The 225,025-nt window shown below is 63.8% G+C and carries 200 protein-coding genes, 1 tRNA gene and 2 pseudogenes (1 of these 203 only partly in view); 137 read left to right on the top strand and 66 right to left on the bottom strand.

The annotated features are described in order from the left end of the window. Positions 1-613, top strand: the 3' portion of a protein-coding gene (gene msrP / locus ACQ4WQ_RS13550; protein WP_326455944.1) for a protein-methionine-sulfoxide reductase catalytic subunit MsrP. Its footprint begins 365 nt before the window's first position; only the last 613 of its 978 coding nucleotides appear in the window; the start codon falls outside the window, past its left edge; it ends in the stop codon at positions 611-613. Positions 614-622: 9 nt separating this feature from the next. After that, positions 623-1,276, top strand: coding sequence for a protein-methionine-sulfoxide reductase heme-binding subunit MsrQ (gene msrQ / locus ACQ4WQ_RS13545; protein WP_436497751.1), 654 nt, complete (start codon positions 623-625; stop codon positions 1,274-1,276). Here msrQ and lptM read toward each other — a convergent pair. Next, positions 1,273-1,455, bottom strand: coding sequence for an LPS translocon maturation chaperone LptM (gene lptM, locus ACQ4WQ_RS13540; RefSeq protein ID WP_070221692.1), 183 nt, complete (start codon positions 1,453-1,455; stop codon positions 1,273-1,275). The genes msrQ and lptM overlap by 4 nt on opposite strands. Positions 1,456-1,495: 40 nt before the next feature. On the opposite strand from lptM, the gene cyaY reads away from it, so the two are divergent. Next, positions 1,496-1,825, top strand: coding sequence for an iron donor protein CyaY (gene cyaY / locus ACQ4WQ_RS13535; RefSeq protein ID WP_035824041.1), 330 nt, complete (start codon positions 1,496-1,498; stop codon positions 1,823-1,825). Positions 1,826-2,000: 175 nt separating this feature from the next. On the opposite strand, the gene ACQ4WQ_RS13530 is transcribed toward cyaY, so the two are convergent. Then, a complete protein-coding gene (locus ACQ4WQ_RS13530) occupies positions 2,001-4,346 on the bottom strand; it encodes a penicillin-binding protein 1A (RefSeq protein WP_436497749.1) in 2,346 nt (781 codons plus the stop codon). A gap of 300 nt (positions 4,347-4,646) precedes the next feature. Here ACQ4WQ_RS13530 and pilM point away from each other — a divergent pair, with 300 nt between their 5' ends. The 10 genes and pseudogenes from pilM to ACQ4WQ_RS13480 all read left to right on the top strand — a co-directional run bounded on the left by pilM (position 4,647) and on the right by ACQ4WQ_RS13480 (position 18,828). Beyond that, on the top strand, positions 4,647-5,279 hold the full coding sequence (pilM, locus tag ACQ4WQ_RS13525; protein ID WP_436497747.1) for a pilus assembly protein PilM: 633 nt from the start codon (positions 4,647-4,649) through the stop codon (positions 5,277-5,279). 5 nt (positions 5,280-5,284) lie between these two features. Then, positions 5,285-5,836 carry a PilN domain-containing protein gene (locus ACQ4WQ_RS13520; RefSeq protein WP_436497745.1) on the top strand — a complete coding sequence of 184 codons (552 nt, stop codon included), beginning with the start codon at positions 5,285-5,287 and terminating at the stop codon, positions 5,834-5,836. A 15-nt stretch (positions 5,837-5,851) separates the two neighbouring features. Continuing rightward, the gene (locus ACQ4WQ_RS13515) at positions 5,852-6,883 is read left to right on the top strand and encodes a pilus assembly protein PilP (RefSeq protein WP_436497743.1); all 1,032 of its coding nucleotides are present in this window, start codon (positions 5,852-5,854) and stop codon (positions 6,881-6,883) included. 92 nt (positions 6,884-6,975) lie between these two features. Continuing rightward, positions 6,976-8,301, top strand: a pseudogene (locus tag ACQ4WQ_RS13510) (type IV pilus secretin PilQ); the annotation flags it as partial. 121 nt (positions 8,302-8,422) lie between these two features. Then, positions 8,423-10,594 carry an Ig-like domain-containing protein gene (locus tag ACQ4WQ_RS13505; protein WP_436497741.1) on the top strand — a complete coding sequence of 724 codons (2,172 nt, stop codon included), beginning with the start codon at positions 8,423-8,425 and terminating at the stop codon, positions 10,592-10,594. A gap of 39 nt (positions 10,595-10,633) precedes the next feature. Next, positions 10,634-12,253 (top strand): bifunctional shikimate kinase/3-dehydroquinate synthase AroKB, encoded by a 1,620-nt coding sequence (gene aroKB / locus ACQ4WQ_RS13500; RefSeq protein WP_436497739.1) that lies wholly within the window; start codon positions 10,634-10,636, stop codon positions 12,251-12,253. A 1-nt stretch (position 12,254) separates the two neighbouring features. After that, positions 12,255-13,391, top strand: coding sequence for a deoxyguanosinetriphosphate triphosphohydrolase (locus tag ACQ4WQ_RS13495; protein ID WP_326455952.1), 1,137 nt, complete (start codon positions 12,255-12,257; stop codon positions 13,389-13,391). A gap of 378 nt (positions 13,392-13,769) precedes the next feature. Beyond that, positions 13,770-14,480 (top strand): sulfate reduction electron transfer complex DsrMKJOP subunit DsrO, encoded by a 711-nt coding sequence (dsrO, locus tag ACQ4WQ_RS13490; RefSeq protein WP_326455953.1) that lies wholly within the window; start codon positions 13,770-13,772, stop codon positions 14,478-14,480. A 3-nt stretch (positions 14,481-14,483) separates the two neighbouring features. Then, on the top strand, positions 14,484-15,596 hold the full coding sequence (gene nrfD, locus ACQ4WQ_RS13485) for an NrfD/PsrC family molybdoenzyme membrane anchor subunit (RefSeq protein ID WP_436497737.1): 1,113 nt from the start codon (positions 14,484-14,486) through the stop codon (positions 15,594-15,596). A 10-nt stretch (positions 15,597-15,606) separates the two neighbouring features. Beyond that, positions 15,607-18,828, top strand: a complete 3,222-nt coding sequence (locus ACQ4WQ_RS13480; protein ID WP_436497735.1) for a molybdopterin dinucleotide binding domain-containing protein — start codon at positions 15,607-15,609, stop codon at positions 18,826-18,828. Here the strand turns inward: ACQ4WQ_RS13480 and ACQ4WQ_RS13475 are convergent. From ACQ4WQ_RS13475 to mutM, 5 genes are read right to left on the bottom strand one after another with little or no spacing between them, the layout of a single operon-like run. After that, complete coding sequence (locus tag ACQ4WQ_RS13475) at positions 18,825-19,448, bottom strand: response regulator transcription factor (RefSeq protein ID WP_326455956.1); 624 nt, start codon at positions 19,446-19,448, stop codon at positions 18,825-18,827. The two genes, ACQ4WQ_RS13480 and ACQ4WQ_RS13475, sit on opposite strands and share 4 nt — an antisense overlap. Then, complete coding sequence (locus tag ACQ4WQ_RS13470; protein ID WP_436497732.1) at positions 19,445-21,250, bottom strand: sensor histidine kinase; 1,806 nt, start codon at positions 21,248-21,250, stop codon at positions 19,445-19,447. Before ACQ4WQ_RS13470 ends, ACQ4WQ_RS13475 begins: the two co-directional genes overlap by 4 nt. Continuing rightward, positions 21,250-22,413, bottom strand: a complete 1,164-nt coding sequence (gene mutY / locus ACQ4WQ_RS13465) for an A/G-specific adenine glycosylase (protein ID WP_436497730.1) — start codon at positions 22,411-22,413, stop codon at positions 21,250-21,252. The genes ACQ4WQ_RS13470 and mutY overlap by 1 nt, the downstream gene beginning before the upstream one ends. 33 nt (positions 22,414-22,446) lie before the next feature. Next, entirely contained in the window at positions 22,447-24,348 is a 1,902-nt protein-coding gene (locus tag ACQ4WQ_RS13460) for a dynamin family protein (protein WP_436497728.1), read from the bottom strand. 22 nt (positions 24,349-24,370) lie between these two features. Then, positions 24,371-25,207, bottom strand: coding sequence for a bifunctional DNA-formamidopyrimidine glycosylase/DNA-(apurinic or apyrimidinic site) lyase (gene mutM, locus ACQ4WQ_RS13455; protein WP_436497726.1), 837 nt, complete (start codon positions 25,205-25,207; stop codon positions 24,371-24,373). A gap of 167 nt (positions 25,208-25,374) precedes the next feature. Between mutM and ACQ4WQ_RS13450 the strand changes: the two genes are divergently transcribed. The 7 genes from ACQ4WQ_RS13450 (at position 25,375) to pth (ending at position 31,487) form a co-directional block, all read left to right on the top strand. Beyond that, complete coding sequence (locus ACQ4WQ_RS13450; protein ID WP_326455961.1) at positions 25,375-27,159, top strand: tetratricopeptide repeat protein; 1,785 nt, start codon at positions 25,375-25,377, stop codon at positions 27,157-27,159. A 61-nt stretch (positions 27,160-27,220) separates the two neighbouring features. Beyond that, entirely contained in the window at positions 27,221-27,871 is a 651-nt protein-coding gene (locus tag ACQ4WQ_RS13445; RefSeq protein ID WP_436497724.1) for an outer membrane lipoprotein LolB, read from the top strand. After that, positions 27,868-28,752 carry a 4-(cytidine 5'-diphospho)-2-C-methyl-D-erythritol kinase gene (gene ispE / locus ACQ4WQ_RS13440; RefSeq protein WP_436497722.1) on the top strand — a complete coding sequence of 295 codons (885 nt, stop codon included), beginning with the start codon at positions 27,868-27,870 and terminating at the stop codon, positions 28,750-28,752. Before ACQ4WQ_RS13445 ends, ispE begins: the two co-directional genes overlap by 4 nt. A gap of 78 nt (positions 28,753-28,830) precedes the next feature. Next, positions 28,831-28,907 (top strand) — tRNA-Gln (locus ACQ4WQ_RS13435). A gap of 150 nt (positions 28,908-29,057) precedes the next feature. Beyond that, positions 29,058-30,008 (top strand): ribose-phosphate pyrophosphokinase, encoded by a 951-nt coding sequence (locus ACQ4WQ_RS13430; RefSeq protein WP_034753270.1) that lies wholly within the window; start codon positions 29,058-29,060, stop codon positions 30,006-30,008. A gap of 167 nt (positions 30,009-30,175) precedes the next feature. Then, a complete protein-coding gene (locus tag ACQ4WQ_RS13425) occupies positions 30,176-30,787 on the top strand; it encodes a 50S ribosomal protein L25/general stress protein Ctc (protein ID WP_131688254.1) in 612 nt (203 codons plus the stop codon). A 115-nt stretch (positions 30,788-30,902) separates the two neighbouring features. Further along, the gene (gene pth / locus ACQ4WQ_RS13420; protein ID WP_436497720.1) at positions 30,903-31,487 is read left to right on the top strand and encodes an aminoacyl-tRNA hydrolase; all 585 of its coding nucleotides are present in this window, start codon (positions 30,903-30,905) and stop codon (positions 31,485-31,487) included. Here pth and ACQ4WQ_RS13415 read toward each other — a convergent pair whose 3' ends face one another. Then, a complete protein-coding gene (locus tag ACQ4WQ_RS13415; RefSeq protein WP_436497718.1) occupies positions 31,488-32,585 on the bottom strand; it encodes a serine hydrolase domain-containing protein in 1,098 nt (365 codons plus the stop codon). A gap of 118 nt (positions 32,586-32,703) precedes the next feature. Between ACQ4WQ_RS13415 and ACQ4WQ_RS13410 the strand changes: the two genes are divergently transcribed. The 15 genes from ACQ4WQ_RS13410 (at position 32,704) to ACQ4WQ_RS13340 (ending at position 49,323) form a co-directional block, all read left to right on the top strand. Beyond that, a complete protein-coding gene (locus ACQ4WQ_RS13410) occupies positions 32,704-33,279 on the top strand; it encodes a hypothetical protein (protein ID WP_436497716.1) in 576 nt (191 codons plus the stop codon). After that, positions 33,279-33,512: a helix-turn-helix domain-containing protein gene (locus ACQ4WQ_RS13405; RefSeq protein WP_034778346.1), complete on the top strand. Its 234-nt coding sequence runs from the start codon at positions 33,279-33,281 to the stop codon at positions 33,510-33,512. Before ACQ4WQ_RS13410 ends, ACQ4WQ_RS13405 begins: the two co-directional genes overlap by 1 nt. Positions 33,513-33,663: 151 nt before the next feature. Beyond that, positions 33,664-34,755, top strand: a complete 1,092-nt coding sequence (ychF, locus tag ACQ4WQ_RS13400; protein WP_071325626.1) for a redox-regulated ATPase YchF — start codon at positions 33,664-33,666, stop codon at positions 34,753-34,755. A gap of 6 nt (positions 34,756-34,761) precedes the next feature. Beyond that, positions 34,762-35,790 (top strand): glycosyltransferase family 2 protein, encoded by a 1,029-nt coding sequence (locus ACQ4WQ_RS13395; RefSeq protein ID WP_436497713.1) that lies wholly within the window; start codon positions 34,762-34,764, stop codon positions 35,788-35,790. 58 nt (positions 35,791-35,848) lie between these two features. Then, positions 35,849-36,394: a dTDP-4-dehydrorhamnose 3,5-epimerase family protein gene (locus tag ACQ4WQ_RS13390; RefSeq protein ID WP_436497711.1), complete on the top strand. Its 546-nt coding sequence runs from the start codon at positions 35,849-35,851 to the stop codon at positions 36,392-36,394. A gap of 21 nt (positions 36,395-36,415) precedes the next feature. Continuing rightward, on the top strand, positions 36,416-37,828 hold the full coding sequence (locus tag ACQ4WQ_RS13385; protein WP_436497709.1) for a lipopolysaccharide biosynthesis protein: 1,413 nt from the start codon (positions 36,416-36,418) through the stop codon (positions 37,826-37,828). A gap of 121 nt (positions 37,829-37,949) precedes the next feature. Further along, positions 37,950-38,468 (top strand): sigma-70 family RNA polymerase sigma factor, encoded by a 519-nt coding sequence (locus ACQ4WQ_RS13380; protein WP_436497707.1) that lies wholly within the window; start codon positions 37,950-37,952, stop codon positions 38,466-38,468. Positions 38,469-38,471: 3 nt separating this feature from the next. After that, positions 38,472-39,452: a FecR domain-containing protein gene (locus tag ACQ4WQ_RS13375; protein WP_436497705.1), complete on the top strand. Its 981-nt coding sequence runs from the start codon at positions 38,472-38,474 to the stop codon at positions 39,450-39,452. A 103-nt stretch (positions 39,453-39,555) separates the two neighbouring features. Then, a complete protein-coding gene (locus ACQ4WQ_RS13370; RefSeq protein WP_436497703.1) occupies positions 39,556-41,328 on the top strand; it encodes an ABC transporter ATP-binding protein in 1,773 nt (590 codons plus the stop codon). Continuing rightward, on the top strand, positions 41,322-43,097 hold the full coding sequence (locus ACQ4WQ_RS13365; protein WP_436497701.1) for an ABC transporter ATP-binding protein: 1,776 nt from the start codon (positions 41,322-41,324) through the stop codon (positions 43,095-43,097). Before ACQ4WQ_RS13370 ends, ACQ4WQ_RS13365 begins: the two co-directional genes overlap by 7 nt. A gap of 13 nt (positions 43,098-43,110) precedes the next feature. After that, the gene (locus tag ACQ4WQ_RS13360; protein ID WP_436497699.1) at positions 43,111-44,067 is read left to right on the top strand and encodes an ABC transporter permease; all 957 of its coding nucleotides are present in this window, start codon (positions 43,111-43,113) and stop codon (positions 44,065-44,067) included. 8 nt (positions 44,068-44,075) lie between these two features. Continuing rightward, positions 44,076-45,014 carry an iron chelate uptake ABC transporter family permease subunit gene (locus ACQ4WQ_RS13355; RefSeq protein ID WP_436497697.1) on the top strand — a complete coding sequence of 313 codons (939 nt, stop codon included), beginning with the start codon at positions 44,076-44,078 and terminating at the stop codon, positions 45,012-45,014. Next, positions 45,011-45,781: an iron ABC transporter ATP-binding protein gene (locus ACQ4WQ_RS13350; protein ID WP_436497695.1), complete on the top strand. Its 771-nt coding sequence runs from the start codon at positions 45,011-45,013 to the stop codon at positions 45,779-45,781. The genes ACQ4WQ_RS13355 and ACQ4WQ_RS13350 overlap by 4 nt, the downstream gene beginning before the upstream one ends. Position 45,782: 1 nt before the next feature. Beyond that, positions 45,783-46,766: a siderophore ABC transporter substrate-binding protein gene (locus ACQ4WQ_RS13345; protein WP_436497693.1), complete on the top strand. Its 984-nt coding sequence runs from the start codon at positions 45,783-45,785 to the stop codon at positions 46,764-46,766. Positions 46,767-46,869: 103 nt separating this feature from the next. Then, positions 46,870-49,323, top strand: a complete 2,454-nt coding sequence (locus ACQ4WQ_RS13340; RefSeq protein ID WP_436497691.1) for a TonB-dependent siderophore receptor — start codon at positions 46,870-46,872, stop codon at positions 49,321-49,323. Between the two features lie 5 nt (positions 49,324-49,328). On the opposite strand, the gene ACQ4WQ_RS13335 is transcribed toward ACQ4WQ_RS13340, so the two are convergent. Both ACQ4WQ_RS13335 and ACQ4WQ_RS13330 read right to left on the bottom strand, forming a co-directional pair. After that, on the bottom strand, positions 49,329-50,165 hold the full coding sequence (locus tag ACQ4WQ_RS13335; RefSeq protein ID WP_436497689.1) for a MipA/OmpV family protein: 837 nt from the start codon (positions 50,163-50,165) through the stop codon (positions 49,329-49,331). Then, positions 50,162-50,554, bottom strand: coding sequence for a hypothetical protein (locus tag ACQ4WQ_RS13330; RefSeq protein WP_436497687.1), 393 nt, complete (start codon positions 50,552-50,554; stop codon positions 50,162-50,164). The genes ACQ4WQ_RS13335 and ACQ4WQ_RS13330 overlap by 4 nt, the downstream gene beginning before the upstream one ends. A 133-nt stretch (positions 50,555-50,687) precedes the next feature. Here ACQ4WQ_RS13330 and ACQ4WQ_RS13325 point away from each other — a divergent pair, with 133 nt between their 5' ends. From ACQ4WQ_RS13325 to ACQ4WQ_RS13315, 3 genes are all read left to right on the top strand, one after another. After that, positions 50,688-51,782, top strand: coding sequence for a type II asparaginase (locus ACQ4WQ_RS13325; protein WP_436497685.1), 1,095 nt, complete (start codon positions 50,688-50,690; stop codon positions 51,780-51,782). 128 nt (positions 51,783-51,910) lie between these two features. After that, complete coding sequence (locus ACQ4WQ_RS13320; RefSeq protein WP_326456764.1) at positions 51,911-52,762, top strand: MOSC domain-containing protein; 852 nt, start codon at positions 51,911-51,913, stop codon at positions 52,760-52,762. 34 nt (positions 52,763-52,796) lie between these two features. After that, positions 52,797-53,954, top strand: coding sequence for a GGDEF domain-containing protein (locus ACQ4WQ_RS13315; RefSeq protein WP_436497683.1), 1,158 nt, complete (start codon positions 52,797-52,799; stop codon positions 53,952-53,954). On the opposite strand, the gene ACQ4WQ_RS13310 is transcribed toward ACQ4WQ_RS13315, so the two are convergent. Next, a complete protein-coding gene (locus ACQ4WQ_RS13310; protein WP_436497681.1) occupies positions 53,955-55,934 on the bottom strand; it encodes a cation:proton antiporter domain-containing protein in 1,980 nt (659 codons plus the stop codon). An 84-nt stretch (positions 55,935-56,018) separates the two neighbouring features. Here ACQ4WQ_RS13310 and ACQ4WQ_RS13305 point away from each other — a divergent pair, with 84 nt between their 5' ends. The 8 genes from ACQ4WQ_RS13305 to ACQ4WQ_RS13270 all read left to right on the top strand — a co-directional run bounded on the left by ACQ4WQ_RS13305 (position 56,019) and on the right by ACQ4WQ_RS13270 (position 62,857). Then, on the top strand, positions 56,019-57,053 hold the full coding sequence (locus ACQ4WQ_RS13305; RefSeq protein WP_034753654.1) for a KpsF/GutQ family sugar-phosphate isomerase: 1,035 nt from the start codon (positions 56,019-56,021) through the stop codon (positions 57,051-57,053). Continuing rightward, positions 57,053-57,586 carry a KdsC family phosphatase gene (locus ACQ4WQ_RS13300; RefSeq protein ID WP_436497678.1) on the top strand — a complete coding sequence of 178 codons (534 nt, stop codon included), beginning with the start codon at positions 57,053-57,055 and terminating at the stop codon, positions 57,584-57,586. The genes ACQ4WQ_RS13305 and ACQ4WQ_RS13300 overlap by 1 nt, the downstream gene beginning before the upstream one ends. A 42-nt stretch (positions 57,587-57,628) precedes the next feature. Continuing rightward, positions 57,629-58,240: an LPS export ABC transporter periplasmic protein LptC gene (lptC, locus tag ACQ4WQ_RS13295; protein ID WP_436497676.1), complete on the top strand. Its 612-nt coding sequence runs from the start codon at positions 57,629-57,631 to the stop codon at positions 58,238-58,240. Positions 58,241-58,265: 25 nt separating this feature from the next. After that, positions 58,266-58,847: a lipopolysaccharide transport periplasmic protein LptA gene (gene lptA / locus ACQ4WQ_RS13290; protein ID WP_326456770.1), complete on the top strand. Its 582-nt coding sequence runs from the start codon at positions 58,266-58,268 to the stop codon at positions 58,845-58,847. Then, entirely contained in the window at positions 58,847-59,602 is a 756-nt protein-coding gene (gene lptB, locus ACQ4WQ_RS13285; protein ID WP_034753325.1) for an LPS export ABC transporter ATP-binding protein, read from the top strand. The genes lptA and lptB overlap by 1 nt, the downstream gene beginning before the upstream one ends. 4 nt (positions 59,603-59,606) lie before the next feature. Further along, the gene (locus tag ACQ4WQ_RS13280) at positions 59,607-61,085 is read left to right on the top strand and encodes an RNA polymerase factor sigma-54 (protein ID WP_436497674.1); all 1,479 of its coding nucleotides are present in this window, start codon (positions 59,607-59,609) and stop codon (positions 61,083-61,085) included. 69 nt (positions 61,086-61,154) lie between these two features. After that, a complete protein-coding gene (gene hpf, locus ACQ4WQ_RS13275) occupies positions 61,155-61,514 on the top strand; it encodes a ribosome hibernation-promoting factor, HPF/YfiA family (RefSeq protein ID WP_436497672.1) in 360 nt (119 codons plus the stop codon). Between the two features lie 257 nt (positions 61,515-61,771). Then, positions 61,772-62,857 (top strand): enoyl-CoA hydratase/isomerase family protein, encoded by a 1,086-nt coding sequence (locus tag ACQ4WQ_RS13270; RefSeq protein ID WP_436497670.1) that lies wholly within the window; start codon positions 61,772-61,774, stop codon positions 62,855-62,857. Here the strand turns inward: ACQ4WQ_RS13270 and rapZ are convergent, their stop codons facing one another. From rapZ to ilvA, 5 genes are all read right to left on the bottom strand, one after another. After that, positions 62,858-63,721, bottom strand: a complete 864-nt coding sequence (rapZ, locus tag ACQ4WQ_RS13265) for an RNase adapter RapZ (protein ID WP_139092210.1) — start codon at positions 63,719-63,721, stop codon at positions 62,858-62,860. Between the two features lie 149 nt (positions 63,722-63,870). Continuing rightward, the gene (gene hprK, locus ACQ4WQ_RS13260; protein WP_034753337.1) at positions 63,871-64,806 is read right to left on the bottom strand and encodes an HPr(Ser) kinase/phosphatase; all 936 of its coding nucleotides are present in this window, start codon (positions 64,804-64,806) and stop codon (positions 63,871-63,873) included. Between the two features lie 36 nt (positions 64,807-64,842). Continuing rightward, a complete protein-coding gene (locus ACQ4WQ_RS13255) occupies positions 64,843-65,325 on the bottom strand; it encodes a PTS sugar transporter subunit IIA (protein ID WP_034753339.1) in 483 nt (160 codons plus the stop codon). 333 nt (positions 65,326-65,658) lie between these two features. Then, positions 65,659-66,501 (bottom strand): NADPH-dependent 7-cyano-7-deazaguanine reductase QueF, encoded by an 843-nt coding sequence (gene queF, locus ACQ4WQ_RS13250; protein WP_436497667.1) that lies wholly within the window; start codon positions 66,499-66,501, stop codon positions 65,659-65,661. A 113-nt stretch (positions 66,502-66,614) separates the two neighbouring features. Continuing rightward, a complete protein-coding gene (gene ilvA, locus ACQ4WQ_RS13245; RefSeq protein ID WP_436497665.1) occupies positions 66,615-68,150 on the bottom strand; it encodes a threonine ammonia-lyase, biosynthetic in 1,536 nt (511 codons plus the stop codon). 201 nt (positions 68,151-68,351) lie between these two features. Here ilvA and ACQ4WQ_RS13240 point away from each other — a divergent pair, with 201 nt between their 5' ends. The 28 genes from ACQ4WQ_RS13240 to ACQ4WQ_RS13105 all read left to right on the top strand — a co-directional run bounded on the left by ACQ4WQ_RS13240 (position 68,352) and on the right by ACQ4WQ_RS13105 (position 97,303). Next, a complete protein-coding gene (locus tag ACQ4WQ_RS13240; protein WP_070221645.1) occupies positions 68,352-68,843 on the top strand; it encodes a YqaA family protein in 492 nt (163 codons plus the stop codon). Positions 68,844-69,101: 258 nt separating this feature from the next. Further along, entirely contained in the window at positions 69,102-73,142 is a 4,041-nt protein-coding gene (locus ACQ4WQ_RS13235; protein WP_436497663.1) for a DUF3683 domain-containing protein, read from the top strand. Then, the gene (locus ACQ4WQ_RS13230) at positions 73,142-73,591 is read left to right on the top strand and encodes an HIT family protein (protein ID WP_436497661.1); all 450 of its coding nucleotides are present in this window, start codon (positions 73,142-73,144) and stop codon (positions 73,589-73,591) included. The genes ACQ4WQ_RS13235 and ACQ4WQ_RS13230 overlap by 1 nt, the downstream gene beginning before the upstream one ends. A gap of 9 nt (positions 73,592-73,600) precedes the next feature. Beyond that, entirely contained in the window at positions 73,601-74,053 is a 453-nt protein-coding gene (locus ACQ4WQ_RS13225; protein ID WP_326456624.1) for a gamma-butyrobetaine hydroxylase family protein, read from the top strand. 97 nt (positions 74,054-74,150) lie between these two features. Next, complete coding sequence (locus tag ACQ4WQ_RS13220; RefSeq protein WP_436497659.1) at positions 74,151-74,495, top strand: YciI family protein; 345 nt, start codon at positions 74,151-74,153, stop codon at positions 74,493-74,495. 2 nt (positions 74,496-74,497) lie between these two features. Further along, positions 74,498-75,739 (top strand): RNA polymerase sigma factor, encoded by a 1,242-nt coding sequence (locus ACQ4WQ_RS13215; protein ID WP_436497657.1) that lies wholly within the window; start codon positions 74,498-74,500, stop codon positions 75,737-75,739. A gap of 29 nt (positions 75,740-75,768) precedes the next feature. Then, entirely contained in the window at positions 75,769-76,503 is a 735-nt protein-coding gene (ubiE, locus tag ACQ4WQ_RS13210; protein WP_034753359.1) for a bifunctional demethylmenaquinone methyltransferase/2-methoxy-6-polyprenyl-1,4-benzoquinol methylase UbiE, read from the top strand. Between the two features lie 31 nt (positions 76,504-76,534). Then, the gene (locus ACQ4WQ_RS13205; protein ID WP_436497655.1) at positions 76,535-77,473 is read left to right on the top strand and encodes a Tim44 domain-containing protein; all 939 of its coding nucleotides are present in this window, start codon (positions 76,535-76,537) and stop codon (positions 77,471-77,473) included. Positions 77,474-77,625: 152 nt separating this feature from the next. Continuing rightward, on the top strand, positions 77,626-78,264 hold the full coding sequence (locus ACQ4WQ_RS13200; RefSeq protein WP_257217999.1) for a ubiquinone biosynthesis accessory factor UbiJ: 639 nt from the start codon (positions 77,626-77,628) through the stop codon (positions 78,262-78,264). Continuing rightward, positions 78,261-79,832 (top strand): ubiquinone biosynthesis regulatory protein kinase UbiB, encoded by a 1,572-nt coding sequence (ubiB, locus tag ACQ4WQ_RS13195; protein ID WP_099409261.1) that lies wholly within the window; start codon positions 78,261-78,263, stop codon positions 79,830-79,832. The genes ACQ4WQ_RS13200 and ubiB overlap by 4 nt, the downstream gene beginning before the upstream one ends. Before the next feature lie 19 nt (positions 79,833-79,851). Next, positions 79,852-80,454, top strand: a complete 603-nt coding sequence (locus ACQ4WQ_RS13190) for a methyltransferase (RefSeq protein WP_436497652.1) — start codon at positions 79,852-79,854, stop codon at positions 80,452-80,454. A gap of 91 nt (positions 80,455-80,545) precedes the next feature. Next, positions 80,546-80,854, top strand: a complete 309-nt coding sequence (locus ACQ4WQ_RS13185) for an FmdB family zinc ribbon protein (protein WP_436497650.1) — start codon at positions 80,546-80,548, stop codon at positions 80,852-80,854. 40 nt (positions 80,855-80,894) lie between these two features. Next, positions 80,895-81,536, top strand: coding sequence for a DUF502 domain-containing protein (locus ACQ4WQ_RS13180; protein ID WP_436497648.1), 642 nt, complete (start codon positions 80,895-80,897; stop codon positions 81,534-81,536). A gap of 69 nt (positions 81,537-81,605) precedes the next feature. Next, positions 81,606-83,402 carry an aspartate--tRNA ligase gene (aspS, locus tag ACQ4WQ_RS13175; RefSeq protein WP_070221635.1) on the top strand — a complete coding sequence of 599 codons (1,797 nt, stop codon included), beginning with the start codon at positions 81,606-81,608 and terminating at the stop codon, positions 83,400-83,402. 85 nt (positions 83,403-83,487) lie between these two features. Continuing rightward, on the top strand, positions 83,488-83,952 hold the full coding sequence (gene nudB / locus ACQ4WQ_RS13170; RefSeq protein WP_326456631.1) for a dihydroneopterin triphosphate diphosphatase: 465 nt from the start codon (positions 83,488-83,490) through the stop codon (positions 83,950-83,952). 19 nt (positions 83,953-83,971) lie between these two features. Beyond that, entirely contained in the window at positions 83,972-84,265 is a 294-nt protein-coding gene (locus ACQ4WQ_RS13165) for a hypothetical protein (RefSeq protein ID WP_046682130.1), read from the top strand. A 73-nt stretch (positions 84,266-84,338) separates the two neighbouring features. Continuing rightward, positions 84,339-85,160 (top strand): endonuclease/exonuclease/phosphatase family protein, encoded by an 822-nt coding sequence (locus tag ACQ4WQ_RS13160; RefSeq protein WP_436497646.1) that lies wholly within the window; start codon positions 84,339-84,341, stop codon positions 85,158-85,160. 9 nt (positions 85,161-85,169) lie between these two features. Beyond that, complete coding sequence (gene clsB, locus ACQ4WQ_RS13155; protein ID WP_436497644.1) at positions 85,170-86,333, top strand: cardiolipin synthase ClsB; 1,164 nt, start codon at positions 85,170-85,172, stop codon at positions 86,331-86,333. After that, positions 86,330-86,719 (top strand): RNA-binding S4 domain-containing protein, encoded by a 390-nt coding sequence (locus ACQ4WQ_RS13150; protein ID WP_326456635.1) that lies wholly within the window; start codon positions 86,330-86,332, stop codon positions 86,717-86,719. Before clsB ends, ACQ4WQ_RS13150 begins: the two co-directional genes overlap by 4 nt. Positions 86,720-86,976: 257 nt before the next feature. Beyond that, entirely contained in the window at positions 86,977-87,579 is a 603-nt protein-coding gene (locus ACQ4WQ_RS13145; protein WP_436498329.1) for a TetR/AcrR family transcriptional regulator, read from the top strand. Between the two features lie 77 nt (positions 87,580-87,656). Continuing rightward, positions 87,657-89,447, top strand: a complete 1,791-nt coding sequence (locus ACQ4WQ_RS13140; protein WP_034753387.1) for an acyl-CoA dehydrogenase C-terminal domain-containing protein — start codon at positions 87,657-87,659, stop codon at positions 89,445-89,447. A gap of 14 nt (positions 89,448-89,461) precedes the next feature. Continuing rightward, on the top strand, positions 89,462-91,861 hold the full coding sequence (locus ACQ4WQ_RS13135) for a 3-hydroxyacyl-CoA dehydrogenase/enoyl-CoA hydratase family protein (protein WP_152252242.1): 2,400 nt from the start codon (positions 89,462-89,464) through the stop codon (positions 91,859-91,861). A 62-nt stretch (positions 91,862-91,923) separates the two neighbouring features. Then, complete coding sequence (locus tag ACQ4WQ_RS13130) at positions 91,924-92,370, top strand: PaaI family thioesterase (RefSeq protein WP_121670912.1); 447 nt, start codon at positions 91,924-91,926, stop codon at positions 92,368-92,370. 68 nt (positions 92,371-92,438) lie between these two features. Then, the gene (locus ACQ4WQ_RS13125) at positions 92,439-93,635 is read left to right on the top strand and encodes an acetyl-CoA C-acyltransferase (RefSeq protein ID WP_219117330.1); all 1,197 of its coding nucleotides are present in this window, start codon (positions 92,439-92,441) and stop codon (positions 93,633-93,635) included. A 202-nt stretch (positions 93,636-93,837) separates the two neighbouring features. After that, entirely contained in the window at positions 93,838-94,617 is a 780-nt protein-coding gene (locus tag ACQ4WQ_RS13120; RefSeq protein ID WP_326457434.1) for an enoyl-CoA hydratase, read from the top strand. Between the two features lie 137 nt (positions 94,618-94,754). Then, positions 94,755-95,357 (top strand): TetR/AcrR family transcriptional regulator, encoded by a 603-nt coding sequence (locus ACQ4WQ_RS13115; RefSeq protein ID WP_436497640.1) that lies wholly within the window; start codon positions 94,755-94,757, stop codon positions 95,355-95,357. Positions 95,358-95,439: 82 nt separating this feature from the next. After that, a complete protein-coding gene (locus ACQ4WQ_RS13110) occupies positions 95,440-96,603 on the top strand; it encodes an iron-containing alcohol dehydrogenase (protein WP_436497638.1) in 1,164 nt (387 codons plus the stop codon). Positions 96,604-96,625: 22 nt separating this feature from the next. Continuing rightward, entirely contained in the window at positions 96,626-97,303 is a 678-nt protein-coding gene (locus ACQ4WQ_RS13105; protein ID WP_436497636.1) for a type 1 glutamine amidotransferase domain-containing protein, read from the top strand. 30 nt (positions 97,304-97,333) lie between these two features. Here ACQ4WQ_RS13105 and ACQ4WQ_RS13100 read toward each other — a convergent pair whose 3' ends face one another. After that, the gene (locus tag ACQ4WQ_RS13100) at positions 97,334-97,930 is read right to left on the bottom strand and encodes a TetR/AcrR family transcriptional regulator (protein WP_436497634.1); all 597 of its coding nucleotides are present in this window, start codon (positions 97,928-97,930) and stop codon (positions 97,334-97,336) included. 41 nt (positions 97,931-97,971) lie between these two features. Between ACQ4WQ_RS13100 and ACQ4WQ_RS13095 the strand changes: the two genes are divergently transcribed. Continuing rightward, positions 97,972-98,499 (top strand): dihydrofolate reductase family protein, encoded by a 528-nt coding sequence (locus tag ACQ4WQ_RS13095; protein ID WP_326457439.1) that lies wholly within the window; start codon positions 97,972-97,974, stop codon positions 98,497-98,499. Here the strand turns inward: ACQ4WQ_RS13095 and ACQ4WQ_RS13090 are convergent. After that, positions 98,496-99,299 (bottom strand): metallophosphoesterase family protein, encoded by an 804-nt coding sequence (locus tag ACQ4WQ_RS13090; protein WP_436497632.1) that lies wholly within the window; start codon positions 99,297-99,299, stop codon positions 98,496-98,498. The two genes, ACQ4WQ_RS13095 and ACQ4WQ_RS13090, sit on opposite strands and share 4 nt — an antisense overlap. A 138-nt stretch (positions 99,300-99,437) precedes the next feature. On the opposite strand from ACQ4WQ_RS13090, the gene bla reads away from it, so the two are divergent. The 3 genes from bla (at position 99,438) to ACQ4WQ_RS13075 (ending at position 102,054) form a co-directional block, all read left to right on the top strand. Next, positions 99,438-100,382 (top strand): subclass B3 metallo-beta-lactamase, encoded by a 945-nt coding sequence (bla, locus tag ACQ4WQ_RS13085; RefSeq protein ID WP_326457441.1) that lies wholly within the window; start codon positions 99,438-99,440, stop codon positions 100,380-100,382. A gap of 278 nt (positions 100,383-100,660) precedes the next feature. After that, complete coding sequence (locus tag ACQ4WQ_RS13080; RefSeq protein ID WP_436497630.1) at positions 100,661-101,869, top strand: RtcB family protein; 1,209 nt, start codon at positions 100,661-100,663, stop codon at positions 101,867-101,869. 11 nt (positions 101,870-101,880) lie between these two features. Then, the gene (locus ACQ4WQ_RS13075) at positions 101,881-102,054 is read left to right on the top strand and encodes a hypothetical protein (RefSeq protein ID WP_326457443.1); all 174 of its coding nucleotides are present in this window, start codon (positions 101,881-101,883) and stop codon (positions 102,052-102,054) included. Positions 102,055-102,063: 9 nt separating this feature from the next. Here ACQ4WQ_RS13075 and ACQ4WQ_RS13070 read toward each other — a convergent pair whose 3' ends face one another. Further along, the gene (locus ACQ4WQ_RS13070; RefSeq protein WP_436497628.1) at positions 102,064-102,867 is read right to left on the bottom strand and encodes a metallophosphoesterase family protein; all 804 of its coding nucleotides are present in this window, start codon (positions 102,865-102,867) and stop codon (positions 102,064-102,066) included. A gap of 46 nt (positions 102,868-102,913) precedes the next feature. Then, entirely contained in the window at positions 102,914-103,819 is a 906-nt protein-coding gene (locus ACQ4WQ_RS13065) for a LysR family transcriptional regulator (protein WP_436497626.1), read from the bottom strand. A 119-nt stretch (positions 103,820-103,938) separates the two neighbouring features. On the opposite strand from ACQ4WQ_RS13065, the gene ACQ4WQ_RS13060 reads away from it, so the two are divergent. Both ACQ4WQ_RS13060 and ACQ4WQ_RS13055 read left to right on the top strand, forming a co-directional pair. Further along, positions 103,939-104,805 (top strand): pirin family protein, encoded by an 867-nt coding sequence (locus tag ACQ4WQ_RS13060; RefSeq protein WP_436497624.1) that lies wholly within the window; start codon positions 103,939-103,941, stop codon positions 104,803-104,805. A gap of 65 nt (positions 104,806-104,870) precedes the next feature. After that, a complete protein-coding gene (locus ACQ4WQ_RS13055) occupies positions 104,871-105,572 on the top strand; it encodes an isochorismatase family protein (protein WP_217494254.1) in 702 nt (233 codons plus the stop codon). A gap of 5 nt (positions 105,573-105,577) precedes the next feature. Here the strand turns inward: ACQ4WQ_RS13055 and ACQ4WQ_RS13050 are convergent, their stop codons facing one another. After that, entirely contained in the window at positions 105,578-106,339 is a 762-nt protein-coding gene (locus tag ACQ4WQ_RS13050; protein WP_326457448.1) for a substrate-binding periplasmic protein, read from the bottom strand. Positions 106,340-106,475: 136 nt separating this feature from the next. On the opposite strand from ACQ4WQ_RS13050, the gene pnuC reads away from it, so the two are divergent. Further along, positions 106,476-107,066, top strand: a complete 591-nt coding sequence (gene pnuC, locus ACQ4WQ_RS13045; RefSeq protein ID WP_436497621.1) for a nicotinamide riboside transporter PnuC — start codon at positions 106,476-106,478, stop codon at positions 107,064-107,066. Between the two features lie 330 nt (positions 107,067-107,396). Further along, positions 107,397-109,955, top strand: a complete 2,559-nt coding sequence (locus tag ACQ4WQ_RS13040) for a TonB-dependent receptor (protein WP_436497619.1) — start codon at positions 107,397-107,399, stop codon at positions 109,953-109,955. On the opposite strand, the gene ACQ4WQ_RS13035 is transcribed toward ACQ4WQ_RS13040, so the two are convergent. Then, positions 109,952-110,755 (bottom strand): response regulator transcription factor, encoded by an 804-nt coding sequence (locus tag ACQ4WQ_RS13035; protein WP_326457451.1) that lies wholly within the window; start codon positions 110,753-110,755, stop codon positions 109,952-109,954. The genes ACQ4WQ_RS13040 and ACQ4WQ_RS13035 overlap by 4 nt on opposite strands. Before the next feature lie 12 nt (positions 110,756-110,767). Next, complete coding sequence (locus ACQ4WQ_RS13030) at positions 110,768-110,896, bottom strand: hypothetical protein (protein ID WP_436497617.1); 129 nt, start codon at positions 110,894-110,896, stop codon at positions 110,768-110,770. Between the two features lie 259 nt (positions 110,897-111,155). Here ACQ4WQ_RS13030 and ACQ4WQ_RS13025 point away from each other — a divergent pair, with 259 nt between their 5' ends. From ACQ4WQ_RS13025 to ACQ4WQ_RS13010, 4 genes are all read left to right on the top strand, one after another. Next, positions 111,156-111,638, top strand: coding sequence for a Csu type fimbrial protein (locus ACQ4WQ_RS13025; RefSeq protein WP_422653725.1), 483 nt, complete (start codon positions 111,156-111,158; stop codon positions 111,636-111,638). A gap of 12 nt (positions 111,639-111,650) precedes the next feature. Beyond that, positions 111,651-112,379, top strand: coding sequence for a fimbrial biogenesis chaperone (locus tag ACQ4WQ_RS13020; protein ID WP_436497615.1), 729 nt, complete (start codon positions 111,651-111,653; stop codon positions 112,377-112,379). 64 nt (positions 112,380-112,443) lie between these two features. Then, positions 112,444-114,789 carry a fimbria/pilus outer membrane usher protein gene (locus tag ACQ4WQ_RS13015; RefSeq protein WP_436497613.1) on the top strand — a complete coding sequence of 782 codons (2,346 nt, stop codon included), beginning with the start codon at positions 112,444-112,446 and terminating at the stop codon, positions 114,787-114,789. Beyond that, on the top strand, positions 114,789-115,796 hold the full coding sequence (locus ACQ4WQ_RS13010; RefSeq protein ID WP_436497611.1) for a Csu type fimbrial protein: 1,008 nt from the start codon (positions 114,789-114,791) through the stop codon (positions 115,794-115,796). Before ACQ4WQ_RS13015 ends, ACQ4WQ_RS13010 begins: the two co-directional genes overlap by 1 nt. Here ACQ4WQ_RS13010 and ACQ4WQ_RS13005 read toward each other — a convergent pair. Further along, positions 115,793-116,020: a hypothetical protein gene (locus ACQ4WQ_RS13005; RefSeq protein WP_436497609.1), complete on the bottom strand. Its 228-nt coding sequence runs from the start codon at positions 116,018-116,020 to the stop codon at positions 115,793-115,795. The genes ACQ4WQ_RS13010 and ACQ4WQ_RS13005 overlap by 4 nt on opposite strands. A 249-nt stretch (positions 116,021-116,269) precedes the next feature. On the opposite strand from ACQ4WQ_RS13005, the gene ACQ4WQ_RS13000 reads away from it, so the two are divergent. From ACQ4WQ_RS13000 to ACQ4WQ_RS12990, 3 genes and pseudogenes are all read left to right on the top strand, one after another. Then, on the top strand, positions 116,270-116,827 hold the full coding sequence (locus ACQ4WQ_RS13000; protein WP_326457457.1) for a winged helix-turn-helix transcriptional regulator: 558 nt from the start codon (positions 116,270-116,272) through the stop codon (positions 116,825-116,827). Between the two features lie 172 nt (positions 116,828-116,999). Then, on the top strand, positions 117,000-117,437 hold the full coding sequence (locus ACQ4WQ_RS12995; protein WP_326457458.1) for a CHRD domain-containing protein: 438 nt from the start codon (positions 117,000-117,002) through the stop codon (positions 117,435-117,437). A 99-nt stretch (positions 117,438-117,536) separates the two neighbouring features. After that, positions 117,537-118,489, top strand: a pseudogene (locus tag ACQ4WQ_RS12990) (AEC family transporter). Here the strand turns inward: ACQ4WQ_RS12990 and ACQ4WQ_RS12985 are convergent. Both ACQ4WQ_RS12985 and ACQ4WQ_RS12980 read right to left on the bottom strand, forming a co-directional pair. Next, complete coding sequence (locus ACQ4WQ_RS12985; protein ID WP_436497606.1) at positions 118,473-119,126, bottom strand: FMN-binding negative transcriptional regulator; 654 nt, start codon at positions 119,124-119,126, stop codon at positions 118,473-118,475. The pseudogene ACQ4WQ_RS12990 and the gene ACQ4WQ_RS12985 overlap by 17 nt on opposite strands. Next, the gene (locus ACQ4WQ_RS12980) at positions 119,127-119,588 is read right to left on the bottom strand and encodes an OsmC family protein (protein ID WP_436497604.1); all 462 of its coding nucleotides are present in this window, start codon (positions 119,586-119,588) and stop codon (positions 119,127-119,129) included. A 111-nt stretch (positions 119,589-119,699) separates the two neighbouring features. On the opposite strand from ACQ4WQ_RS12980, the gene pdxR reads away from it, so the two are divergent. The 11 genes from pdxR (at position 119,700) to ACQ4WQ_RS12925 (ending at position 131,057) form a co-directional block, all read left to right on the top strand. Beyond that, the gene (gene pdxR / locus ACQ4WQ_RS12975) at positions 119,700-121,178 is read left to right on the top strand and encodes a MocR-like pyridoxine biosynthesis transcription factor PdxR (protein WP_436497602.1); all 1,479 of its coding nucleotides are present in this window, start codon (positions 119,700-119,702) and stop codon (positions 121,176-121,178) included. A gap of 38 nt (positions 121,179-121,216) precedes the next feature. Then, positions 121,217-121,780 carry a DNA-3-methyladenine glycosylase I gene (locus ACQ4WQ_RS12970; protein WP_326457472.1) on the top strand — a complete coding sequence of 188 codons (564 nt, stop codon included), beginning with the start codon at positions 121,217-121,219 and terminating at the stop codon, positions 121,778-121,780. Continuing rightward, positions 121,780-123,411, top strand: coding sequence for an FAD-dependent 5-carboxymethylaminomethyl-2-thiouridine(34) oxidoreductase MnmC1 (gene mnmC1 / locus ACQ4WQ_RS12965; RefSeq protein ID WP_436497600.1), 1,632 nt, complete (start codon positions 121,780-121,782; stop codon positions 123,409-123,411). The genes ACQ4WQ_RS12970 and mnmC1 overlap by 1 nt, the downstream gene beginning before the upstream one ends. A 197-nt stretch (positions 123,412-123,608) precedes the next feature. After that, positions 123,609-124,106 carry a rhodanese-like domain-containing protein gene (locus ACQ4WQ_RS12960; protein WP_436497598.1) on the top strand — a complete coding sequence of 166 codons (498 nt, stop codon included), beginning with the start codon at positions 123,609-123,611 and terminating at the stop codon, positions 124,104-124,106. Positions 124,107-124,125: 19 nt separating this feature from the next. Continuing rightward, the gene (epsC, locus tag ACQ4WQ_RS12955) at positions 124,126-125,112 is read left to right on the top strand and encodes a serine O-acetyltransferase EpsC (RefSeq protein WP_326457465.1); all 987 of its coding nucleotides are present in this window, start codon (positions 124,126-124,128) and stop codon (positions 125,110-125,112) included. A 7-nt stretch (positions 125,113-125,119) separates the two neighbouring features. After that, positions 125,120-125,344 carry a helix-turn-helix domain-containing protein gene (locus tag ACQ4WQ_RS12950; RefSeq protein WP_070312556.1) on the top strand — a complete coding sequence of 75 codons (225 nt, stop codon included), beginning with the start codon at positions 125,120-125,122 and terminating at the stop codon, positions 125,342-125,344. A gap of 117 nt (positions 125,345-125,461) precedes the next feature. Beyond that, the gene (locus tag ACQ4WQ_RS12945) at positions 125,462-126,391 is read left to right on the top strand and encodes a family 2A encapsulin nanocompartment shell protein (protein WP_070221598.1); all 930 of its coding nucleotides are present in this window, start codon (positions 125,462-125,464) and stop codon (positions 126,389-126,391) included. Further along, on the top strand, positions 126,366-128,144 hold the full coding sequence (locus tag ACQ4WQ_RS12940; protein WP_436497595.1) for a family 2A encapsulin nanocompartment cargo protein cysteine desulfurase: 1,779 nt from the start codon (positions 126,366-126,368) through the stop codon (positions 128,142-128,144). Before ACQ4WQ_RS12945 ends, ACQ4WQ_RS12940 begins: the two co-directional genes overlap by 26 nt. Positions 128,145-128,315: 171 nt before the next feature. Beyond that, positions 128,316-129,035, top strand: a complete 720-nt coding sequence (locus tag ACQ4WQ_RS12935; protein WP_436497593.1) for a sensor histidine kinase — start codon at positions 128,316-128,318, stop codon at positions 129,033-129,035. A gap of 11 nt (positions 129,036-129,046) precedes the next feature. Beyond that, positions 129,047-130,777 carry a response regulator gene (locus ACQ4WQ_RS12930; protein ID WP_436497591.1) on the top strand — a complete coding sequence of 577 codons (1,731 nt, stop codon included), beginning with the start codon at positions 129,047-129,049 and terminating at the stop codon, positions 130,775-130,777. 16 nt (positions 130,778-130,793) lie between these two features. Further along, positions 130,794-131,057 (top strand): hypothetical protein, encoded by a 264-nt coding sequence (locus tag ACQ4WQ_RS12925; protein WP_240453519.1) that lies wholly within the window; start codon positions 130,794-130,796, stop codon positions 131,055-131,057. Between the two features lie 21 nt (positions 131,058-131,078). Here ACQ4WQ_RS12925 and ACQ4WQ_RS12920 read toward each other — a convergent pair whose 3' ends face one another. Further along, positions 131,079-131,804, bottom strand: a complete 726-nt coding sequence (locus tag ACQ4WQ_RS12920) for a PhaM family polyhydroxyalkanoate granule multifunctional regulatory protein (RefSeq protein WP_436497589.1) — start codon at positions 131,802-131,804, stop codon at positions 131,079-131,081. Between the two features lie 149 nt (positions 131,805-131,953). Between ACQ4WQ_RS12920 and ACQ4WQ_RS12915 the strand changes: the two genes are divergently transcribed. The 8 genes from ACQ4WQ_RS12915 (at position 131,954) to ACQ4WQ_RS12880 (ending at position 141,459) form a co-directional block, all read left to right on the top strand. Further along, positions 131,954-133,072 carry a DUF3108 domain-containing protein gene (locus ACQ4WQ_RS12915; protein ID WP_436497587.1) on the top strand — a complete coding sequence of 373 codons (1,119 nt, stop codon included), beginning with the start codon at positions 131,954-131,956 and terminating at the stop codon, positions 133,070-133,072. Beyond that, positions 133,073-133,837 (top strand): DUF3108 domain-containing protein, encoded by a 765-nt coding sequence (locus tag ACQ4WQ_RS12910; RefSeq protein WP_436497585.1) that lies wholly within the window; start codon positions 133,073-133,075, stop codon positions 133,835-133,837. Positions 133,838-134,061: 224 nt separating this feature from the next. Beyond that, on the top strand, positions 134,062-135,432 hold the full coding sequence (locus tag ACQ4WQ_RS12905) for a hypothetical protein (protein ID WP_436497583.1): 1,371 nt from the start codon (positions 134,062-134,064) through the stop codon (positions 135,430-135,432). Beyond that, positions 135,425-136,159, top strand: a complete 735-nt coding sequence (locus ACQ4WQ_RS12900; protein WP_436497581.1) for a hypothetical protein — start codon at positions 135,425-135,427, stop codon at positions 136,157-136,159. The genes ACQ4WQ_RS12905 and ACQ4WQ_RS12900 overlap by 8 nt, the downstream gene beginning before the upstream one ends. An 8-nt stretch (positions 136,160-136,167) precedes the next feature. Next, positions 136,168-138,999, top strand: coding sequence for an ATP-binding protein (locus tag ACQ4WQ_RS12895; protein ID WP_436497579.1), 2,832 nt, complete (start codon positions 136,168-136,170; stop codon positions 138,997-138,999). A 5-nt stretch (positions 139,000-139,004) separates the two neighbouring features. Further along, complete coding sequence (locus ACQ4WQ_RS12890) at positions 139,005-140,009, top strand: DUF4424 family protein (protein ID WP_436497577.1); 1,005 nt, start codon at positions 139,005-139,007, stop codon at positions 140,007-140,009. Further along, entirely contained in the window at positions 140,006-140,584 is a 579-nt protein-coding gene (locus ACQ4WQ_RS12885) for a nucleotidyltransferase family protein (RefSeq protein WP_436497575.1), read from the top strand. The genes ACQ4WQ_RS12890 and ACQ4WQ_RS12885 overlap by 4 nt, the downstream gene beginning before the upstream one ends. A 65-nt stretch (positions 140,585-140,649) precedes the next feature. Continuing rightward, complete coding sequence (locus ACQ4WQ_RS12880) at positions 140,650-141,459, top strand: hypothetical protein (protein ID WP_436497573.1); 810 nt, start codon at positions 140,650-140,652, stop codon at positions 141,457-141,459. A 1-nt stretch (position 141,460) separates the two neighbouring features. Here the strand turns inward: ACQ4WQ_RS12880 and ACQ4WQ_RS12875 are convergent, their stop codons facing one another. Next, the gene (locus ACQ4WQ_RS12875; protein WP_326458828.1) at positions 141,461-141,979 is read right to left on the bottom strand and encodes a CcdC protein domain-containing protein; all 519 of its coding nucleotides are present in this window, start codon (positions 141,977-141,979) and stop codon (positions 141,461-141,463) included. A 189-nt stretch (positions 141,980-142,168) separates the two neighbouring features. Between ACQ4WQ_RS12875 and ACQ4WQ_RS12870 the strand changes: the two genes are divergently transcribed. Genes ACQ4WQ_RS12870 through ACQ4WQ_RS12860 form a run of 3 tightly spaced genes read left to right on the top strand, consistent with a single transcriptional unit; the run spans position 142,169 to position 145,137 of the window. After that, positions 142,169-144,664 carry an alpha/beta hydrolase family protein gene (locus tag ACQ4WQ_RS12870; protein WP_436497571.1) on the top strand — a complete coding sequence of 832 codons (2,496 nt, stop codon included), beginning with the start codon at positions 142,169-142,171 and terminating at the stop codon, positions 144,662-144,664. Between the two features lie 56 nt (positions 144,665-144,720). Further along, positions 144,721-144,873, top strand: coding sequence for a hypothetical protein (locus ACQ4WQ_RS12865; protein ID WP_436497569.1), 153 nt, complete (start codon positions 144,721-144,723; stop codon positions 144,871-144,873). 24 nt (positions 144,874-144,897) lie between these two features. Continuing rightward, positions 144,898-145,137 (top strand): hypothetical protein, encoded by a 240-nt coding sequence (locus tag ACQ4WQ_RS12860; RefSeq protein WP_034753464.1) that lies wholly within the window; start codon positions 144,898-144,900, stop codon positions 145,135-145,137. Between the two features lie 305 nt (positions 145,138-145,442). Here the strand turns inward: ACQ4WQ_RS12860 and ACQ4WQ_RS12855 are convergent, their stop codons facing one another. From ACQ4WQ_RS12855 to ACQ4WQ_RS12845, 3 genes are all read right to left on the bottom strand, one after another. Beyond that, positions 145,443-145,709, bottom strand: coding sequence for a DUF6289 family protein (locus tag ACQ4WQ_RS12855; RefSeq protein ID WP_326458412.1), 267 nt, complete (start codon positions 145,707-145,709; stop codon positions 145,443-145,445). A 274-nt stretch (positions 145,710-145,983) separates the two neighbouring features. Continuing rightward, positions 145,984-150,408, bottom strand: coding sequence for a translocation/assembly module TamB domain-containing protein (locus ACQ4WQ_RS12850; protein ID WP_436497567.1), 4,425 nt, complete (start codon positions 150,406-150,408; stop codon positions 145,984-145,986). Next, positions 150,408-152,306, bottom strand: coding sequence for an autotransporter assembly complex protein TamA (locus ACQ4WQ_RS12845; RefSeq protein ID WP_436497565.1), 1,899 nt, complete (start codon positions 152,304-152,306; stop codon positions 150,408-150,410). Before ACQ4WQ_RS12845 ends, ACQ4WQ_RS12850 begins: the two co-directional genes overlap by 1 nt. A gap of 223 nt (positions 152,307-152,529) precedes the next feature. Between ACQ4WQ_RS12845 and queC the strand changes: the two genes are divergently transcribed. Next, positions 152,530-153,252, top strand: coding sequence for a 7-cyano-7-deazaguanine synthase QueC (gene queC, locus ACQ4WQ_RS12840; RefSeq protein WP_436497563.1), 723 nt, complete (start codon positions 152,530-152,532; stop codon positions 153,250-153,252). 78 nt (positions 153,253-153,330) lie between these two features. Beyond that, on the top strand, positions 153,331-154,224 hold the full coding sequence (locus tag ACQ4WQ_RS12835) for a sterol desaturase family protein (protein WP_436497561.1): 894 nt from the start codon (positions 153,331-153,333) through the stop codon (positions 154,222-154,224). Between the two features lie 8 nt (positions 154,225-154,232). On the opposite strand, the gene ACQ4WQ_RS12830 is transcribed toward ACQ4WQ_RS12835, so the two are convergent. Beyond that, on the bottom strand, positions 154,233-154,913 hold the full coding sequence (locus ACQ4WQ_RS12830; protein ID WP_436497559.1) for a helix-turn-helix domain-containing protein: 681 nt from the start codon (positions 154,911-154,913) through the stop codon (positions 154,233-154,235). 259 nt (positions 154,914-155,172) lie between these two features. Between ACQ4WQ_RS12830 and ACQ4WQ_RS12825 the strand changes: the two genes are divergently transcribed. Beyond that, a complete protein-coding gene (locus ACQ4WQ_RS12825; RefSeq protein WP_436497557.1) occupies positions 155,173-158,211 on the top strand; it encodes a sensor domain-containing diguanylate cyclase in 3,039 nt (1,012 codons plus the stop codon). On the opposite strand, the gene ACQ4WQ_RS12820 is transcribed toward ACQ4WQ_RS12825, so the two are convergent. Next, on the bottom strand, positions 158,212-158,586 hold the full coding sequence (locus tag ACQ4WQ_RS12820) for a hypothetical protein (RefSeq protein ID WP_436497555.1): 375 nt from the start codon (positions 158,584-158,586) through the stop codon (positions 158,212-158,214). It abuts the gene before it with no gap. Between the two features lie 211 nt (positions 158,587-158,797). On the opposite strand from ACQ4WQ_RS12820, the gene ACQ4WQ_RS12815 reads away from it, so the two are divergent. Then, the gene (locus ACQ4WQ_RS12815; RefSeq protein ID WP_326458405.1) at positions 158,798-159,034 is read left to right on the top strand and encodes a hypothetical protein; all 237 of its coding nucleotides are present in this window, start codon (positions 158,798-158,800) and stop codon (positions 159,032-159,034) included. Positions 159,035-159,112: 78 nt separating this feature from the next. Here ACQ4WQ_RS12815 and ACQ4WQ_RS12810 read toward each other — a convergent pair whose 3' ends face one another. Beyond that, positions 159,113-159,751 (bottom strand): Npun_F0296 family exosortase-dependent surface protein, encoded by a 639-nt coding sequence (locus ACQ4WQ_RS12810; protein WP_436497553.1) that lies wholly within the window; start codon positions 159,749-159,751, stop codon positions 159,113-159,115. 364 nt (positions 159,752-160,115) lie between these two features. Here ACQ4WQ_RS12810 and ACQ4WQ_RS12805 point away from each other — a divergent pair, with 364 nt between their 5' ends. Further along, a complete protein-coding gene (locus ACQ4WQ_RS12805) occupies positions 160,116-160,625 on the top strand; it encodes a hypothetical protein (protein WP_326458404.1) in 510 nt (169 codons plus the stop codon). 183 nt (positions 160,626-160,808) lie between these two features. Here ACQ4WQ_RS12805 and ACQ4WQ_RS12800 read toward each other — a convergent pair whose 3' ends face one another. The 5 genes from ACQ4WQ_RS12800 to ACQ4WQ_RS12780 all read right to left on the bottom strand — a co-directional run bounded on the left by ACQ4WQ_RS12800 (position 160,809) and on the right by ACQ4WQ_RS12780 (position 168,483). Further along, positions 160,809-163,949: an efflux RND transporter permease subunit gene (locus ACQ4WQ_RS12800; RefSeq protein ID WP_436497551.1), complete on the bottom strand. Its 3,141-nt coding sequence runs from the start codon at positions 163,947-163,949 to the stop codon at positions 160,809-160,811. Between the two features lie 25 nt (positions 163,950-163,974). Then, entirely contained in the window at positions 163,975-165,180 is a 1,206-nt protein-coding gene (locus tag ACQ4WQ_RS12795) for an efflux RND transporter periplasmic adaptor subunit (RefSeq protein WP_436497549.1), read from the bottom strand. 12 nt (positions 165,181-165,192) lie between these two features. Further along, a complete protein-coding gene (locus ACQ4WQ_RS12790) occupies positions 165,193-166,425 on the bottom strand; it encodes a TolC family protein (RefSeq protein WP_436497547.1) in 1,233 nt (410 codons plus the stop codon). Positions 166,426-166,530: 105 nt separating this feature from the next. Further along, positions 166,531-166,893, bottom strand: a complete 363-nt coding sequence (gene czcI, locus ACQ4WQ_RS12785) for a cation efflux protein, CzcI family (protein ID WP_326458400.1) — start codon at positions 166,891-166,893, stop codon at positions 166,531-166,533. A 42-nt stretch (positions 166,894-166,935) separates the two neighbouring features. Next, entirely contained in the window at positions 166,936-168,483 is a 1,548-nt protein-coding gene (locus tag ACQ4WQ_RS12780; protein ID WP_436497545.1) for a C13 family peptidase, read from the bottom strand. A 185-nt stretch (positions 168,484-168,668) separates the two neighbouring features. Here ACQ4WQ_RS12780 and ACQ4WQ_RS12775 point away from each other — a divergent pair, with 185 nt between their 5' ends. Then, complete coding sequence (locus ACQ4WQ_RS12775; RefSeq protein ID WP_436497543.1) at positions 168,669-170,612, top strand: GAF domain-containing sensor histidine kinase; 1,944 nt, start codon at positions 168,669-168,671, stop codon at positions 170,610-170,612. A gap of 133 nt (positions 170,613-170,745) precedes the next feature. Here the strand turns inward: ACQ4WQ_RS12775 and ACQ4WQ_RS12770 are convergent, their stop codons facing one another. Then, positions 170,746-172,251 carry a DUF3369 domain-containing protein gene (locus tag ACQ4WQ_RS12770; protein ID WP_326458397.1) on the bottom strand — a complete coding sequence of 502 codons (1,506 nt, stop codon included), beginning with the start codon at positions 172,249-172,251 and terminating at the stop codon, positions 170,746-170,748. Positions 172,252-172,685: 434 nt separating this feature from the next. On the opposite strand from ACQ4WQ_RS12770, the gene ACQ4WQ_RS12765 reads away from it, so the two are divergent. Together ACQ4WQ_RS12765 and ACQ4WQ_RS12760 are read left to right on the top strand one after the other, a co-directional pair. Continuing rightward, on the top strand, positions 172,686-173,189 hold the full coding sequence (locus ACQ4WQ_RS12765; RefSeq protein WP_326458396.1) for a DUF3016 domain-containing protein: 504 nt from the start codon (positions 172,686-172,688) through the stop codon (positions 173,187-173,189). Between the two features lie 168 nt (positions 173,190-173,357). Further along, positions 173,358-173,900, top strand: a complete 543-nt coding sequence (locus tag ACQ4WQ_RS12760; RefSeq protein WP_326458395.1) for a DUF3016 domain-containing protein — start codon at positions 173,358-173,360, stop codon at positions 173,898-173,900. On the opposite strand, the gene ACQ4WQ_RS12755 is transcribed toward ACQ4WQ_RS12760, so the two are convergent. The 3 genes from ACQ4WQ_RS12755 to ACQ4WQ_RS12745 all read right to left on the bottom strand — a co-directional run bounded on the left by ACQ4WQ_RS12755 (position 173,901) and on the right by ACQ4WQ_RS12745 (position 176,772). Continuing rightward, complete coding sequence (locus tag ACQ4WQ_RS12755; RefSeq protein WP_436497540.1) at positions 173,901-174,686, bottom strand: substrate-binding periplasmic protein; 786 nt, start codon at positions 174,684-174,686, stop codon at positions 173,901-173,903. 74 nt (positions 174,687-174,760) lie between these two features. Further along, positions 174,761-175,204, bottom strand: coding sequence for a thioesterase family protein (locus ACQ4WQ_RS12750; protein ID WP_034753479.1), 444 nt, complete (start codon positions 175,202-175,204; stop codon positions 174,761-174,763). A 119-nt stretch (positions 175,205-175,323) separates the two neighbouring features. After that, positions 175,324-176,772 (bottom strand): PQQ-dependent sugar dehydrogenase, encoded by a 1,449-nt coding sequence (locus ACQ4WQ_RS12745; protein WP_436497538.1) that lies wholly within the window; start codon positions 176,770-176,772, stop codon positions 175,324-175,326. Positions 176,773-176,988: 216 nt separating this feature from the next. Between ACQ4WQ_RS12745 and ACQ4WQ_RS12740 the strand changes: the two genes are divergently transcribed. Together ACQ4WQ_RS12740 and ACQ4WQ_RS12735 are read left to right on the top strand one after the other, a co-directional pair. Next, positions 176,989-178,095, top strand: a complete 1,107-nt coding sequence (locus tag ACQ4WQ_RS12740; RefSeq protein ID WP_326458392.1) for an S-(hydroxymethyl)glutathione dehydrogenase/class III alcohol dehydrogenase — start codon at positions 176,989-176,991, stop codon at positions 178,093-178,095. A 115-nt stretch (positions 178,096-178,210) separates the two neighbouring features. Further along, positions 178,211-178,372: a hypothetical protein gene (locus ACQ4WQ_RS12735; RefSeq protein WP_436497536.1), complete on the top strand. Its 162-nt coding sequence runs from the start codon at positions 178,211-178,213 to the stop codon at positions 178,370-178,372. Positions 178,373-178,455: 83 nt separating this feature from the next. On the opposite strand, the gene ACQ4WQ_RS12730 is transcribed toward ACQ4WQ_RS12735, so the two are convergent. Further along, entirely contained in the window at positions 178,456-179,460 is a 1,005-nt protein-coding gene (locus ACQ4WQ_RS12730; protein ID WP_436497534.1) for a GlxA family transcriptional regulator, read from the bottom strand. 115 nt (positions 179,461-179,575) lie between these two features. On the opposite strand from ACQ4WQ_RS12730, the gene ACQ4WQ_RS12725 reads away from it, so the two are divergent. The 3 genes from ACQ4WQ_RS12725 to ACQ4WQ_RS12715 all read left to right on the top strand — a co-directional run bounded on the left by ACQ4WQ_RS12725 (position 179,576) and on the right by ACQ4WQ_RS12715 (position 183,827). Then, a complete protein-coding gene (locus ACQ4WQ_RS12725; protein WP_436497532.1) occupies positions 179,576-182,482 on the top strand; it encodes a DUF6701 domain-containing protein in 2,907 nt (968 codons plus the stop codon). A gap of 89 nt (positions 182,483-182,571) precedes the next feature. Continuing rightward, the gene (locus ACQ4WQ_RS12720) at positions 182,572-183,270 is read left to right on the top strand and encodes a dienelactone hydrolase family protein (RefSeq protein WP_436497530.1); all 699 of its coding nucleotides are present in this window, start codon (positions 182,572-182,574) and stop codon (positions 183,268-183,270) included. 140 nt (positions 183,271-183,410) lie between these two features. Next, positions 183,411-183,827, top strand: coding sequence for an SRPBCC family protein (locus ACQ4WQ_RS12715; RefSeq protein ID WP_326458387.1), 417 nt, complete (start codon positions 183,411-183,413; stop codon positions 183,825-183,827). Positions 183,828-183,948: 121 nt separating this feature from the next. On the opposite strand, the gene ACQ4WQ_RS12710 is transcribed toward ACQ4WQ_RS12715, so the two are convergent. Next, positions 183,949-185,565 carry a M28 family peptidase gene (locus ACQ4WQ_RS12710; RefSeq protein ID WP_436497528.1) on the bottom strand — a complete coding sequence of 539 codons (1,617 nt, stop codon included), beginning with the start codon at positions 185,563-185,565 and terminating at the stop codon, positions 183,949-183,951. 136 nt (positions 185,566-185,701) lie between these two features. On the opposite strand from ACQ4WQ_RS12710, the gene ACQ4WQ_RS12705 reads away from it, so the two are divergent. The 3 genes from ACQ4WQ_RS12705 (at position 185,702) to ACQ4WQ_RS12695 (ending at position 191,034) form a co-directional block, all read left to right on the top strand. Then, positions 185,702-186,583, top strand: coding sequence for an alpha/beta fold hydrolase (locus ACQ4WQ_RS12705; RefSeq protein ID WP_436497526.1), 882 nt, complete (start codon positions 185,702-185,704; stop codon positions 186,581-186,583). 200 nt (positions 186,584-186,783) lie between these two features. Then, a complete protein-coding gene (locus ACQ4WQ_RS12700; RefSeq protein ID WP_121670919.1) occupies positions 186,784-188,937 on the top strand; it encodes a DEAD/DEAH box helicase in 2,154 nt (717 codons plus the stop codon). 441 nt (positions 188,938-189,378) lie between these two features. After that, positions 189,379-191,034, top strand: coding sequence for a methyl-accepting chemotaxis protein (locus ACQ4WQ_RS12695; protein WP_436497524.1), 1,656 nt, complete (start codon positions 189,379-189,381; stop codon positions 191,032-191,034). Between the two features lie 44 nt (positions 191,035-191,078). On the opposite strand, the gene ACQ4WQ_RS12690 is transcribed toward ACQ4WQ_RS12695, so the two are convergent. Genes ACQ4WQ_RS12690 through ACQ4WQ_RS12670 form a run of 5 tightly spaced genes read right to left on the bottom strand, consistent with a single transcriptional unit; the run spans position 191,079 to position 194,518 of the window. After that, positions 191,079-191,387: a hypothetical protein gene (locus ACQ4WQ_RS12690; protein WP_436497522.1), complete on the bottom strand. Its 309-nt coding sequence runs from the start codon at positions 191,385-191,387 to the stop codon at positions 191,079-191,081. After that, entirely contained in the window at positions 191,384-192,172 is a 789-nt protein-coding gene (locus ACQ4WQ_RS12685; RefSeq protein WP_436497520.1) for a hypothetical protein, read from the bottom strand. The genes ACQ4WQ_RS12690 and ACQ4WQ_RS12685 overlap by 4 nt, the downstream gene beginning before the upstream one ends. 49 nt (positions 192,173-192,221) lie before the next feature. Further along, the gene (locus ACQ4WQ_RS12680; RefSeq protein WP_436497518.1) at positions 192,222-192,581 is read right to left on the bottom strand and encodes a nucleotide pyrophosphohydrolase; all 360 of its coding nucleotides are present in this window, start codon (positions 192,579-192,581) and stop codon (positions 192,222-192,224) included. Further along, positions 192,578-193,039 (bottom strand): GNAT family N-acetyltransferase, encoded by a 462-nt coding sequence (locus ACQ4WQ_RS12675; protein WP_436497516.1) that lies wholly within the window; start codon positions 193,037-193,039, stop codon positions 192,578-192,580. Before ACQ4WQ_RS12675 ends, ACQ4WQ_RS12680 begins: the two co-directional genes overlap by 4 nt. Positions 193,040-193,075: 36 nt before the next feature. Continuing rightward, a complete protein-coding gene (locus ACQ4WQ_RS12670) occupies positions 193,076-194,518 on the bottom strand; it encodes a cytochrome P450 (RefSeq protein ID WP_436497514.1) in 1,443 nt (480 codons plus the stop codon). Between the two features lie 113 nt (positions 194,519-194,631). Here ACQ4WQ_RS12670 and ACQ4WQ_RS12665 point away from each other — a divergent pair, with 113 nt between their 5' ends. After that, positions 194,632-195,489, top strand: coding sequence for a helix-turn-helix domain-containing protein (locus ACQ4WQ_RS12665; protein WP_436497512.1), 858 nt, complete (start codon positions 194,632-194,634; stop codon positions 195,487-195,489). 86 nt (positions 195,490-195,575) lie between these two features. On the opposite strand, the gene ilvB is transcribed toward ACQ4WQ_RS12665, so the two are convergent. Further along, positions 195,576-197,324 carry a biosynthetic-type acetolactate synthase large subunit gene (gene ilvB, locus ACQ4WQ_RS12660; protein ID WP_436497510.1) on the bottom strand — a complete coding sequence of 583 codons (1,749 nt, stop codon included), beginning with the start codon at positions 197,322-197,324 and terminating at the stop codon, positions 195,576-195,578. 99 nt (positions 197,325-197,423) lie between these two features. Between ilvB and ACQ4WQ_RS12655 the strand changes: the two genes are divergently transcribed. Further along, positions 197,424-197,885, top strand: a complete 462-nt coding sequence (locus ACQ4WQ_RS12655; protein WP_070217690.1) for an Lrp/AsnC family transcriptional regulator — start codon at positions 197,424-197,426, stop codon at positions 197,883-197,885. A 93-nt stretch (positions 197,886-197,978) separates the two neighbouring features. Further along, positions 197,979-200,468, top strand: coding sequence for a TonB-dependent receptor (locus tag ACQ4WQ_RS12650; RefSeq protein WP_436497508.1), 2,490 nt, complete (start codon positions 197,979-197,981; stop codon positions 200,466-200,468). Here ACQ4WQ_RS12650 and ACQ4WQ_RS12645 read toward each other — a convergent pair. Further along, on the bottom strand, positions 200,465-201,112 hold the full coding sequence (locus tag ACQ4WQ_RS12645; protein ID WP_436497506.1) for a response regulator: 648 nt from the start codon (positions 201,110-201,112) through the stop codon (positions 200,465-200,467). The two genes, ACQ4WQ_RS12650 and ACQ4WQ_RS12645, sit on opposite strands and share 4 nt — an antisense overlap. An 8-nt stretch (positions 201,113-201,120) precedes the next feature. Then, on the bottom strand, positions 201,121-202,032 hold the full coding sequence (locus ACQ4WQ_RS12640) for a histidine kinase (RefSeq protein ID WP_436497504.1): 912 nt from the start codon (positions 202,030-202,032) through the stop codon (positions 201,121-201,123). A gap of 432 nt (positions 202,033-202,464) precedes the next feature. Here ACQ4WQ_RS12640 and ACQ4WQ_RS12635 point away from each other — a divergent pair, with 432 nt between their 5' ends. From ACQ4WQ_RS12635 to ACQ4WQ_RS12615, 5 genes are all read left to right on the top strand, one after another. Continuing rightward, a complete protein-coding gene (locus ACQ4WQ_RS12635) occupies positions 202,465-203,280 on the top strand; it encodes an NF038120 family PEP-CTERM protein (protein ID WP_436497502.1) in 816 nt (271 codons plus the stop codon). A gap of 1 nt (position 203,281) precedes the next feature. After that, positions 203,282-206,446 (top strand): S8 family serine peptidase, encoded by a 3,165-nt coding sequence (locus ACQ4WQ_RS12630; protein ID WP_436497500.1) that lies wholly within the window; start codon positions 203,282-203,284, stop codon positions 206,444-206,446. A 121-nt stretch (positions 206,447-206,567) separates the two neighbouring features. Further along, entirely contained in the window at positions 206,568-207,221 is a 654-nt protein-coding gene (locus ACQ4WQ_RS12625; RefSeq protein WP_083287479.1) for an AIM24 family protein, read from the top strand. A gap of 17 nt (positions 207,222-207,238) precedes the next feature. Next, positions 207,239-207,880: an AIM24 family protein gene (locus ACQ4WQ_RS12620; RefSeq protein WP_436497498.1), complete on the top strand. Its 642-nt coding sequence runs from the start codon at positions 207,239-207,241 to the stop codon at positions 207,878-207,880. Positions 207,881-207,883: 3 nt separating this feature from the next. Further along, entirely contained in the window at positions 207,884-208,621 is a 738-nt protein-coding gene (locus ACQ4WQ_RS12615; RefSeq protein WP_436497496.1) for an AIM24 family protein, read from the top strand. A gap of 1 nt (position 208,622) precedes the next feature. Here ACQ4WQ_RS12615 and ACQ4WQ_RS12610 read toward each other — a convergent pair whose 3' ends face one another. Further along, positions 208,623-209,432, bottom strand: coding sequence for an enoyl-CoA hydratase (locus ACQ4WQ_RS12610; RefSeq protein WP_436497494.1), 810 nt, complete (start codon positions 209,430-209,432; stop codon positions 208,623-208,625). A gap of 41 nt (positions 209,433-209,473) precedes the next feature. Beyond that, positions 209,474-210,103, bottom strand: coding sequence for a head GIN domain-containing protein (locus ACQ4WQ_RS12605; protein WP_436497492.1), 630 nt, complete (start codon positions 210,101-210,103; stop codon positions 209,474-209,476). Positions 210,104-210,258: 155 nt separating this feature from the next. On the opposite strand from ACQ4WQ_RS12605, the gene ACQ4WQ_RS12600 reads away from it, so the two are divergent. After that, positions 210,259-210,816 (top strand): flavin reductase family protein, encoded by a 558-nt coding sequence (locus ACQ4WQ_RS12600; protein ID WP_326458813.1) that lies wholly within the window; start codon positions 210,259-210,261, stop codon positions 210,814-210,816. 50 nt (positions 210,817-210,866) lie between these two features. Here the strand turns inward: ACQ4WQ_RS12600 and gdhA are convergent, their stop codons facing one another. The 7 genes from gdhA to ACQ4WQ_RS12565 all read right to left on the bottom strand — a co-directional run bounded on the left by gdhA (position 210,867) and on the right by ACQ4WQ_RS12565 (position 219,780). Then, positions 210,867-212,210 (bottom strand): NADP-specific glutamate dehydrogenase, encoded by a 1,344-nt coding sequence (gene gdhA, locus ACQ4WQ_RS12595; RefSeq protein ID WP_436497490.1) that lies wholly within the window; start codon positions 212,208-212,210, stop codon positions 210,867-210,869. Positions 212,211-212,419: 209 nt separating this feature from the next. Beyond that, positions 212,420-213,460: a glycosyltransferase family 2 protein gene (locus tag ACQ4WQ_RS12590; protein WP_436497488.1), complete on the bottom strand. Its 1,041-nt coding sequence runs from the start codon at positions 213,458-213,460 to the stop codon at positions 212,420-212,422. Then, a complete protein-coding gene (locus tag ACQ4WQ_RS12585; protein WP_436497486.1) occupies positions 213,457-214,758 on the bottom strand; it encodes a Rieske 2Fe-2S domain-containing protein in 1,302 nt (433 codons plus the stop codon). The genes ACQ4WQ_RS12590 and ACQ4WQ_RS12585 overlap by 4 nt, the downstream gene beginning before the upstream one ends. Before the next feature lie 2 nt (positions 214,759-214,760). Continuing rightward, on the bottom strand, positions 214,761-215,801 hold the full coding sequence (locus ACQ4WQ_RS12580) for a polysaccharide pyruvyl transferase family protein (protein ID WP_436497484.1): 1,041 nt from the start codon (positions 215,799-215,801) through the stop codon (positions 214,761-214,763). 458 nt (positions 215,802-216,259) lie between these two features. Further along, positions 216,260-217,507, bottom strand: coding sequence for a DUF819 family protein (locus ACQ4WQ_RS12575; protein ID WP_436497482.1), 1,248 nt, complete (start codon positions 217,505-217,507; stop codon positions 216,260-216,262). A gap of 184 nt (positions 217,508-217,691) precedes the next feature. Further along, entirely contained in the window at positions 217,692-219,053 is a 1,362-nt protein-coding gene (gene trhP / locus ACQ4WQ_RS12570; RefSeq protein WP_436497480.1) for a prephenate-dependent tRNA uridine(34) hydroxylase TrhP, read from the bottom strand. 88 nt (positions 219,054-219,141) lie between these two features. After that, entirely contained in the window at positions 219,142-219,780 is a 639-nt protein-coding gene (locus ACQ4WQ_RS12565; RefSeq protein ID WP_436497478.1) for a TetR/AcrR family transcriptional regulator, read from the bottom strand. 105 nt (positions 219,781-219,885) lie between these two features. Between ACQ4WQ_RS12565 and ACQ4WQ_RS12560 the strand changes: the two genes are divergently transcribed. Next, complete coding sequence (locus tag ACQ4WQ_RS12560) at positions 219,886-221,094, top strand: TCR/Tet family MFS transporter (protein ID WP_436497476.1); 1,209 nt, start codon at positions 219,886-219,888, stop codon at positions 221,092-221,094. A 29-nt stretch (positions 221,095-221,123) separates the two neighbouring features. Here the strand turns inward: ACQ4WQ_RS12560 and ACQ4WQ_RS12555 are convergent, their stop codons facing one another. From ACQ4WQ_RS12555 to ACQ4WQ_RS12540, 4 genes are all read right to left on the bottom strand, one after another. Further along, complete coding sequence (locus ACQ4WQ_RS12555; RefSeq protein WP_436497474.1) at positions 221,124-221,372, bottom strand: DUF1059 domain-containing protein; 249 nt, start codon at positions 221,370-221,372, stop codon at positions 221,124-221,126. A gap of 71 nt (positions 221,373-221,443) precedes the next feature. Continuing rightward, entirely contained in the window at positions 221,444-223,822 is a 2,379-nt protein-coding gene (locus ACQ4WQ_RS12550; RefSeq protein WP_436497472.1) for an acyl-CoA dehydrogenase, read from the bottom strand. 144 nt (positions 223,823-223,966) lie between these two features. Next, a complete protein-coding gene (locus ACQ4WQ_RS12545; RefSeq protein WP_436497471.1) occupies positions 223,967-224,299 on the bottom strand; it encodes a collagen-like protein in 333 nt (110 codons plus the stop codon). Positions 224,300-224,626: 327 nt separating this feature from the next. Next, on the bottom strand, positions 224,627-225,025 hold a 399-nt coding region (locus ACQ4WQ_RS12540; protein ID WP_436497469.1), incomplete at its 5' end, for a DUF7034 domain-containing protein.

Here is a 225,025-nt window from a genome sequence, read left to right as displayed (position 1 = left end):
CCTGGATCTCGATGCCTTGCTCAAGCTGGCGCCGCTGGAAGAGCGCGTCTACCGGCTGCGCTGCGTGGAAGGCTGGTCGATGGTCATCCCGTGGGTCGGTTATTCCTTCTCGGAAATCATCAAGAAGGTCGAGCCGACGGGCAATGCCAAGTACGTGGAATTCATCACCCTGGCCGACAAGAAGCAGATGCCGGGCGTGGGCAGCCGCGTGCTGCAGTGGCCGTATACGGAAGGCTTGCGCATCGACGAGGCGAACCATCCGCTGGCGCTGCTGACCCTGGGCATGTATGGGGAAACCTTGCCGAACCAGAACGGCGCGCCCGTGCGCATGGTCTTGCCGTGGAAATATGGTTTCAAATCGGCCAAATCCATCGTCAAGATCCGTTTCGTCAAGGAACAGCCGCGCACGTCCTGGAACCTGTCGGCGCCGTCCGAATACGGTTTTTACTCGAACGTGAACCCGAACGTCGATCATCCGCGCTGGTCGCAGGCGTCCGAACGGCGCATCGGCGAAGACGGTTTTCTCGCGCGCAAGCGCAAGACCCTGATGTTCAACGGCTACAACGACGTGGCCTCGCTGTATGCGGGCATGGATCTGAAGAAGTTTTTTTAAGGAAAGACCATGGCCATCAATCCCTCGACCAGGCAGTTGTCGCTGCTGAAAAGCCTGATCTTTTTGCTGGCGCTGCTGCCATTCGCGCGCATGGTCTGGCTGACGTACACGGGGCAACTGGTGGAGCCGCTGGAATTCATCACGCGCGGCACGGGCGACTGGACCCTGTATTTCCTGTGCATCAGCCTGGCGGTGACGCCCTTGCGGCGCCTCACGCAATGGAACTGGCTGATCAAGCTGCGGCGCATGCTGGGCCTGTTCGCGTTTTTCTACGCGGCGCTGCACTTCACCACGTTTTTATGGTTCGATCACTTTTTCGATCTGCAGGAAATGTGGAAGGATGTACTCAAGCGCCCGTTCATCACGGTGGGTTTCATCGCCTTCGTCTTGCTGATTCCGCTGGCCGTGACGAGCACGAACGGCATGGTCAAGCGGCTGGGCGGCAAGCGCTGGCAGTGGCTGCACCGGTTGATCTATGTCATCGCGCCGCTCGGCATCCTGCACTTCTGGTGGATGAAGGCGGGCAAGCACAATTTCGCGCAACCGATCCTGTTCGGCTCTATCGTCGCGCTACTGCTGTTAACCCGTGTGGTTTTTGCCTGGAATAAGCGTGTCAAAACTGCCAGGGCGGCGAATGCCGCCACCCCGGTGCGCTCCGTTTAGGTCGCCGGCACGATGACGGGCGGCGGCGGTACGGGGGCCGGTTCGACGGGGCCTTTGGCTGGCGCGCCCTTGGCCGCTGGCGGCTTGGGCAGGTACAGGGGGCCGGGCTGGCCGCAGCCGGCCAGGACGCTAGAAACCACAATGGCGATGCCGATATAAAACGCTGAGGATGACTTCACGATTAGAATCACGGTTTGATTAAGATCTTTGGAGTGTAGCATGAGCGAATCGGAATTCCTGGCCCTGGCCGAAGCCACCCTGACCCAGATCGAGGCGGCGCTGGACCGGCTGAACGATGAAGACGTGCTCGACGTCGAATGCAGCCGCAGCGGCAATGTGCTGGAAATCGAATTCATCGACAACGGCACGAAAATCATCGTCAACAGCCAGGCCCCCATGCGCGAAATGTGGGTGGCCGCGCGTTCCGGCGGTTTTCATTACAAGCGCGTGGGCGACGAGTGGATCAATACGCGCGACGGCTCGGAACTGTTTGCGGCCTTGTCGGCCATGGCCAGCGAGCAGGCGGGCGCGCCAGTTGTATTGAAGTAAGTGTTTGAAGTGATGCATGAAAAATGGGCAGCCTTTGCGGGCTGCCCATTTTTTGTGGTCCAAGGTCGGGTAGATCGGGTTAGGCCGCAGGCCGTAACCCGACACCACCACCGGCGCCAACGATGTTGTCGGATTACGCGCTTGCGCGCTAATCCGACCTACCCGGCCTACGTGTTTAAAATAGCTCGTTCTTGACGGCTTCTTTCGCCTTTTCTTCCTCCGGCGTGCCGCGCGCCGCGCCTTCCAGGCTGCCGACGCCCGTGCCCGGCGGATTTTCCGCATAGTAGTACTCGTCGCCCACGCGGATCAGGCCTTCCGGCACGGCGCGCTCCTCGACGGGAATGCTTTTCAGGGCTTTCGCCATGTAGCTGATCCAGATCGGCAAGGCCAGGCCGCCGCCCGTTTCCCGGTTGCCCAGGTTGCGCGGCTGGTCGTAGCCGATCCAGGCGATGCCCACCAGCTTGGCCTGGTAGCCGGCGAACCACGCGTCGATGGAATCGTTGGTGGTGCCCGTCTTGCCGGCCAGGTCGGGGCGCTTCAGGGCCATGGCCTTGTTTGCCGTGCCGAAGCGCACGACGTCGTTGAGCATGCTGTTCATCATGAAGGCATTGCGCTCGTCGATGACGCGGTTGGCTTCCTCGCCCGCCAGGTCCGGCTTGGCTTGCGACAGGATATTGCCGTCGCTATCGGTCACCTTGGCGATCAGATACGGGTTGATCTTGTAGCCGCCGTTGGCGAACACGGCGTAGGCGCCCGCCATCTGCAAGGGCGTCACGTTGCCGGCGCCCAGGGCCAGGGTCAGGTAGGGCGGGTTCTTGTCCGCGTCAAAGCCGAAGCGCGTCGCGTATTCCTGGCCATACTTGGCGCCGATCTTGTGCAGGATGCGGATGGAAATCATGTTCTTCGATTTCATCAAACCCTTGCGCATGGTCATCGGGCCATCGTATTTGCTGTCGTAGTTCTTCGGTTCCCACGCCTGGCCGCCCGTCTGGCCCGCGTCGAACGAGATCGGCGCATCGTTGATGATGGTGGACGGCGACAGGCCCCGTTCCAGCGACGCGGAATAGATGAAGGGCTTGAAGGCCGAACCGGGCTGGCGCCACGCCTGCGTGACGTGGTTGAACTTGTTGCGGTTGTAATCGAAGCCGCCCACCATGGCGCGGATGGCGCCGTCCGTGGTGCTGGCCGAGACGAACGCCGATTGCACTTCCGGCATCTGCGTCAAGACCCAGGCGTTGTTTTCCTGCATGACGCGGATCACGGCGCCTCGCTTGATGCGGCGGTTCGGCGCCGCTTTTTCCGACAGCCAGGCCGCGCCGAAGGTCAGGCCGGGGCCGGTAATGGTGATTTCCTCGCCGGCCGAGGTGACAGCCTGCAACGATTTGGGCGACGCCTGCAGCACCATGGCGGCGATGATGTCGTCGCTGTCCGGGTGGTCGGCCAGTTCCGTCTCGATCGCGTCATCGGCTTCGGCCTTGGTCTTCGGAATCTCGATATACGCTTCCGGGCCGCGGTAGCCGTGGCGTTTCTCGTAATCCATCACGCCCTTGCGCAAGGCGATGTAGGCGGCGTCCTGGTCGGCCTTGGTGATGGTGGTGTAGACGTTCAGGCCGCGTGTATAGGTGTCTTCCTTGAATTGCTCGTAGACCAGCTGGCGCGCCATTTCCGACACGTATTCCGCATGCACGCCGAAGGCGCTGCTGTCGGTTTTCACTTTCAGCTCTTCATTTTTCGCTTCTTCGTACTGCGCCGGCGTGATGTAGCCCAGCTGCGCCATGCGTTGCAGAATGTATTGCTGGCGCATGCGCGCGCGTTTCGGATTGACGACGGGATTGTAGGCCGATGGCGCTTTCGGCAAGCCGGCCAGCATGGCCGCTTCGGCCACGGTGAGGTCCTGGATATTCTTGCCGAAATAGATTTGCGCGGCCGAGGCGAAACCATAGGCGCGCTGTCCCAGATAAATCTGGTTCATATAGACTTCGAGGATCTGGTCCTTGCTGAGGTTTTTCTCGATCTTCCATGCCAGCAAGACTTCATACGCCTTGCGTTTCAAGGTCTGTTCGCTGGACAGGAAGAAATTGCGCGCCACCTGCTGCGTGATAGTCGAGGCGCCTTGCTTGGCGCCGCCCGTCAGGTTGTGCAGGGCCGCGCGCGTGATGCCCAGGTAATCGACGCCGCCATGCTCGTAGAAGCGGTCATCTTCGATGGCCAGCACGGCTTTCTTCATGACATCGGGAATATCCTTGATATGCACCATGTTGCGCCGTTCCTCGCCGAACTCGCCGATCAGCACACTGTCGGACGTGAACACGCGCAGCGGCATCTTGGGCTTGTAATCGGTCAAGGTATCGAGCGCCGGCAGGTTCGGATAGGCCATGGCCAGGCCAAAGACCACCAGCAAGACGCCGACGATGCCCAGGCCCAGCAGCGATGCCAGGGCCATCAGCAGGAAACGTTTGGGTTTGCTGCCCTTGGTGGGCGGCTTCGAGCCAGCAGGGCCAGCGGATTTTGAAGATGTCATGCGTCGTCTGTCTTTCGGTTAATTATGCCGGCCAATTATAAGCGAGCTTGCCGGGGTGGCAGCGCGCCGTGGCGCTTGCCGGGGGAGTGTTGAAACTTGCCGATACTCTATATAAGCGTGTATTGGCCCGCTGGCAACCAGGATTTGGTAACAATTATCCTGCGCCAGATCACGGCCGGGCCAGATAGGTGCCGCATGCCGCAGACACCAGCGTGAAATCCGTTTACAAGCCAGCGCTGCCGGGACTAGGCTTTCGGATGGCAGGCTCCTCTTCCACGCTGACGTTTCTCTATGAAAAACATGTCCATCAGCAGTCTTCTTGGCACCGGTTTGCTGGGCGTCGACATCGCGGACGATGCCGTGCGCGTGATCGAGCTGAGGCGCCGGCGGGGAGCACTGTCGTGCCGGCATTGCGGCAGCGCCGCGCTGGCTGCTGGAGTGATGCTTGAAGGTAATGTCGAAGATATGCAGGGCCTGGCTGATGCCCTGCGCCTGGCCCACCGCGACAGTGGCAGCCCTTGCAACCGCGTGGCGCTGGCCATGCCGGCCACGGCCCTGATCACGCATGCGATCCGCCTGCCCGCCGGATTGCCGGAGGAACAGCTGGAAATCCTCGTGGAACTGGACGCGGCGCAATACATGCCGTTTGCGCTGGAAGACGCCAGCCTGGATTTCTTCATTCTCGGCCCCGCGCCGCCGCTCGCCGGCCAGACCGGCAGCGAGATCGACGTGCTGCTGGTGGCGGCGCGGCGCGCCAGCGTGCAGCGCCGTCTCGATGCGGCCAATGCGGCCGGGTTGACGCCCGTCATCATGGATAGCGAGGCACTGGCCTTGCAGGCGGCACTCGCGCAGGGTGGCTGGCAAGCGTTGCCCGACGGCGGCCTGAGCTATCAACTGGCCTGGGGCCTGGCCATGCACCGGTACGCACGATGAAGGCCGTGGCGGAAGTGCCATGCATCAACCTTTTGCCGCATCGCCAGGCGGCACGCCGCAAGCGTATTCGGCTGCTGCTGTGGCAATTGGCCGGCGGGGCGCTGCTGGGATTGCTGCTGGCCCTGGCGGCTGGCGCCTGGCTGCAGCACCAGCTCGACGCGCAGCTGCGCCGCCAGGAAGGCTGGCGCAATGCCATGCAGCAAGTCAATACCGTCCTCGCCGCTGGCAAGCGGTTGCAGGGCGAGACGGCGGCGCTGCTGCTGCGCCAGCAGGCCATTGTCAATTTGCAAGAGCAGCGCAATGCCTGGGTGCGCATGCTGGCAGCCCTGGCTCAGGCGATGCCGACCGGCGTGGCCTTGCACAGCGTGCGCCAGGAAACGGCGATGGTGCGCCTGCAAGGGCAGGCCGTTTCGCAGGAAAAGGTCGCGGCGTTGCTGCTGGCGCTGGCGCAGGCCGCGCCCTGGTCCCGGCCGGAAGTGATGGAAGTGCGCGGCGCGGCCGATGGCGCCGTGGACTGGACGATACGGCTGGCTTTGTCACCGGCTGGGCAATCTTAGTCGTGGAGGTTGATCATGCTGAGCTTGAAGACCGCGTCGCTGTGGCCGCTGCCGGCGCGCCTCGCTTGCGCTGCCCTGGCCTGTGCGCTGGCGGCCGTGTTGCTGCACGCCACATGGCTCGATGGACTGATGGCTGCCGTGCGATTGGCGCACAGTGAGGAAGCCCGCATGCGCGCCGATTATCTGGCGGCGCAGGCCAGGGCGAGCCAGTTGCCGCAGTGGCGCGCGCAGCAGCGTCAGGCGGGCGCCGAGCTGGCCCTGCTGGAACAGCAACTGCCCGACCAGCAAGCGATGGCGGTGCTGTTGAGCGACATTAACGCCGCCGGGCAGTCGCGCGGCTTGCAATTTTCGCTGTTCAAGCCAGGCGCGGCGCGGCCGCAAGCGCCGTATGTCGCCTTGCCGATCGCCATACAGTTGCGCGGCGGCTATCACGCCATGGGCGCGCTGCTGGCGGACCTGGCGCGCCTGCCGCGCATCGTCACGGTGCATGAACTGGCCTTGACCCTCGGCAAGGATCGCTTGCTGACCCTCGATGCCGTGCTGCAGGCATATCGCTTGCCCGAAGCGGGGGAGCGGGTGGCGCAAGCGGCATTATTGTCCAAGGCGGGCGCGCCCGCAGCTGCGCCGGCATGGCGTCCGCTTGCCGCTGTCGCGCCGCATCCCTACGAGGCCGCCGCCCTGGCCGATCCTTTTAATGCCTTGCCGCCCGCGCCCGCGCCGGGTCAGCGTGGCGCTGCGGCGGCGCCCGACCCCCGCCGCGTGCGCGAACCGCTGGAAAGCGTGGCCTTGCCGGCCATCAGCATGGTCGGCAGCGTGCAACAGGACGGGCGCCTGAGCGCGCTGCTGCTGGCGGGCCAGCGCGTGTACCGGGTGGCGGTGGGCCAGTATCTGGGGCAAGACCACGGCGTGGTGACAGGCATCAGTGAACAGGCCGTGCAGTACCGTGAATTGCTGCGCGAGGCGGATGGCCCCTGGCGCGAGCGGCGCGGCAGCCTGGCCTTGCAGGTGGCGGGGGCGAAGGCCAGCCTGCCCGAGGCGGCGCCATGAGGCCGCTCCGCATGCTCGTGGCCGCCATGCTGTGCCTGCAGGCCAGCGCCCTTGCCCAGGAGGCGGTGGTGCAGGTGTCGGCGCCGCGTCTGTATGCGGGCGACAAAATCTCCGTCGATTTCCAGAACGTGGGCGTGCGCGCCGCCCTGCACATCCTGGCCGATGCGTCCGGGCAAAACATCATCGCCAGCGACAGCGTGGCGGGCAATGTGACCCTGCGCCTGCGCGACTTGCCGTGGGACCAGGCGCTCGACGTGCTGCTGCAGGCCAAGGGCCTGGACATGCGGCGCAATGGCAGCGTGCTGTGGATTGCGCCGCGTGAGGAAATCCTCGCGCGCGAAAAACTGGAGCTTGAAACGCGCGCGCAGATCGCGGAACTGGAACCCCTGCAATCAGCCATCTTCCAGCTCAATTACCAGAAGGCCGAGGCGTTCCGCACCGTGTTCGGCCTGGACGCGGGGGAAGGGCGCAGCCGGCTGCTGTCGCGCCGTGGCAGCGTGCTGATCGAGCCGCGCACGAATCAGCTGTTTGTCACCGATGTGCCGGCGCGCCTGGAACAGATCCGGCAACTGATCGACAAGACGGATATTCCGACCCGACAAGTCATGATCGAGGCGCGCATCGTCGAGGCGAACGACAGCTTCAGCCGCAACCTGGGCGCGCGCCTCGGTTTTACGGACCAGCGCCTGGCGGCGGGGCAGGTGCCCGGGTTTTCGCTGGGCGGCAGCGGACGCCGCGCGGCCATCGGCGGCACGTATCAGGGCGTGGGCGAGGCGACGGGGCAAACGGTGGCGGGCACCGGCGCCTTCGTGCCGAACACGCAATTCGTCAACTTGCCGGCCGCCAGCATCAATGGCTTGCCGCCGGCCAGCTTCGCCCTGAGCCTGTTTTCGGCGGCCGCCAACCGTTTTCTGAACCTGGAGTTGTCCGCGCTGGAAGCCGATGGCAGGGGCAAGATCATTTCCAGCCCCCGCGTGGTGACGGCCGACAAGGTGCTGGCGCTGATCGAGCAGGGCATCGAACTGCCGTACCAGGTGGCCACCAGCAGCGGCGCCACGTCGATCACGTTTCGCAAGGCGAACCTGCGCCTGGAAGTGACGCCGCAAATCACGCCGGACGGCAACGTGGTGCTGGAAGTGGACGTCAACAAGGATAGCGTGGGCCAGGAAACCCGCTCCGGTTTCGCCATCGACACCAAGCACGTGCGCACGCAAGTGATGGTGGAAGACGGCGGAACCGTGGTGCTGGGCGGTATTTATCAGCAATCCGAACGGGGCACGGACAGCAAGGTGCCGCTGCTGGGCGACATCCCCGTACTCGGTGTTTTTTTCCGCAGCACAGGCCGCAGTCAAGAAAAAACGGAACTGATGGTGTTTATTACGCCGAAAATAGTGGCAGATCAGCCAGCAACACGTTAATGTCACATCTTTACGTTTAAGTAACAATGCAAACGAAAGCGGACTGATGGCGACTATGCGGAATTTTTCTTTTGGCAATACTTCTTGGACTGGAGTATCGAATTGGCTGGTTTTGCTGGTCATGAGCGCTGTACTGGCCGCCTGCGGCGGTGGCGGCGGCGATCCGACCCTGGGCGTCAAGGACGGCGCGAATGCCGGTGTCGGCAGTGTGGTACTGGTGGCTGGCGCAACGACGATTGTGGCATCGGGCGCGGATGGCACGGAAGTCGTGCTGACGGCTGTAGTGAAAAATCCCGCCAATAATGCCATGACAGGGCAGACGGTGACCTTCACGGCCAGTTCCGGCACCATCAGCAATACCAACCGCGTGACGGATGCCAATGGCACGGTGACGGAAAAACTCAGCGTGAAAGGCGACGCGAGCTTGCGCGACATCACGATCAAGGCCAGCAGCGGTGGCGTTGATTCGGCCCCGGTGGTCGTGAAAGTGGTGCCCGTCACTTCCGGTATCGCCAGCTTGCTGCTGACGTCTTCCGGCGGCAGCCTCGCTTCCTCGGGCGGTACCGCCGTCAACATGATCGCGTTTGTCAAAGACGCCAACAATGCCGTCGTGCCCAATGCCAGCGTGACCTTCAGCGCCGATTCGGGCGCTCTGGGCGCCACGAGTGTCACGACCAATGCTCAGGGACAGGCGCTGGTCAGCCTGAATACGGGGGGCGACGCCAGCTTGCGCACGATCAAGGTCACGGCCAGCGCCGGCGCGCAGACGGCCAGCACGGACGTCGGCGTCAGCGGTACCCGTCTGGTCATCAGTGCCTTTTCGACGGTGAACCTGAAGACGAGTACCGACATGGTGGTCAAGCTGGTCGATTCCAGCGGCAATCCCCTCGTGGGCAAGCCGGTGACATTCAGCGCCCGCAGCAATGCCATCACGGTCAAGGGCGGCGGCGCCAGTCCCGCATTGACTGACAACAACGGCCAGCTGGTGTTGAGCTACAACGCCCAGACGGGCAGCAGCGACAGCATCAGCGTCAAGGCGCAGGGTGACAGCGTTGTGTTGCCAGTTGCGATTAATGCATCGAATTTCACGATCAACGCCGTATCGGGCAGCAATGTTGCGTTAACGACCCTGAACACGAATACCTGTTATGCGGTGACGGTGCATAGCGATGTGGCTGGCGTGCCACAAACAGGCAATGTGCGTTTCAGCACGTCGCGCGGCGCCATTTACCAGGACGCTGCCTGCGGCACGCCATTGCAGGCACCGCTGGCGCTGACGGGCGGCAATGCCATCGCCTACGTAAAAGCCAGCGGCGCCGGCTTGACCGCACTGACGGCGAAGTACGAAGACAGCGGCGTCTCGGTGCAGTCGGAGGTGGAGTTCGTTGCGCCACTGACGGCCCAGGCCACGATCAGCCTGCAAGCCGACCCGGCGGTCATCGGCGCCAACACGGCCGGCAGCACGGCGCAGCGCAGCGCCTTGCGTGCCATCGTGCGCGATGGCACGGCGGAAAACAACCTGGTCAAGAATGCGCAGGTGAGCTTCTCGATCCAGGCCGATGCCAGCAACGGCTCCCTGAGTTCACCGTCGCTGGTCACCACCGACAGCGATGGCGTGGCCACGGTCAGCTATATCGCGGGGCAGGGCACCACTGGTGTCGACGGTGTCGTTGTCAAGGCGCAACTGCAAGGCGTGTCGAGCAATGCCGCCACGGTCAAGCTGACGGTGACGAAAAAATCGTTGTTCATCAGCGCCGGCAGCGGCAACGTGCTCGACGCCTCCGACAGCAGCACCTACCGCAAGATGTATAGTGTGTTTGTGACGGATGCCGCCGGTAATCCCGTGCCGGACGTGATCATCACGGCCGCTGCCTGGCCCCGTTATTATTACAAGGGTTATTTGCAATATTCCCTGGTTGCCCAGTCGTGGATAGTCGTCCGGACAGCGAACGCATGTGACAATGAAGACAGGGACCGCACTGGCACCTTCAATCCGAATAACGACCTTAACCTGAATGGTCGTCTCGACCCGGGCATTCCGCTCAATCTGTCGACCGGCGGCAAGACGGACAGCTCGGGAACGGCGGTCGTCACCTTGACTTATCCGCGCGACAGAGCGAACTGGCTGGACGTCGAATTGACGATTCGGGGCAATAGTTCCGGGACGGAGGCAACTTATGTCGGTTACACTTTGCTTCCGGGGCTCGCTACGGACTTTAACCGCGTGGATGTTTCCCCTCCAGGCGTCATTAGTCCGTATGGGCAAGCCACTGATTGTCGTAATCCAAATTAACTGTCGCAGCACATGCAAAATCTGTTTTTAGTAGGCCTCATGGGCGCAGGCAAAACCACGATCGGGCGCATCCTGGCCCGCAAGCTGGGCTTGCGCTTTGTCGATTCCGACCACGAAATCGAGGCACGCACGGGAGCGACCATCCCGTGGATCTTCGAGATCGAGGGCGAGGCCAGCTTTCGCCGGCGCGAGGCCGAGGTCATCCGCGACCTGAGCGCCCAGGAAGGCATCGTCATGGCCACCGGCGGCGGGGCGATCCTCAACGCCGACAGCCGCGCCTACCTGAAGGAACGGGGCACGGTCGTCTACCTGCGCGCCAGCGTCAGCAACATCCTCGCGCGCACCAGCCACGACAAGAACCGCCCCCTGCTGCAGACGGCCGACCCGCGCCGCAAGCTGGAAGAATTGACGGCGCAACGCGAGCCCCATTACATGGAAGTGGCCGACATTGTGATCGACACGGGCCGTCCTAACGTACAATCGATGGTTCAGACCATCCTGATGCAGCTGGCCAGCCTCGAGTGCGAGGCCTCTCCCAACTGCGTCATTCATGCAGAGCCTTCGATGAACGAGCAATCCAAAATGTTGTTGAGCGTAGACCTCGACGAACGCAGTTATCCGATCGCCATCGGTCCCGGCCTGCTGGCCGACGCCGATGCGCTGCTGCGCCATATCAGCGGCCACAAGGTGGCCATCGTCACCAATACCACCGTCGCGCCCCTGTATCTGGGCCGGCTGCAGGCGGCGCTGGCCAGCGATGGCCGCGAAGTGATCTGCATCGTCCTGCCGGACGGCGAAGAATATAAAAACTGGGCCAGCCTGATGCAGATCTTCGATGCGCTGCTGGCCAATAAATGCGACCGCAAGACCACCCTGGTGGCGCTGGGCGGCGGCGTGATCGGCGACCTGACCGGCTATGCGGCGGCCAGCTACATGCGCGGCATCGGCTTCGTGCAGGTGCCGACCACCCTGCTGGCGCAGGTCGATTCCTCCGTCGGCGGCAAGACGGGCATCAACCACCCGCTGGGCAAGAACATGATCGGCGCCTTCTACCAGCCGCGCGCCGTGATCGCCGACACCTCGACCCTGGAAACCCTGCCGGCGCGCGAGCTGTCGGCCGGCCTGGCCGAAGTGATCAAGCATGGCGCCATCATCGACGCGGCGTTTTTCGACTGGATCGAGGCGAACATGGCCAAGCTGATGGCGCGCGACAAGGGGGCGCTCGCCTATGCGATCGCCCGCTCGTGCGAAATCAAGGCCGACGTGGTGCGCCAGGACGAGCGCGAAGGCGGCTTGCGCGCCATCCTGAACTTCGGCCACACCTTCGGCCACGCCATCGAGGCGGGCCTCGGCTACGGCCACTGGCTGCACGGCGAAGCCGTCGGCTGCGGCATGGTGATGGCGGCCGACCTGTCGTGCCGCATGGGCTATATCGACCAGGCGGCCGTCGAGCGCGTGCGCAAACTCGTCGCCGCCGCTGGCCTGCCCGTCAAGGCGCCGGACCTCGGCGTCGAGCGCTGGCTGGAACTGATGGAGGTGGACAAGAAGAACGAGGGCGGCGCCATCAAGTTCATCCTCTTGAAACCGTTGGGCAGCCCGTGCATCACGTCCGCACCGCACGAACTGGTGCTCGCCACCCTGGCCGCCGGAGTGCAATAACATGCTGCCAGAAGACTTCCTCGCCCCGTATGCGGCCCACTCGGCACAGGGGCAGGGACGTCGCTTTGCCGAGGCGCCGCACGCCTCGCGCAGCCAGTTCCAGCGCGACCGCGACCGCATCATCCATTCCTCGGCCTTTCGCCGCCTCGAATACAAGACCCAGGTTTTCCTCAATCACGAGGGAGACCTGTTCCGCACGCGCCTGACGCACAGCCTGGAAGTGGCGCAGGTCGGCCGCTCCATTGCGCGCAACCTGCGCCTGAACGAAGACCTGGTCGAAGCCATCGCGCTCGCGCATGACCTGGGCCACACGCCGTTCGGCCACGTGGGCCAGGACGTGCTCAACGAGTGCATGCAGGCGCACGGCGGTTTCGAGCACAACCTGCAAAGCCTGCGCGTGGTCGACACGCTGGAAGAACACTACGGCGCCTTCGACGGCTTGAACCTGATGTTCGAGACGCGCGAAGGCATATTAAAACACTGCTCGCTCGCGCATGCGCGCGAACTCGGTCCCGTGGCGCAGCGCTTCATCGACCGCACGCAACCGACGCTGGAAGCGCAGCTGACCAACCTGGCCGATGAAATCGCCTACAACAGCCACGATATCGACGATGGCCTGCGTTCGGGCCTGATCACCATCGCGCAGCTGGAAGAGGTGGCATTCTTCGGCCGCCTGTGGCGCGACGTGCAGCAGGCGTTTCCCGGCCTGTCGGGCCGGCGCGCCATCTACGAAACCCTGCGCCGCCTGATCACGGCCCTGGCCGACGACCTGATCGTCACCTCGAACGCGCTGATCCTCGACGCCGCGCCGCGCGACGTCAGCGAAGTGCGCGCCAGTCCACCGCTGATCCGTTTCTCGGACGCCATGCGCAAGGATGCGACGGAGCTGAAGCGCTTCCTGCGCGCGAACCTGTACCGTCACTACCAGGTCAACCGCATGCGCGTCAAAGCGAGCCGCATCGTGCGCGAACTGTACGACAGCTTCATGGCCGAACCGGCCCTGCTGCCGCCCGATTATCAGGTCAACGGCGATGATGTGACCAAGCAGGCGCGCAAGATCGCCGACTACATCGCCGGCATGACGGACCGCTACGCGATCCGCGAGCACCGCAGGTTGTATTCTTTGGATGAGTTGTAGGTCGGGTTAGCCGGAACGGCGTAACCCGACACCACCACCATCCCTGCCGACAAGGTTGTCGGATTACGCGCTGGCGCGCCTCGGCGGCCCCGCTAATCCGACCTACTCCTGCATCGCCGGCATGACGGACCGCTACGCGGTCGCGAGCACCGCCGCTTGTATTCTCCGGATGCCTTGTAGGTCGGATTAGGCCGCAGGCCGTAATCCGACAGCATCGTTGGCGGTCCGCCGGTCCGGCCTACTCCGCATTGTCGATCCTGTCAATCGGCATGATCATCTAGGCCTCCGCACGATCACCCCAATACCCCCGCAGCGCCTTCTTTTCTATCATGGCAGCAAGTCAACAAGGGCTTGCCGCCCATCGTCAAGGAGAGTGTCATGATCGAATCGCGCCGCAGTTTCTTGCGCGCCTTGCCCGCCGTAACCATCGGTGCGGCCATCGCGCCGCTGCCCGGCAAGGCCGCCATCAGGGGCGAGGGCGGCCAGCGCTGGGCGATGGTCGTCGACGTGCAGAAATGCATCGGCTGCCAGGCGTGCACGGTCTCCTGCATCATGGAAAACGCCGTGCCGGAGAACAGCTTCCGCACCGTCGTCTCGACCTATGAAGTCAAGGAAGAGAACCGCTGCGGCACCTACATGCTGCCGCGCCTGTGCAACCACTGCGCCAATCCTCCCTGCATCCCCGTCTGTCCCGTGGGCGCCACCTTTCAGCGCAAGGATGGCGTCGTCGTCGTCGACGGCGACCGCTGCGTGGGCTGCGCCTACTGCGTGCAGGCTTGCCCTTACGACGCGCGCTTCATCAACCACGAGACGGGCAAGGCCGACAAGTGCACGTTCTGCGCGCACCGCGTCGACGAAGGCTTGCTGCCGGCCTGCGTGGAAACCTGCGTGGGCGGCGCGCGCATCTTCGGCGACCTCAATGATCCGGACAGCATGGTGCACCAGCTGCTGACCGAGAACAAGGTGAAGGTGCTGAAACCCGAGCAAGGCACCCAGCCCCACGTGTTCTATCTGGGACTGGACACGCGCTTCGCCGGCCACGTCGAGGGCGAAGCGACACTTTGGCAACCGAGCAAACACGGGAAATAAACCATGGACAGCCACATCACCGAAATTGTCAACGTCACGCGCGAAGCGGCATGGCTGCCGTGGGCGGTGCAGTATTTTTTCCTCATCGGCCTCAGTTATGGCAGCTTCATGCTGACCTTGCCGTACTTCGTCTTCGGCCGCAAGGCGTATGAACGCCTGGGGCGCATCGCGCTGCTGGCGTCCCTCGTCTGCGGCATGACGGCGCCCGTGGCGCTGCTGGCGGACCTGCACGGGCCGGGCCGCTTCTACCATTTCTATATTTACTTCCAGCCGCAGTCGTGGATGTCGTGGGGCGCGTTCTTCATTCCCCTGTATCTGGGCTGTCTGATGCTGTACGCGTGGCTGGCGCTGCGCGGGGACTTCGCCACGCGGGGGCAGGGTCAGGACCGTCTGGCCTTTGCCTATCGCCTGCTGGGACGTGGCGGCGCCGCATCGCGCAAGGCCATCGTCGCCGCCGCCGCCTTCACCCTGCTCGCCGCCTTTGTCGTCGGTCTGTACACGGGCATGGAAGTGATGGTGGTGCGCGCCCGTCCCCTGTGGTTCACGCCTTTCCTGCCGGCGCAATTTGCCGCCACGGCCTTTGTCGGGGCGGTGGGCATGGCGCTGCTGTTCAACCGTTTCCTGCCGGGCCGCGACATGGCGCTGGAAGTGTCCTTGAACCGCGCGCTGGCCCTGTCGCTGGCGCTGGTGCTGGCGCTGGGCGGCGGCTGGCTGTTCGTCAGCCTGTCCGGCGTGAGCGCCAGTCACAGCATGGCCTTTACCCAGGTGGCGGGCATGCCGCAATGGCAGTTCACGGCCGTATGGGCCGTGCTGTCGTCCATCGTGCCGATGGCCCTGGCCATCTGGCGCCCGGCCAGCAGTGGTCTCGTCAACGGCCTGATCGCGCTGCACAGCGCCTGGATGATGCGCTGGACGATCTTCATCGGCGGCCAGAACATCCCGAAGACGGGCGCGGGCCTGTACGACTACCACCTGCCGATGGGGAACGATGGCTTGATGGGGATTATCGGCACGGCCGGCCTGTGGATCGCACTGCTGTTGCTGATGCTGGAATTTTTGCCATGGGCTGGACGCGTCGTCGCTGCACGCAGCCGTCCCGCCATGGCCACGCACTGAGGAGTCAACAATGAACGATCAAATACACAACGATGACCGTAACGACGTCCCTGAAGACGAAAAAGAAAAACGCCGCAAGCTGCTGCGCTACGGCGCCATCGGCGGCGGGCTGGCCGCCTTTGCCGCCAGCTTTTCCACCACGGCCGGCCGCATGGTCGACCACGCGCTGGGCAAGGACAAGCCCGTGCAGAAACTGCACGGCAATTCCCTGCCGCCCGAGTTTTCCGTCGCCACGGCCACAGGAAAATTGACGGTCAATCCCGACCAGCAGGTCAGCTACACCATGTGCATGGGCTGCACCACGTTTTGCGGCGTGCGCGTGCGCCTCGATAAAAAAAGCGGCAAGGTACTGCGCGTGGCGGGCAATCCGTACAGCCCCCTGTCGGCTGATCCGGCGCTGCCGTACCAGACCCCGATACGCGACAGCTTTGTGTCGCTGTCGCGCTTCCAGGAAAAGGGCTTGAAGGGACGTTCCACCGCTTGCGGCCGCGGCAACGGCGTGCTGGAACAGATGGAGTCGCCGTTCCGCGTGCTGGCGCCCATGAAGCGCGTGGGACCGCGCGGCGGCGGTCAGTGGGAACCGATCGCCTTCGACCAATTGGTGAAGGAAGTGACGGAAGGCGGAGACCTGTTTGGCGAAGGCCACGTGCAGGGCTTGCGCGCCTTGCGCGAGCTGGAAAAACCGATCGACCCGGCGCAGCCGGAACTGGGTCCGCAAGTCAATCAGGTGGGCCTGATGTGCAGCACCGACGATGGCCGCCTGGCGTTCGGCACGCGCTTTTTCAAGCAGTCGTACGGCAGTTTGAACCTGGTCAATCACGGCTCGTATTGCGGCGGCGCCTACCGCAGCGGTTCGGGCGCCATGTTCGGCGACATGAAGAAAATGCCGCATGCGAAAGTGGACCTGGAAAACACGGAGTTCTGCATTTTCGTCGGCACGGCGCCGGGCAATGCGGGCAACCCGTTCAAGCGGCAGGGCACGCTGATCGCCAAGGCCCGCTCGGGCAAGCGCGAATTCAGCTACGTCGTCGTCGACCCCGTGCTGACGAACGCGGACAGCCTGGCCGCGGGAGACCGCAGCCGCTGGGTGCCGATCAAGCCGGGCACGGATGGCGCGCTGGCCATGGCCATGATCCGCTGGATCATCGAACATGAACGCTATGACCGCAACTTCCTCGTGCAGCCGAACCTGAAGGTGGCGGAAGCGGCGTGCGAAGCCGCCTGGTGCAACGCCACGCACCTGATCATCAGCGAGAAGGGCCATCCGCGCGATGGCCGCTACCTGCGCGCATCGGACATCGGCGCGGTGGAACTGCCGGAAGAAGAGCGCTACAAGGATGGCGACGCGTTCTGCGTGATCGACGCGGCCACGCAAGCGATCGTGCCGCACAATGCCGCCAAGGGCGAAGCGCGCCTGTTCTTCGACGGCCCGATGGACGTGGCTGGCGCGCCGCTGCACCTGAAGACGGCCATGACGATGCTGAACGAAGAAGCGCAGCGCCACAGCATGGACGAGTATTCGGCTGCCTGCGGCATCCCCCGCGACATCATCGAAGGCCTGGCGCAGGAACTCACCAGCCACGGCAAGCGCGCCGCTGTCAATGCGCACGGCGGCATGATGTCGGGCGCCGGCTTTTATAACGCGTACGCGCTGGTCATGCTCAACACCCTGATCGGCAACTTGAACCGCAAGGGCGGGACTCTTGTCAACGGCGGCAGCTTCAAGGATGCGGGTCCCGGCCCGCGCTATAACCTTGAGAGTTTTGACGGCGAGATCAAGGCGGCCGGCATGCCGATCGGGCGCAATGTGCCGTATGAAAAAACCTCGGAATTCAAGCTGAAGAAGGAAGCGGGCAAGGCGTATCCGGCGAAGGCGCCGTGGTACCCGAACGCGCCCGCGCTGGCGACCGAATGGCTCACCAGCGCCATGAACGGCTATCCGTACACCTTGAAGGCGCTGATCCTGTGGAGCTGCAATCCCGTCTACGGCATCACGGGCTTGCGCGCGCAGATCGGCAAGGAGCTGGCCGATCCGAAGAAGATTCCTCTGATCGTCGCCATCGACCCCTTCATCAATGAAAGCTCGGCGTTTGCCGACTACCTGCTGCCCGATACCCTGCTGTACGAAAGCTGGGGCTGGGCCGGCGCCTGGGGCGGCATGCCCGTCAAAATGAGCACGGCGCGCTGGCCCGTGGTCGAACCGCGCGTGCAGAAAACGCCGGACGGCCAGACCATCTGCATGGAATCGTTCTTCATCGCGCTGGCGAAAACGATGGCCTTGCCCGGCTTCGGCCCGGACGCCTTGCAGGACATGGATGGCCAGCGCTTCCCCTTGCAGCGCGCGGAAGACTGGTATCTGCGGGGCGGCGCCAACATCGCCTGGCAAGGCAAGACGGCCGTGCCGGAGGCGAGCGACGACGACATCGAACTGTCCGGCGTGGCGCGCATCCGCCCCGAACTGGAGCGCACCCTGAAGCCGGAAGAGTGGCGCAAGGTGGCCTTCATGCTGGCGCGGGGAGGGCGCTACCAGAGCTATGGCGAGATGTTCGGCCTGCGCCTGCCGCCGCCGGCGAATCCCAAGGCGCCGGCGGCGCCAGTCCCGGTGGCCGACGAGGCGCCGTATCCGCAGGACTGGTCCACGCACCGCTACCTGAAGCCGATGATGCTGTACAACGAGGGTCTGGGTGTGAGCAAGAATAGCCTGAGCGGCAAGCGTTTTCCCGGCACTCCCGCCTGGAGAGTGGCGGCGTTTGCCGACGGCACGCCTGTGCGCAAGGCTTATCCGGCCAGCGAATGGCCGTTCGAGTTGATCAGCTTTAAGTCGGCGCTGCAGAACTCGTACAGCATCGGTGCGCGGCGCTTGCGCGGCATCCATCCGGACAACCCCGTCGCCGTGCATCCCGACGATGCGGCGCGCCTGAAGCTGGAAAATGGCGACCAGATTTATCTGGAGACGCCGGGCGGCAAGGCCAGGGCCACGGTGATGCTGCGCCACGGCGTGCAGCGCGGCGTGATCGCCGTCGAACACGGTTTCGGCCACAAGGAGCACGGCGCGCGCGCCCACCGCATCGGCAAGCTGGGCCAGCCCGACGAACCGGCCATCGGCGCGGGCATCAACCTGAACGACCTGGGATTGACGGACCCGAGCCGCGGCGACAAGAACGTGTTCGTCGATCCAGTCTCGGGCACGTCGGTGCGGCAGGGGCTGCCGGCGCGCATCGTGCGGGCTTAAATCTGTCCACTCGCCATCAGCAGCCGGGCCACCTCGGCTGCTGAATGCAGGCCCAGTTTTTCCATCGTGTTATGGCGGTGCACCTGCACCGTCTTGTCGCTGATACCGAGCTCGCGGGCGATGACTTTCGACGCCTTGCCTTCGGCCATCAGCAGCGCCACTTCGCGCTCGCGCGCGGTGAGTCTGGCCAGCGCCGATTGCGCCGTATTCGCGCTGGCGGCGCTGCGGCTTTCTTCCACGCTGCGGGCCACGGCACGCGAGACGGCGTCCAGCAGCACCTGGTCCTTGCACGGCTTTTCCAGAAAATCGCAGGCGCCCGCCTTCATCGTCTGCACGGCCATGGCCAGGTCGCCGTGGCCGCTGAGGAAGATCACGGGCAGCGATATGGCGTGTCCGGTCCTGTTATTCAACTCCTGCTGCAGTTCCAGCCCGCTCATCAGGGGCATGCGCACGTCGAGCAGCAGGCAGCCCGGTACATGGCCCTCGTAGCGCTGCAGGAAATCGCGCGCCGACTCGAACGTCTGCACTTGCCAGCCGGCCGAATCGAACAGATAGGCCAGCGAGCGGCGCATGGCGGCGTCGTCGTCGACGACAAAGATGATCGCATCGCTTTCATTCATGGTGTTTCCTCTTGTGTTTCCTGATGTGCTTCCATGCCGCCATCTTCGGGCAGGCGGAACCAGACCGTCAAGCCTGGCGCATCGGCGTTGGCGTGCGCCGACAGGCTGCCGCCGAACGACTCGATGATGCTTTTGCTGAGCGACATGCCCAGGCCCAGGCCTTCGGCCTTGGTGGTAAAGAAGGGCTCGAACAGGCGCGCCATCTGCGCCGCATCGAGGCCGCAGCCGGCGTCGCGCACGGCCACCGTGCAGGCGCCGTTTTCGCGGTGCAGCAGCACGCCGATCGGGTGCTGCTGCTGGTCGTTTTCCACCTGCGCGTCGAGCGCATTTTTCAGTAAATTGAGCAGCACCTGCTGCACTTGCTGCGGGTCGGCCAGCACGCGTGGTACCGCGCTGGCCGCCTCGTGGCGCCAGCTGATATTGGCTTGCGGATGGGCCGCGCGGAACAGCGATATCGCTTGCTCCACGGCGTCGGCCAGCGCGAAGGCCGTGCTGTGCGCGGGACGCTTTTGCGCCATCGCGCGGATGTGCCGGATGATGGCGCCCGCGCGCTCGCTTTGCGTGGCGATTTCCTGCGCGCCGTCGAGCAGCGGCGCCGCATCGAGCCGTCCCGCCGCGATGCGGCGCGCCATGCCGCGCGCGAAATTGCCGATGGCCGCCAGCGGCTGGTTCAATTCGTGCGCGATGGCGCTGGCCATTTCGCCCAGGATGGCCAGGCGCGCCGTGTGGTCGAGCGTGGCCTGGCGCTGGCGCGCCTGTTCTTCCAGCGCGCGCTGCTGGTGCTGGGCGGCGCGCAATTGCTCCGTGCGCCGGCTGACCAGGTATTCCACGCGCACCGTATGCACGGCCCAGGCCACCAGCAAGGCCAGCACCAGCAGCATCCAGCCCCAGTAGCGGCGCAGGGCCGTCTCGAACGTCAGCTTGTTCAAATAAGCGTAGGGGCCGATGCGCAGTTCGCGGAACAGTTCGTCGACGATCTGGTAATCGCTGGGCACCGTCCAGCTGTGGCCTTCCTCGGTGCGCGGCATGGCCAGCAGCGCTTGCGCCACTTTTTTCGCCAGCGCGGACGGCGTCTGGCGCAGGGCCACGAAGGGCCAGTCCGGATACAGCCGCGACGAACTGGCGCAGCGAAAACCGGGAATCGGACGCGTGGTGATGACGCGCAGTTCCTCGGCCCGCACTTCGCCGCGCGCCACCATCTGTTCCAGCAAACAGGTGCGCACGATGCCGGCATCCATGCGGCCCGCCCGCACGGCCTCGACGATCTGCTGCGAGGGAAAGCCGCTGTAGCGCAGGCTGGCAAAATCGTGCGCGGGATCGATGCCCGCTTCCTGCAGTTCGCGCGCGGCGATCTGGTAGCCGCCAAACGCGTCGGGCGCCACCGCCATCACGTTCTTGCCCGCCAGGTCGGCCAGGTCGTGCAGCGGCGACGCGTTGCGCACGACGATGGCCGAGCCGATGGCCTGGCGCGGCGAGTCCGTCCACGGCGATTCGAGCGTGGCGATGCGGCTGGCGCCGTCGCTGTGTTCGAGCGCCACGTAATGGCCGCTGCTGGTGATGGCAAAGGCAATGGCCTGCGACTGCACGGCGCGCGTCAGGCCCGCCTGGTCGTAGTCGGCCAATGTAAAACGGATGCCGGGGATGCTGGCCTGCAGGTGGCGCGTCACGTACGACCAGTCCTGCTGCACGGCGTCGCCGCCCTTGTACGCGAGCACGCCAATTCTTACTTCTGGCAAGTCATCCGCCGCCTGGGCGCCGTGCAGACACAGCGCCGTCAGCGCGAACAGTAAAAAACGCCGCACTAGAACATGCTGCGCTGCGCCGAACGCGCATCGCCGAACAGGTCCAGCAGCAGTTTCTTGATCGGTGCGGGCAGCGGCGCGTCGGCGATGTTCGCGCCATCGTACCAGACGTGCGTGGCTTCCCCGGCCAGCGCCAAACGGCGCGCCAGGGTGATGCGGCAGGGGACGATGTGCAGCTTGTAGTGGGTAAACACGTGCACGATGGGCAGCAGTCGTTCCTGGGACTCGATTTCGCCGAACGGCGCCACGGCGCGCGCCAGCGCCTCCTGGCTTATCTCGCGCGGTGCGACTTCATCGGCCAGCACGTGGCCATCGAGTTCGGGCAAGGACAGCAAGCCGCCCCAGATGCCCGAGCCGGGGCGCTGTTCCAGCAGCACCTGGCCGTCGTCGATGATGGCCAGCATGACCGCGTGTTTTTCGGGGCTGGTTTTCTTCGGCTTGCGTACCGGCAGATCCTTGGTGCGCCCGGTGGCGTAGGCCACGCAGCGCGGTTGCAGCGGGCAGCGGCCGCAATCGGGGCTGCTGCGCGTGCACAGGGTGGCGCCGAAGTCCATCAGGCCCTGCGTGTAGGGTTCGATGCCCGTCTCTGGCAGCAGCGCTTCGGCGCGGCGCCACATGGCTTCCTCGACCCGTTTTTCGCCGGGATAGGCATCGATGCCGAAGGTGCGCGCGAAGACGCGCTTGACGTTGCCGTCCATGATGGCCGCGCGGGTGCCGCTGGAAAACGCGGAGATGGCGGCGGCCGTCGAGCGGCCGATGCCGGGCAGGTCGGCCAGTAGCAGCGGGTCGCTGGGGAACACGCCGTCATATTCGGCCACCACGCGCTGCGCGCACTTGTGCAGGTTGCGCGCCCGCGTGTAGTAACCGAGGCCGCTCCACTGCGCCATCACGTCTTCCACCGGGGCTGCGGCCAAATCGCGCAGGGTGGGGAAGCGTTCGAGGAAGCGCGCGTAGTAAGCGAGTACGGCGGTGACCTGCGTTTGCTGCAGCATGATTTCGGACAGCCAGATCAGATAGGCGTCGCGCGTGTTTTGCCACGGCAGCGCGTGGCGGCCATGCTGCTTTTGCCAGGCGATGACGGTGGCGGAAAAAGTCGGGTCGACGTAATCTTCCAAAGGTGCCGCGCCCGTGGCGGGCGAGAGCGGATGCAGCAGACGTTTCATGCAGGGTTCCAGTGTTCTGTGGTGTGATGTGGCTCAGCTTGCGCTGGCGGCGCGCAAGGCCGCCAGCAATTGCGCCAGCTGCGCCTTGTCGCGTTCGAGCGCCGCCAGGCTTGCTTCGAAGCCGGCGATTTTCTGTTCCAGGCTGCCCGTGGCGTCGTGGATGCGCTGGATCGAGGCAAAGCGCAGTTTCAGCTGTTCCTTGTACTCGACGATCTGCGCTTCGAGCGGCGCCATGATGACTTTCAGCCAGGCGCTGGCGTCGTCGTTGGCGTTGGTGAAACTGCGGCGCACGCGCGAGGCGATGGTGTCGAAGAATTTTTCCATCAGCACGACGCGGCTGGTGGTCAGCAGGGTCGCCGTGCCGAACTGCTTATGGTAGACGGCTTCGATGTCGGCGATCTCCTGGCGGTAGCGGGTCAGCGAAAACGGCATCGGCAAGGCCAGCGCCAGGCCATGTTCGGAAGCGAATTTGCGGTACATCACGTTCATCATTTCCGTGATCTCGGCCGTCTTGCGTTCCGAGCGGTCGAGGTTCTGGCCGATGCGCTCGAAATACTGGCGCACGGCTTCGCGCAGGCCCGTGAAAAAGCGGCTGCGCTGCATGGCGGCGCGCACGCCGTCGATATCGTCGCGCACGATGTCCATGCCCAGGCTTGTGTACAGTTCCGTCGACAGGCGGGTAAACACGGCGCGCGTCGCCTGCAGCTTGAACAGGCTGCTGTCGAATTCCTTCTTCTCGATGTCGATGCGCCGCATCATGTGGGCGATCACGCTCTGGTTCTTGCCGCGCAGGCTGTGCAGCTCGTGCAGCTGTTCGGCGATGCCGCGCGCGCGGGCCGCCGCCTGCACCTGCTGCGCCGCTTCGATGGCGTCCAGGTCGAATGCCAACTGGCGCCGGATGATGTCCTTGCGCGCGGGGATCAGCTCCTCGAACAGGGCCGTCTCCAGCGCCTGCAGGCGGCTTTTTTCCAGCAGCGCCGCATCGTGGTTGATCTTGCCTACCAGGGCCTTTTGCGCCGAGACGGGGAACACCTGGCCCGCGTCCAGCGTCAGCAGATGCGCCACGCTGGCCTGCTGGCGTTCGATGGCCTGCGCCACCTCGGCATCGCCGCGCAATTCGTCCCACATGCTGTCGATCTTGTTGAGCACCACCAGGCGCCCCGCACCGGCGCCGATATGGTTGCGCCACACTTCGATGTCGCTGCGCGTGACGCCCGTGTCGGCCGCCAAAATAAACAGCACCGCGTGCGCATTCGGAATCAGGTTCAATGTCAGTTCCGGTTCCGTGCCGATGGCGTTCAAGCCCGGCGTGTCGAGGATGACGAGGCCCTGTTTCAGCAGCGGATGGGGGAAGTTGATGATGGCGTGGCGCCACATGGAAATTTCCACCTGGCCGTCCTCGTCGAGCATGGCGGGGGCGTCCGCGTCGCCGGCGTCGTACAGGCCGTAGCGCGCCGCCTCTTCCACGCTGACTTTTTTCGTCAGGCTGACCTGGCGGATGGCTTCCTGCATGTCGTCGCCCGCTTCGATATTCAGGGGCAGGACGGTCCAGGCGGCAGGCAGCTCGCGGTAGTCGCTGGTCGACAGGTTCTGCGCGCGCGTCTCGATGGGCAGCAGCCGGATCGATGGCGGCCAGGCCGCATCGTACAGCAGCTCGGTCGGGCACATGGTGGTGCGGCCCGCGCCCGAGGGCAGGATGCGCTGGCCATAGCCGGCAAAGAAGATGGCGTTGATCAGCTCGGATTTGCCGCGCGAGAATTCCGCCACGAAGGCGACGGATAAACGGTCATCGAGCAGGCGGGAGCCACAGCGCGCCAGGCGCAGCGCGGAAGCGCCGTCGACCAGGCCCGCCGCGCTGGCGGCTTGCCGGTATGCCTGCAAGGCGGCCTGTACGTCCTGCCGCCATGCGCTGTATTGTTCCAGGTCTCTGACCATCTGGCTCCCTCTGTGAGTGTGCTTACTTTTGACAATTCACGCAGTAAAACGTGGAACGCTGTCCCTGCACGATTTGCCGGATCGGCGCGCCGCAGACGCGGCAGGGCTTGCCCGCGCGGTTGTACGTGAAATACGTCTGCTGGAAGTAGCCGGACTGGCCGTTCACGCCGATGAAGTCGCGCAAGGTGCTGCCGCCTTGCACGATGGCTTCGGCCAGCACGTCGCGGATCGCCTGCGCCAGTTTCTCGTAGCGGGCCAGGCCGATGCGCCGGGCCGGCGTCTTCGGGTTGATCCCCGCGCGGAACAGGCTTTCGGAACAATAGATATTGCCCACGCCGACGACGATGTCGCCCGCCATCAGCACTTGCTTGATATTCGTGCCCTTGTTGCGCGTTTTCTCGAACAGCAGCTGGCCCGTGAAGCCGCCTTCGAGCGGTTCCGTGCCCAGGCCGCGCAGCAGCGCGTGGCCGTCCAGCGGACCGTCGGCCTCGTCGTGCCACAGCACGGCGCCGAAGCGGCGCGGGTCCGTCATGCGCAGCACCTGGCTGCCGCCTTCCGCGTCCTCCACGATGAGGTCGAAATGGTCGTGCTTTTGCGCCTGCGTCCCCGTCGGCAGCACGCGCAGGTGGCCGGACATGCCCAAGTGGATGATCAGGGTGCCGTGGCGGAAGTGGATCAGCAGGTATTTGCCGCGCCGCCCCGTCAGGCCGATGGTTTGCCCCGACAATTGTTCGCCCAGGGCAGGGGGGAAGGGCCAGCGCAGGCCGTCGCGGCGCAGCACGACGGAGCGCACGGCGCGCCCTTCAAGGTGGGGCGCGACACCGCGCCGTGTGACTTCGACTTCTGGCAATTCTGGCATAGGGCTCGAATGGTTGAAAACCGGGTAAAAAACAGGCGGGTGGCCGGCCGATGGCTGGTCCGGGCCGGCTACGCCGCCACGACGCATATATTTCGTTACATACGTGAAGTACGCGATAGCCGCGTTGGGCGTAGAATCAAACTTTGCCGTTTAGCCAGGATCAGCCTTTGAAAAACGCTTTCGCCATTGTAACCTTGTCCGCCCTGATGGCCACGCATGCCATGGCACAGACGCCTGTCGCCCCTTCAGATGGGGCGGCCAGCCCTGCTGCTGCCACGGCGCAGCCAGTGCCTGGCACCGATTCCGGCGACGACGCCAAGGGCGAAAAACTGCCCAAGGTCGAGTTGAGCAGCGACTTGCTGTACAAGCTGACCAAGGCCGAGATGGAATTCAAGAGCGGCCAGTGGCAGGGGCCGTACGTGACGATGATGGTAGCTGCGCAGCAGACGCGCGACCCGCGCCTGGCGCGCCGCGCCTCGGAAATGGCGCTGGCTGCCAAGCAGGGCGGCGAAGCGTTGGCGGCCATCCGCCTGTGGCGCGAACTGGCGCCCGACTCGGACGAGGCGACGCAGTTCTTCCTCGGCTTTGTCGTGTTGACGGACAAGATCGAAGAAGCGGAACCGATCTTCGCCGAGCGCCTGGCCAATGCGCCGCAAGGCGCACGGGGCGTGGCCCTGTTCCAGATGCAGCAGATTTTGTCGCGTTCGAATGACAAGCTGTACGCCTATTCGATGGTGACGCGCCTGGTGCAGCCGTATCTGGACATGTTCGAAGCGCACCTGGTGCTGGCGCAGGGCGCCCTGTCGATCGGCGAGCGTGACCGCGCCATCGGCGAAGCGAACAAGGCGCTGGCCATCAAGCCGAACTCCGAGCTGGCCGTGCTGACCCTGGCCCAGGTGACGGGCGAACCCGAGGCGGCGGGCAAGGTGCTGGCCGCTTTCCTGCAAAAGAATCCGGACGCCGTCGAAGTGCGCGGCGCATATGCGCGCCTGCTGGTCGAACAGAAGCAGCTGGAACCGGCGCGCGAGCAGTTCCTGCTGCTGCTGAAAAGCCAGCCCGATAACGTGGGCGCCCTGTATGCGCTGGGCATCGTGGCGCTGCAGCTGGAAGACACCAAGGGCGCGGAGCAGTACTTCAAGCGCTTCCTGGCCGTGCTCGAAAAATCTCCCGGCGACACGCGCGATCCGTTCAAGGCCCTGATGATACTGTCGCAGATCGCCGAGACGCGCGGCGACACGGCGGGCGCCATCGCCTGGCTGGACAAGGTCGACAACAGCGCGTCGGCCGGCTATGTCGAGGCGCGCTTGCGCCGCGCCCAGCTGATCGCCCGCGGCGGCAATCTCGATGCGGCGCGCAAGGCGCTGACGGAAATCGAAACGGACGATCCGGCAAGCCAGGCGCAGGTGCTGCTGGTCGACGCGCAATTCCTGCGTGACGCCGGCTATGTGCAAAGCGCGTACACGGTGCTGGAAAACGCCTTGCTGCGCTTCCCCGACAATCCGGAACTGCTGTACGACTACGCCTTGCTGGCCGAGCGCCTGGACAAATTCGAGCGGATGGAGGCCAGCCTGCGCCGCGTGATGGCGCTGGCGCCCGACAACCAGCATGCGTACAACGCGCTCGGTTATTCGCTGGCCGAACGGGGCCTGCGCCTCGAGGAAGCCCATGCGCTGATCGAAAAAGCCTTGCAGATGGCGCCGGGCGACCCCTTCATCATGGACAGCATGGGCTGGGTACAATTCCGCATGGGCAACCTGGCCGCTGCGGAAAACGCGCTGCGCCGCGCCTATGCCGTGCGCAGCGATCCGGAAATCGCCGTCCACCTGGGCGAAGTACTGTGGCAGAAGGGCGACAAGGACGAAGCGCAAAAACTGTGGCGCGAGGCGCAAGGCAAGGACCCGAAAAACGAGGCGCTGAAAAGTACGCTGGCGCGCCTGAATGTCAGTCTGTGATTGAATCGATTAACTCAACTATAAAAAACCAGCGCCATGGCGCTGGTTTTTCCTTGTACCCATGTTAAAAAAACTGCTTCCCCTCGCACTCGTCTGCCTGTCCCTCTCGGCCTGCTCGACCCTGAGTTCCCCATTCTCGTCCGGCGCCGCGCCATCCGCCAACACCGTCGCGCCCTACCGCGAACAGGTGGAGCTGACGGGCCGCCTGAACGTCGTGTACCAGAAGGATGACAAGCCCGAATCGGCCACCGTCAATTTCAACTGGCAGCAGACGGCGCAGCGCACGGACGTGACCCTGTATTCTCCCGTCGGCAGCACGCTGGCGACGATCGCCGTCACGCCGCAGCAAGCCGTGTTGACGCAAAGCGGCAAGGCGCCGCGCAGCGCGCCCGATGTCGACACCCTGAGCGCGCAGATGCTGGGCTGGTCCTTGCCCGTGTCGGGCTTGCGCGACTGGCTGCAAGGGTATGCCGTGGGCGCCGACGGCAAGCGCTTCGTCGCTTCGCCGGCCAACGACAGCGTGACGACCAAAGACGGCTGGCGCTTGCGCTATGTGTCGTGGCAAGAAGTAGGGCAAAATGCAGCCGACAATATACCGGGCGCCTTGCCCCAACCGCGGCGTATCGATGCCGAACGCAATGCCAGCGCGCAGGCCGATGCCGTGTCGCTGCGCATCGTCCTCGATCCCGCCCCATCGGCTCAAGCACAATGACGTTGACGACCCTGAATAACTGCCCGGCACCGGCCAAGCTGAACCTCTTTCTGCACGTCAACGGCCGCCGCGCCGATGGCTACCATCTGCTGCAGACGGTGTTCCAGTTGCTCGACCATGGCGACACGCTGCACTTCGCGCTGCGCGACGACACGGCGATTGTCCGCGTGACGGAGCTGGCCGGCGTGCCGCAGGAGCAGGACCTGATCATCCGCGCCGCCAGGCTGCTGCAGGCCGAAGTGCTGCGCCGCACGGGCGCCTTGCCGCGCGGCGTTGATATCGCCATCGACAAGGTGCTGCCCATGGGCGGCGGCTTGGGTGGCGGCTCGTCCGACGCGGCCACGGCGCTGATGGCGCTCAATCGCCTGTGGCAGGCCGGTTTGACGCGCGAGGAATTGATGGCGCTGGGCTTGCCGCTGGGCGCCGATATCCCGTTTTTCATCTTTGGCGAAAACGCCTTTGCCGAAGGCGTGGGCGAAGCCTTGCAGCCCGTCGCCACGCCCGCATGCTGGTATGTGGTGATCGAGCCGGGCGTGCAAGTGCCGACCGCCGCAATTTTTTGCGCGGAAGGCTTGACGAGAAATACCGAACCCGTCACAATAGCGGACTTTTCCAGGTGCCTCGCAGAAGGAAACGATGCGGGCGGGTTTGGAAAGAATGATTTACAGCAAGTGGCATGCAGTCTTTTCAAGCCGGTAGCAGATGCGGTAGAATGGCTGGGTGCTTACGGTGAAGCCAGGATGACTGGTTCCGGTGCTTGTGTGTTTAGTGCGTTTGGCAGTCAGGAAGAAGCGGATGCGGTGCTCAGTAATGTGCCACCAGTCTGGATCGCCTGGAAGGCAAAAGCGCTGAATCGCCACCCGATGCTCACCATGTTGTAGAGAGCAAAAAAAGATTTTGCTTAGCGTCAAATAGTCGGTATAATACTGGCCAACATGACGGCAAGCAGTCAGTAACGTAGGGGAATCGCCAAGCTGGTTAAGGCACTGGATTTTGATTCCAGCATGCGAAGGTTCGAATCCTTCTTCCCCTGCCACAATTTCACCGTAGTCTGTCGATGCGAAGTTGGCGTCCAGTACGGGAAAAAGCAGATGTGTCGCCACGCGGCATATTCTAAACAATGACTGACCGGGCCTATGCCCGGTTAGTGCTTTTCAAGACTTCTATATCACCTCTTGGGACTCCCATGGCTTACGAAAACCTGATGGTTTTTACCGGCAACGCGAATCCAGCGTTGGCAGAGGGGGTCGCAAAAAACCTCGGCATCCCTCTCGGTAAAGCAAACGTTTCGAAATTCTCCGACGGCGAAGTAATGGTCGAGATTAACGAAAACGTACGCGGCAAGGATGTTTTTGTTTTGCAATCCACCTGTGCTCCAACCAACGACAGCCTGATGGAAATCATGCTGATGGTTGATGCCTTGAAACGTGCTTCCGCTGGCCGCATCACCGCCGCGATTCCTTACTTCGGCTACGCCCGCCAAGACCGCCGTCCACGCTCCGCGCGTGTGGCGATTTCGGCCAAGGTGGTGGCGAACATGCTGGAAGAAGCCGGTGTCGAGCGCGTCCTGATCATGGACTTGCACGCTGACCAGATTCAAGGTTTCTTCGATATCCCAGTCGACAATATTTACGCTTCGCCAATTTTGCTGGGCGACCTGCAAAAGAAAAACTACCAGGATTTGCTGGTAGTGTCGCCGGACGTCGGCGGTGTGGTACGTGCGCGCGCCCTGGCAAAACGCCTGGGCTGCGACCTGGCCATCATCGACAAGCGTCGTCCAAAAGCGAACGTGTCCGAAGTGATGAACATCATCGGTGAAGTCGAAGGCCGCAACTGCGTGATCATGGATGACATGGTTGACACGGCAGGCACGCTGACCAAGGCTGCCGAAGTGCTCAAAGAGCGCGGCGCGAAAAAAGTCGTGGCGTATTGCACGCACGCGGTGCTGTCGGGCCCGGCGATCGACCGTATTTCGGCCTCGCCGCTCGATGAGCTGGTCGTGACCGACACGATCCCCCTGTCCGAAGCGGCCCTGGCCTGCGGCAAGATCCGTCAATTGACGTGCGCGCCGCTGCTGGCCGAGACGTTCAAACGCATCATCAAGGGTGACTCCGTCATCTCGCTGTTCATCGATTAATTCGGCAAGAGCAGCAACAGACGTAATGCCTGCGGCGCGACCGGCTTTTTGCCTGTTGCGCCGCAGTGTTTTAGTTTTCGGGGTGTTTTGCACCCATTTTCGAGGATTCCTGGTCGCGGGAGTCCTCATAACACAAGGCGCAAGCCTTGTTCTTCTTGGAGTTTCACATGAAAGTTATCGCATTTAAACGCGAATTGCAAGGTTCCGGAGCGAGCCGCCGCCTGCGCATTTCCGGCCAAACCCCTGGTATCGTCTACGGTGGCGCTGAAGCCCCTGTGTTGATCTCGCTGGATCACAACGCCCTGTACCACGCGTTGAAAAAAGAAGTGTTCCACTCGTCGATCCTGGACCTGGAAATCGACGGCGTTTCCCAGCAAGTTCTGTTGCGCGACTTCCAAGTCCACGCATACAAACAACTGGTTCTGCACGCTGACTTTCAACGCGTTGACTCGAAGCAAGCTATCCACGTGAAAGTGGCTCTGCACTTCGTCAATGCTGACGTTTCCCCGGCAGTCAAACTGCACGGCGCGACCATCAGCCACGTAGCCAACGAAATCGAAGTTTCGTGCCTGCCAGGCCAACTGCCAGAATTCATCAACGTTGACCTGTCGAACATCGACGTCGGTCACTCGCTGCACGTCGGCGACCTGGTCCTGCCAGCTGGCGTGACCGCTGTCACCCACGGCGCCAACCTGACCATCGCTACCGCTTCGGTACCGGCTGGCCACGTTGCCGCTGAAGCCGAAGCAGCTGCCGCTGTTGAAGCCGACAAGAAGTAATTCTGCCGCCGCAGCAATGCGGTAGTCGCAAGGAAAAACCCGCCTGGTTCGCCGCGCGGGTTTTTTTCCGCCTGTTTTCACCGATAATGCTTTCTTTTACATTGCAGACACAGCCATGCCCATACGCCTGATCGTCGGCCTCGGCAACCCGGGACCCGAATACGAACAAACCCGCCACAATGCCGGCTTCTGGCTGGTGGACAATCTTGCCAACAGCTTGCCCGGCACGCGCCTGCAGCGCGATTCGCGCTATAACGCCATGCTGGCCAAGATTTCCATCGGCGGCAATGAAGTCTGGCTGCTCGAACCGCTGACCTTCATGAACCGCTCGGGCCAGTCCGTGGGCGCGCTGGCGCGCTTTTTCAAGATCGCCGCCGATGAAGTGCTGGTCGTGCACGACGAACTCGATCTGATGCCCGGCATTGCGCGCCTGAAAAAGGGCGGCTCGGCCGGCGGCCACAATGGCTTGAAAGACATCACGGCCGCGCTGGGCACGCAGGATTACTGGCGCTTGCGCCTGGGCATCGGTCACCCGCGCACCCTGAGCCTGCAGCAGCAGGTGGCCGACTTCGTGCTGCACCGCCCGCGCCGCGAAGAGCAGGAACTGATCGAGCAGGCGATCGACAAATCCTTGCAGGTCATGCCGCAGATCGTCGAGGGCAAGTTCGAGGCGGCCACCATGAAGCTGCACACCGCCTGATTATTTCCCCGCCTTGCCGAAGCCGGCCATGATGGTTTTTGCCATCTGCTGCTGGCTGGCCTGGGCGCTGCTGCCTTCGCCCGCGTTGGCGGCGATCAGCAAGCCGTCGCCGCTGCCGGGCGCCAGCGCGATCAGCGCGTGCCAGTAGCCATTCGAGCCCAGGTGGGTGAGCACGCGCTGCGGCGCCTGGGGCGGGAAGTGCATCACGCCCCAGCCCAATGCCGCATTCGTGTCGCCCTGCGCCGTATGCAGCAAGACATACGTTTCCTGTTTCAGCAGCTTGCCCTGGCCCTGCTCGCCGTGCAGCTGATCGAGCGCAAACCTGGCCCAGTCGGCCATGCTCAGCTGAATTTCCCCATCGGGCGCCATCATCAGCGGATTGCTGGCCATCAAGCCGGCGATGGGTTTGCCTTCCTTGTGACCCAGATTCTGCCCGCGCACGGTGGGGCCGAACGCGGCCCGCATGCCCAGCGGGCCGAACACTTCCGCCTGCATCAGTTCTTCGTATGTCTGGCCGGTGATCCTTTCGGCGATGGCGGCGGCGATCATGGCGCCGCTGTTCGAGTAATGCGATTCGCCGCGCGGCGCGGCCACGGGCGCATCGGCCAGCGCGCGCTGCGCGTATTCCTGGCGCAGCAGCGGCAAGGGGCGCGTATCCGTGTAGGTGGCATTGATCCATGCCTCATCGGGATTGGGCGGCAGGCCGGCGCGGTGCGACAGCAGATCCATCAGGTTGACGTCGCGGTACTCGGCGCGCATGCCGCCGGCCAGCGCGGGCAGCATGCTCGACAGCGGCGCATCCCACGACAGCACGCCCCGTTCCACCAGCCGCGCGATCAGGGTCACCGTCATGGCCTTGCCGTCGGAGCCGATATTCCACACGTCATCGGCGCGCACGGCGTCGTGGCCGTCATTGGCGCGCACGCCTGCCTGCGCCTGGGCATCGATCTTGCCGTCGCGGATCACGAGTATGGCCATGGCCGGCACGCTCTTGTCGGCCAGTGCCTGCTGCAGCATGGCGTTCAAGTCATGGGCGCGGGCGGCGCCGCTGAGCAAGAAGGCGGTGCTGCAAATGAGTGAGGCAAGCAGGGTTTTCATGGTGTCTCCAATCGATAGAAGAGGGTGAACATGTTAAAATGGTCGCAAAACATGATTTAATTATTGTTTTACGATAATTTATTCTAACGATACTTGACGCTTTCGTATACTTCTAAATATGAAAAAAAATCAGATGGGGCCGGCGGCGCTGAGCCGGCGCGTGCGCTACGGCGTTTCGGGTTTCTTTCTGCTGTACCTGCTGCTGACGGTGCTGGGCTGGCTGGCGCCCGCGCCGGCCGTGCAGGGAGCCGTCGGCGGCGCCGGCATGTATGAACTGTTGCTGCAATTGCAGAGCCAGCCATTCGAGCGCCTGGCTGCCATGCCGCTGTGGCAGCGTGGATTGGGCCTGGCGCTGGCCTTGCCGGCCCTGTTGGTGCTGGGCGACGCCGTGCGCCAGCTGGCCCGGGTCTTGCGCCAGTTCGAGCAGGGCGTATTTTTTACGCCGCAGGTGGCGCGGCACTTTCGCCGTTTCGCCGGCGGCTTGCTGCTGGGAACGTTGTTGACCTTGCTGGAACCCACCGTGCGCGGCATGCTGTTCGGCTTGCTGGAAGAGGGGACGAGCCAGTTGCGTCTGGTTATCGACATCACGGGCGGCGACCTGTGGACCCTGCTGCTGTGCTCAGTTTTCTTTGCGCTGGCGCAGATCCTCCATGAAGGCCAGCGCCTGGCCGATGAAAACAGCGGGTTCATCTGATGGGCATCGTCGTGCGCCTCGACCTGGTACTGGCCAGGAAAAAAGTGAAATCGAAGGAACTGGCCGCCTTTATCGGCATCACGGAACAGAACCTGTCCCTCTTAAAATCGGGCAAGGTGCGCGGCGTGCGTTTCGATACCCTGTCGAAAATTTGCGAAATGCTCGAATGCCAGCCCGGCGACATCCTGGAATTCGATGCGTCGCAGCCGGATGACGGCGATGGCGACAGTTAAGGTCACCGGGGCGGTTTTTTTGAAGAGTAGGGTGCATAGAGGTACAATTGACCCTTAGAGCATGAATACAGCAAGATTATCCAGAAAACGCCCGCAACGGCCGTTTTGCACCAGCCGCTTGCCGGCAATATTGATTATTTAAAGGTTTTCCATGAGTCTCCAATGCGGTATCGTCGGCTTGCCGAACGTCGGCAAGTCCACCCTGTTCAATGCACTGACGAAAGCCGGTATCCCGGCTGAAAACTATCCGTTCTGCACCATCGAGCCGAACGTCGGCGTCGTCGAAGTGCCGGACCCGCGCATGGATGCGCTGGCCGCCATCGTCAAGCCGGAACGCATGGTCAACGCCATCGTGGAATTCGTCGACATCGCCGGCCTGGTGGCCGGTGCATCGAAGGGCGAGGGCCTGGGCAACCAGTTCCTGTCGCACATCCGCGAAACGGACGCCATCGTCAACGTCGTGCGCTGCTTCGAAGATGACAACGTCATCCACGTGGCCGGCAAGATCAACCCACTCGACGATATCGAAGTCATCCAGACCGAACTGGCGCTGGCCGACATGGGCACCGTGGAAAAAGCCATCCACCGCGAAAACAAGAAAGCCCGTTCGGGCGACAAGGACGCGGCCAAGCTGCTGGCCATCATGGAACGCATGATGCCGTACCTGAACGACGCGAAACCCGTGCGCGCCATGGGCCTGGACGCCGACGAAATGGAGCTGATCAAGCCTTTGTGCCTGATCACGGCCAAGCCGGCCATGTTCGTGGCCAACGTGTCGGACACGGGTTTCACGAATAACCCGCTGCTGGACCAGCTGACGGCCTATGCGCAATCGCAGAACGCCCCCATCGTCGCCATCTGCGCGGCGCTGGAAGCGGAAATCGCCGACCTGGACGACGCCGACAAGGGCGCTTTCCTGGCCGACATGGGCATGGAAGAGCCAGGCCTGGACCGCCTGATCCGCGCCGGCTACAAGCTGCTGGGCCTGCAAACCTACTTCACGGCGGGCGTGAAGGAAGTGCGCGCCTGGACCATCCCCGTGGGCGCCACGGCGCCGCAGGCGGCCGGCGTGATCCACACCGACTTCGAACGCGGCTTCATCCGCGCGCAAACCATCGCCTATGACGACTTCATCGCCTACAAGGGCGAAGCGGGCGCCAAGGAAGCGGGCAAGATGCGCGCCGAGGGCAAGGAATACGTGGTCAAGGATGGCGACGTGCTGAACTTCCTGTTCAACGTCTAAGGCCAGATGCTTGCTGGCCAGCGCCGGCAATATATTGCATTTGTCCATTGCGAAATGCCGCTCCAGGTACCTGGGCGGCATTTTTTGTTTGTCTATTTGAAAAGGCCTGCCATGCAGCCGGAGAAACCACCGCTTGTTTCCATTGTCATGGCCACGTATAACCGGAGCAATATCCTCGGTTATGCGATTCAATCTGCACTCGCCAGCACCTTGCAGGATTGGGAGCTGATTGTCGTCGGCGATTGCTGCACCGACGATACCGCCGAGGTGGTCGCCGCGTTTGCCGATGCGCGTATCCGCTTTGTGAATCTGCCGGCCAATTACGGCGAGCAGACGGGACCCAATAATATGGGTGTCGGCCTGGCGCGTGGCACTTATCTGGCATTTCTGAACCACGATGATTTGTGGCTGCCCGATCATTTGCAAACCAGTATCGATCTTCTCGAGCGCACAGGAGCCGACCTGGTCTTTGATCAAGGGCTGGGGATCGGTATGTCGGGACATCACATCGAGGGGGCAGTCACTGCCGAACTGAGTTCTTATCGTCCGTGGATGAACGTGCCGGCTACCTTGTGGGTGATGCGGCGTGAACTGGCCTTGCAAATTGGTCCATGGCAACCATCGTGGGAGCTGCGGTGCTGGCCATCGCAAGCGTGGCTGCACCGCGTGTATCGTGCGGGACGGCCGATGCTGGCCCATCCTCGTATCGGCGCCATCCTGATCCAGTCTGGCAGACGCAGCAACGCGTATCTTGAGCGGCAGCATAGTGAACATGCGTTCTGGTGGGAGCACATGCAAAATCCTGTGAATATTCTGCAAGCTGTCGCAACTCTATGTGGCAAGCTGAGCCGTGAACGCTACATTTCTCCGATCCAGTGTGCAGTGCTTGCCGGGAAAGCTTTGCTACGGCGAATCTTTTATTTATTGGGCCTATGGCCACCACAACCGATCTATTGGCTCAGGTATTGGCGGAAAGGCACATTTTTGCGTGAATTGCGCCGCCGCCGGGGATTGAAGGACCTGCCGCGGCGGTAGATAATACGATTGCAATACATAAGAGCATTTTTATAAAATTTCGGGGGTAAATCTGGTGGTGGAAAAAGATAACTGGCTGTTGGCTGGCGCGAAACAGGATGGCGAAAGCATTACCAAGGAATGGAAGCCGGCGACGCCTTCGTTGATCGACGGCGTAATCTTCCAGGAAATCCGCCCTGTGTTGACGGCGTACGGCAGCCTGACTGAAATTTTCCGCACCGAATGGGTGCCAGGTGCCACGCAGATAGGCCAGATATTCGCCTCGACCCTGGAGCCGGGCGGACTGAGCGCCTGGCATGCGCATGCCATCACGACGGATCGTCTATTCGTGGCTGCGGGCCAGATGCGCGTGGTGCTGTACGACGCGCGCGAGGATTCGCCCACTTTTGGCATGCTCAACGAGTTCAAGATGGGCACCAGGCGTCCCGGCCTGCTCGTCGTGCCGCCGCGCGTCTGGCATGGCGTGCAGAATTACTGCGGCACGCCGGCTATCCTCGTCAATGCGGTGGACCATGCGTATCGCTATGATGCGCCGGACCACTGGCGCGTGCAGGCCGATTCGGACACGATTCCCTATCGTTTCTCCAACGACAGGCATGGCTGAGATGCCTGGCCTGGCTGAACGATGCGCCTGAACCGTCTCGCGGGTTTTTCAGCCGGCCCCATCTTGTCGCTGCTATGCAGCCTTGCTACCGTGCCTGCCGTGGCCTGGCTGTTTCCGCCTGCCGACATCGGCAAGCTGGATTTTTTCATGACCGCGTGTACGGTGGCCGGTTTGTTGCTCTCGCTGGGGCTGGATAAGGCGTTTCTGCACGAATATCATTACAGCGCGAGCCGTAGCGGCTTGCTGAAAGCGTGTTTGCTGCCGGCCGTGCTGCTCGCGCCTGTCGCGCTCGCGCTGGTACTGCTGTTTGCCGCACCATTATCGCGACTGTTATTCGATGTGACGCAACCGGCCCTGGCCTTCCTGTTCGCTGCCGGCATGCTGAGCGCCCTGGCCAATCGCCTGGTCGCGCAGCTCTTTCGCATGCAGGAGCGCGCCTGGGTTTTCAGCCTGGCGCAGGTATTGCCGAAAATGTCGCTGCTGGTGCTGCTGCCTGTTTTGTGGTGGGACCCGCAGCGCAATTTCGTGCACCTGGCAACCCTGGTCGTGGCCACCACCTGGATGGTCACCTTATGGCTGCTGTGGCATGCGCGCGCGTCGCTGGCGCAAGCCTGGGCTGCCACCATGGACCGGGTGCTGCTGCGGCGCCTGCTTGCCGAGGCGGGGCCATTGCTGGTGAGCGCCATTGGCTACCTGTCCATGCTGTCGGCCGGCATGGGCCTGCTGCGTTTTTTTGCCGGCTTTGACGAGCTCGGTATTTATGCGTTGGCCACGCGCGTGGCCGCCGGTGCCTGGCTGGTGCAATCGATTTTTACGATAGTCTGGGTGCCGCAAGTGCACAAATGGGCCGCGGCCGGTGGCGACCTGTCGAATATTGCGGCCATTTGCCGCCATGCGCAGGCCATCGTGGTCGTGGGTTTTTGCCTGGCGGGCGCCCTGGCCTGGCTGATCGGATGGGTCTTGCCTCCCAACTATCATGGCGTCGCGTACCTGGCGGTGGCCACCGTGGGCCAGCCGCTGCTGTATGCCCTGGCGGAAGTGACCGGTGTCGGCGTCAATCTGGCCCGTCGTCCTTCGCTCTCCATCGCCGCTTTCGCGGCCGGCTTGCTGGGGACGTTGCTGGCGGGCGCCGTGCTGGTGCCGCGCTGTGGCGCCACAGGGGCCGCCGTGGCGCAGTTGCTGGGCTTCCTTGTGTATTTTGTCGTCAAGACGGAACTGGGCATGCGCGTCTGGCGTCCGCTGCCGCGCCGCTCGCTGTACCTGAGCGCCTTGCTGCTGTCGCTGCTGGCGATGGGCCACGCGTTTTTTGCCCAGCGCCTGGGGCTGTTTGCTCCGCTGGCATGGGGCGTGTTGCTGGCGGTGGCATTGCATGTCTGCCGGCCTTCCCTATCGGCCGCCTTCAGGCTGCTCAAGCCCGTCCGGCAGCAGGGCTGATAGCGTTTGCCGCCCGCCGCCGTATTGCGCTTTCCTGCTCACCCAGCGTACAATGAGAATAATTCTCATTTATAATCCGATGCGCTTGTTCTTGCCGGCCGTTGGCGACAGGAAGGGTATCGTGAGCACCGCCGAGTTAGCGCTTCAGCAGCAAGTCAGCAGTCTGTACACCGACCACCATCACTGGCTGCGCGGCTTGCTGCGCCGTAAGCTCGGCAATGCCTTCGATGCGGCCGACCTGGCGCATGACGTGTACCTGCACCTGATGAAGACGGGGCGCATGCCGCCGGCCGGGGAGTCGCGCCGCCACCTGACGCAGATCGCCAACGGCATGGTCATCGACCTGTACCGCCGCCGCCAGATCGAATCGGCCTACCTGGAAGTGCTGGTCCTGGTGCCCGAGGCGCTGGCGCCGTCCGAGGAAGAGCGCGCGCTGGTGATCGAGGCGCTGATGGAAATCGACGCCGTGCTGCACCAGCTGCCCGCCAAGGCGCGCAAGGCCTTGCTGCTGTGCAAGCTCGACGGCCTGAGCTACCGCGACATCGCCGCCGAATTGCAGGTATCCGTGTCTTCCGTCGAAAAATACATCGCCGCCGGTTTGCTGGCCTGCTACCAGGCCATGCATGCGCCGGACGCCTGAGCCATGGAGGTGGTGATAGCGCCCGCCATCGTCGAACAGGCGGCCCAGTGGATGGCGCGCCTGTGGTCCGATGACGCCAGCGATGCAGACCGGGCTGCCTGTGCCCGCTGGTGCGCGGCCCATCCGCACCATGCCATCGCCTGGCAGCGCTTGCAAGCGTTCGAGGGCAAGCTCCACAGCGTGCCGCGCGATGCGGCCCGCCATGCGCTGCGCGAACCGGCGCCGGCCGCCTACCTGAACCGCCGCCGAGCCATGAAGCTGTTGGCCGTGCTGCTGCCCGTGGGCGGCATGGCCTACCTGCTGCGCGGCACGGATGCCTGGCAAATGGCCACGGCGGGGCATGCCACGGGCACGGGCGAGATCCGCGAGATTACCCTGCCTGACGGCACGCGCGTGATGCTCGCGTCCGCTTCCGCCATCGACGTGCGCTTCGACGCCAGCGAGCGCTTGCTGATCCTGCGCGCCGGCGAAATCCTCGTCACCACGGCGCACGATTCCGATCCCGCGCGGCGGCCTTTCCGCGTGCAGGGCCGCCATGGCACAGTGCAGGCGCTGGGTACGCGTTTTACTTTACGGCAAGACGAACACACGTCGCGCGTGGCCGTGTTCGAGGGCGCCGTCGAGGTACGCCTCGCGCATGCACCGGACCGGCCCGTGCGCATCGACACGGGGCAGGGCGCGGTCTACTCGGCCGACATCGTGCAGTTCGGCGCACCCGCGTCCGCCAGCGCCGCGGCCTGGAGCAAGGGCGTGTTGGTGGCCGACAACATGCGCCTCGACGAGCTGATCGGGGAGCTGGCCCGCTACCGGCCCGGCCTGCTGCGCTGCGACCCGGCCGTGGCCAGCTTGAGCGTCAACGGCGTGTTTTCCTTGCGCGATACGGACCGCGCCTTGCACAACCTGGCGCTGGCTTTGCCCGTGCAGATCGTCGCGCGCACGCGTTACTGGGTGACGGTGCAAGCCATCTCCCAGGCTGCTGCCTGACAATTTTTCGGCTCCGATTGAGGGTTTTGCATTCTCGTTCGGGATATAGGGTGAGAGCCACCCATATCCATCGATCCCATGCCCGTTTTTTCCCGCTTTTCCCATGCGTAGCCAAACCCGCCAGGCCGGCCCGATCAGCCGGATACTGCAGCCCATCCGCGGACGCTTGATCGCCGCCGCCGTGCTGGCCGGCACGGGTTCCATGCTTACCCTGGTGCCGCTGGCCGGCATCGCGCATATCGCCGGCATCGCCCTTGCCCCGGACGCGGTGCACGCGCCCGCTGGCATCTGGACGACCATTCTCGTCAGCGTCGCCTGCCTGTTTGCCGGCATGGCGCTGATCTCGCTGGGCGAACTGGCCGCGCACCTGGCCGATAACCGCCTCACCCATCAATTGCGCCTGCAAGCCGTGCAGCGCCTGGGGCAGGTGCCGCTGGGCTGGTTCACCAGCCGGGCCTCGGGCGAGGTCAAGCAGGCGATGCAGGACGACATCAATACCCTGCACAGCCTCACCGCCCACTTCTATACGACGACGGGGCGCGCCGTGGGCGCCATCGCCAGCTCGGTGATATATCTGTTCGCCATGGACTGGCGCCTGGCTCTCGTCGCCATCCTGCCATTTCCCGGCTTCTTCCTGTTCTTCGGCCGCGCCATGAAGGCCAGCGGCGGCAATATGGAACAATTCGTCGCCGGCATGGGGCGCATCAACCATGCCGTGGTGGAATTCGTCAACGGCATTCCCGTCGTCAAGGCTTTCGGCGCCACGGGCCGCGCGCATGGCAGCTACCGCGCAGCCGTCGATGCGTTTGCCGAGGCGTTTGCCGCGTTTACGCGCCCCCTGGTCGGCTCGATGGCGAACGCCAATGCGCTGATCGCGCCCGTCGCCGTGCTGGGCGTGGTGGCGATCGCCGGCACCGTTTTCGTGGCGCTGGGGGCGATGGCGCCCGTCGATATCCTGCCGTTCGCCCTGGTGGCGCCCGGCATTTCCGCACCCATGCTGCTGCTGCATTACCTGACGCATGACCTGAACAACGCCACGGGCGCCGCCCAGCGCGTGCAAGCCTTGCTCGATACGCCCGTGCTGGCGCAGCCGGCGCCGGAGCAGCAGCAATTGCCCGACGGTACCGAGATCCGCATGGAAGGCGTGGCGTACGCCTACGACGGGCAGCACAAGGTGTTGTCGGATATGAATCTGACCCTGGCGCCCGGCACGGTGACGGCCATCGTCGGCGCCTCCGGTTCCGGCAAGTCGACCCTGGCGCGGCTGCTGCTGCGCTTTTTCGATCCCACCGAAGGCCGCATCACCCTGGGCGGCGTCGACTTGCGGCACATCGCCACGCCCGAGCTGTACCGGCGCATCGGTTTCGTGCTGCAGGAAGTGCGGCTGATCCACGCCAGCGTGCGCGAGAACATCGCGCTGGGCCGGCCCTCGGCCAGCTTGCACGAGGTGGAAGAGGCGGCGCGCCTGGCGAATATCCATGAACGCATCCTGGCCTTGCCGCGCGGCTACGACGCCGTTATCGGCGAGGATGCGCAACTGTCCGGCGGCGAGCTGCAGCGCGTGAGCATCGCCCGCGCCGTGCTGGTCGACCCGCCCGTGCTGGTGCTCGATGAAGCGACGGCGGCGGCCGATGCGGAAAACGAAGTGGCGATCCAGGACGCGCTGTCGCGCTTTGCCCGGGGCCGCACCCTGCTGGTGGTCGCGCACCGGCTCGACACCATCATGCATGCCGACCACATCGTCGTGGTCGAGAACGGCGCCATTCTCGAGCAGGGCAGCCATGCTAGCTTGCTCGCCGACAAGGGCCGCTATGCGCAACTGTGGGCGCTGGGCGGCTATCAGGCATCCCCCGACGAAGCGGAGTTCCCATGCTGAAAACGTTTATTCAACTGCTGGGCGATGACGCACCCGTGTTCCGCCGCTACTGTGCCATGGCGCTCGCGTATGGCGTGCTCAGCGGGCTGACGATCACGGCGCTGGTGCTGGCTCTGGGCCGCCTGCTGACGGGCGATACGGATGGCGCGGCTTTGTGGCTGAGCGTGCTGCTGGCCGGGCTGGCGGCGTGCTGGGCCTGGCGGCGCCAGGTGGAAAAAGCGGGCGTGCGCGTGGGCGTGACGGTGCTGCAAGGGGCGCGCCAGCGTCTGGGCGACCACGTGGCGCGCCTGCCCGTCGGCTGGTTCACGCCCGCGAACACGGCCAGGCTCGGTCACGTCATCACGCAGGGCATGATGAACGTGGCGCAACTTCCGGCCCACGTATTGACGCCGGTTATCTGCGGCGCCGTCACGCCCCTGGTGCTCGTGGCCGCGCTGTGCGCGCTGCACTGGCAGCTGGGCGTGATGGCGCTGCTGGCGCTGCCCCTGCTGGCCGGCGCCTTGCGGCTCACGGCGCACCTGGGCCAGCGTGCTGACGATGCATATCATCATCATTTTGCCCAGACCAGCCAGCGCCTGGTGGAGTTTGCGCAAGCGCAATCCGTCTTGCGCGCATTCAATGGCAACGGCAGTGGTGCAGCTGACGGCGGCACGCGTTTCCTGCAGCAAGCGATCGACGCGCAGCGCCACGCGGGCACGCGGCTCATTTACCTGTCGGCGCTGTCGTCGGTGCTCAACGCCTGGACCGTGCAAGCCATCTTCGCCACCTTGCTGGCCGCCGCCGGGCTGTGGCTCAGCAGCCTGCCGGGGGCGGCATCCGGCGCGCCGGACGCCATCGCCGTCATCGTGGCCTTGCTGCTGGTGGTGCGCTTTGTCGACCCGCTGCAGGAAGTGGCCAGCTATGGCGAAGTGCTGCGCGGCGCGCGCGGCCCGCTGGACGCGGCGCGCGATATCTTCGCCGTGCAGCCCCTGCCGGAAGCGCACAAGCCGCAAGCGCTGCGCGATGGCGCCGTCGAGTTGCGCGGCGTAGGTTTTCGCTATGCACAGGAGCAGGCCGACGTATTGACGGATATCAACCTGCACATTGCGCCGGGCAGCATGACGGCGCTGATCGGCGCTTCCGGCTCCGGCAAGACGACCCTGGTGCGCCTGATCGCGCGCTTCTTCGACGCCAGCGCAGGCGCGGTGCTGGTGGGCGGCGTCGATGTGCGCGACATGTCCAGCGAGCAATTGGCAGGCCAGATCAGCCAGATATTCCAGGACAGTTATCTGTTCCAGGGCAGCATCGGCGACAACATCCGCATCGGCAAGCCGGGCGCCGCCGACGCCGAGGTGCTGGAAGCGGCGCGCCAAGCGGGCGTGGCCGAGATCATCGCCCGCTTGCCGCAGGGACTCGACACCCCGGTGGGCGAGGGCGGTGCGCGCCTGTCCGGCGGCGAACGCCAGCGCATCGCGATTGCCCGCGCGCTGATCAAGGATGCGCCGATTCTGCTGGTCGATGAAGCGACGGCCGCGCTCGACGCGGAAAACCAGGCCGCCATCGCCGAGGCGCTGGCGCGGCTGCGCGGCAAGCGCACGGTGATCGTCATCGCGCACCAGCTGTCGACGGTGGCCATGGCCGACCGGATCGTCGTGCTTGATGGCGGCCGGGTCCGCGAGCAGGGTACGCCGCAACAGTTGCGCGCGCAGCACGGCCTGTATGCGCACTTCCTGGCCCAGCGCCAGGCGGCCAAGGGCTGGCGCATCGCCGCGCCCGCGCGCCAGTCGTGAACGGGATCATGATTTGACACGCGCGCGCCTGTTTTTCCTGTTCTTCCTGCTGTGCGGCGCTTCGCTGCTGGTGGGCGCGCGGGACATTGCCTGGACGCAGCTGTTTTCGCTGTCCGGCGCGCTGTCCGGCGATACCTGGCTGACCCTGACGGCCAGCCGCCTGCCCCGCCTGGCGGCGCTGGTGCTGACGGGCGTGGGCCTGTCCGTGTGCGGCGTCATCCTGCAGCACATCGTGCGCAACAAATTCGTCGAGCCGGCCACCTCGGGCGGGCTCGACGCGGCCAAGCTGGGCATCCTCGTGGCGCTGACCGTGGCGCCCGCGGCGGGCACGGTCGGCAAGATGGCGTTCGCGCTGGCCTTCTGCCTTGCCGCCAGCGCACTGTACGTGGCGCTGATACGCCGCATCCGCTTCAAGAACACGATCCTCGTGCCCGTCATCGGCCTCGTGTATGGCGGCGTGCTCAGCGCCGTGGCCGAGTTTTACGCCTACCGCAACAACATCCTGCAAAGCATGCAGGGCTGGCTGCTTGGCGATTTCTCGAAGATTGTGCAGGGCAACTATGAAATCATCTATCTGGTCCTGCCCATCGTTGCCCTGACGTATCTGTACGCGCAGCGCTTTACCGTGCTGGGCATGGGGGAGGGGCTGGCCACCAGCCTGGGACTGAACTATGGCGCCACGGTGGCGCTGGGCCTGATGCTGGTGGCCGTCACGGTGGCGGCCACGGTGATCACGGTGGGGGCGATCCCGTTTGTCGGCCTGGCCATCCCGAATCTGGTGGCCTTGCGCCATGGCGACAACCTGGGCCGCACCCTGCCCATCGTCGCCTTGTGCGGCGCCTCGCTGCTGCTCGCTTGCGACATCGCGGGGCGCCTGCTGATCTACCCGTTCGAGGTGCCGATCGGCCTGACGGCGGGCGGCGTGGGCGGCCTGCTGTTCCTTGCGCTGATCATCCGGGGGCGGCGATGAGGCGAATAGTGCACCAGCGAGCGCTGTGGCTGGCCGTCGTTTGTCTTGCGCTGGCCTTCCTCTTCATCGGCGCCAATCTCGACTTTGATTTCGTCATTCCCAAACGCCTGTCGCGCCTGGCCGCCATCGCCATCGGCGGCGTCTGCGTGGCCGTCTCGTCCATCGTGTTCCAGACCATCGCCGGCAACCGCATCCTGACGCCGGCCGTCATGGGTTACGAAGCCGTGTATCTGCTGCTGCAATCGCTGCTGATCCTCGCGATGGGCATGCACAGCGTCGTGCTGCTGGGGCAGAACGGCAATTTTGTCGTGTCGATCGCGCTGATGCTCGCCTATTCCTGGGGCATCCACCACTGGCTGTTTCGTGATGGCAAGAACAACGTGTATTTCCTGTTGCTGCTGGGATTCGTCCTGACGATGGTGCTCGGCACGTTCACCCAGTTCATCCAGCTGCGCATCAGTCCCGGTGAATTTGCCATCTTGCAAGGATTCAGCCAGGCCTCGTTCAACAAGGCGCAGCCCGTGCAGTTGCTGTACTCGGCCGTGCTGGCAGGCGCCGCCTGCGTGGCCGTGCTGAAAACCTTGCCGGCGCTCGACGTGCTGGCGCTGGGCCGCGAACAGGCCATCTCGCTCGGTGTCGATTACCGGCGCATGGTGCAGCTGCAGCTGGCGCTGATCGCCGTGCTGGTGGCCGTGTCGACGAGCTTGCTGGGCCCCATGGCCTTCATGGGCATCTTTGTTGCGAACACGACTTACGCGCTGGCCCGCACGGCGCGCCACCGCGCCACCTTGCCGCTGGGCTGCGCCATCGCCATCGCCATCTTCCTGGCCGCCCAGCTGCTGGTCGAGCACGTTTTCAATTACCGGACCACGGTCGGCATCCTCGTCAACCTGGTATGTGGCGCGTATTTCCTCGCGCTCATGGTCCGCACCCGAGGGACAGCATGATCCACGTCAAGCATATCGAAAAGAATTACGGTACCAAGCGCGTGCTGGCCAAGGTCAGCACGCAGTTTCCCAAGGGAAAAGTGACATCGCTGATCGGCCCGAACGGCGCCGGCAAGACGACCTTGCTGATGCTCATCGCGCGCCTGCAGGAAGCGCATGGCGGCGAGATTACGATAGACGGGCACAGCATCGCGGCCATCCAGATCCGCGACTATGCGCGGCGCGTGGCCACCCTGCGCCAGTCGCCCGATTTCCATCTGCGCCTGACGGTGGAAGAGCTGGTCGCCTTTGGCCGCTTTCCCTACAGCCGGGGTACCTTGATGCCGCAAGACCGGCAAGCGATCGACGACGCCATCGCCTTCTTGTCGCTTGAAGGCTTGCGCGCCAGCTACGTCGATGAGCTGAGCGGCGGCCAGCGGCAGATGGCCTTCCTGGCCATGACGATCGCCCAGCAGACGGATATCTTGCTGCTTGACGAGCCGCTCAACAACCTGGACATGAAGCACGCCGTGCAGATCATGCGCGCGCTGCGCCGCCTGTGCGACGAGCAGGGCCGCACGGTGATCCTGGTGATCCACGACATCAATTTCGCCGCCAATTATTCGGACCACATCGTCGCCATGCAGGGCGGCGCCGTGCGCTTTTCCGGCCCCGCCCACGAAGTCGTGACGGAAGAGCGCTTGCGCGCGCTGTACGACATCGATTTTCACATCGTGCGCAACGAGCGCGGCTGCGTCTGCAATTACTTTACCCCCACAGGAGCTTGAGATGATCTGGAACAAATCCCGTCTGGCAATCGCCGTGCTGCTTGCCGCCGTGGCCGCCTTGCCAGGCTGCAGCGACAAGGCCGCCACGGTGCCGCCGGCGCCGGCCGCCAAGGCATCACAGCAGGCATACTCTCCCATCACCATCGAGCACAAGCTGGGCACGACGGTGATCAAGCAGCGGCCGCAGAGGGTGGCCGTGCTCGACATGAATGAAGTCGATTTCCTCGACCAGCTGGGCGTGCCCGTGGCTGGCATGGTGAAAGATTACGTGCCGCATTTCCTCACGCGCTACAAGGAGGACCAGGGTATCCGCGACCTGGGCGCTATCGTGCAGCCGAATCTCGAACACATCCACGCGCTCCAGCCCGACCTGATACTGATGACCTCGATCCAGGCCAGCCATTACCAGGAACTGAGCCAGATCGCGCCCACCTTGCATTTCGACGTGGATTACCAGAACAGCGAGAGCAAGCACATCGACGTGGTCAAGCAACACTTGCTGACCCTGGGGCGCATCTTCGGCAAGGACGATATCGCCGGCCGCAAAGCCGCCGAGCTCGATGCGAAGGTGGCGGACGCGCGCAAGGCGACGCAGGACCGTCCGGAGAAGGCGCTCATCGTGCTGCACAACAACGGCGCCTTCAGCTCGTTCGGCGTGCGGTCGCGCTACGGTTTTGTTTTCGATGCGCTGGGCGTCAAGCCGGCCAGCTCGGCCATCGAGGCGGGCTTGCATGGCCAGCCCATTTCCAGCGAATTCATCCAGCAAGCCAATCCCGACATCATTTATGTGGTGGACCGGACGGCCGTGATGGAACACCGTCCCGTCATGACGGCCGAACAGATGGCCAATCCGCTCTTGCGCCAGACCAATGCCTGGAAGAACGGCCGCGTGGTCTTCGTCGATGCGGACGCCTGGTACATCACGGCGGCCAGCGTGACGTCGCTGAAGCGGGTGGTCGACGATGTGCTGAAGGGCTATCAATAAGCGGCATATTACGTAATGATTCGTATTTGTATTGAGGGTTTTGCCTTTTCGTTCGGGAGACAGGGTGAGCACAAGCAATCATCCATCTGAAAGGATTTACTTTATGACCCAACGCATGGCAACGCGCCATCTTCCCGCCTTGAACCTGAGCCGCATCGCCACGGCCGTGCAACTGGCGCTCGTCACGGGCTTGACCGTGGGGGCGCTGGGCATGGCGGCCCCGCCAGCGTACGCGCAAGCGGGGGCAGCGCAGGCCCGGCAAGCGTTCAGCGTGCCGGCCGGTACGCTGGGCCTGGCGCTCAACACGTTCGCGGCGGAGGCGGGCGTCGAATTGACGGTCGAGGCTAGCCTGCTGCAAGGCAAGAACAGCGCCGGCCTGTCCGGCAGCTACAGCGTGCCCGAAGGCTTTTACGAATTGCTGCGCGGTCACGGCTTGCAAGCCGTGCGCGAGGGTAATGGCAGCTATACGCTGCGCCGCGAACCGGCGCACAGCGCCGCCGCCGAGGCCGCCGCGACCATGCCGGCCGTCACGGTATGGGGCAAGGGCAACGCCGTGACGGAGGCCTACGCCGGCGGGCAAGTGGCGTCCGGCGGCCGCGTGGGTTTTCTGGGTGACAAGGATTTCATGGAAACGCCGTTCAACACCATCAGCTATACGGACAGGTTCATCGAAGACCGGCAGGCGCGCGACATCACCGATGTGATTTCTGCCGCCGATCCGACCGTCTTCAGCAGCGGCATGACGGGCATCATCGGCGAGAATTATTCGATACGGGGTTTCAGCTCGAGTATCGGCGACGTCGCGTTTGGCGGGCTGTACGGCATCTCGCCGTATTACCGCACCTCGCCCGAAATGTTCGAGCGCATCGAGGTGCTGAAAGGGCCGTCGGCCTTGCTCAATGGCATGCCACCGGGCGGCTCCGTGGGCGGCAGCATCAACCTTGTGCCCAAGCGCGCGGGCGATGCGCCGCTGGCGCGCGTGACGGCGTCGTACATGTCCGATGCGCAATGGGGCGGCCATGTGGACCTGGGCCAGCGCTTTGGCGAGAATCGGCAATTCGGCATCCGGGTCAACGGCGTGTACCGCGATGGCGACGGCGCCATCGACCACCAGAAAAAGAAGACCCGGCTCATTTCCGTGGGCCTGGACTGGCGCGGCAATGGCGCGCGCCTGTCCGCCGACCTGTATCACAGCGAGGACCGCGCCGATGGCTTGAACCGGGGCGTCAACCTGGCCCCCGGCTTGCCCGTGCCGCGTCCGCCGAAAGCGGAAACCCTGCTCAATCCCAGCTGGGCGTTCTACGACACCAAGGACAAGGGCGCCATGCTGCGCGGCGAACTGGACCTGAACGAGCAGCTGATGGCGTATGCGGCCGTGGGCGCCAGCCGGGCCGATTACCAGTCGACGGGCGCCTACCTGATCCAGGTATTCAACACGCCCGGCGACTACCGCACCAACGTCGCCGACCTGGGCTTCGACGTGGAAAAGCAGTCGGCGGAAGCGGGCTTGCGCGGCAAGTTGCGCACGGGCGATATCGGCCACCAATGGGCCGTCAACGCCACCTATTATCACCACACGGACAAGCAGTACGGGCGCAGGAATACCCTGGCGCAGGACTGGATCACGAATATCTACCATCCCGTCTGGGGACCGGCGAGCCGCTTCGAGGCGCCGCAAATTTCCAAGGCGGAACTGCGCCTGGCCAGCTTCGGCCTCGTCGACACGCTGTCCTTTGCGCAAGACACCGTGCAGCTGACGGTGGGCTTGCGTCGCCAGGAAGTGCTCAGCGATAACTTCAACATCAAGACGGGCGCGCGCACGTCCCGCTATGATGAAAGCGCCACCACGCCGGCCGTCGCCCTGCTGGTCAAGGCCAGCAAGACGATCTCCCTGTACGGCAACTACATCGAAGGCTTGAGCCAGGGCGCCACGGCGCCGTTGACGGCCGCCAACTCGGGCGAGGTCTTTGCGCCATACAAGTCGAAGCAGGCGGAACTGGGTGTCAAGGTCGACCTGGGCGAGTTCGCGCATACGGTCAGCGTGTATGAAATCAAGCGGCCCAGCAGCTATGTCGATCCGGTCAGCAATATCTTTTCCTTTGGCGGCGAACAGCGCAACCGTGGCGTCGACTGGGGCTTCTTCGGTTCGCCCCTGCGCGACGTGCGTCTGATGGGCGGCGTGGCCTATGTCGACCCGGTCCTGAGCAAGACCGTGGGTGGCGCCAACCAGGGCAGGCAGGCGACGGGCGTACCCAGGCTGCAAGCCAAGCTGGGCGTCGAGTGGGATGCGCCCGCCATCCCCGGCGTGACCCTGACGGCGAACGCGACGGCGGCATCGAAGCAATACATCAATGCCGACAACTCGATGTCCGTGCCGGGCCGTACCGTGTTTGACCTGGGCGCCCGCTATGCGACGAAGGCGGCGGGCCGGCCCCTGACCGTGCGCGCCAGCGTGACGAACGTCGGCAACAGGGCCTACTGGGCGCTGCCGCAATGGACCAGCCTGGGCCTGGGCGCGCCGCGCACCGTCATGCTGTCTGCCACGACGGAGTTCTAAGCTGGCTAATCGTCCGGGCCGCGCGCCAGGCTGCTTGAACGTTGCCACGTCCACATCAGCCCGATGCCGGCCGAGGTGCCGCTGTTCTGGCGCAACAGGGGACTGGCGCGGTTGGCGGCGCCTGTGTAGTTGTCGTAGCGTAAAAAGGCAAAGGCGCGCCAGTCCTGGTGCAGCCGGTAGGAACCGCCCAGGCCCAGGCGCGTGAGCATCAGCCCGCTTTTGGCCGCATACGCCTGGCGCTGACCGGTGGCAAACGCGGGGCTGACGCCATAAAAATAATCGTTGATGGCGGCATTGCCCAGCACGGCGCCGAGGCTGGCGTCGACCTGCCATGCCTGCTGCCCGCCTTGCAGCGCGTACACGAGGCGCGGCTCGAACGTGGCGCCCTGGCGGCGCAGGCCGCCGCTTGCTTCAATGACGGCGCGCACGGGCAGTTCCAGGCCCAGGCGGCTGTGCTGCGTCGGCTCGGCCAGCTTGATTTTCAGGCGCGGGCCAAATTCCACCAGGGTGCCCAGGTCGGGCATGCCGCGCCGGGCCGGCACGTCGCTGGAGCGGGCCGGCAAGGACAGGGCAAAACCGATATCGAAGCCGAGACGATCCGTATCGAGCAGGCGCGCGCCCACGCCGGAGCGGTCGGCGCGCAAGACTTTGCCGCGATAAATCAGATAGGGCAGGGCCAGGCTGCGCGTCGAGCGTTCGCTGGCGCCGGGATAGGCGGGCGTGACGGCCGTGCCGCCAAACACGCCCGCTTCCCATAAGGGTAACGCCGGCTCGGCGGCGCACGCGGGCGCCATGCCAGCGAAGAGGGTGGATGCCGCCAGCAAGGTGCGCGCGACGTTCATGGGGGAACTGCGCAAGGTTTGCCGGCCTGCAGCGATGCCAGCGCCTTGTCGCTGGGGGCGCTCGATGTACGGGCCTGCTTTGCCAGCGCGATAGCCTGGCGGAAATGAAATGCGGCCGCATCGTAGCGGCAGGCGGCGCTGGCGGCGCGTCCCGCTTCGTGGTGCAGCCGCGCCTGCCAAGCGAGATCGCCATGGCCCAGCTTTGCATTGTCGGCCGCTGCCGCGTAGTTGCGCATGGCTTGCGCCCAGTCGCCGTGGCTGGCCGCTTCCCGCGCGAACTGCTCCTGCTGCGCCGCCGTGCGCAGTTCGATTTGCATGGAGCAGGCGCCCAGCGCCATCAGGACGAACGGCAGGACGAGGCAAGAGCGGAGGGACAGGAGTGTGGACATGGCGCCACTGTAGCGCATGGGAAGGCGCGCACGTTTGCGCAGAACGCGTCAATCGGGGCTTTTTTGTAGCACTGATGACATATAATTTGCACACCACTTTGTTATCTTTGACACATCACCGAACAGGAGCACCATGTTTTCACGCAAATTCCATTCTTGTGCACAGCTGATGCTGGCTACCTTGCTGATGGGCTTTGTTGCCGCGTCCCCCGCACGCGCGCAGCAGACGGCCGTCAAATTGCCGAATGTGGTGATCCTGGCCACGGGCGGCACCATCGCCGGCAGCGGCGCCGACAGCACCACCACCGTCGGCTATACCTCGGCCACCGTGGGCGTCGAGCGCCTGATCGCGGCCGTGCCGGAACTGAAAAAAGTGGCGAATGTGAAAGGCGAGCAAGTGTTCCAGATCGCCAGCGAAAGCATGGGCAATAGCCACTGGCTGACCCTGGCCAAGCGCATCAACGTGCTGCTGGCCTCGAACGATGTCGATGGCGTGGTCGTCACGCACGGCACGGACACCATCGAGGAAACGGCGTATTTCCTGAACCTGACGGTGAAAAGCCACAAGCCGGTCGTCGTGGTGGGCGCCATGCGTCCATCGACGGCCATCTCGGCTGACGGCCCCATCAACCTGTACAACGCCGTGTTGCTGGCCGGTAGCAAGGAAGCCGTGGGCAAGGGCGTGCTGGTGGCTTTGAATGACCAGATCAACGCCGCGCGCGAAGTGACCAAGACGAACACCTCGACGACCGACACCTTCAAGTCGCCGGAACTGGGCATGCTCGGCTACATTCAGGGCAGCAAGCCTTTCTTCTATCGCCAGTCGACGCGCAAGCACACGCTGGAATCGGAATTTGACATCAGCAAGCTCGACGCTCTGCCGCAAGTGGACATCGTCTACGGCTACGCCAATATGAACCGTGTCGGCATGGACGCCTTCATTGCCGCCGGCGCCAAGGGCATCATCCACGCGGGCGTGGGCGATGGCAGCGTGGCTGCGCAAATGAAGCCGGCTCTGGTGGAAGCGCGCCAGAAGGGCGTGCTGATCGTGCGTTCGAGCCGCGTGGGCCAGGGCATCGTGGCGCGCAATGGCGAAGCCAACGACGATGAACTCGATAGTGTCGTGTCCGACACCCTGAACCCGCAAAAAGCCCGCATCCTGCTGATGCTGGCCTTGACCAAAACCAACAGCACGCAAGAAATCCAGCGTATTTTCTACACGTATTGATCCTTGCCGCGCCAGGCCAGCCTCATCGGCTGGGCCTGGCTGATTTACGCTTGCCCGCTTTGCTGCCATACTTCGCTTCTGAATAATTTCCTGGCAGAAGGAACAACACGGTTCCTTCTCCCCTGTCCATGGCTATCCTGTCCGACATCATCCTGTATCCGATCAAATCGTGCGCCGGCATCCATCTGCGCGAGGCGGTCCTGACGCGCTCAGGGCTGATGAGCGAGCACGTGTTCGACCGCGAATGGATGGTGGTCGACCCGCAAGGCCGCTTCCTGACCCAGCGCGAACATCCGCGCATGGCGCTGATCGTGCCGCGCATCAAGGCCACCACGCTGGAATTGCGCGCGCCGGGCATGCTGCGCCTGGAAATCGAGCTGGGCTTGCCGCATCCGCAACACTCGCCCATGCTGGAAGTGCAGGTGTGGGACGATAGCGTGCGCGCCTACGATTGCGACGAGGTCACAGCCACCTGGTTCAGTCAGGCCATCGGCGTGCCGTGCCGCCTCGCGCGTTTTCACCCGGACGTGGTGCGCGCCACCAGCACCAAATGGACCGATGGCGTGGCTGCCTCGACCATGTTTGCCGATGGCTACCCGGTGCTGATCGCCGGCAGTGCCTCGCTGGCCGATGTCAATGACAAGCTGCGCGCCGCCGGCCGTGAACCGCTGCCGATGAACCGTTTCCGCCCCAACCTCGTCATCGGCGATATCGGCGCCTTCGAGGAAGACTACGCCGACTTCCTGCAATTGGGCGCGACGATATTAAAACCCGTCAAGCCGTGTTCGCGCTGCCCGATTCCGTCGGTGGACCAGGCCACGGGCGTGCCCGGACCGGACCCGCTCGACGTCATGCATGGCTATCGCGCCAAGCCCGAGCTCGACGGCGCCATTTGCTTCGGCATGAACGCCATCGTCACGGAAGGCGGCGATGAGCGTATCGTGGTGGGGCAGGACATCGGTTTCGAACTGGCATTTTAAGCATGGCGCCCGCACACAAGGGTTTAAGGTTTCTATGAATCAAGCAATACCGCCGGACCCGCGCATTGCCAGCCTCGAAGCCGAAAACCAGGCCTTGCGCGCGCGCATGGCTTTCCTGCTGGAACAGGTCGAGCGCAACCACGACATCATGTGCCGCCACCAGGCGTTCGACCTGGAAATCGTCAGCGCGTCCACGTTTCCCGAGTTGATCGGCACCATCTTCCGTACCTTGCCCGTGATTTCCGACCTCGACGGCGTCACCTTGAGCCTGCTCGACGAGGATGACGATATCGTGCTGGTGATGGAAAAGCTGGGCGTCGATTTCAGCGCTTTTCCGCAATTGCTGTTCGTGCATGCCGTGGCGGAGCTGGGTTTTGCCGCTCCAAAGCCCGTGGCCGAGGGGGAAGCGGCCCTGCCGCCGTTGCCGCTGCTCGGCGCCTTTGACGCGGCCGTGCATGGTCCGCGTTTTCCGCAGATCGACGCTTTGCGCAGCGTGGCGCTGGTGCCCTTGTTGCGCAACAAGCGCCTGATTGGCAGCCTGAACCTGGCCAGCAGCGACGCGACGCGTTTTACGCCCGCGCTGGGCACGGATTTCATCAAGCACATGGCCTCCATCATCGCCATTTGCCTGGAAAACGTGATCAGCAATGAAATGCTCAAATACATCGGCTTGACCGATTCCCTGACGGGCGTCTACAACCGCCGCTATATCGACCGCCGGCTGCTGGAAGAGATCGCCCGCGCGCGGCGCCAGAATTATTGCATTTCATGCATGTATATCGATATCGACCATTTCAAGCTGTTCAATGACACGCATGGCCACCAGGGCGGCGATGAAGTGCTGCGCGAAGTGGCCACGCGCATCCGCACGGAATTGCGCCGCTCCGATGCGCTGGGCCGCTTCGGCGGCGAGGAATTCGTCGTGCTGCTGATCGATGCCGACCTCGACAGCGCGACCTTCGTGGCCGAACGCATCCGCGCCAGCATCGCCGGCACCATGTTCGACTTGCCGGGCAGTGCGCAGGCGTGGGTCAGCGTGTCGATCGGCGTGGCCAGCCTGGAAGCGGACGCGGCGCTGCTGCCCATTGAAACGGTGGCGCAGCAGCTGGTGGCGCACGCCGACCAGGCCTTGTACCAGGCCAAGGCCGATGGCCGTAACAAGGTCGTCAGCTGGCAGCCGCCCGCCGGCTGATTATTTTAATAGCAAGGTTTCAGCCTTGGCCACGGCGTCGGCCGTGCCGCGCAGCACCACCACGTCGCCGCTGGCCAGCTGTGTCTCGGGGGTGACATCGAGGCTGCCGCGGCCGCGGCGGATGGCCGTCACAAACGCGCCGCAGCCGGCCACGTCGATCGCACTCAAGGGCAGGTCCACGCAGTGCGCGTCTTCGCTGACGGTGACCGTATGCAGGCGTTCCAGTTCCGCATCGTCGCCCGCATCGCTGGAGCCGTGGAAATAGCCGCGCAGGGACGCATAGCGCTCCTCGCGCGCCGCCTGTACCCGGTGCACCACGCGGCGCAGGGGCACGCCCATCATGATCAGCGCATGCGAAGCGAGCATCAGGCTGCCTTCCATCAATTCCGGCACCACCTCGGCCGCGCCCGCCTTCTTCAGCTGGTCGAGATCGGTATCGTCGTGGCTGCGCACGATGACGGGCAAGGTCGGCGCCATTTCCTTGAGCAAATGCAATAACTTCAGTGCCGACGGGGTATTCGCATAGGTGATCACCACGGCGCTGGCCCGGTAGATACCGGCCGCCACCAGGCTTTCGCGCCGGCCCGCGTCGCCATACGAGACGTGGGCGCCGGCCAGCTGCGCTTCCTGCACCCGTTCCGGGTCCAGGTCCAGCGCGTGGTATTCGATCTTTTCCTCCGCCAGCAGGGTGGCCAGGCTTTGCCCGCTGCGCCCGAAGCCGGCGATCAGCACGTGTTTCTGCGAAGCCATCGTGCGCGTGGCGATCTTGGTCAGCGCCAAAGATTGCATCATCCAGTCGTTGGCCGCCAGTTTCATGACGATGGCGTCGGACTTGGCGATGAGGAAGGGCGCCACCAGCATCGACAGCACCATCGAGGCCAGCACCACCTGCACGACGAACGGGTCCATCAGCTTGATGCCGCCCGCCAGATTCAGCAGCACGAAGCCGAATTCGCCCGCCTGCGCCAGTCCCAGCCCCGTGCGCAAGGCCACGCCGTTGCTGGACCCGAACAGCCGGGCCAGGCCCGCGATCAGGGCGAATTTCAGCAGCACGGGGCCGCACAGCAGCAGCAGGACCAGCCACCAGTTATCGAGCACCACGCGGATATTGAGCAGCATGCCGACGGTGATGAAGAACAGGCCCAGCAGCACGTCGCGGAAGGGTTTGATATCCTCTTCCACCTGATGCTTGAATTCCGTCTCAGAAATGAGCATGCCGGCAACAAACGCGCCCAGGGCCAGCGACAGCCCGGCCCGCTCCGTGATCCAGGCCGCGCCCAGCGTGATCAGCAGCAGGTTGAGCATGAACAATTCCTGCGAGCGGCGCTTGGCGACGATGGTCAGCCAGCCGCGCACCATCTTCTGGCCTATGAACAAGAGCAAGATCAGCACGGCCAGGGCCTTGCCGCCGGCCCAGGCCAGGGTTTCGGCCAGGTTGTCCGAATCGCGCGTGAGGGCGGGAATGAGGATCAGCAGGGGCACCACGGCCAGGTCCTGGAACAGCAGAATGCCGATGATCTTGCGGCCGTGTTCGCTTTCCAGTTCCAGCCGCTCCGTGAGCATTTTCGAGACGATGGCCGTCGATGACATGGCCAGCGCGCCGCCCAGGGCGAACGCGGCTTGCCAGCTCAGGTGGATATAGGCGGACAGGTAGCGCCCGACGAACCAGCCGAAGACCACGGTGGCGACGATGGTGGTGGCCACCTGCGCCATGCCAAGGCCGAAGACGATGCGCCGCATGGCGAGGAACTTGGGCAGAGAAAATTCGAGCCCGATGGAAAACATCAGGAAGACGACGCCGAACTCGGCCAGGGTGTGGCTGGCTTCGTTTTCCGCCGCCAGCCCCAGCGCATGGGGGCCGATGACGATGCCGACGGCCAGGTAACCCAGCATGGGCGGCAAATGCAACATTCTGAAAGCGACCACGCCCAGCACGGCGCTGCCGAGTAACATCAGGGTCAGTTCAAGCGAGGAAAACATGGGTTGCCCGGTGCGGTCAATGGAAATCGTTGTTTGTTGTGACTGGCAAGTTTTTTGCTTTCCTAATTCGTTTATACTTTGGGCATGAGTGTAACCCATGAAAAAACAATGCTGAAAGCTTTTGATCGAATTGACATGCAAGCGACGACCGAGCGCGCCGTCGCGCTGGCCCGCACCACCTTGCAGATCGAGTCCGACGCCATCGTTGCGCTGCACGCGCGCCTGGCCACGGACGACAGCGTGGGCCGCGCCGTAGCGCTGTTGCTGCAGTGTAAGGGGCGTGTCGTCGTCTCCGGCATCGGCAAGTCGGGCCACATCGCGCGCAAGATCGCCGCCACCCTCGCTTCCACCGGCACGCCGGCCCTGTTCGTGCATCCGGCCGAAGCGGCCCATGGCGACCTGGGCATGGTCACCTCGGACGATGCTTTCATTGCCATCTCGTATTCGGGCGAATCGTCCGAACTGATGGCCATCATGCCCGTCGTCAAGCGCATGGGCGGCGTGCTCATTTCCATGACGGGCAAGCCGAACTCCAGCCTGGCCCAGCTGGCCGACGTGCATCTGGATATTTCTGTTGAGAAAGAAGCCTGTCCGCTGAATCTGGCGCCGACGGCTAGCACCACCGTCACCCTGGCCCTGGGCGACGCGATCGCCGTGGCCTTGCTCGACTTGCGCGGCTTCAAGGAAGAAGATTTCGCCCGCTCGCACCCAGGCGGCGCCCTGGGCCGCCGCCTGCTCACGCACGTGCATGACGTCATGCGCAGCGGCGAACGGGTGCCGAAGGTGCCCGTGGAAGCCTCGCTGCTGCAGGCGCTGGAAGAAATGACGAAGAAGGGCATGGGCATGACGGCCGTCGTCGATGCGGACAACCGCCCCGTGGGCGTGTTTACGGATGGCGATTTGCGCCGCATGTTCGAGCGCGTGCAGGATTTCACGCAAGTGGCGATCCGCGACGTCATGCATGCGCAGCCGCGCAGCATCGCGCCCGAACGCCTGGCCGTCGATGCCGTGGCCGTGATGGAACAGTTCCGCATCAACCAGATGCTGGTCGTCGATGCCGACGGCAAGCTGGTGGGCGCGCTGCATATCCATGATCTGACGCAAGCGAAGGTGATCTGATGGAGAGCGTAGCGGACAACCTGGCGCGCGCGGCCAAGGTCAAACTGATGATCTTTGACGTCGACGGCGTGCTCACCGACGGCAGCCTGCATTTCGGCCCGGACGGCGAAATGATGAAAACGTTTAATGTGTATGATGGCCTGGGCATCAAGCTGCTGCAGGAATCGGGCGTGCAGACGGCCATCATCAGCGCGCGCCGCTCGGCCATCACGGCGCGCCGCGCGCAAGACCTGGGCATTACCCATGTGCACCAGGGCGGTCACGACAAGCTGACGCCGTTTCGCGAACTGCTGGCGCTGACGGGCTTGACGGAAGAACAGTGCGGCTACATCGGCGACGACGTCATCGATGCGCCCATCCTGCGCCGCGTGGGCTTTGCCGTCAGCGTGCCGGGCGGGCGTCCGGAAGCGCTGGGCCTGGCGCACCATGTGACGCAGGCCGGCGGCGGCCGCGGCGCGGTGCGCGAGATCTGCGAATTCCTGCTGCGCGCCCAGGACAACTATGCGCGCGTCATGGCGCCGTTCCTGGAGTGAGGCGCGCCTTGCCGCCAGTGACATTTGAAAGAGTGAAGCCCTATGCGTAAGCCAGGAGGCGCCCATCGCTGGCGCATGATTTTTACCGTGCTGGGCGCGGTCGTCGTCGCACTGGGCAGCTTCTGGCTGCTCGAAGTGATGAACAAGAATGCCCAGGACATTACCGCCAGCAAGCATCTGGATGAGCCCGACTATTTCATCACCAATTTCAGCCTGGTGCGCATGGACTTGACGGGTAAGCCCAGCTATATCGTGTCGGGCACCAAGCTCACGCATTATCCGCTCGACGATTCGTCCGATATCGACCAGCCCTTCGTGCGCAAGCTCACGCCGGGCATGCCGCCGCTGAACATGAATGCGGAACTGGCGCATATCGACCAGGACAACACCCGGCTGCAACTGCACCGCAAGGTCGTCATCGACCGCGTGGCCAGTCCGAAGGCGCAGAACCTGACGGTGAAGACGGAAGCGCTGACGGTGTTCCCGGACGAGGAAAGAATGGAAACGGACGTGCCTGTCGATATCCTGACGGGCGCCTCGCGCATCAATGGCATCGGCATGAAGGCCAATAACGCCACCGGCGTGGTGGAAGTGCAGAATGCGCTGCGCATGGTCCTCCCGCCGAAACCGCGTCCGGCCGCGGCGGCAAAATGACAGAATGAAACAAGGAAACCATACTATGAAGAACATCTTGCTGTTGAGCGTATTTTCTCTGGCCATCATGGGCGTGGCGCATGCCGAGAAGGCCGATTCCGAGAAGGAAGCCGTCATCACGGCGCGCAGCGGCCACGTCGATGACGTCAAGCAGATTCGTACCCTGACGGGCGATGTCGTGCTGGTGAAAGGCACCCTGACCATGAAGGCGGGCCGGGCCCTGATCACGGAAGACCCGCAAGGCTACCAGTTCATTACTTTCTGGGCCGATCCCGGCAAGCTGGCCACCTTCCGCCAGAAGCGCGATGGCGCGGGCGACCTGTGGGTCGAAGGCGAAGCGGAGCGCGTGGAATACGACAACAAGACGGAAGTGGTGAAACTGTTTACCAGGGCCAAGCTGACGCGCCTGGAAGGCACGAAAGTGACCGACGTGGCCAATGGCGCCTTCATCTCGTATGACAGCCGCAAGGAAGTGTTTGCGATGGAAAATTCCAACAGCGGCACCAGCACCCCCGACGGCGGCAGCGTGCGCATGGTGATCCAGCCGAAGACCAAGGCGCCCGCGGCGGAGAAAGCGCCGGCCACGCCTGCGCCAGGAACGAAATAATGGACAATACTCGTTGCGGCAGCACCCTGATCGTTCGCGGGCTGCAGAAAACCTATGGCAAGCGGCAAGTCGTGCATGATGTCTCGCTGCAAGTCGAATGCGGCGAAGTGGTGGGACTGCTGGGCCCGAACGGCGCCGGCAAGACCACCTCGTTCTACATGATCGTCGGCCTGGTGCCGTCGGACGGCGGCAGCATCGACATCAGCGGCGTGGATATTTCCAGCCTGCCCATCCACCGCCGCGCGCAGATGGGCCTGTCCTATCTGCCGCAGGAAGCGTCCGTGTTCCGCAAGCTGACGGTGGAAGACAATATCCGCGCCGTGCTGGAAATCCAGACCGTCGAAGGCCGCCCGCTGAAGAAGGCCGAGATCGAGGAACGCCTGGACAAACTGCTGGCCGACCTGCAGATCGAAAAGCTGCGCGAGAACCAGGCCCTGTCCCTGTCTGGCGGCGAGCGCCGCCGCGTGGAAATCGCCCGCGCGCTGGCCACCGATCCCCGTTTCGTGCTGCTCGACGAGCCGTTCGCCGGCGTCGATCCGATCGCCGTGATCGAGATCCAGCGCATCGTGCGTTTCTTGAAGGAGCGCAATATCGGCGTGCTGATCACCGATCATAATGTGCGCGAGACGCTGGGTATTTGCGACCGTGCCTACATCATCAACCAGGGCTCGGTGCTGGCGTCGGGACGCCCCGACGACATCATCGCGAACGAGTCGGTACGCCGGGTCTATCTGGGCGAACACTTCCGCATGTGAGCCAATGAAACAATCATTGCAGCTGCGCACTTCGCAGCATCTGGCACTGACGCCGCAGTTGCAGCAATCGATACGCCTGTTGCAATTGTCGACCCTGGAACTGCACCAGGAACTCGAGCAGTTGCTGACGGACAACCCTCTGCTCGAGCGCCTCGACGACCCGCTCGACCGTTCGCTGCGCCTGCTGTCCGACGGCGCCCTGAGTTCCACGGCCGCGCCGGCCGAAGCGCCGCCCCAGCCGCCAGGCCAGGAGGCGCCCGCGGCGCCGGCCGAAGCGGAAACGTTTGACGGCGAGGCGGGCGAAGGCCCGGCCGCCGCGGATGGCGGCGACAGCGACTGGAGCGAGGCGAGCCGGGGCAAGGCGCCCGACGACGAAGATTCCCGTCCGCAATTGGAGGCCCATCACTGCACCCTGCGCGAACACCTGATGGAGCAGATGCGCGTGACGGTGCTCGAGTTGCGCGACCGCGCGCTGGTCGAGCTGATCATCGACGCGCTCGACGACAATGGCTACCTGGAAGAGTCGCTCGACGACATCCTGGCGCGCCTGCCGGAAGAGCTGGAAATCGACGCCGACGAGATGCGCACGGCCTTGTCGCTGCTGCAAAGTTTCGATCCGCCCGGCGTGGGTGCGCGCAACGCGTCCGAATGCCTGGCGCTGCAGATCAAGCGCTTGCCGCACGTCGCCATGGTGACGCGGCGCATGGCCCTCGTCATCGTGGAAAAGCACCTGGCCTGGTTTGCCCAGCGCGATTTCAACAAGCTGAAAAAAGCCCTCGATTGCGACGATGAAGACTTGCGCGAGGCGCAGACGGTGATTCGCCAGTGCAATCCGCACCCGGGCGCCGTGTTCGCCTCGGACGTGTCCGATTACGTGGTGCCCGACGTCGTCGTCAAGCGCGCGCGCAATGGCTGGCAAGTCACCCTGAACAACGACGTCATGCCGCGCCTGCGCGTCAACGCCATGTACGCCAACTTGCTCAAGCAGGGCAAGGGCGAGGGCGCCATGGGCGCACAGTTGCAGGAAGCCAAGTGGCTGATCAAGAATATGCGCCAGCGCTTCGACACGATCCTGCGCGTGGCGCAGGCGATAGTAGAAAGACAAAAGAACTTTTTCTCGCATGGAGCCGTTGCCATGCGCCCCCTTGTGCTCCGTGAAATAGCTGATACACTGGGTTTACACGAGAGTACTATCTCGCGGGTAACAACTCAAAAGTACATGCTGACCCCGCACGGCATGTTCGAGTTGAAATATTTCTTTGGTAGCCACGTCGCCACCGAAGCGGGGGGCGAAGCGTCATCGACGGCGATACGGGCATTGATCGTGCAACTGACAGGAGCAGAAGACCCTAAAAATCCTTTATCCGACAGTAAGATTGCGGACATGCTGGGGGAACAAGGCATGGTGATTGCGCGACGTACTGTTGCCAAATACCGGGAAGCGTTGAAAATTCCGCCAGTGAGCCTGCGTAAGTGTTTGTAAGTTTTTTTCGGTTCCTCTGCGGGCCGGATAGGATGGACCGCACGAACCCGATCATCTTTAGGAGTGTGTATGAATCTCACCATCAGCGGACATCATCTCGAAGTGACACCAGCCATCCGTGAATACGTACAAACGAAGCTGGAGCGCGTGAAACGTCATTTCGATCAAGTCATCGATATCGCCGTGATTCTGACCGTGGATAACCTCAAAGAGAAAGAAAAACGTCAAAAGGCCGAAGTCAACCTGCGTCTGAGTGGCAAAACCGTCTATGTGGAAAGCCTGGCGCAAGACCTGTATGCCGCGATCGATGCCCTGATCGACAAGCTCGATAGGCAAGTGATGAAATACAAAACCAAAGTGCAAGGGCACGGTAAAGAGGCGATCAAACATCTGCCAGACAACTCGGAAGAAGAATTCGCCGCCGCCTAAGAACACCCAAAAACCTACTGCGCGTCGCGATTTGCGGCCTCCGATGCTCACTGTGCATATGCACAGCTCCGCTTCTCAGCCACAACTCACATCCGCTCGCTACGGTTTTTCCACGTGTTCTACGGCCTGCGACTTTCAACCGGTTGTGATCAACTAAGGGCGCACATTGCGCCCTTTTTTGCGCCCGTAGCTGTCGAACGCAATGTTCCCCGCGCAGGCGCTAAAATGTTGGCACTTTCACTTCTTTCCTGCCTGCCATGAGCGACTTCGTCCAGACCTCCATCCGCCACCGCACGGGCCACATCGTGCTCGACCGTCCGAAAGCATTGAATTCCCTGTCCCTGGAGATGGTGCGGGCCCTGAGCGCGGCCTTGCTGGCCTGGCGCGACGACCCTCAGGTGGATGCCGTCGTGATCCGCTCCAGCAGCGAAAAAGCCCTGTGCGCGGGCGGCGACATCCGTTTCTTTTACGATGCGGGCCTGGCCACGCCCCAGGGCGGCAGCGCCCTGCTGGAAGATTTCTTTACGGAAGAATACGCTTTAAATCATTTGATCCATTTTTATCCGAAACCGTATATCGCCGTCATGGATGGCGTGGTGATGGGCGGCGGCATGGGCGTGGCGCAAGCGGGGCCCGGCAACCGCCTGCGCATCGTCACGGGCCGCACGCGCATGGCCATGCCGGAAGTCAATATCGGCCTGTTCCCCGACGTGGGCGGCAGTTACTTTTTGTCCCGCCTGGCCGGCCAGCTGGGCCTGTACCTGGGCTTGACGGGCTTGACGATCAATGCGGCCGACGCCCTGTACACGGGCCTGGCCGATGTGTATCTGCCCGAGGCGCAGATGGGGGCGCTGCAGGCCCTGTTCGAGTCCACGCCGGGCGAGGCCTTGCCGGTCGCCATCAAGGCGCTGGCGGCGCCGTTCCAGGCCGAGGCGGGCGCTTCCCCCCTGGCCACGGCGCGCGCGGCGCTGGACCGCCACTTCAGCGCAGGTTCGGTGGCGGCCATCATGGCCTCGCTGGCGCAGGACGACAGCGCGTTCGCCGCGAAGGCCCTGGCGGCCATGCGCCTGCGTTCGCCCTTGATGATGTGCGTGACCCTGGCGTTGCTGCAGCGGGGCGCCCATCTGGGCGTGGCCGATTGCCTGCGCATGGAGCGCACGGTGGCGCGCCACAATTTCGAACATGGCGAAGTGCTCGAAGGCGTGCGCGCGCTGGTGATCGACAAGGACAATGCGCCGCGCTGGAATCCTGCCAGCCTGGACGAGGTCGACGCGGCCATGGTGGCGCGCTTCTTCGCCCCCGTGTGGCCCGCGCAAGCCCATCCGCTGCGCCACCTCGACTGATTAAGAACGCTCGCGGTGGCGCAGCACGACCCGCTCGTTGGGGCCGAAGTATTGCGCCAGCCGCTCCGCCATGTACACGGAGCGGTGCTGGCCGCCCGTGCAGCCCAGGGCCACCGTCAGGTAGCTGCGGTTGTCGGACTTGAACGACGGCAGCCATTTCTCGATGAAGGCGCGGATGTCGGCCAGCAGTTCCAGCGCGCTCGGCTGCGCGTCGAGGAAGGCGATCACGGGCGCGTCGCGGCCGTCGAGCGGGCGCAGCGCCAGGTCGTAATAGGGATTGGGCAAGGCCCGCACGTCGAAGACGAAATCGGCATCGAGCGGCACGCCCAGCTTGAAGGCGAACGATTCGAAGAACAGGGTCAGCGGCGCACGTTCGGAGGCGACGATATCCTTGATCCAGGCGCGCAGTTTGTTGGCGCTCAGTTCCGAGGTATCGATCACATGGCCCAGCTGCTCGATGGCCGACAGGCGTTCGCGTTCTTCCGAGATGCACTCGATCAGGGTGCGGCGGCTGGCCGGATTCTGGTTCGGGCGCAATTCGTGCGACAGGGGATGGCTGCGGCGCGTTTCCGAGAAGCGCGCCACCAGCGAATGCGTGGTAGCTGTCAGGAACATGACCTTGACGTCATGTCCCTGGTCGCGCAGCAGGGCGACATTGTGCGGCAAGCTGACGAGCGACTCGGCGCTGCGTGCATCGACGGCCACGGCCAGCTGCGGCGTGCCCTCGTCAAGCAAGGTTTGCACCAGGCTCGGCAGCAAGGCCGGTGGCAGGTTGTCGACACAATAGTAGCCGGTATCTTCCAGCACATTGAGCGCGACGGATTTACCGGAGCCGGATATTCCGGTGATAAGGACGATATGCATAGCCCGATCATACAATAAAGGCCGGCACTGCGCTCCCGAGGCAATTATCTTTACAAATTATTGCAATTTGGACTGTGGTATTTCTTTGCTGCATGCGCCAACATTGTCGTCGGATTACGCAGGGCCTCGCCCCGCTAATCCGACCTACGTTAATCGCCACTCATGGCGAGGCGTTGCCGCTCCATGAACTCCTGCAAGGTATCGATGCCGCGCAGCTGCAGGATCGTGTTGCGCACGGCCGCTTCCAGCAGCACGGCGATGTTGCGGCCGGCGGCGACGGGGATGACGACCTTGCGCACGGGCAAGCCCAGCACGTCTTCCGTGGGGAACAGGAAGGGCAGGCGTTCGACTTCTTCTTCCAGCGCGTTGCGGCGCACCAGGTGGACGATCAATTTCAAGCGCATCTTGCGGCGCACGGCCGTTTCGCCAAAGATGGCCTTGATGTCGAGTAAACCCAGGCCCCGCACTTCCAGCAGGTTTTGCAGCAGGGGCGGGCAGCGCCCTTCGATCATGTTGGGCGCAATACGCGAGAATTCGACGGCGTCGTCGGCCACCAGGCCGTGGCTGCGCGAGATCAGCTCCAGCCCCAGCTCGCTTTTACCCAGGCCCGAGTCGCCCGTGATCAGCACGCCCACGCCCAGCACGTCCATGAACACGCCATGCATGATGATGCGCTGCGCCAGTTTTTTCGACAGGTAAACGCGCAGGAAATCGATCACTTGCGCGGCCGGCAGCGGGGTGGAGAACAGGGGAATGTTTTGCTCGTCGCAGATGGCGAGAATGTCGGGCGGCGTTTCCAGCCCCTGCGCGATGATCAGCGCGGGCGGACCGCCGGCGATCAGTTCGCCGATCACGTGGGTGCGCGTGTTGACCTTCAGGCGCTGGTAGTAATTGATTTCCTGGTGGCCAAAGACCTGGATGCGGCCCGGATGGATCAGGTTCAAGTGGCCCACCTGGTCGGCGGCCGACGAGACGTCGCCCGAGATCAGGCGCTCGCCGCCGGGGAAGCCGGCGAACCAGCCCAGTTGCAGACTTTCACGATTATCGTCGTACAGGCGTTGTATCGTCAGCGGCGTTTGCAACATGGCAGTCTTCTTCAGGAGTGGAGGAATACCTGAAGTTTAACCCGCCGCTTGCAGACTGGGTTGCCAATTGACGATGCGCGAATGCACGGATTTCGGTTCCGGATCCGTGGCCAGTGCCGTGCGGAAGGCGTCATCGGAAAACATTTCGGCGATTTCCGACAGGATTTCCAGATGTTGCTGGGTGACATGATCCGGAATCAGCAGGAAAAACAGCAGATTGACGGGCTTGCCATCAGGCGACTCGAACGGAATCGGCTCGGCCAGGCGCACGAAGGCGCCCAGCGGCGATTTCAAGGTCTTGCTGCCCTTGACCCTGCCATGCGGCACGGCCACGCCATGACCCAGACCAGTCGAGCCCAGGCGTTCGCGGGCAAACAGATTGTCCGAGACGGTAGAGCGGGCGATGCCGTAATTGTTTTCGAAGATCAGGCCGGCTTGCTCGAAAGCGCGCTTCTTGCTGGAGACTTCCAGGTCCAGGAGGACGTTTTCGAGGGATAAGATTTTGCTAAGATTAGTCATGACACTCAATGAAATGGTGCAATGCGCAGAGGGCTTGCGAGCCGAATTATAGGCCTGTTTTCGCGGCCTGTAACGCCAATTCTCAACAGTATACGCCCGCTGCGGGCGCAGTGGGCGCTATAGCCCATGTGGCCATCATTTTAGCAAAAAAATAACATCGGCGCGTATCGGCTATTTCTTGATTAAAAACACGCGGCGCGCCGGTTTTTCCGCCGCAGAATGCCGTTTTTCCGATTTTTCAGCGTCTTTGACATGCTCTGCGGCATTACTGCAACGTTGTTTTAAAACACAGCCAACATTCCTGTTGGCATGGTTTTGTCGTGTTGCTTGGTGTTACTGGCGCGCATTGCGCAGATTGCCCGGCATCGCTCCCGTGCTGAAGTTGCTGCGCCAGGGATTGATGTCGAGGCCGCCGCGGCGCGTATAGCGCGCATACACGGACAGTTTTTGCGGCTTGCACTGACGCAAGATATCGACAAAGATGCGCTCCACGCATTGCTCGTGGAACTCATTGTGCTCGCGGAAACCGATCAGGTAGCGCAACAGGCTTTCCTGATCGATCTGCGGTCCCGCATACGCGATCTGCACGCTGCCCCAGTCGGGCTGGCCCGTCACCAGGCAATTCGATTTGAGCAGGTGCGAGACGAGTTTTTCTTCCACGGGCGCTTCATCGAGCGCCGCCTTCAACAGCAGCGGCGAGGGCGTATATTGCGTGATTTCCAGGTCCAGGCGGTCGAGCAGCACGCCGTCGAACTCGCCCATCTTGAGCTTGCCGAAATCTTCCTGCAAGGTCAGTTCCACCTGCACGGGCGCGCCGAAACCGTTAGACAAATCCTGTTTCAGCAGGGCCAGCAAGGCATCCGGGCTGTCCAGTTTGGTCTGGTTGAACGAGTTCAGGTACAGCTTGAACGACTTCGATTCGATGATGTTGGGCGAATCGGCCGGTGCGCTGACCTTGGCGATGGCCACCTGCGGCTTGCCGCGCTGGTTCAGCCACGACAGTTCATACGCATTCCAGATGTCGAGGCCGAAGAACGGCAGGGTGCCGCGCAATTCCAGCTCGTCGCGCTTGCCCTGGCGCGGAATCGGAAACAGCAATTCCGGCGCGTAATCGGTGCGGTAGGCGGAGCTTTTGCCGAGGGGAGATTGTTCGGCGAGGTCGTTGGTGGTGGTCATGGTCGTGGGGCTACAAATTCTGTGAAGGGTGAATGGTAGCTTATTTCAACCCAACGGCGACGGCTGGGGTCGTACCCTGCAGGGTACGACCCCAGTATTTGCAGTTGGGCTTATTACCCCAGGAACAGTTTATACACAGGATTGCTGCTCTCATCCCAGTAGCGGTACCCCAGGGTATCGAGGAAGCGGGCAAACTCTTCCATTTCATCGGGCGGCACTTGCAGGCCGATCAGGATGCGGCCCACGTCGCCGCCCTGGCTGCGGTAATGGCACAGGGAAATATTCCAGTTCGGCGCCATGCTGTCGAGGAAGCGCATCAGCGCGCCCGGGCGTTCGGGGAATTCGAAGCGGTACAGCAGCTCGTCCTGCGCCAGCCGGCTCTTGCCGCCCACCAGGTGGCGGATGTGCGACTTGGCCAGCTCGTCGTGCGTCAGGTCGAGGGTCTTGAATTCATGTTCTTCGAACGTCTTCGCCAGCACGCTGGACTCATGCCGGTCGGCAATCTGGATGCCGACGAACACGTGCGCCGCTTTTTCATCGCTGATGCGGTAATTAAATTCCGTCACGTTGCGCGCGCCGATGAGTGAGCAGAAACGCTTGAAGCTGCCCCGCTGTTCGCGCATGGTGACGGCGAACACGGCTTCGCGGAATTCGCCCAGTTCTGCCCGTTCCGCCACAAAACGCAGCCGGTCGAAATTCATGTTCGCGCCGCTGGCGATGGTGACCAGGGTTTCATTGTTGACGGGGTGCTTGGTCAGGCTGGCCCGCTCCACATAGGCCTTGGCGCCCGCGATGGCCAGCGCGCCGGACGGTTCCAGAATGCTGCGCGTATCCGTAAATACGTCCTTGATGGCGGCGCAGATGGCGTCCGTGTCGACCGTGATGATTTCATCGACATACGCCTGCACCAGGCGGAAGGTTTCCTCGCCGGCCAGGCGCACGGCCGTGCCATCGGCAAACAGGCCCACGTCGTTCAAGGTCACGCGCTCGCCCGCCTTCAGCGAGCGGGCCATGGCGTTCGAGTCGACGCTTTGCACGCCGATGATCTTGATGTCGGGGCGAATCTGTTTTACGTAGGCGGCAATGCCGGCGATCAGGCCGCCGCCGCCGATGGGCGCGAAGATGGCGTGGATGGGGCCGGCGTGCTGGCGCAGGATTTCCATGCCGATCGTGCCCTGGCCGGCGATCACGTCCGGGTCGTCGAACGGGTGCACGAAGGTCAGCTTCTGTTCCTTTTCCAGGGTCAGCGCATGGTTGTAGGCATCCGTGTACGACTCGCCGTGCAGCACCACTTCCACGTTCACGCCGCCGCGCCCCTTGACCGCCTCGACCTTCACCAGCGGCGTGGTGGTCGGCATGACGATGACGGCGCGGCAACTCATGCGGGCGGCAGACAGGGCCACGCCCTGGGCATGGTTGCCGGCCGAGGCGCAAATCACGCCGCGCTTGCGTTCCGCTTCGCTGAGCTTGGACATCTTGTTGTAGGCGCCGCGAATCTTGAAGCTGAACACGCTTTGCATGTCTTCGCGCTTGAAGTAAATCTGGTTGTTCAGGCGCTGCGACAGGGCTGGGGCCAGTTCCAGCGGCGTTTCGGTGGCGACGTCATAGACGCGGGCGGTCAGGATTTTCTTGAGGTAGTCGATGTTCATAGTCTGCAAGCAAGTGATTCTGGGCCAGAAAGGGTCTGGAGCGTGTCTGTCGATAGCGGCGGCGCGGCGGCGGATAGCCTGGCGACAATAATGCTCTGTGGAACTGCGGGCGGGTCTGCCTTTGCCAGCCGGCGCGATGTGTGCGGCGCCCAGGCTGCTCTTCATTATAATGGAGAGCCTTACCGCATCGCGAAGTGTTCCATGATCGAATCCGCAATCGCCTGGCTGCTGCAGCTGATCGCAGCACCGGAAGTCGGGCTGACATCGGTCTTTCTGATCAGCTTTATTTCCGCTACCCTCTTGCCGCTCGGCTCGGAGCCGGCCGTGTTTGCCGTCATCAAGGCCAATCCCGCGCTGTTCTGGGCCGCCATCGGCGTCGCCACCCTGGGCAATACCCTGGGCGGCATCGTCGACTACTGGATGGGCTACCGGGCCAAGCAGGCGTTCGCCAAGGAGCGCGACACGCGCTGGTTCCGCTGGCTGGCTCGCTATGGCGCCAAGACCATGCTGCTGGCCTGGCTGCCCCTCGTGGGCGACCCCCTGTGCACCCTGGCCGGCTGGCTCAAGCTGCCGTTCTGGCCCAGCGTGGCCTACATGGCCATCGGCAAGTGCGCGCGCTACCTGACCATGACGGGCTTGCTGCTCTACGTGCCCGATGGCGTATGGCACCGGATTGGCCAGATGCTGGCCTGAATGGGACTACCTGCAACGCCCGTTTGCCCCATTTTTGGGCAGTTCGATAGTTCGCAGCAGAGTCCGATTCTTGGCATTTTTGCGTCAAAAAATCATGGAACCTGGTTTTTTATTCATGTAAAGGTAGGCTTTTCCATATTTGCTATGGCGGCCGGTGTGCTGCTTAAACCTTAGGCTGCCTAAGGCTGTTCCCGCATGGTGCGGCGCAATAAGATAAAATGGGTCTTTAGGGTCCAGTCCACATCGTCACCACACTCCATGAACGCTCCCGCACATATCCAAGCTTTACTGGCAGAAACGCCGAATGGTCCCGCAGCAAGCCGCCTGCGCGAAATCCCGTATAACTACACGTCGTTTTCCGATCGCGAGATCGTCATACGCCTGTTGGGGGAGGACTCCTGGCGCCTGCTCGACGAGCTGCGCGGCGCCCGCCAGACGGGCCGTTCGGCCCGCATGCTGTACGAGGTGCTGGGCGATATCTGGGTCGTGCGCCGCAACCCGTATCTGCAGGATGACTTGCTCGACAATCCGAAGCGCCGCCAGGGCTTGATCGATGCCTTGCATCATCGCCTGGCCGAAGTCGACAAGCGCCGCCTGTCCATCGATGCGGCCGGCGGCGACGTGGCCGCCAGTGGCGAAACGCCGGAAGTGGCGCAGGCGCGCAGCCATAACGTCGAACTGCTGCTCAAGGCTGCCAGCAAGGCCGTGGCCGATTTTGGCGACGAATTCCGCAAGACCTACGACTTGCGCAAGCGCACGGTCAAGGTGCTGGGCCGCTACACGGAAAAACACAATGTGCGCTTCGACGGCATGACGCGCGTGTCGCACGTGACGGACGCCACCGACTGGCGCGTGGAATACCCGTTCGTCGTGCTCACGCCCGACACGGAAGAGGAAATGGCCGGCCTGGTCAAAGGCTGTATCGAGCTGGGGCTGACCATCATCCCGCGCGGCGGCGGCACCGGCTACACGGGTGGCGCGATTCCATTGACGCCGATGTCGGCCGTCATCAACACGGAAAAACTCATCACCCTGGGCGCCGTGGAAATGACGGTCTTGCCGGGCCTCACGCACGAATACGCGACGATCAATTCGGGCGCGGGCGTGATCACGAACAAGGTCTCGGAAGCGGCGGAAAAGGCCGGTTTCGTGTTTGCCGTCGACCCGACCTCGGCGCATGCCTCTTGCATCGGCGGCAACGTCGCCATGAATGCGGGCGGCAAGAAGGCCGTGCTGTGGGGCACGGCGCTCGATAACCTGGCGTCGTGGCGCATGGTCGACCCGAACGGCGACTGGCTCGACGTCACGCGCCTCGACCATAACCTGGGCAAGATCCACGATATCGCGCTGGCGCGCTTCCAGCTGGAATGGCGTCACCCGAGCACGCGCGACGCGACGAAGCCGAACGCACCGTTCAAGACGGAAATCCTGGAAATTCCTGGCCGCAAATTCCGCAAGGAAGGCCTGGGCAAGGACGTGACGGACAAATTCCTCGCCGGCTTGCCGGGCATTCAGAAAGAAGGCTGCGACGGCCTGATCACCTCGGCGCGCTGGATTCTGCACAAGATGCCGAAGTTCGCCCGCACCGTCTGCCTGGAATTCTTCGGCCAGGCGCGCGACGCGATTCCGTCGATCGTGGAAATCAAGGATTACCTCGATGGCTTGCCGGCGAAAGGCGAGCAATACACGAGCATCCGCCTGGCGGGCCTCGAGCACCTGGACGAGCGCTATCTGCGCGCCGTCGGCTACGCCACCAAGTCGAAGCGGGGCGTGCTGCCGAAGATGGCCCTGTTCGGCGACATCGTCGGCGACGATGAAAACGCCGTCGCGCAAGCGGCGTCGGAAGTGGTGCGCATCGCCAACACCCGCGTGGGTGAAGGTTTTGTTGCCGTCAGCCCCGAAGCGCGCAAGAAATTCTGGCTCGACCGTGCCCGCACGGCGGCGATCGCCAAGCACACGAACGCTTTTAAAATCAATGAAGACGTCGTCATTCCCCTGAACCGCATGGGCGAATACACGGATGGCATCGAACGCATCAATATCGAGCTGTCGATCAAGAACAAGCTGCAACTGGCCGACGCCCTCAGCGAATTCTTTGCCAAGGGTAACTTGCCAATCGGCAAGAGCGACGATGCGTCGGATGACCGCGTGGACGACGCTGAAATGCTGGGCGACCGCGCCGAGCAGGCGCAGCAGTTGCTGGCGCAAGTGACGGCACGCTGGACCTATCTGCTGGCCCAGCTGGACCGTCCGCTGGTCGACGTGAAGGGCGAACTGGCCGAACTGGGCATGGAGCGTTTGCTGCCCGTGTTCGATGCACGCCTGGAAACGCAGCCGAACGCCACCCTGTTCGACGTGGTGCAGGACCGCACCGTGCGCATTACCTGGAAGCAGGAAATCCGCGCCCAGCTGCGCCAGATCTTCAACGGCGCCGCCTTCAAACTGATCCTCGACGAGGCCACCGCCATCCATGCGCGCATCCTGCGTTCGCGCGTGTTCGTCGCGCTGCACATGCATGCGGGCGATGGCAACGTGCACACGAACTTGCCCGTCAACTCGGACAATTACGAAATGCTGCAGGACGCCCACGAAGCCGTGGGCCGCATCATGATCCTGGCCCGTTCGCTCAATGGCGTGATTTCCGGCGAGCACGGTATCGGCATCACCAAGCTGGAATTTTTGACGGAAGAAGAGATCGGCGAGTTCCGCAGCTACAAGCAGCGCATCGATCCGGAAGGCCGTTTCAACAAGGGCAAACTGCTGAACCTGCCGGGCATGGGCGCCGACTTGCGCAATGCCTACACGCCATCGTTCGGCCTGATGGGCCACGAGTCGCTGATCATGCAGCAAAGCGATATCGGCGCCATCGCCGACAGCGTCAAGGATTGCTTGCGTTGCGGCAAGTGCAAACCTGTGTGCTCGACCCACGTGCCGCGTGCCAACTTGCTGTACTCGCCGCGCGACAAGATCCTGGCGACCTCGTCCCTGATCGAAGCCTTTCTGTACGAAGAGCAGACGCGCCGAGGCATTTCCATCAAGCATTGGGAAGAGTTCGAGGACGTGGCCGACCACTGCACGGTCTGCCATAAATGCGTGACGCCTTGCCCGGTGAACATCGACTTCGGCGACGTGTCGATGAACATGCGCAATTTGCTGCGCAAGATGGACAAGAAGAGCTTTAATCCGGGCACCAAGGCGACGATGATGTTCCTCAACGCCACCGATCCCGTGACCATCAACGCCACGCGCAAGGTCATGATCGGCTGGGGGTACAAGGCGCAGCGCCTGGGCCACGATTTGCTGAAGAAATTTGCCAAGAAGCAAACCAAGGCGCCGCCGCCATCGACGGGCAAGCCGCCCGTCAAGGCGCAGGTGATCCACTTCATCAACAAGAAGATGCCGGGCAATCTGCCGAAGAAATCGGCGCGCGCGCTGCTCGACATCGAAGACGACAAGGTCATCCCGATCATCCGCAATCCGAAGACGACGACGGCCGATACGGAAGCCGTGTTCTACTTCCCCGGCTGCGGTTCGGAACGTTTGTTCTCGCAAGTGGGCCTGGCCACGCAGGCGATGCTGTGGGAAGTGGGCGTGCAGACGGTCTTGCCGCCTGGCTACCTGTGCTGCGGTTATCCGCAGCGGGGCGCGGGCGAGTTCGACAAGGCCGAGAAGATGATGACGGACAACCGCGTCCTGTTCCACCGCATGGCCAACACGCTCAATTACCTGGACATCAAGACGGTGCTGGTGTCCTGCGGCACCTGCTATGACCAGCTGGCAACGTATCAGTTTGAAAAGATTTTCCCTGGCTGCCGCATCATGGATATCCATGAGTATTTGCTGGAGAAAAACGTCAAGCTGGGAGGCGTGAACGGCACCCGTTATATGTACCACGAGCCATGCCACAATCCGATGAAGCTGCAGGAATCGGGCAAGACGATCAACTCCCTGATCAGCACGGTGGATAACGTGAAGATCGAGAAGAATGACCGTTGCTGCGGCGAATCGGGCTCGCTGGCCGTCACGCGCCCTGACATTTCCACGCAAGTGCGTTTCCGCAAGGAAGAAGAAATGGTCAAGGGCGCCGACAAGCTGCGCGGCGACGGTTTCACGGGCGACGTCAAAATCCTCACCAGCTGCCCGTCGTGCCTGCAAGGCTTGTCGCGCTACAATGACGATTCGGGCACGACGGCCGATTACATCGTCGTCGAGATCGCCAAACACTTGCTGGGAGAGAACTGGATGCCGGATTACGTGAAACGCGCCAATGACGGTGGCATCGAACGGGTGCTCGTGTAATGTCCACGCCTTGCGATCTGTGTCAGTTGCTCGATGGTTTTGCCAAGAAGCAGGGCTGTGAGGCCTTGCTGTGGCGCAGCGAGCGCCTGTCCGTGGTGGCCGTCGACGACCCAAGCTACCCCGGCTTTTGCCGCGTGATCTGGAACAAGCACGTGAAGGAAATGACGGATTTGACGCCCGGCGAGCGCAATTACGTGATGGAAGTCGTGTGGCAGGTCGAGCTGGCCGTGCGCGAAGTGATGCAGCCGGAAAAGGTCAATGTGGCCAGTTTCGGCAACATGACGCCGCATGTGCACTGGCACGTGATTCCCCGCTACCGCGACGACGCGCATTTCCCGCACCCGAGCTGGGCGGTCGTGCAGCGCGAGACGGCGCCCGAGGTGCTGGCCGCGCGCCGCGCCCTGTTGCCGGCCTTGCGCGAGGCCATCATTCAACGTTTATCCGCATAAAGTATTGTCATGACCGAAAAAACAGCAACACCCCAACCGACCGGCTTGACCGTGCACAACCAGTCGCGCGTGCTCGACGTGGCTTTCGATGATGGCAACACATTTGCGCTGCCGTTCGAATACCTGCGCGTGTACTCGCCATCGGCCGAAGTGCAGGGCCATGGCAAGGGACAGGAAACCTTGCAATTAGGCAAACGCCTGGTCGGCATCACTGGCATCGAGCCCGTCGGCAACTACGCCGTGCAGCCTACCTTCAGCGACGGCCACAATTCGGGTCTGTACACCTGGGCTTATCTGTACAAGCTGGGCGCGGAAAAGGACAAACTGTGGCAAGCCTACCTTGACCAGCTGGCGGCAGCCGGCTACCCGGGCGACAGCGGCCGCGACGCCAAGGCCGACATGACGGTCAAGCAATCTTCCGGCGGCCACGTCCACGGTCCCAGTTGCGGGCACAAACACTAAGCTGAAAAATAATGCGGTAATCTTGTCGGATTGCCGCCGCCCCGTTCGTCGTATGAATGCCCGCGCTTGCGGGCATTTTTCTTTTGGAGAAGAGGCTATGGAATACATGATCCTGATCTACGCCGACGAGGCGCACTACGAAGCCATGACAGAGGGCCAGATGACCAGCCTGATGGCCGACTTTGCCAGCTACACGCAGGCGCTGGAAGCGGCCGGCGTGCTGCGCGGCGGGGCCGAGCTGGCGCCGGTGGGCAGCGCCACCAGCGTGCGTGTGCAAAATGGCAAGCCTGTCATCACGGATGGGCCGTTCGCGGAAACCAAGGAGCAGCTGGGCGGCTACTATCTGCTGGACTGCGCCAACCTGGACGAGGCGCTGGCCTGGGCCGGGCGTTGTCCGGCGGCATCCCTGGGCACGATCGAAGTGCGGCCCGTCACGGCGTGAGCATGGACGGCGACGCCATTGCGGCCGTCGAGCACGTCTTTCGCCAGGAAAAGGGCAGGGTGCTGGCCGGCCTGATGCGGCGTTTCGGCGACCTGGGCCTGGCGGAAGATGTGCTGCAGGAAGCGTGCCGCAAGGCCCTGGAACTGTGGCCGCAGGCGGGCATCCCGTCCAATCCCGCCGCCTGGCTCAGTGCCGTGGCGCGCAACGCGGCTCTCGACCACGTGCGCCGGGCGGGCAAGAGCGTCACCGATGCCGAGGCCGTGCTGGCGCGCCTGCCTGCATCCGTGATGGATGAGCCGCACGCCATCGGGGACGACCGTTTGCGGCTGCTGTTCATCTGCTGCCATCCCGCGCTGGCGCCCGAGGCGCAGGTGGCGCTGGCCCTGCGCACCCTGTGTGGCCTGTCCACGGCCGAAATCGCCCGCGCCTTCGCCGTGGCGGAAGCGGCCCTGTCGCAGCGCTTGTTGCGTGCCAAGCGCAAGATCGCCGAAGCGCGCATCCCTTTCGAGTTGCCGCAGGAACAAGAGCTGCAGCCGAGGCTGGCGCAAGTGCTGCACGTGATTTACCTGGTGTTCAGCGAAGGCTATTGCGCCAGCGGCGGCGACACGTTGCTGCGCGCGGACCTGTGCGCGGAAGCGCTGCGCCTGGGACGGCTGCTTGACAGCCTGCAGCCCGGCCAGCCGGAAGTGCAGGACCTATTGGCCCTGATGCTGCTGCAGGCGTCGCGCGGCCCGGCCCGGCTCTCGCCAGGCGGTGAACTGCTGACCCTGGAAGAGCAGGACCGGCGCCTGTGGGATGACGGCCTGATTGCCGAGGGGCTGGCCGCGCTGGCGCTGGCCTTGCCGGCGCGCGCGCCAGGGCCGTATCAGCTGCAGGCCGCCATTGCCGCCTTGCACGCGCAAGCGCCCACGGCCAGCGCGACGGACTGGCGCCAGATCAGCGCCCTGTATGGCGCCTTGCTGCGGCACAAGCCGGAGCCCATGATCTTGCTCAATGCCGTGATCGCCTGCGCCATGGCGCATGGCGCTGAACACGGGCTGACGTGGCTGAAGCGGCTGGAAACCGTGCCCAGCCTTGCCAACTCGCATTATCTGCACGCGGCCAGAGCCGACTTGCTGCGCCGCCAGGGCGACCGGCCAGGGGCGCTGGCGGCGTATGCGCGGGCGGCCATGCTGGCTTCGAATGCAGTGGAAAGGCAATACCTTCTCCGGCGTCACGGGGAAATGCGCCTGCCGCTTGTATAATGCATGCAAGTTCAAACAGACTGCCTACCATGACCAATACGACCCATTTCGGATACAAAACAGTTGCAGAAGACGACAAAGTGCGCGAAGTCGCCAAGGTGTTCCATTCCGTCGCTGCCAAATACGACGTGATGAACGACTTGATGTCGGGCGGGCTGCACCGTCTGTGGAAGACGTTTACCATTGCCAACGCGGGCGTGCGCCCCGGCTTCAAGGTGCTCGACATCGCCGGCGGCACGGGCGACCTGTCGAAGGCGTTCGCCAAGCAGGCGGGTCCTACGGGCGAAGTCTGGCTGACCGATATCAATGAGTCGATGTTGCGCGTGGGCCGCGACCGCCTCTTGAATCGCGGCTTGCTCACCCCCACCTTGTTGTGTGACGCGGAAAAACTGCCATTCCCCGATAACTATTTCGACCGTGTCAGCGTGGCCTTTGGCTTGCGCAACATGACGCACAAGGACGTGGCGCTGGCGGAAATGCGCCGCGTGCTGAAACCGGGCGGCAAGCTGCTGGTGCTGGAGTTTTCCAAGGTGGCGGCACCGCTGCAAAAGCCGTACGACCTGTATTCGTTCTCGGTCTTGCCGTGGTTCGGACAGAAGATCGCCGGCGACGCGGAAAGCTATCGCTACCTGGCAGAATCGATTCGCATGCACCCGGACCAGGAGACGCTGAAGACCATGATGGAAACGGCGGGCCTGGAGCGCGTGCAGTACTACAATTTGACGGCAGGCATAGCCGCTTTGCATACCGGCATCAAGATGTAACTCACCCTTGCCGGTGATTTTAGGAGATGGAATGAAATTGAAGAAATTTATGGTCGGCATGATGCTGGCCGCGACCACGGTATCCATGCTGGGCGAGGCGCTGGCCCGTCCCATGGGCGGTGGCCGTTCGTTTGGCCGCCAGTCGCAAAACGTGGGCCGTCAGGCGCCTGCACCGGCGCCAACCCCGGCGCCGGCCGCCGCGCCACGCCAGGCGCAACCGGCTCCTGCCCCCGCACCGGCACCCGCCGCCAAGGCGCCGAGCCGCTGGAAGGGCTTGCTGGGCGGCGCCTTGCTGGGCTTGGGCCTGGGCGCCTTGTTGTCGCATTTCGGCCTGGGCGGCGCCCTGGCCAGCATGATCAGCACCCTGCTGATGGTGGCTTTGCTCGCTGGCGTGGCTTTCTTCATCTACCGCATGGTGCGCGGCAAGCGCGATACTAACGCCGGCAATGCGCCGTTCGCCGGTTTCGGCAACCAGCCTGCGCCGGCCGGCAACGTGCCCGACATCGGTTCGCACATCCCGCCGCTGCCGCCGCTGCAACCCGTCTCGTCCGGCGTCGGCCTGGACAAGCCGGCACCGGCTGCCGCGCCATGGGGCGTGCCAAGCGACTTCGACAAGGAAGCCTTCCTGCGCCACGCAAAAAGCAATTTCATTCGCCTGCAAGCGGCCTGGGACAAGGCCGACGTTAACGATATCCGCGAATTCACGTCGCCGGAAGTGTATGCGGAACTGCGCATGCAAATCCAGGAGCGGGGCGCGCAGCCGGACTTTACGGACGTCGTCACCATCGATGCCGAACTGCTCGGTATCGAGACGAGCGTCAACGATTACCTGGCCAGCGTGAAGTTTACGGGCCTGATCCGTTCGGCGCCGGGCGCGGCGGCCGAGCCGTTCGCGGAAGTGTGGAATATGTCGAAACCCGTTAGTGGCAACAGCGGCTGGGTCTTGGCAGGCATCCAGCAATTGAATTAATTGTAAAAACTTGCTGAATAATGGCTTAAGTCCATGCGGAATGCATGATGCTTAACAGATATTTCCTGCTGAACTGGTAAGATCGAAACCGCCCACCTTGTTTGATGGGCGGTTTTTTCTTTTTGGGGGCGCGCGCGGCGCGCAGTATATAGATGGCACCACTTTCCGATCTCTCCCTGATGACGCCCGTCATCGCGACCATCAACCACCTGCTGGCGCAGGAACCGTGGGCGCGCCAGCAACTGGCCGTGCACGCCGGCAAGCTGGCCTGCATCGACACCGGCGCCGTGGCCCTGCGCCTGCGCGTCGACAGCGCAGGCATGCTGGAGGCAGCGCCGGCCGACATGCCGGCCAACGTCACCATCCGCGTCAAATTGTCCGATGTGCCGCTGATCCTGCAAAACCGCGAGCGGGCGTTTTCCTACGTCAAGATCGAAGGCGATGCCGAGTTTGCCAATGCGATTTCGCAATTGAGCAAGGGCTTGCGCTGGGAAGCCGAGCACGACCTGGAAAAGGTCGTCGGTCCCATGCTGGCCACGCGCCTTGTTTCCGGTGCGAAAGATGCTGCCGCCTTCGTGCGCACGGGCCAGCAAAAGCTGGCGGAAAACGTGGCTGAATATTTTCTCGATGAACAGCCCATGCTGATCCGTCCTTCTACCCTGCAAGAGTATTCCGCTGGCGTGACGCGCGTGCGCGATGACGTCGAACGCCTGGCCAAGCGTCTTGCCCGGCTGGAAAAGGCGGCCGCCGCCGTCCAGCCGCAGTCCTCCTCACCGGATTTGTCTACATGATATTGAAATTCCTGCGCCTGTTTAAAATCATCCGTGTTTCCATCAAGTACGGTCTGGATGAGATAGCGATTTCTGGTCTGCAAGTTCCCCGCACCGCCAAATTGATCGACACCCTGATTTTCTGGCGCGACCTGTCGTCGCCACGGGGCTTGCGCTTGCGCCTGGCGCTGGAGGAGCTGGGTCCGATTTTCGTCAAGTTCGGCCAGGTGCTGTCGACCCGGCGCGACCTGATGCCGCCCGACATCGCCGAAGAGCTGGCGCGCCTGCAAGACCGCGTGCCGCCCTTCGATTCCGACCTGGCCATCGCGCAAATCACCAAGTCGCTGGGCGCGCATCCGGATCAATTGTTTGCCCGTTTCGAGCGCGAGCCGGTGGCGTCCGCATCCATTGCCCAGGTGCACTTCGCCACCTTGAAAGACGGCCGCGAAGTGGCCGTGAAGGTCTTGCGTCCAGGCATGAAAAAGCTGATCGACGAAGACGTGGCCCTGATGCACATCGCCGCCGACTGGACCAGCCGCCTGTGGGCCGACAGCAAACGCCTGAAACCGAAAGAGGTGGTGGGCGAGTTCGACAAATACCTGCACGACGAGCTGGACCTGATGCGCGAGGCGGCCAATGCCAGCCAGCTGCGCCGCAATTTCGCCAACTCGGACTTGCTGCTGGTGCCCGAAATGCACTGGGATTATTGCTCCAGCAGCGTCATCGTGATGGAACGTATGTATGGCATTCCCGTGTCGCAGACGGACCGCCTGGTGGCGGCTGGCGTCGATTTGCGCAAGCTCTCCAGCGATGGCGTGGAAATTTTCTTCACGCAAGTGTTCCGTGACGGCTTTTTCCATGCGGATATGCACCCGGGTAATATTCTCGTATCGATCGCGCCCGACTCGTTCGGCCGCTACATCGCGCTCGACTTCGGCATCGTGGGAACGTTGAATGACTACGACAAGGATTATCTGTCGCAAAACTTCCTCGCCTTCTTCCGCCGCGACTACAAGCGCGTGGCCGAGGCGCACATCGAATCGGGCTGGGCGCCGAAGGACACGCGTGTCGACGAGCTGGAAGCGGCCGTGCGCGCCTGCTGCGAGCCGATCTTCGACCGCCCGCTGAAAGATATTTCTTTTGGGCAAGTGCTGCTGCGGCTGTTCCAGACCTCGCGCCGCTTCAACGTGGAAGTGCAGCCGCAACTGGTGCTGCTGCAAAAGACCCTGCTCAATATCGAAGGCCTGGGCCGCCAGCTGGACCCGGAACTGGACCTGTGGCAAACGGCAAAGCCCTACCTGGAAAAATGGATGAGCAACCAGGTGGGGCCGCAAGGCTTCATGGAGCGCCTGCGCGCCGAGGCGCCCCGTTATGCGCACATCTTCCCGCAGCTGCCGCGCTTGCTCCACCAGGCCTTGACCGTGCATGGCGAACCGCGCGAAAACGACGTGGAATTGATGAAAACCTTGCTGGCGGAGCAACGCCAGACGAACCGCTTGCTGAGCTTTATCGTGTACTTCGTGGGCGCCTTCGCCCTCGGCGCGCTGGGCTTGCAAGTGTTCATGCGCTGGCATCAACTGCCGTTTTAACTGGCTGAGGACGTAAGTGATGGCTGACTTCCATACCCGCGATCCGCTTTCGCCCGCCTTCTGGGACGAGCGTTTCGAGAAGCAATTCACGCCCTGGGACCATGGCGGCGTGCCGTCCCGCCTGCGCAGCTTCGTGGCCGGCAGTCCGGCGCCGCTGCGCTGCCTGATTCCCGGCTGCGGCTCCGCCTATGAACTGGTCTTCATGCTCGACCAGGGCTGGGATGCCACGGCCATCGACTTTTCGCCGGCCGCCGTGGCCGCCGCGCGCGGGCAGCTGGGCGAGCGGGCAGGGCAGGTGGTGGAAGCGGATTTCTTTGCCTGGCAGCCGGCTGCGCCGCTGGACCTGATCTATGAACGGGCTTTTCTGTGCGCCATGCCGCGCGCCATGTGGCCGCAAGTGGCGGCCCGCTGGGCGCAGCTGCTGGCGCCGGGCGCCATGCTGGCTGGCTACTTTTTCTTTGACGATAATGCCAAGGGGCCGCCGTTCGGCATGTCGCGCGTAGCACTGCAGGAATTGCTGGCGCCGCATTTCGACTGCCTGGCCGACGACGCCGTGGACGATTCCATCGCCGTCTTCGCGGGCAAGGAGCGCTGGATGAGCTGGCGCCGCCGGGCGGACTGAGCCTGACAGGCCGAGCGGGCGGGCATTTTCCGCTGGGAATGGCGGAAAAGCTTTATAATTCAGGGTTTTTGATGATTTTCTCGGAGTAGAGATGCCGATTTACGCTTACCGTTGTGACGAGTGTGGTTTTGCCAAGGATGTCTTGCAAAAGATCTCCGATCCAGTACTGACGGTGTGCCTGTCGTGCGGCAAGCCCAGTTTCAAGAAACAATTGACGGCCGCCGGTTTCCAATTGAAGGGCACTGGCTGGTACGCGACCGATTTCCGCGGCGGCACGGCGCCCACCACGGCCATTCCGACGGGCCCGGCCGATAACGCCAAGCCCGCCCCGGCCGCCGAGGGCGCGCCTGCTGCTGCGCCTGCGCCCGCCCCGGCTGCCGCTGCGCCGAAAGCGGACTGAAACGCGCGCCGCGCCGATACGATCCATTACCGAGAAACCGATGCGTAAATACTTTATTACCGGATTACTGATTTTGGTGCCCCTGGCCATTACGGCCTGGGTCCTGAATCTGGTGATCAGCACGATGGACCAGTCGCTGTTGCTGGTGCCCGGCAGTACGCAGCCCAGCGTCTGGTTCGGCCACAATGTTCCCGCACTGAGCACCATTCCCGGCCTGGGCACGGTATTGACGGTGCTGATCGTGTTCTTCACGGGCTTGCTGACGAATAACCTGGTCGGCAATTACGTGGTGAAACTGTGGGAAAAATTGCTGCAACGCATACCCATCGTCAATTCCCTGTATTCGAGCGTCAAGCAAGTGTCGGATACCCTGTTTTCCCCGTCGGGCAATGCCTTCCGCAAGGCCGTGCTGGTGCCGTATCCGCACCAGAACTCCTGGACCATCGCTTTCCTGACGGGCGTGCCGGGCGGCGATGCGGCGAACCACCTGGTGGGCGACTATGTCAGCGTGTACGTGCCGACGACGCCGAACCCGACCTCAGGCTTTTTCCTGATGATGAAGCGCAGCGATGTCGTCGAACTCGACATGAGCGTCGATGCGGCGCTCAAATATATCGTCTCGATGGGCGTGGTGGCGCCTGCGGAAGTTGTTGCTGTACCGGCCCCGGCAGCCAAAGAATAAAGGCAGGCGTCCCATGCGGGACGTGGCCGGATTGAACACTCACTAACCTGAACTGAGAATTTTATGTCTATGCGTACTGAATACTGCGGCCTCGTTACCGAAGCCATGCTGGGACAAACCGTCAGCCTGTGCGGCTGGGTACATCGCCGCCGCGACCACGGCAGCCTGATTTTCATCGACTTGCGCGACCGCGAAGGCCTGGTGCAAATCGTTTGCAACCCGGAACAAGCGGAGATGTTCAAGGTCGCCGAAGCCGTGCGCAACGAATTCTGCCTGCGCGTGACGGGCGTCGTGACCAACCGTATCGAAGGCACGATCAACAACAACCTGAAGTCGGGCAAGATCGAAGTGGTCTGCTCGGAGCTGGAAGTGCTGAACCCGTCCGTGCCCGTGCCGTTCCAGCTGGACGACGACAACCTGTCGGAAACGACGCGTTTGACGCACCGCGTGCTGGACCTGCGCCGCCCGCAAATGCAAAACAACCTGCGCCTGCGCTACAAGGTGACGATGGAAGTGCGCAAGTACCTCGACGCGCTGGGCTTCATCGACATCGAAACGCCGATGCTGACCAAGTCGACGCCAGAAGGCGCGCGCGACTACCTGGTGCCGTCGCGCGTGAACGCGGGCAGCTTCTTCGCCTTGCCGCAATCGCCACAGTTGTTCAAGCAACTGTTGATGGTCGCTAACTTCGACCGTTACTACCAGATCACCAAGTGCTTCCGCGACGAAGACTTGCGCGCTGACCGCCAGCCTGAATTCACGCAGATCGACTGCGAAACCTCGTTCCTGACGGAACAGGAAATCCGCGACCTGTTCGAAGACATGATCCGCGTCGTCTTCAAGAACACCCTGAACATCGACTTGCCGAACCCGTTCCCGGTGATGGATTTCGCCGAAGCGATGGGCCTGTACGGTTCCGACAAGCCGGACATGCGCGTCAAGCTGGCCTTCACGGACTTGACCGAAGTCATGAAGTCGGTCGAATTCAAGGTCTTCAACGGCGCCGCCAACATGAAAGGCGGCCGCGTGGTGGCCCTGCGCGTACCGCAAGGCGGCAGCATGCCCCGTTCGGAAATCGATGCCTACACGCAATTTGTTGCCATCTACGGCGCCAAGGGCCTCGCTTACATCAAGGTCAACGAGAAAGCCAAAGGCCCTGAAGGTCTGCAGTCGCCGATCGTCAAGTTCCTGCCTGCCGACGTGCTGGCCACGATCCTCGAGCAGACGGGCGCGCAAGACGGCGACCTGATCTTCTTCGGCGCCGACAAGGCGAAAGTCGTCAACGACGCCATCGGCGCGCTGCGCGTGAAAATCGGTCACAGCGAGTTCGGCAAGAAAGCCGGCCTGTTCGAAGACGTGTGGAAGCCATTGTGGGTGGTCGACTTCCCGATGTTCGAACACGACGAAGAAGCGGACCGCTGGACGGCGACCCACCATCCCTTCACCGCGCCGAAAGACGGCCATGAAGACATGCTGGAAAGCGATCCGGGCGCCTGCATCGCCAAGGCCTACGACATGGTCTTGAACGGCTGGGAACTGGGCGGCGGTTCGATCCGTATCCACCGCGAAGAAGTGCAGTCGAAAGTGTTCCGCGCGTTGAAGATCGACGCCGAAGAAGCGCAGCTGAAGTTCGGCTTCCTGCTCGACGCCCTGCAATACGGCGCGCCACCGCATGGCGGCCTGGCATTCGGCCTGGACCGTATCGTGACCATGATGACGGGTTCCGAATCGATCCGCGACGTGATCGCCTTCCCGAAAACCCAGCGCGCGCAAGACTTGCTGACCCATGCGCCGTCGGAAGTGGACGAGAAGCAATTGCGTGAACTGCACATCCGTTTGCGCAGCGCCGAGCCTAAAGTAGTGTAATGAAGCATGCGGCTGCCCCGGCGGCCGCTGTTTGATCCACTATGCAAAAAAAAGGCGCTGTCGTGGCGCCTTTTTCATTGTTGATATGACTCATAAAATTCCTGTTTCCGTGCTGGTCGTCATTCATACGGCTGACCTTGAGGTCTTGCTGATTGAACGCGCGGGCCAGCCCGGCTTCTGGCAGTCGGTGACGGGTTCCGTCGATGCCGTCGATGAACCGCTGCTGCAGACGGCCGCGCGCGAACTGTTCGAGGAAACCGGCATCGTTGCCGACGGGCGCGATATCGTGCTGCGCGACTGGAACCTGTCGAATGTGTACGAGATCTATCCGATCTGGCGCCACCGCTATGCGCCCGGCGTGACGCGCAATACGGAACACGTGTTCAGCGTGCAAGTGCCGCGCGACATCGCCATCACCCTGAGCCCCCGCGAACACCTGCAATACGCGTGGCTGCCCTATCTGGCGGCCGCCGACCGCTGTTTCTCGTCGTCCAACGCGGAAGCGATACTGCAATTGCCGGCCATGACGGGCCTGGCGCGCCCCACCTGATTTTTCTAGAAAGCATTCCATGTTGAACTGGTTACATTTGACTGCGCAGCAAAAACTGCTCGGCACCCTGGGCATCGTTTTCTGCCTGTGCTTTATCTTCCTGTTGTTCAGCTCCACCGTGCCTGGCCGCACGCCGCCCATCGGCATGCCGCTGATGGCGATCGGCTGGCTGCTGCATCCGGGCGCGTTTGCCAAGGGCAAGCGCACCGTGGCCTGGCGCGGCGCGCCGTTGCTGGTCAAGATCGTCTGGGCGGCCGGCATTACCGCGCTGATCGTCAGCGTGACGGCGGGCGTGGGACGCATGCTGGCCTGATTGTGCGCGTTTAGGTGCGCACGCGCACCTACGCAGGCGCCGCGCGGGGCCCGTCTGGGAGTAGAATCAATGCATGAAAATCCGCGTAGCAACTTATAATATCCACAAGGGTGTCTCCTCCGTGCGGGGCCTGCCCAGGGTTCACGCATTGAAGCAGGCGATCGCTCTCTTCAATGCCGATGTCGTCTTTTTGCAGGAAGTGCAAGGCAAGCACGACCGCAATGCGGCCCGCTTTGGCGCCGAGAAAAACGGCCACAAGCATTGGCCGGAAGCGTCGCAGCACGAGTTCTTTGCCGGCGCCGAGCACCATTCCGCCTACGGCATGAATGCTGTGTACGACCATGGCCACCATGGCAACGCCTTGCTTAGCAAGTTTCCCATCGCCTCGCAAACCAACCACGACGTCTCCGACCATGCGTATGAGCAGCGCGGCATCCTGCATTGCGTGCTGAAAACGCCGCAGGCCGACGTGCATTGCTACGTGGTGCACCTGGGCCTGTTCGAGTCGGGACGGGGCCGGCAGACGCAGGCGCTGATCGACGCCGTGATGGAATCGGCGCCGAACGGCGAGCCCGTCATCATCGCCGGCGACTTCAACGACTGGCGCAATACGCTCAGCGACAAGCTGCGCAATGCGCTGGGCGTGGTGGAAGTGTTCGACCAGCGCGCGTCGAACTCGGCCCTGGGCGACCTCGTGCGCACCCTGGCGCGGCGCCAGACGAAGCCGCCCGTGCCCGTGCCGGCGCGCACCTTTCCCGCCGCCTTGCCGTGGTTCCGCCTGGACCGCATCTATGTGCGCGGTTTCCACGTGGAAGGCGCGCAAGTGATGCATGGCACCCTGTGGGCAAAATTGTCGGATCACGCGCCGATAGTTGCTGCTTTGAAACTCGCGTAGACTGCCGGCATGCGCACAGTCAATTTCATCGCCCACAACGACATCCAGCTGCTGTATTGCGGCACCGATTACTTTCCCGCGCTCATAGCCGCCATCGACGGCGCGCGCTCGGAAGTCTATTTCGAAACCTATATCTTTGCCGATGACGCGACGGGCACCCTGGTGCTCGACGCCCTGAAGCGGGCGGCCGCGCGCGGCGTGCTGGTGTGCATGATCACGGACTGGTTCGGCACGGGCAACCGCCGCGTCAAGGCCATGCATGCGCAGCTGGAAGCGGCGGGCGTGCACCACCGCATCTTCAACCCGTGGTTCCGGCGCGGCATCACGCGCACGCACCGCAAGATCTGCGTGGCAGATGGAGAAATTGCCCTGGTGGGTGGCATCAATATCAACGACGACATGTTTTGCGACTACGACCACAACATCAGCCTGGAAGCGCCGCGCTGGGATTTCGCCGTGCAGGTGAAGGGCCCGCTGGTGGACGCCATCCATGAAGAGGCGCATGCGCAGTGGGCGCGCTTGGGCAAGATGAATCTGGTGCGGCGTATCAAGCTGTACCGCAAGATGCGCGTCGTCAGCAAGGAGCTGGCGAAGAACCCCGTGGTGGCCGGCTTTGTCGTGCGCGACAACCTGCGCAACCGCCGCACCATCCAGCGCGCCTACCTGCAGGCGCTGGGCCAGGCGAGGAAAAGCGTGATGCTGGCCAACCCGTATTTCGCGCCCGGGCACAAGCTGCGCCGCGCCCTGGCCCAGGCGGCCCAGCGGGGCGTCGACGTGGTGCTGCTGATCGGCGTGGGCGAATTCCGCATGCAGGATGCCGTGGCGCACTCGTTTTATCCGAAACTGCTGGCCGCCGGCGTGAAAATCGTCGAATACCGCAAGACGCAGCTGCACGCCAAGGTGGCCGTCGTCGACGATGACTGGGCGACGGTGGGTTCGAGCAATATTGACGCGCTGAGCCTGTTCCTGAATCAGGAAGCGAACGTGGTGATCAAGGACGTGGCCTTCGCGCAAAGCCTGCGCCAGCATATCGAGCAGGGCGTGGCCGACGGCATCGTGATCCACCAGGATGATTTCAAGCACATCGGCCGTTTCCGGCGCATCGGCTACGAAGCCGCCTTCCTCGTGTACCGGCTGGTGATGCGCATTTTTTCAGTGGGCAAGTACGCATGAACGAAATGACAACGGTCAGGCTGGACAAATGGCTGTGGGCGGCGCGCTTCTTCAAGACGCGCTCGCTGGCCAGCGAAGCCGTCGACACGGGCAAGGTCAAGGTGGGCGGCGAGCGCGTGAAACCGGCGCGCAGCGTGCGTGTGGGCGACGAGCTGGCCATCGACAACGGCGCGGAAACGTGGGAAGTGGCCGTGCTGGGCCTGTCCGACAAGCGCGGCGCGGCAAGCGTGGCGCGCTTGCTGTACGGCGAAACGCCGGCCAGCATCGCCCGCCGCGAGCAGCTGGCCGAGGAACGCAAGCTGTTCCGCGAGCCGGGCACCACCATCAAAGGCCGGCCGACCAAGCGCGACCGCCGTCAATTGAGCAAGGCTGGCGGCCTCGACTGAGGCGCGCTTGTTGCTGCAGGGCAAGGGCGCGCAGCGCTTTTGCCGCCTGAAACCGATACAAACACGCGGCCAAAAAATGCTGCGCTGCACCAATAGAACGCCGGCTCTAAAGTTCCCGTTTGACTTTTACGTGGTAGTGGATAATAGTACGAGCGTTCGGATTTTTTCGAAGCGTGCTTTTTTTTACCCTCGCTTCAGTCCGCCAAATCGGCAACATCACTTTTAGAACGGACATCTTGAATACTTCAGTCAAATTCATGCGCAAGGGCGAACTGACCCGTGCAGCCATCCTCGACGTGGCGCTGGACCTGTCCAGCCGCGACGGCCTGGAAGGCCTGACCATTGGGCTGCTTGCGGACAAAATGAACATGAGCAAGTCGGGCGTGTTTGCCCACTTCGGCTCGCGCGAAGACTTGCAGATGGAAGTGCTCAAGCTCTACCACTATCGTTTCGAGCAAGAAGTCTTTTTCCCCAGCATGAAAGAACCGCGCGGCATCCAGCGTCTGCAATCGATGTTTGCGCGCTGGGTCAAGCGGGTCAGCGTGGAGATCGCTTCCGGCTGCATCTATATCAGCGGCGCCGTCGAGTATGACGACCGTCCCGGCCCCATCCGCGAGGCCCTGGTGGCCATGGTGCAGGCCTGGCAGGGCGCGCTGCTGCGCTGTGTCGAGCAATCGATCGCCACGGGCGACCTGAAAGCGGACACGGACGCCCAGCAGCTGGTGTACGAGATGTATGGCTTAATCCTGGCCCTGCATCACGACGCGCGCTTCCTGCGCGTGCCGGGCAGCATCGAACGGGCGCAAGCGGGCTTTGTCCGCCTGCTGGCGTCGTACCAGAATTGCGTCACAAGCAAATAAGCCGTCAGGCAGTATCCGCAACAACGCACACGCACTACAAGTACAACACTTTAGCTAATCGTCTTCAGGAGAAAATTATGGGTCAATACGTCGCGCCAATCCGGGATATGCAATTCGTCCTGCATGAGTTCCTGCAAGTGGAAGAAGAACTGAAGCAAATGCCGTCGTACGCCGACGTCGACGCCGACATCATCAACCAGGTGCTGGAAGAGGGCGGCAAATTCACCTCCGAAGTATTGTTCCCGCTGAACCACTCCGGCGACCGCGAAGGCTGCCATCACGACCCCGTCACGAAAAGCGTGACCACGCCGAAAGGTTTCAAGGAAGCCTACAAGCAGTACGTCGAAGGCGGCTGGGCGGCACTGGCTTGCGATCCGGAATACGGCGGCCAGGGCTTGCCTGTCGTGCTGAACAATTCGTTCTATGAAATGCTGAACTCGTCGAACCAGGCCTGGTCCATGTACCCCGGCCTGTCGCACGGCGCCTACGAATGCCTGAAGGAACACGGCACCGACCACCAGAAGGAAGTCTACCTGCCAAAATTGGTGTCGGGCGAATGGACGGGCACCATGTGCCTGACCGAACCGCACTGCGGCACCGACCTGGGCCTGCTGCGCTCGAAAGCGCTGCCTGAGGCGGACGGTTCTTGGACCATCACCGGCAACAAGATCTTCATCTCGGCCGGCGAGCACGACATGGCGGAAAACATCCTGCACCTGGTGCTGGCCCGGGTGCCGGACGCACCGGAAGGCTCGAAAGGCATCTCGCTGTTCCTGGTGCCGAAATTCCTGCCGAATGCCGATGGCACGGTCGGCGAGCGCAACCCGATCACCTGCGGCGCCATCGAAGAAAAAATGGGCATCCACGGCAATTCGACCTGCCAGATGAACCTGGACGGCGCGAAAGGCTGGATCATCGGCCAGCCGAACAAGGGCCTCAACGCCATGTTCGTCTTCATGAACGCGGCCCGCCTGGGCGTGGGCATGCAGTCGCTGGGCCTGACGGAAATCGCCTACCAGAACGCGCTGATCTACGCCAAGGACCGCACGCAAATGCGTTCGCTGTCCGGCATCAAGAACCCGGAACTGCCGGCCGACCGCATCATCGTGCACCCTGACGTGCGCCGCATGCTGTTGACGGGCAAAGCCTACGCCGAAGGCGCGCGCGCCTTCACCTCGTACGTGGCGCTGCAGATCGACCGCGAACTGCACCACCCGGACGCCGACGTGCGCAAGGAAGCGGCCGATGAAGTGGCGCTGCTGACGCCCGTCATCAAGGCTTTCATCACCGATAACGCCTGGATCGCCACCTCGGACGCGATGCAAGTGTTCGGCGGCCACGGCTACATCTCCGAATGGGGCATGGAGCAGTATGTGCGCGACGCGCGCATCAACATGATCTACGAAGGCACGAACACGATCCAGTCGCTGGATCTGCTGGGCCGCAAGATCCTGGGCGACAACGGCGCCAAGCTGCGCAAGTTCGGCGAAAAGATCAAGGCCTTCGTCGAAGACAACGGCACCGATGAAGCGATGAGCGAATTCGTCACCCCACTGGGCGACCTGGGCGACAAAGTCACCAAGCTGACCATGGAAATCGGCATGAAGGCCTTTCAGAATCCTGACGAAGTGGGCGCGGCCTGCGTGCCTTACCTGCGCGTCGTCGGCCACATGATCTACAGCTATCTGTTCGCGCAGATGGCCAAGATCGCCCTCGAAAAAGAATCCAGCGGCGACAAGTTCTACACCGCCAAACTGGCTACCGCACGTTTCTACTTCGCCCGCTTGCAGCCTGAGACGGCAACCCTGATCCGTCAGGCGCGTTCCGGTTCGGCCAACCTGATGGCACTCGACGCAGACCTGTTCTAAGACTTGAGGAAAATATGACCAATTTCATCGTTAAAAAAGTAGCCGTCCTCGGCGCCGGCGTGATGGGCGCGCAGATCGCCGCCCATTGCATCAACGCGAAAGTGCCGGTCGTGCTGTTCGACCTGCCTGCAAAGGAAGGTCCAAAGAATGGCATCGTGCTGCGCGCCATCGAGAACCTGAAAAAACTGTCGCCTGCGCCGCTGGGCAACAAGGATGACGCCGCGCTGATCCAGGTGGCCAACTACGAAGACAACCTGGACTTGCTGGCCGGTTGCGACCTGATCATCGAAGCCATCGCCGAGCGCATGGACTGGAAACACGACCTGTACCAGAAGGTGGCCCCGCACATCGGTCCGAACGCGATCTTCGCCTCGAACACCTCGGGCCTGTCGATCACCAAGCTGGCCGAGGGCTTCGACGCCGACCTGAAATCGCGCTACTGCGGCGTGCACTTCTTCAATCCGCCGCGCTATATGCACCTGGTCGAAATCATCCCGACCGAGTTCACCAAGCCCGAGATCAGCGACCAGCTGGAAGGCTTCCTGACCACCACCCTGGGCAAGGGCGTGGTCCGCGCAAAGGACACGCCGAACTTCATCGCCAACCGCGTGGGCGTGTTCGGCATCCTGGCCATCGTGCATGAAGCGGAAAAATTCGGACTGTCCGTGGACGTCGTCGATGACCTGACCGGCTCCAAGCTGGGCCGCGCCAAGTCGGGCACCTTCCGCACGGCGGACGTGGTCGGCCTGGACACCATGGGCCATGTGATCAAGACCATGCAGGACTACCTGCCGAACGACCCGTTCGCCGCCGTCTACAAGACGCCGGCCGTGCTGGCGCAGCTGGTGGAAAAAGGCGCGCTGGGCCAGAAGAGCGGCGCGGGCTTCTACAAGAAGGTCGGCAAGGATATCTTGCGCCTCGACTTCGCCACCGGTGAATACGTGGCCGGCGGCGCCAAGGCGGCCGACATCATCGCCCGCATCCTGAAGGAAAAGGATCCGGTCAAGAAGATGAAGGCGCTGCGCGAATCGACGAATCCGCAAGGCCAGTTCCTGTGGGCGATCTTCCGCGACGCTTTCCATTACATCGCCATCCATCTGGACACCGTGGCCGACAATGCGCGCGATATCGACTTCGCCATGCGCTGGGGCTTCGGCTGGAACGTCGGTCCGTTTGAAACGTGGCAGGCATCGAACTGGCTGCAAGTGGCCAACTGGGTCAAGGAAGACATCGACGCCGGCCACGCGCTGTGCAACGCACCGCTGCCAGCCTGGGTCTTCGAGGGTCCGGTCGCTGAAAAAGGCGGCGTGCACACGCCGGAAGGTTCGTATTCCGCCGTGTCGAACAGCTTCGTGCCACGCTCGAGCCTGGCCGTGTACGACCGCCAGCCGTTCCGCGCGCCGGTCTTGGGCAGCGGCGCCATCGACGGCAAGACCGCCGGCACCACCGTCTTCGAAGACGAATCCGTGCGCGTCTGGCATACGGGCGACGACGTCCTGATCATCTCGTTCAAGACCAAGATGCACGTGATCGGCGAAGGCGTGATCAACGGCCTGAAACTGGCTCTGGCCGAAGCGGAAAAGAACTTCAAGGGCCTGGTGATCTGGCACGCGGACGCAGCCGAAGGCGGCGCCTTCTCGGCCGGTGCCGACCTGCAATCGGCCCTGCCAGCGTTCATGCAAGGCGGCGTGAAAGCCGTCGATCCGATCATCGCGGAACTGCAGAACACCTTCATGTCGCTGAAATACGCGAACGTGCCGGTGATCGCCGCGGTCGCTGGCCTGGCACTGGGCGGCGGTTGCGAGCTGGCGCTGCACGCGTCGAAGCGCGTGGCGTCGATCGAGTCCTACATCGGCCTGGTGGAAGTGGGCGTGGGCCTGATTCCTGCCGGCGGCGGCTTGAAGGAAGCGGCGCAGCGCGCCTACAAGGAAGCCAAGGGTAACGACATCCTGCAATTCCTGAAAACGGGCTTCACCAATGCGGCCACCGCCAACGTGTCGAAATCGGCGCTGGAAGCGAAGAAGATGGGCTACCTGAAGGAAGACGACGTGATCGTGTTCAACGCCTACGAGCTGCTGCACGTGGCCAAGGTCGAAGCGCGCGCCATGTTCGACGCGGGCTTCCGTCCGGCGCTGCCGTCGCTGATCCAGGTCACGGGCCGTTACGGCTGGGGCACCATCAAGGCGCAGCTGGTCAACATGCGCGACGGCGGCTTCATTTCGGCGCACGATTTCAAGCTGGGCGAGATGATCGCCGAGATCGTATCGGGCGGCGACGTGGACCAGGGCAGTTTCGTCAGCGAACAGTGGCTGCTGGATATGGAACGCAAGGCATTCCTGGAGCTGTTGAACCATCCGAAAACCCAGGAACGGATCATGGGCATGATGCAGACCGGTAAGCCGGTACGCAACTAAGCACAACGTCGATGACGATCCTGTCCCTTGTTTTTAAAGTATTGCTGCGCGTGAGGCCAAGCATGGTGTATGACCGTATCAAACAACAGATGATGGACACCTTGCCCTTCGTGCGGCTGCTGGGGATCAGCATCGACGAGATCGGCGCCGGCACCTCGAAGGTGTCGCTGCCGGACGATCCCAAACTGCATAATCATCTGGGCACGCAGCACGCGGGCGCCTTGTTTACCCTGGCCGAAACGGCATCCGGCGCGGCCATGGCTGGCGGCTTCGCCGAGCTGATACTGGGTTTGCGCCCGGTGGCCAAGGAGTCGCGCATCGCCTACCAGAAGGTGGCCCGGGGCGCGACGCGCGCCGAAGGCCGCGTGCCGGGCGACCTGGCTGCCTTGAAGGCGCAGCTGGCGCAGGATGGCAAGGTGGCGTTTCCTGTGGCAGTCGATATTTTCGATGCCGAAGGCACGCTGGCGGCACAGGTGACGGTGGACTGGTATTTGTCGCAGAAGCGCTAAGCGGCAACCTGACTACCCCGGACATTCGACAGAACACGAACCTCGTTCAACATCTTTGAAAGAACAAAATGAGCAAACAACTTCAAGACGCCTACATCGTCTCTGCAACCCGCACCCCGATCGGCAAGGCGCCGCGTGGCATGTTCAGAAACACCCGCCCGGACGACCTGCTGGTGCGCGTGCTGCAATCGGCCCTGGCGCAAGCGCCTGGCCTGGACCCTGCATTGATCACTGACGCCATCATCGGCTGCTCGTTCCCGGAAGCGGAGCAGGGCTTCAATATCGCCCGTAACTCGGTGCTGCTGGCCGGCTTGCCGAAAACCGTGGGCGGCGTCACCGTCAACCGTTACTGCGCCTCGGGTATCACGGCCATCGCCATGGCGGCCGACCGCATCCGCGTGGGCGAAGCCGACGTCATGATCGCCGGCGGCATCGAATCGATGTCGATGGTGCCGATGATGGGCCACCACCCATCGATGAACCTGGACATGTTCAGCGACGAGAACATCGGCATGGCCTACGGCATGGGCCTGACGGCCGAAAAAGTGGCGCAGCAATGGAAGGTGTCGCGCGAACAGCAGGACGCGTTCTCCGTCGAATCGCACCGCCGCGCCATCGCCGCGCAGCAAGCCGGTTTCTTCAAGGCGGAAACGACGCCAGTGGAAATCATCACGCGCACGCCGAACCTGGCTACCGGCCAGGTCGATGTCACGCGCCGCACCGTCGACACGGACGAAGGCGCGCGCGCCGATTCGTCGATGGAATCGCTGGCCAAGCTGAAGCCGGTCTTCGCCGCCAAGGGCAGCGTGACGGCCGCCAACAGCTCGCAGATGTCCGATGGCGCCGGCGCGCTGCTGATCGTCAGCGAAAAAATCCTGCGCGAGCATAACCTGACCCCGCTGGCGAAATTCTCCTCGTTCGCCGTGCGCGGCGTGCCGCCGGAAATCATGGGCATCGGTCCGAAATTCGCCATTCCTGCAGCATGCGCCGCCGCCGGCATCACGCAAGACCAGCTGGACTGGATCGAGCTGAACGAAGCGTTTGCCGCACAGGCATTGGCCGTCATCGGCGACCTGGGCCTGGACCCGGCAAAAGTGAACCCGATGGGCGGCGCGATCGCCCTGGGCCACCCGCTGGGCGCCACCGGCGCCATCCGCGCCGCGACCGTGATCCACGCGCTGCAGCGCACCAAGCAGAAGTACGGCATGGTGACGATGTGCGTGGGCGCCGGCATGGGCGCGGCAGGCATCTTCGAGCGCGTCTGATGACACCTGGCATAAGCTACTGCGCGTTGCGATTCGCGGCCTGCGATGCTCACTGTGCCTTCGCACAGCTGCGCGTCTCGGCCACAACTCGCTGCCGCTCGCTACGCTTCTGCCAGGCGTCGTGACGCAAGAGGTCAGATTAGATTAGTCAAAACTTGGGCGCTGGGGATTACCTTGGCGCCCTTTATCATTTGGAGACGACATGGATATTGTGTGCAGCAAGAGCGAGGGCATTCTGACCCTGGAATTCAACCGCCTGGAACGCAAGAATGCGATCACGGGCGCCATGTACCAGACTCTGGCCGATGCGCTGGTGGCGGCCGAGACGGACGATGCAGTACGTGCCATCCTGATCTGCGGCAAGCGCGAGATTTTCACGGCCGGCAACGACCTCGATGATTTCATGAAGACGGCGCGCCCGAAGGATGGCTCGCTCGACCATGACCGTCCCGTGTTCCAGTTCATGCGCGCCCTGTACGGCAGCAGCAAGCCCGTGGTGGCTGCCGTCTCCGGCCCCGCCATCGGCATCGGCACCACGCTGTTGATGCACTGCGACCTCGTCTACGCGGCCGACAACGCCAGCTTCTCGATGCCGTTCACGCAGTTGGGCCTGTGCCCGGAATTTGGCTCCAGCCTGCTGCTCACGCAACTGGCCGGCTACCCGCGCGCGGCGGAAAAGCTGATGCTGGGCGAGTCCTTCCCCGCCAGCGAAGCGCTGGAAATGGGCCTGGTCTCGAAAGTCGTGCCCCTGTACGACCTGATGACGTTCGCGCAAGGCCAGGCCGCCAAGCTGGTGGCCCTGCCAGCAGCGTCCATCCGCGCCACCAAGCGCCTGATGAAGCAAAGCCGCATGGAACCGATGAAGGCGGCCATCGCCGAGGAAAACAAACTGTTCAGCGCCATGCTGGGCGGCGCCGAAGCGAAGGAAGCATTTACGGCCTTCTTTGAAAAGAGGAAGCCGGATTTCAAGAAGTTTGCCTAAGCTGACTGCCGGGGGCAGACCCCCGCGCCCGTGAGTGCAAGCCGCTGAGTTAGCGGCCTTGAGGGGCTGACCCCAGAATTTTTATCTGGGCTCGCTTTAATCTAGACGACTGGTCTAATTGTGCTACAATGCCTCGCATGAAAGCTGAATACACCGACGTGCGCCAGCACATTATCGACCAGGGCAAGGTCATCATCACGCGCAAGGGCTTTGCCGGCGTGGGGCTGAACGAGATTTTGTCGGCCGCCGACGTGCCCAAGGGCTCGTTCTACCATTACTTCAAGTCCAAGGAATTGTTTGGCGTAGCGATGCTGGAAGACTACGTAACGCGCTACCTGGACGAAATGGAACGCATGCTGGGCCAGCCCGGCCAGAACGCGGCGCGGTCGCTGATGGCGTATTGGGCCAGCTGGACCAGCGACAGCCTCGATGGCAGCGGCTGCGACTGCCGTTGCCTGGTGGTCAAGCTCAGCAGCGAAGTGGCGGACATGTCGGAACCGATGCGCGTGGCGCTGCTCGACGGCACCCACCGCATCATCGCCAGGCTGGCCCTGGCCATCGCGCGGGGCAGGGTGGACGATTCGCTGCCATCGGTGGCCGACCCGGCGCAGATGGCCGCCACCTTGTACCAGCTGTGGCTGGGCGCGGCCCTGCTGACCAAGCTGCGGCGCGACGCCAGCGCCTTGCAAACGGCCTGGCGGGCGACCCTGGCCATGTTGCAGCTGCCGCCGGATCAATAAGGGCGCCAGACACGCGGATGACAGACGTCCGCGTTTTTTTGAACTGCATTCTAGACGACCAGTCTAATAATAAAGGAGCAGCATGAAGAATTTTGAATTCCACAATCCGACCCGTATCGTTTTCGGTGCCGACACGGTCGCCAAATTGTCCACCCTGGTGCCGCCCGATGCGCGCGTGCTGATCTTGTACGGCGGCGCCAGCGCGGAAAAGACGGGCACCCTGGCCGAAGTGCGCACTGCTCTCGCGCTGGGCCAGCGCACGGTGCAGGAGTTTGGCGGCATCGAACCCAATCCCAGCTATGAAACCCTGATGCGCGCCGTGGCACAGGTGCGCGGCGAGAAGCTGGACTTCCTGCTGGCCGTCGGCGGCGGCTCCGTGATCGACGGCACCAAGTTCGTCGCCGCGGCCGCCCTGTACGACGGCGAGCCGTGGGAAATCGCCGAGCGTGGCGGCGCCAACGTGCAGCGCGCCCTGCCGTTCGGCGCGGTGCTGACCTTGCCGGCCACGGGGTCGGAAATGAACAGCGGCGGCGTGGTGACGAAAAAAGCCACGCATGCCAAGCTGAGTTTTCGCAACCCGCTGCTGTACCCGCAGTTTTCCGTGCTCGACCCCAGCAAAACGTTTACCTTGCCGGCCACGCAGGTGGCCAATGGCCTGGTCGACGCCTTCGTCCACACCACGGAACAGTATCTGACCTATCCGGTGCAGGCGAAGGTGCAGGACCGCTTTGCCGAAGGCTTGCTGCAGACTCTGGTCGAGATCGCGCCGCAGGCGGTCGCCTCGCCCGACGATTACGCCACCCGCGCCAACCTGATGTGGACGGCCACCCTGGCCCTGAATGGCCTGATCGGCGCCGGCGTGCCGCAGGGCTGGGCTACCCACATGATCGGCCACGAACTGACGGCCCTGTACGACATCGACCATGCGCGCACCCTGGCCCTGGTGCTGCCCGCACTGCTGGACGTGCAGCGCGAGCAGAAACGCGGCAAATTGCTGCAATATGGCGAACGTGTCTGGAACATCACGCAGGGCAGCGACGACGAGCGCATAGCCGCCGCCATCGCCCGCACCCGCGCCTTCTTTGAAGGGCTGGGCATTCCGACCCGCTTGTCGGCCTATCAGCTGGGCCAGGAAGCGGTGGAAGCGGTTTTGACGCAACTGGAAGCACATGGCATGACCTCCCTCGGCGAACACCGCGATATCGACCTCGCGCGCAGCCGCCGTATTCTCGAAGCAGCACTGTAACCCTGACATAAAAGGAAACAACATGAACATCCTGATGGTACTGACCTCGCACGATCAACTGGGCGACACGGGCAAGAAAACCGGCTTCTGGCTGGAAGAATTCGCCGCGCCCTACTATGCCTTGCAGGAAGCGGGCGCGCAGCTGACGGTCGTTTCGCCCAACGGCGGCCAGCCGCCGCTGGACCCGAAAAGCGACGCACCCGATTCGCAAACGGACGCCACGCGCCGCTTCAAGCAGGATGCCGCTGCGCAAGCCGTGCTGGCCAACACGGGCAAGCTGGCCGACGTGAAGGCGGCCGACTTCGACGCCGTGTTCTACCCGGGCGGCCATGGCCCGCTGTGGGACCTGGCCGAAGACCCGCACTCGATCGCGCTGATCGAGCAGATGATCGCCGCCGGCAAGCCCGTTGCCGCCGTCTGCCACGCGCCTGGCGTGCTGCGCCATGTGAAGGCGGCCGACGGCTCGCCGCTGGTGCGCGGCAAGCAGGTGACGGGCTTTACGAATACCGAGGAAGACGCCGTCGGCTTGACGGCCATCGTGCCTTTCCTCGTCGAGGACATGCTCAAGCAAAACGGCGGCGTTTATTCGAAGCTGGGCGACTGGCAGCCGTACGCCGTCACCGATGGCTTGCTGGTCACGGGCCAGAACCCGGCCTCGTCGGAAGCGGCCGCCCAGGCGCTGCTCAAGCTGCTGGCTTGATGTCCCGCTAGGACGGCCGGCCGCCGGGCGTCATCCACCGGTGCGTCCGGCGGCCATGCCCGCCAGGATCAGGCCGACGGACGCATGCCAGGCGGTCTCGCTGGCGGGCCTGCCCGCCAGCGCATAGCCGTGCAGGAAATCGACGAGCGCATCGCGCCCGCGCAAGCGGGTTTTTTTATCCAGATCGAGCGCCTCCACGGCCAGCTCGAACAGCGCCGTAAAGCGTTCTGCCACGTCGGCTTGCTCCACCAGCCCGCGCGCCATCAGGCGCACGAAATACGGTGTGGCGCTGACCAGTTCCAGGTACAGCGCGCACAGCGCGAGCAGTCGGCGCTGCGGCCCCTGGCGTTGCGTAAACGGCGGCTGGCGCAGATCGAGCGCGGCAAAACGCTGCGCCATCAAGGCCAGCAATAACTCCTCTTTTCCCGCATAGTAGTGATACAGGGCCATGGCATCGACGCCCAGGCTCTGCGCCAGCGCGCGCATGGAAAACGCTTCGCCTTTTTCTTCCAGCAGGGCCAGGGCCGCCTGCAGGATGGCGGCATTGTCCAGCGCGGGCGCAACGCGGCGCGGACGTCCGGCGCGGCGCACGGGAGATTCCAGGTCTTGAAGTTTTACGGTTTTCATGGGCATAATTCTACACCGTAGAATTAACTAAAGGAACATCCATGAAAAAGCCTTTTGTCAGCGCTTTTCTCGGCATCAGCATCGACGGCTGTATCGCGGGAGAAAACGGCGACCTGTCCTGGCTGGCCGAACTGGCGCCTGACTCGCCCGAGGCGACCGGCTACACGGCCTTGATGGAGCAGGTCGATACCCTGCTGATCGGCCGCACCACGTATGACGCCGTGCTGGGGTTCGAGCCGTGGCCGTATGCGGGCAAGCGCGTGGTGGTATTGAGCCACCGCGACTTCGCGCCGCGCCACGGCGAGCAGCGCCGCGAAGGCAGCGTGCGGGAAGTACTGGAGGGGCTGGCCGAAGACGGCTGCCGCCACGTGTATCTCGATGGCGGCGCCGTCATCCGCGCCGGCTTGCGCGAGGGTGTCGTCGACAGTGTCACCTTGTCCGTGCTGCCCGTGGTGCTGGGCAAGGGCGTGCGCCTGTTCGAGGACGGCTTGCCGCGCAGCGACTGGCGCCTGGACGGCACGCGCCAGCTGCCAAGCGGCGTGGTGCAGCTGCGCTATCTGAAAAATTAAACCGTGCCGGCGAGGTCGACGATGAAGCCGGAATCGTAGCGATCGTTTTCCGGCGCGCCATCGGGCCGCTTGTAGCCGCAGGGATTGCAGACGACGCGGCAGTCCTGGACGCGGTAGTCGAGCGAGGCATGCATGTGGCCATGCACCCACAGGTCGGCCTGGGCTACCAGGTCGTCCAGCTGCGAGGCGAAGGCGGGCGAGCCCAGGTTTGTCGCGTATTGCTCTTCCACCGACAGCATCGACGGTGCCATGTGCGTGATGACGACCGTCTTGCCATCGAACGGTTGCGCCAGCTGCTGCTCGAGCCACGAGCGGTGCTGCGCGTGCAGCTGCGCCGTGTCGCTGGCGCACAGCAGGCGCGGCGTGTCGCCGCCCGTGCTGATGCGCTTGTAGTCGGGCATGTAGCTTTGCGCCGCGCTCAAGGCTTCATCCCGGCGCTCGGCGCCGAACAGCAGAAAATCCGTCCACAGCGTGACGCCGAGGAAGCGCACGCCATCGAGCGTCACGGCATCGCCGTCGAGAAGGCGGATGTTGGCGCCGTGCGCATTGGCGCTGGCGCAGGCGTCGCGCACGGCGTCCTGCATGTGTTCGAGCTGGTGGCCGTACCCCTCGTGATTGCCATGCACGTACAGCACGGGCAGGGCGCCGAAGGTGCGCGCGGCCCAGGCGATGGCGTTGCTGCCCGTGTCGATGTCGCCGGCCAGGATCACCACGTCGGGGCGGCTGGCGGCAAGGTCGATGGCGGGCGTATCTGCGCCCCAGACTTCCAGGTGCAGGTCGGACAGGATCAGCAAACGCATGGCAATAAGGCGGCAAGGCGCACGGAAGTGTATGGACCTCTATCGTAGCGCAAGTTAGGATGATGGCTTGCTTGACCGCGCGAGGGTAGCGACGTTACTCTGTGGCATCGATTACCGCACACTCATTACTGGAGCCGCATGCCGCCTTTCTTCCTTCCCAAGACCTTGCTCAACATCGCGCTGGCCGCCATGACGCTGCCGTTGACGGCGCATGCCGCCACGCCCGCCGTCGATCCCTTGACGCAGCCGATCGCCTCGCCGTATGCGGCGCAGTGGAACCGCCCGCAGCAGCCGGCGCGCATCCACGGCGACACGTATTACGTGGGCGTGGGCGGCTTGAGCGTGGTGCTGATCGATACGCGCGAAGGCTTGATCCTGATCGATGGCGCGTTGCCGCAATCGGTGGCCGCCATCAAGGAACATATCCTCGAGCTGGGCTTTCGCCTGGAAGACATCAAGTTCATCCTGAATACGGAAGCGCATTTCGACCATTCGGGCGGCATTGCCGCCCTGGCCCGCGACAGCGGCGCGCAAGTGGTCGCCAGCCCGCTCGGTGCGCAGGCGCTGCGTGCGGGCTCGGTGCTCGCCATGGACCCGCAAGCGGGCGAAATCGACCCCATGCCGGCCGTGGAAAACGTGCGCGAGATCGCCGATGGCGAAACCCTGCAACTGGGCGAGGTGACCGTCACGGCACGCTACACGCCTGGCCATACGCCGGGCAGCACCAGCTGGACCTGGGTGTCGTGCGAGGATGCGCAGCGTCAGGAATGCCTGAACGTGGTGTTCGGCGCCAGCCTCACGCCGGTGGCGGCCGACGATTTTCACTACCTGGGCGATGAACGCCATGGGGACCTGACGCCGGCCTTCCGCCGCGTCATGCAGGACTTTGCCAAGCTGCCGTGCGACATTTTGATCTCGGCCCACCCCGACCACTCCGGCGGCGACCTTAAACTGACGCAATTGCTCGAAGGCGTCACGCCGAATCCCTTCGTCGATGCGCAGGCGTGCCGCAGTTACGCGGCCAAGAATGAAGTCAAGCTCGATGCCCGCATCGCGAAGGAAAAAGCGGCTGCAACAAAATAACAACGTTGGCGTCTTCGCCATGCAAAGCGGTTGACGCACTGCAGCATAAGGTGCAGAATCAGCATCCGCAGTTCAGATTAACCACACAAAAGAAAGGAAACCCATGTTCGAGCAGGCTGGCAGCAAGTTGTACGACCACTAGCCCCGCGCATGACGCTCGGGGCCATCGGCATCTTGCCGATCCCGAGCCGGTGTCCTTCAAAACCCCGGTGAGGAAACTCGCCGGGGTTTTTTGTTTTAGACGACCCCGGCATAACGACAATACCAAGGAAGACGTTATGCCCATTCATCAGACACTGCGCGGCGCTCACGTGCCCGTGCATATATTTACCGACGATATCGACGCGCAGGCGCTGCGCCAGCTGCACAATATCGCCAGCCTGCCCATCGTCCATCCGCATGTGGCGGCCATGCCTGACGTGCATGCCGGCATCGGCGCCACCGTCGGCAGCGTGATTCCCACGCGCGGTGCCATCATCCCGGCCGCCGTTGGCGTCGACATCGGCTGCGGCATGAATGCCGTGCGCACGACCCTGACGGCCAGCGACCTGCCCGATAACCTGGCGCGCCTGCGCAGCGCCATCGAAGCGGAAGTGCCCGTCGGCTTCGAACAACATGCATGGAGCCGCGTGCAAGGCTCGCGCCAGGCGCGCGCCGTGCGGCCCCTCGGCGACCGCCTGGCGCACATCGTCGAGCGTCACCGGGGCATCGCCAAGATGCTGCGCCAGTTCGAGCGCACGTGGATTTGCCAGGCAGGCACCCTGGGCGGCGGCAATCACTTCATTGAAATCTGCCTCGACGAGGAGCAGCGGGTGTGGGTCATGCTGCATTCGGGTTCGCGCGGCATCGGCAACGTGATCGGTCGTTACTTTATCTCCGCCGCGCAGAAGGATATGCGGCGCCACCAGCTGCAGCTGCCGGACGCGGACCTGGCGTACCTGAGCGAGGGCTCCACGGTATTTGACGACTACGTGGAAGCGGTGGATTGGGCGCAGGATTACGCGCTGCTCAACCGCAGCGAAATGATGCGCCGCGTGCTCGACGTGCTGGCGAAGTTTGCTCCGCCGTTCCGGCTCGACGGGGAAGCCATCAACTGCCACCACAACTACATCGCGCGCGAAACGCATGGCAATGAGGATTTATATGTGACGCGCAAGGGCGCCATTTCGGCGCGGCAGGGCGAGCTGGGCATCATCCCCGGCAGCATGGGTGCGCGCAGCTTCATCGTGCGTGGCAAGGGCAAGCCGGAATCGTTCTGCTCCTGCTCGCACGGGGCGGGGCGCAGCATGAGCCGCAGCGAGGCGAAGCGCCGCTTCAACCGCTTCGACCTGGCCGAGCAGACGGCCGGCATCGAGTGCCGCAAGGATGGCGGCGTGATCGACGAAATCCCCGCCGCTTATAAAAATATCGACGCCGTCATGGCGCATCAGAGCGACCTGGTGGAAGTGGTGCATACCTTGCGCCAGGTCGTCTGCATCAAGGGCTGAAAGGAGAAACCATGAAGATCAAAGTGAAAGCCACGCCCAAGCCGCGTAATCCGCTGGTGGCGGCCGCCAGGCTGCGTGGCGGCGCCGGCGCGCACCAGTCGGAGGCCTCGCCGCGCGCGGCGCGCCGGGCCGGCAAGCACCGCCTGCAGCAACTGCTGGCGGGACGCATGAAGCCGGAGGAGTAGCGCGCTGGATTAACGCAACGGCAGTTCGACGATGAAGTTCGGATCAAAAGCGGGATTTTGCGGCGTGCCGCCGCGCGTCTTGTAGCCGCAGGGGTTGGCTACGACGCGGCATGCGCCGATGCGGTAGTCGCGCGAGACGTGAATGTGGCCATGCACCCACAGGTCCGCCTGCGCGGCCAGGTCGTCGAGGCGCGAAGCGTAGGCGGGCGAGCAGCCCTCGCTGCCGTAGGCATCATTGACCGAGAGCAGCGACGGCGCCATGTGGCTGATGACCACCGTGCGGCCGTCGAAGGGCTGCGCCAGTTCGCGCGCCAGCCAGGCTTTTTGCTGCGCGTGGAACATGGCCGTATCGGCCGCGCGCAGCTTGCGAAAGCCCATGTTGGCCAGGCGGATGCGCTTGTAGTCGTTCATGACGGCTTCCGCGTCGCGCATGGCCGCTTGCCGCGTGTCGTCGCCCAGCAGGCGGAAATCCGTCCACAGGGTGGCGCCCAGGAAGCGCACCTTGCTGCCTGCCTGGTCGGTGATGACGTGGGTATCGGCGTCGAGAAAATGCACGTTCGGCGTGGCGGCGCAGGCCGCGCGCAGCTCCTGGCGCACCTTGTCGAGGTGGTGGCCATAGCCTTCGTGGTTGCCATGCACGTACAGCACGGGCAGGCCCGCAAACGCGGTGGTGGCCCAGGCGACGGCGCGTGCACCCGTATCGATGTCGCCGGCCAGGATCACTGCGTCGGGGTAGCTGAGCGCGAGGTCGCCCTGCGGCGCTTCGTCGCGCCATAGCTCATGGTGCAGGTCCGACAGAATCAATAAACGCATGCGGCATCCAGGCGATAGGGGAGGATGCCATCGTACCTGAAAACCGTCACTCCTCCTCCAGCGCGGCGAAGCCGTGCGCCAGGTAGTCGATCAGCGCGCGCACGGCCGGCAGCAGGCCGCGCCGCGACGGGAAGACGGCGTGGATGATTTCGCGCTGCGGCCGCCATTGCTCCATCAGCGGCAGCAGGCTGCCATTGGCCACCTGCTCGGTGATCATCATGGTCGGCAGCTGCACCACGCCTACGCCGGCCACGGCCGCGTCGCGCAGGGTCAGCATGTCGCCCGTGACGAAACGGGGCACGTGGCGCAACTGGGCGCGCGCGCCATCGGGGCCGTATAAATCCCACTGGTAGTGCTGCTGCGGCATGCCCAGGGCCAGGCTGGGCCAGTCTGCCAGGTCGGCTGGCGCTGTCGGCCTGGGGGCGTCGCCGAACAGCAGGGGGCTGCCCACCATGCACTGGCTGCGTTCGGCCAGCACGCGCAGCACCAGGTCGCTGTCGGGCAGCGGCGGCGGGCGCACGCGGATGGCCACGTCGATGCCTTCGGCCACCAGGTCGACGCGGCGGTTGCTCGCTTCGAGCAGCAGGGTCACTTGCGGATGCTCGCGCATGAAGCCGGCCAGCATGGGCGCGACCAAGGAATGCAGCAGGGCGATGGGGCAGGACAGGCGCACCGTGCCGCGCGGCGCGGCCCGTGTCAGTTCGATCGCTTCCTGCGCCGCTTCCGCTTCCACCAGCATCGCCTTGCAATGCTCGTAAAACGTCTGCCCCACGTCGGTGACGGAAAAATGCCGCGTCGTGCGCTGCAGCAGGCGCGCGCCCAGGCGCTCTTCGAGCAGCGCGATGCGCCGGCTCAATTTGGATTTCGGCATGCCCAGCGCGCGCCCGGCCGGCGCGAAGCCGCCATGGTCGACCACCTGCACAAAGTAATACAAGTCATTCAAATCCTGCATGCCGCCTCCTTGATCGTTCTATTTTTAGAACGCTGATGGCCTATTTTACCGTCTACCGCCATTATCGTTGCAAGCGTAACCTGTCTCCATCGTAATGCAAACCCCAACAGGAGATCGAGATGAACACAGTCACAGGTATCTACAGCGCACCGCGCCAGCACTGGGTCGGCGACGGTTTTCCCGTGCGCTCGATGTTTTCGTATAACGGCCATGGCAAGCAGCTGAGCCCATTCCTGCTGCTCGACTACGCCGGCCCCGCCGAATTCGCGCCCGGCACGCGTCCGCCCGGCGTCGGTTCGCACCCGCACCGCGGCTTCGAGACGGTGACCATCGTCTACAAGGGCGAAGTGGCGCACCGCGATTCGACGGGCCAGGGCGGCGTGATCGGCCCCGGCGACGTGCAGTGGATGACGGCCGGCGCCGGCATCCTGCATGAAGAGTTCCACTCGCCTGCCTTCACGCAGTCGGGCGGCATGCTGGAAATGGTGCAGCTGTGGGTGAACCTGCCGGCAAAGAACAAGATGACGGCGCCCGGCTACCAGGCCATCACCAGCAATGCGATTCCCACCGTGGCGCTGCCGGACGACGCAGGCTCCGTGCGCGTGATCGCCGGCGACTTCGGCGGCCAGCATGGCCCGGCCCGCACGTTTTCGCCGATGCAGGTGTGGGATGTGCGCCTGGCCCAGGGCAAGCTGACGGAATTGCCCGTCACGCCAGGCTGGAGCACGGCGCTGATCGTCCTGCACGGCACGGTGCTGGTCAATGGCGAGAGCGTGGTGCGCGAAGCGCAGATGGCGCTGTTCGGGCGCGACGGCGACAGCATCAGCATCGAGGCGAACAGCGACGCCGTGGTGCTGCTGCTGAGCGGCGAGCCGATCGACGAGCCCATCGTCGGCCACGGTCCCTTCGTCATGAACACCGAAGCGGAAATCGCGCAGGCGTTCGAGGATTTCAACAGCGGCCGCTTCGCCCGCATCGCGACGTAGTTTGTGTCATTAATTTGTGCAGTACCCGTGCCGCATCCCGCGGCACGGCTTTTGAGGAGACCACCATGAGCACCCCCGCCAACTTCCAAGGTTTGCCACCGATGATCGATCCCGACGACGCCGTCATGCTGCTGATCGACCACCAGAGCGGCTTGTTCCAGCTGGTGCGCGACATCGAGCAGCACGTGCTGCGCGGCCACGTCACGGCGCTGGCCAAGCTGTCGCGTCTGGCCAACATGCCGACGTTTACCACCGCTTCCGTGCCCGACGGCCCGAACGGCCCCTTGATCCCGGAGATCCACCATTTCAACCCGGACGCCGTCTACATCCCGCGCACGGGCCAGATCAATGCCTGGGACAATCCGGCCTGGGTCGAGGCCATCGAAAAGACGGGCCGCAAGACCCTGCTGATCGCCGGCACGCTCACCAGCGTGTGCATGGCCTTCCCCACCATCAGCGCGCTGGCGGCCGGCTACAAGGTGTTTGCCATCATCGACGCCTCCGGCAACTGGTCGAAGATGGCCACCGACATCACCATGGCGCGCGTCACGCAGGCCGGCGCCGTGCCGATCGACACGTATGCCGTGCTGGCTGAAGTGATGAGCACCTGGAACCGCGCCGATGCGATGGACTTTGCCGCCATCATGACGGACCACATCGTGCCGCCGTACCGCGCCCTGATCGAAAGCTACGACAAGGCGCAGGGCGTGCAAAAGAATGGCCGCGAGACGAAACTGGAAATCCTGGAAGCGGCCAGCAAGGGCTGATCGCCTTACGGCGCGTCGTAGCGGGCGCGTATCGCCGCCAGCACGCCGCGCTGCTCCAGGCGCGTGATGGCGGCGTTCAGGCGCGCCAGGTCGGCCGTGCTGGTGCTGTGCGCATTGAGCATCAGGTGCACGGGCGCGCGCAGGGCGAGGAAGGGCAGGGCGGTCAGGGCGACGCCCTGCAGGCGCGCTTCGTGGCGCACGGCCAGCACGTCGCCCAGCAGCAGGTCGGCGCGGCCGGCGTCGAGCATGCGCAACCCCTGCTGGAAGCTGCCGAAGGTATTCAGGCGGCCGTCTTTTTCCATTGCCGGACGGGCCGCCGCATAGTCTGCCCCATACCAGCCCACCTTGGGCGCCAGCAGGGTGGCCTTGCCGCGCGCCAGCTGGCCGAAGCTGGCGACATGGCGCTGCGCGGCGGGCGTGCCGGCCTTGCCGAAGACGCCGACGGCTTCATCGCGGTACGAGATGGAGAAGCGCGCATAGGACTGGCGTTCCGGCGTTTCGGACGCGGCCAGCATCAGGTCCAGTCCCCCTTTCTGGAACAGCAGCTGGCGCCGCGCCGTGGGCAGTTCCGGCACGGTCAGCAAGGTGCAGCGCGCCTCCTTGAAGATGGCGCGCAGCAATTCCAGGTCCAGCCCCGTATAGCTGCCCTGGGCGTCGCGATACAGGTACGGCGGCCATTGTTCGAGCGCCATCGTCATGCGGCAGGCCAGGGCGGGCAGGACGCTGCCGAGCAGCGTTGCCGCAAGCAGCACGTGGCGCAAGCGCATGGAACATCTCCGCAGTGGTTCAAGGGTCGTGCTTGCCAATTTGCCAGAATGGCCACGAAAGTCAAGCAGTGCATGGCTGGTTGCGGATACCAAATGGGCTATAGTGGCGGCCTGCCTCCATTCAAAGGAAATCCGCTTGACTCCCCCGCTCGAGATCGCCGCCAATGTCTTGATGACTGCCTCCATCATCCTGGCCGGACGCAACAATATTCATTCCTGGTGGATCGGCATCGTCGGCTGCGTGCTGTTCGCCGTGCTGTTTTTCCAGGTCAACCTGTACGCCGACGTGATGCTGCAACTGTTTTTCATCGTCACCTGCGTCATCGGCTGGCTGCAATGGCGGCGCGGCGCGGGCGGCAAGCCGTTGCCGATCACGCGCACGGGCTGGCGCAGCCTGGCCTGGGTAGTGCCGGCCGGCATCGCCTCCGTGGTGATCTACGGCATGCTGCTGCACCGCTTCACGAATGCCTACGCGCCCTTCATCGATTCGGCGGTGTTGGTATTTAGCATCATCGCGCAATTTCTGCTGATGAGCCGGCGCATCGAGACCTGGGCTTTCTGGCTGCTGGTCAACACCGTGGCCGTGCCCCTCTACTACAGCCGCGGCCTGCACCTGACGGCCGTGCTGTATGCGGCCTACTGGGTCAATGCCGTCATTTCCTGGTACTGGTGGAGCGTGCAGGCGCGCCGCGCGGCGGCCGCGCCGCAGGCGATGGCCGACGCCTGATATTGCCAAAGACCAAGTCCTTAGATTCAAATCGTATATACAATCAATTTTTAATTCGTTCACGCCATAAAGACGCCGGGATATAGTGGCCTTTCCCCGCTTACCGGTGTCTTTTATGTTGCGCTTTAGTCTTTCTCCCTGTTTTTATGCCGTCCGGCAGCAGCTGACCATGCAATGCATGGCGCAGTGGATGCCGGTGCGTGCCCGCCCACGCATCCCGTAATTCCTTCGTCCCCCCGTCGTCGTTTTGCCCGCAGGCCCATCCGGTCCGCGTGCCCCTGCTCGGCCTTTTTTATCGGAAAAAGGCTGCAATCCCAATAAGAGGAAACCATGTTCAAACCACTCGCCATCAGTCTTGCCATCGCCGCCGCCTTTCCCGCCCTCGTTCACGCCGAAGAGGAACTGCTGCGCGTCAACGTCACCGGATCGAATATCCGCGTCAGCGAAAAGGAGGGCGCCAGCGCCGTGCAAGTCATCACGGCCAAGGAATTGAAAGCCGGCGGCAAGACCAGCGTCTCGGACGTGCTGCGCGCCATCTCCGCCAACAGCGGCAACAGCTACAACGAACAATACACGGGCAGTTTCTCGGCCGGTACCTCGGGCCTGTCGCTGCGCGGCATCGGCCAGAAAAATACCTTGATCCTGGTCAATGGCAAGCGCGTGGCCAGCTATGCGACGGCGCAAAACCTGCAGGAAACCTTTGTCGACCTGAACAGCCTGCCGATGGCGGCCGTGCAGCGCATCGAGGTGCTCAAGGATGGCGCTTCGTCCGTCTACGGTTCCGACGCCGTGGCCGGCGTGGTCAACATCATCCTGTACAAGGAATTCACGGGCACGGACATCACGGCGCAGTGGGGCGGCTCGACCGAAGGCACGGGCCAGCATGAAAAGAGCGCGGCGCTGCAGACGGGTTTCGGCAAGCTCGAGGAGGACGGCTACAGCCTGGTCTTCTCGGTCGACGCGCAGCAGCGCGACAAGCTGCAGCAAAGCGACGTGGCGTGGATGCGCGATGCGGACTTCCGCAACCAGCAGCGGGGCAGCCTGGGCTGGGCCATCACCAACTATGCGGGCACGGACCCGACAAAGACCCTGGGCGGCGTGCGCGGACCATTGCAGCTGGTCAATTATGGCGACATCACGCCCGGCAAGACGGGACAAGTACTGGCGTACAACCCGTCGCCATATAAAACCCTGATTCCCGGCATTCAGCGCGTGCACACGGCCGCGCGCGCCACTTTCAAATTGAATGCGGACACGGAAGCGTATGTCGACCTGCTGCACAGTTACTCGCGCGCCGACCAGACCTTCAGCGCACCGCTTACCGTCAACAATGCCACGCGCGTGTGGAACAACGCCACCCAGGCGCTCGACACGATTCCCGTCGTGCTGCCCGTCGGCCATCCGAACAATCCGGGTACGACGCCGCTGCCGTTCACGGCCACCCTGTTCGACCTGGGGCCGCGCCTGAAGCAGGACAAGGTGACGTTCTACCGCGCGCTGGCGGGCGTCAAGGGCACACTGGCGGGCTGGGACTGGGATGCGGCCGTGGGCCACTCGAGCAGCAAGCTGGAAGAAACCGTGCAGAATTTCGTCAACCGCTACGCATTCCAGCAGGTGCTGGCCGATGGCAGCTACAACTTCTTTGACCAGTCGCAAAACAGCGAAGCGGTGCGCAGCCGCCTGCGCCTGTCGACCCTGCGCCCGGCCGAGTCGACCCTCGACACTGTCGATTTCTCGGCCGCGAAAGACTTGTGGCAGCTGCCGGCCGGCCCGCTGGGCTTTGCCGCCGGCGCGCAATGGCGCCGCGAAAAGATGGATTCGCAAACCTCGACGGCCGTCTTGTCGGGCACCGAGCTGCGCCCGGCGATCAACATCATCAACGGCTCGCGCAGCGTGTCGGCCCTGTTTGCCGAATTTAACGTCCCGGTGGTGAAAGACCTGTCCGTCAACCTGGCGGGCCGCGCCGACCATTACAGCGATTTCGGCAATGCGTTTTCGCCGAAAGCCAGCGCGCGCTACCAGGCGGCGCCGTGGCTGCTGGTGCGCGGCACCGTGTCGCGCGGCTTCCGCGCGCCGTCGCTGCCGGAAATCACGCAAAGCACGGCCGTCAGCTATGTCAGCGTGCTCGATCCGAAGGACCCTGTCACGCCCACACAGACGCGCGGCGTGACGGCCATTACCATCGCCAACACCGCCTTGCGTCCGGAGCGCTCGAATAACCTGAACCTGGGCGTGGTGGTCTCGCCCACCAGCAGTTCGAGCATCGGCCTCGATTACTACCGCATCAAGCAAGATGGCGTGATCGGCACGGAAAGCGCCACCACCACGCTCGCCAACGAAGCATCGGCGCCGCAGAAGATCACGCGCGATGCCGATGGCCGCATCACGACCCTGTACCGCCAGTACCGCAACCAGGGACAGCGCGAAGTGTCCGGCATCGACCTGGACCTGCGCCAGCGCTTCGTTGACAAGGACTGGGGCAAGCTGACCCTGGCCGGCCAGCTGAGCCGCGTGCTGCGCTTTGCCGAACCGCTGTCGGACGGCGCGCCGCTCACCGATGGCGCCGGCACCAATTATTTCGGCTCCATCCCGAAATGGCGCGGCGTCACCTCGGCCACGTGGGAGCAGGGCAAGTGGTCGTCGACCCTGACGTGGAATTACGTGGGCAGCTATGCGCAAAATACGCATCTCGATGAATCGGTGGCCGCCTTCAGCACGTTCGACGTGACCACCAGCTGGCAAGTCACGCCGGCGGCGAACGTCACCTTCATCGTGCAGAACCTGGCCAACAAGCGCGCGCCGTGGGATTACTCGGCCTCGGGCTTCGACTATACGCAAGCCGATCCGCGCGGACGCTTCGCCTCGCTCAAGCTCAACTACAAGTTCTAACCGCCCGCCGCCTGCCGCTGCCCCGTCTGCTCATGCAGGCGCTGGCGGTAGGCGCTGGGCGTGACGCCCATGCGTTCGCGGAAGGCCGTGGCGAAGTTGCCCGCGTTGTGGAAGCCGATCAGCAGGGCGACATCCTGCACGTCGATGTCCGTTTGCTGCAGCAGTTCCACGCCGCGGGCGATTCGCGCTTCGCGGATGAAGGCGAAGACCGTCATGCCCGTCTGCTCGCGGAACATCAGGGTCAGTTTTTCTCGGTAGGTGCCCACGCTGCGGGCGATTTCGGACAGGTTGGGCAGGCTGCCCAGGTTGTCGAGGATGAGTTGTTTGACGGCATTGACGAATACCAGGTCCGGATGTTGCTGCCGTTCGCCGATCGGGGTCGCCGCCGGTAAGGTACTGTTGCTTTTACGCATCAATCCCAGGTGGATATGGATGCGCGCGGCCAGTTCTTCCGGCTGGAACGGCTTCGAAATGTAATCGACGCCGCCCACCTGCAAGCCCATGACGCGCTCCTTGGCGGCGTCGGCGCCGCTGAGGAAGATCACGGGAATCTGTTCCGTCTCGGGATTGGCCTTGAGCAAACGGCAGGCCGTGTAGCCATCCATTTCGGGCATGCGCACGTCGAGCAGGATCAGGTCGGGATGCGTGGCCAAGGCCAGCTGGTAGCCCTGATAGCCATTGAAGGCGATGCTGAAGCGGTAGGGCTGCTCGCTGAGCAGCTCCATCAGCATGCGCTGCTCGAACGCGGAATCGTCCACGATCAAGATGTTTTTTTTGATGATTTCGCTGGTCAATGGCATGGCATGGATGACTTAACCAAATAGCAAGTTGTGGCTTATTATGCCCGGCTTTTTCTTTTTTTTCTGCTTTTCGCGTATTTCAAAAGATGTTTCTCCGCGAGAAGAAGCGCGGATTTCATAGATCGCCAATAATTCGCTCATGCATTGATTTTAAGCAATGTCGATTGCCAAAAAATCTGTTTTGCCAATGCCGCAAAAAAATGCCGGAGTCCCCGGGTTCCTGACTCTCTCGGCACACGTATTTTGTCGTCCTGGTTTGCGTGCCCAAGAAAACGCCGGCAATACCGTGACTATCCTCGACGCCCCTCATATTGGCGGGCTCATTAATGATGTTCCGTCATCAGGAGGTATCATGTTGCGAGTTATTTTTCCCCGTTTGATCGCTGTCGCCAGTGTCGCCATGGCCAGTACGGCATTCCTCCCTGGCCAGGCCGATGCCGCCGTGTACCTGAACGGCAGCAACACCGCGACCTTTGACGTCACCCTGAAAATCATCGCCAATTGCACCATCGCGGCGGCCAATCTCGACTTTGGCCAAAGTCAGGGTGTATTGGCTACTGCCGTGAACGTCAATACGACCGTGAATGTCACCTGCACCAACACCACGCTGTATAACGTGGGCTTGACGGCCGGCTCGGGTACCGGCTCGACCGGCACCACGCGCTATATGAGCGGCACGGGCGGCAACCTGGGGACGGTGCAATTCAATCTGTACCAGACGGCCGGCAGCACCTTGTGGGGCGATACCCAGGGCACGAATACGGTCGGCGGCACCGGCAACGGCTCATCGCAGCCGATCACGGTGTACGGCAATATTCCGCCGCAGGCGACGCCGGCGCCCGATACCTACAAGTCGACCATCACGGCCACCGTGTACTTTTAAGCCAGGCGCTGCGTGAAGGCCCGTGCTGCCTCCCTGATGAAAAGCGTGCTGGCGCTGCTGGCTTGCTGTGCCGCAGGCGCGAACGGCGCCAATCTGCAGATTTCGCCCGTGACGCTCAATTTGCGCGCCGCACAGAATGCTGCGGGCATCAACCTGCAAAACCTCGGCGACCAGCCCATTTACGGGCAGGTGCGGGTGTTCGCCTGGGAGCAGCGCGATGGCGAGGAAACCTTGGCGCCTACGCAGGAATTGGTGGCCAGTCCGCCGATCGTCGAAATTGCCGCCAACAGCCGGCAGACCATCCGCCTTGTGCGCGCCCAGGCCGGCCCCGTGGCGCAGGAAAAGACGTATCGCGTGCTCATCGATGAAGTCAGCCGCGAGGATGAGGCGGGCCGCAGCGGCGTCGATATCCGCCTGCGCTACTCGGTGCCCGTGTTCGTGCTGCCGGCCGGTGCGCCGGGCAAGGAAATACTCGACTGGCAAGTCTTTCGCGAGCGGGGCGAGTGGATGTTGCGTGTCAAGAACAGCGGCAATGTCCATGCGCAGATCGGGGAGATGACGTTGACGAACCAGGCGGGCAAGGAGTTTGTCATCAGCAAGGGGCTGTTTGGCTATGTCCTGGCGGCACGCATGCGCGTCTGGCGCCTGCCCGTCGCCAGGGAGGCCGAACTGGACGGACCGTTGAGTATTGCGGTCAATGTGAACGCGAAGGCGCTCGTTGCCACGAATTCGACACCTTGAAACGGGCCGTCATGGCAGGCGGGCTTGCCGCGCGTCGTGGGCATGGGCGCAAACGGGTTAAACCATGAGACGCGCACGGGCATCCTTGCTGCTGCTGTTGCTGGCCATGGCACCGGTGGCCAGGGCCGATGGAGCGGCCGCCGGGACGGGCGCCGATCCGGGACCGGCCAGCTTGCCCAGCGATCCGATGGCGCCGAATGAACTGTATCTGGAGGTAACCGTGAATGCTGAATCAACCGGGCTGATCTTGCGCTTTACCCAGGTGGGCAAAGGCTTGCGCAGCAGTGTGGCGAACTTGCAGCAGCTGGGGCTGGACCCCGCGCACCTGGGCGCACCCGGTCAGGCCGAGGTGGCGCTCGACGCGATTCCCGGACTCAGCTATGACTATGATGCGGCGCGCCAGAGCGTGTCGCTGCAGGTGGCGGACGACTTGCGCGCGCCATACCGCATCAGCGCGCGTACGGCGCCGCAGACGCCGCCGTCGCGCGTCACGCCCGGCGCCGTCCTCAATTACGAAGCCTATGCGGAACTGGGCAGCACGCGGCGCGCCGCCATCTTCAACGACTTGCGCTATTTCAATGACAGCGGCGTATTCAGCAATACCGGTACCGTGAACCTGGGGGCGGACCAGCGCAAGTACATGCGCTTCGACACCTTCTGGAGCCATGCCGACCCCGACACCTTGCAAACGTGGCAAGTGGGCGACCTGATTTCCTCGTCGCTCAGCTGGAGCCGCGCCGTGCGCGTGGGCGGCGTGCAGTGGCGCAAGAATTTCCAGCTGCGCCCCGACTTGCTGACGTTTCCCGTCGCCTCCGTCGATGGCACGGCGCTCGTGCCATCGTCGCTGAGCCTGTATGTGAATGGCGTGCAGCAATATGCTGCCAGCGTGCCCAGCGGCCCGTTTGTGCTGAACCAGGTGGCCGGCATCAATGGCGCGGGGCAAGCCACTCTCATCATGCGCGATGCCCTGGGGCGCAGCGTGACGACCGTGCTGCCCCTGTATGTCGATACGCGCATGCTGGCCAGCGGCTTGAGCGATTATTCCGTCGAGGCGGGCGCCGTGCGGCGCGACTATGGCCGCCGCCTGTTCGGCTACGAGCGGCAACTCGTTGCCAGCGCTTCCGGCCGCCATGGCGTCAGCGACAGCTTCACCATCGAAGGCCATGCGGAACTGGCTGCCGGCCTGTACCAGGCGGGCGCGGGCGCGCTGGTGCGGCTGGGCCAGGCGGGCGTGCTCAGCGGCTCGCTGTCGGCCAGCGCCGGCCGCAGCCGCGGTGCGCAGCTGGGCGCCGGGTATCAATATGTGGGGCCGCGCTTCAGCGTCGATGTGCAAAGCGTGCGCGCCAGCGCCGGGTTTGGCGACCTGGCCTCGCGCGATGGCAGCCCTGTCGTGCGCGCGGCGGACCGCGTCACCGTGAGCCTGCCTTTGCCGGCGGGAAGCAGCATCAGCAGCAGTTATATCGGCTACCGTACCCCGGGCGCACCGCCATCGAAGCTGGCCACCTTGGGCTATTCGGCGACCTTGTTTCACGGCCTGTTCCTGAACGCCAGCCTGTTCCAGGATTTGCGGCAACGCGAGAAGCGGGGCTTTTATGTCGGCCTGAGCATGGCCTTCGACAACAATCTGGCCGTCAGCACGAGCGGCAGCCGGCAAAACGGCGAGAGCGGCCGCAGCGTCAGCGCGCAGCGCGCGGCGGACTTTGGCGGCGGTGTCGGCTGGAACTTGCAGGCTGGCACAGTGGGCCGCAATGCCTACCGGCAGGCGCAAGTGGAATACCTTGGCAATGACGGCCGCGTGAATGCGCGCACGCAAAGCAGCGGCATGGGCAATGCCTCCTCGCTGGGCGCGGCCGGCGCGCTGGTGCTGATGGATGGGCATATCGAGGCGGCGCGCCAGGTGGGCAACGGTTTTGCGCTGGTCTCCACTGGCGGCGTGGGCAATATTCCTGTGCTGCATGAAAACCGCCAGATCGGCGTGACGGGCGGGAGCGGCTATCTGCTGGTGCCGAATTTGAATCCCTATGGCAATAACCAGATCAGCATCGCCACGGACGACCTCGACGTCGATGCGCGCGTGCCCGTGACCAATATCAATGTCGTGCCGCAACACCTAGCCGGCGTGCTGGCGGCCTTTCCCGTCGAACGCTACAGCGCCGCCACCGTCATCGTGCAAGGCGCCGATGGCAAGCCGCTGGCCACGGGCTTGCCCGTGCTGCATCTGCAAAGCGGCAAGCAGACGGTGGTGGGATTTGACGGCATGGTGTTCGTCGACGAGCTGCGCGAGCAGAATCAGCTGCAAGTCGGCGAGGGCGACAGTACGTGCACCGTGCGCTTTGCCTATGTGCGTCCGGCAACTGGCGGCTTGCCCGTGATCGGCCCGCTGCGCTGCGCTACCGGAGGAGGCCGCTGATGCGCCGCCTGCTGCCATGGCTGACCTTGCTGCTGGGCTGCGCCTGGGGCAGCGTGGCGCAGGCGGCCGATACCTGCACGGTCAGCATGACGAATATCGATTTCGGCAACGTCAGCCCGATTGCCGGCAGCGATTACGTGGCGCAGGCCACGGGCACCTTCAGTTGCCTGTTTTCATCGCTGAACCTGGGACAGCTGCTCACGCCCAACGCGCAAGTGTGCATCTCGCTGGGGCTGGGCACGAATTCCACCTCGGCCCTGCCGCGCAAGCTGGGCAATGGCAGCAACCGCATGGAGTACAACGTGTACGTGGACAATTCGTATGCCACGGCGAAGATCTGGGGCGGCGCCGGCGTGGCGGGCGCGCCGTCGACCTTCGGCATGATCCTGTCGGCCGGCTTGCTGGCCCCGCCCGGCACGTATTCCACCACCTTTACCGTGTACGCCAAGATCCCCGCCGGCACGGCCCTGGCGGCCGTACCGACGGTCGCCAACGCCAATACCGTGTACACGTCGAGCTTTGCCGGCGTGGGCACGTACACCTACACGACCTATGGCCTCGTCAACCTGCAGGGGTGCACGGCCAGCAGCGGCAGCTTCGGTTTCACGGTGAATGCCACGGCCGTCAACGACTGCACCATCACGGCCAGCCCGATGGCGTTCGCGAATGCGTCCATCCTGACGGGCAATTTGCGCAGCACCAGCACCTTGTCCGTGCGCTGCGTGAATAACAATGCGTACCAGATTGCCCTCAACGGCGGCAGCGTGGCGGCCAATGTGGCGAACCGGCAAATGAAAAACATTGTAACGACGGACAAGGTCAGCTACCTGCTGTCCGCCACGCTCGATGGCCCGCTGTGGGGCGATGGCACGGCTGGTACGAGCATGGTGACGGGCACGGGCACGGGCGCCAGCGTGCCGCTGACGATCTACGGCCGCGTGCCGGCGCAGGTGTCGCCGCGTCCCGGCGACTACAAGGACACGGTGACGGCAACGATTTATTTTTAGAACGTGACGGTGACGAGGCCGGCGCCCGATGGCGTTGTCTGCTGGAGCAGCAGATAGGGCGTGTTGTGCTGGCAGCGCACCTGGGGGCCGCTGCGCTGCGAGACGACGGTGCACGCTTCGTGGACGACGAAGGTGGCCTGGAATGTGGCGGAAGAGACGGTACCGGCGGTGGTGGTCTGGCAAAGGGACATGGCGAGCAGGGCAGGCAGTACGGCAAGCTTCAAAGGAGTCCTCTCGGCGTATCGGGTGAAAAGCGGGCGGAAAGCAACATTCTCTGACGCCGTTTCGCACATCGGGACTGGAGAAGCTGAACTGGGCATGATTGTACTAGAGCAAGAAAAGTGTGAGTTTTTGCGTATTTTTAATCCCTCGCCGGGGCGGGGGGAGGCTTGCAAGGTGATAGTAACTAAGTTTCCGTGCTGCAACTGAAATACTTTTCGATTGTTGTTTTAAATCAATGTGAGGAGATGGCCATGAAACATACCAACTTTAATAATTTGCCTTGCCCGATTGCTCGCAGCCTGGGCAAGGTGGGCGAATGGTGGAGCATCCTCATCCTGCGCGAAGCGTTTTATGGCAAGACGCGTTTCGACGAATTTGAAAAAAGCCTCAAGATCGCCCCCACCATCCTGACGCGCCGCCTCGCCGACCTGGTGGAAGGGGGCTTGATGACGCGCCGCCTGTATTGCGCCAAGCCGCCCCGCTACGACTATGTGCTGACCAAGTCCGGGCGCGCCTTCAAGCCCGTCCTGCTGGCGTTTATCGCCTGGGGCAATGAAAACTTCGCGCCCGAAGGCGCCAGCCTCGTCATCGCCAGCCGCGACACGGGCCTGGCCGCCGATCCGGTGCTGGTCGACGCCACGACGGGCTTGCCCATCAATGACGAGTATTACGCGTTCGCGCCCGGGCCGGCCGCCAGCGACAGCATGCGCAGCATCATCCTCGATGCGGAAAAAAGCAGCGGCATCGCGCCCAAGCCCAAGGCAGCGCCCGCCAACCGGGGCTGGGTGGCGGAAGGGCACCTGGCCTGAAGACGCGCTGGCAGGCGAGCAGCAAGTTTGGCGCAAAGCAAAGCAGGCACGGCGGTATGGCCTTACTGTCACACTACAGCAAGATTTTTTGCGTGATACCAGTGCGGCGCACGCCCGGTTGTGCGGGGCAGGACGCCATCCGTGACCCCATGTCCGTTGAAGGAGTACTGCCATGAGCACCTTGCCACAACACGTACGCCGCGCCGCCACCGTGCTGGCGCTGGCCGCCCTGCTGGGCGCCTGTTCCCATGGCCCGCATCACCCGGGTGGCCATGACGTCACCCTGACGGGCGCGCAGGAAGTACCGGCCAATACCAGCACGGCCAGCGGCAGCAGCACTATCCGCGTCGGCCACGACCGCAGCGTCAGCGGCGTCGTGCGCTACACGGGCATGGTGGCCACCGTCGCGCATATCCATGAAGCGCCCCCTGGCGCCAACGGCCCCGTCATCGTGCCCCTGATGCAGACCAGCGCCGGCATGTTTGCCGTGCCGGACGGCACCATGCTCACGCCGCCCCAGTATGCGAGCTACCAGGCCGGCAACCTGTACGTGAACGTGCACAGCGCCGCCTACCCGGCCGGCGAGATCCGCGCCCAGCTCAAGCCCTAGCCGGTCGCCGGCGTTTTCTCCGAAACCTCCTTGGGCCGCGCGAGCGGCCTTTTTTTGCGCCAGGCGGCCAGCCAGTGCAGCGCGCTACAATGGCGCTTCATGCTGACCATCCTCGCCATCACCTTTCCCTTCTTCGCCCTGGTGCTGTGCGGCTACCTGGCCGTGCGGCGCACGCTGCTGCCGCTGGCCGCCATCGGCGGCTTGAACAGTTTTGTCCTGTACTTCGCGCTGCCGTGCATGCTGTACCGCTTCGGCGCCGCCACGCCCATCGCGCAGCTGCTCGACGCCAGCGTGTTCGGCGTCTATCTGCTGTGCGCGCTGATCATGGTGGGCGTCACCACCGCCATGACCCTGAGTCACCGCATCGACTGGAACAATGCCGCCTTCGGCGCGCTGGTGGCGGCCTTCCCGAACACGGGCTTCATGGGCGTGCCGCTGCTATTGACCCTGCTCGGCCCCCGTTCCTCGGGGCCCGTCATCGTCACCATCATCGTCGACATGCTCATTACCAGTTCGCTGTGCATCGCCCTGTCGCGCATCGGCAGCGGCGGCGCGCACGGCAGCCGCGCCGCCGTCGTCAACGCCATGAAGGGCATGGCGGGCAACCCGATGCCGTGGGCGATCATGCTCGGTGCCCTGTCGTCGTGGCTGGAGCTGGCCTTGCCCAAGCCCTTGATGCAGACGGTGGGCCTGCTGGCCGACGCCGCCTCTCCCGTGGCCCTGTTTACCATCGGCGCCGTGCTGGCCCGCTCGCAGATGAGCACGAGCGACCCGGCGCCGCTGGGAGCGTATGTGCCTGTGGCGCTGAAAAAACTGCTGCTGCATCCGCTGCTGGTGTGGGGCATCGGCCACGCGGCCATCGCGCTCGGCGCGCCGCTCGATCCGTTCGCGCTGACGTGCATGGTGCTGGTGGCGTGCCTGCCCAGCGCCAGCAATGTGTCGCTGCTGTCGGAACGTTTTGGGGCAAACACGGCGCGCATCGCCCGCATCATCCTCGTGTCGACGGCGCTGTCGTTTTGACGTTTTCGGCGGCCGTCAGCTGGCTGGCGTGACGTTGGCGGCGATCAGCGCGCCCAGCGCCTGCGCCGCGCCAGGTTGATGGTCGAGCGCCAGGCCATGCGCCATGCTGGCCTGGTCCTGTATGCTGCGGTTCTGCCCCAGCTTCCATTTGCCCGTGATGCGCGTGAGGGGAATTTCGATGCCGACAATGGCTTTCAGCATTGTGTCGATATAGCCGGCCGGCGCATCGCCCACCTTCCACGGCGCGGCTTGATCCGCCTCGTGGCGCGCCGTCAGCCGCTCCACCAATCCCAGCAGCCATGCCGCATCGTCGACGGCGCGCAGGGGGCCGTGCGCGTGCACCACCGCGTAGTTGAAGGTGGGGACTTCCTTGCCGCTGCGCTGCTTTTCCGCATACCAGGCGGGCGTGATGTAGGCGTGCGGCCCCTGGAAGATCACCATGCAGTCATCGTTTCCGCCGGCGGCGCGCCACACGGGATTGGCGCGCGCCACGTGGGCGCGCAGGATGCCGAACGGGGCCTCGGGCGTGGGCGCGGCGATCTCGAACGGCAGGTGGTCGGCGCACAGGCCATCGGCGCCGTGGCGCACGAGCGCGCCCAGCGGGTGCGCGTCGATCAGGCGATGCAGCACGTCGAGGCGCTCTTCGCGGAAGGTGGCTGGCGTGTACATCTAGGCGACTCCTTCCACGACCACGTCGGCCGTCAGCGAATTGGCGATGTAGCAGCGCTCGTGCGCGTCGTGGTGCAGGGCGGCCAGCGCCTCGGGCGAGGGCGGCGTTCCCGCGAAGGCGATGCGCGGACGCAGCACGATGCGCGTCATGGCCAGGCGTCCTTGTGCATTCTTGCCCAGCTCGCCGACGGCATCGTCGCGGTAGTCGTCGATGACGACGCCGCGCTGGGCTGCCAGCGACAGGAAGAACAGCATGTGGCAGCTCGACGTGGCGGCCACCAGCGCCTCTTCCGGGTCGATATTTGCCGCAACGGACATGGGCAGCGGCACGGACAGGGGCGACGACGAGGCGGGTACCGTCAGGCCGCCGTCGAACTGCCATTCATGGCCGCGGCTGTAGCGCTGGCCGGCGAAATCCTGGCCGTCGCGCTGCCAGGCCACGGTGGCGAAAAACTGATGCATGGATGCTCCGCAAGAGTAGAAGGGAATGCGCCATCTTAGCGCCAGTCTTGGCTATTTAAAATAGCCAATAAGTGCTATCTTGAAGCTACCAATTCAAAAGTCCTCCCCGCCATGCCAGCTTCCCACCTGAACCAGATCATTGCCGCCTTGCCGCTGCAGCGCGGCGCCAGCGAACCGCTTTTCCGCCAGCTGTATGCGGCCATCAAGGCGGCCATCCTCGACGGCCGCATGAGTCCCGGCATGCAGCTGCCGCCCACGCGCGATTTTTGCCGCCTGCTGGCCGTGTCGCGCCAGACGGTGCTCAATGCGTATGCGCTGCTGACGGCGGAAGGCTACCTCGATGGCGCCGTGGGGCGCGGCACCTTTGTCAGCCGCGAGGTGCCGTTGCCTGTGCCGCCGGCAGCTACGCCGGGCCTGCTGCGCCCCCTGTCGGCGCGCGGGGAGGGCGTGGTGGCGGCCATGCGCCAGGTGGCGTTCCACCGGGGGCCGCTGCGCGCTTTCCGTGTCGGCATGCCGCGCATCGACCATTTTCCATTTGACGTGTGGAACCGCCTGGAAGCGCGGCGCTGGCGCCGCCCCGACCACCAGTTCGGCTACAGCGACCCGGCCGGTTACCTGCCGCTGCGCGAATTGCTGTGCGTGTATTTGAAGGCGTCGCGCGGCGTCCAGTGCACGCCGCAGCAAATCGTCATCACGTCCGGCTCGCAGCAGGCGCTGTTTTTGCTCTCGACGATTTTGCTGGCACCCGGCGACGCTGCCTGGATGGAGTCGCCCGGCTACCGGGGCGCCAGCGGGCCCTTGCGCGCGGCTGGCGCGTGCGTGTTTCCCGTCCCCGTCGATGCGCAGGGGCTGGACGTGGCGTATGGCGTGGCGCACTGTCCGCAGGCGAAGCTGGCGTACGTGACGCCGTCGCACCAGATGCCGCTGGGCGTGAGCATGAGCTTGCCCCGCCGCCTGGCCTTGCTGGCCTGGGCCGCGCACAATAAAGCGTGGCTGGTGGAAGACGATTACGACAGCGAATACCGCTACACGGGCGCGCCGCTGGCGTCGCTGCAAAGCCTGGACCGGGCCGGCTGCGTGGTCTACGTGGGCACCCTGTCGAAAGTGCTGTTTCCCGGCCTGCGCCTCGGTTACATGGTGGCGCCGCCCGCGCTGGCCGAGGCGCTGGTGCAGGCCAAGGCCGTGATGGACCGGCACACGGCCATCGTGCCGCAGATGGCGCTGGCCGACTTCATCGCCGAAGGGCACTTCGGCCGGCATATCCGCCGCACGCGCGACAGCAATGCCGAGCGGCGCGACCTGCTGGTGCGCGGCCTGGCGCGCGAGCTCGATGACCAGCTCGCGTGCGGCCCGGCCGACAGCGGCCTGGAACTGTGCGCCTATTTTCGCGGCGATCACGATGAAGAAGCGGTGTCGCGCGCAGGACTGGCGCGGGGCATCGAACTGCGCCCGCTGGGACACTATGCCGACCCGGCGGCGGGGCCAGAGTGCGCCACGCCGCCCGGGCTGCTGCTGGGCTTTGCGGCCATTCCCCCGGCCGACATACAGCATGGCTTGCAGGAATTGGGGCGCATCCTGCGCGGCCGATAAACTATACTGGCAGTTGCCTGCACATGAAGAACACGACCATGACCACCATCCGCTGCTCCTGGGCCAATCCGGCCAATCCCCGCTACCTTGCGTATCACGACACGGAGTGGGGCGTGCCCTGCCACGACGAGCGCCGGCTGTTCGAGATGCTGAACCTGGAAGGCGCGCAGGCTGGCCTGAGCTGGGAAACCATCCTCAACAAGCGCGACACCTACCGCGCCGCTTTTGACGACTGGGATGCGGAAAAGATCGCCGCGTATGGCCCGGACAAGGTGGCGCAGCTGCTGGCGGACCCCGGCATCGTGCGCAACCGCCTGAAGGTGGCGGCCGCCATCACGAATGCCCAAGCCTATTTGCGCCTGCGCGCGGAAGGCCAGACCCTGGACAGCTTTTTGTGGGCGTATGTCGATGGCCAGCCCATCGTCAACAGCTGGCAACCGGGCGAGTTTCCCGCCAAGACGGCCTTGTCCGACACATTGTCGAAAGACTTGCTCAAGCGGGGCTTCAAGTTCGTCGGCTCGACCATCATCTACGCCTACATGCAGGGCATCGGCATGGTCAACGACCACGCGCCCGCCTGCTTTTGCCGCGCGGAGCATTGATGCGCCGCGCCCTGGTTCTGCTGGACACGGATTTCGACGGCGCCCGCCTGCGCGCCGCCTGCGCCGCGCATGGCGGGCGCCGCCTGCACTACATCGCGCTGGCGCCGCGTCCCGTCGACGCCAGCCACTTGCCCGAGGAGTGGCGCACGCAATGGCCGCCCTGCGTGCCAGGCCTGCACCGCATGGTCGCGCGCGACGGTTTGCTGACCCTCGACGTGCTGATCGGCGAGCCCGATGCCTGCCTGGCGCAATTGTCGGCGACCGTCGATGAAGTGCATCTGGCCTGGGTGCCGGCCGCCACGCCGGTGCTGGCGCGCCTGATGGCCGATGGCGCCCGCCTGCAAGCCGTGCACCTGGAGGAAGCGCAGCGCGCGGTCCTGCAACAGCAGGGCTTTGTGTTTGACGAGAGCCGCTTGCGCGCCGTGTTCTATGCGCGCCGCAGTGACAGCGTGGCCACAGCGGCGCCCGAGCGGCGCGCCATCGTCATCGGCGCGGGCGTGGCCGGCGCCGCCGCCTGCGAACGGCTGGCCGCGCGCGGCTGGAAGGTGACCTTGATCGAACGTCACGCGCAGCCGGCCAGCGAAGCGTCGGGCAACCTGGCCGGCATCTTCATGCCGCTGATGTCGAAGGACGACAATATCGCCACGCGCCTGGTGCGCGCCGCCTACCTGTACTCGCTGAGCCGCTGGAAAGACCTGGGCGGCATCGGCGCCGCCATCGAGGGGGCGCAAAGCGGCGTGCTGCACCTGGCGCGCGACGGCGCGCATGCGCAGGTGCAGCGGCAGATCGCCGCCAGCGGCCTGTATCCGCGCGAATTCGCCCGCTGGCTGGAAGCGCCCGAGGCGACCGCCATGCTGGGCGCGCCGGCCCCCGATGGTGCCTGGTGGTTCGGGCAGGGCGGCTGGGCGCGCCCAGCCTCCGTCTGCGCGGCCATGCTGGACGCCTGCGGCGCCTTGCTCACGCGGCGCTTTTCCAGCAGCGCCCTGCGCCTGGAACGTGGCGACGGCGAATGGCTGGTGCGCGATGCGGACGGTGCCCTGATCGCGGCGGCACCCACCGTCATCCTGGCGACGGGCACGGGAGCCGTCGATTTCGAACAGGCGGCCGGCTTGCCGCTGGACGCCGTGCGCGGCCAGGTCACGCACCTGGCCGAAGGCAGCTTGCCATCGTTGCCCTTCGTCGTCTGCCGCGAAGCCTACATGACGCCGGCGCACCAGGGCGTCGTCTGCGTGGGCGCCAGCTACGACACGGACGCGGACGCCAAGCTTCGCCCATCGAACCAGGAAGAAAATATCGCGAAGATCGCCGACATCCTGGGCGTTGCCCCGTTCGAGGCGCCGCTGGCCGGGCGGACGGGTTTTCGCTGCATGGCAGCGGACCGCCTGCCGCTGGCGGGCGCCTTGCCCGACCCTGGCATACCGGGCCGCTGCGAGCGCCTGCGCGACGTGCCGCGCTGGCCCGGGCTGTTCGGCTTGCTCGGTTACGCCTCGCGCGGCCTGATCTGGGCGCCGCTGGCAGCCGAGCTGCTGGCGTGCCAGCTGGAGGGGGAGCCGCTGCCGCTGGAACGTCAGTTGGCAGAGGCGCTTGATCCAGCCCGTTTTTTACTTCGCGAACGCCGCCGCGCTTCCTGATGACACCCAAAGGCACATTCCGGGGTCGGACCCTCAGGGGGAATATGCTCCAATGGGGCATATTCCGATTCCGAAGGAACTGACCCCATATACGTTTTTCAGCTTTCCAAACTCTTTTTAATTTGTTTTCCGAACAACATAAGTTCGTTACAGTGGACTCGTGCTGGTTTTTGACGACGGAATAAAGAGGTGGACAGATGGCTGCTGCAGAACTGATTTTCGATCCCCGCGCCGCGCACGGCGAGGCGGCGTTTGACGAAGTACTCCATCTCGCGCGCGCCCAGGCGCAGGCGCAGGGCTTGCCGTATGCGGGCATCGTCAGCGCGCAGGATGCGTGGCAACTGGTGCAGGCTGGCAAAGCCGTGCTGGTCGACGTGCGCACCAACGAAGAACGCACTTTCGTCGGCTACGTGCCCGCCTCGCTGCACGTGGCGTGGGCGACCGGCACGGCCATGAACCGCAATCCCCGTTTTACCCGCGAGCTCGAAGCGAAGGTGGGCGGCAAGGATGCCGTCGTGGTGCTGCTGTGCCGCAGCGGCAAGCGCTCGGCGCTGGCGGCCGAAGCGGCGGCCAAGGCGGGTTTTACGCACGTCTTCAATATCGCGCAAGGCTTCGAGGGCGACCTCGACGCACAGCAGCAGCGCGGCCACAGCGGCGGCTGGCGCTGGCATGCGCTGCCCTGGCTGCAAGATTAAACCGCTTCCCGGGACCACCATGAACCAGCGAGCCATTCCCTCCGCCTCCCTTGCCGCGCAGCCGCAATGGGAACTGCATCAGATCGTCGACGAGTTGCGCGCCGTGCGCGCGCAGTGGCGCGAAGGGCTGGCCAGCAGCCAGGAGTGCGGCGCGCGCGAATTTCCGTCGCGCCAGCATTTGCGTGATATCGTCGGCGCTCTGTGCGCTGCCCTGTTCCCCATGCGCCTTGGGCCCCTCGACCTGCAGCAGGAGAGCGAGGATTTTTTTGTCGGCCACACGCTCGACACGACCTTGACAGGCCTGCACGAACAGGTGCGGCGCGAACTCAGTTACCACGCGCGCCAGCACGGCTTGCAGCAGACGGTGTCCATCGAACAGCAGGCGCTGGCCATCGTGCAGCGCTTCGCCCGCGCGCTGCCGCGCATCCGCGCCCAGCTCGACACGGACGTGGCGGCCGCCTTCCATGGCGACCCGGCCGCGCACAGCGTCGACGAAGTGCTGCTGTGCTATCCGGGCATCCTGGCCATCATCCATTACCGCCTGGCGCATACCTTGTACGCGCTCGGCGCGCCGCTGGTGGCGCGCATCATCGCCGAAGTGGCCCATTCGCAGACGGGTATCGACATCCACCCGGGCGCCATCATCGGCAGCAGCTTTTTCATCGACCATGGCACGGGCGTGGTGATCGGCGAGACGGCCATCATCGGCGAACGGGTACGCATTTATCAAGCCGTCACCCTGGGCGCCAAGCGCTTTCCAGCAGGAGCCGACGGCGTGCTGAAAAAGGGACTGGCGCGCCATCCCATCGTGCAGGACGATGTGGTCATCTATGCGGGCGCGACGATCCTGGGACGGGTGACCATCGGCCAGGGCTCCGTCATCGGCGGCAATGTCTGGCTGACCCGCAGCGTGGCGCCCGGCAGCCACGTCACGCAAGCGCATAACCAGCAGGAGGCGCCGGAGTCGCCGGCGCCATCCCACCCCGCCTTTGCCCACCACCCATGAGGACAGCATGTTGATCAAACAGTTTGGACTGGCCGTGCGCCAGTTGCGCGAAGGGCATGGCTGGTCGCAGGAGCGCCTGGCCGAAGCGGCCGACTTGAACCGCTCGTTCATCGGCGAAATCGAACGGGGCGCCGCCACGCCATCGCTGCTGACGGTGGAAAAACTGGCCATCGCGCTGGGCATCGGCCTGGCGGGATTGATGGCGCGCTGCGAGCCGGAACTGGTGGATTAAAGCGGGTGGATTCAGCGCCACGATGATGGCGATAGCATGTTGAGAAGAATGGGGAGACGCTCGATACTTTATTTGTTTTTCAGATAAGCATATTCACTTTTCTCATCAGGAGTAGTCATGACAGTAGCAACAGAGAGCCAGTTTGCGCTGGGCGACAACGCTGCGCGCCAGCTGGCCAATGCAAGCAAGAGCGTCCCCCAGTTATCCACGATTACGCCGCGCTGGCTGGTGCACCTGCTGCAATGGCTGCCCGTGGAAGCGGGTATCTACCGCCTGAACCGCGTGAAAAATCCGAAGGACGTGCGCGTGGCCTGCTCGCAGCGCGACGAGTCGGAACTGCCGCAAACCTTCGTCGATTATGACGACCAGCCGCGCGAGTATTTTCTCAATGCCGTCAGCACGGTGCTCGACGTGCACACGCGCGTGTCGGACCTGTACAGCAGCCCGCACGACCAGATCAAGGAGCAGCTGCGCCTGACCATCGAAACGATCAAGGAGCGCCAGGAAAGCGAATTGATCAACAATCCCGACTACGGCCTGCTGGCCAGCGTGCACGACGACCAGCGCATCTTTACGCTGACGGGCGCGCCCACGCCGGACGACCTCGACGAACTGCTGACGAAAGTGTGGAAGGAGCCGGGCTTCTTCCTCGCGCACCCGCTGGCCATTGCCGCCTTTGGCCGCGAATGCACGCGCCGTGGCGTGCCGCCGCCCACCGTCAGCCTGTTCGGTTCCCAGTTCCTCACGTGGCGCGGCGTGCCGCTGGTGCCGTCCGACAAACTGCCCATCGAAGACGGCAAGACGAAAATCATCCTGCTGCGCGCGGGCGAGCAGCGGCAAGGCGTGATCGGCCTGTTCCAGCCTGGCCTGGCGGGCGAGCAGAGCCCGGGCCTGTCCGTGCGTTTCATGGGCATCAACCGCCATGCGATTTCGTCCTACCTGATTTCGCTGTATTGCTCGCTGGCCGTGCTGACCGACGATGCGCTGGCCGTACTGGAAGACGTGGAGATCGGTAAATACCATGACTACCCAGACACCTACAAGTGATGGTGCGGCGGGCTTGCCTGCCGTCCCATTTTTACCCGACGAAGCGACCCTGAACCGCTTGGCCGGTGAATTCTTTGCCCGTTTGCCGGGCTTGGACAAGTCGCCCAGCCTTGGTGGTTCCGGCAGCGTGCTCGATGCGGCGCCCCGCTATGTAAACCGTCCGCCGCCGCAGCCCGGCCCGTCGTTCGCCGCCATCGCACCCGGCGTGGCGACGGCGCAGGTGCCGCCCGTGACGGCGCCACTGGAAGCACCGATTGCGCCGGCGCCGGCATCGGTGCCCACGCCGCGGCTGTCCGCCATCGGTGCACCGTCGCCTTACTATTTTGTCGGCGGCGCGCATGGTTATCCCGTGTCGAACAATAATCTCGATGGCCTGGCGGGCCAGGGACTGGGACAGGCCGCGCCCGAGGCGTTTGCCACGCCGCGGACGCCCGCGCGCCAGCTGCCCGTGTCGCCATCTGACAGCCCGCCCGCGTTCTATTTCCAGACCGAGCTGCCCTCGGCGACGAAGCCGGGCCAGCACCAGACGCCCGCGCCATTCGACGTGCACGCCGTGCGGCGCGACTTTCCCGTGCTGGCCGAACGGGTCAACGGCAAGCCGCTGGCCTGGTTCGACAATGCGGCCACCACGCACAAGCCGCAATCGGTGATCGACCGCGTGTCGTATTTCTATGCGCACGAGAATTCGAACATCCACCGCGCCGCCCACGCGCTGGCAGCGCGCGCCAGCGATGCCTATGAAGCGGCGCGCGCCAAGGTGGCGAGCTTTCTGGGCGCCGCCTCGGCCAATGAAATCATTTTCGTGCGCGGCGCCACGGAAGGTATCAATCTGGTCGCCAATACCTTCGGCCGCAAGTACATCGGCAGCGGCGACGAGATCATCGTCTCGCAGCTCGAGCACCATGCCAACATCGTGCCATGGCAGCAGCTGGCGGCGGAAAAGGGCGCGATTCTGCGCGTGATTCCCGTCGATGACAGCGGCCAGATTCTGCTCGATGAATTCCGCAAGCTGCTCAACGGGCGCACCAAGCTGGTGTCCGTGACGCAGGTGTCGAATGCGCTGGGCACCGTCACGCCCGTGGCGCAGATCATCGCGCTGGCGCATGCGGCCGGCGTGCGCGTGCTGGTCGATGGCGCGCAAGCCGTGTCGCATTTGCGCGTGGACGTGCAGGCGCTCGGTGCGGACTTTTACGTGTTCTCGGGGCATAAAGTGTTCGGCCCGACGGGCATCGGCGCCGTGTATGGCAAGGCGGACTTGCTCGAGCAACTGCCGCCGTGGCAGGGCGGCGGCAACATGATCGCCGACGTCACGTTCGAGCGCACCGTCTACCAGGGCGTGCCGAACCGTTTCGAGGCGGGCACGGGCAATATTGCCGATGCCGTGGGCCTGGGCGCGGCCATCGATTACGTCCAGCGCATCGGCCTGGAGAACATCGCCGCCTACGAGCACGCGCTGCTGGAATACGCGACGCACCAGTTGCAAGCGATTCCCGGCGTGCGCCTGATCGGCACGGCGTTCGAGAAGGCCAGCGTGGCGTCGTTCGTGCTGGCCGGCTATGAGCCGGCGGAAGTGGGGCGCGCCTTGAACGAGGAGGGTATCGCCGTGCGCTCGGGCCACCATTGCGCCCAGCCGATTTTGCGCCGCTTCGGCGTGGAAGCGACCGTGCGGCCATCGTTCGCCTTCTACAACACGTATGAGGAAATCGACCGCATGATCGTCGTGGTGAAACGCCTGGCGGGTGTGCGCCGCTGATCTTGCCAATTTGTCATCCTGATGCCGCCCCGGCGCAAGCGGGGCGGCATTGTTGCGTCAGATCACGGACTTTGCGCGCGGCTGGCTGGCGTCCGCAGGCTGGCGGTATAATTTATCCTTGGCAATATTCAAGCCGCGGCGCCGTGCCGCCGGCGCCCAAGGAGATATCCGGTGGAAGATCAACACAGCTCGCCCGAGCTTTTCCTGTTCCTGGCGTCGACCGTGCACGACATGAAAAACTCGATCAGCGTGGTCAGCGGCACCCTGGAATCCCTGCTGGCGGCCGAGCAGGCGAAAGACGCGCCGCAAGCCGACCCCGCCTACCTGCAGATGGCGCAGATGCTGTACCAGACCAAGCGCCTCAACGATAACCTGATCCAGCTGCTGGCCCTGTACAAGGAAGTGGGCAAGCCCGGCTACCCGTTCGACGTGCAGCCTCAACTGGTGAGCCAGGTCATCGACCAGGTGGTGGACCAGGAAAAGATCCTGCTGGCCTCGAAAGGCATCCATCTGCAGACGTCCTGCCCGCCGGAGCTGATCTGGACCCTTGATGAGGACCTCGTCATCGGCGTGCTCGCGCATGCCATCAACAATGCCATCCGCTACACGAAGGATACGATCCGCCTGTCGGTGCGCCAGGCCGATGGCTTGCTGGAGCTGCGCGTGGAAGACAATGGCGACGGCTATTCGCAGGCCTTGCTCGACGCGGGCAGCGCGGCCATGGATGGCATGGCGGCCGGCGTGAATTTTTCCACCAACAGCACGGGACTGGGCCTGTATTTTTCCAGCGAAGTGGCAAAGATGCACAAGCACCGGGGGCAGGGCGGCAGCATCGCCCTGGAAAATGGCGGCGCCCTGGGCGGCGGCTGTTTCATCCTGCGCCTGCCCTGAGCGAGAACACCATGACGACAGACAGCCACGCCACCGCCGCCGAAGCGGGCAGCACCGACTGGGCCGACAAACATTATCTGCTGGTCGACGACTTCATCGGCATCCGCATCCTGCTGCGCGAATCCTTGCGCAACCTGGGCGCGCGCCATATCGACCAGGCGGCCAGCGGCGGCGAAGCCATGAAGCTGCTGGCCAAGACGCGCTACGACGTGGTGCTGTGCGATTACAACCTGGGCGAAGGCAAGAACGGCCAGCAAGTGCTGGAAGAGACGCGCGTGCGCAACCTGACGGCGCCGTCGAGCGTCTGGCTGATGGTGTCGGCCGAGAAAAGCGTGGAATCGGTGATGGGCGCGGCCGAGCACCAGCCCGACGCCTATTTGATCAAGCCGATCACGGAAGGCGTGCTGCTGACGCGGCTGAGCCGTGTGTGGCACAAGAAGCAGGTGTTCCGCGAAATCGACCAGGCCTGCATGGAAAAGGATTATCTGCGCGCCGCCAAATTGTGCGATGCGCAGATCGAGGTCAACAAGCTGCACGAGCTGGAATTGCTGCGCATGAAGGCGTCGTTGCTGCTGAAAAGCGGCGAGCCGGAAAAGGCCCGCGCCGTGTACGAAAAAGTGCTGGCCGAGCGCGATTACAGCTGGGCCAGGGCGGGCCTGGGCAAGATCCGCATGAATAACGGCGAGCACGAGGCGGCGCGCCAGATCTTCCAGGGCGTGATCGTCGAAAACAAGTACTACATCGACGCCTACGACCAGATGGCCGTCGCCTACCAGCTGATGGGCCAGCACGAGGAAGCGTGCGGCGTGCTGGAAAAGGCGGCGCGCCTGTCGCCCAATTCCGTGCCGCGCCAGCGCAACCTGGGCCTCGCCGCCTTAAAAATAGGCAATATCAGCATGGCGGAAAAGGCCTTCCGCAAGTGTATTTCCATCGGCGAATTTTCCGTCATGAAGACGCCGGATGCCTATCTGGGACTGGCGCGCGTGTGCGGCCTGAAGAAGGATGCCAAGGAAGCGCTGCAATGGCTGCTGCTGGCGCAGCGCGAATTCTCGCCCGAGCAGATCGGCTTGCGCGCAAAGATCACGGAAGGCATGGTGCACCACGAAACGGGCGACTACCGGCGCGCGCGCAAGTGCGGCGACGAGCTCGAAGCCATGCTGCTTGACGACCCGGTGCGGCCCGAGAAAAGCATCTGCATGGAACTGGCCACCTTGCTGTTCGCCGTCGGCGTCAAGGATGCGCCGGCCGGCCTGCTGTGCTATGTGGTGAAGAACAACCACGACAACCAGGTGGTGCAGGACGAAGTACAGAAAATCTTCGACAAGGCGAAGATGGGCGACGAAGGCACGAGCCTGATCATCGCCTCGCGCAAGGAAGCATCGGACTTGATGAACAAGGGCGTGCTGCTGTGGAAGACGGACAAGCTCAACGAAGCCGTCGCCTGGATGCGCGCGGCGCGCGAAAAACTGCCGAACAACCTGCGCATCCTGTTCAATTCCGCGCAAATCATCGTGTCCTTCCTGGAGCAGCGCGGCTACCAGGCGGACTTGGCGGCCGAAGCGATGGAAGTGTTGTTGTATGTGGACAAAATTGCACCAGGGCAGCAGCGCTTTGCGCAATTGATGGAGCAACTGGTGCAGCTGACGCCGCCGCCCGGGCCGGAAGAGGCCGTCGAGGTGGCGGAAAAAACGCCGCCGGTACCGGAAAAAGGGGGAAAATCCGTGCGCGAGCGTGCCGGATGATAAACTAGGGGCCAGCGTGGGTTCGCCCGTGCTTGAGTTGCTCTACAACAATAAGGAAGAAACTATGCGTGATGTGGTCAATGAAGTATACAAAAAAATGAAAGTTGGCGCCGTTGCCTGGGTACGCCCGGTCGCCGCCAAGGGAGACACGCTGGAAACATTCCAGTCTTCGTACGAGCACGCCAAGGCGCTGGCCGACGAAGGCCTGATCACGATCGGTGACGTAAAACGCCAGGCCGACAATCAGATCGAGGCGATCCGCATTCATCGTATCGCCTGATCATATCGCCAGCTTGACGTGCTAGGCCTTGCCTGGCGCTTTCGATTTGGGCGCCGCGCGCTTTGCCGGCGCCTTGCGCAGCGGGGCCTTGGCCTTGGCTGCCGTACCTGCTTCTGCCGGCTTGGCGGATTTGCCGGCCGCTGGCTTGGCCGTCGCTCCGGCCGCGCCACCGCCAAAACTGGCCGCTGCCGCGCTGGCGGCATCGGGCGACATGGCTGTCGACACGGCCTGCTTGAACTGATCTTGTAACAAATTCCACCAAGCACTTGGATTGGCCAGCTGGGCTGCCGCGTGGCTGCCGGCATCGTCGGGCGCGGCCGCAGCCGGTTCCGGCGCGGGTGCGGGCGCCGGTTTTGGCTCAGGCGCTGGCGCCGCAGGGGCGGCTTGCTGGAAAAACGCGGAAGCGTAGGGCACGGATTCAAACACGGTTTTCTCGCTGGCACCGGGCTGGGTGATGGCCGCCGCCAGGGAAGCGCCCATCGATTTCAGGGTGGCGATGGTGCCGCGCTGCACTTCCAGTGCCTGGATACTGCCGCGCAGCATGCTGGTATTGAGGTTCAGCCAGGCTTCGACGGCTTTCAAGTCGTTGATTTTCTTGTCCAGCTCTTCCACCGACATGGTGGGCGCCGTGATGCCGGGCACGCCCATGCCGGGCACGCTCATGCTGCCCCACAGGTTCTTGACGAAGTCGAGGGTGTCGGTCACAACTGCTGCGCCCGGCATTTGGGGCATTTGCGGGTTTGCCATGCGAAATCTCCTGGTAGGTGGATGTGCCTAGCGTAGCAGATATCAGCTTGCAACTGACGCAAAGCTGCCAACATTTTCTTACATAAAACAGCAGGAGTTGAGCACGGGCAAGAAGCGGGAAGCGGCGTGAAAGCGGTACACTACGGCCTATGATGCCTGACTCCTTCTTTTCGCCACCGCGCCGCCGTACCGTCATTTTTGTCGCGGTCATCGGCGCACTGCATTACGTGGCGCTGGAGTGGCTCACCTCGCGTGCCAGCATGGTGCCGCTGGGGCAGGATCATGCGCAGGTGGTCAGCATGGCATTGATCGCCGAGCCGCCCAGGCCCGTGCCGGTGACGCCGCCTCCGCCGCCCAGGCTGCGGCCCTTGCCCGAGCCCCGCTTGCCGCCGCCACCGCCACCGACGGAGCTGCCGTCGAGCGAGTCGGCCCAGTTGACGGCGCCCGCTAGCGACGCGCCGGAAGGCCCGGTGACGCCTGCGGCACCGGCGGCCAGCGCGCCAGCCATCACGGCCCCGGCCCCGGCCGTGGCGGAAGCTCCCGCGCCGGCTCCCGCACCGCCGCCACCGGCCGTCGAGCAGGCACGGCGCTACAAGACGAATGCGCCTGCCTCGGCCCAGTTCGACCTGCACGTGGACCGGCGCGATGCGGACGGCACCAAGTGGCAGGGCGTGGCCGCCATGGCGTGGGACAACCGGGGCGACACGTATCAGCTGAAGCTGGAAGTGGGCTTGAGCATGCTGATCACGCGCATCAACCTGCTGGTGCTGACCAGCGAGGGGCTGATCGACGGCAGCGGCATCGTGCCCGTCACGGCCACGGAGAAACGCAAGGGCCGCGCGCAAACGGCCACGCATTTCAACCGCGACGCCAAGGCCATCACGTTTTCGGCCACGACGGCAACGGTGCCATGGCAAGAGGGGGCGCAGGACAAGGCGACCGTGCCGTTCCAGCTGGCCGCCATCGGCCGCGCCGACGTCAACCAGCTGGCCGGCAATATCGACATCCTCGTCGGCGAGGAAAAGGAAGCGACCGTGTTCCGCTTCCAGCTGGTGGGCGAGGAAGAACTCGAGACCAAGATGGGCCGCCTGGTGACCTGGCATTTGCGCCGGCCGCCGAAGCCGGGCACGTATTCGTCGCAGCTCGATATCTGGCTGGCGCCGTCCATGCAGTGGTATCCGGTACAAATACGCAATACCGAAGCGAACGGGGCGCTGACTACGCAAACCGTGACCAATATCCGCGTCAATGACGCTACAGGAAAATAAATGACTACTTTGACCACGTTGAAACGCCTTTTGCTCGCCAGCCTGCTGGCCGCCACCTTCACTCCCGCCATGGCCGACGCTCCCCTCGAGCATCCGGCCGTCAAGCGCCCGTACAAGCTGGTGCCATCGGCCGACCTCGTCTATTCGATCAAGGCCAGGCAGCGCGGCATCGGGCTGTCCGGCGAATCGGTCAGCAACTGGCGCGTGGGCGACGGCAAGTATTCGCTGCTGGCCGAAACCAAGGCTGCCCTGTTCGGCAAGATCCTGGAGCAGCGCAGCGAAGGCACGGTCGACGATTACGGCCTGGCGCCTTTTCAATTCGTGGAAAAGCGCTTCCGCAAGGATGCCGTGACGACCACCTTCAAGCGCGACAGCAAGACCATCGTCTTTGGCGAAGGCGATGACACCTATCCGCTGAAAGGCGGCGAACAGGACCGCAACAGCGCCGTCTGGCAACTGGCCAGCGTGGCGCGCGCCGCGCCCGAGAAATTCGTCCCCGGCTCGGAATGGGCCTTCTTCGTGGCCGGCGCGCACGATGCCGAGCCGTGGACTTTCAAGGTGGTCAAGGAAGAGACGGTCGCCACGGGCATGGGCGAGGTCGCCGCCATCCACCTGGTCAAGGCGCCGCCGCCGGACAAGAAGGGCCAGCAAGTGGACCTGTGGCTGGCGCCGTCGCTGGAATGGTATCCCGTCAAGGTGACATTCGCCGATGCGGACGGTGGCGATTACGTCGAGCAAACCTTGCAGAAGATCGTCAAGAAGTAAGTGTTCACTAATGGTCCGGGGCCAGGCATGCCATGTTCGGCCCCCCATTTCATCATCCTGGCCCGCTACCGTGCGCCGGTCGTGTTGCGCCGTGTCCGCACCGCCCCCTCCCACGCGCTAAATTGCATGTCAGAACTGATATACTGACGCCCCCGCCCCGCAGCGCTGCGTTAGCCCGCTGCGCCGCCCGCTGAACACTCATCCGGAAAAGAATGATTGATATAATGGCAAGTGCAGCCGTGGCTACGGATGCAAATCAGACAGAGCAGGAGCATCACGATTCCTTGCAGGCGCATTTCCAGCCCAATATTTCGGCCGATGAAATCGAGCAAGTATTTCACTTGAAGCGGGCGCAACCCTTGCTGCAAGTGTTTACGGCCCTGTTCCACGGCGGTTTCGATGGCGTGCTGGTGCGTCTGCTGGTGTTGCGCGAGCTGGCGTCCGATGCCGCCACGTCCGCCTATACGCGCGCCGATATCAACACGAAACTGGCCTATCTGTTGCCGGAAAGCCTGGAAACGGTCTTGCTGCGCCTGCGCTCGAACCAGCTGCTGGCCTGGGATGCGCAGCAGGGCGTGTACCGCGTCACGCCCATGGCGCGCAATGTGCTGTCCGCCATCGACAGCCTGCTGGGCCTGGGCCAGACGGAAGACGAAGCGGAAATGGGCTTTCTGCTGTCGCAGGTGGCGGGTGCGCAAGCCGTGGGCGGCGTATCGGTGGAACAATTGCAACATCTGCTGGGCCGGCTGGTCGACTTGACGGAAGAATTTTCCGACGCGATCGCTTCCGGTTCCGAATTCCGGCTGCGCACGGCGCAGGCGAAGTGGAACATGGCTTGCGACTGGGTGGAAAAGGGTTCCGAAATCCTCGTGGCCATCACCTCCGATGAAAACGCGGACAGCGCCACGCACAAGGCGGCGCAGGCGATCGGCCGCGCGCAAAGTAAATTGTTGAACATGCAAGGCATGTTTTCGCGCGCCCTGAACCAGATCGAGCGCCAGCGGGTGCACCTGGGCCAGTCGGGCCTGTCGACCACCGACATCAAGCGCTGGCTTTTGCTGCACGATGACCTGGCCAGCCTGGCCGAAGGCGCCATCGACCAGCCCGTCGTCCCCCTGTTCTCCACGCCGGCCGAAATGATCGACGTGGCCGAAACGGAACTGCTGTCCGAACGGGCAGCCGGCGTCATCAACACGGGCCTGCCCAGCGGAGAGGATGCGCCCACCACCATCAGCGACAGTCCCGCCATGCAGCTTGAACTCGACGATTTGCTCGAACGCCTGTCGAACTTCGCCAGCCTGGGCAATTTCCCCAGCATCGGCGAAGAAGGACCGAAATCGGTACCCGTGCAGGATTCTCTGCTGCCTGCCAGCTTTGCCGTGGCGTCCTACCGCGCCTCGATGCTGCCGCTGCTCGGCGACGTGTCCGAAGCGAGCTTGCAAGGCTCGACGGCCGAACTGGCCCGCTTGCCGATCACCTTTACACCGACCGACGAGATGGTCCAACTGTCCGACCCCCACGTGGCGGCCATGTCGATCGCCTCGCTTTCACTGAATGTTTCACTTGATTTAGATGGCGCCACCTTTGATGAATGACGATTCCCAAATCCTGATTGCGCGCCTGCTCACGCATCAAACCCTGCGCCGCGACGACAAGCTCGTCAAGCGCGTGCTGTCCGACGAGCTGTTCCGCGCCGAGATCGATGCGCGCCTGCTGGCCTGCGGCCTGAAGCTGCTCGACAACGTGTATGCCGACCATGTGACGCTGGCCCTGACGCGCACCATCGAGCCGAAGATCTTCGGCGCGCGCGACGTGTGGCAAAACAATAATTTCGGCCTGGCGCGCGATGGCGTGGCCTTGCTGGTGGTGCTGTGGGCGCAGATCATCCTGCCCAAGCGTGAACGCCAGGAAACGCACCAGCATGCGGACGACGATCAAAATGATATGTTTGGCACGGAAAAGCCCCTGCCGCGCGCGGAAGACGCGTCGATCGGCATTTCCTACAAGGCGCTGCTGTCCGACTTCGGCGACAAGCTGGGCAAGAAGACGCGCATGGACATGAATCTGGGTACCCTGGCCAAGCTGGGCTTCATCGAGCGGCGCGGCGATGTCATCCTGGAAGGCCCGCTGCTGGACCTGATGATGGATACCGACGTGCTCAAGGAACGCATCATCAATGGCGCCCTGGCCGACGTGTTCAAGCGCGCGCCGGCGCGTCTGGTAGCCGTCGACCTGGACGCTGACTTGTCCGTCGACCTGTCCGCCGACATCGGCGACCTGCCTGACGCGGGCGACGAGCCCGTGTCCGACCTTCCTCACTGAAAGCGCCCATGTTTCATATCAAATCACTTGAACTGGTGCACTGGGATTACTGGCAGCGCATCAAGAATATTCCGCTCGACGCGAAGATCATCACCATCGCGGGCCAGAACGGCTCGGGCAAGACCACCTTGCTCGATGCCTTGCGCACCCTGTTCGGCCTCGATTGCTCGATGGGCCGCACGTATAAACACTATGCGCGCCACTCGGGCCAGCAGACGGCCTGGCTGCGCGCCGTGGTCGACAACAAGAACGTGGGCAAGCAGCTGTCGAACCGCCCGTTCCGCAGCTCGGGCTTCTTCAGCGATGATGAAGTGACCCTGTTTTGCCAGATCCAGAAGAATGGCGGCGACTGGAAGCGCCAGTATCTGATGCGTCCGGGCAATGTGCAGATCGAGGACATCACGGACGCCAACGACTGGCTCGGTGTGGAAAACTACCGCAAGCGCCTGGCCAATGCGGGCCTGTCGCCGGCCATGTCGAAAGTGCTGGCGCTGGAGCAGGGCGAGACGGACAAGTTGTGCGAATACGCGCCGCGCCAGCTGCTCGACCTGGTGTTCCAGGTCTTCGGCGACAAGGAAGTGCTCGATGCCTACGACGAAGCCAAGCGCCACCAGCGCGATACGGAAGTGGAGCTGAAACGCTTCGAAACAGAGCTGGAAGCGTCGAAGACCAACCTGGAAGGCTTGCGCCTGCGCGTGGCCAATTACCACCAGTGGGAAGGTTTACATAAGGAACGCCGCAACCTGCTGGAAGAAGTGCTGCCCAGCCTGCAGTACCACGAGGCGCGCGAAAAGGCGGCCATCGCCAGCCGGCAATTGCGCGATGCGCGCAAACCGATGGCGCAGGCGGACCAGCAGCTGACGGACAAACGCAATGCGCTGGCCGCGCAGGCCAAGGCCCTGTCCGACGCGCAGATGAATGAAACCCTGCTGGAGCAGGAATCGATCGGCTTGCAGAGCCGTTTGTCACTGATCAATGCCAAACTGAAACCGCTGGACAGCCTGCTGGAACAGAAGGACCGTTTGCACAAGCTGGCGGCCGACTCGGGCAGCGACATCGCCGAAGTGGCGGCCCAGCTGGAACAGAAGGAAGCGCAATTGCTGCAGCAGCGCCAGCAGCGCGACGCCCTGTCGGCGCGCATCGCGGCTGAGCAGGCAACGATTGCCGCACTGCAAGGCAAGACGGCCATGCCGGAGCCGGACAATGTACGCGGCATGCGCCGCGCGCTGCGCGACGCGGGGATTTCGCACGCCATGCTGTCGGACATCGTCGAAGTGACCGACAGCCGCTGGCAGGGCGCCGTCGAAGGCGTGCTGGGCGGTTACGCTTCGGTGGTGCTGCTCGACAAGGCCAAGGATGCGGCGGCCGCCTACCGTTTGGCCGAGAAGGAGCGCTACCGCCACTTCATCGTGCCCGATCTGGTCACGGCGCCGGTGGCGAAGGACGAGAGTTTGCTGGCCGTGGTGAAATTTTCCGCGCCCGTGCCCAGCTGGCTGATCGAGCAGCTGTCGCGCATTGCCCGCGTCGATTCCGTCGAAGCAGGCTTCAAGCTGGGCAACCACGAAGAGTGGATCACGCCCGAGGCGTATCACCGCGAACGCCGCGGCGGCCGCTCGCTGTTCGTCGAAGCGTCGCGCTACCGTTTCGGCCAGGCTGGCCGCAGCGGCCGCCTGGAAGCGCTGCTGCGCTCCTTGCCTGGCCTGGAAGGCCAGGAAGACACCTTGACCCTGGCCATCTCCAAGCTGGCGGCCGAAGTGGGCGCCCTGAAAGCGCGCATCGCTGGCGTCGATGCGGCCAAGGAGCTCAGTGCGCGCCAGGAAGAATTCGCCGAAGCGCTGCGCAATTCCAAGCCCTTGAAGGAAGAGCGCCTGGAAGTGGGCGGCCGCCTGGGCGAACTGCAAAACCTGACGAAAAACGCCACTGTGGCGCGCACGCGCGCCGATACCGTGTGGCAAAACGCGCGCCTGGCCCTGTCCGAAGCGGAAGCGGGAGCGCGTCTCGGTTACAAGAAACAGATTGAACAGCGCGCCGAACATGCGCGCGCCTTGCTGGCCCTGCGCCATGCGTGGCGCCACCTGCCGAAAAGCTGGCGCCGTCCCGCCCGCCGCGCGGCGCTCGTGGCCGAACACCAGAATGCGCACCAGGTCGACTTGCGCGTGGCCAGCCTGCAAAACAGCCTGGCGCGCGACGACTGGGAACTCGATGCCACCGTCATCGACCAGCACCACCGCCTGTCGGACCAGCTGCACGGCCGCCAGTCGGAAACGGACGAGCGCCGCTACCAGAACAACCGCGCCATCGAAGCGACGGGCAATGCCCGCGGCGCCTACATGGAACGCTTGCGCTACACCATCAAGACCTACAGCAAGAACATCAAGGAACTGGGCGAGCTGGCCGGCATCGAAGTGCATGCCGACCCCGTGCGCCTGGAAAACGACGACGTGCAACTGTCGCAGGCGGGCTTGCACGTGCGCTTCAAGTTCGACGGCAAGGGCGTGATCGGCATGAACGATGGCGAAGCGTCGGGCGGCCAGCAGGTCATGAAGTCGCTGGTGCTCTTGATCGGCTTGCTGAAATCGGAAGACGGTTCCGGCGGCTTCGTCTTCATCGACGAACCGTTTGCCCATTTGGATATCCGCAATATTCAACTGGTCGGCGAATTCCTGAAAAATACGGAAGCGCAATACCTGATGACGACGCCGTTGACGCACAACACGGATGTCTACGATCCCTCGGAGCTGACCTTGATCACCAGTAAGAAAAAGAAGGATACCCAATGGGCGCAACCGATTTTCGTGCTGCAGCGCCGGGTCGAACCCGCACCGGGCAAGGTGGCGTGATGGCCGTGCGCAAGCTAGTTCTGGCCGCGGCCGCGGCCCTGGCGCTGGCGTGTTCGGCGCCAGCGATGGCCAACGACGGCATCGGTTCCGTCAGCGCGGGCGGCATCCTGTTCGGCAAGACGGATGCCGTGGCCATGAAAAAGGAAGTGCTCAGCGTGAGCACGGACTTGATCAAGGTCGAGTACGAATTCCTCAATGAATCGGCCAAGGATGTGGAAGAGACGATCTTCTTTCCGCTGCCCGAATACTCGTCCGGCTACCATGGCTCGCCCACGTATTATGGCCAGCCCCAGCAGTTTACCGTCGACGTGGATGGCAAGCGCAAGGACTATAAAACCACCTTTGTCGCCAAGCTCGGCAGCGCCGACGTGACGGCCCGGCTGCGCCAGCTGGGCTTGTCCGACGCGCAGATTGCGTATTTCCCGTCGCACACGCCGTTCGACAAGAAGGTGGCGCCGCTGACGGCTGCGCAGAGCAAGATCATGATCAAGGAGGGCTTGCTGGCCCAGCTGTACGACGAGGAGTGGGTGCCGGCCTGGACCGTGAAAGTCATCTATCTTTGGCAGCAGAAATTCCCCGCCGGCAAAGTCGTGCGCGTGCGCCATCAATATGCGCCATTCGTCGCAGCCGGCCCCGGTGCTTCCTACTTGGGCGATGGCAATACCTTTGAAAAGAAATACTGCGGCGACAAGGCCTTCTACAAGACGTGGAACCGGCTGGCGGCCCAGCAGGGCGAAAGCGGCTTTGTCAATGCCGTGTGGGTGTCGTACATTTTGACGACGGGCAACACCTGGAAGAATGGCATTGAAGACTTCACCTTGAACTTGATCAAGGGCAAGCCGGACGAGCTGGTCAGCCTGTGCTTCCCCGGCACATTCACCAAGATCAATCCCACCACCTTGCAAGTCAAGCTGCGCAACTTCCATCCTAAGCAGGACCTGGATGTGTACTTCGGCAATGTCGAAGGCACGGTGAGCAACGACGGCGTGGCACCGCAGATCCGGCCGTGAGTGCGCAGGAAGCGCTGGCCGCGCGCCTGCGCGCCATCGCCCGCGCCACGCCGTGGTGCATGCAGGCGCTGCATGCCGTAGCGCAGCTGGGCTTGCCCTATTGCTGCATCGGCGCCGGCGCCGTGCGCAACCTCGTGTGGGATGCCTTGCACGGCTACGCGCAACCATCGGCATTGAGCGACGTCGATGTGGCGTATTTCGATGCGCACGATGTGCTTGCGGAAAGCGAGGTGCGGCTGCGCCAGCGCCTGGAAACGGTGCTGCCCGGCGTGCCGTGGGAGGTGTGCAACCAGGCCCGGGTGCACCTGTGGTTTGAAGACGAGTTCGGCTACGCCGTGCCGCCCTTGCTGTCGCTGGAGGACGCCATCGCTTCCTGGCCCGAGTTCGCCACGGCCGTCGGCATCTTTCTGCAGCGTGACGGCGAGATCGGCATCGTCGCGCCGCATGGCCTCGATGAATTGTTCAATATGGTGGTGCGGCGCAACCCGGCGCGCATCAGCGAAGAAGGCTATGCGCGGCGCCTGGCCAGCAAGGACTATGCGGCGCGCTGGCCGCGTGTGACCATCATCGCCTGATTGGATGCAGTATGGATATAGATTGCCTATAATTGCCAGTTATCCAATAGTGCTTTCCTGATCCCATGTCCCTGTCGATTTCCCCGCCGCTGCGCCGCATCGGCCGCCTGCTTTGTCTTTCCTCCGCCCTCGCGGCGCCCGCCGCCTGGGCCGATAGCTACAGCGATTTCCAGCAAGCCAGCGGCCAGCTGGAAGCGCTGATGGCCAAGGCGACGCCGCACAGCGGCTTGCCGCGCCTGGGCGACCCTGGCGTGGCGCAGCTGTTTGCGCAGATCGCCGACGGTCCGCGCCTGTTCCAGGCGCCCGTCGCGGCGCTGCAGGACGTGAATGAAAGCGTCGCCGTGTGCGAAAAGGCCATGCGGCTGGGCAAAACATACTATGCGTTTGGCCTCGCATGGCCGTTGCCGCTGTCCGGCGCCGAGCTGCAGCAGGCGCGCAAGGAACAAGTGACGCAGAACCTGGCCAATTATGGCGATGAAATGAGCAGCTTGTTTGCTTTCAGCATGCATTGCCATGGCCATTTGATCGGACTGATGGAGCAGGAATTCAGCGCCCAGCCGGCCGATGCGGTGAGCGGGCCCGAGCGTCTGCGCGCACGGGCGTTCAGCAAGAACACGGCCATTGTTTACACGAGCGTGGTGCAGTTCGTGCAGGTGCCGTTCTGGAGCGTGGCACAAAAGAAGGTCATGCTGGAAGCGGCGGCGCAGCACGCCACGGCGAATGCCAATCTGATGGCGCCGCCCTTGCGCGAGCGTTTGCTGGCCAGCCTGGCCGATGCGGACAAGGATATCGATCCCGCCCTGGCGCCGGCGCTGGCGACGATACGCGCGGCACTGACCGTGACGACGTGTACTGGCCTGTGCCAGTACTATTGATTTATTCTGAAGCTTGCAAGGGCTTGTTGCGCTGGCGCCAGCGCACCAGGCCCCACGCATACACGGCATAGTAGCCGATGACGAGGCCGTAGGCGGCCATGGTCAGCGGGCTCTGGCCGAACGGCGGCGGCGGCACGGGTACGTCCAGACGCGTGTTCAGGTAGATTTCCATGCCGCGGTACAGCAGGCGGGCGATGAACAGCATCGTGATGGCCAGGCCCAGGTAGCGGTGCTGGGTAAAAAAGAAATCCTTGCCGACTTGCTCGAAGCGCGTCAGCTTCAGGCCCAGCACACCGAGCCAGCCGCCGGCCAGCGCGGCCGCGCCCAGGCTCGACAGGGGCAGCAGCTCGAATTTCGTCGTCGTCGCCAGGAACAGCAGCAGCGCGGGAAAGACGATCGCCACGCTCCAGTGCCGCCACAGCTGCGACTTCTGGCGCGCCACCAGTTTCTTCAGGCGCGCATAAATGCGCCAGACCAGCAGCGGGACCAGGAACAGCAGGGCGAGGGTAGTGGTTTCCATGTAGGCAATCGGGTGCGGGTAAAACAGCGATTGTAAGCCAGATGGGGGCGGGCGGCGATGCTTGTCAAACAGCAAAAGTTGCTGGTTGACATTTACTTGGCATGAACGCACTATGCCCTGTCACAAAGCGCCGCCATGAGCGGTGCGGTGCGCTCGCTGCTTGTCACCACCTTCATACACTGGAGTTCCATGTCTACTCGTCTGCCTTTGCTTCCCCTCGCTGTCGGCCTGATGGCCTCGTCTTCCCTGGCCATGGCGCAAGATGGCGCTTATCAAGCCCCGCCCGCGCCCCTGCAAGCCATCGTCGATGCGCCGCGCGCGCCGACCCTGAGCCTGAGCCCGAAACGCAACCTCGCCGCCGTGCTGCCCACGCCATCCTTGCCCAGCATTAGCGAAGTGGCGCAGCCGGAACTGAAGCTGGCGGGCTTGCGCATCAATCCGCGCACGTATTCGGCCAGCCGCTTCAGTTTCCACACGGGACTGGGCTTGCTCGACATCGATACGCAGAAGGAAATCAAGGTCAGCGGCCTGCCGGCGGTGCCCCGCATCGCCGACCTGGCCTGGTCGCCCGACCAGCGCTACCTGGCATTTACGCACATCGCCTTTGCCGATCCCGCCAAAGGCGTGAAGGAGTCGGGCGTGGAGCTGTGGCTGCTCGACGTGCAGACGAAAGCGGCGCGCAAGCTGGGCAATCAACCCTTGTCGACCGTCTACGGCCGCGGCTTTTCCTGGATGCCAGACAGCAAGACCTTGCTGGTGCAGCTGAAGCCGGCCAAGCTGGGCGCGGCGCCCGTGCAGAGCGGCATCCCGACGGGCCCGTCCATCCAGGACAGCGTGCCGGGCGGCGGCGTCAAGCAATTGCGCACCTATCCCGACTTGCTGAAAAACGAACAGGATGCGCAGCTGTTCGAACACTACATCACCGTGCAGCTGGCCTTGCTGGACGTGGCGGGCAAGCAGCGCCTGGTCGGCCAGCCGGGCCAGTTCTCGCGCGTGTCGGCTTCGCCCGATGGCAAGCACCTGCTGACGACCAGCATCGTGCGTCCATACTCCTACATCGTGCCGGCGCACGATTTCGGCCACAAGATCGACGTGCGCGACCTCAATGGCAAGGTGGAACACGCGGTGGCGGCCCTGCCGCTGGAGGAAGGCTTGCCGCCGGGTAATGATGCCGTGTCCGCCGGCGTGCGTTCCGTCAGCTGGCGCGTCGATGCGCCCGCTACTTTGGTGTGGGCCGAAGCGCAGGACGGCGGCGACCCGGCCAAGACGGCCGAGATCCGCGACATCGTCTACATGCAGGCGGCGCCGTTTACCAACAAACCGGCCGTGCTGGCCAAGCTCGGTTCGCGCTACGCGGGCGTGGCCTGGGGCCGCGGCGACCTGGCCCTGCTCAGCGAAGCGTGGTACAAGACGCGCGCCGTCAAGCAGTGGCGCATTGCGCCAGATCAACCCGCCGCCCCGGCCGACCTCGTGTATGCCGGTTCCTTCGAAGACCGCTACAACGATCCGGGCCAGCCCGTCATGCGCGCGGACGCGGCCGGCTTGCCGCGTTTGCTCATCGCCGCTGATGGTTCCATTCTGCTCGACGGCCAGGGCGCATCGAAGGATGGCGACCGGCCGTTCATCGACCGCCTGAACCTGGCGACGAAGCAGAAGGAGCGTCTGTTCCAGAGCGCCGCGCCCTACTATGAAAACGTGGTGGCCGTGCTGGACGAGGATGGCAGCCGTTTGCTGTCGACGCGCGAATCGCCGACCGAGCAGCCGAATTATTATGTGCGCAACCTGAAACAGCAGGGCGCGGCGCAGTTGACGGCCCTCACGCATTTCCCCCATCCGCTGCCGCAGCTGAAGGACGTGCAGAAAGAGCTGATCCGCTACAAGCGCGCCGACGGCGTGGACCTGACGGCGACATTGATGCTGCCGCCGAACTATGACGTCAAGCGCGACGGTCCGCTGCCGACCCTGATGTGGGCGTATCCGCAGGAATTCAAGACGGCCAGCGCCGCCAGCCAGACCAAGGGCTCGCCCTACAAATTCAATGCCGTCAGCTACTGGGGCCCTGCCGCCTTCCTGTCCATGGGCTACGCCGTGCTCGACAATCCATCGTTCCCCATCGTCGGCAACGGCGAACAGGAGCCGAACGACACCTATCTGCCGCAGCTGGTGGCCGATGCCGAGGCGGCCGTCGACGAGGTGGTGCGCCGTGGCGTGTCCGACCGCAACCGCATCGCCATCGGCGGCCACTCGTATGGCGCCTTCATGACGGGCAACCTGCTGGCGCACACGCGGCTGTTCCGCGCCGGCATCGCCCGCAGCGGCGCCTACAACCGCACGCTGACGCCGTTCGGCTTCCAGGCCGAAGAGCGCCCGTTCTGGCAGGCGCCGGCCGTCTACCAGACCATGTCGCCGTTCAATTATGCGGACAAGATCAAGGATGCGCTGCTGATGATCCATGGCGAGCAGGACAACAACTCGGGCACTTTCCCCATCCAGAGCGAGCGCATGTTCCAGGCCGTCAAGGGACTGGGCGGCACGGCGCGCCTGGTGATGTTGCCGAATGAAAGCCACGGCTACCGCGCGCGCGAATCGATCATGCAGATGCTGTATGAAAGCAACAACTGGCTGGAGAAATATGTGAAGAACGCGGCGCCGCCGGCCGCCGACGTCCAGCCGGCAGGCAAATAAGGGCAGCGGCGCGCATCTCGTGGTATGGTCTTCTTTTGTCTGCAGGGAGGCCAGCCATGCCCGTCATCAATGCCCACCGCGCGCCCGACCCGGCGCCCGTCGATGAACCCATGCCGGCGCCGGAGCCGCAGGAAGCGCCCGGGCACCATCCGGGGCCCGTGCATCCGGTGCCGCAGGATGATCCCGTGCCGCACCCGCATCCCAGTTAATCTCGTCAAGAAAGGCTGTTTTAGATGGCAATTGTCAAGGAAGTCTACACACGCAAAGTCAGCGGAGAATCGTTCGACTATGAACTCGATTACACCCAGGGCGCGGACGTGGCCTGGATTGCGCGCGTGTACCACGACGGCGTGCTGAAAGGCTCGCCGCACGGCGCGCTGACGGCCAATGTGCTGTCCGGCCCCGCGCTGGAACAATATCTGCGCGCCTACGTCGAAGGCATGATCGAGCGGGGGCTCGACGTGGCCGAGTAAATTCCTGGAATCTTGTACAGCAAGAGTGCGGCGGGCAGTCATGTCGATCCATCTGTACTGAGCGGCATGCACCAGCCCGATCATTGCTGGCGATACAGGCGCGGAAATCCAGCGGCCATCACGGCAATGGAATGTATTCTCGACAGTCTTGGCAATATTATGCCAGTGTTGCAGGCTTTATTTTGCGGGACAACATGCTACTTTCTATCGTTCAGTCGCCATATTTTTAAAAATGTAATATCCATGATTGAAAAATATGTGCTGTCCCGCGTCTCATCATATTTTATTATTGCAGTGTCAGGATTTTATGGATAGCCATGGCCAGTTCCCGGCAGTTCCGGACCGGTAGATGAACATGGCATTTTCATGTCCTCCGTGCGATAGGGGGTTTGTTCACCCCAATAAATCATCTTGCCGGAGCAGGTGAATTCCGCGCCGCCTACGTAATCCGAGTACGATGGATCGGAATAGTAGGTATAGCTAATGGAATACATCGGCCGGGCGTAGGCCGTGGCGACGACCAGCAATGCTGCCAGCGTTGCGGCAAAAGCAAATTTCTTTTTGGTTTGCATTATTTTCCTTGATTATAAAATTCAAAAAAATATTTCCCCATAAATTTACTGCGAATTGATTGTATCTTAGTAATTTATTTTTTTGATATTTTTCTCGGATATTCTTGGTTCCATTAATTTCACTATTGTTTGTTTCTGCGTATGCATGCCAATTGATGGTCCTGCCCTTATCTTCAGTAAAGTTCTTTATTTGCCTTGGACGAAAAAAATGCCGCTCAATTTGCACCGAGCGGCATTTTCTATTAGCTGACTGTATTGTCGAGCGTTACAACGATCAATCAAACGCCCAGGTATATAACACGTCCAGCGCATTGTTCGTGCCGGTCTGGAACTGCAAAGTGATGCGGCGGTTCAGCTTGTAGCGCAGCTTGACCAGGCTCGTCGCCGTGCTCGTGCCTTGCTCGAACGTCAGGTAGGCGCGCGACGACAGGCGCTTGCCGACGGTGACGACCGTGCTTTCCAGCCCTTGCGCCTGCGATAGGCCGACTTCGTCGAGACCCAGCGAATTGGCCAGCTTGCCCTGCAAGCCGCCGCCGGAGCCGCCGAAGAGGGCGCCTGCGGCCGTCGTCAAGAGCGCCATTTCATCGCCGGCCGCCGTTTCCGCGCCGTGGCCGAGGATCAGCCAGGCCAGCTTGTCGCTGTCCGACACGCTCGGCGTGGACACCAGCTTGGCCGTCGGCGCCTGCGCCGTGCCGCGCACTTCCACGCCCGCTTCCACGTTCGTTTCCGACAAGGCTTCGCCTTCGGGACGCTTGCGCACGGCAAGGATGTTCAGCGACGGGTTGTCGTAGGCGCCCGTGAAGGCGATCAGGCCCCGTTCGATCGACAGCTTCTGTCCATACGCGGCGTACTGGCCGTTCGTGACCTTGATGCTGCCCGTCACGCGCGGCGCGGCGCGGTTGATGACGCGGGCGCGCACATTGCCCGCCAGATCCGCATCGAGCCCCATGCCGCGCAGGTGGAAAGCGTTGCCCAGGTCAAACTCGAGGTCGATATTCAGGGGCAGCGAAGGCGCTTCCTTGCTGCCCTTGACTTCCTTGCCCAACACCACCACGTCGCTGCTTTGCGTGGGCGTATCCTGCGGCGCCAGTTCGATCAGCGCGCGGTTGGCCTTGAACTTGCCCTCGAAGCTGAAGCGCTTGTCGTTGCGCACCAGGGTACTGTTGCCTGACAGGACCAGGGTGCGGTCGGGACGCGACAGCGCCTGCAGGCGGTCGGCCATCAGCTTCAGTTCCAGGCTCGCTTCGCCATTCGCAAAGCGCACCCAGCCATCGGCCTGCACCTTGCCGTCGCCGCCGTCAAAGCTCAAACGCTGCAATTGCAGCTGATCGCCGGCCAGCTTGGCTTGCAGCACGCCATTGCGCAATTTCAAGCCCTGGTCGGCCCAGTTCACCAGCAGCTTGCTGCCGTTGATGTCGCCATTCAATTGGGGCGTGCCGATGGTGCCGCTGCCGGACAGGGCCACCTTCAAGGCGCCGCCCAGTTCCAGGCCCGGCTGGCCCGTCAGCGGCGCCAGCCAGGCCAGCGAATCGATATTCGTGGTGCCCGTCAGGGAGAGGGCGCTGTCGTTGCTGATGCGCCCGCTCAGCATTTGCACGGTGGCATTGATATCGCTCTGGCCCGCGCGTGCGCCATCGAGTTTCACGGCCAGGCGCAGTTGCTGGTTGGCGACATCCACGCGCGCATCGAAGGTGCGCAAGCCCAGCGCCAGCGGCTGTTCCACGCCCACCGTCACGTCGCCTTTTTCGCGGTAGATGTGCAGCATGCCGGCCAGTGACGGGTCTTTTTGCTTGGCCGTCGGCACCTGCATGTCGAGCGACCATTGCGCGCCCAGGGTCAGGTCGCTGCGCGCATTGGCTTGCAGCGAGGGAATGACCTGCGCCAGATAGGTCAGGGCCACGCCGGCCGCCTGGCCGGAACTGGTCCAGCGGGGACCGTTCTTGACGAGGTTTTGCATGGTGATGCTGCCTGCCGGCAATTTGATGACGGTGTTGCCCACGCTGATCTGTTCCGGCTGGCCCAGGCCCGCCACGCCGCTGCCGGCCGGTCCCGCCACTTTCACGGGCACGGGCGCTTGCAGCACGAGCGCGTAGCGGCCCTTGTTTTGCAGGCTGTCGATGGTGCCCGTCCAGGCGGCACCGCTCTGGCTGCCGCGGATTTGCACGGTGGCATCGAAATCGTCATTGCGCGCCGTCAAACTGACCGTATGGCTGCCGCGCGTGCCCGTCGTGCCCAGGCGGGCGCTGGCCAGCTTGAAGGTGGGCGTGCTGTAGCCCGTGATCTCCAGGCTGCTGACCATGGGGTCGAGCGCGCCCTGGCCGGAACCCACGCTGGCGCTGCCTTTCACGGCTTTCAATTGCTGGTCGCCAAAGAAGGTCAGATCCTTGCCATCGAGGGTCAGTTGCGCGGCGGGCGCGTCCATCTTGCCCGAGACGGAACCGGCCGCATGCAGCACGCCGGCAAACTTGGGACCCAGGGTCGACAGTTGCGGCGCATCGAGCTTCCACGTCAGCTGGTCGGTGGCGCCGCCCAGCGCGCCCTTGGCCAGCAGGCTGTTCGGCCCCAGGCGCAATTCCGTATCCACGTTGTCGATGCGTTTCGCATTGGCCGACAGCTTGGCGTAGCCGGCCAGCGGGGCGTTTTGCAGGGTCGATTCGCGCAGCGCCAGGTTGAGGGCCACTTGCCAGTCGCTGGTCAAGCGGCCGCTGCCGTTGAAATCCGCATTGACGTTGCCGTTGGGCAGGGATGCGCCAAACGCGGCCGGGTTGATCTTTTGCAAGGAACCCGTCATTTTCAATTCCGCCTGCTGCTTCGCTCCCGTCAAGCCCACTTCGCCGCTGGCGTGGATGGTGCTGTCGGGCGCGGGGCGCTTGCCGCTGGTGAGGCCCAGCCCTTTCGCGTCAGCCACAAAGCTCGTGCGCGGCTGCTGCAGCGTGCCCTGCACCACGCCGCTGGCCAACACCGTGCCCAGCAAGTCGCCCTGCAGGGCGGAAAGCTGCCGTGCATCGACGTTCCAGTTGAGTTTTTCGCCGGCGCCGCCAAAGTTGCCCTTGGCCGTCACGTTGTTCTTGCCCAGCGCCAATTGCACGTCGATGCCGCTGAAATGGGCCGCATCGGCCGTCAGCTTGCCCTTGCCGGACAGGGGCTGGTCGAGCAGCTTGCTGGGGCGTACGGTAAAGTCCGCATTCGCCAGCCATTGCGGGGCCACGTGGCCATGGGCGCGCACGTCCAGGTTCAGGTCGGCCACGGGGAAGGCGCCGAAGTCGGCGGGATTGAGGCGGCTGGTGCTGGCCACGGCCTTGAACGGTTGCTCGTCCTTGAGGCTGATCTGCCCCGTCGCGTTGACGCTGCTTTTGCCTGCCTGCAAGGTGGCCTTGCGCAGTTGCACGAGCGAATCGGCCAGCGTGGCTTCCACGTCCAGGCGCAGCTTGGCTTCGCCGAGTTTGGCGCGCAGGGTTTGCGTCTTGCCGTCGCTGTCGAGCACGATATCGCCGACGATCTTCGTGCTGTTGATGCTGCTGTAAATGTGCTGCAAGTCGATCTTGTCCGTGTGCAAGGTCAGTTGCGCATTGCCGATGGGGCCATCGACGGCGTCGCGGTTGAGTTTGCCGCCGCCCGTGAATTTGCCCGCGTTGCCGAAATCGATGATGGCCGACTCCAGCGTGGTGGCCGTCAGGGTACCGCCCAGGCGCGCCTCGAACTGGCGCAGCGGCAGCTTTTGCTGGTCGATGGGGCCCGGCGTGGCGTGGTTGAGGATGGCCAGCTTGCCCGACACCGTTTGCTTGGCCGGCCGGGTGTCGATGGCGGCATCGAGTTCCAGGCTCAGGTCCGCCTGCGGCAAGGTGGCGTCGAACTTGCCCGGATTGATGTTGCGGCCTTTGATGCTGGCCGAGCGCAGGATGATGACGGGGTCGAACGGTGCCAGCGCCAGCTGGGCATCGGCCGTGGCCGCGCCCGCGCTGCCCTTGGCCGTGACATTCAGCACATTCAGGTCGCCGCCCAGTTGCAGCGCCAGGGCGGCCGGTTTTTCGCCGGCGGCGGCATTGAGCTGCGTCAAGCCCGCTTTGCCTGACAGTTTGAACGGCTGCGTGGCGGCGATCGTCGCTCTGGCCGTGGCCTGGCCGAACGGCGTCAGGGCCGAGGCGTCTTCCAGCTGCCATTGCGACTTGTCGCCCGACAAGCTGAAATGGATTTTTTCAAACACCGTATTGCCGCCCGCGCTGACGAGGGTCACCTTGTCCAGGCGCGCGTCGGCAATGCCGATCTTGAACGGCGAGGCCAGGCTGGCGGGCATGGTCGACGGTTCGTCGGACGGCGCCGTGCTTTCCACGGACAGGCTGGCCACGTGCAGTTCGCTGATGGCGATGCCTTCCGAGAAGAACTGGAATGGCGACCAGTTGATGTCGATGTTGTCGGCCATGATGTGCTGCGTCTTGCTGCGGTAGCTGACGTGGCCCAGGTGCATGCGGTTGTACAGCGAGCCGGACACGCCCGACACTGCGATCTCGCCGCCGCTGGCGCTGGCCACTTTTTGCACCAGCATTTGCAAGGTCGATTCGCGGCCCAGGAACCAGAAGGCGCCGCCCAGCAGCACGGCCAGGCTGGCGACGGCGATCAGCACATAGCGCACCCAGCGGCGCGGTTTTTTCGCCGGCGGTGGCGGCGCGGCGTCGTGGGACTCGGTAGAAATATCGGACATCAGAACGTGAATCCCAGAGAAAAGTGCAAACGGTATTTGTGGACGGCGTGGCCATACGCCACGTCGACATTGATGGGGCCGACGGGACTCTTGTAGCGCCCGCCCAGGCCATAGCCCGATTTCGGCGTCATGGCCGCTTTGACCGTGTCGGCCGCATTGCCGGCGTCATAGAAGGCGGCAATGGCCCACTTCGGCTTGAACCAGTACTGGTATTCGGCACTGCCGGTGAGCATGTAGCGCCCGCCGATGGTGGCGTCGCCTTCCTTCACGCCCAGTTCCTGGTAGCCGTAGCCGCGCACCGACTGGTCGCCGCCCGCGCGGAACAGGTAGACGGCCGGCACGCCGCGTTTTTCCTTCGAGCCCAGCGCGCCCATTTCGCCGCGCACGATCAGCTCGCCCTTTTCGCCGAGCGGCCGGTAATACACGGCCTTGCCGGCCACGCGCACGAAGCGCTCGTCCGTCAGCAGGGGCAGCAGGGCGCCGCCTACCTGGGCATTGATCACATAGCCCTTGGTGGGGAACAGCAGGCTGTCGAGGCTGCGCTTGGTGATGGCATAGGTCAGCGGCAAGCTCTTGCTGCGCGTCTGTTCCAGGCCCACGACGGTCTTGTCTTCGCTGAGGAACTCGAACGTCAGGCTGCGCTCGAGGTTGGTGCCGCCCCAGTTGCGCTTGGCCGAGATGGTGGTGACGGCCGTGATTTCATTGGAAATGTCGCTGCGCTCGAACGAGGCGCCGGCGCTGTCGTTGTAGCCGCGCTCGGTCGTCGGAAAGTAAAAATTGGCGTGCGCCGCCTGTTTCTTCGTTTCCATGGTGATCGCGCTCTTGAAGCGCGTGCCCCATACGTTCAGGTTGTCATAGTTGAGCTGGGCGCGATTCCCCGTATTCGTACTGAAACCGAGACCGGCGCTGACGTTCTGCTGCTTGTTTTCCGTCACGCGCACGACCAGCGGCAACAGCGGCGCGGGGCCGCGGTTGGCGGGCTTGGCTTCTGGCGCGGCACCGGCGGCATCGGCTTGCTGGCTTTCCTGGCCTGCCTCGATCTGCTCGTTGAGGATGCTGCTCATGTCGGCACTGACTTCCACGCTGGCAAAGTAGCCCGTGTCCTGCAAGCGCGCCTGGAATGATTGCAGCGCCGATTCGCTGTAATAGTCGCCCGGGCGTATCTTGTCGAGGTTGCGGATGATGCTGGCATCGTAGCGCTTCAAGCCTTCGATGCGCAGCTCGCCGAAGCGCAGCTCGGGGCCGCTGTCGAGTACCACCAGCAAGGAGACCTTGTGCGTTTCCGGATCGACCACGGCTTGCGTATCGATCAGCTGGGCGCGCGGGTAGCGCGTCTGCACCACTTCGCGCAGCAGGGCGCGCTTGGCGGACTCCCATTCCGCCTGGCGAAACACGCTGCCTGTCTTCAGGGCCCAGCTGCGTTTCAGGGCTTCCGTATCGTAGGGTTCGGAAGCGGCCAGCGGCGGCGTGGGATCGAAGCCGCGCAACTCCAGTTCGACCTTGTCGATGGTCACCGGCTGGCCCGGATCGACGTCGACGATGACGAGGGGTTTGGTGCCCGTCGTGTCGACGCGCACCGTGACGACGGGCGTGTAGTAGCCGGCCGTGGCGATGAGGTTTTTGGCTTGCTCGGGCGTATCGCGCACGAGGCGCTGCAATTGCTCGCGGTCCATGCGCGGGTTGCCGCGGAAGCGTTCCAGGTCCAGGTTTTTTTCCAGCAGCTCATCGAGGTCGCCGGGCGCGTTGACCTTGACCTCGTACTGCAGCGGGGCGGGCGCCGTTTCCGTGGCGCTGGCGCTCTCTGGAGCAGCATCTTGCGTGGCCTCCTGGGCGCCGGCATGGGCGATGGGAAACAGCGAGATGACACTGCCGGCGGCCGCCAGTGTCAGTTGACCCATTGCTTTTGTCACTACTTGTGCCAAAATTCGTGGTCGTATCGCCTTGCCGGCAGCCGTATGCCGTATGGGTCGTGCAGAAAACATGGTGCTCCAGATGAGTAAATGCTGACTGCATGTTACCGGAATAGGTAAACTGATGGCGGACGAATAAGTATTTTTTGCACTGGGAATCCTGTTTCCCCGCGCACAATTGGAACAGAATCAAACTGAAAAGAAAGAAATTATGCTAGCAACGGACTCCGCACTGGTGCTCTTTAGCGGTGGACAAGATTCCACCACCTGCCTGGCCTGGGCTCTCAAGCACTATAGCCGCGTGGAAACCATCGGCTTTGACTATGGACAGCGCCATGCGATCGAGCTGACCGTGCGTCCTGGCGTGCTGGAACAGATGCGCCGGCAGTCGCCCGAGTGGGACAGCCGCCTGGGCCAGGACCACATGATCGACCTGTCATTGATTTCCGCCATTTCCGATACGGCCATGACGCAGAACGTCGAGATCGTCATGCAGGAAAACGGCTTGCCGAACACCTTCGTGCCTGGACGCAACTTGCTGTTCATGACGGTGGCCGCCACCGTGGCCTACCGCCGCGGCTTGACGGTGCTGGTGGGCGGCATGTGCGAGACGGATTTTTCCGGCTACCCGGATTGCCGCGACGACACGATGAAGGCGCTGCAAGTGGCCCTGAACCTGGGCATGAATACGCGCCTGAAGCTGGAAACGCCGCTGATGTGGCTGGACAAGGCGCAAAGCTGGGACCTGGCGGAAGACCTGGGCGGCCAGCCCCTGGTCGACCTGATCCGCAGCGGCACGCACACCTGCTACCTGGGCGAGCGGGGGCAATTGCACGACTGGGGCTATGGCTGCGGCACCTGCCCCGCCTGCGCCCTGCGCGCGAATGGCTACCAGCAATACGCGGCGAGAAAGGCTGCAAAGCAGGCCAAATAAGCAGGTTGCGCCGTTTCTTCAAGCGGCGGGGAGGGGGACAAGGCCAAGCTGTGGTTTTTGCCACAGGAGTCCCTTGCCATGACATCCCTCTTTGCCGCGCTGTACGGCCCCGCGTTCTGGGCCGGCTTCATCGGCGCCGCCAGTTACCTGATTGCGGTGTGCCACTATTCGTTCTGGGTCTTGCCGCCCTTGCTGCTGCTGGCGCTGCTCACTTCCTTTCTTGCCGAACGCTATCTGCCGTATGACGGCGCGTGGAACCATGCGCACGGCGACGGCTGGCGCGACAGCCTGCATGCGCTCGTCAACGAGGCGCTGTATCTGCTGGGCCTGGCTGCTTTTCCCTTGCTGGCGGGGCATCTGGCGCTGGGCGCATTCTGGCCAGTCCAGCTGCCGTTCTGGGCGCAGCTGCTGCTGGCCATCTTCATCGCCGACTGCGGCATCACGCTCGTGCATTACCTGAGCCACCGTTCTTATTTTCTGTGGAAACTGCATGCCGTGCACCACAGCGTGCAGCGCCTGTATGGTTTCAATGGCTGGATGAAACACCCCTTGCACCTGCTGCTGGAAGCGGCGGGCGGCATGCTGCCTCTGTTGCTGCTGGGCATACCGGAGCCTGTCATGGCCGTGCTGGCGTTTGCCGTGGCCATCCAGCTGTTGCTGCAGCACGCGAACGTCGACATGCGCATGGGGCCGCTGCGCCACGTATTTGCCTGGGCGCCGCTGCACCGTTTTCACCACATGAAGTACGGCACGGCCGGCGACGTGAATTTCGGCCTGTTCTTTACGTGCTGGGACCGCCTGCTGGGCACGGCCTTCGACGCACCGGATTACCGCATGCGGGGCGAGGACCTGGGCATCGGCAGCCGTCCCGATTATCCCGTGGTCTATCTGCCGCAATTGCTCGAACCGTTCCGCGCGGAAGAGGGCGTGCGCGCGCCCGAGCTGCCGGCCGGCTTGCGCAACGGGTCGTAGCCGGCAGGTCAATCGAGCAGTTTGACGTCGAGCTGGCGCAAGCTGCGGTCGGCGCGCACGCCGAACAGGCTGCGCATGGTGCGCGAAAAATGCGCGGCATCGGCAAAGCCGGCGCCGTGGGCCCCGTCCGTCAGGGTGCTGCCGAGCAAGATGAAACGGATGGCCAGGCGCAAGCGGCGCCACAGCACCAGCCGGCGCACGGGCAAGCCCAGCTGGGCGCTGAACAGGCGTTCCAGCTGGCTCAGCGACAAATGCGCGGCCCCGGCCACGGCCGCCGCGCTGACCTTGCCCGACAATAGCGCATCGACCTGGTCCAGCGCGCGCCGCAAGCGGGGATCGGGCAAGGGCTCGCGCGGCTGCGCCTGCAATGCGGCGGCGACATGGTCCAGCGTGGGGGCGCCAGCCTGGGCGGCGGCCAGCAAGGCCGCACCGCCCAGGCGCTGCGGCTCCGCATAGATGGTCAGCATGGGCGCCGGCGCGGCCACGATGGCGTGCGGGCGCAAGCTCTCGACCAGCAAGTGCCGCGCCGTGTGGACGATGCCGTCGAGCTCGGCCGTGAAAGGCGCGCCCGTGCTCAGCATCAGCTGGTGCGCATAATGGGCGTGCCTGTCCGTGGCGCCCGCTGCGCCATGCAAGATGGCAAAGTCCGGCGCCAGCCATAGTGTTCCCTGCCAGCTATCGTGCTGCAAACGCGGCTCCCTGATGATGGATGACGGGGCGATCATAGCAGCCGGCGGCGATGGTTTTCATGGCATCGAATGTTCCTGGAGTACACATCATTGCATCGATGAAATATGTGGTCTTTTTAATACAAGATTCGGCATTGCAAGGGCGACCGCTGTAACGTACTATCATTCTCATCGACTACCGATGGTAATCGTGCAGCCCGCTGCCAGCCCTGTTGCTGGCCGTGTCGCGGTTTGATGTCGTCCTGCCTGCCAGTCTGCCATGCCTACACGCGCGTCTTCGTCGTGGTTTGCCCGGCCAGTATCGCACTGGGTGGGGCCGCGCGCCTTGGCCGCGCTGGTGCTGGCGCTGTGCCTGGGACTGACGTATGGCGCCTGGCGCAATGCCCACGACGCCAGCGAACAGCAGGTGCAGGCCGATTTCGATTTCCGCGTGCGCGAACTGGTGAACAACATCGCCGGCCGCATGCAGACCTACATCCAGGTGTTGCATGGAGTGCAGGGACTGTATGCCAGTTCGCAGGAAGTCACGCGCCGCGAATTCCATACCTATCTGGCGGTGCAGCAGGTCGACCGCCATTTTCCCGGCATCCACGGCATCGGCTACCTGCCGCTGGTGCCCGGCGCCGCCCTGGCGCGGCACGAGGCCAGCGTGCGCGCGGAGGGCTATCCCGGCTATGCCGTGCGCCCGCAGGGCCAGCGGGCCTGGCACGCGCCCATCACTTATCTGGAACCTTTAAGCGAGAGCAACCTGCTGGCCTTCGGCTATGACATCTGGTCCGAACCCGTGCGCCGCGCCGCGCTCGAGCAGGCGCGCGACACGGGCCAGGCCGCCATGACGGGCAAGATCCACCTGGTGCAGGATGGCGGCAGCGCCCAGGCGCATGGCTTCCTGATCGTGCTGCCCGTGTATGACAATGGCTTGCCGCATGCCAGCGTGGAGCAGCGGCGCGCCGCCTTGCGCGCCTGGGTGTTTGCGCCGTTCCGCATGGGCGACCTGATGGCGGGCGTGGGCGGCGAGGCGGCGCGTCAGCTGGACCTGGAAATCTATGACGGCGCGCAACTGACCGAGGCGGCGCTGATGTACGACAGCTTGCCGGGCGCCTTGTCGTCTGCCGCCTCGGACAGCCTCGTGTCGCGGCAGGCGATCGCCATCGCCGGCCGCCCCTGGACCTTGCGCGTGCGCGCCATGCAGGGTTTCGATGGCGAGCAGCTGGCGCGGCCCCGCCTGGTGGCCTGGAGCGGTTTGCTGGCCAGCATCGTGCTGGCGCTGGCGGCCTGGCTGCTGGCGGCGGGCCGCGCCCGTGCCCAGGCGGCGCTGGCGCGCTCGAGCGAGTTGACCGGCCAGCTGGAGCAGGGGCAGGCGAGCGTGCTGGCGATGGCCGAGGCGGCGCAGCGCAGCCAGGCCATGCTGCGCAGCATCCTCGATTCGACCATCGACGGCATTCTGGTCGACAACATCAATGGCCGCATCTTCACCTCGAACCGGCGCTTCCGCGACCTGTGGCAAGTGCCCGACGCGCTCGACTGGCAAGCCGATGGCGCGGCGCTGGTGCGCCATGTGGAAAGCCAGCTGGAGCAGGCGGCGCCTTTCCTCGGTGCGCGCGTCCACGCGCCGCACGGCCACCGCGAGCGGCGCGACGTGCTGCACCTGCGCGATGGACGGGTGGTCGAACAATATGTGCGCAGCATGCAACTGGGCAATGAGCAGGCGCGCTTGTGGACCTTCCGCGATATCAGCGAGCGCAGCCAGATGGAACGGCGCGAGCATACGCGGCGGCAAGTGCTGGAAATGCTGGCCACGGGCGCGCCGCTGGAGCGGGTGCTGGAAAGCGTGGTGCTCAGCGTGCAAGCGGACCATCCCGCCATGCTGTGCAGCATCTTGCTGCTCGATGAAAGCCGCCACCGCCTGGTGCTGGGCGCGGCGCCGAGCTTGCCCGCGTTCTTCAACCTGTCCAGCCATGGCCACGACCTCGACACCCTGCAGGGCGTGCATGGCATCGCCGCGCAGGCCGTGCGCGACGGCCAGCGCGTGATCGTGGGCGACCTGCATGCCGAGGCGCAGGAAGCGATGGAACTGGCGTGCCGGGCCCAGCTGCAATCATGCTGGGCCGAGCCCGTGCGTGGCGGCTCTGGCAAGCTGCTGGGGGTGCTGATGGCGTATCACCGCCAGCCGACCTTGCCGGGCGCCGCGCATCTGGCACGCCTGAGCGAGGCGGCGCACCTGGCCGGCATGGCCATCGAACAGGCGCAGGTGGCGCTGGCCCTGCGCGCCGGCGAAGCGCGTTTCCGCAGCCTGTACGACCATGCGCCCGTGGCCTTGTGGGAACAGGACTGGTCGGCCGTGCGCGCCGCGCTCGATGCTCTCGAGGAAGCGGGCGTGCGCGATCTCGGTGCCCACTTCCAGGCCAATCCGGACGCGCTGCAACGGCTGGCGGGACTGGTGCGCATCATCGATGCGAACGGCGCTGCGCTGGCGCAGGTGCGCGCCAACGAGGATGACCAGCGCCGTGGCGCGCTGAGCCTGGCACAGAATTTCGATGACAGCGCCTTGTCCCGTTTCGGCGATGCGCTGCTGGCGCTGGCTGGCGGCGCCCACCTGTACGAGTGCGAAAGCAGCTTCGTGCGTCTCGATGGCGCGGCGCGGCAAAATGAATTGAGCCTGCTGGTGATGCCCGGCCATGCGGACAGCCTGGACTTTGTCATGGTGTCTTCGCTTGATATCACCGAGCGCAAGCGCATGAACGCGGAACTGCTGCAGCTGGCCACCACGGATTTCCTGACCGGCTTGCCGAACCGGCGCCACTTCATGGCGTCGCTGGAAAACGAGCATGCCCGCTTGCAGCGCGAACTGGCCAGCTGCGCCAGCGTGCTGATGCTCGACATCGATCACTTCAAGCGCGTCAACGACGAGTATGGCCACGCCGTGGGCGATGCCGTGCTGCGCCACCTGGGCGCGCTGATGTGCCAGGCGCTGCGCAAGGTCGACGTACCGGGCCGCGTGGGCGGCGAGGAATTCGCCATCTTGCTGCCGGGCACGGACCTGCCTGCGGCGGCCGTGTTTGCCGAACGGCTGCGCCGGCGCGTGGCGGAAAGTTCGCTGACCACCGATGGCGGCATTGTGATCACCATCACGGTGAGCATCGGCATGGCCGCCATGGTCGGCACCGATGCCGATTGCGACGCCGTGCTGGCGCGCGCCGACGAAGCGCTGTACCGGGCCAAGCGGGGCGGGCGCAACCGCATCGAACAGAATGACGGCGGCGGCGACGGCGTGCTCAGCAAGTTTATGGCGCAGTGATTACAGGCTGTGCTGACGTGTCTGCGCCTGCTTGCGGTTGCGGCTGACGATCAGCCAGACGATGGCGACGGGTATCAAGAGCGGCAGCAGCACGGGCGTGCTCAGCGCCAGTGCCAGCGCCACGCACAGGGCCACCACGGCGATCAGCACCACGCCCACGCCGGCCAGCACCACGCCCGTGACGACGGCGGCGCACACCAGCGCAATGGCGGCGATCAGCAAGCCGCCGCCGGCAAACACCAGACCGAACAGCCACTCCAGCGGACCGTCGACGTCACTGCCGTTGAACTGCATGTGCATGTCGCTGCCGGCTATCTTGTCGAGGAACAGGCAGGCGAGCATGACGATGAGGACGAAGGTGAGCAATTTTTTCATGGTAAGCCTCAGTGTGTGGGTGATCGGGAGTTGCATGGTCACACTGTAGGGGCGCGCCCCGCTTGCCGCCAGCGGTGTGCGACAGGCCGTCATTTTCACGGTATGGAAGGCGGTGGAGGCCGGAAAACGCTGATCTGGAACAAGATTTCTTTTCTTGTAATGTGCGCAAGCCGTCCTATACTGAACACCTCAGTCTCGCAAGGAGGGCAACATGCTTTTGTTTGCAGATACCGGGGATCAATCGCTATCCCTTTTCCACCATCGAACCACGCGCCAGCGTAGCGCCACGCAGTCCTGCGCCGAACCCGTCGGCGCGCCATCGGCGATCCCGCCGATCATCATCACCCCGTTCAATTACCATGCGCCGCTGCCGGCCATCGACCCGCGCTGGGTACCGCCCGGTCCGCCGCTGACCTGGCCCAACCGGCCTGCCATGTCCATGTGCTGATACCTGGCCATTGAAAGAAATGGCCAGTCTGCTAGTGAAAAGCCCGCAGTGCGGGCTTTTGCGGGTGCATGCCTGGAATTAGGATTGCTTGCGGCGCAGCATGAAACCCAGCAAGCCCAGGCCGGCCAGCAGCATGGCATAGGTTTCCGGTTCGGGAACGGCTGCGATGAAGGCGTGGTTGTCGCTTTCAAACGCATCCTGGCCTGTCGAGTGAAAGGCGATCGAGGTAAATTTTTTCCCTGCGCCCGCCCACGCGTTTACATACAGGCCGACCGATTGATCGCCATTGGCGCTGATACTGCCCAGCGTGGCGATTTGCGATCCCGTCAAGGTGACCGTGCTCTGATCTCCCATGGTGAAGACGACGCTGTTATACGTATCTGGCGAACCCATGTAGAAACCAAAATAGCTGAGGCCGCCACCGAAGGTGGCGACGCCAGGGGTGATCTGGCCATTCGTCACGCCGACGGAATAGAAGGCCGTCAGATCGTTCGGCGGCTGCGCGGCATAGCCCGGATGATTGCTGGTAAAGACGCTACCCGTGTAATTGCCGGGCAGTAGTCCATTATTGAAATTGATGGTGGTGGCGCCTGCTACCGACGTGACCAGCCCCTCGCCCGCCAGTACAGTACCGCCGGTAGTGAAGGTGGGAACTGCGCTGGCGCTGCCTGCGGCGACGGCGAGCGTCGCGCAGGCCAGAGTGGACAAGATTTTCATGTTGATTCCCTCGAATGTGTGGGTGTGCACAGCTATGTGTATCAGGAACGACGAAAGTGCCCGGCGTGGCGAGGCAATGCGGCGTGCGGAGACGAGGGACGTCGCATGATGAAAGAATTTCTTGGGGCCAAGCATTACTACGTGCAATATTTAAATATAAAAAACACAATTCAGATTGCAAAATAATAATAGGTTTACTTGAGAAATATCAAAGCGCGATTGCTAGAGGAAAGCTACTACATTGATAGCTTGTCTTATTGCCGGGATCGACTATGGCGGGCTGCGCCTTACCTTGCGGCAAGGCGGCACGGGTGGGCATTTTCGACTATCATGCTAGCCCCGACCTTCCATCACGAGCACCGCCATGAGTACCGATTTCCCCGATTTTTCCGACGAATCCGCCGAGCCGGACAATGACGCCCCGATCCAGGAGCCGCGCCTGTGGGTAGGCAATGGCTGGACGGCGCGCGTGATCAAGAACGAGGAAGATGAAGGCTGGGCCGTGGCCATGATCAAGGATGGCGAGCCGGAGCCGGCCCTCGTGGGCCCGTGGACCATGGGCCGCGACAAGAAAAACCCGAAGCCGCTCGACGTCAACGCGTTTAACACGCTGGTGAAGACGGCGTCCGAGGTGCTGCGCCGCCACGAGCAACAGCTGCATGCGCAATTGCACAAGAATGTGTTCGTCGCCACCGACGAGGGGCAAGTCAAGGTGATGTTCGACATCGTGCCCGACGAAGACCACCCGTACGCGGAGCTGAGCGCCTACGACGCCGACGGCGAACAGATCGCCAAGGTGCGCACTTCGGCCGCCTTCAAGTTCAATGCCACATCCGCGGCGAACTGGATCGAAGGCGGCTACCGCCGGCCGTAAGCTGCATATTGTTGGCGCCGATGCTGGTGTCGGATTACGCTCCTGCGGAGCTAATCCGACCTACGTCTGCGGAACCGACGCATGGACAGGTAGGTTGGATCAGGCCTGAAAGGCCGTCATCCGACGTCACCACCGGCGTCAACAATGCGTCGGATTACGCGCTTGCGGCCTCGGCGGCCCCCGCTACTCCGACCTGCCTCTGACGGCATACGCCAGCCGGTACAGCAGCGGCAGCACCAGCAGGGTCAGGGCCGTCGACGACAGGATGCCGCCGATGACCACGGTGGCCAGCGGGCGCTGCACTTCGGCGCCCGTGCCCGTGGCAATGGCCATCGGCACGAAGCCCAGCGACGCTACCAGCGCCGTCATCAAGACGGGCCGCAGGCGCGTGATCGCTCCCTCGCGTATCGCATCCTGCAAGGGCATGCCCTGTTCGCGCAATTGGCGGATGTAGGCGATCATTACCAGGCCGTTGAGCACGGCCACGCCGGACAGGGCGATGAAGCCGACCGCTGCCGAGATCGACATGGGGATGTCGCGCAGCCACAGGGCGACGATGCCGCCCGTCAAGGCGAACGGGATGCCGCTGAAGACCAATAGTCCATCCTTCACGTTGCCGAACATGGCGAACAGCAACACGAACACGAGCGCCAGCGCCACGGGCACCACCAGTTCCAGGCGTTTTGTCGCTGACTGCAGCTGCTCGAACTGGCCGCCCCAGCTGGTCCAATAGCCGGCGGGAATGGCCACCTGCGCTTGCAACTGCTGCGTGGCGTCGGCAACAAATGAGCCGATATCGCGCCCGCGCACGTTGGCGCTGATGACGATGCGGCGCTTGCCGTCTTCGCGGCTGATCTGGTTCGGCCCCGGCGCCACTTGCAGGCTGGCCACTTCGCCGAGCGGGATGAAGCGGGCACGGCCTTCCGCCGCCGCGCCCAGGGGCAGGGCGATGGGCAGGCGTTTGAGTTGCTCCAGGTCGCTGCGCAGGCTGTCGGGCAGGCGCACGACGATGTCGAAGCGGCGGTCGCCCTGGAACAGCGTGCCTGCCTCTTGCCCGCCGATGGCCGTGGCGATCGCCGACTGCACGTCGGCAATATTGAGGCCATAGCGGGCCGTCTGCTCGCGGTCGATCTGCACCGTCAGCATGGGCAGTCCCGTCGTCTGCTCGACTTTTACCTCCGTTGCGCCCGGTATCTTGCCCAGCACGCCGGCGATCTTCGCCGCCGTGCTGTCGAGGACGGCCATGTCGTCGCCGAACAGTTTCACGGCCACGTCGCTGCGCACGCCGGAAATCAGTTCATTGAAGCGCAGCTGGATCGGCTGTGAAAACTCATAGTTATTGCCCGGCAAGCTCGTGGCCGTCGCCTCGATTTCCGCCAGCAATTGCTCGCGCGACTTCTTCGGTTCTGGCCATGCGTCGCGGGGTTTGAGCATGATGTAGCCGTCGGAAATATTCGGCGGCATCGGGTCGGACGCGATCTCGGCCGTACCCGTGCGGGCGAACACGCGTGCGATTTCCTTGTGGTTTGCCATCAGCTTGCTTTCCAGCTGCCGCTGCATGGCCAGCGATTGGCTCAAGCTGGTGCCGGGGATGCGCAGGGCCTGGATGGCGATGTCGCCCTCGTTCAGGCTGGGCACGAATTCGCTGCCCATGCGCGTGGCCAGCAAGCCGGACAGCACGACGGCTACCGCCGCGCCCGTCAACACGACGGGCGTGTTGCGCATCACCTTGTCCAGCAGCGGCGCATACCAGCGCTTGGCGGCGCGCATGATGGCGTTTTCCTTCTCCGCCACCTTGTCGCCGATAAACAGCGCCACGGCGGCCGGGATGAAGGTGATCGACAGCAGCATGGCACCGAGTAGGGCGATCACCACCGTCAGGGCCATCGGCGTAAACATGCGGCCTTCCACGCCCGTCAGCGCGAAGATGGGCAAGTACACGACCATGATGATCAGCTGGCCGTACAGCAGGGGCCGGCGCGCTTCTTGCGATGCCGCAAACACTTCCTGAAAACGCTCCTGCAAGGTCAGCGGCCGTCTCAGTTTTTGCTGCGCATGGGCCAGGCGGCGCACGCAGTTTTCCACGATCACCACGGCGCCATCGATGATGATGCCGAAATCGAGTGCCCCCAGGCTCATCAGGTTGGCGCTCACATGGTATTGCACCATGCCCGTAAACGTGAACAGCATGGCCAGCGGAATCACCATGGCCGTGATGATGGCCGCGCGGATATTGCCGAGGAACAAAAACAGGATGGCGATTACCAGCACGGCGCCTTCGAGCAGGTTTTTCTTCACCGTATTGATGGCCTTGTCGACGAGCACCGTACGGTCATACACGGTGACGGCGTGCACGCCTTTCGGCAGGCTGCGGTTGATCTCGACCATCTTCTTGTCGACGGCTTGCGACACGGCGCGGCTGTTCTGCCCGATCAGCATGAAGACGGTGCCGAGCACCACTTCGCGGCCGTTTTCCGTGGCCGCGCCCGTGCGCAGTTCGCGCCCCAGCACCACGTCGGCCACGTCGCGGATGCGGATCGCCACGCCCTGCACATTGGCGACGACGATGTTGCCGATGTCATCCTTGGACGCCACCTGGCCCGGCGCGCGTATCAGCAGCTGCTCGCCCTGCTTTTCGATGTAGCCTGCGCCCACGTTGCTGTTGTTGCGCTCGAGCGCCGTCACCACGTCTTGCAGGCTGATGCCGTAGGCGGCCAGTTTTTCCGGATACGGCGCCACCTGGTATTGCTTGGCGTAACCGCCGATGGCATTGATTTCCGTGACGCCCGTGACATTGCGCAACTGCGGCTTGATGATCCAGTCCTGGATTTCGCGCAAGTCCGTCGGCGTGTACGGCGTGCCGTCCGGCTTTTTCGCGCCGTCCTGCGTTTCCACCGTCCACAGATAGATTTCACCGAGGCCCGTGGAGACGGGCCCCATCTTGGGCGTGATGCCAGCTGGCAAGCTTTCCTTCGCTTCCTGCAGGCGCTCGTTGATCATCTGGCGGGCAAAATAGATGTCCGTGCCATCCTTGAAGATCACGGTCACTTGCGACAGGCCATAGCGCGACAGCGAGCGCGTCTGTTCCAGGTTCGGCAAGCCGGCCATGGCCGTCTCGATGGGGAACGTCACGCGCTGTTCCGTTTCCAGCGGCGAATAGCCGGCGGACTGGGTATTGATTTGTACCTGCACGTTGGTGATGTCGGGCACGGCGTCGATGGGCAGCTTCTGGTAGCTGTAGATGCCCAGGCCGGCCATGGCGGCCACGGCCAGCATCACCAGCCAGCGCTGGTCGATGGCGAAGCGGATCAAGCGTTCAAACATGATGGTTTCCTTAGCTTTGACGTGATCAATGTTCGTGACCGGCAGCATCTTTGCCCAGCTCGGACTTCAGGACAAAACTGCCTTGCGCCGCGTACGGCGTGCCGGCGGCCAGGCCCTGCTTGATGTGCGTCAGATTGCCATCGCTGCGCCCCAGCACCACGGGCGCGGCCTGGTAGCCCTCCTTGATCTGCACGAAGACGACGGGCTTGTCTTCCACCGTCTGGATGGCCGTGCTCTGCACGGTGACGGGCGCGTCCGCTTCGCCGGACACCACTTCCACGCTGACGAATAACCCCGGGCGCCAGGCCATGTCGGGATTCTGCAAGCTGATGCGTGCCTTGGCCGTGCGCGTCTGTTCGCCCAGCAGCGCACCCACGTAGGTGATCGTGCCTTGCGCGCTGGCATCAAAAGCGCTGGCTTTCACCTCGGCCTTGCCTCCCATGCGCACGGTGGCCAGGTCCTTCGCCGGCACGGCGATTTCCGCCCATACGGTCGACAGGTCGGAAATGACGAAGATGTTCGCGTCTTCCTTGACGGCTTCGCCCAGGGTGATGTGTTTTTCCAGCACCATGCCGTCGAACGGCGCGCGGATCTCGTAGCGGTTCAGCGGCCCCTTGGCAGCGCCGCTGGCGCCCAGCGCGCTGAGTTTTTGCTGCGCATTCTGCACGGCGATTTCCGCCTCGCGCCACGCTTGCTGCGCCTGCAGGTAATCTTGCTCGGCCGAAATTTTCTCGCGCCACAGTTTTTCTTCGCGCTCATACGTGGAGCGGGCCAGCGACAAGCGCCGCTGCGCCGACAGCAGTGCGCTGCGCTGCTCCGACAGTTCCGTGCTGGCGATGACGGCCAGTACCTGCCCCTTTTTCACCAGCTGGCCCAGGTCCGCCTGCACGGCTTCCACCACGCCGGCCAGGCGGGGCACGACGTGGGCCGTGCGGTCTTCATTGAAACGGATTTCGCCGGGAAGGGCGACCGTCGTCTTGATGCGGCCGGGCGCGGCCGTGGCGATGACGACGCCGGCCGCGCGGCTTTGCGCAGCCGTCAATTCCAGCTTGCCTTCCACCTCCTCGTGGCCGTGTTCGTCTTTCTTTTCAGTATGTGCTTCCGTCTTGACGGCGGTGGGCGGCGCGGTCTTGGAATTGCCCGTGCCCAGGATGAGGATGGCCAGCACGATGCCGGCGGCCGCGATGGAGGCGATGGCGATCGCCTGCTTTTTGTTCAGTGGGATGTTCATGGAGGATATTCCTTACAGAGGAGCTGGTGTGCCCAGCAGGCGCTCGATCTCGGCGGCGGCGTGCTGCGCTTCCGTCAGCGCGCGCAGGTATTGGTTTTTGGCTTGCAGCAAGGTGCGCTGAGCATCGAGCACGTCAAGGAAGGCGAACTTGCCGAACTCAAAGCCCTTGCTGGCCGCGTCGTAGGCGCTTTGTGCGCCAGGCAAGATGTCCTGGCGCAAGCTTTCCACGTCGAGCCGGGCCGTGGCCAGCCGTTCGCTGGCGGCGGCGACAGCCGTCTGCACGGCGATGCGGGCGGCGGCCAGTTCGTCGCTGGCCTTGTCGCTGCGGCGCAGGGCGTCGAGTTTGTTGCCCGCATTGCGGTCGAACAAAGGCAGCGGCAGGGCCAGGCCGATGATGGCCTGGTTGCGGCCCAGTTCTTCCGAGCGCTTCATGCCGATGCTTACCGTGACGTCGGGCGTGGCGCGCCGCTGTTCCACGTCCAGCATGGCTTGCCGCTGCGCCAGCGCGCTGCGGGCCTGGCGCACGGCCGGGGCCTGCTCCAGGCGCGCCGCCAGTTCGCTGCCTGGCGGCAGCTGCGGCAAGGTTTCCAGCCGGCCCTCGGCCACGGTAAAGCGGGGCGCGGCGTTGCCCCACAGGGCGGCCAGGCGCTTGCGGGCGCTGGCCAGCGTGCTGCGGGCCAGGTTCAGTTCCAGCCGCACGCTCGCTTCGGCGACCTTGGCGCGGGTTTCCTCGACAGGGGAGGCCTTGCCGGCCGTCACCCGGCGTGCCGTGATGTCGCTGGCGCGCGCGGCCAGCGCCTGCGCGCTGTCGGCCAGGCGCAAGCCTTCCTGCGCCGCCAGCACGTCGACAAAGGCGGACGTGACGGCGGCGCGCGTGTCGGCTTGCTGTAGCGCAAGGCCGGCGTGCGCCAGGTCTTCCCCGCGCTGGGCGACGGCGGCGCGCGCACCGCGTTTGCCGCCCAGTTCTATGAGCTGGTTGAGTTGCACGGTGGTGCTGCGCGTGGCGCGCCGCGTGTCTTCCAGCACGGTTTGCAGTTCCGGATTGGGCAGGGCGCGTGCCTGTTGCAGGGCGCCGCCCTGCGCCGCCAGTTCATGGCGGGCGGCCGACAGGATGGCGTTGCCGCCTTCGGCCAGGGCCAGCGCGGCGGGCAGGGTCAGAGGCGCGGCGGGTTCTTCAGGTGTTTGCGCGTGCGCAAAGTTGCCGGCCAGCAGGCCAGCGGAAAGTAACAAGATGATTCGGTACATCGAATTCTCCAAAAGCATGGAAAAGAATTCGACGGGACGCGCAGGCTTGCGCCTGCTTTAGTCAGGCCCGCATATTGCGATCAGTGAAAGAAGCGTCCCGTCGGCCTAGATGGCCGACGACCAGTCAGGGCGCTTGGGAGCGTCCGGGATGTGGGAAGCGTAAAAGAAGGGGGACGTATCCGCGTTGACGGACGCCATGTCGCCGACGGGCAGGCTGGAGCCGGCCGGCAGCCACGCATGGCCGATGCCGTGGCAGACGTTGCAATCGCTGTGCGGCTGGCCCTTGGATTGCTTGTCAGCCTTGTCGGCCACGGGTTTTTTGTCCGCATCGGCCTTGTGCTGGTGGCTGTGGTGGCCCAGGTGCTGCGCCGCCTTGCCTTCCTCGTGCAGGCAATACGCGCTCGCCGCGGCCCAGGACATCTGGAGCGGAAGCACGAACAGCAGCAAAATGAGGAAGAATCGTCGCATGGTGATGGCTATTGTACAGAAAGGCGGGCGGCCGTGCCGTGCTTAGCGTGGCTGGGCGCGCCACGCCTTCAGTTGCGCGGCGATGGCCTTGCCCTGGAATAGCTGCGGCTCGGAATGCTCTTCCGCCTCCATGCCGCCTTCGAGGAAATCGGCAGCTTCGCGCGCCTGCACCAGCACCTTGGCCTTGTCGAAGGCCTCGGCAAAGCCGGCGCTCTTGGGCAGCGCTTCCTTGAAATACGCTTCGCTGAAGTAAGTAAAATCGTTCTGGTCGTCGCAGCCGAACGAGGTGCGGTCGCTGCGCGCGGCCGTGATGATGAGGGTGTTGTCATCTTTTAATGGCGCAATGAAACCGCCTGCATAGCAGGCCGAGATGACGATGACTTTCCAGCGGATGCCGCTGTGCTTGAGCATGCCCGCCAGCTCCTGCGCGGGCAGGCTGTGCAAATCCATGCCGTTTTGCGCCAGCGCCAGTTCGTGCTCGGGCGAGCCGTGGCTGGTGAGGAATAAAAACAGGATGTCGTTCTGCTTGTCCATCTTCGCGCCCAGGGCGTCGAGGCTGGCGGCGATGCTGGTGCGCGTGGCCATCGGCTGCTGCGCCACCGTGTTGCGGCTGTTGACCAGCATCAAGGAGCGGCCCACGGTGCCGTAATCGCGGTCGAACTGGCGCTGCACGAAGGCTGTTTCGCGGTGAAACACTTCCTGCGCGCCGTCGCCCGCCACGCCCAGCAGGTACAGGTTGATCTTTTTCGCCGCGTCGCGCGGCGCGATCCGTGCCAGGGCGCCGTCGAGCAGGCTGCGCTGGTTGTACAGGGCCAGCTCGATATTGTCGCGCGTGAGCTTGTCCAGGGCTGGGTCGTCCAGCTGGCCTTCCGTCCAGTTGCCGCTGTCTTCGCGCCGGCCGTCCGGCTGCGCCACCGCGTAGCGCAGCACGCCCTTGCCGTCGAACTGGCCATTCTTGAAGCCGCCCCGGTATTCGTCGCCGTCGGCCGTGCGCAGCACGCCTTCGCCATCGAATTTCCAGTCCTTCAGCTCGCCTTCGTAGTGGATGCCGTCGCTGGTGGTGACTTTCGCCTTGCCCTGCACCTGGCCCTGGACGAAGTCGCCTTCGAAGACGGTGCCGTCCGTGTCGGTCAGCTTGCCGGCGCCGTGCGGGCGCCAGTGCTTGAACTGTCCCTCGAAGGTGGCGCCATCGGCGCCCTGGAAGCGGCCTTGCCCCTCGAAGCTGCCCTTGACGAAGCTGCCCGCATAGATTTCGCCCTTGGGCGAGGTGTAGCGGCCGATGCCGTCGAAGGCGCCCTGGCGGAAGGCGCCCGTGTATTCGACGCCGGACGCCTGGCGCAGCTTGCCCTGGCCGGAAAACACGCCGCGCGCGAAGCCTCCTTCATAAAAGGCGCCGCTCGCGTATTCGAGCCGCCCCTGGCCGTGCATCTTGCCCGCGACGAGGGGGCCGAAATAGCGTCCGCCATCGGCCGTTTCCGCCGCCGGCGCCTTGGCTGGCGCGGCGCACAGCGGCGGCATGCCCAGCGCGGCAAAGGCCAGCAGGCCGGCGAGGGTGTAGGGGCGAAGCGAGGCGCGTAGCGTGGCGGTCATGAGGACGGTCTGGTCTGTGGGAAGGGGCCTAGTCTGCCACTGTATTGCCAGCGTGGCAAATGCGCGCGTGGCGTGTGTTGCTATCGCTCAAGGCAAGATTCTGCGTTTTATGCCGTGCCAAGGCTGGGCTGAACTGATAATATTGATTTTCAGAACATATACTTGCACAAGGTACATAGTCACCCATGGAAAGCCGTCTCAGCCGCCTGGAAGCCGTTCAAACCGTGTTGCTGGAAATCGGGCAGCGCTCGAGCACCTGCAGCGATATCAGCGAATTCCTGCAGGCGGTGCATGCGGCGCTGGGGCGCATCATGTATGCGGCCAACTTTTACGTGGCGCTCAGCGACCACGACGACGGCCTCGTGCGCTTTCCCTATTTTGTCGACGAATTCGACGCCGCGCCCGATCCGGACGAGGGCGTGCGCCTGGCCAGCGCGGCGCAGTCGCCCACGGCGTGGGTCATCGTCAACCGCAAGCAGCTGGTGATGACGGCCGATGACGATGCCATGCGCGCCATCGGCGGCGGCGCCTGGGGCGGCGGCACGGCGGCCGAGCACTGGATAGGCTGCCCGCTGCTGGACCAGCAGCACCAGGTGCTCGGCGCCATCGTCATCCAGAGCTATGACGCGCAGCACCGCTTCAGCCTGGAAGACCAGGCCCTGTTTGCGCTGATCGCCACGCACGTGTCGAGCGCCCTGCAAGGCATGCAAAGCATGGACCGGCTGGAAAAGGCGGTGCAGGAGCGCACGGCCCTGCTGGCACACGAGGTGGCCGAGCGGCGGCGCGCGGAAAACCTGCAGCATGCGCTGTATGAAATCGCCAACCTGTCGGCGCAGGCGGCCGACGCGACGACCTTGTATGCGCGCCTGCACGCCATCATCAGCGAGCTGGTGACGGCAAAGAATTTCCTCATCGCCCTGTACCACCCGGACAACAAGGACATCACGATCCCGTATTTCGTCGACGAAAAGGATGCGCAGGCGCCCGTGAAACGCTTTCATTACGGTATCGGCATGAGTTCCTATGTGCTGGCGCGCCGGCAGGCGTGCCTGCTCGATGCGGACAGCTATGCGGCGCTGGTGGCCAGCGGCGAGATGGACGAGCCGCTGGGCAATGTCGGCATCGCCAGCTGGATGGGCGCACCCATGCTGCTGGGCGAGAGAAAGTATGGCGTGATCATCGTGCAAAGCTACGACGAATCCGTCGTGTATGGTCAGGCGGAACTGGACGTGCTGGCCTTCATGGCCAGCCACGTGGCCGTGGCGATGGCCCGCATCCAGGCCGACAGCGCCATGCGCCAGGCCAAGGAAGCGCTGGAAGAGCAGAATGCGGCCCTGAACAGCGCCTTGAACGCCTTGCAGGAAGCGCAGTCGGAACTGGTGCGCCAGGAAAAGCTGGCGTCCCTGGGACGGCTGGTGGCGGGCGTGGCGCATGAAATCAATACGCCGCTGGGCATCTGCGTGACGGCCACCAGCCACCTGGTGCAGGAATTGAAACTCACGCGCGAAGACCTGGACGGCGGCCAGCTCGATGAAGATGGCTTGCGGCAATTCTTCGACATCATCGACCAGACCCTGCGGATCATGACGACGAATACGCAGCGCGCCGCGGCGCTGGTGCGCAGCTTCAAGCAGGTGGCCGTGGACCAGTCCTCGGACGAACTGCGCAGCTTTAATTTGCGCAAATACCTCGATGAAATCCTGCTCTCGCTGCAACCCAAGCTCAAGGGCAAGCCGGTCAAGGTGGAGATCGATTGCGCACCCGAGGTGCAGCTGCGCAGCTATCCGGGCGCCGTCTCGCAGATCGTCACGAACATGGTGGTCAATTCATTGGTGCACGGCTTTGCCGAAGGCGAGCCGGGCAAGATCAAGATCAGCGTGCGGACGGCTGGCGACATGCTGGAGCTCGATTACAGCGACGACGGCATGGGCATGGACAGCGCCACCCTGGGCCAGCTGTTTGACCCCTTCTTCACGACCAAGCGGGGCTCGGGCGGCAGCGGCCTCGGTGCACATATCCTGTACAACCTGGTGACGGGCCCGCTCGGTGGTACGGTGAAGGTGGTCAGTGCGCCGGGGATGGGGCTACATTACAAGATCCGCTTCCCGCTGGAGCCTAAGAGCACCTGAGAAAACGTCCATGGCTGCGTTGCTTGGTCTTGCCGTGCTATTCGCACTGTCTGCGACCGCGCGCCTTGCCCTGAACGTTTTTCAGGCGCTCTTGCGGCGCAGGTTCGCAGAATGAAAACGACGGCCGTGAATATCAGTCAGGGAAACGTTGATTTAACGCAAGCGCCTCGTCCAGATTCGCAATCAGCAACTCCACATACTGCGGGTCCAGGTGGCTGCCGCTCACTTCTCGCAGGTAGCTGACCACGCGCTCCAGGGGCCAGGCGTCCTTGTAGCAGCGCTTGTGCATCAGCGCGTCGAAGACGTCGGCGACGGCGGCGATACGCGCGTATTTGTGGATGTTCTCTCCCACCAGGCCTTGCGGGTAGCCGCTGCCGTCGAATTTTTCATGGTGCTGGTGGGCGATCACGGCGGCCGCCTTCAAGAGCGGGCGCTGCGAGCCGTCGAGGATGGACATGCCTACCGTCGGATGCTGCTTCATGATTTCCCACTCGGCCGCGTCGAGCTTGCCCGGTTTGAGCAGCACGGCGTCGGGCGTGGAAATCTTGCCGATGTCATGCATGGGTGCCGCGTGGCGCAGCACCATGGTTTCCTCTTCCGACATACCGGAGGCCTGCGCCAGCAGCTGGCACACTTCGGCCATGCGGCGCACGTGGTTGCCCCCTTCGTGCGAGCGCGATTCGACCACGTCGCCCAGGCGCAGGATCAGCTCGGCCTGGGTATCGGTGATTTCCTGCGTCAGCAGGATGTTGTCGAAGGCGATCGCCACGCCGGAGCAGAATACTTCCAGCAATTGCGCATCGAGGTCGGAAATTTCTTCCACGCCCTTGAGCACCAGCAAGGACGCCTTGCCGCTGCTGTTGGGGAAATAGCCGACATAGGTGTCGCCGTGCAGGCGCGAAATTTTATTGCTCTTGGCATGGTCCAGCTGCGACAGCAAGGACGGGCTGAGGATGCCGTCGTCCGTGTCGCCGATCTGCGCGAGGATCTCGTAATCCTGCTCGCCCGTGATGGCGCTGGCGCCGCGCAGGCGCAGCAGCATGCTCGTTTCCAGGCGCAGCAGGGCGACGACTTGCTGCAGCAGGCCGCTGGCGAAGTCGCGCAGGTTGCGCTGCTTGAAAATGTGCGCCGAGGCGGCGATGACGCGCTCCAGGCCCTCGCGGTAGTGGAGCTGGGCCTGGCGCGCCTCTTCCACCTTCATGATGTCGCGGTAGGCGCGCAGGGCGGCAAAGGTGGTGGTAAACAGCTTGGTGCGGTCGAGCTCGGTTTTTTCCTTGTAGTCGTTGATGTCGTAGTTGACGATCACGCGTTCTTCCGGCGCCTGTCCCGGCTGCCCTGTGCGCAGCACGATGCGCGTAAACTGGTTGCCCAGGTCTTCGCGCATCCAGCGCGCCACTTCCAGGCCGCTGTCTTCGCGTTCCATCACCACGTCCAGGAAGACCAGCGCGATGCCTTCTTCGCGCGCCAGCACTTGCTTGGCCTCGGCGCCGCTGTACGCATGCACGAAGCTCAGGGCGCGGCCCTCGAGGCGAAAACGGCTCAGTGTCAGTTTGGTGATGTCGTGGATGTCGGGTTCATCATCGACGAGCAGGACTTTCCAGGGAGGTAACTTGGGCGATGCTGAAGACAAAAATGACATAAGGGCGAGTTCCGCTAAAAGGCATAACTGACGCAATGCTGAGACGCCCGCGCCAGGAATCCCTGTGCGCCACTACCGGCGTTGCGCGTTTTTCGGGCGCATTTTGTCGATTGTAGACCGACCGTTAAGTATTAACAATAAGCAAGAACAATTGACTAAAATCATGCAACACACGTGCCAAAAAAACACTTTAAATCCATGCTGTCTACACTATCTATACTTTATCGCTTAGGCAACTATATTTTCAAGACAATACTTTGTTTTAATTAATATTGCCAATGAATCTGCAAAAAAAGACGGCGCCTTTCCTTCCCGGCGGAAAAGCAGAAAAGTAACAAGGTATGAATTCCGCGTCAGAATGGGCTGGAGCGCGCTATATTGGACAGGCATAAGAAGTGGCGCCATGCCACTCACATTTCCTGAAAGGGTACATCATGCAAAAGCAAACGACGCGCGCCCTGATCGCCGGCCTGGCCTTGCTGGCCAGCAGCGCGGCCTGGGCCGGAACCGAAGTGCGGTTCAGCAAACCGGATCAATTCACGGACGTCCCGTTCAACCCGCAGGACCGCGATGACGTATTGAAGGAATTGAGCCGGCATTTCGAGAAACTGGGCGCCTCGCTGCCGCCCGGGCAAACCTTGAAAATCGACGTGACGGACGTGGACCTGGCGGGACGTGAAAATCCATCGCTGCGCGCCGGCCAGGATATCCGCGTCATGAATGGCCGGGTCGACTGGCCGCGCATGCGCCTGCACTATGTGCTGGAACAGGATGGCAAGGTCATCAGCAGCGGCAATGCGGCCCTGTCCGACATGTCTTACCTGACCCGCATCAATCCTTACTTCAGCAATGAAAAGTTGCGCTATGAAAAGTTGATGATCGATGACTGGTATGCCGATACCTTTGGCATCAAGCCGAAGCGCCACGCGCGCAAGTAAGCGGCACGGCCAATCGCGCGGTGTGGCGCCGCGCGTGCCGCCGCACTTGCCGCCGCACGAAACGTATTGCGCTCCGGAAATTTTCACTTCAGGCTATAGTCAATCAGGGTCGGCAGAGGCCGGCATGGCAGTTGCCGTCTGACCGTGAACTTTCTGAAGGGAAGGCATATGCGTATTTCCACGATGACGAAAACATGGGTAGCCGCCCTGGTACTGGCCGCAGGCAGCAGCGCGTGGGCGGGTGTCCAGGTGACGTTCGACAAACCCGACGACTATTCCGATGTGCCGTTCAGCTCGCGCGACCGGGAGCAGGTGCTTGCGGGCCTGGCGGATCACTTCAACTGGCTGGGCAAGAGCTTGCCCCCGGGTCAGGACCTCAGGATCGAGATCACCGATGTCGACCTGGCGGGACGCGAAGACCCGGCGCGCCGCGGCGCCTTCGATGTGCGCGTGATGACGGGCCGTGCTGACTGGCCGCGCCTGCGCTTGCGCTATACGCTCGAGCAACATGGCAAAGTCATTGCCAGCGGCAACGCTTATCTGTCGGATATGTCCTATTTGCAACATATCAATCGTTATTCCAGCAACGATGCCTTGCGCTATGAAAAGCGCATGATCGACGAGTGGTTCAAGAATACCTTCGGCGTCAAGCCGCAGGGCCGCAGCAGTCCCGTCATGACTTTGCAGCCGCGCGCCGTGCAGCGCAGGTAATCAAGGCAAATACGCCCCTTCGATGCGCGCCAGTTGGCCGTTTTGCCGCATGGCAAGCAGGGCGGCATTCATCTTCTCGATGAAATCGGCCTTGTAGGCGGGCGTATTGCGTGCGCTGTAGGCGATGTAGGTGGCTTCGGACGACAGTTCCAGCACTTCGCGCAATTGAAAGCCGTAGCCGGCCAGTTCGCCTTGCAGTTGGCGGGCCGTGTGGCGTGCCGCGCCGCGGTCGCTGGCGTAGCAATCGATGCGCCGCAGGGCCAGTTTCTTCAGGTTGGCTTCATTGCCCTTGGCCGCTTCCAGGCGCAGCAGGCCTTCGCGGGCGGGCGCCATCAACTTTTCCGACAGCAGAAAACCCGTGTTGACGCCGATGGTCAGGCCGGCAAAGTCGGTCGGGAAGTGCGTGCGCGGCGTGCGCATGACGGCATCATGGCAAAACAGCACCACCGATTCGCGGTGCAGCATGGCCGAATACGGTTGCACGTACGGCCGCTCCGTCTTGCGTCCGGGCGGGAACAGGCCGAAGACTTGGCCTTTTTCCAGCGCGTCGAGTCCCCGTTTCCAGGGGCGCGGCTGCAGTTCCAGCCGGTACTCGGGCATCCGGCCGGCCGCCTGGCGCAGGATATCGATGTACATGCCCTTGAAGGCGCCGTTTTCCACATAGCTGTACGGCGCATAGTCATCGTCGCCGTACAGGATGACGGTTTGCGGCGCGGCCAGGACGGGCGGCAACATGCCCAGCAGCGCCAGGGCCAGGCACAGTCTTGCCGTGATTGCTGATTGCATGCCGCTCCAGATTTAATGTCTTCCTGATAAGCATACAGCATGGCGGCATGAGGGCCCGTTTAATCGGACCTGAATCAATCGATCCAGTTTACCTGTGGGAACTTGCTGCCGAACTCTTCCGGCATGGGCACGACCTGACTGCGCTTGTAGTTGAAGAAGACAAAGCCGGACTTGGCCATCGCGATCAGGGTATTGTCGCGCGGGCGCGTGATGCGGAAGGTGATGTCGCCGCCATATTTATTGAAATCCATGACGCCCACTTCGAACAACAGCTGGTCGCGTGCATGGGCTTCGGCGCGGTAGGTGGTGGCCAGGTCGGTGACGATGATGCCGGTGCCGTCCGCTTCGATGTCGCGCACGCCATATTCGAACAGGAAGCGGGCGCGTGCCTCGGAAATCATGGAAATCATGGAATCGTTGCCGAGATGGTTGCCGGCATTGATGTCCGTCGTGCGTACCGTCAGTTGCGAGGAATAGCAGTACTGGTCTTCAGGAAATTCAAGTTTCAAACGGGCCATGGTGTTCTCTTGGGCTGGGGCGCAGGGCGCGGCGTAAAAAAATCATTTTAGCCGGTTCCCCGCTTCCCGTCGAAAAACGGCCCCAGCCGCGTGCGTGGCTGCGCTTCGCTGGCGCACGCTTATTGACGTATGATCTTGTACACCTTGCCCGTGCCGCTCAGCATGTACAGCTCGTTTTGCGCATCCTGGCCGAACGAAAGGATGTTGCCCACGTTGGTGATGCCCCAGTCCGTCACGGCCGATGCCGCACCGTTGCTGTAGCTGAAACTTTTCAGCCAGCCGCTGCAATAGTCCGAATACAGGTATTGGCCGGCCAGTTCCGGCAAGGCCGTGCCCCGGTACACATAGCCGCCCGTGATCGAGCAGCCGCCGGCCGCATCGTGGCCGTATTCGATGAGGGGCAGCACCAGTCCCGCCTGGTTGCAGCTGGCACTGTTGTAGCAATGCAATCCCTCCATGATGTTCCAACCATAGTTGTTGCCCGCCTGGCCCACGGGACGCACGTCGACTTCTTCCCAGTTGGCCTGGCCCACGTCGGCGATGTACAGCAGCTGAGCCGGCACGTCAAAGGCGTAGCGCCAGGGGTTGCGCAAGCCGTAGGCCCAGATTTCCCCGCGCCCGCTTGCCGTGCCGGCAAATGGATTGCCGGGAGGAATTGCATAAGGCTGGGCTACCGTGCTGGCGTTGACATCCAGGCGCAGCAGCTTGCCCAGCAGCACATTCGTGTTTTGCGCATTGCCTGGCGGATCGCCGCCACTGCCGCCATCGCCCGTGCCCGCGTACAGGTAGCCATCGGGACCAAAGCTGAGCAGGCCGCCATAGTGGTTGTTGAACGTGGGGTGGGGGATGGTGAGGATGGTCAGCGCGGACAGGGGATCGGCCACGTTGGCGTTGCCGGCCAACACTTGCCGACGCTCGATGACGATATCGCCGGCCAGGTTGGTGTAGTAGATGAAGAAATACCCATTGCTGGCGTACTGCGGATGGAAGGCCATCGACAGCAAGCCCCGTTCGCCGCTGGTGGTGGTGAGCGTGCTAACGTCGAGGAAGGGCGTGGCCAGCAGATTGCCGTTCTGCACCACGCGGATGCGGCCGGGGCGCTCAAGAATGAAAAGGCGGCTGTCGCCGGGCGGCGCCGTGAGGAAGATGGGGGCATCCAGTCCGCTGGCCACTTCCTGCAGGCGCAGGGCCAGCGGCGCGGCCGCCGCATACAGGACGCTGGCGCTGGCCGTGGCGCCCGCATTGACTTGCACCTGCTGCGTGACGGGCGTGGGCGCCAGGGTTCCCGTGCCCTGCGCCACGCTGGCGGCATTGATGGCGTAGGCGCCGGGCGCCAGGCCGGTGAGCGTGGTGGTGGCCGTCAGCGTCCTGCTGTACGACGCAGGCCCCGTGACCGTGACGGCGCCCGCCACGCCGGCCGGCAAGCCGCCGATAGTGACTGTCAGATTGCCCGTGGTCGCGCCGGGTGTCGGGTGGTGATGGCCGCCGCCACAGGCGGCCAGCAGGGCCAGGCAACATGCCAGCAGCAGGGCCAGCCAGGACTGCTGGAATGGGAAAATCGGGCGCATATCAGTCTCCTGCGGGAACGCGGCAATGGCTGCTCAAGCGGAGTTGGGCTTGTGCCAAGAATGCGCCTCTGTATGCTGTGAAGATTGAGCTGGCGCAAACGTGCGGCAGCATCGGACAAATGCGCCGCGTTTTCAGACAAGCGCGGGGGCCCTTGCGCCGCCCCGCCTGCCGGCGCCCGATAATGGCGCATCTGAAACCGAGCAGGAAGACACCCCATGAAAACCAAAGCAGCGATTGCCTGGAAGGCGGGCGCCCCGCTGACCATCGAAGAAGTCGACCTGGCCGGCCCGCGCGCTGGCGAAGTGCTGGTCGAACTCAAGGCCACGGGCATTTGCCATACCGATTACTACACCTTGTCCGGCGCCGATCCGGAAGGCATCTTCCCCGCCATCCTCGGCCATGAAGGCGCCGGCATCGTCGTCGACGTGGGACCGGGCGTGACGACCCTGAAAAAGGACGACCACGTCATTCCCCTGTACACGCCGGAATGCCGCCAGTGCAAGTTCTGCCTGTCGCAAAAGACGAACCTGTGCCAGGCCATCCGCTCGACGCAGGGCCGCGGCCTGATGCCGGATGCGACCAGCCGCTTCTCGCTGAATGGCCAGCCGCTGTTCCATTACATGGGCACCTCCACCTTTTCCAATTACATCGTCGTGCCGGAAATCGCGCTCGCAAAAATCCGCGAAGACGCGCCGTTCGACAAGGTCTGCTACATCGGCTGCGGCGTGACGACGGGCGTGGGCGCCGTGTTGTTCTCGGCCAAGGTGGAAGCGGGCGCCAACGTGGCCGTGTTCGGCCTGGGCGGCATCGGCCTGAACGTGATCCAGGCGGCGAAGATGGTCGGCGCCGACAAGATCATCGGTATCGACATCAACCCGGCGCGCCAGGCCATCGCGCGCAAGTTCGGCATGACGCACTTTATCAACCCGAATGAAGTGGAAAACGTCGTCGATGCCATCGTGCAACTGACGGACGGTGGCGCCGATTATTCGTTCGAATGCGTGGGCAACACCAACTTGATGCGCCAGGCGCTCGAGTGCACGCACAAGGGCTGGGGCAAATCGTTCATCATCGGCGTGGCGGCGGCCGGGCAGGAAATTTCCACCCGTCCGTTCCAGCTGGTCACAGGGCGCGAATGGCGCGGTTCCGCCTTTGGCGGCGCGCGCGGCCGCACGGACGTGCCGAAGATCGTCGACTGGTATATGGAAGGCAAGCTCAACATCGACGACCTGATCACGCACCGCTTGCCGCTCGAACGCATCAACGAAGGCTTCGACCTGATGAAGAGCGGCGAATCGATCCGTTCCGTCGTGTTGTACTAATTTTATCGGCTGTACTCATTGCGCAACACTTGACGGACGCGGCAGGGCGGCAGGCTGTACTTCGCTGCCTGCCCCTGCTAGTGTGAAGACATCCGCCTTGCTTTGGGAGTCGTTCATGTTTGCCACTGCCTATCTCGCGACCTTGCGCCGCATGTTGCCCGTCTTCCTCGGCGCGGCCCTGTCTTCCCTGCTGGCCTTGTGGTGGAGCAATGCCGCCACCCTTGCCACGCCCGCCATCTGGCTGGCGCTGCTGGCCACCATCTGCTGTGCGCGCTGATGTTCACGCCGCTGGCCTGGCACCGCCAGCAGCTGGCCACGCGCCACGTGCGCACCAACAAGTCGCGCTGACCCTCGCTGCGTCTAGCGCGCCGTGCTGGAAAAGCGTTCGCGGTAGTCGCGCGGCGTGATGGCGAGTTTCTTTTGAAACAGGCGGCGCAGCCTGTCCTCGCTATGCAAGCCCGCCTGCACGGCCACCTGTTTTAAAGAAGACACATTGTCTTCCAGCAAACGGCGCGCCACTTCGAAGCGGGCCGTGTCGATGAATTCCGTGGGACTGGTGCCCGTTTCGCGCTGGAAGACGCGCGTAAAATTGCGCTCGCTCATGGCCAGTCTGGCCGCCAGCAGCGGCACGGTGAGCTCCTCGGCAAGGTGTTCCATGATCCAGCCCTGCAACTGGCGGATGGTCGGATGCGTCGTCATCTGGCTCGACAGGTGCACGGAAAACTGCGATTGGCCGCCGGGCCGCTTCAAATACACGACCAGGTCGCGCGCCACTTCGAGCGCGATATCGCGGCTGAAATCGTCTTCCACCAGGGCCAGCGCCAGATCGATGCCGGCCGTCACGCCCGCCGACGTCCAGAATTTCCCTTCCCGCACGAAAATCGCATCGGCATTGACCTGTATCAAGGGGTAGCGCTGGCGCAGGCTGTCCACGGCGCTCCAGTGCGTGGCCGCGCTCTTGCCGTCGAGCACGCCGGCCTCGGCCAGGAAGAAGCAGCCCGTGCACAGGGCCGCCAGGGTAGCGATGCGGGGCGCCGCCTCGGCCACCCAGGCGGCCAGGGCGGGGATGTCCTGCAAGACTTGCTCGACATGGTGGCAGCCGACGATGACGGCCAGGTCGGGCAGGCGGTTCGCATCGAGCACCTTGCTGGCGTGCAGCGACATCAGGGTGTCGGACTCGACCGGTCCGATGGCCGTCGAGGCGATGCGCACGTCGTAACCGCCGGGCAGATTGCGCAGGCGCAAATGCGTGTTGGCGTAGTCAAACACTTTCATGGCGCCGATGGCTTCGAGCGCCTTGAAGCCGGGATAGACGATGATGTCGACGGTGCGCAGGGGGAATTCTTGGGGGCTTTGCTTGATCATGCGATATGCGCGAGGGTGACAAATACTGCCATAATGCAACAACAGCGAGGGCGTAGATTAGCATGGAATAAGCCATGCGCCTGCTGGTTTCCCATTCATCAGATTCCTGGATATCGTGCGTTTACTTCCCTTTTTTGCCACCCTGACACTATTGTTGTACTCAACTATTGCCCAGGCTGCCACGCTCAACTTCAATGGCGGCGCCGTCAGCGGCTGCGGCCTGAGCACGGATGGTTTGCAATACACGTGCACCTCGCTGGCGCTGGGCTCTACCGACGTCATCATCATCGGCAGCGCGTATGGCGTGACGGTCAACAGTTCGCTGGCGATGAGCTATAACCAGGGCTTGACGATGAGCGGCAATGCCGCACTGACGGTCACGGGCAATCTCGACATCAAGGATATCAATCCACCGAATCTGAAGGTGACGGGTGGCAGCCTGACCGCCAAAGGTGGCACTTTCCTCATGGGCGCACAGGAGCAGACCATCACGGCGGATATCTCCGCAACTACCATCAAGATGGGCTCGAACAACGTCACGGTGACGGGCGAGATCAGCGCCAAGGGCCCTGTGGAAATCGCCTCGGGCTCGCTGATCAACGGGCCGATCAGCGGTACCGTCGTCAATATCCTGGCCGCCAGTACCCGCATCCAGGGCGATATCACGGCCAGCGTGTCGCTGACCATCGGTTCCGGCAGCCAGGTGACGGGCAAGCTGAAATCGCCGACGATCGACCTGAAGGCGTCCGGCCTGCTTGTGACCGGCGACGTGGAGGCGAGCAATTCCTTGTCGATCGCCTCTGGCAATGGCATCAAGGGCAATGTGGATGCCGGCGAGGTCACCCTCGACTCGTCCAACGCCTACATCACGGGCAACGCCAAGGTCGACCACATCACCCTGGGCTGGCAGGGCCGGGTGCAGCAAACCATCACCTGCAAATCCTATACGCCATCGAACCCGTGCAGCTGCGTGACGAACAACAGCGGGTATCCCGTGGGCAGCGTGAACGGCCCGAAATGCGGTCCAGGCACTCCGACCGGGCTCCACCATTTTCAGATCGATCATCCAGGCACGGCCCTGACCTGCGCGCCGCAAACGGTGACGGTGACGGCGTGCGCGGATGCCGCCTGCAGCGCCAGGTACACGGGCGGCGCGAATGTCACCGTCAGCCCCGGCGGCACGGCGACGGCGATCGGCAACAGCGGCGTGGCGACGGCCAGCGTGCGCCAGTACACGGTCGGCACCGCCACCCTGAGCCTGACGAGCGTGCCCGGCGCCACGGACGCGCTCGTATGCAAGCGCGCGTCGGACGCCAGCAGCAGCTGCGACATGGCTGTTGCGGCGACAGGATTGACGGTCACTCCCGTCAATCATGTTTCTGCTACTCAACAGGCGTTCAGCATCAGCGCCGTGCAGGCCGCCCCCAGCTCGACCCCGCAAGCGTGCGTGCCCCTGTTCAAGAATACCAGCAAGGATTTGACCCTCAGTTGCAGCTACAGCAATCCCGCCAGCGGCACCTTGCCCGTCTTCATCAAAGGCACGGGGGGCTTCATCGCCTTGGCCCCGGATAACAGTAGTGCTTGCAGTGTCCTGGGGAAGACTGTCAACCTGGCGTTCGACAACGCTGGCGTTGCCACGGCAACCATGGCGTATGCCGACGTGGGCAAGCTGAATGTGAAGGCCGCCTATGCGGGGTCGGCCGCTACCGGCGACGCCGGTTTGAGCATGACGGGCAGTGGCTCTGTCACCATCGTGCCGGCCGCGTTCAGCGTCCCTGTTATTGCCAGTCCCCAGCGCGCGGGCGCGCCAGTGACAGTCAGCATGAGCGCGCTCAACAGCGCGGGTGCCGTGACGCCGAACTTCGGCAATGAAAAGCCGGCAGAAACGGTGCTGCCTTCGCTGGACAGCCTGGTCAGGCCGACGACGAGCGAGATCCCCAAGCCCGCCAAGCCGGCCCTGCAGGGTGGCGTGCTCTTCGCCAATGGTAGCGTTGCCAGCAGCGACATGAACTGGCCGGAAGTGGGAAGCATCACCATCGCCTTCAATCTGGCCAACCCCAGGGGTTACCTGGATGCCAACCTTGCTGCGCCAGCCTCGAGCGTGAGCAAGCAGGTGCAGTTCATCCCGCACCACTTCATCACGGAGCTGATCAAGACCGGAGCTGCCGACAGCATCGCCACGCCATGCGCCGCGCCGCTCACCTGCGCCGACGATGGGGAAAAAGGCCGCTACGCCTACTCGGGGCAGGCGATAGGCGTGCGGGTGACGGCGCGCGCCCTTGGGGAGACGACGACCCAAAATTATGACGAGCTCAATCCGAGCGTCCTGGCGCCCGTGCTGCTCGACGGCTGGGATGCGGCCACGGGCACGATTTCCTTTCCACCGAGCACTCCTGATGGCAGCAGCCGGCTCACCGACGGCAAGAAGGGGCAAACCACCATCACCGGCGTGGCGCCCGCGAAATTCATCCTGGGCGTTGCCCAGCCCATGGTCGCCTATCGCTTTCCGGGCAAGGCAGGCGTGCCGGTGGCGCCCACCGGCGTGCTGCTGCGCGCCAGCAGCACGTATACCGGCGGCGCCGTCGTCAGCTCGACCTCCGCATTGATACAGAACGAGGCGCGGCTGACCGTGCTGTCGGGGCAATGGCAGGTTGCCCACGGTTATGGTTCCGAGTTGTTGCCCGTCAGACTGGCCGTGCAAGTCCAGTATTGGAATGGCACGAAATGGGTCACGAATCTGCTCGACAGCATCAGCGCATTCAACAAGTCGGACGTGGTGCTGGCCAATTGCAAGAAAACGCTGGACTGCGCTGCGCTGGCCGCGGACGACCGGACCTATACCGTCGCGCAAGGCGCGCTGCCGCAGTTCAATCGTCTGACTGTGCTGGCGCCAGGAACCGGCAAGGCTGGCCGCGTGGACGTTTCCGTGGGCAATCATCCCTACCTGGGCAGCACGGTGGGTGTCGTCGTCTTTGGCATCCTCAGATCGGGCCCCGTGATTTACCTGCGCGAGATGTATTGAGCCTGGACCAAGGGCGGGCGCAGACACGGCGAAAAACCAGTAACATGCCTGCTTGTGACATCCTCCCCCAACCTCAGACTGGAGTTTCTATGAGCACAACTTCGCAGTGGATCGATATCGCCGGCCCGGACGGCAGCTTCCAGGCTTACCTGGCCGTGCCGCACGTGGGCAAGGGCCCCGCCATCATCCTGTTGCAGGAAATTTTCGGCGTCAACGAGCACATCCGTGCCGTGGCCGACCAGTACGCGGCCGATGGTTATGTGGTGCTGGTGCCGGACCTGTTCTGGCGCGCTGGCGCGCACATCGAGCTGGGCTATGACGCGGATGGCTGGAAGCGCGCCGTCGAACTGATGCAGGCGACCGACAATCCGCACGCCGACGCCGATATCGCCGCCACCGTCGCCGTCCTGCGCGCCCGCCCGGAAGTGACGGGCAAGCTCGCTTCGATCGGCTACTGCTTCGGCGGCAGGCTATCGTTCCAGACGGCCGCGGCCGGCCTGGTCGACGCCGCCATCGCCTATTACGGCGGCGGCATCCAGAACAAGCTGGACCTGGCCGACAAGATCCAGGTGCCGCTGCTCATGCATTTCGGCGGCCAGGACAGCCATATTCCGCCGGAAGCCGTGCAAAAGATCGCCGAGCGCTTCGAAGACCGGCAAGACGTGGAAATCCATATCTATCCGGGCGCCGAGCACGGTTTCAACTGCACCCACCGCGACAGCTACCAGCAGCGCGCCGCGGCCCACGCGCATGGCAATTCCCTGATTTTTTTGGCAGAAAATCTGTAAGGCAGCCACCCCAGGCTGGCCAGCGGCCATGGTTTGCTCAGCAGCAAAGCCGCATGGGCGCTAAAATAGCGGCTGTGCCGGGCAACTCCGGCCGGCCGGGCGCGGCGCCCGGCAAACCTGGATGAGGAACCGAATTAAAGATGGCCCAAGTAATTGTTTCTGTAACATTGGCGGCAAGCGCCGAACGCGTGTGGGATTTTATCGGCGGCTTCCAGTCGCTGGCTGAATGGTCGAGCTCGATCAAGACCAGTTTGTCCGAACATGGCGGCCGCGTGCGCCGCCTGAAAACCACGGACGGCGCCATCATCGCCGAACGCCTGCAAAGCTACAGCGAAGCGGACAAGAGCTACAGCTACACCATCGTCTCGGGCCCGATCCCCGTCAAGAACTACCGTTCCACCCTGCGCGTCACGGGCGAGCCGGGCGGCGCTTCCTGCGTGGCCGAATGGTCGAGCGAGTTCGACGCGGCCGAAGGCGTGGAAGAGGTCATGGTGGGCGCGTTCCAGCATTTGTACGAAACGGCATTCGTCGACCTGAAACGCATCATGGCGATTTGAATCAACGAGGTAGGTCAGATTAGCGAGGTTAGGCCTCGCGTAATCCGACGCCACCAACTCCGCTGACAATGTTGTCGGATTAAGCGGGGCGATGCCCCGCTAATCCGACCGACGCTTGACGTTAGCGCTTCACTTTTCCAAACGCCTCGCCTTTGTTCCACACCGGCAAATTCTTGTCGTTCGCCACCTCGTAACCCAGGTTCAAGGTGAACTGCGCCTGCTGCACCATGCCCGACAAGTCCCACGACGGGTGGTATTCATCGGTGACCTGGTGGTAATCCTTTTTGAACGCCACCAGACGCTCGCTCGACGCTGTCGGCTCCTTGACGAAGTCGAACGAGCCGTCGCCGGAAAACACGGCTGAGCCCACGTTGAAGGCCGGCACGCCGGCCTTGGCAAACGCGAAATGGTCGGCCCGGTAAAACGCGCCGGACAGGTCGGGGATGGTCGGCGCCAGGCGCAGGCCCATGCGCTTGGCCACCTTGGCTGCGCTCGCGTACAGGCTGCTGCGCTCGGCGCCGGCCACGCCGATGTCGTGCGTCTTGCCGACGAAATTCATGCTGTCGAGGTTCAGGTCGGCGGCCGTCTTGGCCAGCGGCCACAGGGGCGCGCGCGTGTAGGCGGTGCTGCCCAGCATGCCCGTTTCCTCGCCGGCCGGCCACAGGAAGATCTGCGTGCGGCGCGCCGGCTGTTTCACGGCCACTTGCGCCATGGCCAGCAGGGCCGCCGCGCCCGAGGCGTTGTCGATGGCGCCGTTGTAGATATGGTCGCTTTGCCCTGCGCGGGCGCCGCCTTCGTCATCCTTGCCCAGATGGTCCCAGTGGGCCGAGTAAATGACGGCTTCGTCCTTGAGCTTCGGGTCCGTGCCCGGCACGATGCCGGCCACGTTGAATTGCTCGATGCTGCGGATCTGGCTATTCAGTGCCACCTTGACCGTCGCGTTCAGGGCCACGGGGCGGAAGTCGCGCGTTTCGGCCTGCGCGCGCAGGGCGTCCAGGTCCTGTCCGCCCGCCTGGAACAGGGCGCGCGCCATGTCTTCCTGCAGCCAGCCTTCCATCGCGTTGCCCGCGCCGGCCAGGTTGAAGCGTTCATGGCCGAAGCCGTTGGCGGGCACCGACCATGGATACGAGGCCGATGCCGTCGTGTGGATCAGCAAGACGCCGGCGGCGCCCTGGCGCAGCGCTTCCTCGTACTTGTAGACCCAGCGGCCGTAATACGTGAGGGACTTGCCGGCAAAGCGGTTCGGTTCGGCGCTGGTGGGCTGCGGGTCGTTGACCATCATGATGACGAGCTTGCCCTTCAGATCGACGCCCTTGAAATCGTCCCAGTTTTCTTCCGGGGCGCGGATGCCGTAGCCGGCAAACACGACGGGCGCGTCGAACGCCACTGTCTGCTGGCCATTCGCTGCGCCAAAGACGATGTCCTGGCCGAAGGCGGGAGACAAGGTCTTGCCGCCCGCGCTGAAGGTCACTGTGCTCGATGGCAAGGCCTTGCTGCCGACGATGGTCAGCGCCTGGCGGTAGCTGCCATCCTGCAACGGTTGCAGGCCGGCTACGGCCGCCTGCGTTTCCAGGTAGCGCACGGCCAGGTCGCCGCCGCGCTGGCCCGTGCCGCGTCCTTCCAGTAAATCGTCGGCCAGGAAGGACAAATGGGCGCGCAAGGGCGCTTCGGCAACGAGCGGTTGGGCGAGGGCAGCCGTGCTGAACAGGCTGGCGGCGAGGACGACGGGAAAGCGCATGACAACTCCAAAAGTGAATACGGGAAAGCAAAGCAGCGGCAATCTTACTCTACCGCAATGCTCTGGCGTAGCGCGCGGCGCGCGCAAGCCGATTGCGGCCACAATGGCCGCTGGCCCACCGACCAGGAGTCGTTCCATGAATGCCACTAACTTGCAATCGAGTAATACCCTGCGTACCGCCGACGGCACCTTGATTTATTACAAGGACTGGGGCAGCGGCCCGCCCGTCGTCTTCAGCCACGGCTGGCCATTGTCGTCCGATGCCTGGGAAGACCAGATGTTTTATCTTGCCGCGCGCGGCTACCGCGTCATCGCGCACGACCGGCGCGGCCATGGCCGCTCCAGCCAGCCTTTCGACGGCAACGACATGGATACCTATGCCGACGACCTGGCCGCGCTGATCGAGGCGCTGGACTTGACGGGCGCCACCCTCGTGGGGCACTCGACGGGCGGCGGCGAAGTGGCGCGCTACATTGGCCGCCACGGCACGCAGCGCCTGGCCGGTGCCGTGCTGGTGGGCGCTGTGCCGCCGCTGATGCTGCAAACCACGGAAAACCCGCTGGGCCTGCCGCTGTCCGCGTTTGACGCCATCCGCGCGGGCGTGCAGGCCGACCGCAGCCAATTCTTCCGCGACTTGAGCGAGGCCTTCTATGGCTACAACCGGCCCGGTGCGAAGCCGTCGCAGGGCGTGCGCGACGGCTTCTGGCTGCAAGGCATGCAGGCGGGCATGCCGGCGTCCTATTTGTGCATCAAGCAATTTTCAGAGACGGATTTCACCAGCGACCTGGCCAAGTTCGACGTGCCGACCCTGGTGATCCATGGCGACGACGACCAGATCGTGCCGATCGCCGCCTCGGCGCGGCGCACGGCTGAGCTCATCATCGGCAGCAAATTGCTCGTGTATGCGGGCGCGCCGCACGGCCTGGCGACGACGCACAAGGACCGCCTGAACGAGGACTTGCTGGAGTTCCTGCGCCACTCGGTCGATGCGGCAAGCAATATCGAGGCGCATCTGTAAAATAGCCTAATCTATTGCAAAACACATAATATTGCTTGGTTTTTGCACCAATTGCGTGCGGATCGCCGATTTTTCTGCGTTTTAGGATGCAAAAAATGGCGTTCTGCCGCCTCGTTCCACCCGGTAAGGTCCAGTAAAGAGTAAACTAGCAGATACACTCTTTCGCATTGGGCGATTCGAGCGAACTTGTGAGTGATTTCATGTCTGATACACCAATTTCCTTATTTTCCGACCTTAACCTGAGCGAGCCGCTGATTCGCGCGCTCAAGGATGTCGGTTACGAAACACCGTCGCCTATCCAGGCGGCCACGATTCCATTATTGCTCGCCAACCGCGACGTGCTGGGCCAGGCGCAAACGGGCACGGGTAAAACCGCCGCCTTCGCCTTGCCTATCCTGTCGCGCATCGATCTGAAACAAAGCTCACCCCAAGCCCTGGTCCTGGCACCGACGCGCGAACTGGCCATCCAGGTCGCCGAAGCGTTCCAGGTGTATGCCGCCCACATTCCCGGCTTCCACGTGCTGCCGATCTACGGCGGCCAAAGCTACGGCCCGCAGCTGTCGGCCCTGCGCCGCGGCGTGCACGTCATCGTCGGCACCCCCGGCCGCGTCATCGATCACCTGGACAAGGGTTCGCTCGACCTGTCCAAGCTGAAAACGCTGGTGCTGGACGAAGCTGATGAAATGCTGCGCATGGGCTTTATCGACGACGTCGAGCGTATCTTGAAAGAAACGCCGGACGGCCATCAAACGGCCCTGTTCTCGGCCACCATGCCTTCCGTCATCAAGCGCATCGCCACCACCTACCTGGTGAATCCGGCCGAAGTGACGGTCGCCGCCAAGACGGGCACGGCCGACAATATCCGCCAGCGCTACTGGCTGGTGTCGGGCATGCACAAGCTCGACGCGCTGACCCGCATCCTGGAAGCGGAAGCGTTCGACGGCATGATCATCTTCGCCCGCACCAAGCTGGGTACGGAAGAGCTGGCCAGCAAGCTGCAGGCGCGCGGCTTCTCGGCCGCCGCCATCAATGGCGACATCCAGCAAGCCCAGCGCGAGCGCACGATCCAGCAGTTGAAAGACGGCAAGATCGACATCCTCGTGGCAACCGACGTGGCCGCCCGCGGCCTGGACGTCGAGCGCATCAGCCACGTCGTCAACTACGACGTGCCGCACGATCCGGAAAGCTACACCCACCGCATCGGCCGCACGGGCCGCGCCGGCCGCAGCGGCGAAGCGATCCTGTTCATCACCCCGCGTGAAAAGAACTTGTTGAAAGCCATCGAACGCTCGACCCGCCAGCCGATCGGCATGCTGGAACTGCCGACGATCCAGGCCGTCAACGACGTGCGTATCGCCAAGTTCAAGGAACAGATCAGCGAAACCCTGGCCCTGGGCGAACTGGAGCAGTTCCAGTCGCTGATCGAGGATTTCGAACGCGAACAGAACATTCCCGCCATCGAAATCGCCGCCGCCCTGGCGAAGATGGCGCGTGGCAATACGCCGCTGCTGCTGGACAAGAACAAGGCGCGTGAGCAAGCCACGTGGCAAGACGACCGTCCTGTGCGCCAGGACCGTTTTGAGCGCAACGACCGTCCGGAACGGGGCGACCGCTTCGACCGTAACGAGCGCAGCGAACGCCCGGCCTTCCCGAAAAAGGAACGCGTCCAGCGTCCGGCCGACGCCGGCATGCAGACCTTCCGCATTGAAGTCGGTCATCAGCATGGCGTGAAACCGGGCAATATCGTGGGCGCCATCGCCAACGAAGCGGGCATCGATTCGAAAAACATCGGCCGCATCGAAATCTATGACGACTACAGCGTCCTGGACTTGCCGGACAGCATGCCGAAAGAATTGCTGGACCAGCTCAAGACCGTGTGGGTCGCGGGCCAGCAGCTGCGCATCAGCCGTGACGGCGACGCACCGGACCTGGCGCCGCCAGCCGCGCCGCGCAAGCCGTTCGCCGCCAAGTCCGCGCCAGCGTTCAAGGATGCACCAGCGGACGCGGGCGACGCAGCACCTGCGCCGCGCGCGCCGAAGAAGGAACGTCCACGTCCAGGCGTGACGGCTTACCGCATCGAAGTGGGCCGCGAGCATGCTGTGACGCCAAGCAACATCGTGGGCGCCATCGCCAACGAAGCGAACCTGGAAGCCAAGCATATCGGCCGCATCGATATCTTTGACAACTACAGCGTGCTGGACCTGCCGGAAGGCATGCCGCCGGAAATCCTCGACCACCTGAAATCGGTCGTCGTGTCGGGCCAGAAACTGCGCATCAGTCTCGATGACGGCACGACGGAGCGCAAGCCTGCGCCACCGCGTCCGAAATCGCCACCGCGTAAATCATTCAAGTAAGCTGTCCCTTCCCAGGCGCCTCCCCGGCGCCTGTGTAGCGGATTGGAGACAGTTCCCCCACTGGCGCGTTCGCGCCAGTTTTTATTTTCCCTCAAGAAATGATTGTGATTGCCGCATTATGCTTGCCGGCAGGCGCCGCCATGGGCCGGCGGTAATTGCGGCGCTTGCGCGTCTTTTTATCGGCGCAAGCACCGTCTTGATTGCCTGCCGCATCGATACATAATTTTTTATTAATTATTGTATTTGCGCGCAATTTAAATTTTGCATTTCAATAAAATCAATCAAGTTGAATCAAAGTAAATTCTAAAACATAAATGAATTGATTTTTATTAAATTGTTTGACCAGTGTCAGTGTCGCCGGGGCGATATATCAAGGGTACTTGATGTGGTATATTGTTTTTATGTTTTTGTTATGCTAGTTGAAAAAATAGAGGAGCGACGATGCGGGTCAATACGCCTATCACGCAAAATGAATACGTATTAAATGAAGGCATGACGATTGTTTCCACCACGGATTTACAGGGAAACATCAATTACGCCAATCAGTATTTCATTGAGGTCAGCGGTTTTTCAGAAATGGAACTGCTGGGTGCGCCACAGAATATCCTGCGGCATCCCGATATGCCGGCCGAAGCATTTGCCGACCTGTGGGACACCATCAAGACGGGCATGCCGTGGACCGGCATGGTCAAGAACCGCTGCAAGAATGGCGACTTTTACTGGGTCTTCGCCAATATCACGCCCGTCATCGAAAACGGCCGCCCGATCGGCTACATGTCCGTGCGCACCAAGCCTACGCGCGAGCAGATCAACGAAGCGGCAGCCCTGTATAAAAGTTTTAAAGATGGCAATAGTGCCAATCTGGCGATCCGCAATGGCCGCGTCGTGCGCCAGGGCTGGGCCGCCAAGCTGGCCGAGTGGCGCAAGCTGACCCTGTCGCAGGACATCGCCCTGCATTGCATCGTCTTTGGCGTGGTGCTGGCCATCCTCGGCTGTGCCGTGTGGAATATCGACGGCGATACGAGCACGGCCACGCGCAGCTGGCTCAGCGGCGCTGCTGCCGCCGCCGTGGCGCTGATGCTGTATTTCTGGGCCCATCTGCACAATTCCGTCGTCGCGCCGCTGGGCGACGCCATCACGGTGGCGCGCAAGATGGCCGGCGGCGACTTGACGGGCGTCATCGACAAGGTGCGCGACGATGACATGGGTCAATTGATGGCGGCCTTGCGCCAGACCAATATCAACTTGCACAGCATCATCGGCGACGTGCGCGCCAACTTCGAGGATATCCGCATCACCACGGCGGAAATCGCCACGGGCAATATGGACTTGTCCAGCCGCACGGAATCGCAGGCCTCCAGCCTGGAGCAGACGGCGGCCAGCATGGAAGAGCTGACGTCCACGGTGCAAAACAGCGCCGACCATGTGGCCACGGCCAACGACCTAGCGGTGCAGGCGTCGACCGTCGCGGCCAAGGGCGGCACCATCGTCAGCGAAGTGGTCACCACGATGGACGAGATCAGCACCTCGTCGCGCAAGATCCTCGACATCATCGGCCTGATCGACGGCATCGCTTTCCAGACGAATATCCTCGCCTTGAACGCGGCCGTGGAAGCGGCGCGCGCGGGCGAGCACGGCCGCGGCTTCGCCGTCGTGGCGGGCGAAGTGCGCAGCCTGGCGCAGCGCTCGGCCACGGCGGCGAAAGAGGTGAAAAACCTGATCGACCATTCGATCGCCACCGTGAATGCGGGCAGCGTGCTGACCAGCAATGCGGGCGCCACCATGACGGAAGTGATCGCTTCGGTGGCCCGCGTGACGGAAGTGATGGACGAGATTTCCTCGACCACGCGCGAGCAGAACCAGGGCATCGGCCAGGTCAACCAGGCCGTCATCCACATGGATGGCATCACGCAACAGAATGCGGCCCTCGTGGAGCAGGCGGCCGCGGCCGCCACCAGCCTGGCGCAGCGCACGGAGAGCGTGGCCCAGTCGATCGGCATCTTCAAATTGAAGGCCTCGCCCAAGCGCAAGGCGGCCGGCGTGGGGCGCAGCGTGGGGGCTGGCGTCGCGTCGCGGGCCTTGCTGAAGGCAAGATAAGCATTGCCCCCGCCAGCGCTGCTGGCGGGGCTCACTTCCCGCGCTTACTTCTGTACCCGGTACACCTCGCCGCTGCGCACCTTCTTCACCACCCCATCCCCGCCAAACAAAATCACATATTCGCCTGGCGCGCCCGAGGCCGCCGGGTAGCTGTACATCCACACTTCATTGCCGCTGTCGAAACGGATGGCCGTGCTGTCGCCCAGCGCCGCGCGCACCTGTTCGCGCGTGCTGCTGCCCACGTGCACCGTCTGTTCCAGGGTGGCGTAAGGCACATTTTTGCTTGCCTGCAAGGCGCGCGTGCCGGAGCAGGCGGCCAGCAGCGTGAGCAAGGCGATCATCAGCCGCTTCATGGCGCCACCTCGTCCATATAGTCAAATTCCAGCAGGGTGTCGTCGGGCCAGCTGGCATCCCACAGGGGCGCGTAATACGTGCGGTCAAGCAAGACCTGGCAATCGCAATAGGGCAGCGAGGCGGGCGTTTGCTCGCCGCCCGCGTACAGCATGGTGAACGGCAGGGCCAGCCGGCGCTCCCCATGCACGAGGGTCACGCCGAACAGGGGCCGGTCCGTGAAGAACAGATAATTGCCGTCCGGCTCCGAGCACACCTTGTCGGTGCTGTAGAGCATGCTGGACAGCCAGGCGATGATTTGCGGGTCGTTCGAGATCAGGCCGGAATCCATGCCGGCGCGGCATTCCAGGCGCAAGTCGCCCAGGCGCCGCGTGCCGGGCGGCAAGCCGGGCGTGATCACTTGCGCGCGCCAGCTCATGGTGGTGGCCTTGCGGTTGGCGATCAGCACGGCATCTTCGCGCGCCGCTTGCGCATTGCGCACGGGGGCAAAGCTGTTGTCTTCGGCCAAGGGCAAGGGGATGCTGACGGTGTCGCCCGCGATGCGCAGCTGCACGCCCTGCATGTCCACGCCGGGCTGGCGCGGCAGCAAGCGAAAGCGCAGCACGGCCTGCGGCGCCAGCGCATGGTCGCGCTCGAAGCGGTCCACGCCCTGCAGCATCTTGCGATACGATTTATCGACGGGGTCGCGCGTGGCGTCCACCTTCACTTGCGGCACGGGCGCGGTTTGCGCCAGCGCAACAGGGCCATGGAGCAAGCCTATGATCAGCAGTAATAGATAAATACGCATGGCTTGATGCTACGCCTTTTTGCGCGACAGCCACGCACGCGTGGGCGTGTCAGTATTCGCTGTATTTGCGCGCGTCGCCGCGCACCTGCTGCGCCGGGTATTTTTGCGCGTTCAGTGCCATCTTTTCCAGCACGGCCGCGTGCAGGTCGACGCCGCTCTTGTCGGCCAGGCGCACCAAATACATCAGCACGTCGGCCAGTTCGTGGCGGATGCCCGTGCGCTTCGCCTCGTCCAGCTCGGCATCGGCGCCCGTGGGTAGCCACTGGTAGTGCTCGGCCAGTTCCGCCACTTCCACGGACAGGGCCATGGCCAGGTTCTTCGGCGTGTGGAACTGGTCCCAGTCGCGCTCGTCGGCAAAGGCGCGCAGGCGCGCGCGGATGTCGAGCAGGCTGTCGGTGGGCGCGCTCATGCGGCCGCCTGCAGCGGTTTTTCCATGAAGACACTGAACGGGTCGTCGCGATAGTCGCCGTACGGTCCGCGCCGCTGGTAGCCGTGGCGTGCGTACAGGGCGATGGCCTCGGGCTGGTGGATGCCCGTCTCCAGCGTCAGCAAGCGGCAGCCGCGCGCCAGCGCCTGCTCTTCCAGCAGGGCCAGCAGGCGCTTGGCCAGGCCCAGGCCGCGGCTGTCCGGGTGCACGTACATGCGCTTGACCTCGCCGAAATCGGGCGTGACGACGATGGCGCCGCAGGCGCGCGCCGCGCCCGCCGCATCGCGGGCGACGGCGAACAGCAGGGTGTCGGGCGGCAGGGACGCCAGGTCCAGCGAGTAGACGCACTCGGCCGGATACAGGGTCTGTTGATAGGCATCAAGCTCGGCGATCAGGGTTTGCACGTCGGCTTGCTGCGGCGATTCCAGGTGAATTTGCATGGCGAAAGCACGTTGACTGAGATTGCCCCCATGGTATCACTGCGGCCGCGCCAGGCGCATGCTCAGGCCGATGGGCGACATCACAAAGCCCATCAGTTCCTGCGCCTCGCCGCCATCGGGCGTGTCGACGCCGGCGATGTCGAAGCTGCCCAGCAGCATGGCCATGGCGATCTTGATTTCCAACAAGGCCAGATAGCGGCCCGGGCACGTGCGCAAGCCGGCGCCGAAGGGCATCGAAGCGCGCTTGTTGTTCGCCTCGCCGCTGTCGGCCAGCCAGCGCTCGGGCTGGAAGGCCTGCGGGTCGGGAAAGTGCGCCTCGGACATGGTGTCGTGGCGCATCACGCACCAGACGAGGGTGCCGGCCGGCACGGCGATGTCGCCGATGACCGTGTCGCGCAGCGCCTCGACGGGCAAGAAGGGCGCCACCGGTTTCAAGCGCATGGCTTCGCTGGCGCAGGCGCCCAGGTAGTCGAGGCTATCCATCTGCTCGATCGTGAAATGGGCCGCGTCGGGCGCCAGGCGCCGCACTTCCTCGCGCGCCCGCGCCAGGCATGCCGGATGGCGTTGCAGCAGATAGATCATCCAGGACACCGTGTTGGCCGTCGTATCCTCGCCCGCCAGCAGCATGGTCAGCACATTGCCGGCCACGTTGCGGTCGGTCACGCCGCTGCCCTCCAGGTCGGCGGCGGCGATCATGGCTTCGAGCAGGTTGGGCGGACGCGCGCGGCGCGCCGGGTCGTGCGCCATGCGCGTGCGCGCCTGCTGCACCAGGCCGGCCACGGCGGCGGAGAGGGCCGCCACGTCGCGGTCCAGACGGCGGTCGATGGGCAGCTTGAAGTAGCGCCAGTACGGGAACATGGACAGGCTGCGCCGCGCCACGGCGGGCAGGATGTCGTCCATGTGGCGCTGGATCACGTCTTCGCCCGATTCGAGCGTGTTGACTTCCGTGCCGAAAGCCAGGCCGGCGATGATGTCGACCGTGTAGCGTTTCAGGTCGCCATCGAGGTCGATCGCCTGGCCTTGCGTGGCGGCAAGATGCCAGCGCCGCTGCAGGCGCTGCGCCACCGTCACCAGCGCGGGGAAATAGGCCTTGATGGCGCCGGGCGCCATGCCGGCCATCACCATGCGGCGCTGGTTGCGCCACTCCGTGCCTTCGGCCAGGAACAGGCCGGGGATGCCGCCCATTTCCTCGGACACGATGGAACTGCTCAGGGGGCGGCGAAAGCCGTCGGGCCGGTCGCGCAGCACGGCGGCGACGGCCTCGCTGTCGGCCACCACCAGCACCAGGGTGCGGCCGAACCAGGCGCGCAGGTAGGGGCCGTAGCGCTGCACCCATTGTTCCACGTCGCGGTGGATGCGCGTGAGCTTGAGCTGCAGGCTGTTGCCGACGATGGGCAGGGCGAAGGGCCCCGGCAGGCGGCGGATCTGGCGCAAGGGCGTGGCGACGGCGGGCGCGGCGGCATGGTCGAGCGGGGGCATGGCGTACTCCTGGTGGATGGCGACAATGACGTCACTGTAGCGCGCTGGCGCGCCCGCGTCTTGAACGAATACGACATCGTGCGCGGCCAGAAATTGCCGGTACAATCGTCGCCATGCCTGCCGCCCCTACGCCCCTGACCCGTCTGATCGCGCCGCGCGCCGCGCTCGCTTCCTGCGTGCGCGCCATCCTCGTGCGCGACACCACGGACTGCGCGCTCCTGCCGCCGGCGCAGCGCCTGAACCGCTTTCCCGCCGCGCCCATGTGCAGCATCGTCTGGACCGTCGCCGGCGACGTGGAAGCGGCCGCGCCGGGCCTGTCGCTGCCGGACGTGCGCATGCCGCCCGCGCTGTTCGGCGGCCCCCGTTCGTATCCGCTGGTCAGCTACAACCCCGGTCCCGTGCATTCGTTCGTCGTGATGTTTTATCCGGCCGCCCTGCATGCGTTGACGGGCATCTCGATGGATGCCTTGCTGGACCAGTTTCGCCCTCTGGGCGCGCTGTTCGATGCCGACTGGCTGGCCCTGTCCGACGCCGTGCTGGCCGCGCCGGACGACGAGGTTCGCGTCAGGCTGGTGGAGGATTTTCTCGCGCCCCGCTGGCAACTGGCGCGCCAGAGCGGCGACCAACCGGCCGGCGCCGTGCAGGACTGGGTGCGCCGCCTGGGCGTGCAGGCCGCATCGACGGGCCTGGCCAGCAGCGCGCGCAACATCGAGCGCCGCATCAAGGCCTGGGCCGGCCAGCCCATGCGCACCTTGCGCCGCATGCGCCGCGCGGAACAGCTGTTCCTCGACGAGCGCGGCGCCATCCTGCAGGGCACGGCGTCCTGGTCCGACGTCGCCGCCAGCGGCGGTTACGCCGACCAGGCGCATTTCTGCCGCGAGACGCGCGCAATCACGGGCTTGAGCCCCACCGAGCTGGCGCGCGCCATCCGCGACGACGAGAGTTACTGGGTCTACCGGATATGGGCGTAGGCCGGATTAGCGGCGGGACGCCGCGTAATCCGACACCAGCGTCTTGCAACGATGTTGTCGGATTACGCTCTACGAGCTAATCCGACCTACCGTTCCTTGTACACCTTGCCCTTGGATAAGGTCACTTCATGGTGCCCGGCGCCGGGCGCCATCATGGGGAAGCAGTTTTCCGCGCCGTGCACGCGTACGTCGAGGAAGTACGGGCCGTCGGACGCCAGGCAGGTAATCAATGCCGCGTCGAGTTCCTCGCGCCGGCTCACCGTGTGCGCCTGCCAGCCGAATGCGCGCGCCAGGGCGACGAAGTCGGGCAGCGCTTCCGTGTAGCTGTGGCTGTAGCGCCCGCCGTGTATCAGTTCCTGCCACTGGCGCACCATGCCCATGTAGCCATTGTTCGACAACACCACTTTCACGGGCAGGCGGTGCTGCACGGCCGTGGCCAGTTCCTGGATATTCATCAGGATCGAGGCGTCGCCGCTGACGCACACCACGCATTTGTCCGGGTGGGCGATCTGCGCGCCGATGGCGGCCGGCAAGCCATAACCCATGGTGCCGGCGCCGCCCGACGTCAGCCAGCGCCGGGGCTGCTCGAAACGCAAATGCTGCGCGGCCCACATCTGGTGCTGGCCCACGTCCGTGGAAACGATGGCGTCGCCGCCATCCATGCTGTCCAGCGCCGCCTGCAGCCGCCGCATCAGCGCCTGCGGCGCGATGACGTCGGGCGTGTCGTCGAACGCCAGGCTGTTTTGTGCGCGCCAGCCATCGATGCGCTGCCACCACGGCTGGCGGTCCGCCAGCAATCGCCCGCGCAGCTGCGCCAGCAGAGCCGCCAGCACGGGCGCGCAATCGCCGCGCAGGGCCACGTCGGCGCGCACCACCTTGCCGATCGACGCCGGGTCGATATCGACGTGGATGACCTTTGCGTTGGGACAAAAGGCATCGAGACGTCCCGTCACCCGGTCGTCGAAGCGGGCGCCCACGCAGACGATCAGGTCGGCATGGTGCATGGCCAGGTTTGCTTCCAGGGTGCCGTGCATGCCCAGCATGCCGAGGAAGGCCGGGTGCGCGGCGGGAAAGGCGCCCAGGCCCAGCAGGGTTAATGTACACGGCGCGGCCGCCAGTTTCACCAGCTGGCCGAACGCGGCGCAGGCTTCCGGGCCGGAATTGACGAGGCCACCGCCGCCATAGAACACGGGCTGGTGCGCGGAGGCGATCAGGCTGGCGGCCCGTTCGAGATCGGACGCTGCCGGCGGCGGCGCCGGGGCCGGCGTGGCAGGGGCAAGCACCGGCGTTTCCTGCACCGGCGCCAGCTGCAGATCCTTGGGGAAATCGACCAGCACGGGGCCGGGCCGGCCCTGCGTGGCTTGCACGTATGCTTCGCGCACGACGGCCGCCGTTTCATCGGCCGTGCGGATTTGCCGGTTCCACTTGGTGACGGGGCGCGAAATGCCCAGCGCGTCGCATTCCTGGAAAGCGTCGGTGCCGATGCTGGTGGTGGCCACCTGGCCGCTGATGCAGATGACGGGTACCGAATCGCACAGGGCGTCGAGCAAGCCCGTGGTGGTGTTGCTCATGCCGGGGCCGGACGTGACGAAGACGACGCCGGGCCGGCCCGTGCTGCGTGCGTAACCTTCGGCCGCGTGCACGGCCGCCTGTTCGTGGCGCACCAGCACGTGGCGCAGGCGGGGCTGGGCGTGCAGCGCGTCGTACAGGGGCAGCACGGCGCCGCCCGGGTAGCCGAAGACGGTGTCGACGCCCAGCGCCAGCAGGGTGTCGATCAGGGTGCTGGCGCCGTTATGGGAGGCGCGCGCGAGGAGGGGGGCGGGATCGGGTTTCATGGCCTTATTTTCTGCCTGATGCGGCAGAAAAGGCTGCTAGTTTTCTCGTATAGAATGCAGTATTCAGCAAAATTTGCTGTGAAATAAGGATATGACAGAATGAAGCTCGACAAATTCGACCTCGCCATCCTGACGGCCCTGCAGCAGGACGCCCGCATCAGCCTGCATGACTTGAGCGCCAAGGTGGGCCTGACCTCGTCGCCATGCTGGGCGCGCATCAAACGCATGGAAGACGATGGCGTCATCGAGGGTTATACGGTGAACGTCAATGCGGCCAAGGTGGGACTGGCCGATACCGTCATCGTGCAAGTGACCCTGGACGACCATTCCGACCAGGCCCTGTTCGAATTCGGCCACGCGCTGGCCATGATCCCGGAAGTGCTGGAAGCGTTTCTTGTGTCCGGCGACTACGATTACTACCTGCGCATCGCCGTCAGCGACACGCGCGACTACGAACGCCTGCTGCGCGAGCGCCTGTATAAAATTCCCGGCATCCGCCACAGCAAATCGAGTTTTGTGTTGCGCCAGCTCAAGCAGAGCTACCTACCCTTGCAGCGCTAGCTCCCCGCACGGCGGGAGTTTTTCCCTAGGCCATCCCCCGGTGGCTGCCTGATACTGGGCAGTAATAAAAAACACGATAAATCGGGGATATGCATGAGACTGACCTTATTCGCGGCCGCCGCCATGGCGCTGTGCCAGGCGCAAGCTGCCGACCTTGCCGACCCTGCCAGCCTGGAGCTGGCGTACGACTTGCCCACCGTCATCATCACGGGCAGCATGCCGCTGCCCACCGTGGAGCAGCCGCGCGACACATTCGCCGCGCCCGTGCAGACGGCCAGCGCGCAACAGATCGCCGGCAGCGGCGCGCTCGACATTTCCGCCTTCCTGCGCCGCAACCTGGGCAGCGTCTATGTGAACGAGGTGCAGAACAATCCGTTTCAGCCCGACGTCAGCTATCGCGGCTACACGGCCTCGCCGCTGCTGGGCACGCCGCAAGGCCTGTCCGTGTATCTCGATGGCATGCGCCTGAACCAGCCGTTTGGCGACGTCGTCAGCTGGGACTTGATCCCGCGCATGGCGATCGCTTCGCTGACGCTGATGCCCGGCTCGAACCCCCTGTTCGGCCTGAACACCCTGGGCGGCGCGTTGGCCCTGCAGACCAAGGATGGTCTGAGCAATCCCGGTACGGCCGTCGAGGCGCGCCTGGGTTCGCACCAGCGGCGCGGCGTCGAGTTCGAGCATGGCGGCAGCCATGCCAGCGGCTGGCACTGGTATGCGACGGGCAACCGTTTCAAGGAAGAGGGCTGGCGCGACGATTCGCCGTCGGACGTGCGCCAGCTGTTTGGCAAGCTGGGCTGGAGCGATGCGCGCACCGACATCGCCGTCACCGTGGCCCACGCGGACAATGGGCTGACGGGCAACGGCTTGCAGGAGCAGCGAATGCTGGCGCGCGACTACCGCAGCGTCTACACCAAGCCCGATTTGACGCAAAACAAGTCCACCCTGCTGAATGTGACGGGCAAGCACCAGGCCGGCGCTGGCTTGCTCTTGTCCGGCAATGTGTACTACCGCAAGATCGACACGCATACCTTCAATGGCGACCTCAACGACGAGTCGCTCGACCAGTCCGTCTACCAGCCCGGTGCGGCCGAGCGGGCGGCGCTGGCGGCGGCCGGCTACACGGGCTTTCCCGCCAGCGGGGCGAACGTGTCGAATACGCCGTTTCCGAAATGGCGCTGTATCGGCAACGTGCTGCTCAACGACGAGCCGGCCGAAAAGTGCAACGGCATGATCAACCGCAGCCATACGCAGCAGGAAAACTATGGCTTCTCGGGCCAGTTCACGGCGCTGGCCGACCTGGCCGGAGCGCGCCATGCCGTCACGGCCGGCGCCGCCATGGATAGCAGCCACGCCACGTTCCGCCAGACCAGCCAGTTCGGCTATCTGAACCCGGACCGCAGCATCACGCCCGTCGACTTCTTTGCCGACGGCACGGAAATCGACGACGACGGTACGCCCGTCGACAACCGGGTCGACTTGAGCGGGCGCATGCGCACGTGGAGCGTGTATGCGAGCGACAGCATGGCGTTGAATCAAGCATTGACCCTGACCATCTCCGGCCGCTACAACCGCAGCACCGTGCGCAACCGCGACGCCATCACGCCCGGCGGCGGCAGCGGCTCGCTCGATGGCGACCACCGTTTCAGCCGCTTCAATCCCGCCATCGGCCTCGCCTATGCGCCGGCCGCGGGCGTGAGCGCCTATCTCGGCTACAACGAAGGCAGCCGCACGCCGACGGCCATCGAGCTCGGCTGCGCCGACCCGGAAAACCCGTGCCGCCTGCCCAACGCCATGGCGGGCGATCCGCCCTTGAAACAGGTGGTCACCAAGACGTGGGAAGCAGGCGTGCGCGGCCAGTGGGGCGACGTGGCCCGCTGGAGCGCCGGCGTGTTCCGCGCGGAAAACCATGACGATATCCTGTTCGTGGCCGACAACCAGGCCGGTTTCGGCTACTTCAAGAATTTCGGCAAGACGCGCCACCAGGGCTTGGAGCTGGCGGCCGACGGCAAGGCGGGCGCGCTGGACTTCGGTGTCAATTACACGTGGCTGCAGGCGACGTATCAAAGCCGCGAAACCGTCAACGGCAGCGCCAACAGCAGCAGCGATGCGCAGGCTCCCGGCCTGGACGGCAATATCGTCATCACGCCCGGCAACCGGATACCGCTGACACCGAGCCACATCTTCAAGGCGCACGTGGACTATCAGGGCGGCCGCGACTGGACGGTGGGCCTGGCCATGACGGCCGTGTCGAGTGCCTACGCGCGCGGCAACGAGAACAACCAGCACCAGGCGGGCGGGCCGGCGTACCTGGGCGCGGGCAAGAGCGGCGGCTACGCTGTGGTCGAGCTGAACGGCAAGGTCCAGCTGACGCCGCAGCTGAGCGTGTTCGCCCAGGTGAATAATCTGTTCGACCGCAAATATGCGACGGCGGCCCAGCTGGGCGCGACGGGCTTCGACGCCAACGGCAATTTTGCCGCCCGGCCGCTGCCCGCCGTGAACGGCGACTATCCGATGGTCAACGCGACGTTCTATGCGGCCGGTGCGCCGCGCAGCGTGAATGTAGGTCTGCACTACGCATTTTAAGGGAGGATATGCTCGATGACCCCGTTGCGCAGCGCCAGGTGGACCAGGGCGGCGGGACCGGGCACGTCGAGTTTTTCCTTGATGCAGGTCTGGTGGTTGGCCACGGTCTTGCTGCTCAGGTGCAGCAGGCGGGCGCAATCGGCGGCGCTGCGGCCTTCGGCCAGCAGGCGGAAGATTTCGAATTCGCGCTGGCTCAGGCTGCTCAAACGGTCCGCTTCCATGCGGGCCGTACCGTGCAGCACGCCCGGTGCGCTGTGCGGATCGAGGTAGCGGCGGCCCGCGTGGGCCGCACGCACGGCGTCGACCAGGTGTTCCGGGTCCGCTTGCTTGCTGACGAAGCCGCAGGCGCCACCCTCAAACGCGCGCGCGATCAGCTGCGGCGTGTCGTGCATGCTGAACACGAGCACGCGGGCGCCGGCATCGCGGGCCAGCAGCTTGCGCAGCAATTCCAGGCCGCCGATGCCGGGCATGGACAAATCCGTCACGCAGACGTCGGGCGCGTGCTCCTGGTACAGGGCATACGCCGTCTCGCCATTGCCCGCCTCGGCCACGACGGCGATGTCGCCCCCTTGTTCCAGCAGCCGGCGGTAGCCCGTGCGCACCACCGGGTGGTCGTCGACCAGCATTACGCGGATCGGGCTCATGGCCGCGTTCATGCCGCACCGGCCGCCAGCGGCATCGCCACTTCGATGCGCAAGCCCTTGCCCAGCGCGCTGATCCAGCGGATATGGCCGCGCTGGCCGGCCACGCGCTCGCGCATGCCCAGCATGCCGAAGCCATCTGCTGGCGTTTTATCCGGGCATAAACCCTGGCCATTGTCTTCGATGGTCAGGTGCAGCACGCCGTGCGCATCGGCGCGCAATTCCACCGTGGCACGGTCGGCGCCCGCGTGGCGCGCCACGTTCGTCAAGCCTTCCTGCACCAGGCGGTAGATGGCGGTGGCGGTGCTGTCGTCGAGGCTGGCGGGGATGGCGCGCGGCGCGAAATGGCAGGCGATGCCGTGCTGCTGGGCCCAGCTGTCGCACAGCGCCTGCAGGGCCGGCGCCAATCCCAGGCTGTCGAGCACGGGCGGACGCAGCCGGCGCAGCATCGTGCGCACCATCGCATGCAGCGCTTCCGACGAGCGGGCGATGCTGGCGGCGCAGGCCTGCACGTTCGCCTGGTCGCCCTCGCGCGCGCGCAGGATGTAGCTGGCGGCGGCGCGGATGGCCGTGCAGTCCTGTCCCACTTCATCGTGCAGCTCGCGCGCCAGCGCGCAGCGCTCCTCTTCCTGCGCGCGCAGCAGGCGCTGCGTGAGGGCGCGGTTCTGCGCCAGCAGCAGCGCCACCTGGCGTCCGCGCCGCACGGCAAAGCCGGCCAGCGCCAGCACCAGCAGCAGCAGGCTCAGGGCCAGTTCATCGAGTTGCCAGTGTTCCTGGTGCCCGAGCGCATGCGTCAGACGTTCGGCCAGGTCCAGCCTGGCGGCCAGCAGGAAAAAAGCCAGCGCCAGCGCGCCGCACACGAGGAGGCGCCGGGCCGGCCGCGTGCCTGAGCGGCCGCTGCCGGCCAATTGGTAGTGTTCCATGATGCTGCTCCCTGAGCACGGTCGATCTTCTTGTTGTGCAAGGTTCATGCCATCGGTGCAGGGGCGGGCGTCATGCGGGGCAGGGGAGGAGTGACTGTTCCAGGATGGAACAGGTGTACCGCGATGTGACGGTGCGCGCTTGCGCTGGCCGCGGGCACGGTTTTCGAGCTTATCTGAAGTCGCGCCGGCACGCTGGCGCGCACGTCTGCAGTGCGAGGCATTGTTGTTCCAATGTAACGTTGAGATTCCTCAAGCTTTCATAGATAAAACAAAACAAAGTTTCGCAGGCTTAGATAAAAAATAAATAAATGATATTAAAAATATGATATTTGTTTTGTGCGGTTTGCTATATTTGTTGACACTTTTGTGAAAAAGCTGAAAGCGGGCGCCAGACCTGCCGACCTATCTATCCACAACAATCAAGGGAATAGAATGAATCGTCTATCACATGCGCGGGTATCGCCCGCCATCGTCTATCGGCCCGCTACCCGCGGCCGCGCCACCGTCCTGGCCGCGCTGGCCACCTTGTCCGTGCTCGCTTCGGCGCCGGCCATGGCCGATGTCCTGACCTTCGACAGCTTGCGTCCCGACGTGTACGCCAGCGGCCAGACGCTCAATACGTCCAGCTACAACCTGCTGTTCCTGGCCGACCCGACCACGGCGGCCGGCGGCGGCGTCAGCGGCGTGGGCGCCATCCTCGATGGCCGCGCGGGCTCGTCGTGCGACATCGCCGCCTGCCCGCAGGGCGCCACCGGCAATTACCTGGCCATCCTCAACGATGGCGGCGTGAATTTCGCGCGTGCCGACCGCCAGGCGTTCAGCCTGGCCGGTTTCGACTATTCCTTCATCGCGCCCGTCTCCGGCTTGCCGAACCAGAATTGGGGCGAACTGCAGCTGAGCGGTACCCTCAGCAACGGCCAGGTGGTCAGCACCTCGCTGGCGTTTCCCGGCCAGGGCAGCGATGGCAATTACCATTTCCAGGGCGCTTCCCTGCTGGGCGGTTTCAGCAACTATGCGTTCACGGGCCTGACCTTCAACGCCTGCATTTTCAATGACACTGGCGTGTGCAGCAATTCCATCGATTTCCCCGCCTTTAACCAGGGCCAGTTTGCGCTCGACAATATCAACATCAGCGCCGTGCCGGAGCCGTCGACCTACCTGCTGCTGCTGGCCGGCCTGGGCGCCATCGGCATGCTGTCGCGCCGCCGCACCCGCAAGTTCGCCGCGTTCACCGTGCAAGGAGCGTGAGATGAAATTACGTCCCGTTTCCCTTGCCATCCTCCTGCTGGCCGCCAGCCTGGCGCAAACGGCGCAGGCGCAGGAACGCCGTTCCTACATCGTGCAGCTGGTCGACAAGCCGGCCGCCACCTACACGGGCCAGGTCGACGGCCTGGCCGCCACCAAGCCGGCCCCGGGCGCGCGCATCAACGTGGGCGCCGCCGACGTGCAGGCCTACCTGAGCTACCTCGACAGCAAGCAGGCCGCCGTGGCCGGCACCGTCAGCGCGGCTGAAATCACGCACCAGTACAGCGTCGTCTTCAACGGCTTTTCCGCCTTGCTGACGGACGATGAAGTGCGGGCCCTGAAGAAAAACAGCGGCGTGGCCAGCATCAGCGCCGACTCCATCCTGCAGCTCGACACCACTTACACGCCCAGCTTCCTGGGCCTGGACAAACCGGGCGGCATCTGGGAGCAGCTGGGCGGCAAGGCGCACGCGGGCGAAGACATCATCATCGGCATCGTCGACAGCGGCATCTGGCCCGAGAACACGGCCTTTGCCGACCGCCTCGACGAGAACGGCGTGCCCAGCCACAGCGGCAGCAACGTCGTCTACGGCGCACCGCCGGCCAGCTGGCAGGGCACGTGCCAGACGGGCGAAGGTTTTTCCGCCGAGAATTGCAACAACAAGCTGATCGGCGCGCGCTATTACCGCGCCTCCACCTCGGCGCTGCACTGGACGGAATTCCTGTCGCCGCGCGATTCCGTCGCCGGCCTGACGGGCCACGGCGGCCATGGCACGCACACGGCCTCCACGGCCGGCGGCAACAACGGCGCCATCGCCACCTCGAATGGCGTGTCGCTGGGCAAGGCCTCGGGCATGGCGCCGCGCGCCCGCATCGCCGCCTATAAAGTCTGCTGGACGGCCGCATCGACGGGCCGCAACGGCTGCGCCACGGCCGACAGCGTGGCCGCCATCGACCAGGCGGTGAAGGATGGCGTCAACGTCATCAACTTTTCCATCGGCCCGAACGCGGGCGGCGGCGCCTTCGACGAACCGACGGAAGTCGCTTTCCTCGGCGCGGCGGCGGCCGGCGTCTTCGTCGCCACCTCCGGCGGCAATTCCGGCCCGGCCACGCCCGCACCCGACGTGCCGGCACCCGTCTCGCACATCAGCCCGTGGCTGGCAACGGTGGCCAATTCCACGCATAACCGGCTGTATGCGGGCAATGTCATCCTCAGCAACGGCACGAAACTGGAAGGCGCATCGAGCAATGCGAAGACGCCGGCGCTGCCGCTGATCCGCTCGCGCGACGCGGGCCTGGCCGGCGTGCCGCCGACGGACGTCAATCTGCTGCGCTGCTTCGGCGCGGCCGATGCCGCCTCGGCTTATCTGGACCCGGCGAAAGTGGCGGGCAAGGTACTCGTGTGCGACCGTGGCGGCAACGTGCTGGTCAACAAGAGCGCGAATGCCAAGACGGCGGGCGCGGCGGGCGTGGTCATCGCCAACGTGGCCGGCGGCGCCAACACCATCATCAATCAGGCGCACGTGCTGTCGACGGTGCACCTGGCGCAGGCGCAGGGCGACGCGCTGAAGGCTTTCATGGCGTCCAATCCGGACGGCACGGCGGCATTGGGCGAAATCCACACGATCGCCGACACGACGGTGCAGGCGCCGATCGTCAGCGACCGTTCCTCGCGCGGACCGAACGTGGCCAACGCGAACATCCTGAAACCCGACCTGTCCGCGCCCGGCACCAATATCCTGGCCGGCGTGACGGCCGACCTGACGCCGGCACAGCGCGATGCTGTGGCGGCCGGCGGCGCAGCGCCCGTGGCGGAATGGGATTTCTATTCCGGCACCTCGATGGCCAGTCCGCACGTGGCCGGCGTGGCGGCGCTGCTCAAGCAGCAGCACCCGAGCTGGTCGCCCGCGGCCATCAAGTCGGCGCTGATGACGACGGCCTTCAGCACGTATTCCGATGGCTTGAACGGTTCCGTGTCGTGGGATGCCACGGCGAAGAACTCGGGCCAGCTACCTTGGGGCCAGGGTGCCGGCCACATCGCGCCGAACAGCGCGGCCGATCCCGGGCTCGTGTACGACGTGTCGGAAATCGACTATGCGCGCTTCCTGTGCGGCCTGAACCTGAAGGTCTACAGTCCCGCCACCTGCCAGGCCATCGGTACCATTCCTGCCTATAACCTGAACCTGGCGTCGCTGACGGCGGCCAACGTGCTGGGCACGCAAACCTTGACGCGCACGGTGACCAACGTGGGCGCCAGCAGCGCCGTCTACAACGTCTCGGCCAGCCTGCCCGGCTACACGGTGGCGGTGACGCCAACGAGCCTGAGCCTGGCGCCCGGTGCCAAGGCGCAGTACCAGGTCAAGCTGACGCGCACCACGGCGCCGGCCAATACCTGGACCTACGGCGCCCTGAGCTGGACGGATGGCACGCACACGGTGCGCAGCCCGCTGACGGCGCGCGGCACCTCGCTGGCCGCCATTCCGCTGGTCAGCAGCGAAGCGGCCACGGGCAGCAAGGTGCTGACCCTGGGCACGGGCTTCTCGGGTGCGCTGGTCGGCGTCAAGTCGGGCCTGGTCGAAGCCGTGCGCGAGTCGCGCACGATCGGCCAGGCAACGACGGGCGCTGCCGCTTCGGCCGCCTGCAAGGCGGGCGGCGCCACGGGCGTGAACGTGCACAACGTGGTGATTCCGGCCGGCACCCTGGCGGCGCGCTTTGCCACCTACGACGCGGAAACGACGGGCGGCGCGAATACCGACATGGACATGGAGGTCTACAACGCCGCCAATGTGCTGGTTGGCAGCAGCGGCAATGAAAGTTCCAATGAGCAAGTGGAACTGCGCCTGCCCGCCGCCGGCACGTACAAGGTGTGCGTGATCGGTTTCGCGCCGCAAAACGGCCAGGCCGACTACACCCTGTCCTCGTGGGTACTGGCGCCGGGCTTGAACAACGGCAGCTTCAAGGCGCTGATGCCGGGCACGGCCTACACGGGCGGTACGGCGACGGTCTCGCTGAGCTGGTCCAACCTGGCCGAAGGCAAGCGCCACCTGGGCGCCGTCGGCTACCAGGTGGCTGGCGTGGTGCAGGGCGTCACGGTGGTCGAGGTCAATACCAACGATCCCGTGCCGCTGTTCCAGAACGCGCGCAGCGCCAAGCCGGTGCTGGCCGAATAAGCCGCTCATGGTATGAACAAAGGCGTGCCTCCGGGCACGCCTTTTTTTTATGCACTCCCCCCCGTTCGGGAGGAATAGCACTTGCATGGCGGTAACGCCCCCGGTATCTTGTCGGATAGCCATGGCTTTGTGCCCTGGCATTCTTGGGGAGTCGCGCGTGACCAGTTTCCGCACCAATACCGACCGCCTGCTGGAAGTGCGCCTGCAGGATGAAAAAGTGCTGGCGATTGCCGGCGCCATGGTCGCCTACACGGGCAGCATCAAATTTGAAAAGTCCCTGCTCGGCGGCGAGGGCCTGTTCGGCGCGCTCAAGCGCAAGGTGACGAATGAAGGCATGCAGGTGATGCAGGCCGCCGGCACGGGTACCGTGTTTTTCGCGCAGAATGCGGCCGAGATTACCGTCATGGCGCTGGCCGGCGAAAAGCTGACCATCGAAAGCAGCAGCCTGCTGGCCTACGACACGAGCCTGAAGACGGGCACCAGCTTTGCGGGCCTGCGCGGCGCCAGCTCGGGCCAGGGCCTGTTTTCCACCACCGTCGAAGGCCATGGCAACCTGGCCGTCATTTCGCGCGGCAACCTGATCATGCTGGAAGTGACGCCCGCGCACCCGCTGCGCGTGGACCCGGACGCCTTCGTCGGCTTCAAGGGCGATATCCGCCAGGAATTCGTTTTTGATGTCAACTGGCGCACCATGATCGGCCAGAGCTCGGGCGAATCGTACCAGCACAAATTCACCGGCCAGGGCGTGGTGTTCATCCAGCCCGCCGAACGTTAAGTCAGCGAGGACCAGCGATGCCCGTCTATCAGCAGATCAATGAAAAGATGCTTGAGGTCAAACTCGGCAATGAAGAAGTGTTCGCCCGCAAGGGCGCCATGGTGTCGTACCAGGGCGACGTGGCGTTCAGCCGCTCCTTCCTGGCCGGCCAGGGCGTGCAAAGCCTGGCCATGCGCGCCGTCACGAACGAGGGCTATGCCCTGATGTCGGCGCGCGGTACGGGCAGCGTGTTTTACGCGCAGGGCGGCCTGTTCGTCAGTATCGTCCCCGTGCGCGGCGAAACGTTCTATGTGGAAAGCGAATCCTTGCTGGCCTTCGATGCGCGCCTGACGGCCGGCACCATGTTCCTCGGCAACCAGGGCGGCGTGCAGGGGGTGGTGCGCGGCATGGCCTCGGGCCAGGGCTTGTTTACCACCACCTTGCAAGGCACGGGCGAAGTGGCGATTTTGTCTGATGGCAATGCCATCGGCTTGCCCGTCACGCCGGACGTGCCCGTGTTTGTCGACCCGCAAGCGTATATCGGCCACACGGGCCAGCTGAGCTCGACCATCGTCACGGACCTGAACTGGAAAACCTTCGTCGGCCAGGCGTCCGGCGAATCGTACCAGGTGAAGTTTACGGGCCAGGGCACGGTCTACATCCAAGCGAGCGAAAGGTAAGCCATGACGATCTACAATCCCGATACCTTGCCGAAGAACGATAACCTGAACCGTTTTTCGTATGTCATCGACGTCAAGGAACAGATATTCATTCGCAAGGGCAAGATGATCGCCTTCTATGGCGAGCTGCGTTTCGAAGCCATGGGCAGCAGCGTGCTCGACCTGATCGTGCGCAACGCTTTCAATGCACCGAAATACGTGCACCACTTTGTCGTGGCGCAAGGGCAGGGCCAATTGATTTTGGGCGACAACGGCAACGACCTGGCGTGCTACGACCTGGACAACGCCAACATGACCATCCGCGCGAAAAACCTGCTGGGTTTTACCAAGGATGTGATTTGCCAGGAATCGACCTTGCCCGGCTATCTGACCATGATAGGCACCGGTAAAGTCATCGCTTCGTCGAACGGCCCCGTGCATTTCCTGGAGTTGCCGTGCCGCGTGGACGAGCAGGCCGTGCTGGGCTGGGCCGATTGCCCCAGCCCCTCGTATCACTACGATTACGCCCACGTGCAGGGCTGGGCCTCGGCCGCCGGCGCACTCACGGGTTTTACCCTGTCGGGCGAGGAAAAGCAGATCGACTTCACGGGCGCCGGCACGGTGCTGGTGCAGTCGTCCGAGCTGGACGTGACGGGCAGCTCGGCCCTGGCCCAGCTGCTGGCGCAATTGCCGCTGCTGGGCAAGGAAGACCTGGGGACCTTGAGTCTTTCTGTCCAGCAGCAGATGAAAGAACAGCGCTAAGCTACCTGACGGTCGCCCAGCCGGGCGGCCGTTTTTCAAGGAAGGCGGCAACGCCTTCTTCCGCATCTTCTTCCATCATATTGCGTGCCATCACGTCGCCCGCATACGCATACGCCTCGTCCAGCGGCAGCTGACGCTGCCGGTAGAACATGGCCTTGCCGTAGCGGATGGCCGTCGGGCTTTTCGCCATGATCTGCTGCGCCAGGCGCGCCACGGCCTCGTCGAGCGCCGCGTCGGCCACCGTTTCGTTGATCAGGCCCCAGTCGGCGGCCGTGTCGGCGTCGATGAAGCGGCCCGTCACCAGCATGTCGAAGGCCCGCTTGGGCGACACATTGCGCGACAGGGCGACCGATGGCGTGGCGCAGAACAGGCCCACGTTGATGCCGGAGACGGCAAAGCGCGCGGACGCGCCCGCCACGGCCAGGTCGCAGCTGGCCACCAGCTGGCAGCCGGCCGCCGTGGCGATGCCATGCACGCGGGCAATCACGGGCACGGGCAAGGCCTGGATCGCCTGCATCACGCGCGAGCATTGCGCAAACAGGGTTTGATAGTAATCAAGCTGGCGCGTGGCCTGCATCTGGCGCAAATCGTGGCCCGCGCAAAACGCCTTGCCTTCGGCAGCCAGCACCACGCAGCGCACGTGCGGCTGCTGCGCGATGGCATCGAACGCTTCCTGCAGCGCGGCCAGCATGGCTTCCGACAGGGCATTGAATTGCAGGGGACGGTTCAGGCGCAGGGTGACGATGCCATCCTGCTCTTCGCGCAGCACCAGCGGCGCTGCGGTGTCCTGGGTATCGGGTGTTGCGGTCATGCGGTCTCCAGTGGCCTGATGGCCTGTTTTTATGGAAAAGCCTACTTGGCGGCGTTGACGCTGCCGATGCCGGCGATCGACTTGTGCACGATCTTCGGCTTGCCGTAATACGTCAGTTCGCCCATGCCGCGCACCACGGCGTTCAGCTCGCCCGAGGAATACACTTTGACGGAGCCGATGCCCTCGAAATTCACGTCGACGTTTTTCGCCAGCAAGGCTTTCGTATCGACTTCGCCCACGCCCTGCGCCTTCAGGCGCAGCCAGTCGACCTGGCCATCGGCGGCCAGGCGGCCCGCGCCCTTGTAGCTGATGTCGACCCGTGGACCATTGAGCTTGGTCAAGATCTTCTCGCCCGCACCTTCCGCGATCAGCTTGCGCAAGGTGGGCATGGTGATGATGATGCGCGGGTCGCCCTCGGTCTTCTTGATATCTTTATCCTTCATGGAAATTTTCAGCTCGCCGTCGACCACTTCCGTGATGACGCCGCTGAGGAATTTCTGGTCGCCGCGCAGCAGCAGGCTTTGCTCCTTGCCCGATTCCACTTCGATGCTGATGGGGCCGCGGATATCGATGGCGTTGAAGGCGGCGACCGTGCGGGTTTGCTCGTCGGCATGCGCGAGGCTGGCGAGGCAAGCGAGGGACAGGACTGGCAACAGGAACAGAGGACGCATGGCGGTTTCCTTGAGTAGTTGATCAGCGTATTCTATGTTGCAACATCTCCAACGGGGAGAAATTTGCGATGAACGGCACAAATCGCATCGGCCAGCCGCGCGCCCGGCCAGGCATCATTGGGCTATGCTGTGGCGTACCGCGTCCTGGAGACCAGATGAAAAATTACCACAAAGAAGATTATCCCGTCGCCGATATCCGCCGCTTCCTCGAACCGGGGCCGGTGGTGCTTGTCAGTTCAACGTGGAACGGGGAAAGCGACGTCATGACCATGGCCTGGCACATGCTGATGGAGTTGTCGCCATCGTTGCTGGGCTGCTTTATTTCCGACGCGAACCACAGCCATGAAATGATCAAGCGCAGCATGGAGTGCGTGATCAACCTGCCCACGGCCGACATGGTCGACCAGGTGGTGGCCATCGGCAATTGCAGCGGCGAAGACACGGACAAGTTCACGGCCTTCGGCCTGACGCCGCAGCCAGCCGAGCTGGTGGGCGCGCCGCTGATCGCCGAGTGCTACGCCAACTTCGAATGCAAGCTGGCGCAGGTGGCGGGCAACCCGAAGGGCGGCTTCTTCATCTTCGAGTGCGTGAAAGCCCACGTGGCCACATCGCCCAAGCTGCCTGAAACCCTGCATTACCGGGGCAATGGCGAGTTCATGGTATCGGGCCGGACCATCAGCCGCAAGAGCCTGATGAAACCTGAAATGTCGTAGGTCGGATTAGCGCGGCTATGCCGCGCGTAATCCGACGACATTGTTGACGCTTAAATCACCCCTTGCGCCAGCATCGCATCGGCCACTTTGACGAAGCCGGCGATATTGGCGCCATCGACGTAACTGACGGTGCCATCGGCACGCGTGCCGTACTGCTTGCACGCCGCATGGATGCCCTGCATGATCTGCAGCAAACGCGCGTCGACTTCTTCGCGCGGCCAGGAAATGCGGGCCGCGTTCTGGCTCATTTCCAGGCCAGAGGTGGCCACGCCGCCCGCATTGCTGGCCTTGCCTGGCGCGTACAGCACGCCGGCCGCCTCGAAGGCCTTGGCCGCTTCGATGGTGGTCGGCATGTTGGCGCCTTCGGCAACGCACTGCACGCCATTGGCGATGAGCAGGCGCGCATCGGCGATATCGAGTTCATTTTGCGTGGCGCAGGGCAGGGCGATGTCGACCGGCACATGCCATGGCGACACGCCCGCTTCGAAGCGCACGCCCGTGCGCGCGGCATAGTCGCTCACGCGGCCATACAAATGGTTCTTGACCTCCATCAGGATGGCCAGCTTTTCCGGCGTAAAACCGGCTTCGTCGATGACGGTGCCGCTCGAATCGGAGACGGTGATGACTTTCGCGCCCATGGCCATGGCTTTTTCCACCGCGTATTGCGCCACGTTGCCCGAACCGGAAACGGAGACGCGCATGCCTTCGAACGAGCGGCCCCGCGTTTTCAGCATTTCCTGCGCAAAATACACGGTGCCGTAGCCCGTCGCTTCCGGCCGCATCAGCGAGCCGCCGAAGCTGGCGCCCTTGCCCGTGAACACGCAGTCGGCGCGGTTGCTGAGCTTTTTCATCATGCCGGCCATATAGCCTACTTCGCGCCCACCCACGCCGATGTCGCCGGCCGGCACGTCCGTGTCCGAACCCACGTGGCGGAACAGTTCGCTGACGAAGGCCTGGCAAAAGCGCATCACTTCGCCCGGGCTCTTGCCCTTCGGATCGAAATCGGCGCCGCCCTTGCCGCCGCCCATCGGTAACGTGGTCAGCGCATTCTTGAACGTCTGTTCGAAGGCGAGGAATTTCAGCACGGACAAAGTGACGGAAGGGTGGAAGCGGATGCCGCCCTTGTACGGCCCGATGGCCATGCTGTGCTGGATGCGGTAGCCGCGGTTGACTTGTACCTGCCCATGGTCGTCGACCCACGACACGCGGAACATCACCACGCGCTCTGGCTCGATCAAGCGTTCCAGCAAGCCTTGTTCCGCGTATTTCGGGTGCTGTTCCAGGAACGGCCACAAGCTCTCCATGACTTCGGTGACGGCTTGCAGAAACTCGGGCTGACCTGGATTGCGTGCGGCGACATGCTGGACATACTCGTGAGCAGATGCGTATTTCATCAGAATTCCATGGAGGTAATCGGTTATTTGGGCAACTATCATCGCAGATTTCGCACAAAAATGGTGCGGAAATTTGGTTTTGAGGGGTTTCTGCTACATTGTGGGGAGTTTTTTGCCTGGGCCTGCGGCGTAAAAGAGAGGCAGTGATCTGGTGAAATAAGCGGCCAGGAAACAAAAACGCCAGCCGTGAGGCTGGCGTCCTGGATCCGCTATGATCGGGATGCTGGCCGACACGAGCCGGTCGCGTACTGTTCCGGGAAAACCGATTTCTTACCGATGAGCAGTTGCATGGCACGTTGCCGAAGCGCGTGGCGCCGCTGGTGTGGTGTCCTGCATGCAACAGTATCGAGCAGGAAATAGCAAACGGTGCGCAAGCCGGGTACGGAGCGCGGCATGCTGGCGCGCCAGTAACGTGCCGCTGCCGATAGGCCGGAATGGGCCATCAGGGCACGCAGGTTGTTCAGCAGGCGTGCGTCGCGGATTCGCTGCGCCAGCGCCGGCGTCAGCCGCTCGAGATAGGGGGCGATAAGGGCGTCGATATTCAGAAAATGATCGAATTTGCGCGCCGGCGCCGTCATCTGCGGATGGTGTTGCCGGTAATGCAGCAGGATATTATTGCTGTAGCGGATGGACATGCCGGCGCTCAGGCAGCGTATCCAGTAATCGTAAGCGGCCCCTTCCTGTATTTGTTCGTTGAAGGGACCAATGCGAGAAAGCAATTTTTTGCTGAGCAGCACGCCCGATGGCTGAATGGGAGAGCCCAGCAGGCAGGCGGGCCAGGTGGCAAACTGCCGTGGCGTTGCCCAATCCACGGGATTGCCGCCATGGCTGTTAAGCGTGGCAACTTGCGATGCATACACAATTGCATCTGGCGTTTCAGATGCTTGTGCCTGTGCAAGTTGTTCAGCCAGTTTTTCAGGCAGCCAGATGTCATCGTCGTCGATGAAGGCCACCCATGGACAACGGGCGGCGGCCACTCCCGTATTCCTGGCGGCCGCCAGACCGCTTCCTGCATTCTGCAAGACGCTGACTTGCGGATAGGCTTGCCTCACGTAGGCGGCCGTGCCGTCGCTGCTGGCGTCGTCGACCAGCAGGATTTCTTGCGCGGGCCAGGACTGGGCCAGCAACGACTGCAAGGTCTCGTCGAGAAAGCCCCGCGACCAGCCATTCCTGGTGCAAATGACGGCACTTACTGCCGCCGCACCTGCATCGAGCGCGGCAGGCAGAGCGTGGACTGCGGCTACGCTCATGACGCCACTGCCGCAGGCGGCGCAACACGGATGCGGATGGCTGCGCCGTCTTGCCGGATTTCATACGGTTGCAATGTCAACGACGGGCAGGACGATTTTCCTGTTTGCAAGTCGAACGAGATTGCACAAGCCGGGCAATACACTTTACCGCTATCGCATCCGCCGTCGGCCAGGTCCACGCCATAATGCGGGCAGGCCGCGTCGTAGGCGCGGGTGCCGTCGTTGGTGTGTACCAGCATGATGCGATACGGCGCGGCATCGACGATGACGCGCTGCGTGTCCGGCCCGGCGGCAGGAAGCTGGCCATGTATGAGGCCGCTTTGCTGGTCGAGCTGGCCGGCGATGACGGGAACGGGAGGCGGCGTCTGCACCGGCGTGCTCGCCACGGGCGGGCCGAAGTTGTCTTCGCGTCGCAGATGCAGGACTTCATCATGGCCCTGCTCGATATCGGCGGCCCGGCGCCAGAATTCGCGCGAATAAAAGCAGGCGGGATCGAACGTCGGCCTGGAAGCATTCAGGCGCATGGAAACGGCTACCCGCGTGGCGTCTGTCGTATTCAGATGCGTGCCGTGCAGCACCTCGGGATCGAAGACCAGCATTTCGCCTGCCGCCAGGGGCAGATAGGTCGGCACAGGCAGGCGGTAGCCCGCTTGCAGGTAGAGCGTGCGCCGCTCGCAGGGCAGCGAGACGTTGGCCAATTCCGGATACAGCACCATGCCCGCTTCCGCCGGCACCTCGCCTATGGCCCACCAGATATTGCGCCCGTCGCGCGAATGGCCGGCCCAGCTATCGATGTGCGGACCGTGCGCCCAGGCTGCGGGCGGGTGGCCCCGGTGATACTCCTTTGGCGCATACACGGGGTCGACCACCTTGCGCATCTGGAATTCTTCGCGCACGGTAGCGCTGAGCCTGCCAATGCCGGGATTCTCGCTCGCCGGATTGGTCTTGCGGGCCACTTCGTAAGGGAAGTTGATGCGCAGGATCAAATAGTCATCCACATAGAAATCGCCATCCCAGCCCAGTATCTGGCGTCCGACGGCCGTTGCCATGGCGAGCAAGGGCTGGCGCAGGCGTTCCAGTACCTGGTTGCGCAAGGACGTCACATCGTCGGTGTCGATGACTTCGTGCAGCCGCTCGATGCCATGCTGGCGCAGCACCTGGGCCGCTGCCGTGCCCTTCATTTGCCCGACCGTGGAAATGATTTCACTGAGCACGCGCTCGGTCATCGTTTCCCAGTGGGCGAGTTCGCGGACGTGGCACTTCAGCCACACGCCCTGCGATGAGGATGGCAAGCTCATATTCATTGCTCCGTTGCCAGGGTGCGCAAGGTCTGCAAGCCGCGCAACGTGATCTGGCGCAACTCCTGTATCAGCGGCAGGGCTGCCTGGCGGGCGCGGTGATATTGATCGGCCGAGCGCGCGCGGTCCATGATGGCGCTCACGCAGTCGCCACCTTGCATCAGATCGACATCCCACGACGCCATGCCGATGGTCGACAGCATCGAGCGGCCCCTTTCATCATAGGAAAGGTTAATGCTGTGCGAACCCATGGCCAGGCACGGCAGGAAGCCGTGCAGGCGGTAGCTGACGTGCAGCTTGCAGGTGCGTAGCGCTTCGATGTAGCGGCCGACTTCGTCAAAGTACATGGGCGCCGCCTCCGGAAAGCCGGCCGCGAATTCGAGATCGATGTAATCGTGGCAGGCCAGATAGACGGGTTGCGCATATTCGGCACGCAGGGCGCTAATCAGGCGGCGCAGGTCTTCCGCGATGCGCCACTGCAATGTGGCAGGAACGCTCATGCGCATGGGGTGACGCACCGAAATGATCACGCCGCCCCTCGCCGCTTCGCCCTCGGCAGTCGGCGGCAGATACAGCGTGGGGCAGCCCCCGACCGTCACCCTGGCGCCAAGGTCGGCGAGGATTTCTTGCGAACCCGTGTCGCGCACCATGGCTACCTTGGCATGCTCGACCAAGTGTCGTATCGCAGCCGGGCTGAGTGCATCGGTGCGGTCTTCCATTTGCCCGTCGCGGCCCGTGATGCGGCCGTGGGACAGCCCCATCAGCATCATCGGACGGCGCAAGGCATTGACGGCCTGTACATCATAGGACAGCTGGCCGTTTTCAAACAGATTCCCGCCGCCCACGATGACGGCGTCGGCCAGGCGGTTCATGTCATAGATCTGGCGCGCTACCAGACCGCCGAACTGCGGCCCCTTCAAGGCGGGAATGCTGACGATATTGGTGGCCTCTCCGAACACCTCGTAGAGGAGCTCTGCCGTAGCGTAGCCGATGAGATCGTTGCCAATATTGCGAGTCGTGGGCCGCACCATGAAAATGTTCACTGCGTGTTCCTTCTAATGTTTTATTATTTAGTTAGTGAAAATGTTGCGCCGGCTGCTGTTAAAAGCGGCGACAGTTCCTACCCTCAGCGGCACTGCTGCGGCCGGCGTCATGCATGCGCCGGGTGCTGCTGCCATTCGTGCGATGCCGCCAGAACCTGCTATTTCATGGTGCTGGGCGAGAGCGTGATGTTTCAGAACGTACATTCATGGATGGCGGATAGGCCTGGTGACATTTATTGCGTGCGATTGGCTGCTTTCAAGCAAAGGAAGATCTTACTTTTATAGAAAATATGTTGCTTTAAAATATTATCTTACTTCATGCCGGCTGGTGTGCGAAGTTATTTTTTATTTATGTTCTTGTATCTCTCTAGCAACTCTTGATGCCTTTTCGTCGGCTGCATTGCGCACCAACGACAACGCCAGCCCGCAGGCTGGCGTTGTCGTCATTGCCGGGTGGATCAGCCCGCCACGCTGCGCAAGAGCAAGCCCGTGATGTAGGCGCCATAGGTGCCCAGCGCGTAGCCGAGCACGGCCAGCAGGACGCCGACGGGCGCCAAGGCAGGGTGGAAGGCGCTGGCGATGACGGGGGCCGAGGCGGCGCCGCCGATGTTCGCTTGCGATCCCACGGCCATGAAGAACAGCGGTGCGCGGATCAGCTTGGCGACGAGCAGCATCAGGCCGCCATGCACGGCGATCCAGATCAGACCCAGCAGGAACAGGAAAGGCTTGTCGAACAGGGCTTTCAAGTCCATGTGCATGCCGATCGTGGCCACCAGCACGTACAGCATGGCTGAGCCGATGGTCGAGGCACCCGCGCCTTCCAGGCTGCGCGCCCGGGTAAAGCTGAGCAGCAGGCCGAAGGTGGTGGCGAGCACGACGATCCAGAAGAAGTTCGATGTCAGGCTGTAATCCTGCAGGCGCCATTCTGCCGGCAGGGTGGCGATCCAGCTGATGATGGGGCCGGCCAGGAAGTGCGACAGGCCCGTCACGCCCAGGCCCACGCCGAGGATGATCATGATGTCGGTCAGGTTGGCGACGCGCGCGTGCTGGGCACGGTAGCTTTCGATGCTGTCCTTGAGCGCATTGATGGCCGTCAAGTCGGCGCCCGTCCAGCGGTCGAAGGCGCCCGCGCGGCCGGCCAGGAACAGCAGCACGGCCGTCCAGACGTTGGCCACCAGCACGTCGACGGCGACGAACTGGCCGAACAGGGTGGCGTCCACTTCAAACACTTCCTTCATGGCCGCCTGGTTGGCGCCGCCGCCTATCCACGAGCCGGCGACAGTCGTCATGCCGCGCCAGGTATCGCCCGCCACCGTTTCCGGGTGGATCAGCCGCAGCGCCTCGAACGAGACGAGAGCGCCCAGCATGACGCCGAGGGTTCCTGTAAGAAACATGATGATGGCCTTGGGGCCGAGGCGGATAATGCCGCCGAAATCGATGGCCACGCACAGCAGGACCAGCGCGCTGGGCAGCAGATAGTCGCGCGCCACGGCGTACAGGCCGGAGGCGTTGCCGTCGATGATGCCGAAGGTGTTGAGCAGCGCCGGGATCAGGTAGCACATCAGCAGCGACGGGATATAGGTATAAAACTTTTTCCAGAAGCCGTTGGCGCGCGAGGCGGTCCAGAAGACGCCCCCCAGGGTCATGGCAAGCAGGCCGAGGACGACGGCGTCATTGGTGATCAGGGCAGAGGTGGCAGGTGGCATCGGGGATTCCGGTGAACGTGTCAGGGACGCACCGGGTGCCGATCAGGCCCCCGGGCGCAGGGTGGCCGTATCGTATAGCAATGTTGAAGCCTAAACAAATTATTTAGGCGGCGCCAGTTGGAATTTTTCTTGTCAAATCAAACACTTGCGTACTGGTTTGCCGCCCCGCGCGCCAGACTGGCGGTTACAAATAGCGCGCCAGCAAGGCTTTGTTCAGCGCCCCGTCGAGTTCGATGCGCACGAAGTGGCCGCTGCCGGGCGCCACCTGGATCTCGCTGCCATCGTCGGCCAGCATGCGGGCGATGGTGAAGTCGCGGTTGCCGTCCGGGTGCAGGGCTTCGATACGGTCGCCCACGGCGAAGCGGTTTTTCACTTCCACCCTGGCCCAGCCATCCATCACGCTCAGCACGTCGCCCACGTACTGGCTGCGGTTCGCCTCGGACGCGCCGCGCATGTAGTTCTGGTGCGTCTGCGTGTGGTGGCGCTGGTAGAAACCGTCCGTGTAGCCGCGGTTGGCCAGGCCTTGCAGCTGGCCCAGCAGGCTGATGTCGAAGGGCCGGCCCGCCACCGCGTCGTCGATGGCCTGGCGGTAGACTTGCGCCGTGCGCGCCGCGTAGTACAGCGACTTGGTGCGGCCTTCGACCTTCAGCGAATCGACGCCGATCTTGACCAGACGCTCGATATGCTCGACGGCGCGCAAGTCCTTCGAATTCATGATGTAGGTGCCGTGCTCGTCTTCGAGGATCGGCATCAGCTGGCCCGGCCGCTGCGCTTCTTCGATGAAGTAGGGCTGGTCGGCCAGCGGGTGGCGCGGCTGCTGGTGCAGGGCGGAAAACGCATTGTTGTCGGCTTCGGCCAGCGCCTGGTGAAATTCCAGCGGCACCACCTGCATGCCGCCCAGGTCGCCGCTGGCGTCTTCCGCGGCATTCTTGATCTTGTAATCCCAGCGGCAGGAATTCGTGCACGTGCCCTGGTTCGGGTCGCGGTGGTTGAAATAGCCGGACAGCAGGCAGCGGCCCGAATAGGCGATGCACAGCGCGCCATGGACGAACACCTCGAGTTCCATTTCCGGGCAGCGCTGGCGGATTTCCTCGATCTCGTCGAGCGACAGTTCGCGCGACAGAATCACGCGCGTCAGCCCCATGCGGTGCCAGAATTTCACGTCGGCCCAGTTGACGGCATTCGCCTGCACCGATAAGTGCACGGGAATCTCCGGCCACTTGTCGCGCACCATCATGATCAGGCCCGGGTCGGCCATGATCAGGGCGTCGGGGCGCATGGCGATCACCGGTTCCATGTCGCGCAAATACGTTTTCAGCTTGGCGTTGTGGGCGAAGATATTGCTGGCGACAAAGAATTGCTTGCCGCGCGCATGGGCGCCATCAATTCCCTCCTGCAAGGCTTGCAAGGTCGAAAAATCGTTATTGCGCACGCGCAAGCTGTAGCGCGGCTGGCCCGCGTAGACGGCGTCGGCGCCATAGTCGAAGGCGGCATGCATCTTGGCCAGGGAGCCGGCAGGCAGGAGGAGTTCGGGAGCGTGGCGCATGGGATGGGCAAAGCCGGCGATTGTAGGCGGGCTGGCGCCAGATTGCCTTGCCTTGGGTCAAGGGATTGACATCCGACGCCCGGCAACGTCAGACGTAAGGCGTGCCCGCCAACGCCGCCTTCAGGCCGACATGCCCCTGGTCCACGAGGGCCAGGAAGCGGGCCTTGGCCAGCTGCGCGTCGCCATGCCGTGCGAAGGCACGGTGCGCTTCGATCAGGGCCGTGCTCCAGGTGGCCAGCAGCAGGCTGGCCGCCAGCCGGGCCTGGGGATCGTGCGCGTCGCGCCCCGTGCTGTCGGTCAGCGCCGTTGCCACCACTTGCGCCAGCTCGTCGCGGATGGCCCGCGCCCGCGATTTCAGGGTCTCGCTGGCCTCGATGGTGGCAATAAAACCCTGGCCGGCGGCAGAAAACGTGACGTAGGGACTGTCTTCCCGTACCAGCCGGTGCGCCAGCAGGCGCAGGGTTACGATCGGGGGCACCATGGGGTCGCGCTGGCGCAAGGCGGTGCGCAGCAGTTCGCGTCCCTCTTCCTCGCGGTCGAAGAACATGTCTTCCTTGCGGGGGAAGTGGTTGAACACCGTCATGCGTCCCACGCTGGCAGCCGCCGCGATCTCGTCCACCGTCACCTGCTCGAAGCCGCGCACGAAAAACAAGCGCGTGGCGGCATTCGAGATGGCTTGCCGGGTGGCAAGGCGTTTGCGGGAGCGGAGGTCGGAAGGAATCGTCATGTTGCTGCGATCATACACGAAGTGTACTGAGTACAGATAAGACTTGATGGTGCAGCCAGGCTGGGCGTACTATTTATGTACTGAGTACATATTTAGATTGAGTATATGAAAATAGCCATTCCGGCGACAGCGCTGCCTGTCATCTTTGCCACGGTCGCCCTCGACGCCGTCGGCATCGGCCTGATCTTCCCCATCCTGCCCGCGCTGCTGCGCGAGGTCACGCATGCCGATAATGTGGCGCCGTACATCGGCATCATGACGGCCCTGTATGCGTTGATGCAGTTCGTTTTTGCGCCCGTGCTGGGCGCGCTGAGCGACCGCCTGGGGCGGCGCCCCGTGCTGCTGCTTTCGCTGGCGGGCGCGGCCGTCAATTACCTGTTCCTAGCCTTCGCCCCCAGCCTGTGGATGCTGCTGCTGGGGCGCGCCATTGCCGGCTTGACCAGCGCCAATGTGTCCGTGGCCACGGCCTACATCACCGATATTTCTCCCGAGGAAACGCGGGCGCGCCGTTTCGGCTTGCTCAACGCCATGTTCGGCGCCGGCTTCATCATCGGCCCCGTGCTCGGTGGCGCACTGGGCGATTACGGATTGCGCCTGCCGTTCATGGCGGCGGCCATCTTGAATGCCGGCAACCTGCTGCTGGCGTTGCTGACGTTGCCGGAATCACGTCGGCCCACGGGCGAAAAAATCGACCTGCTGGCATTGAATCCATTGCGCCCGCTGCGCTGGGTGTTATCGCAGAAAAGCTTGCTGCCGATCACCGCCATTTTCTTTACCTTCAGCGCGGCCGGCGAGGTGTATGGCGTGTGCTGGGCCTTGTGGGGCCACGATGCGTTCGAGTGGAACGGGCTGTGGATCGGCTTGTCGCTGGGCGCCTTCGGCGTGTGCCAGGCGCTGGCCCAGGCCTTCCTGCCCGGTCCGGCCGTGAAGCTGCTGGGCGAGCGCGCCACCATCCTGGGGGGCGTGGCCTGCGCCTGCGTGGCCCTGGTCGTCATGGCCTTTGCCACCCGCAGCTGGATGATCTTCGCCATCATGCCCGTGTTCGCCCTGGGCGGCATCGGCGCGCCGGCCCTGCAGTCGCTGGCCACGCGGCAAGTTGCCGAGGACCGCCAAGGCCAGTTCCAGGGCGTGCTGGCCTCGTCCGTGAGCCTGGCGTCCGTGCTGTGCCCGCTGGTATTTTCCAGTATTTATTTTGGCGTCAGGGCGTACTGGCCCGGCGCCGTCTGGCTGTCGGTGATCGTCGTGTATGCGGGACTGGTGCCGCTCGTGCTGGGCCTGGACATCAGGACGCCAGCCCGCAAGCTGGCGTCCTGAGCTGTCAATCTGGCGTGACCGGCCCGGACTTAATGCGGGTGCGAGGCGCCGCTGGCGCTGCCGGCCTGCCCCGTCATGGGCAAGTGCTCGGGCGGCATGCCGTCCTTGAACAATTGACGCAGTTGCTGGCGCAGCTCCGGCGTGTCGTGGTGATGGTGTACCGAGACCGCGTGCTCCACAGCAATGCCCAATAGCTCCTCCTCGCTGTCGGCCGAGATGGCCACCGAGCAATTTGTGTCGCTTGGAAATTCCCGGCAATCGATGAATTTGCGCGTCATGATCGACTCCTTTCTGGAAAGAACGGGCACAGCGCCCGCTCCATTCAGTATAGGACGCAAAGCGGCCTGGCCTAGGCCGCGCGGCTCTCGCCGGCCGGTGCGTCGTCAAGACGGCGCACGCCGCCGCTGTGAGCCTGATGCGCCGTATCGGGCGCAAAATCGTCAACCTGGATCACACCGTCGATCAGGCGCGCATATTCCAGCAAGGTATTGTGCTCCTGGCAGTTGACGTTGCCCGCCGCTTTGGCCGTTGCCAGCCACTGTTGCATGGCGGACAGGCTTTGCGGCAGGTGCCGCAGGGCCGCGCCTTCGGGCGTGTCTTTCAGGCGTTTTTCGATGTGCAGGACCTCGGGCAGCAGGGCCAGCGCCCGCTCGGCGCAAGCCACGGGATCGCCGCCGTGGCTGCCATCGTTGGCCACATAACCGTCGGCCAGCAGGCGTTCGCGGTCGGCGCCGGGCGTTTGCAGGGCCAGCGCCACTTCGCTGCCCAGCTCGTCGGATGGCGGACGGTGGGGCAGGCTGAACGGGAACAGCAAGGTGTGCAGCAGCACGGCCAGCACGCGCGCGGGGAAATTGTCGAGCACGCCCGTCAAGCCCTGCTGCGCCTTGACAAGCGCGTCCTGCAGCGCCCAGTGCACGTACGGCAGGTCGGCCTCGGGCCGGCCATCGTCCTCGTAGCGCTTCAGCACGGATGAAGCCAGGTACAACTGCGCCAGCACGTCACCCAGCCGGGCCGACAGCCGCTCGCGGCGCTTGAGTTCGCCACCGAGCACGAACATCGACATATCCGTCATGACGGCAAACGCCGTCGACAGCCGCGTAAGCGCGCGGTAGTAGGGCGCCAGTGCGGGCGCGCCGGCATCGGGCACGGCCGCCAGACGCGCGCCGCCCAGTCCGTACCACAAGCCCCTGGCCAAGTTGCCCAGCACAAAGCCCACGTGGCCGAAGAAGGCCGCATCGAAATCGCGCAAGGCCTTGCGGCCGTCGCTTTCGTTGACGGCGGCCATTTCCCTGAGTACATACGGATGCGCGCGGATGGCGCCCTGACCGAAGATGATCAGGCTGCGCGTGAGGATGTTGGCCCCTTCGACGGTGATCGCGATGGGGATTTGCTGGTAGGCGCTGGCGAGGAAATTGTTCGGACCCACGCAGATGCCCTTGCCGCCGAGAATGTCCATGCCGTCGTTGACGAGCGCGCGGCCCCGTTCCGTCACATGGTATTTGACGATGGCGGAAATGACGGCCGGCTTTTCGCCCAGGTCAACGGCATGCGCGGCCAGAGTGCGGGCCGCATCCATCAGGTACAGGTTGGCGCCCATGCGGGCCAGCGCTTCCTGCACGCCTTCGAACTTGCCGATCGGCATGTTGAACTGGCGCCGCACGGCCGCATACGCGCCGGTGCCGCGCACGGCCATCTTGCCCATGCCCACGCTGGACGAGGGCAGAGAGATGGCGCGTCCGGCCGCCAGGCATTCCATCAGCATGCGCCATCCTTTGCCCACTTGCGCCTGGCCGCCGATGACCCAGTCGATAGGGATAAAGACATCGTTGCCGGACGTGGGGCCGTTCTGGAAGGCGGCGTTCAAGGGATGGTGGCGGCGGCCGATTACCACGCCGTCGTGGCTGGCGGGGATCAGGGCGCAGGTGATGCCGGGCGTATCGTTGTCGGAGAGCAAGTGGTCGGGATCGCTGGTCTGGAATGCCAGCCCCAGCAAGGTCGCCACGGGGGCCAGGGTGATGTAGCGCTTGTTCCAGGTGAGGCGGAAACCCAGGGTAGCTCTTCCCTCATGCATGCCCATGCACACGACGCCCAGGTCGGGGATGGCGGCCGCGTCGGAGCCCGCATACGGGCTGGTCAGGGCAAAGCAGGGAATCTCGATGCCGGCGGCCAATCGCGGCAGATAATGGTTTTTCTGTTCTTCGGTGCCGTAGTGCAGCAGTAGTTCGGCTGGCCCCAGCGAATTGGGCACCATCACGGTCACGGCCAGCGCCGAGCATCGGCTCGACAGTTTCATCACCACTTGCGAATGCATGTAGGCGGAGAACTGCTTGCCGCCGTATTGCCTGGGAATGATCATGCCGAGGAAACCCTGGCTTTTCATATAGGCCCAGGCTTGCGGTGGCAAGTCGAGCTGCTGCTGCGTTTCCCAGTCGTCGACCAGCTCGCACAGGCGCTCGACATCATGCTCGAGAAAGTGGCGCTCCTCGGCGGTGAGCGTGGCGCGGCCATACGCCAGCAATTTTGTCCAGTCGGGCTGGCCGGAAAACAGATCGGCATCCCACCACGTAGTGCCCGCCTCGAGGGCGTCGCGTTCCGTGCCGGACATCGTCGGCAAGATGCGCTTGAACAGAGCCAGCAGGTACGGGGTAATCAGGGCACGGCGCACGGGGCCGGGCGCGAACAGTAAAGCCAAGCCCAGCAGGGCCACCATTAATATGATCGTCAGCATGCGATATCTCCCTGTGTCATGACGACAGGGTAGGCCGATGCGGTCGATGTTACTGTGCGGTACAGCGCATACGCAGCAACGCCAACCGCATGGGTTGGCGTTGTGGGAGAACACGGTTGCCGGTGTTAGCCGGCGCTAACGGTATTAGCGTTGCGGAACGACAATCACCGTGTCGCCCGTCTTGCCCTTGGCACCGTCGTCGCCTTTGGCGCCATCGTTGCCTTGTGCACCGGTAGCGCCCTTGGCACCATCGTAGCCGGCGGCACCGCTGTCGCCGGTCTGGCCCGTGGCGCCGGTGGCACCGGTCGCGCCGGCAGGAGCTTCAGCGCCTTTGGCACCGGTAGCGCCGGCAGGACCAGGCGCGCCTGCAGGGCCGGGAACGACTTGGACGACGGGAGGCGCAGGTGGCGCTTCGCGCTGGCAAGCGGTCAGGGCGAGGGTAGAGGCGAGCGCGAGCAATATCAGGGTAGGTTTCATGATGCATCCTTTGGCAGTGAGCCGTAATGTACGGAACGGCTCGACGGCGTCGGGCGCGAGTTTCGCATGGCGGTGTGGCGGGAGAGCTGACCAGCCGACCCATCAGCCGTGTCGCGCAGGGTGCTGGCGGCGGGAGGGGAAGTGATGGTCTGCCTGCAGCATGGGCCCTTGGGCGGCTGCAGTCCGTTCGTTTGCGTACATAGCGGCGGATGGATGCCATGGTGTTGTTTGCAGGCGAAAACAAAAAAGCCAACCCGGAGGTTGGCTGAGGATGTTCAGAGCGGGCTGGCAGCTCCCTGATTGACCGTCTGGTGCTGCCTGGCGCGTTTATTTAACGGTGAAACTTTTGTCGTAGCCACCATTCGTACTTGTATATCCTAATGTGTCACGGAACGCTGTCCAGCCAACCACCCATTGCCCCGCTTTGGCGCCTGCGGGTATTGTCACCGTCGAACTGAAAGTAGCATGCTTCGCGTCGCCGGATGCCAGCACCCAATTGCTGTCGATGCGGGTGCCGCCGATATCGGCGATGCTGTGCCAATAGGGATTGGGCAGGGCGCTGAGATTGATCCCGGTGGCATCTGTCACGGTCACCGTGGCCGTCACGAATTGGCTTGCCTGCGAGACATCAACGGTGGTGGGATTGACGGTGATGGCTGAAACGGTGGGACCCGATGTGTCGCTGAGCTCATTACTTTGCACGGTGAAACTCTTTTCGTAGCCGCC

This window comes from Janthinobacterium goodfellowi (genome assembly GCF_051380695.1).
Taxonomy (GTDB): domain Bacteria; phylum Pseudomonadota; class Gammaproteobacteria; order Burkholderiales; family Burkholderiaceae_D; genus Janthinobacterium.
Note: the sequence above shows the minus strand (reverse complement) of the source record. Positions and strands in the feature narration are given on the sequence as shown.

What these genes read in the sequence shown, in the direction of transcription:
- msrQ (WP_436497751.1), top strand. Translation starts at nt 623, where the DNA reads ATGGCCATCAATCCCTCGACCAGGCAGTTGTCGCTGCTGAAAAGCCTG.
- cyaY (WP_035824041.1), top strand. Translation starts at nt 1,496, where the DNA reads ATGAGCGAATCGGAATTCCTGGCCCTGGCCGAAGCCACCCTGACCCAG.
- ACQ4WQ_RS13530 (WP_436497749.1), bottom strand. Translation starts at nt 4,346, where the DNA reads ATGACATCTTCAAAATCCGCTGGCCCTGCTGGCTCGAAGCCGCCCACC.
- pilM (WP_436497747.1), top strand. Translation starts at nt 4,647, where the DNA reads ATGTCCATCAGCAGTCTTCTTGGCACCGGTTTGCTGGGCGTCGACATC.
- ACQ4WQ_RS13515 (WP_436497743.1), top strand. Translation starts at nt 5,852, where the DNA reads ATGCTGAGCTTGAAGACCGCGTCGCTGTGGCCGCTGCCGGCGCGCCTC.
- ACQ4WQ_RS13505 (WP_436497741.1), top strand. Translation starts at nt 8,423, where the DNA reads ATGAGCGCTGTACTGGCCGCCTGCGGCGGTGGCGGCGGCGATCCGACC.
- aroKB (WP_436497739.1), top strand. Translation starts at nt 10,634, where the DNA reads ATGGGCGCAGGCAAAACCACGATCGGGCGCATCCTGGCCCGCAAGCTG.
- ACQ4WQ_RS13495 (WP_326455952.1), top strand. Translation starts at nt 12,255, where the DNA reads ATGCTGCCAGAAGACTTCCTCGCCCCGTATGCGGCCCACTCGGCACAG.
- dsrO (WP_326455953.1), top strand. Translation starts at nt 13,770, where the DNA reads ATGATCGAATCGCGCCGCAGTTTCTTGCGCGCCTTGCCCGCCGTAACC.
- nrfD (WP_436497737.1), top strand. Translation starts at nt 14,484, where the DNA reads ATGGACAGCCACATCACCGAAATTGTCAACGTCACGCGCGAAGCGGCA.
- ACQ4WQ_RS13480 (WP_436497735.1), top strand. Translation starts at nt 15,607, where the DNA reads ATGAACGATCAAATACACAACGATGACCGTAACGACGTCCCTGAAGAC.
- ACQ4WQ_RS13475 (WP_326455956.1), bottom strand. Translation starts at nt 19,448, where the DNA reads ATGAATGAAAGCGATGCGATCATCTTTGTCGTCGACGACGACGCCGCC.
- mutY (WP_436497730.1), bottom strand. Translation starts at nt 22,413, where the DNA reads ATGAAACGTCTGCTGCATCCGCTCTCGCCCGCCACGGGCGCGGCACCT.
- ACQ4WQ_RS13460 (WP_436497728.1), bottom strand. Translation starts at nt 24,348, where the DNA reads ATGGTCAGAGACCTGGAACAATACAGCGCATGGCGGCAGGACGTACAG.
- mutM (WP_436497726.1), bottom strand. Translation starts at nt 25,207, where the DNA reads ATGCCAGAATTGCCAGAAGTCGAAGTCACACGGCGCGGTGTCGCGCCC.
- ACQ4WQ_RS13445 (WP_436497724.1), top strand. Translation starts at nt 27,221, where the DNA reads ATGTTAAAAAAACTGCTTCCCCTCGCACTCGTCTGCCTGTCCCTCTCG.
- ispE (WP_436497722.1), top strand. Translation starts at nt 27,868, where the DNA reads ATGACGTTGACGACCCTGAATAACTGCCCGGCACCGGCCAAGCTGAAC.
- ACQ4WQ_RS13430 (WP_034753270.1), top strand. Translation starts at nt 29,058, where the DNA reads ATGGCTTACGAAAACCTGATGGTTTTTACCGGCAACGCGAATCCAGCG.
- ACQ4WQ_RS13425 (WP_131688254.1), top strand. Translation starts at nt 30,176, where the DNA reads ATGAAAGTTATCGCATTTAAACGCGAATTGCAAGGTTCCGGAGCGAGC.
- pth (WP_436497720.1), top strand. Translation starts at nt 30,903, where the DNA reads ATGCCCATACGCCTGATCGTCGGCCTCGGCAACCCGGGACCCGAATAC.
- ACQ4WQ_RS13415 (WP_436497718.1), bottom strand. Translation starts at nt 32,585, where the DNA reads ATGAAAACCCTGCTTGCCTCACTCATTTGCAGCACCGCCTTCTTGCTC.
- ACQ4WQ_RS13410 (WP_436497716.1), top strand. Translation starts at nt 32,704, where the DNA reads ATGAAAAAAAATCAGATGGGGCCGGCGGCGCTGAGCCGGCGCGTGCGC.
- ACQ4WQ_RS13405 (WP_034778346.1), top strand. Translation starts at nt 33,279, where the DNA reads ATGGGCATCGTCGTGCGCCTCGACCTGGTACTGGCCAGGAAAAAAGTG.
- ychF (WP_071325626.1), top strand. Translation starts at nt 33,664, where the DNA reads ATGAGTCTCCAATGCGGTATCGTCGGCTTGCCGAACGTCGGCAAGTCC.
- ACQ4WQ_RS13395 (WP_436497713.1), top strand. Translation starts at nt 34,762, where the DNA reads ATGCTTGCTGGCCAGCGCCGGCAATATATTGCATTTGTCCATTGCGAA.
- ACQ4WQ_RS13385 (WP_436497709.1), top strand. Translation starts at nt 36,416, where the DNA reads ATGCGCCTGAACCGTCTCGCGGGTTTTTCAGCCGGCCCCATCTTGTCG.
- ACQ4WQ_RS13375 (WP_436497705.1), top strand. Translation starts at nt 38,472, where the DNA reads ATGGAGGTGGTGATAGCGCCCGCCATCGTCGAACAGGCGGCCCAGTGG.
- ACQ4WQ_RS13370 (WP_436497703.1), top strand. Translation starts at nt 39,556, where the DNA reads ATGCGTAGCCAAACCCGCCAGGCCGGCCCGATCAGCCGGATACTGCAG.
- ACQ4WQ_RS13365 (WP_436497701.1), top strand. Translation starts at nt 41,322, where the DNA reads ATGCTGAAAACGTTTATTCAACTGCTGGGCGATGACGCACCCGTGTTC.
- ACQ4WQ_RS13350 (WP_436497695.1), top strand. Translation starts at nt 45,011, where the DNA reads ATGATCCACGTCAAGCATATCGAAAAGAATTACGGTACCAAGCGCGTG.
- ACQ4WQ_RS13345 (WP_436497693.1), top strand. Translation starts at nt 45,783, where the DNA reads ATGATCTGGAACAAATCCCGTCTGGCAATCGCCGTGCTGCTTGCCGCC.
- ACQ4WQ_RS13340 (WP_436497691.1), top strand. Translation starts at nt 46,870, where the DNA reads ATGACCCAACGCATGGCAACGCGCCATCTTCCCGCCTTGAACCTGAGC.
- ACQ4WQ_RS13335 (WP_436497689.1), bottom strand. Translation starts at nt 50,165, where the DNA reads ATGAACGTCGCGCGCACCTTGCTGGCGGCATCCACCCTCTTCGCTGGC.
- ACQ4WQ_RS13330 (WP_436497687.1), bottom strand. Translation starts at nt 50,554, where the DNA reads ATGTCCACACTCCTGTCCCTCCGCTCTTGCCTCGTCCTGCCGTTCGTC.
- ACQ4WQ_RS13325 (WP_436497685.1), top strand. Translation starts at nt 50,688, where the DNA reads ATGTTTTCACGCAAATTCCATTCTTGTGCACAGCTGATGCTGGCTACC.
- ACQ4WQ_RS13320 (WP_326456764.1), top strand. Translation starts at nt 51,911, where the DNA reads ATGGCTATCCTGTCCGACATCATCCTGTATCCGATCAAATCGTGCGCC.
- ACQ4WQ_RS13315 (WP_436497683.1), top strand. Translation starts at nt 52,797, where the DNA reads ATGAATCAAGCAATACCGCCGGACCCGCGCATTGCCAGCCTCGAAGCC.
- ACQ4WQ_RS13310 (WP_436497681.1), bottom strand. Translation starts at nt 55,934, where the DNA reads ATGTTTTCCTCGCTTGAACTGACCCTGATGTTACTCGGCAGCGCCGTG.
- ACQ4WQ_RS13305 (WP_034753654.1), top strand. Translation starts at nt 56,019, where the DNA reads ATGAGTGTAACCCATGAAAAAACAATGCTGAAAGCTTTTGATCGAATT.
- ACQ4WQ_RS13300 (WP_436497678.1), top strand. Translation starts at nt 57,053, where the DNA reads ATGGAGAGCGTAGCGGACAACCTGGCGCGCGCGGCCAAGGTCAAACTG.
- lptC (WP_436497676.1), top strand. Translation starts at nt 57,629, where the DNA reads ATGCGTAAGCCAGGAGGCGCCCATCGCTGGCGCATGATTTTTACCGTG.
- lptA (WP_326456770.1), top strand. Translation starts at nt 58,266, where the DNA reads ATGAAGAACATCTTGCTGTTGAGCGTATTTTCTCTGGCCATCATGGGC.
- lptB (WP_034753325.1), top strand. Translation starts at nt 58,847, where the DNA reads ATGGACAATACTCGTTGCGGCAGCACCCTGATCGTTCGCGGGCTGCAG.
- ACQ4WQ_RS13280 (WP_436497674.1), top strand. Translation starts at nt 59,607, where the DNA reads ATGAAACAATCATTGCAGCTGCGCACTTCGCAGCATCTGGCACTGACG.
- hpf (WP_436497672.1), top strand. Translation starts at nt 61,155, where the DNA reads ATGAATCTCACCATCAGCGGACATCATCTCGAAGTGACACCAGCCATC.
- ACQ4WQ_RS13270 (WP_436497670.1), top strand. Translation starts at nt 61,772, where the DNA reads ATGAGCGACTTCGTCCAGACCTCCATCCGCCACCGCACGGGCCACATC.
- rapZ (WP_139092210.1), bottom strand. Translation starts at nt 63,721, where the DNA reads ATGCATATCGTCCTTATCACCGGAATATCCGGCTCCGGTAAATCCGTC.
- hprK (WP_034753337.1), bottom strand. Translation starts at nt 64,806, where the DNA reads ATGTTGCAAACGCCGCTGACGATACAACGCCTGTACGACGATAATCGT.
- ACQ4WQ_RS13255 (WP_034753339.1), bottom strand. Translation starts at nt 65,325, where the DNA reads ATGACTAATCTTAGCAAAATCTTATCCCTCGAAAACGTCCTCCTGGAC.
- queF (WP_436497667.1), bottom strand. Translation starts at nt 66,501, where the DNA reads ATGACCACCACCAACGACCTCGCCGAACAATCTCCCCTCGGCAAAAGC.
- ilvA (WP_436497665.1), bottom strand. Translation starts at nt 68,150, where the DNA reads ATGAACATCGACTACCTCAAGAAAATCCTGACCGCCCGCGTCTATGAC.
- ACQ4WQ_RS13240 (WP_070221645.1), top strand. Translation starts at nt 68,352, where the DNA reads ATGATCGAATCCGCAATCGCCTGGCTGCTGCAGCTGATCGCAGCACCG.
- ACQ4WQ_RS13235 (WP_436497663.1), top strand. Translation starts at nt 69,102, where the DNA reads ATGAACGCTCCCGCACATATCCAAGCTTTACTGGCAGAAACGCCGAAT.
- ACQ4WQ_RS13230 (WP_436497661.1), top strand. Translation starts at nt 73,142, where the DNA reads ATGTCCACGCCTTGCGATCTGTGTCAGTTGCTCGATGGTTTTGCCAAG.
- ACQ4WQ_RS13225 (WP_326456624.1), top strand. Translation starts at nt 73,601, where the DNA reads ATGACCGAAAAAACAGCAACACCCCAACCGACCGGCTTGACCGTGCAC.
- ACQ4WQ_RS13220 (WP_436497659.1), top strand. Translation starts at nt 74,151, where the DNA reads ATGGAATACATGATCCTGATCTACGCCGACGAGGCGCACTACGAAGCC.
- ACQ4WQ_RS13215 (WP_436497657.1), top strand. Translation starts at nt 74,498, where the DNA reads ATGGACGGCGACGCCATTGCGGCCGTCGAGCACGTCTTTCGCCAGGAA.
- ubiE (WP_034753359.1), top strand. Translation starts at nt 75,769, where the DNA reads ATGACCAATACGACCCATTTCGGATACAAAACAGTTGCAGAAGACGAC.
- ACQ4WQ_RS13205 (WP_436497655.1), top strand. Translation starts at nt 76,535, where the DNA reads ATGAAATTGAAGAAATTTATGGTCGGCATGATGCTGGCCGCGACCACG.
- ACQ4WQ_RS13200 (WP_257217999.1), top strand. Translation starts at nt 77,626, where the DNA reads ATGGCACCACTTTCCGATCTCTCCCTGATGACGCCCGTCATCGCGACC.
- ubiB (WP_099409261.1), top strand. Translation starts at nt 78,261, where the DNA reads ATGATATTGAAATTCCTGCGCCTGTTTAAAATCATCCGTGTTTCCATC.
- ACQ4WQ_RS13190 (WP_436497652.1), top strand. Translation starts at nt 79,852, where the DNA reads ATGGCTGACTTCCATACCCGCGATCCGCTTTCGCCCGCCTTCTGGGAC.
- ACQ4WQ_RS13185 (WP_436497650.1), top strand. Translation starts at nt 80,546, where the DNA reads ATGCCGATTTACGCTTACCGTTGTGACGAGTGTGGTTTTGCCAAGGAT.
- ACQ4WQ_RS13180 (WP_436497648.1), top strand. Translation starts at nt 80,895, where the DNA reads ATGCGTAAATACTTTATTACCGGATTACTGATTTTGGTGCCCCTGGCC.
- aspS (WP_070221635.1), top strand. Translation starts at nt 81,606, where the DNA reads ATGCGTACTGAATACTGCGGCCTCGTTACCGAAGCCATGCTGGGACAA.
- nudB (WP_326456631.1), top strand. Translation starts at nt 83,488, where the DNA reads ATGACTCATAAAATTCCTGTTTCCGTGCTGGTCGTCATTCATACGGCT.
- ACQ4WQ_RS13165 (WP_046682130.1), top strand. Translation starts at nt 83,972, where the DNA reads ATGTTGAACTGGTTACATTTGACTGCGCAGCAAAAACTGCTCGGCACC.
- ACQ4WQ_RS13160 (WP_436497646.1), top strand. Translation starts at nt 84,339, where the DNA reads ATGAAAATCCGCGTAGCAACTTATAATATCCACAAGGGTGTCTCCTCC.
- clsB (WP_436497644.1), top strand. Translation starts at nt 85,170, where the DNA reads ATGCGCACAGTCAATTTCATCGCCCACAACGACATCCAGCTGCTGTAT.
- ACQ4WQ_RS13150 (WP_326456635.1), top strand. Translation starts at nt 86,330, where the DNA reads ATGAACGAAATGACAACGGTCAGGCTGGACAAATGGCTGTGGGCGGCG.
- ACQ4WQ_RS13145 (WP_436498329.1), top strand. Translation starts at nt 86,977, where the DNA reads ATGCGCAAGGGCGAACTGACCCGTGCAGCCATCCTCGACGTGGCGCTG.
- ACQ4WQ_RS13140 (WP_034753387.1), top strand. Translation starts at nt 87,657, where the DNA reads ATGGGTCAATACGTCGCGCCAATCCGGGATATGCAATTCGTCCTGCAT.
- ACQ4WQ_RS13135 (WP_152252242.1), top strand. Translation starts at nt 89,462, where the DNA reads ATGACCAATTTCATCGTTAAAAAAGTAGCCGTCCTCGGCGCCGGCGTG.
- ACQ4WQ_RS13130 (WP_121670912.1), top strand. Translation starts at nt 91,924, where the DNA reads ATGGTGTATGACCGTATCAAACAACAGATGATGGACACCTTGCCCTTC.
- ACQ4WQ_RS13125 (WP_219117330.1), top strand. Translation starts at nt 92,439, where the DNA reads ATGAGCAAACAACTTCAAGACGCCTACATCGTCTCTGCAACCCGCACC.
- ACQ4WQ_RS13120 (WP_326457434.1), top strand. Translation starts at nt 93,838, where the DNA reads ATGGATATTGTGTGCAGCAAGAGCGAGGGCATTCTGACCCTGGAATTC.
- ACQ4WQ_RS13115 (WP_436497640.1), top strand. Translation starts at nt 94,755, where the DNA reads ATGAAAGCTGAATACACCGACGTGCGCCAGCACATTATCGACCAGGGC.
- ACQ4WQ_RS13110 (WP_436497638.1), top strand. Translation starts at nt 95,440, where the DNA reads ATGAAGAATTTTGAATTCCACAATCCGACCCGTATCGTTTTCGGTGCC.
- ACQ4WQ_RS13105 (WP_436497636.1), top strand. Translation starts at nt 96,626, where the DNA reads ATGAACATCCTGATGGTACTGACCTCGCACGATCAACTGGGCGACACG.
- ACQ4WQ_RS13100 (WP_436497634.1), bottom strand. Translation starts at nt 97,930, where the DNA reads ATGAAAACCGTAAAACTTCAAGACCTGGAATCTCCCGTGCGCCGCGCC.
- ACQ4WQ_RS13095 (WP_326457439.1), top strand. Translation starts at nt 97,972, where the DNA reads ATGAAAAAGCCTTTTGTCAGCGCTTTTCTCGGCATCAGCATCGACGGC.
- ACQ4WQ_RS13090 (WP_436497632.1), bottom strand. Translation starts at nt 99,299, where the DNA reads ATGCGTTTGCTGATCCTGTCCGACCTGCACCTGGAAGTCTGGGGCGCA.
- bla (WP_326457441.1), top strand. Translation starts at nt 99,438, where the DNA reads ATGCCGCCTTTCTTCCTTCCCAAGACCTTGCTCAACATCGCGCTGGCC.
- ACQ4WQ_RS13080 (WP_436497630.1), top strand. Translation starts at nt 100,661, where the DNA reads ATGCCCATTCATCAGACACTGCGCGGCGCTCACGTGCCCGTGCATATA.
- ACQ4WQ_RS13075 (WP_326457443.1), top strand. Translation starts at nt 101,881, where the DNA reads ATGAAGATCAAAGTGAAAGCCACGCCCAAGCCGCGTAATCCGCTGGTG.
- ACQ4WQ_RS13070 (WP_436497628.1), bottom strand. Translation starts at nt 102,867, where the DNA reads ATGCGTTTATTGATTCTGTCGGACCTGCACCATGAGCTATGGCGCGAC.
- ACQ4WQ_RS13065 (WP_436497626.1), bottom strand. Translation starts at nt 103,819, where the DNA reads ATGCAGGATTTGAATGACTTGTATTACTTTGTGCAGGTGGTCGACCAT.
- ACQ4WQ_RS13060 (WP_436497624.1), top strand. Translation starts at nt 103,939, where the DNA reads ATGAACACAGTCACAGGTATCTACAGCGCACCGCGCCAGCACTGGGTC.
- ACQ4WQ_RS13055 (WP_217494254.1), top strand. Translation starts at nt 104,871, where the DNA reads ATGAGCACCCCCGCCAACTTCCAAGGTTTGCCACCGATGATCGATCCC.
- ACQ4WQ_RS13050 (WP_326457448.1), bottom strand. Translation starts at nt 106,339, where the DNA reads ATGCGCTTGCGCCACGTGCTGCTTGCGGCAACGCTGCTCGGCAGCGTC.
- ACQ4WQ_RS13040 (WP_436497619.1), top strand. Translation starts at nt 107,397, where the DNA reads ATGTTCAAACCACTCGCCATCAGTCTTGCCATCGCCGCCGCCTTTCCC.
- ACQ4WQ_RS13035 (WP_326457451.1), bottom strand. Translation starts at nt 110,755, where the DNA reads ATGCCATTGACCAGCGAAATCATCAAAAAAAACATCTTGATCGTGGAC.
- ACQ4WQ_RS13030 (WP_436497617.1), bottom strand. Translation starts at nt 110,896, where the DNA reads ATGAGCGAATTATTGGCGATCTATGAAATCCGCGCTTCTTCTCGCGGA.
- ACQ4WQ_RS13025 (WP_422653725.1), top strand. Translation starts at nt 111,156, where the DNA reads ATGGCCAGTACGGCATTCCTCCCTGGCCAGGCCGATGCCGCCGTGTAC.
- ACQ4WQ_RS13015 (WP_436497613.1), top strand. Translation starts at nt 112,444, where the DNA reads ATGAGACGCGCACGGGCATCCTTGCTGCTGCTGTTGCTGGCCATGGCA.
- ACQ4WQ_RS13010 (WP_436497611.1), top strand. Translation starts at nt 114,789, where the DNA reads ATGCGCCGCCTGCTGCCATGGCTGACCTTGCTGCTGGGCTGCGCCTGG.
- ACQ4WQ_RS13000 (WP_326457457.1), top strand. Translation starts at nt 116,270, where the DNA reads ATGAAACATACCAACTTTAATAATTTGCCTTGCCCGATTGCTCGCAGC.
- ACQ4WQ_RS12995 (WP_326457458.1), top strand. Translation starts at nt 117,000, where the DNA reads ATGAGCACCTTGCCACAACACGTACGCCGCGCCGCCACCGTGCTGGCG.
- ACQ4WQ_RS12985 (WP_436497606.1), bottom strand. Translation starts at nt 119,126, where the DNA reads ATGTACACGCCAGCCACCTTCCGCGAAGAGCGCCTCGACGTGCTGCAT.
- ACQ4WQ_RS12980 (WP_436497604.1), bottom strand. Translation starts at nt 119,588, where the DNA reads ATGCATCAGTTTTTCGCCACCGTGGCCTGGCAGCGCGACGGCCAGGAT.
- pdxR (WP_436497602.1), top strand. Translation starts at nt 119,700, where the DNA reads ATGCCAGCTTCCCACCTGAACCAGATCATTGCCGCCTTGCCGCTGCAG.
- ACQ4WQ_RS12970 (WP_326457472.1), top strand. Translation starts at nt 121,217, where the DNA reads ATGACCACCATCCGCTGCTCCTGGGCCAATCCGGCCAATCCCCGCTAC.
- mnmC1 (WP_436497600.1), top strand. Translation starts at nt 121,780, where the DNA reads ATGCGCCGCGCCCTGGTTCTGCTGGACACGGATTTCGACGGCGCCCGC.
- ACQ4WQ_RS12960 (WP_436497598.1), top strand. Translation starts at nt 123,609, where the DNA reads ATGGCTGCTGCAGAACTGATTTTCGATCCCCGCGCCGCGCACGGCGAG.
- epsC (WP_326457465.1), top strand. Translation starts at nt 124,126, where the DNA reads ATGAACCAGCGAGCCATTCCCTCCGCCTCCCTTGCCGCGCAGCCGCAA.
- ACQ4WQ_RS12950 (WP_070312556.1), top strand. Translation starts at nt 125,120, where the DNA reads ATGTTGATCAAACAGTTTGGACTGGCCGTGCGCCAGTTGCGCGAAGGG.
- ACQ4WQ_RS12945 (WP_070221598.1), top strand. Translation starts at nt 125,462, where the DNA reads ATGACAGTAGCAACAGAGAGCCAGTTTGCGCTGGGCGACAACGCTGCG.
- ACQ4WQ_RS12940 (WP_436497595.1), top strand. Translation starts at nt 126,366, where the DNA reads ATGACTACCCAGACACCTACAAGTGATGGTGCGGCGGGCTTGCCTGCC.
- ACQ4WQ_RS12930 (WP_436497591.1), top strand. Translation starts at nt 129,047, where the DNA reads ATGACGACAGACAGCCACGCCACCGCCGCCGAAGCGGGCAGCACCGAC.
- ACQ4WQ_RS12920 (WP_436497589.1), bottom strand. Translation starts at nt 131,804, where the DNA reads ATGGCAAACCCGCAAATGCCCCAAATGCCGGGCGCAGCAGTTGTGACC.
- ACQ4WQ_RS12915 (WP_436497587.1), top strand. Translation starts at nt 131,954, where the DNA reads ATGATGCCTGACTCCTTCTTTTCGCCACCGCGCCGCCGTACCGTCATT.
- ACQ4WQ_RS12910 (WP_436497585.1), top strand. Translation starts at nt 133,073, where the DNA reads ATGACTACTTTGACCACGTTGAAACGCCTTTTGCTCGCCAGCCTGCTG.
- ACQ4WQ_RS12905 (WP_436497583.1), top strand. Translation starts at nt 134,062, where the DNA reads ATGGCAAGTGCAGCCGTGGCTACGGATGCAAATCAGACAGAGCAGGAG.
- ACQ4WQ_RS12900 (WP_436497581.1), top strand. Translation starts at nt 135,425, where the DNA reads ATGAATGACGATTCCCAAATCCTGATTGCGCGCCTGCTCACGCATCAA.
- ACQ4WQ_RS12895 (WP_436497579.1), top strand. Translation starts at nt 136,168, where the DNA reads ATGTTTCATATCAAATCACTTGAACTGGTGCACTGGGATTACTGGCAG.
- ACQ4WQ_RS12880 (WP_436497573.1), top strand. Translation starts at nt 140,650, where the DNA reads ATGTCCCTGTCGATTTCCCCGCCGCTGCGCCGCATCGGCCGCCTGCTT.
- ACQ4WQ_RS12875 (WP_326458828.1), bottom strand. Translation starts at nt 141,979, where the DNA reads ATGGAAACCACTACCCTCGCCCTGCTGTTCCTGGTCCCGCTGCTGGTC.
- ACQ4WQ_RS12870 (WP_436497571.1), top strand. Translation starts at nt 142,169, where the DNA reads ATGTCTACTCGTCTGCCTTTGCTTCCCCTCGCTGTCGGCCTGATGGCC.
- ACQ4WQ_RS12865 (WP_436497569.1), top strand. Translation starts at nt 144,721, where the DNA reads ATGCCCGTCATCAATGCCCACCGCGCGCCCGACCCGGCGCCCGTCGAT.
- ACQ4WQ_RS12860 (WP_034753464.1), top strand. Translation starts at nt 144,898, where the DNA reads ATGGCAATTGTCAAGGAAGTCTACACACGCAAAGTCAGCGGAGAATCG.
- ACQ4WQ_RS12855 (WP_326458412.1), bottom strand. Translation starts at nt 145,709, where the DNA reads ATGCAAACCAAAAAGAAATTTGCTTTTGCCGCAACGCTGGCAGCATTG.
- ACQ4WQ_RS12850 (WP_436497567.1), bottom strand. Translation starts at nt 150,408, where the DNA reads ATGTCCGATATTTCTACCGAGTCCCACGACGCCGCGCCGCCACCGCCG.
- ACQ4WQ_RS12845 (WP_436497565.1), bottom strand. Translation starts at nt 152,306, where the DNA reads ATGGGTCAACTGACACTGGCGGCCGCCGGCAGTGTCATCTCGCTGTTT.
- queC (WP_436497563.1), top strand. Translation starts at nt 152,530, where the DNA reads ATGCTAGCAACGGACTCCGCACTGGTGCTCTTTAGCGGTGGACAAGAT.
- ACQ4WQ_RS12835 (WP_436497561.1), top strand. Translation starts at nt 153,331, where the DNA reads ATGACATCCCTCTTTGCCGCGCTGTACGGCCCCGCGTTCTGGGCCGGC.
- ACQ4WQ_RS12825 (WP_436497557.1), top strand. Translation starts at nt 155,173, where the DNA reads ATGCCTACACGCGCGTCTTCGTCGTGGTTTGCCCGGCCAGTATCGCAC.
- ACQ4WQ_RS12820 (WP_436497555.1), bottom strand. Translation starts at nt 158,586, where the DNA reads ATGAAAAAATTGCTCACCTTCGTCCTCATCGTCATGCTCGCCTGCCTG.
- ACQ4WQ_RS12815 (WP_326458405.1), top strand. Translation starts at nt 158,798, where the DNA reads ATGCTTTTGTTTGCAGATACCGGGGATCAATCGCTATCCCTTTTCCAC.
- ACQ4WQ_RS12810 (WP_436497553.1), bottom strand. Translation starts at nt 159,751, where the DNA reads ATGAAAATCTTGTCCACTCTGGCCTGCGCGACGCTCGCCGTCGCCGCA.
- ACQ4WQ_RS12805 (WP_326458404.1), top strand. Translation starts at nt 160,116, where the DNA reads ATGAGTACCGATTTCCCCGATTTTTCCGACGAATCCGCCGAGCCGGAC.
- ACQ4WQ_RS12800 (WP_436497551.1), bottom strand. Translation starts at nt 163,949, where the DNA reads ATGTTTGAACGCTTGATCCGCTTCGCCATCGACCAGCGCTGGCTGGTG.
- ACQ4WQ_RS12795 (WP_436497549.1), bottom strand. Translation starts at nt 165,180, where the DNA reads ATGAACATCCCACTGAACAAAAAGCAGGCGATCGCCATCGCCTCCATC.
- ACQ4WQ_RS12790 (WP_436497547.1), bottom strand. Translation starts at nt 166,425, where the DNA reads ATGTACCGAATCATCTTGTTACTTTCCGCTGGCCTGCTGGCCGGCAAC.
- czcI (WP_326458400.1), bottom strand. Translation starts at nt 166,893, where the DNA reads ATGCGACGATTCTTCCTCATTTTGCTGCTGTTCGTGCTTCCGCTCCAG.
- ACQ4WQ_RS12780 (WP_436497545.1), bottom strand. Translation starts at nt 168,483, where the DNA reads ATGACCGCCACGCTACGCGCCTCGCTTCGCCCCTACACCCTCGCCGGC.
- ACQ4WQ_RS12775 (WP_436497543.1), top strand. Translation starts at nt 168,669, where the DNA reads ATGGAAAGCCGTCTCAGCCGCCTGGAAGCCGTTCAAACCGTGTTGCTG.
- ACQ4WQ_RS12770 (WP_326458397.1), bottom strand. Translation starts at nt 172,251, where the DNA reads ATGTCATTTTTGTCTTCAGCATCGCCCAAGTTACCTCCCTGGAAAGTC.
- ACQ4WQ_RS12765 (WP_326458396.1), top strand. Translation starts at nt 172,686, where the DNA reads ATGCAAAAGCAAACGACGCGCGCCCTGATCGCCGGCCTGGCCTTGCTG.
- ACQ4WQ_RS12760 (WP_326458395.1), top strand. Translation starts at nt 173,358, where the DNA reads ATGCGTATTTCCACGATGACGAAAACATGGGTAGCCGCCCTGGTACTG.
- ACQ4WQ_RS12755 (WP_436497540.1), bottom strand. Translation starts at nt 174,686, where the DNA reads ATGCAATCAGCAATCACGGCAAGACTGTGCCTGGCCCTGGCGCTGCTG.
- ACQ4WQ_RS12750 (WP_034753479.1), bottom strand. Translation starts at nt 175,204, where the DNA reads ATGGCCCGTTTGAAACTTGAATTTCCTGAAGACCAGTACTGCTATTCC.
- ACQ4WQ_RS12745 (WP_436497538.1), bottom strand. Translation starts at nt 176,772, where the DNA reads ATGCGCCCGATTTTCCCATTCCAGCAGTCCTGGCTGGCCCTGCTGCTG.
- ACQ4WQ_RS12740 (WP_326458392.1), top strand. Translation starts at nt 176,989, where the DNA reads ATGAAAACCAAAGCAGCGATTGCCTGGAAGGCGGGCGCCCCGCTGACC.
- ACQ4WQ_RS12735 (WP_436497536.1), top strand. Translation starts at nt 178,211, where the DNA reads ATGTTTGCCACTGCCTATCTCGCGACCTTGCGCCGCATGTTGCCCGTC.
- ACQ4WQ_RS12730 (WP_436497534.1), bottom strand. Translation starts at nt 179,460, where the DNA reads ATGATCAAGCAAAGCCCCCAAGAATTCCCCCTGCGCACCGTCGACATC.
- ACQ4WQ_RS12720 (WP_436497530.1), top strand. Translation starts at nt 182,572, where the DNA reads ATGAGCACAACTTCGCAGTGGATCGATATCGCCGGCCCGGACGGCAGC.
- ACQ4WQ_RS12715 (WP_326458387.1), top strand. Translation starts at nt 183,411, where the DNA reads ATGGCCCAAGTAATTGTTTCTGTAACATTGGCGGCAAGCGCCGAACGC.
- ACQ4WQ_RS12710 (WP_436497528.1), bottom strand. Translation starts at nt 185,565, where the DNA reads ATGCGCTTTCCCGTCGTCCTCGCCGCCAGCCTGTTCAGCACGGCTGCC.
- ACQ4WQ_RS12705 (WP_436497526.1), top strand. Translation starts at nt 185,702, where the DNA reads ATGAATGCCACTAACTTGCAATCGAGTAATACCCTGCGTACCGCCGAC.
- ACQ4WQ_RS12700 (WP_121670919.1), top strand. Translation starts at nt 186,784, where the DNA reads ATGTCTGATACACCAATTTCCTTATTTTCCGACCTTAACCTGAGCGAG.
- ACQ4WQ_RS12695 (WP_436497524.1), top strand. Translation starts at nt 189,379, where the DNA reads ATGCGGGTCAATACGCCTATCACGCAAAATGAATACGTATTAAATGAA.
- ACQ4WQ_RS12690 (WP_436497522.1), bottom strand. Translation starts at nt 191,387, where the DNA reads ATGAAGCGGCTGATGATCGCCTTGCTCACGCTGCTGGCCGCCTGCTCC.
- ACQ4WQ_RS12685 (WP_436497520.1), bottom strand. Translation starts at nt 192,172, where the DNA reads ATGCGTATTTATCTATTACTGCTGATCATAGGCTTGCTCCATGGCCCT.
- ACQ4WQ_RS12680 (WP_436497518.1), bottom strand. Translation starts at nt 192,581, where the DNA reads ATGAGCGCGCCCACCGACAGCCTGCTCGACATCCGCGCGCGCCTGCGC.
- ACQ4WQ_RS12675 (WP_436497516.1), bottom strand. Translation starts at nt 193,039, where the DNA reads ATGCAAATTCACCTGGAATCGCCGCAGCAAGCCGACGTGCAAACCCTG.
- ACQ4WQ_RS12670 (WP_436497514.1), bottom strand. Translation starts at nt 194,518, where the DNA reads ATGCCCCCGCTCGACCATGCCGCCGCGCCCGCCGTCGCCACGCCCTTG.
- ACQ4WQ_RS12665 (WP_436497512.1), top strand. Translation starts at nt 194,632, where the DNA reads ATGCCTGCCGCCCCTACGCCCCTGACCCGTCTGATCGCGCCGCGCGCC.
- ilvB (WP_436497510.1), bottom strand. Translation starts at nt 197,324, where the DNA reads ATGAAACCCGATCCCGCCCCCCTCCTCGCGCGCGCCTCCCATAACGGC.
- ACQ4WQ_RS12655 (WP_070217690.1), top strand. Translation starts at nt 197,424, where the DNA reads ATGAAGCTCGACAAATTCGACCTCGCCATCCTGACGGCCCTGCAGCAG.
- ACQ4WQ_RS12650 (WP_436497508.1), top strand. Translation starts at nt 197,979, where the DNA reads ATGAGACTGACCTTATTCGCGGCCGCCGCCATGGCGCTGTGCCAGGCG.
- ACQ4WQ_RS12645 (WP_436497506.1), bottom strand. Translation starts at nt 201,112, where the DNA reads ATGAGCCCGATCCGCGTAATGCTGGTCGACGACCACCCGGTGGTGCGC.
- ACQ4WQ_RS12640 (WP_436497504.1), bottom strand. Translation starts at nt 202,032, where the DNA reads ATGGAACACTACCAATTGGCCGGCAGCGGCCGCTCAGGCACGCGGCCG.
- ACQ4WQ_RS12635 (WP_436497502.1), top strand. Translation starts at nt 202,465, where the DNA reads ATGAATCGTCTATCACATGCGCGGGTATCGCCCGCCATCGTCTATCGG.
- ACQ4WQ_RS12630 (WP_436497500.1), top strand. Translation starts at nt 203,282, where the DNA reads ATGAAATTACGTCCCGTTTCCCTTGCCATCCTCCTGCTGGCCGCCAGC.
- ACQ4WQ_RS12625 (WP_083287479.1), top strand. Translation starts at nt 206,568, where the DNA reads ATGGCTTTGTGCCCTGGCATTCTTGGGGAGTCGCGCGTGACCAGTTTC.
- ACQ4WQ_RS12620 (WP_436497498.1), top strand. Translation starts at nt 207,239, where the DNA reads ATGCCCGTCTATCAGCAGATCAATGAAAAGATGCTTGAGGTCAAACTC.
- ACQ4WQ_RS12615 (WP_436497496.1), top strand. Translation starts at nt 207,884, where the DNA reads ATGACGATCTACAATCCCGATACCTTGCCGAAGAACGATAACCTGAAC.
- ACQ4WQ_RS12610 (WP_436497494.1), bottom strand. Translation starts at nt 209,432, where the DNA reads ATGACCGCAACACCCGATACCCAGGACACCGCAGCGCCGCTGGTGCTG.
- ACQ4WQ_RS12605 (WP_436497492.1), bottom strand. Translation starts at nt 210,103, where the DNA reads ATGCGTCCTCTGTTCCTGTTGCCAGTCCTGTCCCTCGCTTGCCTCGCC.
- ACQ4WQ_RS12600 (WP_326458813.1), top strand. Translation starts at nt 210,259, where the DNA reads ATGAAAAATTACCACAAAGAAGATTATCCCGTCGCCGATATCCGCCGC.
- gdhA (WP_436497490.1), bottom strand. Translation starts at nt 212,210, where the DNA reads ATGAAATACGCATCTGCTCACGAGTATGTCCAGCATGTCGCCGCACGC.
- ACQ4WQ_RS12590 (WP_436497488.1), bottom strand. Translation starts at nt 213,460, where the DNA reads ATGAGCGTAGCCGCAGTCCACGCTCTGCCTGCCGCGCTCGATGCAGGT.
- ACQ4WQ_RS12585 (WP_436497486.1), bottom strand. Translation starts at nt 214,758, where the DNA reads ATGAGCTTGCCATCCTCATCGCAGGGCGTGTGGCTGAAGTGCCACGTC.
- ACQ4WQ_RS12575 (WP_436497482.1), bottom strand. Translation starts at nt 217,507, where the DNA reads ATGCCACCTGCCACCTCTGCCCTGATCACCAATGACGCCGTCGTCCTC.
- trhP (WP_436497480.1), bottom strand. Translation starts at nt 219,053, where the DNA reads ATGCGCCACGCTCCCGAACTCCTCCTGCCTGCCGGCTCCCTGGCCAAG.
- ACQ4WQ_RS12565 (WP_436497478.1), bottom strand. Translation starts at nt 219,780, where the DNA reads ATGACGATTCCTTCCGACCTCCGCTCCCGCAAACGCCTTGCCACCCGG.
- ACQ4WQ_RS12560 (WP_436497476.1), top strand. Translation starts at nt 219,886, where the DNA reads ATGAAAATAGCCATTCCGGCGACAGCGCTGCCTGTCATCTTTGCCACG.
- ACQ4WQ_RS12555 (WP_436497474.1), bottom strand. Translation starts at nt 221,372, where the DNA reads ATGACGCGCAAATTCATCGATTGCCGGGAATTTCCAAGCGACACAAAT.
- ACQ4WQ_RS12550 (WP_436497472.1), bottom strand. Translation starts at nt 223,822, where the DNA reads ATGCTGACGATCATATTAATGGTGGCCCTGCTGGGCTTGGCTTTACTG.
- ACQ4WQ_RS12545 (WP_436497471.1), bottom strand. Translation starts at nt 224,299, where the DNA reads ATGAAACCTACCCTGATATTGCTCGCGCTCGCCTCTACCCTCGCCCTG.